Annotated in this window: 225 protein-coding genes and 2 pseudogenes (2 of these 227 cut by a window edge); 62 read left to right on the forward strand and 165 right to left on the reverse strand. The window is 71.5% G+C overall.

Annotated features, from left to right (window positions below; genetic code table 11):
• A protein-coding gene (locus ACUP6Y_RS17290) for a helix-turn-helix transcriptional regulator (RefSeq protein ID WP_462552054.1) crosses the window boundary here: on the forward strand, nucleotides 1-552 show its 3' portion. 150 nt of this gene lie to the left of the window's left edge; the window shows 552 of its 702 coding nt (coding positions 151-702); its start codon lies beyond the left edge, outside the window; its stop codon occupies nucleotides 550-552.
• Between the two features lie 59 nt (nucleotides 553-611).
• Complete coding sequence (locus ACUP6Y_RS17295; protein ID WP_462552055.1) at nucleotides 612-797, forward strand: hypothetical protein; 186 nt, start codon at nucleotides 612-614, stop codon at nucleotides 795-797.
• A gap of 8 nt (nucleotides 798-805) precedes the next feature.
• Here the strand turns inward: ACUP6Y_RS17295 and ACUP6Y_RS17300 are convergent, their stop codons facing one another.
• The 15 genes from ACUP6Y_RS17300 to ACUP6Y_RS17370 form a co-directional block, all read right to left on the reverse strand.
• Nucleotides 806-2,614 carry a neutral/alkaline non-lysosomal ceramidase N-terminal domain-containing protein gene (locus ACUP6Y_RS17300; protein ID WP_462552056.1) on the reverse strand — a complete coding sequence of 603 codons (1,809 nt, stop codon included), beginning with the start codon at nucleotides 2,612-2,614 and terminating at the stop codon, nucleotides 806-808.
• Complete coding sequence (locus tag ACUP6Y_RS17305) at nucleotides 2,611-3,198, reverse strand: MazG nucleotide pyrophosphohydrolase domain-containing protein (protein WP_462552057.1); 588 nt, start codon at nucleotides 3,196-3,198, stop codon at nucleotides 2,611-2,613. The genes ACUP6Y_RS17300 and ACUP6Y_RS17305 overlap by 4 nt, the downstream gene beginning before the upstream one ends.
• A gap of 3 nt (nucleotides 3,199-3,201) precedes the next feature.
• The gene (locus ACUP6Y_RS17310; RefSeq protein WP_462552058.1) at nucleotides 3,202-3,924 is read right to left on the reverse strand and encodes a hypothetical protein; all 723 of its coding nucleotides are present in this window, start codon (nucleotides 3,922-3,924) and stop codon (nucleotides 3,202-3,204) included.
• A gap of 2 nt (nucleotides 3,925-3,926) precedes the next feature.
• Nucleotides 3,927-7,484, reverse strand: coding sequence for a transcription-repair coupling factor (gene mfd / locus ACUP6Y_RS17315; protein ID WP_462552059.1), 3,558 nt, complete (start codon nucleotides 7,482-7,484; stop codon nucleotides 3,927-3,929).
• Between the two features lie 172 nt (nucleotides 7,485-7,656).
• On the reverse strand, nucleotides 7,657-8,532 hold the full coding sequence (locus ACUP6Y_RS17320) for a phosphate ABC transporter ATP-binding protein (protein ID WP_462552060.1): 876 nt from the start codon (nucleotides 8,530-8,532) through the stop codon (nucleotides 7,657-7,659).
• 87 nt (nucleotides 8,533-8,619) lie between these two features.
• On the reverse strand, nucleotides 8,620-10,125 hold the full coding sequence (locus ACUP6Y_RS17325) for a substrate-binding domain-containing protein (RefSeq protein ID WP_462552061.1): 1,506 nt from the start codon (nucleotides 10,123-10,125) through the stop codon (nucleotides 8,620-8,622).
• A gap of 74 nt (nucleotides 10,126-10,199) precedes the next feature.
• The gene (locus tag ACUP6Y_RS17330; RefSeq protein WP_462552062.1) at nucleotides 10,200-11,165 is read right to left on the reverse strand and encodes a sortase; all 966 of its coding nucleotides are present in this window, start codon (nucleotides 11,163-11,165) and stop codon (nucleotides 10,200-10,202) included.
• Nucleotides 11,162-13,738: a hypothetical protein gene (locus tag ACUP6Y_RS17335; protein ID WP_462552063.1), complete on the reverse strand. Its 2,577-nt coding sequence runs from the start codon at nucleotides 13,736-13,738 to the stop codon at nucleotides 11,162-11,164. The genes ACUP6Y_RS17330 and ACUP6Y_RS17335 overlap by 4 nt, the downstream gene beginning before the upstream one ends.
• Nucleotides 13,735-15,318, reverse strand: coding sequence for a substrate-binding domain-containing protein (locus tag ACUP6Y_RS17340; protein WP_462552064.1), 1,584 nt, complete (start codon nucleotides 15,316-15,318; stop codon nucleotides 13,735-13,737). The genes ACUP6Y_RS17335 and ACUP6Y_RS17340 overlap by 4 nt, the downstream gene beginning before the upstream one ends.
• Complete coding sequence (pstA, locus tag ACUP6Y_RS17345) at nucleotides 15,315-16,514, reverse strand: phosphate ABC transporter permease PstA (RefSeq protein ID WP_462552065.1); 1,200 nt, start codon at nucleotides 16,512-16,514, stop codon at nucleotides 15,315-15,317. The genes ACUP6Y_RS17340 and pstA overlap by 4 nt, the downstream gene beginning before the upstream one ends.
• A 1-nt stretch (nucleotide 16,515) precedes the next feature.
• A complete protein-coding gene (pstC, locus tag ACUP6Y_RS17350; RefSeq protein ID WP_462552066.1) occupies nucleotides 16,516-17,529 on the reverse strand; it encodes a phosphate ABC transporter permease subunit PstC in 1,014 nt (337 codons plus the stop codon).
• 339 nt (nucleotides 17,530-17,868) lie between these two features.
• A complete protein-coding gene (locus ACUP6Y_RS17355; RefSeq protein WP_462552067.1) occupies nucleotides 17,869-19,188 on the reverse strand; it encodes a serpin family protein in 1,320 nt (439 codons plus the stop codon).
• A gap of 37 nt (nucleotides 19,189-19,225) precedes the next feature.
• A complete protein-coding gene (locus ACUP6Y_RS17360) occupies nucleotides 19,226-19,675 on the reverse strand; it encodes a DUF3817 domain-containing protein (protein WP_462552068.1) in 450 nt (149 codons plus the stop codon).
• A complete protein-coding gene (locus tag ACUP6Y_RS17365) occupies nucleotides 19,672-20,436 on the reverse strand; it encodes a siderophore-interacting protein (protein WP_462552069.1) in 765 nt (254 codons plus the stop codon). The genes ACUP6Y_RS17360 and ACUP6Y_RS17365 overlap by 4 nt, the downstream gene beginning before the upstream one ends.
• Before the next feature lie 54 nt (nucleotides 20,437-20,490).
• The gene (locus ACUP6Y_RS17370; protein WP_462552070.1) at nucleotides 20,491-21,264 is read right to left on the reverse strand and encodes an isoprenyl transferase; all 774 of its coding nucleotides are present in this window, start codon (nucleotides 21,262-21,264) and stop codon (nucleotides 20,491-20,493) included.
• 89 nt (nucleotides 21,265-21,353) lie between these two features.
• Between ACUP6Y_RS17370 and ACUP6Y_RS17375 the strand changes: the two genes are divergently transcribed.
• On the forward strand, nucleotides 21,354-22,538 hold the full coding sequence (locus tag ACUP6Y_RS17375) for an AIM24 family protein (RefSeq protein WP_462552071.1): 1,185 nt from the start codon (nucleotides 21,354-21,356) through the stop codon (nucleotides 22,536-22,538).
• A 105-nt stretch (nucleotides 22,539-22,643) separates the two neighbouring features.
• The gene (gene trhA, locus ACUP6Y_RS17380; RefSeq protein ID WP_462552072.1) at nucleotides 22,644-23,384 is read left to right on the forward strand and encodes a PAQR family membrane homeostasis protein TrhA; all 741 of its coding nucleotides are present in this window, start codon (nucleotides 22,644-22,646) and stop codon (nucleotides 23,382-23,384) included.
• Here the strand turns inward: trhA and ACUP6Y_RS17385 are convergent.
• Both ACUP6Y_RS17385 and ACUP6Y_RS17390 read right to left on the reverse strand, forming a co-directional pair.
• A complete protein-coding gene (locus ACUP6Y_RS17385) occupies nucleotides 23,369-24,535 on the reverse strand; it encodes a methyltransferase domain-containing protein (RefSeq protein WP_462552073.1) in 1,167 nt (388 codons plus the stop codon). The genes trhA and ACUP6Y_RS17385 overlap by 16 nt on opposite strands.
• Nucleotides 24,536-24,539: 4 nt before the next feature.
• Nucleotides 24,540-25,208 (reverse strand): hypothetical protein, encoded by a 669-nt coding sequence (locus ACUP6Y_RS17390; protein ID WP_462552074.1) that lies wholly within the window; start codon nucleotides 25,206-25,208, stop codon nucleotides 24,540-24,542.
• 108 nt (nucleotides 25,209-25,316) lie between these two features.
• Here ACUP6Y_RS17390 and ACUP6Y_RS17395 point away from each other — a divergent pair, with 108 nt between their 5' ends.
• From ACUP6Y_RS17395 to ACUP6Y_RS17405, 3 genes are read left to right on the forward strand one after another with little or no spacing between them, the layout of a single operon-like run.
• On the forward strand, nucleotides 25,317-26,309 hold the full coding sequence (locus tag ACUP6Y_RS17395; protein WP_462552075.1) for a sensor histidine kinase: 993 nt from the start codon (nucleotides 25,317-25,319) through the stop codon (nucleotides 26,307-26,309).
• A complete protein-coding gene (locus tag ACUP6Y_RS17400; RefSeq protein ID WP_462552076.1) occupies nucleotides 26,306-26,995 on the forward strand; it encodes a response regulator transcription factor in 690 nt (229 codons plus the stop codon). Before ACUP6Y_RS17395 ends, ACUP6Y_RS17400 begins: the two co-directional genes overlap by 4 nt.
• Before the next feature lie 9 nt (nucleotides 26,996-27,004).
• Nucleotides 27,005-27,733, forward strand: coding sequence for a hypothetical protein (locus tag ACUP6Y_RS17405; RefSeq protein ID WP_462552077.1), 729 nt, complete (start codon nucleotides 27,005-27,007; stop codon nucleotides 27,731-27,733).
• Between the two features lie 34 nt (nucleotides 27,734-27,767).
• Here ACUP6Y_RS17405 and ACUP6Y_RS17410 read toward each other — a convergent pair whose 3' ends face one another.
• On the reverse strand, nucleotides 27,768-29,180 hold the full coding sequence (locus ACUP6Y_RS17410; RefSeq protein ID WP_462552078.1) for an aminotransferase-like domain-containing protein: 1,413 nt from the start codon (nucleotides 29,178-29,180) through the stop codon (nucleotides 27,768-27,770).
• Here ACUP6Y_RS17410 and ACUP6Y_RS17415 point away from each other — a divergent pair.
• Complete coding sequence (locus ACUP6Y_RS17415) at nucleotides 29,179-30,114, forward strand: DMT family transporter (protein ID WP_462552079.1); 936 nt, start codon at nucleotides 29,179-29,181, stop codon at nucleotides 30,112-30,114. The two genes, ACUP6Y_RS17410 and ACUP6Y_RS17415, sit on opposite strands and share 2 nt — an antisense overlap.
• Here ACUP6Y_RS17415 and ACUP6Y_RS17420 read toward each other — a convergent pair.
• Genes ACUP6Y_RS17420 through ACUP6Y_RS17430 form a run of 3 tightly spaced genes read right to left on the reverse strand, consistent with a single transcriptional unit; the run spans nucleotide 30,071 to nucleotide 34,463 of the window.
• Nucleotides 30,071-31,576: an aldehyde dehydrogenase family protein gene (locus ACUP6Y_RS17420; RefSeq protein ID WP_462552080.1), complete on the reverse strand. Its 1,506-nt coding sequence runs from the start codon at nucleotides 31,574-31,576 to the stop codon at nucleotides 30,071-30,073. The genes ACUP6Y_RS17415 and ACUP6Y_RS17420 overlap by 44 nt on opposite strands.
• 20 nt (nucleotides 31,577-31,596) lie before the next feature.
• Entirely contained in the window at nucleotides 31,597-32,484 is an 888-nt protein-coding gene (locus ACUP6Y_RS17425) for a DUF1353 domain-containing protein (protein ID WP_462552081.1), read from the reverse strand.
• The gene (locus tag ACUP6Y_RS17430) at nucleotides 32,481-34,463 is read right to left on the reverse strand and encodes a thioredoxin domain-containing protein (protein WP_462552082.1); all 1,983 of its coding nucleotides are present in this window, start codon (nucleotides 34,461-34,463) and stop codon (nucleotides 32,481-32,483) included. Before ACUP6Y_RS17430 ends, ACUP6Y_RS17425 begins: the two co-directional genes overlap by 4 nt.
• Nucleotides 34,464-34,751: 288 nt before the next feature.
• On the opposite strand from ACUP6Y_RS17430, the gene ACUP6Y_RS17435 reads away from it, so the two are divergent.
• The 5 genes from ACUP6Y_RS17435 to ACUP6Y_RS17455 all read left to right on the forward strand — a co-directional run bounded on the left by ACUP6Y_RS17435 (nucleotide 34,752) and on the right by ACUP6Y_RS17455 (nucleotide 40,472).
• The gene (locus ACUP6Y_RS17435) at nucleotides 34,752-35,237 is read left to right on the forward strand and encodes a hypothetical protein (protein ID WP_462552083.1); all 486 of its coding nucleotides are present in this window, start codon (nucleotides 34,752-34,754) and stop codon (nucleotides 35,235-35,237) included.
• Between the two features lie 119 nt (nucleotides 35,238-35,356).
• Nucleotides 35,357-36,118: a helix-turn-helix transcriptional regulator gene (locus ACUP6Y_RS17440; protein ID WP_462552084.1), complete on the forward strand. Its 762-nt coding sequence runs from the start codon at nucleotides 35,357-35,359 to the stop codon at nucleotides 36,116-36,118.
• The gene (locus ACUP6Y_RS17445; protein ID WP_462552085.1) at nucleotides 36,115-36,963 is read left to right on the forward strand and encodes a hypothetical protein; all 849 of its coding nucleotides are present in this window, start codon (nucleotides 36,115-36,117) and stop codon (nucleotides 36,961-36,963) included. Before ACUP6Y_RS17440 ends, ACUP6Y_RS17445 begins: the two co-directional genes overlap by 4 nt.
• A gap of 130 nt (nucleotides 36,964-37,093) precedes the next feature.
• Nucleotides 37,094-38,599, forward strand: coding sequence for an IS1380 family transposase (locus tag ACUP6Y_RS17450; RefSeq protein ID WP_462552086.1), 1,506 nt, complete (start codon nucleotides 37,094-37,096; stop codon nucleotides 38,597-38,599).
• Nucleotides 38,600-39,221: 622 nt separating this feature from the next.
• The gene (locus tag ACUP6Y_RS17455; protein WP_462552087.1) at nucleotides 39,222-40,472 is read left to right on the forward strand and encodes an ATP-binding protein; all 1,251 of its coding nucleotides are present in this window, start codon (nucleotides 39,222-39,224) and stop codon (nucleotides 40,470-40,472) included.
• Nucleotides 40,473-40,677: 205 nt separating this feature from the next.
• Here the strand turns inward: ACUP6Y_RS17455 and ACUP6Y_RS17460 are convergent, their stop codons facing one another.
• Nucleotides 40,678-41,049, reverse strand: a complete 372-nt coding sequence (locus tag ACUP6Y_RS17460) for a DUF255 domain-containing protein (protein ID WP_462552088.1) — start codon at nucleotides 41,047-41,049, stop codon at nucleotides 40,678-40,680.
• Between the two features lie 212 nt (nucleotides 41,050-41,261).
• Here ACUP6Y_RS17460 and ACUP6Y_RS17465 point away from each other — a divergent pair, with 212 nt between their 5' ends.
• Together ACUP6Y_RS17465 and ACUP6Y_RS17470 are read left to right on the forward strand one after the other, a co-directional pair.
• Entirely contained in the window at nucleotides 41,262-41,693 is a 432-nt protein-coding gene (locus ACUP6Y_RS17465; protein WP_462552089.1) for a hypothetical protein, read from the forward strand.
• Between the two features lie 334 nt (nucleotides 41,694-42,027).
• Nucleotides 42,028-42,267, forward strand: coding sequence for a hypothetical protein (locus tag ACUP6Y_RS17470; RefSeq protein ID WP_462552091.1), 240 nt, complete (start codon nucleotides 42,028-42,030; stop codon nucleotides 42,265-42,267).
• A 339-nt stretch (nucleotides 42,268-42,606) separates the two neighbouring features.
• Here the strand turns inward: ACUP6Y_RS17470 and ACUP6Y_RS17475 are convergent, their stop codons facing one another.
• From ACUP6Y_RS17475 to ACUP6Y_RS17570, 20 genes are all read right to left on the reverse strand, one after another.
• Nucleotides 42,607-43,863 carry a sugar ABC transporter substrate-binding protein gene (locus ACUP6Y_RS17475; RefSeq protein ID WP_462552093.1) on the reverse strand — a complete coding sequence of 419 codons (1,257 nt, stop codon included), beginning with the start codon at nucleotides 43,861-43,863 and terminating at the stop codon, nucleotides 42,607-42,609.
• Nucleotides 43,860-45,263 carry an FAD-binding oxidoreductase gene (locus tag ACUP6Y_RS17480; protein WP_462552095.1) on the reverse strand — a complete coding sequence of 468 codons (1,404 nt, stop codon included), beginning with the start codon at nucleotides 45,261-45,263 and terminating at the stop codon, nucleotides 43,860-43,862. The genes ACUP6Y_RS17475 and ACUP6Y_RS17480 overlap by 4 nt, the downstream gene beginning before the upstream one ends.
• Nucleotides 45,260-46,825 (reverse strand): GMC family oxidoreductase, encoded by a 1,566-nt coding sequence (locus ACUP6Y_RS17485; RefSeq protein ID WP_462552097.1) that lies wholly within the window; start codon nucleotides 46,823-46,825, stop codon nucleotides 45,260-45,262. The genes ACUP6Y_RS17480 and ACUP6Y_RS17485 overlap by 4 nt, the downstream gene beginning before the upstream one ends.
• A gap of 17 nt (nucleotides 46,826-46,842) precedes the next feature.
• Nucleotides 46,843-47,250 (reverse strand): ester cyclase, encoded by a 408-nt coding sequence (locus tag ACUP6Y_RS17490; protein WP_462552099.1) that lies wholly within the window; start codon nucleotides 47,248-47,250, stop codon nucleotides 46,843-46,845.
• A 25-nt stretch (nucleotides 47,251-47,275) separates the two neighbouring features.
• Nucleotides 47,276-48,145: an amidohydrolase family protein gene (locus ACUP6Y_RS17495; RefSeq protein ID WP_462552101.1), complete on the reverse strand. Its 870-nt coding sequence runs from the start codon at nucleotides 48,143-48,145 to the stop codon at nucleotides 47,276-47,278.
• Nucleotides 48,142-49,635 (reverse strand): CoA-acylating methylmalonate-semialdehyde dehydrogenase, encoded by a 1,494-nt coding sequence (gene mmsA / locus ACUP6Y_RS17500; RefSeq protein WP_462552102.1) that lies wholly within the window; start codon nucleotides 49,633-49,635, stop codon nucleotides 48,142-48,144. The genes ACUP6Y_RS17495 and mmsA overlap by 4 nt, the downstream gene beginning before the upstream one ends.
• Nucleotides 49,636-49,666: 31 nt before the next feature.
• Nucleotides 49,667-51,028, reverse strand: coding sequence for a hypothetical protein (locus ACUP6Y_RS17505; RefSeq protein WP_462552103.1), 1,362 nt, complete (start codon nucleotides 51,026-51,028; stop codon nucleotides 49,667-49,669).
• 5 nt (nucleotides 51,029-51,033) lie between these two features.
• The gene (locus ACUP6Y_RS17510; RefSeq protein WP_462552105.1) at nucleotides 51,034-51,576 is read right to left on the reverse strand and encodes a flavin reductase family protein; all 543 of its coding nucleotides are present in this window, start codon (nucleotides 51,574-51,576) and stop codon (nucleotides 51,034-51,036) included.
• Entirely contained in the window at nucleotides 51,573-51,974 is a 402-nt protein-coding gene (locus ACUP6Y_RS17515) for a RidA family protein (RefSeq protein ID WP_462552107.1), read from the reverse strand. Before ACUP6Y_RS17515 ends, ACUP6Y_RS17510 begins: the two co-directional genes overlap by 4 nt.
• Nucleotides 51,975-52,026: 52 nt before the next feature.
• Nucleotides 52,027-53,178, reverse strand: a complete 1,152-nt coding sequence (locus ACUP6Y_RS17520; protein WP_462552109.1) for an LLM class flavin-dependent oxidoreductase — start codon at nucleotides 53,176-53,178, stop codon at nucleotides 52,027-52,029.
• Nucleotides 53,175-54,692, reverse strand: coding sequence for an aldehyde dehydrogenase family protein (locus ACUP6Y_RS17525; protein WP_462552110.1), 1,518 nt, complete (start codon nucleotides 54,690-54,692; stop codon nucleotides 53,175-53,177). The genes ACUP6Y_RS17520 and ACUP6Y_RS17525 overlap by 4 nt, the downstream gene beginning before the upstream one ends.
• Nucleotides 54,686-55,939, reverse strand: coding sequence for an NAD(P)/FAD-dependent oxidoreductase (locus ACUP6Y_RS17530; RefSeq protein WP_462552112.1), 1,254 nt, complete (start codon nucleotides 55,937-55,939; stop codon nucleotides 54,686-54,688). Before ACUP6Y_RS17530 ends, ACUP6Y_RS17525 begins: the two co-directional genes overlap by 7 nt.
• 2 nt (nucleotides 55,940-55,941) lie before the next feature.
• A complete protein-coding gene (locus ACUP6Y_RS17535; RefSeq protein WP_462552114.1) occupies nucleotides 55,942-57,105 on the reverse strand; it encodes an LLM class flavin-dependent oxidoreductase in 1,164 nt (387 codons plus the stop codon).
• Nucleotides 57,102-57,314, reverse strand: a complete 213-nt coding sequence (locus tag ACUP6Y_RS17540; protein ID WP_462552115.1) for a ferredoxin — start codon at nucleotides 57,312-57,314, stop codon at nucleotides 57,102-57,104. Before ACUP6Y_RS17540 ends, ACUP6Y_RS17535 begins: the two co-directional genes overlap by 4 nt.
• Nucleotides 57,315-57,336: 22 nt before the next feature.
• A complete protein-coding gene (locus ACUP6Y_RS17545) occupies nucleotides 57,337-58,521 on the reverse strand; it encodes a cytochrome P450 (RefSeq protein WP_462556755.1) in 1,185 nt (394 codons plus the stop codon).
• Between the two features lie 47 nt (nucleotides 58,522-58,568).
• Nucleotides 58,569-58,961, reverse strand: coding sequence for a nuclear transport factor 2 family protein (locus ACUP6Y_RS17550; protein ID WP_462552117.1), 393 nt, complete (start codon nucleotides 58,959-58,961; stop codon nucleotides 58,569-58,571).
• Nucleotides 58,962-58,987: 26 nt separating this feature from the next.
• Nucleotides 58,988-60,373 carry an FAD-binding oxidoreductase gene (locus tag ACUP6Y_RS17555; protein ID WP_462552119.1) on the reverse strand — a complete coding sequence of 462 codons (1,386 nt, stop codon included), beginning with the start codon at nucleotides 60,371-60,373 and terminating at the stop codon, nucleotides 58,988-58,990.
• 144 nt (nucleotides 60,374-60,517) lie between these two features.
• Entirely contained in the window at nucleotides 60,518-62,827 is a 2,310-nt protein-coding gene (locus ACUP6Y_RS17560) for a helix-turn-helix transcriptional regulator (protein ID WP_462552120.1), read from the reverse strand.
• Between the two features lie 87 nt (nucleotides 62,828-62,914).
• Nucleotides 62,915-63,952 (reverse strand): ABC transporter permease, encoded by a 1,038-nt coding sequence (locus ACUP6Y_RS17565; RefSeq protein WP_462552122.1) that lies wholly within the window; start codon nucleotides 63,950-63,952, stop codon nucleotides 62,915-62,917.
• The gene (locus tag ACUP6Y_RS17570; protein ID WP_462552124.1) at nucleotides 63,949-65,535 is read right to left on the reverse strand and encodes a sugar ABC transporter ATP-binding protein; all 1,587 of its coding nucleotides are present in this window, start codon (nucleotides 65,533-65,535) and stop codon (nucleotides 63,949-63,951) included. Before ACUP6Y_RS17570 ends, ACUP6Y_RS17565 begins: the two co-directional genes overlap by 4 nt.
• 327 nt (nucleotides 65,536-65,862) lie before the next feature.
• Here ACUP6Y_RS17570 and ACUP6Y_RS17575 point away from each other — a divergent pair, with 327 nt between their 5' ends.
• Entirely contained in the window at nucleotides 65,863-67,200 is a 1,338-nt protein-coding gene (locus ACUP6Y_RS17575; protein ID WP_462552125.1) for an FAD-binding oxidoreductase, read from the forward strand.
• 41 nt (nucleotides 67,201-67,241) lie between these two features.
• On the opposite strand, the gene ACUP6Y_RS17580 is transcribed toward ACUP6Y_RS17575, so the two are convergent.
• The gene (locus ACUP6Y_RS17580) at nucleotides 67,242-68,384 is read right to left on the reverse strand and encodes a N(5)-(carboxyethyl)ornithine synthase (RefSeq protein WP_462552126.1); all 1,143 of its coding nucleotides are present in this window, start codon (nucleotides 68,382-68,384) and stop codon (nucleotides 67,242-67,244) included.
• Nucleotides 68,381-68,515 carry a hypothetical protein gene (locus tag ACUP6Y_RS17585; protein ID WP_462552127.1) on the reverse strand — a complete coding sequence of 45 codons (135 nt, stop codon included), beginning with the start codon at nucleotides 68,513-68,515 and terminating at the stop codon, nucleotides 68,381-68,383. The genes ACUP6Y_RS17580 and ACUP6Y_RS17585 overlap by 4 nt, the downstream gene beginning before the upstream one ends.
• A gap of 113 nt (nucleotides 68,516-68,628) precedes the next feature.
• Between ACUP6Y_RS17585 and ACUP6Y_RS17590 the strand changes: the two genes are divergently transcribed.
• Entirely contained in the window at nucleotides 68,629-69,588 is a 960-nt protein-coding gene (locus tag ACUP6Y_RS17590; protein WP_462552128.1) for an acyl-ACP desaturase, read from the forward strand.
• A gap of 39 nt (nucleotides 69,589-69,627) precedes the next feature.
• Entirely contained in the window at nucleotides 69,628-70,521 is an 894-nt protein-coding gene (locus tag ACUP6Y_RS17595) for an alpha/beta hydrolase (RefSeq protein ID WP_462552129.1), read from the forward strand.
• Here the strand turns inward: ACUP6Y_RS17595 and ACUP6Y_RS17600 are convergent.
• Entirely contained in the window at nucleotides 70,518-71,237 is a 720-nt protein-coding gene (locus ACUP6Y_RS17600; RefSeq protein WP_462552130.1) for an enoyl-CoA hydratase-related protein, read from the reverse strand. The two genes, ACUP6Y_RS17595 and ACUP6Y_RS17600, sit on opposite strands and share 4 nt — an antisense overlap.
• 16 nt (nucleotides 71,238-71,253) lie before the next feature.
• Between ACUP6Y_RS17600 and ACUP6Y_RS17605 the strand changes: the two genes are divergently transcribed.
• Nucleotides 71,254-71,922 carry a PaaI family thioesterase gene (locus ACUP6Y_RS17605; RefSeq protein ID WP_462552131.1) on the forward strand — a complete coding sequence of 223 codons (669 nt, stop codon included), beginning with the start codon at nucleotides 71,254-71,256 and terminating at the stop codon, nucleotides 71,920-71,922.
• Between the two features lie 45 nt (nucleotides 71,923-71,967).
• Here ACUP6Y_RS17605 and ACUP6Y_RS17610 read toward each other — a convergent pair whose 3' ends face one another.
• Nucleotides 71,968-72,351, reverse strand: a complete 384-nt coding sequence (locus ACUP6Y_RS17610) for an MmcQ/YjbR family DNA-binding protein (protein WP_462552132.1) — start codon at nucleotides 72,349-72,351, stop codon at nucleotides 71,968-71,970.
• 95 nt (nucleotides 72,352-72,446) lie between these two features.
• Between ACUP6Y_RS17610 and ACUP6Y_RS17615 the strand changes: the two genes are divergently transcribed.
• Nucleotides 72,447-72,656 (forward strand): hypothetical protein, encoded by a 210-nt coding sequence (locus tag ACUP6Y_RS17615; RefSeq protein WP_462552133.1) that lies wholly within the window; start codon nucleotides 72,447-72,449, stop codon nucleotides 72,654-72,656.
• On the forward strand, nucleotides 72,653-73,168 hold the full coding sequence (locus tag ACUP6Y_RS17620; protein ID WP_462552134.1) for a hypothetical protein: 516 nt from the start codon (nucleotides 72,653-72,655) through the stop codon (nucleotides 73,166-73,168). The genes ACUP6Y_RS17615 and ACUP6Y_RS17620 overlap by 4 nt, the downstream gene beginning before the upstream one ends.
• On the opposite strand, the gene ACUP6Y_RS17625 is transcribed toward ACUP6Y_RS17620, so the two are convergent.
• On the reverse strand, nucleotides 73,158-74,429 hold the full coding sequence (locus ACUP6Y_RS17625) for an oxygenase MpaB family protein (RefSeq protein ID WP_462552135.1): 1,272 nt from the start codon (nucleotides 74,427-74,429) through the stop codon (nucleotides 73,158-73,160). The two genes, ACUP6Y_RS17620 and ACUP6Y_RS17625, sit on opposite strands and share 11 nt — an antisense overlap.
• Before the next feature lie 61 nt (nucleotides 74,430-74,490).
• Between ACUP6Y_RS17625 and ACUP6Y_RS17630 the strand changes: the two genes are divergently transcribed.
• A complete protein-coding gene (locus ACUP6Y_RS17630) occupies nucleotides 74,491-75,084 on the forward strand; it encodes a TetR/AcrR family transcriptional regulator (protein WP_462552136.1) in 594 nt (197 codons plus the stop codon).
• Between the two features lie 9 nt (nucleotides 75,085-75,093).
• Here ACUP6Y_RS17630 and ACUP6Y_RS17635 read toward each other — a convergent pair whose 3' ends face one another.
• The 3 genes from ACUP6Y_RS17635 to mca are packed head-to-tail and all read right to left on the reverse strand — an operon-like array spanning nucleotide 75,094 to nucleotide 76,888.
• Nucleotides 75,094-75,738, reverse strand: coding sequence for a LysE family translocator (locus tag ACUP6Y_RS17635; protein WP_462552138.1), 645 nt, complete (start codon nucleotides 75,736-75,738; stop codon nucleotides 75,094-75,096).
• A 7-nt stretch (nucleotides 75,739-75,745) separates the two neighbouring features.
• Complete coding sequence (locus tag ACUP6Y_RS17640) at nucleotides 75,746-75,985, reverse strand: hypothetical protein (protein WP_462552139.1); 240 nt, start codon at nucleotides 75,983-75,985, stop codon at nucleotides 75,746-75,748.
• A gap of 12 nt (nucleotides 75,986-75,997) precedes the next feature.
• Nucleotides 75,998-76,888, reverse strand: coding sequence for a mycothiol conjugate amidase Mca (gene mca / locus ACUP6Y_RS17645; RefSeq protein ID WP_462556757.1), 891 nt, complete (start codon nucleotides 76,886-76,888; stop codon nucleotides 75,998-76,000).
• 63 nt (nucleotides 76,889-76,951) lie between these two features.
• Between mca and ACUP6Y_RS17650 the strand changes: the two genes are divergently transcribed.
• Together ACUP6Y_RS17650 and greA are read left to right on the forward strand one after the other, a co-directional pair.
• Nucleotides 76,952-77,362: a DUF4307 domain-containing protein gene (locus ACUP6Y_RS17650; RefSeq protein WP_462552141.1), complete on the forward strand. Its 411-nt coding sequence runs from the start codon at nucleotides 76,952-76,954 to the stop codon at nucleotides 77,360-77,362.
• Between the two features lie 55 nt (nucleotides 77,363-77,417).
• On the forward strand, nucleotides 77,418-77,924 hold the full coding sequence (greA, locus tag ACUP6Y_RS17655) for a transcription elongation factor GreA (RefSeq protein ID WP_462552142.1): 507 nt from the start codon (nucleotides 77,418-77,420) through the stop codon (nucleotides 77,922-77,924).
• Here the strand turns inward: greA and ACUP6Y_RS17660 are convergent.
• From ACUP6Y_RS17660 to ACUP6Y_RS17675, 4 genes are read right to left on the reverse strand one after another with little or no spacing between them, the layout of a single operon-like run.
• Nucleotides 77,912-79,258 carry an AI-2E family transporter gene (locus ACUP6Y_RS17660; RefSeq protein ID WP_462552143.1) on the reverse strand — a complete coding sequence of 449 codons (1,347 nt, stop codon included), beginning with the start codon at nucleotides 79,256-79,258 and terminating at the stop codon, nucleotides 77,912-77,914. The genes greA and ACUP6Y_RS17660 overlap by 13 nt on opposite strands.
• A gap of 9 nt (nucleotides 79,259-79,267) precedes the next feature.
• Nucleotides 79,268-80,449, reverse strand: a complete 1,182-nt coding sequence (locus ACUP6Y_RS17665; protein WP_462552144.1) for a cystathionine gamma-synthase — start codon at nucleotides 80,447-80,449, stop codon at nucleotides 79,268-79,270.
• Between the two features lie 9 nt (nucleotides 80,450-80,458).
• Nucleotides 80,459-80,854: a type II toxin-antitoxin system death-on-curing family toxin gene (locus ACUP6Y_RS17670; RefSeq protein WP_462552145.1), complete on the reverse strand. Its 396-nt coding sequence runs from the start codon at nucleotides 80,852-80,854 to the stop codon at nucleotides 80,459-80,461.
• Between the two features lie 2 nt (nucleotides 80,855-80,856).
• Nucleotides 80,857-81,060 (reverse strand): ribbon-helix-helix protein, CopG family, encoded by a 204-nt coding sequence (locus ACUP6Y_RS17675; protein WP_462552146.1) that lies wholly within the window; start codon nucleotides 81,058-81,060, stop codon nucleotides 80,857-80,859.
• A 126-nt stretch (nucleotides 81,061-81,186) separates the two neighbouring features.
• On the opposite strand from ACUP6Y_RS17675, the gene ACUP6Y_RS17680 reads away from it, so the two are divergent.
• The 3 genes from ACUP6Y_RS17680 to ACUP6Y_RS17690 are packed head-to-tail and all read left to right on the forward strand — an operon-like array spanning nucleotide 81,187 to nucleotide 84,180.
• Nucleotides 81,187-82,128, forward strand: coding sequence for a DUF5995 family protein (locus ACUP6Y_RS17680; RefSeq protein ID WP_462552147.1), 942 nt, complete (start codon nucleotides 81,187-81,189; stop codon nucleotides 82,126-82,128).
• 31 nt (nucleotides 82,129-82,159) lie between these two features.
• Nucleotides 82,160-82,804, forward strand: a complete 645-nt coding sequence (gene msrA, locus ACUP6Y_RS17685; protein ID WP_462552148.1) for a peptide-methionine (S)-S-oxide reductase MsrA — start codon at nucleotides 82,160-82,162, stop codon at nucleotides 82,802-82,804.
• Between the two features lie 32 nt (nucleotides 82,805-82,836).
• Complete coding sequence (locus tag ACUP6Y_RS17690) at nucleotides 82,837-84,180, forward strand: ABC1 kinase family protein (RefSeq protein ID WP_462552149.1); 1,344 nt, start codon at nucleotides 82,837-82,839, stop codon at nucleotides 84,178-84,180.
• Here ACUP6Y_RS17690 and ACUP6Y_RS17695 read toward each other — a convergent pair.
• From ACUP6Y_RS17695 to ACUP6Y_RS17730, 8 genes are all read right to left on the reverse strand, one after another.
• The gene (locus tag ACUP6Y_RS17695; RefSeq protein WP_462552150.1) at nucleotides 84,158-84,889 is read right to left on the reverse strand and encodes a VOC family protein; all 732 of its coding nucleotides are present in this window, start codon (nucleotides 84,887-84,889) and stop codon (nucleotides 84,158-84,160) included. The two genes, ACUP6Y_RS17690 and ACUP6Y_RS17695, sit on opposite strands and share 23 nt — an antisense overlap.
• Nucleotides 84,886-85,263 carry a pyridoxamine 5'-phosphate oxidase family protein gene (locus ACUP6Y_RS17700; RefSeq protein WP_462552151.1) on the reverse strand — a complete coding sequence of 126 codons (378 nt, stop codon included), beginning with the start codon at nucleotides 85,261-85,263 and terminating at the stop codon, nucleotides 84,886-84,888. Before ACUP6Y_RS17700 ends, ACUP6Y_RS17695 begins: the two co-directional genes overlap by 4 nt.
• A 16-nt stretch (nucleotides 85,264-85,279) precedes the next feature.
• On the reverse strand, nucleotides 85,280-86,059 hold the full coding sequence (locus tag ACUP6Y_RS17705) for a TSUP family transporter (protein WP_462552152.1): 780 nt from the start codon (nucleotides 86,057-86,059) through the stop codon (nucleotides 85,280-85,282).
• Nucleotides 86,060-86,068: 9 nt separating this feature from the next.
• On the reverse strand, nucleotides 86,069-86,554 hold the full coding sequence (locus ACUP6Y_RS17710; RefSeq protein WP_462552153.1) for a hypothetical protein: 486 nt from the start codon (nucleotides 86,552-86,554) through the stop codon (nucleotides 86,069-86,071).
• A complete protein-coding gene (locus ACUP6Y_RS17715) occupies nucleotides 86,551-88,341 on the reverse strand; it encodes an alpha/beta hydrolase (RefSeq protein ID WP_462552154.1) in 1,791 nt (596 codons plus the stop codon). The genes ACUP6Y_RS17710 and ACUP6Y_RS17715 overlap by 4 nt, the downstream gene beginning before the upstream one ends.
• Nucleotides 88,338-88,673, reverse strand: coding sequence for a hypothetical protein (locus ACUP6Y_RS17720; protein WP_462552155.1), 336 nt, complete (start codon nucleotides 88,671-88,673; stop codon nucleotides 88,338-88,340). The genes ACUP6Y_RS17715 and ACUP6Y_RS17720 overlap by 4 nt, the downstream gene beginning before the upstream one ends.
• Before the next feature lie 90 nt (nucleotides 88,674-88,763).
• Entirely contained in the window at nucleotides 88,764-90,779 is a 2,016-nt protein-coding gene (locus tag ACUP6Y_RS17725; protein WP_462552156.1) for a VWA domain-containing protein, read from the reverse strand.
• Nucleotides 90,776-92,188, reverse strand: coding sequence for a MoxR family ATPase (locus ACUP6Y_RS17730; RefSeq protein WP_462552157.1), 1,413 nt, complete (start codon nucleotides 92,186-92,188; stop codon nucleotides 90,776-90,778). The genes ACUP6Y_RS17725 and ACUP6Y_RS17730 overlap by 4 nt, the downstream gene beginning before the upstream one ends.
• A 53-nt stretch (nucleotides 92,189-92,241) precedes the next feature.
• Here ACUP6Y_RS17730 and ACUP6Y_RS17735 point away from each other — a divergent pair, with 53 nt between their 5' ends.
• Entirely contained in the window at nucleotides 92,242-93,078 is an 837-nt protein-coding gene (locus ACUP6Y_RS17735; protein ID WP_462552158.1) for an adenylate/guanylate cyclase domain-containing protein, read from the forward strand.
• On the opposite strand, the gene ACUP6Y_RS17740 is transcribed toward ACUP6Y_RS17735, so the two are convergent.
• Nucleotides 93,023-93,865: a phosphatase PAP2 family protein gene (locus ACUP6Y_RS17740; protein ID WP_462552159.1), complete on the reverse strand. Its 843-nt coding sequence runs from the start codon at nucleotides 93,863-93,865 to the stop codon at nucleotides 93,023-93,025. The two genes, ACUP6Y_RS17735 and ACUP6Y_RS17740, sit on opposite strands and share 56 nt — an antisense overlap.
• A 93-nt stretch (nucleotides 93,866-93,958) precedes the next feature.
• Here ACUP6Y_RS17740 and ACUP6Y_RS17745 point away from each other — a divergent pair, with 93 nt between their 5' ends.
• Nucleotides 93,959-94,426: a MarR family winged helix-turn-helix transcriptional regulator gene (locus tag ACUP6Y_RS17745; RefSeq protein WP_462552161.1), complete on the forward strand. Its 468-nt coding sequence runs from the start codon at nucleotides 93,959-93,961 to the stop codon at nucleotides 94,424-94,426.
• A gap of 13 nt (nucleotides 94,427-94,439) precedes the next feature.
• Here ACUP6Y_RS17745 and ACUP6Y_RS17750 read toward each other — a convergent pair whose 3' ends face one another.
• From ACUP6Y_RS17750 to mshB, 5 genes are read right to left on the reverse strand one after another with little or no spacing between them, the layout of a single operon-like run.
• Nucleotides 94,440-95,624 (reverse strand): lipid-transfer protein, encoded by a 1,185-nt coding sequence (locus ACUP6Y_RS17750; protein WP_462552162.1) that lies wholly within the window; start codon nucleotides 95,622-95,624, stop codon nucleotides 94,440-94,442.
• The gene (locus ACUP6Y_RS17755) at nucleotides 95,621-96,082 is read right to left on the reverse strand and encodes a Zn-ribbon domain-containing OB-fold protein (protein ID WP_462552163.1); all 462 of its coding nucleotides are present in this window, start codon (nucleotides 96,080-96,082) and stop codon (nucleotides 95,621-95,623) included. Before ACUP6Y_RS17755 ends, ACUP6Y_RS17750 begins: the two co-directional genes overlap by 4 nt.
• 45 nt (nucleotides 96,083-96,127) lie before the next feature.
• The gene (locus tag ACUP6Y_RS17760) at nucleotides 96,128-97,930 is read right to left on the reverse strand and encodes a VanW family protein (protein WP_462552165.1); all 1,803 of its coding nucleotides are present in this window, start codon (nucleotides 97,928-97,930) and stop codon (nucleotides 96,128-96,130) included.
• A 24-nt stretch (nucleotides 97,931-97,954) separates the two neighbouring features.
• Complete coding sequence (locus tag ACUP6Y_RS17765) at nucleotides 97,955-98,293, reverse strand: hypothetical protein (RefSeq protein ID WP_462552166.1); 339 nt, start codon at nucleotides 98,291-98,293, stop codon at nucleotides 97,955-97,957.
• On the reverse strand, nucleotides 98,290-99,231 hold the full coding sequence (mshB, locus tag ACUP6Y_RS17770; RefSeq protein ID WP_462552167.1) for an N-acetyl-1-D-myo-inositol-2-amino-2-deoxy-alpha-D-glucopyranoside deacetylase: 942 nt from the start codon (nucleotides 99,229-99,231) through the stop codon (nucleotides 98,290-98,292). Before mshB ends, ACUP6Y_RS17765 begins: the two co-directional genes overlap by 4 nt.
• Before the next feature lie 25 nt (nucleotides 99,232-99,256).
• Here mshB and ACUP6Y_RS17775 point away from each other — a divergent pair, with 25 nt between their 5' ends.
• A complete protein-coding gene (locus ACUP6Y_RS17775; protein WP_462552168.1) occupies nucleotides 99,257-100,222 on the forward strand; it encodes a hypothetical protein in 966 nt (321 codons plus the stop codon).
• A gap of 3 nt (nucleotides 100,223-100,225) precedes the next feature.
• On the opposite strand, the gene ACUP6Y_RS17780 is transcribed toward ACUP6Y_RS17775, so the two are convergent.
• Nucleotides 100,226-100,522 (reverse strand): hypothetical protein, encoded by a 297-nt coding sequence (locus tag ACUP6Y_RS17780; RefSeq protein WP_462552169.1) that lies wholly within the window; start codon nucleotides 100,520-100,522, stop codon nucleotides 100,226-100,228.
• A 76-nt stretch (nucleotides 100,523-100,598) separates the two neighbouring features.
• The gene (locus ACUP6Y_RS17785; protein WP_462552170.1) at nucleotides 100,599-101,972 is read right to left on the reverse strand and encodes an HNH endonuclease signature motif containing protein; all 1,374 of its coding nucleotides are present in this window, start codon (nucleotides 101,970-101,972) and stop codon (nucleotides 100,599-100,601) included.
• A gap of 252 nt (nucleotides 101,973-102,224) precedes the next feature.
• Here ACUP6Y_RS17785 and ACUP6Y_RS17790 point away from each other — a divergent pair, with 252 nt between their 5' ends.
• Entirely contained in the window at nucleotides 102,225-103,265 is a 1,041-nt protein-coding gene (locus tag ACUP6Y_RS17790; protein ID WP_462552171.1) for a hypothetical protein, read from the forward strand.
• Nucleotides 103,266-103,421: 156 nt separating this feature from the next.
• Here ACUP6Y_RS17790 and ACUP6Y_RS17795 read toward each other — a convergent pair whose 3' ends face one another.
• From ACUP6Y_RS17795 to tdh, 4 genes are read right to left on the reverse strand one after another with little or no spacing between them, the layout of a single operon-like run.
• Nucleotides 103,422-104,507 (reverse strand): threonine aldolase family protein, encoded by a 1,086-nt coding sequence (locus ACUP6Y_RS17795; protein WP_462552172.1) that lies wholly within the window; start codon nucleotides 104,505-104,507, stop codon nucleotides 103,422-103,424.
• A 7-nt stretch (nucleotides 104,508-104,514) separates the two neighbouring features.
• Nucleotides 104,515-105,891: a DUF6421 family protein gene (locus ACUP6Y_RS17800; protein ID WP_462552173.1), complete on the reverse strand. Its 1,377-nt coding sequence runs from the start codon at nucleotides 105,889-105,891 to the stop codon at nucleotides 104,515-104,517.
• A 32-nt stretch (nucleotides 105,892-105,923) separates the two neighbouring features.
• Nucleotides 105,924-107,105 (reverse strand): glycine C-acetyltransferase, encoded by a 1,182-nt coding sequence (locus ACUP6Y_RS17805; RefSeq protein WP_462552174.1) that lies wholly within the window; start codon nucleotides 107,103-107,105, stop codon nucleotides 105,924-105,926.
• Complete coding sequence (gene tdh, locus ACUP6Y_RS17810; protein WP_462556759.1) at nucleotides 107,105-108,148, reverse strand: L-threonine 3-dehydrogenase; 1,044 nt, start codon at nucleotides 108,146-108,148, stop codon at nucleotides 107,105-107,107. The genes ACUP6Y_RS17805 and tdh overlap by 1 nt, the downstream gene beginning before the upstream one ends.
• A gap of 90 nt (nucleotides 108,149-108,238) precedes the next feature.
• Between tdh and ACUP6Y_RS17815 the strand changes: the two genes are divergently transcribed.
• Together ACUP6Y_RS17815 and ACUP6Y_RS17820 are read left to right on the forward strand one after the other, a co-directional pair.
• Nucleotides 108,239-109,153, forward strand: a complete 915-nt coding sequence (locus ACUP6Y_RS17815) for a LysR family transcriptional regulator (RefSeq protein WP_462552175.1) — start codon at nucleotides 108,239-108,241, stop codon at nucleotides 109,151-109,153.
• A 9-nt stretch (nucleotides 109,154-109,162) separates the two neighbouring features.
• On the forward strand, nucleotides 109,163-109,630 hold the full coding sequence (locus tag ACUP6Y_RS17820) for a nucleoside deaminase (RefSeq protein ID WP_462552176.1): 468 nt from the start codon (nucleotides 109,163-109,165) through the stop codon (nucleotides 109,628-109,630).
• Nucleotides 109,631-109,706: 76 nt separating this feature from the next.
• On the opposite strand, the gene ACUP6Y_RS17825 is transcribed toward ACUP6Y_RS17820, so the two are convergent.
• The 7 genes from ACUP6Y_RS17825 to ACUP6Y_RS17855 all read right to left on the reverse strand — a co-directional run bounded on the left by ACUP6Y_RS17825 (nucleotide 109,707) and on the right by ACUP6Y_RS17855 (nucleotide 118,280).
• Nucleotides 109,707-111,809 (reverse strand): transglutaminase domain-containing protein, encoded by a 2,103-nt coding sequence (locus ACUP6Y_RS17825; protein WP_462552177.1) that lies wholly within the window; start codon nucleotides 111,807-111,809, stop codon nucleotides 109,707-109,709.
• Nucleotides 111,806-112,426 (reverse strand): hypothetical protein, encoded by a 621-nt coding sequence (locus ACUP6Y_RS17830; RefSeq protein ID WP_462552178.1) that lies wholly within the window; start codon nucleotides 112,424-112,426, stop codon nucleotides 111,806-111,808. The genes ACUP6Y_RS17825 and ACUP6Y_RS17830 overlap by 4 nt, the downstream gene beginning before the upstream one ends.
• A 76-nt stretch (nucleotides 112,427-112,502) precedes the next feature.
• Nucleotides 112,503-113,336 (reverse strand): xanthine dehydrogenase accessory protein XdhC, encoded by an 834-nt coding sequence (gene xdhC, locus ACUP6Y_RS17835; protein ID WP_462552179.1) that lies wholly within the window; start codon nucleotides 113,334-113,336, stop codon nucleotides 112,503-112,505.
• A complete protein-coding gene (gene xdhB / locus ACUP6Y_RS17840; RefSeq protein ID WP_462552180.1) occupies nucleotides 113,309-115,543 on the reverse strand; it encodes a xanthine dehydrogenase molybdopterin binding subunit in 2,235 nt (744 codons plus the stop codon). Before xdhB ends, xdhC begins: the two co-directional genes overlap by 28 nt.
• Entirely contained in the window at nucleotides 115,540-116,949 is a 1,410-nt protein-coding gene (locus ACUP6Y_RS17845) for a xanthine dehydrogenase small subunit (RefSeq protein WP_462552181.1), read from the reverse strand. Before ACUP6Y_RS17845 ends, xdhB begins: the two co-directional genes overlap by 4 nt.
• A gap of 37 nt (nucleotides 116,950-116,986) precedes the next feature.
• Entirely contained in the window at nucleotides 116,987-117,634 is a 648-nt protein-coding gene (locus ACUP6Y_RS17850; RefSeq protein WP_462552182.1) for a LysE family translocator, read from the reverse strand.
• A gap of 49 nt (nucleotides 117,635-117,683) precedes the next feature.
• Nucleotides 117,684-118,280: a TetR/AcrR family transcriptional regulator gene (locus tag ACUP6Y_RS17855; protein WP_462552183.1), complete on the reverse strand. Its 597-nt coding sequence runs from the start codon at nucleotides 118,278-118,280 to the stop codon at nucleotides 117,684-117,686.
• A 58-nt stretch (nucleotides 118,281-118,338) separates the two neighbouring features.
• Here ACUP6Y_RS17855 and ACUP6Y_RS17860 point away from each other — a divergent pair, with 58 nt between their 5' ends.
• Nucleotides 118,339-118,797: an SRPBCC family protein gene (locus tag ACUP6Y_RS17860; protein ID WP_462552184.1), complete on the forward strand. Its 459-nt coding sequence runs from the start codon at nucleotides 118,339-118,341 to the stop codon at nucleotides 118,795-118,797.
• Here ACUP6Y_RS17860 and ACUP6Y_RS17865 read toward each other — a convergent pair.
• Nucleotides 118,775-119,680: an ArgP/LysG family DNA-binding transcriptional regulator gene (locus ACUP6Y_RS17865; protein ID WP_462552185.1), complete on the reverse strand. Its 906-nt coding sequence runs from the start codon at nucleotides 119,678-119,680 to the stop codon at nucleotides 118,775-118,777. The genes ACUP6Y_RS17860 and ACUP6Y_RS17865 overlap by 23 nt on opposite strands.
• 79 nt (nucleotides 119,681-119,759) lie before the next feature.
• Here ACUP6Y_RS17865 and ACUP6Y_RS17870 point away from each other — a divergent pair, with 79 nt between their 5' ends.
• From ACUP6Y_RS17870 to ACUP6Y_RS17880, 3 genes are all read left to right on the forward strand, one after another.
• Complete coding sequence (locus ACUP6Y_RS17870) at nucleotides 119,760-120,383, forward strand: LysE/ArgO family amino acid transporter (RefSeq protein WP_462552186.1); 624 nt, start codon at nucleotides 119,760-119,762, stop codon at nucleotides 120,381-120,383.
• 123 nt (nucleotides 120,384-120,506) lie between these two features.
• The gene (locus ACUP6Y_RS17875) at nucleotides 120,507-120,722 is read left to right on the forward strand and encodes a hypothetical protein (protein ID WP_462552187.1); all 216 of its coding nucleotides are present in this window, start codon (nucleotides 120,507-120,509) and stop codon (nucleotides 120,720-120,722) included.
• Between the two features lie 66 nt (nucleotides 120,723-120,788).
• Nucleotides 120,789-121,433: a dihydrofolate reductase family protein gene (locus ACUP6Y_RS17880; protein ID WP_462552188.1), complete on the forward strand. Its 645-nt coding sequence runs from the start codon at nucleotides 120,789-120,791 to the stop codon at nucleotides 121,431-121,433.
• Nucleotides 121,434-121,472: 39 nt separating this feature from the next.
• On the opposite strand, the gene ACUP6Y_RS17885 is transcribed toward ACUP6Y_RS17880, so the two are convergent.
• From ACUP6Y_RS17885 to ACUP6Y_RS17900, 4 genes are all read right to left on the reverse strand, one after another.
• Entirely contained in the window at nucleotides 121,473-121,793 is a 321-nt protein-coding gene (locus ACUP6Y_RS17885; protein ID WP_462552189.1) for a hypothetical protein, read from the reverse strand.
• On the reverse strand, nucleotides 121,790-122,275 hold the full coding sequence (locus ACUP6Y_RS17890) for a DUF5994 family protein (RefSeq protein ID WP_462552190.1): 486 nt from the start codon (nucleotides 122,273-122,275) through the stop codon (nucleotides 121,790-121,792). The genes ACUP6Y_RS17885 and ACUP6Y_RS17890 overlap by 4 nt, the downstream gene beginning before the upstream one ends.
• Nucleotides 122,276-122,408: 133 nt before the next feature.
• Nucleotides 122,409-122,828, reverse strand: coding sequence for a DUF5994 family protein (locus tag ACUP6Y_RS17895; RefSeq protein ID WP_462552191.1), 420 nt, complete (start codon nucleotides 122,826-122,828; stop codon nucleotides 122,409-122,411).
• A 117-nt stretch (nucleotides 122,829-122,945) separates the two neighbouring features.
• On the reverse strand, nucleotides 122,946-123,509 hold the full coding sequence (locus ACUP6Y_RS17900) for a helix-turn-helix domain-containing protein (RefSeq protein WP_462552192.1): 564 nt from the start codon (nucleotides 123,507-123,509) through the stop codon (nucleotides 122,946-122,948).
• A gap of 186 nt (nucleotides 123,510-123,695) precedes the next feature.
• Here ACUP6Y_RS17900 and ACUP6Y_RS17905 point away from each other — a divergent pair, with 186 nt between their 5' ends.
• Complete coding sequence (locus ACUP6Y_RS17905) at nucleotides 123,696-124,754, forward strand: IS110 family RNA-guided transposase (RefSeq protein WP_462551598.1); 1,059 nt, start codon at nucleotides 123,696-123,698, stop codon at nucleotides 124,752-124,754.
• A 549-nt stretch (nucleotides 124,755-125,303) separates the two neighbouring features.
• Here ACUP6Y_RS17905 and ACUP6Y_RS17910 read toward each other — a convergent pair.
• The 4 genes and pseudogenes from ACUP6Y_RS17910 to ACUP6Y_RS17925 all read right to left on the reverse strand — a co-directional run.
• Nucleotides 125,304-125,735, reverse strand: a complete 432-nt coding sequence (locus ACUP6Y_RS17910; protein ID WP_462552193.1) for a type II toxin-antitoxin system VapC family toxin — start codon at nucleotides 125,733-125,735, stop codon at nucleotides 125,304-125,306.
• Entirely contained in the window at nucleotides 125,732-126,274 is a 543-nt protein-coding gene (locus ACUP6Y_RS17915) for a hypothetical protein (protein ID WP_462552194.1), read from the reverse strand. Before ACUP6Y_RS17915 ends, ACUP6Y_RS17910 begins: the two co-directional genes overlap by 4 nt.
• Before the next feature lie 325 nt (nucleotides 126,275-126,599).
• Nucleotides 126,600-126,803 (reverse strand): helix-turn-helix transcriptional regulator, encoded by a 204-nt coding sequence (locus ACUP6Y_RS17920; protein ID WP_462552195.1) that lies wholly within the window; start codon nucleotides 126,801-126,803, stop codon nucleotides 126,600-126,602.
• 538 nt (nucleotides 126,804-127,341) lie between these two features.
• A pseudogene (locus ACUP6Y_RS17925) lies at nucleotides 127,342-128,259 on the reverse strand (IS3 family transposase); the annotation flags it as partial.
• Between the two features lie 115 nt (nucleotides 128,260-128,374).
• Between ACUP6Y_RS17925 and ACUP6Y_RS17930 the strand changes: the two are divergent.
• On the forward strand, nucleotides 128,375-129,637 hold the full coding sequence (locus ACUP6Y_RS17930; protein ID WP_462552196.1) for an ISL3 family transposase: 1,263 nt from the start codon (nucleotides 128,375-128,377) through the stop codon (nucleotides 129,635-129,637).
• Between the two features lie 24 nt (nucleotides 129,638-129,661).
• Here the strand turns inward: ACUP6Y_RS17930 and ACUP6Y_RS17935 are convergent.
• From ACUP6Y_RS17935 to ACUP6Y_RS17945, 3 genes and pseudogenes are all read right to left on the reverse strand, one after another.
• Nucleotides 129,662-130,009, reverse strand: a pseudogene (locus ACUP6Y_RS17935) (transposase); the annotation flags it as partial.
• A 70-nt stretch (nucleotides 130,010-130,079) separates the two neighbouring features.
• On the reverse strand, nucleotides 130,080-130,364 hold the full coding sequence (locus ACUP6Y_RS17940; protein ID WP_462552197.1) for a type II toxin-antitoxin system RelE/ParE family toxin: 285 nt from the start codon (nucleotides 130,362-130,364) through the stop codon (nucleotides 130,080-130,082).
• Nucleotides 130,361-130,546: an addiction module protein gene (locus tag ACUP6Y_RS17945; protein ID WP_462552198.1), complete on the reverse strand. Its 186-nt coding sequence runs from the start codon at nucleotides 130,544-130,546 to the stop codon at nucleotides 130,361-130,363. Before ACUP6Y_RS17945 ends, ACUP6Y_RS17940 begins: the two co-directional genes overlap by 4 nt.
• Before the next feature lie 174 nt (nucleotides 130,547-130,720).
• On the opposite strand from ACUP6Y_RS17945, the gene ACUP6Y_RS17950 reads away from it, so the two are divergent.
• On the forward strand, nucleotides 130,721-132,226 hold the full coding sequence (locus ACUP6Y_RS17950) for an IS1380 family transposase (RefSeq protein ID WP_462552199.1): 1,506 nt from the start codon (nucleotides 130,721-130,723) through the stop codon (nucleotides 132,224-132,226).
• A gap of 355 nt (nucleotides 132,227-132,581) precedes the next feature.
• On the opposite strand, the gene ychF is transcribed toward ACUP6Y_RS17950, so the two are convergent.
• The 6 genes from ychF to ACUP6Y_RS17980 are packed head-to-tail and all read right to left on the reverse strand — an operon-like array spanning nucleotide 132,582 to nucleotide 137,660.
• Nucleotides 132,582-133,655 carry a redox-regulated ATPase YchF gene (ychF, locus tag ACUP6Y_RS17955; protein WP_462552201.1) on the reverse strand — a complete coding sequence of 358 codons (1,074 nt, stop codon included), beginning with the start codon at nucleotides 133,653-133,655 and terminating at the stop codon, nucleotides 132,582-132,584.
• A gap of 58 nt (nucleotides 133,656-133,713) precedes the next feature.
• A complete protein-coding gene (locus tag ACUP6Y_RS17960; protein WP_462552203.1) occupies nucleotides 133,714-134,403 on the reverse strand; it encodes a RibD family protein in 690 nt (229 codons plus the stop codon).
• On the reverse strand, nucleotides 134,376-135,287 hold the full coding sequence (locus ACUP6Y_RS17965) for a lysylphosphatidylglycerol synthase transmembrane domain-containing protein (protein WP_462552204.1): 912 nt from the start codon (nucleotides 135,285-135,287) through the stop codon (nucleotides 134,376-134,378). The genes ACUP6Y_RS17960 and ACUP6Y_RS17965 overlap by 28 nt, the downstream gene beginning before the upstream one ends.
• Nucleotides 135,254-136,261 carry a glycosyltransferase family 4 protein gene (locus tag ACUP6Y_RS17970; RefSeq protein WP_462552205.1) on the reverse strand — a complete coding sequence of 336 codons (1,008 nt, stop codon included), beginning with the start codon at nucleotides 136,259-136,261 and terminating at the stop codon, nucleotides 135,254-135,256. The genes ACUP6Y_RS17965 and ACUP6Y_RS17970 overlap by 34 nt, the downstream gene beginning before the upstream one ends.
• Nucleotides 136,258-136,671, reverse strand: coding sequence for a 6-pyruvoyl trahydropterin synthase family protein (locus tag ACUP6Y_RS17975; RefSeq protein ID WP_462552206.1), 414 nt, complete (start codon nucleotides 136,669-136,671; stop codon nucleotides 136,258-136,260). Before ACUP6Y_RS17975 ends, ACUP6Y_RS17970 begins: the two co-directional genes overlap by 4 nt.
• Entirely contained in the window at nucleotides 136,671-137,660 is a 990-nt protein-coding gene (locus tag ACUP6Y_RS17980; RefSeq protein WP_462552207.1) for a zinc-dependent alcohol dehydrogenase, read from the reverse strand. Before ACUP6Y_RS17980 ends, ACUP6Y_RS17975 begins: the two co-directional genes overlap by 1 nt.
• Before the next feature lie 74 nt (nucleotides 137,661-137,734).
• Here ACUP6Y_RS17980 and ACUP6Y_RS17985 point away from each other — a divergent pair, with 74 nt between their 5' ends.
• Both ACUP6Y_RS17985 and ACUP6Y_RS17990 read left to right on the forward strand, forming a co-directional pair.
• Nucleotides 137,735-139,885, forward strand: coding sequence for a CDP-alcohol phosphatidyltransferase family protein (locus ACUP6Y_RS17985; RefSeq protein WP_462552208.1), 2,151 nt, complete (start codon nucleotides 137,735-137,737; stop codon nucleotides 139,883-139,885).
• A gap of 53 nt (nucleotides 139,886-139,938) precedes the next feature.
• Complete coding sequence (locus tag ACUP6Y_RS17990) at nucleotides 139,939-140,325, forward strand: hypothetical protein (protein WP_462552209.1); 387 nt, start codon at nucleotides 139,939-139,941, stop codon at nucleotides 140,323-140,325.
• Here ACUP6Y_RS17990 and ACUP6Y_RS17995 read toward each other — a convergent pair.
• The 3 genes from ACUP6Y_RS17995 to ACUP6Y_RS18005 form a co-directional block, all read right to left on the reverse strand.
• Nucleotides 140,302-140,970: an anti-sigma factor family protein gene (locus ACUP6Y_RS17995; protein ID WP_462552210.1), complete on the reverse strand. Its 669-nt coding sequence runs from the start codon at nucleotides 140,968-140,970 to the stop codon at nucleotides 140,302-140,304. The two genes, ACUP6Y_RS17990 and ACUP6Y_RS17995, sit on opposite strands and share 24 nt — an antisense overlap.
• A 66-nt stretch (nucleotides 140,971-141,036) precedes the next feature.
• Complete coding sequence (locus ACUP6Y_RS18000; protein WP_462552211.1) at nucleotides 141,037-141,549, reverse strand: sigma-70 family RNA polymerase sigma factor; 513 nt, start codon at nucleotides 141,547-141,549, stop codon at nucleotides 141,037-141,039.
• A gap of 90 nt (nucleotides 141,550-141,639) precedes the next feature.
• Nucleotides 141,640-142,485 (reverse strand): IS5 family transposase, encoded by an 846-nt coding sequence (locus tag ACUP6Y_RS18005; protein ID WP_462553709.1) that lies wholly within the window; start codon nucleotides 142,483-142,485, stop codon nucleotides 141,640-141,642.
• Between the two features lie 125 nt (nucleotides 142,486-142,610).
• Here ACUP6Y_RS18005 and ACUP6Y_RS18010 point away from each other — a divergent pair, with 125 nt between their 5' ends.
• A complete protein-coding gene (locus tag ACUP6Y_RS18010; protein WP_462552212.1) occupies nucleotides 142,611-143,393 on the forward strand; it encodes an exodeoxyribonuclease III in 783 nt (260 codons plus the stop codon).
• A gap of 92 nt (nucleotides 143,394-143,485) precedes the next feature.
• Nucleotides 143,486-143,914, forward strand: coding sequence for a DUF6542 domain-containing protein (locus ACUP6Y_RS18015; protein WP_462552213.1), 429 nt, complete (start codon nucleotides 143,486-143,488; stop codon nucleotides 143,912-143,914).
• Between the two features lie 98 nt (nucleotides 143,915-144,012).
• Here ACUP6Y_RS18015 and ACUP6Y_RS18020 read toward each other — a convergent pair whose 3' ends face one another.
• The 42 genes from ACUP6Y_RS18020 to rpsJ form a co-directional block, all read right to left on the reverse strand.
• Nucleotides 144,013-144,630: an L-threonylcarbamoyladenylate synthase gene (locus ACUP6Y_RS18020; RefSeq protein ID WP_462552214.1), complete on the reverse strand. Its 618-nt coding sequence runs from the start codon at nucleotides 144,628-144,630 to the stop codon at nucleotides 144,013-144,015.
• Between the two features lie 12 nt (nucleotides 144,631-144,642).
• Nucleotides 144,643-145,638, reverse strand: a complete 996-nt coding sequence (locus ACUP6Y_RS18025; protein ID WP_462552215.1) for a 4-hydroxy-3-methylbut-2-enyl diphosphate reductase — start codon at nucleotides 145,636-145,638, stop codon at nucleotides 144,643-144,645.
• Nucleotides 145,639-145,759: 121 nt separating this feature from the next.
• Nucleotides 145,760-146,368, reverse strand: coding sequence for a 50S ribosomal protein L17 (rplQ, locus tag ACUP6Y_RS18030; RefSeq protein ID WP_462552216.1), 609 nt, complete (start codon nucleotides 146,366-146,368; stop codon nucleotides 145,760-145,762).
• A gap of 149 nt (nucleotides 146,369-146,517) precedes the next feature.
• Entirely contained in the window at nucleotides 146,518-147,540 is a 1,023-nt protein-coding gene (locus ACUP6Y_RS18035; protein WP_462552218.1) for a DNA-directed RNA polymerase subunit alpha, read from the reverse strand.
• A 137-nt stretch (nucleotides 147,541-147,677) separates the two neighbouring features.
• Nucleotides 147,678-148,286, reverse strand: coding sequence for a 30S ribosomal protein S4 (gene rpsD, locus ACUP6Y_RS18040; protein WP_462552220.1), 609 nt, complete (start codon nucleotides 148,284-148,286; stop codon nucleotides 147,678-147,680).
• A gap of 31 nt (nucleotides 148,287-148,317) precedes the next feature.
• On the reverse strand, nucleotides 148,318-148,719 hold the full coding sequence (gene rpsK, locus ACUP6Y_RS18045) for a 30S ribosomal protein S11 (protein ID WP_038681087.1): 402 nt from the start codon (nucleotides 148,717-148,719) through the stop codon (nucleotides 148,318-148,320).
• A gap of 55 nt (nucleotides 148,720-148,774) precedes the next feature.
• A complete protein-coding gene (gene rpsM, locus ACUP6Y_RS18050; RefSeq protein ID WP_036547929.1) occupies nucleotides 148,775-149,149 on the reverse strand; it encodes a 30S ribosomal protein S13 in 375 nt (124 codons plus the stop codon).
• A gap of 185 nt (nucleotides 149,150-149,334) precedes the next feature.
• Entirely contained in the window at nucleotides 149,335-149,448 is a 114-nt protein-coding gene (rpmJ, locus tag ACUP6Y_RS18055) for a 50S ribosomal protein L36 (RefSeq protein WP_028656369.1), read from the reverse strand.
• Between the two features lie 42 nt (nucleotides 149,449-149,490).
• Nucleotides 149,491-149,712, reverse strand: coding sequence for a translation initiation factor IF-1 (infA, locus tag ACUP6Y_RS18060; protein ID WP_028656368.1), 222 nt, complete (start codon nucleotides 149,710-149,712; stop codon nucleotides 149,491-149,493).
• A gap of 166 nt (nucleotides 149,713-149,878) precedes the next feature.
• Nucleotides 149,879-150,958 carry an LLM class flavin-dependent oxidoreductase gene (locus ACUP6Y_RS18065; protein ID WP_462552223.1) on the reverse strand — a complete coding sequence of 360 codons (1,080 nt, stop codon included), beginning with the start codon at nucleotides 150,956-150,958 and terminating at the stop codon, nucleotides 149,879-149,881.
• A gap of 266 nt (nucleotides 150,959-151,224) precedes the next feature.
• Complete coding sequence (locus ACUP6Y_RS18070) at nucleotides 151,225-153,639, reverse strand: ATP-binding cassette domain-containing protein (protein WP_462552224.1); 2,415 nt, start codon at nucleotides 153,637-153,639, stop codon at nucleotides 151,225-151,227.
• Nucleotides 153,640-153,678: 39 nt separating this feature from the next.
• Nucleotides 153,679-154,731, reverse strand: a complete 1,053-nt coding sequence (locus ACUP6Y_RS18075) for a TerC family protein (RefSeq protein WP_462552225.1) — start codon at nucleotides 154,729-154,731, stop codon at nucleotides 153,679-153,681.
• 208 nt (nucleotides 154,732-154,939) lie between these two features.
• Complete coding sequence (locus ACUP6Y_RS18080) at nucleotides 154,940-156,079, reverse strand: isochorismate synthase (protein WP_462552226.1); 1,140 nt, start codon at nucleotides 156,077-156,079, stop codon at nucleotides 154,940-154,942.
• 66 nt (nucleotides 156,080-156,145) lie between these two features.
• The gene (locus tag ACUP6Y_RS18085) at nucleotides 156,146-156,814 is read right to left on the reverse strand and encodes a FadR/GntR family transcriptional regulator (protein WP_462552227.1); all 669 of its coding nucleotides are present in this window, start codon (nucleotides 156,812-156,814) and stop codon (nucleotides 156,146-156,148) included.
• Nucleotides 156,815-156,825: 11 nt separating this feature from the next.
• On the reverse strand, nucleotides 156,826-158,547 hold the full coding sequence (locus tag ACUP6Y_RS18090) for an Ig-like domain repeat protein (protein ID WP_462552228.1): 1,722 nt from the start codon (nucleotides 158,545-158,547) through the stop codon (nucleotides 156,826-156,828).
• Between the two features lie 99 nt (nucleotides 158,548-158,646).
• Nucleotides 158,647-160,383, reverse strand: a complete 1,737-nt coding sequence (locus tag ACUP6Y_RS18095; protein ID WP_462552229.1) for an Ig-like domain repeat protein — start codon at nucleotides 160,381-160,383, stop codon at nucleotides 158,647-158,649.
• Nucleotides 160,384-160,479: 96 nt separating this feature from the next.
• Nucleotides 160,480-162,441, reverse strand: coding sequence for a response regulator (locus tag ACUP6Y_RS18100; protein ID WP_462552230.1), 1,962 nt, complete (start codon nucleotides 162,439-162,441; stop codon nucleotides 160,480-160,482).
• 64 nt (nucleotides 162,442-162,505) lie between these two features.
• Entirely contained in the window at nucleotides 162,506-169,429 is a 6,924-nt protein-coding gene (locus tag ACUP6Y_RS18105) for a DUF5979 domain-containing protein (protein ID WP_462552232.1), read from the reverse strand.
• Nucleotides 169,430-169,568: 139 nt separating this feature from the next.
• The gene (gene map, locus ACUP6Y_RS18110; protein WP_462552234.1) at nucleotides 169,569-170,408 is read right to left on the reverse strand and encodes a type I methionyl aminopeptidase; all 840 of its coding nucleotides are present in this window, start codon (nucleotides 170,406-170,408) and stop codon (nucleotides 169,569-169,571) included.
• A 1-nt stretch (nucleotide 170,409) separates the two neighbouring features.
• Nucleotides 170,410-170,985, reverse strand: a complete 576-nt coding sequence (locus ACUP6Y_RS18115; RefSeq protein WP_462552236.1) for an adenylate kinase — start codon at nucleotides 170,983-170,985, stop codon at nucleotides 170,410-170,412.
• Nucleotides 170,982-172,295, reverse strand: a complete 1,314-nt coding sequence (gene secY, locus ACUP6Y_RS18120) for a preprotein translocase subunit SecY (protein WP_462552238.1) — start codon at nucleotides 172,293-172,295, stop codon at nucleotides 170,982-170,984. The genes ACUP6Y_RS18115 and secY overlap by 4 nt, the downstream gene beginning before the upstream one ends.
• 161 nt (nucleotides 172,296-172,456) lie before the next feature.
• On the reverse strand, nucleotides 172,457-172,897 hold the full coding sequence (rplO, locus tag ACUP6Y_RS18125; protein WP_462552240.1) for a 50S ribosomal protein L15: 441 nt from the start codon (nucleotides 172,895-172,897) through the stop codon (nucleotides 172,457-172,459).
• A 2-nt stretch (nucleotides 172,898-172,899) separates the two neighbouring features.
• Nucleotides 172,900-173,088 (reverse strand): 50S ribosomal protein L30, encoded by a 189-nt coding sequence (gene rpmD, locus ACUP6Y_RS18130; RefSeq protein ID WP_136436430.1) that lies wholly within the window; start codon nucleotides 173,086-173,088, stop codon nucleotides 172,900-172,902.
• Nucleotides 173,088-173,732 carry a 30S ribosomal protein S5 gene (gene rpsE / locus ACUP6Y_RS18135; RefSeq protein ID WP_462552241.1) on the reverse strand — a complete coding sequence of 215 codons (645 nt, stop codon included), beginning with the start codon at nucleotides 173,730-173,732 and terminating at the stop codon, nucleotides 173,088-173,090. Before rpsE ends, rpmD begins: the two co-directional genes overlap by 1 nt.
• A 25-nt stretch (nucleotides 173,733-173,757) precedes the next feature.
• The gene (gene rplR, locus ACUP6Y_RS18140) at nucleotides 173,758-174,141 is read right to left on the reverse strand and encodes a 50S ribosomal protein L18 (protein ID WP_462552242.1); all 384 of its coding nucleotides are present in this window, start codon (nucleotides 174,139-174,141) and stop codon (nucleotides 173,758-173,760) included.
• Nucleotides 174,142-174,143: 2 nt separating this feature from the next.
• Nucleotides 174,144-174,683 carry a 50S ribosomal protein L6 gene (gene rplF / locus ACUP6Y_RS18145; protein ID WP_462552243.1) on the reverse strand — a complete coding sequence of 180 codons (540 nt, stop codon included), beginning with the start codon at nucleotides 174,681-174,683 and terminating at the stop codon, nucleotides 174,144-174,146.
• A gap of 22 nt (nucleotides 174,684-174,705) precedes the next feature.
• Nucleotides 174,706-175,110, reverse strand: coding sequence for a 30S ribosomal protein S8 (rpsH, locus tag ACUP6Y_RS18150; RefSeq protein ID WP_179727418.1), 405 nt, complete (start codon nucleotides 175,108-175,110; stop codon nucleotides 174,706-174,708).
• 68 nt (nucleotides 175,111-175,178) lie between these two features.
• Complete coding sequence (locus ACUP6Y_RS18155; RefSeq protein WP_011757321.1) at nucleotides 175,179-175,364, reverse strand: type Z 30S ribosomal protein S14; 186 nt, start codon at nucleotides 175,362-175,364, stop codon at nucleotides 175,179-175,181.
• A 1-nt stretch (nucleotide 175,365) separates the two neighbouring features.
• Nucleotides 175,366-175,935 carry a 50S ribosomal protein L5 gene (gene rplE / locus ACUP6Y_RS18160; protein ID WP_179727419.1) on the reverse strand — a complete coding sequence of 190 codons (570 nt, stop codon included), beginning with the start codon at nucleotides 175,933-175,935 and terminating at the stop codon, nucleotides 175,366-175,368.
• Between the two features lies 1 nt (nucleotide 175,936).
• Nucleotides 175,937-176,350, reverse strand: coding sequence for a 50S ribosomal protein L24 (gene rplX / locus ACUP6Y_RS18165; RefSeq protein ID WP_462552246.1), 414 nt, complete (start codon nucleotides 176,348-176,350; stop codon nucleotides 175,937-175,939).
• Nucleotides 176,350-176,718, reverse strand: a complete 369-nt coding sequence (gene rplN / locus ACUP6Y_RS18170; RefSeq protein WP_141797584.1) for a 50S ribosomal protein L14 — start codon at nucleotides 176,716-176,718, stop codon at nucleotides 176,350-176,352. Before rplN ends, rplX begins: the two co-directional genes overlap by 1 nt.
• 79 nt (nucleotides 176,719-176,797) lie before the next feature.
• Nucleotides 176,798-177,091, reverse strand: a complete 294-nt coding sequence (gene rpsQ / locus ACUP6Y_RS18175) for a 30S ribosomal protein S17 (RefSeq protein ID WP_462552248.1) — start codon at nucleotides 177,089-177,091, stop codon at nucleotides 176,798-176,800.
• The gene (gene rpmC / locus ACUP6Y_RS18180; RefSeq protein WP_462552250.1) at nucleotides 177,091-177,327 is read right to left on the reverse strand and encodes a 50S ribosomal protein L29; all 237 of its coding nucleotides are present in this window, start codon (nucleotides 177,325-177,327) and stop codon (nucleotides 177,091-177,093) included. Before rpmC ends, rpsQ begins: the two co-directional genes overlap by 1 nt.
• On the reverse strand, nucleotides 177,327-177,746 hold the full coding sequence (gene rplP, locus ACUP6Y_RS18185; protein ID WP_139621514.1) for a 50S ribosomal protein L16: 420 nt from the start codon (nucleotides 177,744-177,746) through the stop codon (nucleotides 177,327-177,329). Before rplP ends, rpmC begins: the two co-directional genes overlap by 1 nt.
• A 2-nt stretch (nucleotides 177,747-177,748) precedes the next feature.
• Nucleotides 177,749-178,585, reverse strand: a complete 837-nt coding sequence (gene rpsC / locus ACUP6Y_RS18190; protein WP_462552252.1) for a 30S ribosomal protein S3 — start codon at nucleotides 178,583-178,585, stop codon at nucleotides 177,749-177,751.
• On the reverse strand, nucleotides 178,585-179,007 hold the full coding sequence (gene rplV / locus ACUP6Y_RS18195; RefSeq protein WP_462552254.1) for a 50S ribosomal protein L22: 423 nt from the start codon (nucleotides 179,005-179,007) through the stop codon (nucleotides 178,585-178,587). The genes rpsC and rplV overlap by 1 nt, the downstream gene beginning before the upstream one ends.
• The gene (gene rpsS / locus ACUP6Y_RS18200; protein WP_139621517.1) at nucleotides 179,004-179,285 is read right to left on the reverse strand and encodes a 30S ribosomal protein S19; all 282 of its coding nucleotides are present in this window, start codon (nucleotides 179,283-179,285) and stop codon (nucleotides 179,004-179,006) included. The genes rplV and rpsS overlap by 4 nt, the downstream gene beginning before the upstream one ends.
• Nucleotides 179,286-179,298: 13 nt before the next feature.
• Complete coding sequence (gene rplB / locus ACUP6Y_RS18205) at nucleotides 179,299-180,135, reverse strand: 50S ribosomal protein L2 (protein WP_141797579.1); 837 nt, start codon at nucleotides 180,133-180,135, stop codon at nucleotides 179,299-179,301.
• Nucleotides 180,136-180,159: 24 nt separating this feature from the next.
• On the reverse strand, nucleotides 180,160-180,465 hold the full coding sequence (gene rplW, locus ACUP6Y_RS18210; RefSeq protein ID WP_462552257.1) for a 50S ribosomal protein L23: 306 nt from the start codon (nucleotides 180,463-180,465) through the stop codon (nucleotides 180,160-180,162).
• A complete protein-coding gene (gene rplD, locus ACUP6Y_RS18215) occupies nucleotides 180,465-181,103 on the reverse strand; it encodes a 50S ribosomal protein L4 (protein WP_462552258.1) in 639 nt (212 codons plus the stop codon). The genes rplW and rplD overlap by 1 nt, the downstream gene beginning before the upstream one ends.
• A gap of 5 nt (nucleotides 181,104-181,108) precedes the next feature.
• Nucleotides 181,109-181,759, reverse strand: a complete 651-nt coding sequence (gene rplC, locus ACUP6Y_RS18220; protein ID WP_462552259.1) for a 50S ribosomal protein L3 — start codon at nucleotides 181,757-181,759, stop codon at nucleotides 181,109-181,111.
• 21 nt (nucleotides 181,760-181,780) lie between these two features.
• On the reverse strand, nucleotides 181,781-182,089 hold the full coding sequence (gene rpsJ, locus ACUP6Y_RS18225) for a 30S ribosomal protein S10 (protein ID WP_007078637.1): 309 nt from the start codon (nucleotides 182,087-182,089) through the stop codon (nucleotides 181,781-181,783).
• Between the two features lie 391 nt (nucleotides 182,090-182,480).
• On the opposite strand from rpsJ, the gene ACUP6Y_RS18230 reads away from it, so the two are divergent.
• The 8 genes from ACUP6Y_RS18230 (at nucleotide 182,481) to ACUP6Y_RS18265 (ending at nucleotide 190,538) form a co-directional block, all read left to right on the forward strand.
• Complete coding sequence (locus tag ACUP6Y_RS18230; RefSeq protein WP_462552260.1) at nucleotides 182,481-183,620, forward strand: hypothetical protein; 1,140 nt, start codon at nucleotides 182,481-182,483, stop codon at nucleotides 183,618-183,620.
• A complete protein-coding gene (locus ACUP6Y_RS18235) occupies nucleotides 183,617-184,249 on the forward strand; it encodes a DUF4129 domain-containing protein (RefSeq protein WP_462552261.1) in 633 nt (210 codons plus the stop codon). The genes ACUP6Y_RS18230 and ACUP6Y_RS18235 overlap by 4 nt, the downstream gene beginning before the upstream one ends.
• Before the next feature lie 11 nt (nucleotides 184,250-184,260).
• A complete protein-coding gene (locus tag ACUP6Y_RS18240) occupies nucleotides 184,261-185,373 on the forward strand; it encodes a DUF4350 domain-containing protein (RefSeq protein WP_462552262.1) in 1,113 nt (370 codons plus the stop codon).
• Nucleotides 185,370-186,341 (forward strand): AAA family ATPase, encoded by a 972-nt coding sequence (locus ACUP6Y_RS18245; protein WP_462552263.1) that lies wholly within the window; start codon nucleotides 185,370-185,372, stop codon nucleotides 186,339-186,341. Before ACUP6Y_RS18240 ends, ACUP6Y_RS18245 begins: the two co-directional genes overlap by 4 nt.
• A 4-nt stretch (nucleotides 186,342-186,345) precedes the next feature.
• Entirely contained in the window at nucleotides 186,346-187,686 is a 1,341-nt protein-coding gene (locus ACUP6Y_RS18250; protein ID WP_462552264.1) for a DUF58 domain-containing protein, read from the forward strand.
• Between the two features lie 53 nt (nucleotides 187,687-187,739).
• On the forward strand, nucleotides 187,740-188,672 hold the full coding sequence (locus tag ACUP6Y_RS18255; RefSeq protein ID WP_462552265.1) for a DUF4349 domain-containing protein: 933 nt from the start codon (nucleotides 187,740-187,742) through the stop codon (nucleotides 188,670-188,672).
• 118 nt (nucleotides 188,673-188,790) lie between these two features.
• Nucleotides 188,791-189,720: a LysR family transcriptional regulator gene (locus ACUP6Y_RS18260; RefSeq protein WP_462552266.1), complete on the forward strand. Its 930-nt coding sequence runs from the start codon at nucleotides 188,791-188,793 to the stop codon at nucleotides 189,718-189,720.
• Between the two features lie 35 nt (nucleotides 189,721-189,755).
• Nucleotides 189,756-190,538 (forward strand): NYN domain-containing protein, encoded by a 783-nt coding sequence (locus ACUP6Y_RS18265; protein WP_462552267.1) that lies wholly within the window; start codon nucleotides 189,756-189,758, stop codon nucleotides 190,536-190,538.
• Nucleotides 190,539-190,542: 4 nt separating this feature from the next.
• Here ACUP6Y_RS18265 and hemE read toward each other — a convergent pair whose 3' ends face one another.
• Nucleotides 190,543-191,589 carry a uroporphyrinogen decarboxylase gene (gene hemE / locus ACUP6Y_RS18270; protein WP_462552268.1) on the reverse strand — a complete coding sequence of 349 codons (1,047 nt, stop codon included), beginning with the start codon at nucleotides 191,587-191,589 and terminating at the stop codon, nucleotides 190,543-190,545.
• A 70-nt stretch (nucleotides 191,590-191,659) separates the two neighbouring features.
• Here hemE and ACUP6Y_RS18275 point away from each other — a divergent pair, with 70 nt between their 5' ends.
• Both ACUP6Y_RS18275 and ACUP6Y_RS18280 read left to right on the forward strand, forming a co-directional pair.
• A complete protein-coding gene (locus ACUP6Y_RS18275; RefSeq protein ID WP_462552269.1) occupies nucleotides 191,660-192,268 on the forward strand; it encodes a DUF3000 domain-containing protein in 609 nt (202 codons plus the stop codon).
• Entirely contained in the window at nucleotides 192,268-193,626 is a 1,359-nt protein-coding gene (locus ACUP6Y_RS18280; RefSeq protein ID WP_462552270.1) for an HRDC domain-containing protein, read from the forward strand. Before ACUP6Y_RS18275 ends, ACUP6Y_RS18280 begins: the two co-directional genes overlap by 1 nt.
• On the opposite strand, the gene ACUP6Y_RS18285 is transcribed toward ACUP6Y_RS18280, so the two are convergent.
• Nucleotides 193,545-194,963 (reverse strand): extracellular solute-binding protein, encoded by a 1,419-nt coding sequence (locus ACUP6Y_RS18285; protein WP_462552271.1) that lies wholly within the window; start codon nucleotides 194,961-194,963, stop codon nucleotides 193,545-193,547. The two genes, ACUP6Y_RS18280 and ACUP6Y_RS18285, sit on opposite strands and share 82 nt — an antisense overlap.
• Nucleotides 194,964-195,038: 75 nt before the next feature.
• Here ACUP6Y_RS18285 and ACUP6Y_RS18290 point away from each other — a divergent pair, with 75 nt between their 5' ends.
• On the forward strand, nucleotides 195,039-195,638 hold the full coding sequence (locus tag ACUP6Y_RS18290; protein ID WP_462552272.1) for a hypothetical protein: 600 nt from the start codon (nucleotides 195,039-195,041) through the stop codon (nucleotides 195,636-195,638).
• A 368-nt stretch (nucleotides 195,639-196,006) separates the two neighbouring features.
• On the opposite strand, the gene hrpA is transcribed toward ACUP6Y_RS18290, so the two are convergent.
• From hrpA to ACUP6Y_RS18325, 7 genes are all read right to left on the reverse strand, one after another.
• Complete coding sequence (hrpA, locus tag ACUP6Y_RS18295) at nucleotides 196,007-199,870, reverse strand: ATP-dependent RNA helicase HrpA (RefSeq protein ID WP_462552273.1); 3,864 nt, start codon at nucleotides 199,868-199,870, stop codon at nucleotides 196,007-196,009.
• Between the two features lie 45 nt (nucleotides 199,871-199,915).
• Nucleotides 199,916-200,731, reverse strand: coding sequence for a hypothetical protein (locus ACUP6Y_RS18300; protein ID WP_462552274.1), 816 nt, complete (start codon nucleotides 200,729-200,731; stop codon nucleotides 199,916-199,918).
• Nucleotides 200,728-201,237, reverse strand: a complete 510-nt coding sequence (locus ACUP6Y_RS18305) for a SigE family RNA polymerase sigma factor (RefSeq protein WP_462552275.1) — start codon at nucleotides 201,235-201,237, stop codon at nucleotides 200,728-200,730. The genes ACUP6Y_RS18300 and ACUP6Y_RS18305 overlap by 4 nt, the downstream gene beginning before the upstream one ends.
• 87 nt (nucleotides 201,238-201,324) lie before the next feature.
• A complete protein-coding gene (locus tag ACUP6Y_RS18310; RefSeq protein WP_462552277.1) occupies nucleotides 201,325-201,768 on the reverse strand; it encodes an SRPBCC family protein in 444 nt (147 codons plus the stop codon).
• Nucleotides 201,769-201,796: 28 nt separating this feature from the next.
• A complete protein-coding gene (locus ACUP6Y_RS18315) occupies nucleotides 201,797-202,903 on the reverse strand; it encodes an FUSC family protein (RefSeq protein ID WP_462552279.1) in 1,107 nt (368 codons plus the stop codon).
• A gap of 17 nt (nucleotides 202,904-202,920) precedes the next feature.
• The gene (locus ACUP6Y_RS18320; RefSeq protein WP_462552280.1) at nucleotides 202,921-203,757 is read right to left on the reverse strand and encodes an SDR family NAD(P)-dependent oxidoreductase; all 837 of its coding nucleotides are present in this window, start codon (nucleotides 203,755-203,757) and stop codon (nucleotides 202,921-202,923) included.
• Nucleotides 203,754-205,268, reverse strand: a complete 1,515-nt coding sequence (locus ACUP6Y_RS18325) for a flavin-containing monooxygenase (protein WP_462552281.1) — start codon at nucleotides 205,266-205,268, stop codon at nucleotides 203,754-203,756. Before ACUP6Y_RS18325 ends, ACUP6Y_RS18320 begins: the two co-directional genes overlap by 4 nt.
• A 50-nt stretch (nucleotides 205,269-205,318) precedes the next feature.
• On the opposite strand from ACUP6Y_RS18325, the gene ACUP6Y_RS18330 reads away from it, so the two are divergent.
• The gene (locus tag ACUP6Y_RS18330; RefSeq protein WP_462552282.1) at nucleotides 205,319-205,912 is read left to right on the forward strand and encodes a TetR/AcrR family transcriptional regulator; all 594 of its coding nucleotides are present in this window, start codon (nucleotides 205,319-205,321) and stop codon (nucleotides 205,910-205,912) included.
• Between the two features lie 3 nt (nucleotides 205,913-205,915).
• Here ACUP6Y_RS18330 and ACUP6Y_RS18335 read toward each other — a convergent pair whose 3' ends face one another.
• Nucleotides 205,916-207,259, reverse strand: a complete 1,344-nt coding sequence (locus ACUP6Y_RS18335) for a threonine/serine exporter family protein (RefSeq protein WP_462552283.1) — start codon at nucleotides 207,257-207,259, stop codon at nucleotides 205,916-205,918.
• A 41-nt stretch (nucleotides 207,260-207,300) separates the two neighbouring features.
• Here ACUP6Y_RS18335 and ACUP6Y_RS18340 point away from each other — a divergent pair, with 41 nt between their 5' ends.
• On the forward strand, nucleotides 207,301-208,428 hold the full coding sequence (locus tag ACUP6Y_RS18340; RefSeq protein WP_462552284.1) for a glutamate--cysteine ligase: 1,128 nt from the start codon (nucleotides 207,301-207,303) through the stop codon (nucleotides 208,426-208,428).
• On the opposite strand, the gene ACUP6Y_RS18345 is transcribed toward ACUP6Y_RS18340, so the two are convergent.
• Nucleotides 208,425-209,882, reverse strand: coding sequence for an FG-GAP-like repeat-containing protein (locus ACUP6Y_RS18345; RefSeq protein ID WP_462552285.1), 1,458 nt, complete (start codon nucleotides 209,880-209,882; stop codon nucleotides 208,425-208,427). The genes ACUP6Y_RS18340 and ACUP6Y_RS18345 overlap by 4 nt on opposite strands.
• Nucleotides 209,883-210,028: 146 nt before the next feature.
• Here ACUP6Y_RS18345 and ACUP6Y_RS18350 point away from each other — a divergent pair, with 146 nt between their 5' ends.
• The gene (locus ACUP6Y_RS18350) at nucleotides 210,029-211,465 is read left to right on the forward strand and encodes a WS/DGAT/MGAT family O-acyltransferase (protein ID WP_462552286.1); all 1,437 of its coding nucleotides are present in this window, start codon (nucleotides 210,029-210,031) and stop codon (nucleotides 211,463-211,465) included.
• Here ACUP6Y_RS18350 and ACUP6Y_RS18355 read toward each other — a convergent pair.
• Nucleotides 211,458-212,642 carry a site-specific DNA-methyltransferase gene (locus tag ACUP6Y_RS18355; protein ID WP_462552287.1) on the reverse strand — a complete coding sequence of 395 codons (1,185 nt, stop codon included), beginning with the start codon at nucleotides 212,640-212,642 and terminating at the stop codon, nucleotides 211,458-211,460. The two genes, ACUP6Y_RS18350 and ACUP6Y_RS18355, sit on opposite strands and share 8 nt — an antisense overlap.
• A 25-nt stretch (nucleotides 212,643-212,667) precedes the next feature.
• Between ACUP6Y_RS18355 and ACUP6Y_RS18360 the strand changes: the two genes are divergently transcribed.
• The gene (locus tag ACUP6Y_RS18360) at nucleotides 212,668-213,264 is read left to right on the forward strand and encodes a mismatch-specific DNA-glycosylase (protein WP_462552288.1); all 597 of its coding nucleotides are present in this window, start codon (nucleotides 212,668-212,670) and stop codon (nucleotides 213,262-213,264) included.
• Here the strand turns inward: ACUP6Y_RS18360 and ACUP6Y_RS18365 are convergent.
• Nucleotides 213,257-213,892 carry a class I SAM-dependent methyltransferase gene (locus ACUP6Y_RS18365; protein ID WP_462552290.1) on the reverse strand — a complete coding sequence of 212 codons (636 nt, stop codon included), beginning with the start codon at nucleotides 213,890-213,892 and terminating at the stop codon, nucleotides 213,257-213,259. The genes ACUP6Y_RS18360 and ACUP6Y_RS18365 overlap by 8 nt on opposite strands.
• 27 nt (nucleotides 213,893-213,919) lie before the next feature.
• Here ACUP6Y_RS18365 and ACUP6Y_RS18370 point away from each other — a divergent pair, with 27 nt between their 5' ends.
• Genes ACUP6Y_RS18370 through ACUP6Y_RS18380 form a run of 3 tightly spaced genes read left to right on the forward strand, consistent with a single transcriptional unit; the run spans nucleotide 213,920 to nucleotide 215,491 of the window.
• Complete coding sequence (locus ACUP6Y_RS18370; protein ID WP_462552291.1) at nucleotides 213,920-214,573, forward strand: hypothetical protein; 654 nt, start codon at nucleotides 213,920-213,922, stop codon at nucleotides 214,571-214,573.
• On the forward strand, nucleotides 214,563-215,072 hold the full coding sequence (locus ACUP6Y_RS18375; RefSeq protein WP_462552292.1) for a helix-turn-helix domain-containing protein: 510 nt from the start codon (nucleotides 214,563-214,565) through the stop codon (nucleotides 215,070-215,072). The genes ACUP6Y_RS18370 and ACUP6Y_RS18375 overlap by 11 nt, the downstream gene beginning before the upstream one ends.
• Nucleotides 215,069-215,491 (forward strand): hypothetical protein, encoded by a 423-nt coding sequence (locus tag ACUP6Y_RS18380; RefSeq protein WP_462552293.1) that lies wholly within the window; start codon nucleotides 215,069-215,071, stop codon nucleotides 215,489-215,491. The genes ACUP6Y_RS18375 and ACUP6Y_RS18380 overlap by 4 nt, the downstream gene beginning before the upstream one ends.
• A 37-nt stretch (nucleotides 215,492-215,528) precedes the next feature.
• Here the strand turns inward: ACUP6Y_RS18380 and ACUP6Y_RS18385 are convergent, their stop codons facing one another.
• The 8 genes in view from ACUP6Y_RS18385 to ACUP6Y_RS18420 are tightly spaced (at most 1 nt apart) and all read right to left on the reverse strand, a layout consistent with a single transcriptional unit that may run on beyond the window.
• Complete coding sequence (locus ACUP6Y_RS18385; protein ID WP_462552294.1) at nucleotides 215,529-216,032, reverse strand: hypothetical protein; 504 nt, start codon at nucleotides 216,030-216,032, stop codon at nucleotides 215,529-215,531.
• Complete coding sequence (locus tag ACUP6Y_RS18390; RefSeq protein WP_462552295.1) at nucleotides 216,029-216,661, reverse strand: hypothetical protein; 633 nt, start codon at nucleotides 216,659-216,661, stop codon at nucleotides 216,029-216,031. The genes ACUP6Y_RS18385 and ACUP6Y_RS18390 overlap by 4 nt, the downstream gene beginning before the upstream one ends.
• Nucleotides 216,658-217,836, reverse strand: coding sequence for an MlaD family protein (locus ACUP6Y_RS18395; protein WP_462552296.1), 1,179 nt, complete (start codon nucleotides 217,834-217,836; stop codon nucleotides 216,658-216,660). Before ACUP6Y_RS18395 ends, ACUP6Y_RS18390 begins: the two co-directional genes overlap by 4 nt.
• Before the next feature lies 1 nt (nucleotide 217,837).
• A complete protein-coding gene (locus ACUP6Y_RS18400; RefSeq protein WP_462552297.1) occupies nucleotides 217,838-219,199 on the reverse strand; it encodes an MCE family protein in 1,362 nt (453 codons plus the stop codon).
• Between the two features lies 1 nt (nucleotide 219,200).
• Nucleotides 219,201-220,247: an MCE family protein gene (locus ACUP6Y_RS18405; protein ID WP_462552298.1), complete on the reverse strand. Its 1,047-nt coding sequence runs from the start codon at nucleotides 220,245-220,247 to the stop codon at nucleotides 219,201-219,203.
• Nucleotides 220,244-221,269 (reverse strand): MCE family protein, encoded by a 1,026-nt coding sequence (locus ACUP6Y_RS18410; protein ID WP_462552299.1) that lies wholly within the window; start codon nucleotides 221,267-221,269, stop codon nucleotides 220,244-220,246. The genes ACUP6Y_RS18405 and ACUP6Y_RS18410 overlap by 4 nt, the downstream gene beginning before the upstream one ends.
• Complete coding sequence (locus tag ACUP6Y_RS18415) at nucleotides 221,269-222,297, reverse strand: MCE family protein (RefSeq protein ID WP_462552300.1); 1,029 nt, start codon at nucleotides 222,295-222,297, stop codon at nucleotides 221,269-221,271. The genes ACUP6Y_RS18410 and ACUP6Y_RS18415 overlap by 1 nt, the downstream gene beginning before the upstream one ends.
• On the reverse strand, nucleotides 222,294-222,500 hold the end of the coding sequence (locus tag ACUP6Y_RS18420; protein WP_462552301.1) for an MCE family protein. The gene runs 1,080 nt beyond the window's last position; 207 of the gene's 1,287 nt are visible here — the last part of the coding sequence; the start codon falls outside the window, past its right edge — the gene reads right to left on this strand; the stop codon is at nucleotides 222,294-222,296. The genes ACUP6Y_RS18415 and ACUP6Y_RS18420 overlap by 4 nt, the downstream gene beginning before the upstream one ends.

The following is a 222,500-nucleotide window of genomic DNA, read 5'->3' on the forward strand; positions in this document are numbered from 1 at the left end:
AGCTTCCACCTGGACCGGCTGGCCGAGGAGGGCCTGCTGGAGGTGGAGTTCCGCCGACTGAGCGGACGCAGCGGGCCGGGCGCGGGCCGGCCGAGCAAGCTCTACCGGCGCGCGGCCCGCGAGTTCGCGGTGACCCTGCCACCACGGCGCTACGACCTGGTCGGCGACATCCTCGCCGCCGCGGTCGCCCGGGCCGGAGCGGGCGAGGATCTCGACGCGGCCCTCACCGAGTCGGCCCACGCGGAGGGCCGGTCGCTGGCGGCCACCGCGGCCGGCATCCCTCGCCCCGGGCTCGCCGAGCTCGCCACCGTGCTGGCCGGCCAGGGCTACGAGCCGACGCTCTCGCCCGGCGCGGTGGCTTTGGCCAACTGTCCGTTCGACGCGCTCGCCCAGAAGCACACCGCCCTGGTGTGCGGACTCAACCGCTCCTTCGTCCAGGGGGTCGCCGACGGCCTCGGCTGCACCGGGGTCAGCGCGCACCTCGAGCCGGCATCCGGCCGCTGCTGCGTGAGCGTCCGCGACGACGGACGACCCGCGGCACCCGGAGAGTGATCGCGACGTGGCCAGGTTCGAGGTCGTCGAGCACGTCGTGACCGCGCGGGTAGGCGCCGATGTCCGCTGACGGCACCGGCACCGGCAGCGGTCGCGCCGCGCTGGAGCGCTGGATCCTCTCGGGTGGCCGCTGGGAGGTGGTCGGCGAGCGCGACGGCGTCGTCACGGTGGCGCTGCTGACCTGCGACGGCGGACAGGAGATGGAGCGGGTCGTCGTACCAGTGGACGCGCTGCCGACCGACTGAGCCCCCGGTCAGTGGACCACGACCGGTGGCGTCGTCGCGTCGGTGCGGCCGACGCAGGCGATCCGGTAGGTCCCCGGCTCCTGCGGGACCCAGGTGACGTCGGCGACGAACCGCAGCCCGGCCCGGCGCCAGGTGATCGTCGTGGTCGGCGAGGAGTCGTCGGCCACCTGGCACCAGACGTCGCCGTCGAGCCGCTCCACCCGCAGGTACGTCGGGCGCAGCACGGCGTTCGGGTGGTCGGTGCCGAAGCTCGCGGTGACCGCGTCGCCCGCCCGTGCGGTACTCGGCGCCCGGCGCACCTGCGTCGGTCCGGTCCGGGCCAGCCGGGGCGAGCCCAGCGGCAGGGTCCAGCGCAGCCGGCGCGGAGCGGGCGGCGTCCCCGGGTCGAGCGGCCGACCGCTGCGCAGCGCGACCGCCAGCTCGACGAGCGCGTCCCGCAGCACCGCGAGCTGGTGGCGGCCGAAGATCGTGGAGCCCGCCTCGTAGAGCTGCTCGTCGTACTCCTCGGGCGTGGTGACGTAGTGCCCGTAGCCGTTGGCGTAGCCCTGCAGCACGACGTCCTCGACATCGACGCCGAGCTCGGCGGCCACGGCGCTGCGCAGCCGCCACCCGGCGACGACGGTGACCTCGAACGGCAGGCAGGCCAGGTACAGACCACCCCACCGGACCAGCTGGAGCAGGTAGGTCTCCTGCACCCAGCCCAGGCTGCCGACCGGCAAGAACAGGTCCTTGGGCTCATGGGCCGCGGCCAGCACGGGCCGACGCCGGTAGAGCCACCGGCTGAGCCGCTCGGGCACCGGGTTGCGGCGACCCTCGTCGAACAGCGGCGAGCCCGGTCCGTCGGTCAGCTTGCCCGCCGCGAAGCTCGCGCCGAGGATCGCCCGGCCGGTGCGCCCGGGCCCGGCGGACCGCTCGGCGAGACGCACCCACCGATGCCGTACGTCGACCAGCGGCTCCACCGCGACCCCCGGCTCAGCAGCGAGCCGGCGGGCGGCGGCCAGCTGCCGCTCGCCGATGATCCGGGTGTTCGCGCGCTCGTCAGTGGTGGGGCCCGTGGCCGGCGCCAGCTCGAGGTTGGGGCTGAGGTCGCCGGCATTGGTCTGCGCGAAGGCCGTGACCAGGTCGCCGTCCTGCTCCCACCGACGGGCGGCCCAGCCCTTGTTGTCGGCGCTGATCAGCCGGTTGCGGTTGGACATCGAGGTGTTGTGGACGGGGAACCAGCTGATCGCGCCGGCCAGCTCGCCCGAGCGCTCCAGGCGCAGCAGGGTCATCCGTGGGTCGATGCCGTCGGGAAACCGCTCCCGGTCCTCGACGGGATCGCGCTCGAACGCCGCCCGGGCTCGGTTGGCGCTGGCGTCGTGCAGCTCGCCGCGGGTGAGCAGCAGCCTGGTCGGCGCCAGGTCGGCGTCGGCGCGGGCAATCGCCTCGACGACGCCGTCGACCAGCCGCGCGAAGGTGCGCGGACGGAAGCCGCCGGTGGTGAGGTTGTACAGGATGTCGTGGCCGTGGCCGCCGGGCCCGCAGTGGGTGTGGGTGGCGGTGAGGACGACATTGCCGGCGTCGTACCGGTCCCCGAGGCGGGCGGCCAACCGCTCGTGGATGGCGGCCACCGTGGCCTGGAAGAACATGGCGATGTCGGCGACGACGTAGGCGACCCGGCGGCGGCCGTCGTCGAGGACGAACGCGCGGGCATACTGCCGCGACAGGATGCCGCGGGTGCGCTGGTCGGGCATGCCGTAGCCCATCATCCCGACGCCCCAGGGCTCCCCCGTCACGTCGGCGATGCCGCGACCGACCAGCCAGCCGGGCTCGGTCACCCCCGGCTCCGGACGGCGTCGCGCAGCGCCTGCTCCGGGTCGACGCCCTCGGCCCGGGCCTGCGCGACCAGGGCGAGCAGACGCTCGCCGAGATCCGGGGAGTCCGCGGCCACGTCGAGCGGGAGCCCGGCCCGCTCACGCCGGGCGAGCGTCTTGTCGGCGTACAGCAGGGCGGGGAGGGCGGACGGCAGGTCGGAGGGAGCCGTGCGCTCGGCCGCCTTGATCCGCTGCCAGCGCTCGTCGACCTGCTCGGCGGTGAGGTCCACGGCGTCGTCGCCGAAGACGTGCGGGTTACGGCGGCGCATCTTGGCGGTGATCCCGCGGGCGACGTCATCGAGCGAGAAGTCGCCCCGCTCCTCGGCGATCACGGCATGGAAGACGACCTGCAGCAGCAGGTCACCGAGCTCCTCGGCGAGGTGGGCGAATTCGCCGCTCGCCTCCGCCTCGTCGATGGCGTCGACCGTCTCGTAGGTCTCCTCGAGCAGGTAGCGCACCAGGGAGCGGTGGGTCTGCTCCTGCTTCCACGGGCACTCGGCCCGCAGCCGCCGCATCACCTCGACGAACTCGGCGACCGGATCGGGCACGGCTCAGCCTGCCGGCGCGACCGCCGACGGATCGACGGCCGGACCGCAGCGCTGGTCGGCAGGCAGCGCGGCGACCTGCGCCGCCGTCATCGCGGTGGTGTCGGCAGCGTCCTTGGCCTCGGCGCTGACCGGCACCGAGAGCGGGTCCCCGCCGAACACGCCGGTCTTGGCGTCATAGGACCCGAAGACCGGGTTGAAGGTGACGTCGTGGTCGTCGAGCCAGTCGGTGATCAGGGCGACCCCGGCCGAGACCGCCGCGTCGCCCTGCGCCCCGGACTCGTCGGCGCCGAGCTCGGCGACCGGGTCGCTGAGCCGTTGCTGGATCCAGGTCAGGAACTCGAAGGTGTCGTAGTTGTCGGCGTCGATCGTGCCGAGGGCGTCCCACGCGTCGTGGACGGCGGTGCGGTCGATCTCGCCGGCCGGCAGAGTGACGCCGTGCTCGGGCGCCAGGTCGTCGACGGCCACCGCTTGGGTCCAGCCGACCACGAACTGGGCTCGGATCAGCGCGGTCGGCGCCGGCTGGGCCTGCGGGTTGGCCGCACGCAGCGCGCAGTAGTCCTGGACCGCCTCGTCGACCTTGCTGAGCGAGAGCCGCTGGCCGTCGACCTCGGCGGCCACGCCGGGCTTCACCTCGTCGTCGCTGACACCGCAGCCGGCGGTGAGCAGGGCGACGGCGACGAGGCCCGCAGCCGCGGACCGGAACGACACGACGTTCGAACGACGCACACTCACTCCTTGGGGTCGATGACCGAGTCGATGACGAGTCGGGCCCATTCAAGCAGGGCGACCCCCTCGAGGGGTGTTCCGGTCCGTCCCGGGATGCCGGGGCGCGGCACCAGGATCGACTCGAGCTGGTGCTTGACGATCGACTTCGGGTACAGCCGGTTGAGCCGGATGGTGCGCGACTCCGGGAGCACGACGGGGTGGAAGCGGACGTTCTTGCCGACGGTCGTGATCTCCTTGACACCGGCCTGCCGCGCCCGCGCCCGGAACCGCGCGACCAGCAACAGCGCGACGACCTGCTCGGGCGGCTCGCCGTACCTGTCGTCGAGCTCGGCGGCGATCTCGTCGACGTCGGCGTCGGTGCGGACCTCGGCGAGGCGCTTGTACATCTCCAGCCGCAGCCGCTCGCTCGGGATGTAGTCGTGCGGGAGATGGGCCTCGACGGGCAGCTCGATGCGGACCTCGTCGAGCTGCTCGGGCGCCGCGCCGTCGCTGCGGAAGTCGCGCACCGCCTCTCCGACGAGCCGCACGTAGAGGTCGAAGCCGACGTCGGCGATGTGGCCGGACTGCTCGCCGCCGAGCAGGTTGCCGGCGCCGCGGATCTCGAGGTCCTTCATCGCGATCGCCATGCCGCCGCCGAGGTCGGAGTGCTGGGCCAGCGTGGCGAGTCGCTCGTGGGCGGTCTCGGTGAGCGGCTTCTCGGTCGGGTAGAGGAAGTAGGCGTAGGCCCGCTCCCGAGAGCGGCCGACCCGCCCGCGCAGCTGGTGGAGCTGGGAGAGGCCGAGGGTGTCGGAGCGCTCGATGATCATGGTGTTGGCGTTGGACACGTCGATGCCGGACTCGACGATCGTCGTGCAGACCAGGACGTCGAAGTTCTTCTCCCAGAAGTCGAGCATCACCTGCTCGAGCTGGTGCTCGCCCATCTGGCCGTGGGCCGTCGCCACCCGGGCCTCCGGGACCAGCTCGCGGATCTTGGCCGCGGCCTTCTCGATCGAGCTGACCCGGTTGTGGATGTAGAACACCTGGCCGTCGCGGAGCAGCTCACGTCGTACGGCGGCCACCACCTGGCGGTCCTCGTAGCCGCCGACGTAGGTCAGCACCGGGTGCCGCTCCTCGGGCGGGGTGGTGATCGTCGACATCTCACGGATCCCGGTGACCGCCATCTCGAGCGTGCGCGGGATCGGGGTGGCCGACATGGAGAGGACGTCGACGGAGGTGCGCAGCCGCTTCATCGCCTCCTTGTGCTCGACGCCGAAGCGCTGCTCCTCGTCGACGACGATCAGGCCGAGGTCCTTGAACTTCGTGTCGGCGTTGAACAGCCGGTGGGTGCCGACCACGACGTCGACCGTGCCGTCGGCGAGACCCGCCATGGTCTCGGCCGCCTCCTTGTCGGTCTGGAACCGGCTCAGCGGCTTGAGGTTGATCGGGAACCCGCTCATCCGCTCGCCGAACGTCGTGAGGTGCTGGTTGACCAGCAGCGTGGTCGGCACCAGGACGGCGACCTGCTTGCCGTCCTGGACCGCCTTGAACGCCGCGCGCACGGCGATCTCGGTCTTGCCGTAGCCGACGTCGCCGCAGATCAGCCGGTCCATGGGGACGGTGCGCTCCATGTCGGCCTTGACCTCGTCGACCGTGGTCAGCTGGTCGGGCGTCTCGTGGAACGGGAAGGCGTCCTCCAGCTCGCGTTGCCAGGGCGTGTCGGGACCGAAGGCGTGGCCCTGAGTGGCCTGACGGGCGGCGTACAGCTTGATCAGCTCGGCCGCGATCTCGCGCACCGCCTTGCGCGCCTTGTTCTTGCGCTTGGTCCAGTCGCCACCGCCGAGCCGGTCGAGGCTGGGCTGCTCGCCGCCGACGTAGCGGGTGACCTGGTCGAGGGTGTCGGCCGGCACGAACAACCGGTCGGCCGGGCCACCGCGCTTGGAGGGGCCGTACTCGAGGACGAGGTACTCGCGCACCGCGCCCTGCACCTCGCGCTGCTTCATCTCGACGAAGCGGCCGACGCCGTGCTGCTCGTGGACGACATAGTCGCCGGCCTTGAGCTCGAGCGGGTCGATCTGCCGCTTGCGGCGGACCGGCATCGCGCCCTTGTCGCGGGTGGACGCCTTGGCGCCGACGATGTCCTCGCCGGTGAGGATCACCAGGCCGCGGGCCGCGTCGACCAGGCCGTGGCCGAGATTGCCGCAGGTGATCGTGACGACCGCGGGGTCGAGCTCGTGGCCGGCCGGGAGGTCCTCGACCAGCCGGGCAGGGACGTCCTGCTCCCCCAGGGCCTCGACCATTCGCTGCGCGGGTCCGTGACCGACGTGGACCACCACGACGGCCTGGCCCTCGCCGCGCCACCGGGCGATGTCGGCGAACGCCTTCGCCACGTCGCCACGGTAGGACGGCGCCGGCGCTACTCCCTGCTCGAAAGCACCGTTCTCGGACGTCTCCTGGTGCTCTTGCCCCGGGACTATCGCGTGGTCGAGGCCGAAGGGGCTGAACGTCCACCACGACTGGCCGCGCTCGCGGGCGTGGGAGCGGACGTCGCCGAGCGAGTGGTACGACGCCGCCTGCAGGTCGACCGGGGCCTGGCCGCCGCTGGCCGCGGTGGCCCAGGACGCGGCGAGGAACTCCTCGCTGGTGGCGACCAGGTCGTGGGCGCGGGCCCGCGCGCGCTCGGGGTCGAGGACCAGGATCCGGGTGTCCTCGGGCATCAGGTCGACGAGCAGCTCGAGCTCGTCGACCAGCGCCGGGATCAACGCCTCCATCCCCTCGACGGCGATGCCCTGGGCGAGCTTGTCGGTGATCTCGAGGAGCTGCGGGTACGTCGTACCGAGCTCGGCGGCGCGGGCCCGGACCTCGTCGGTCAACAGCAGCTCGCGGCACGGCGGCGCCCAGAGCCGGTCGACCTCGGCGATGGTGCGCTGGTCGGCCACCGCGAAGGAGCGGATCTCGTCGACCTCGTCACCGAAGAACTCCACCCGCAACGGGTGCTCCTCGGTCGGCGGGAACACGTCGACGATGCCGCCGCGCACTGCGAACTCCCCGCGCTTCTCGACCAGGTCGACCCGGGAGTACGCCGCCCCGACCAGCCCCGCGACGACGTTCTCGATCTCGGCGGTGGCGCCCTTGGTCAGCTCGACCGGCGTCAGGTCGCCCAGGCCCTTGACCTGCGGCTGCAGCACGCTGCGCACCGGCGCGACGACCACCTGGACCGGCCCGGTGGCCGCGTCGGCCCCCGGGTGGCACAGCCGCCGCAGCACCGCCAGGCGCCGCCCTACCGTGTCGCTGCGCGGGCTGAGCCGCTCGTGGGGCAGCGTCTCCCAGCTCGGGTAGTAGGCCACGCCCGCCGGGTCGACCAGGTCGCCCAGCTCGGCGGCCAGCTGCTCGGCCTCCCGGGTGGTCGCGGTGACCACGAGCACCGGCCGCCCGGCCCGGGCCAGGGCGGTCGCCAGGAAGGGCCGCAGCGCCTCCGGCCCGGTCAGCTCCCCGGTCGGCTGGGTCCCGTCGGCGGCCGCGGCCAGCGCGGCGGACAGGGTCGGGTCGGCGAGGACGGCGTCGGCAAGGCCGGCGAGACTCACGGGGCACACCTTTGGTCGAGGGACACGACGAGCGCCCCCGGTCGGTGAAGGCCGGGGGTGCGTCGTCCAGCCTACGACCCGCCCGCCCCCGACCCGGCGCAAAGGGTCATCTGGGAGGTCATCTTTGCGCCGGGTCAGCGCGATTCCCGAGTCAGTTTGCGCCGGGTCACGCCTATCCGAACCGGCCGTTGACGTAGTCGTAGGTCCGCGAGTCCTGGGGGTGCTGGAACATCGCCTCGGTGTCGCCGTGCTCGACGACGACGCCCGGCTGGCCCTGTGAGGCGAGGAAGAACGCGCACTGGTCGGAGACGCGGGCGGCCTGCTGCATGTTGTGGGTGACGATCACGATCGTCACCTCCCGGGCGAGCTCGAGCATGGTCTCCTCGATCACCCGGGTGGAGGTCGGGTCGAGGGCCGAGCAGGGCTCGTCCATGAGCAGCACCCGGGGACGGATCGCCAGCGAGCGGGCGATGCACAGGCGCTGCTGCTGTCCGCCGGACAGACCGCCGCCGGGCGCGCCGAGACGGTCCTTGACCTCGTTCCAGAGACCACCCTTGACCAGGCAGGACTCGACGAGGTCGTCCTTGTCGGACTTCTTCATCCGGGTGCCGGTGAGCTTGAGGCCGGCCAGCACGTTCTCCTGGATCGACATCGCCGGGAACGGGTTCGGCTTCTGGAACACCATGCCGATCGCGCGGCGGGCGTCGATCAGGCGCTTGTCGGGGTCGTAGATGTCCTCGCCGTCGAGGAGCACCTCGCCGGCCAGCTGGGCCGACGGGACCAGCTCGTGCATCCGGTTCAGGATGCGCAGGAAGGTCGACTTCCCGCAGCCCGACGGGCCGATCAGGGCGGTGATCCGGCCGGCGTCCATCGTGAGCGAGACCCGGTCGAGGACCTTGTGGTCGCCGAACCACGCCGTGATGTCCCGTGCCTCGAGCGCGGCCAGGCCCAGCGGCGCGGCGGCGTCGACCGGCAGCGCGGGGTCGAGACGGGGTACGTCGGCACGGACCTGGGGGATGACGGTCGTGTCGTCGGCGTTGGCGTGCATCGGCTCTCTTCTCATCGGTCGGTGCCGGGCGGCCCGTGGGCCGCCCGGCACGGTGCTGCTGATCCTGCTGGTGCTGCGCGCGCCGCGTCAGGAAGCGGCGGCGACCGCGGCGGTGGCGGTCTTCTTGGCCTGCTTGGCCTTCTTCAGCTTCTTCTTCAGCTTGGCCTTCTTCGCGCCCTTGGCCTGCTTGACCTTCTTCTTCAGCTTGACCACCTTGGCCTGGGCCTTGTCGAGCTGTGCCTGCGCGGCGGCGAGCGCCGGGGACGGGCCGGCGGCCGGCGGGGCGTAGCTGACCGTCACGCTGCCCTCGGAGCCGAGGTACCTCGCGTTGTTGGGCGTGAAGACCGCGGTGTAGGTGTGCGCACCAGCGGCCGGCGACGGGACGACGAAGGTGCCCTGGCCCGACACCAGCGGGACGTCCTTCTTCAGCAGGGTGGCACCCTCGTAGAAGGCGACCGAGCCGGTCGGCTGCGAGGAGCCGGAGACCTTCGCGGCGAGCTGGACGCCCGCGGCGAGGTTGGTACCGGTCAGCGCGGTGCTGCTGGCCACCACCTCGTTGGTGGCGAAGTTGCTGGTGGTGTCCGCGGCGGTGCCACAGGCGCCACCGTTGGCCGGGGTGGCCAGCTGGGTCAGACCGCCCTCGGCGATCGCGCCGGCGGCAGCGGCCGAGCAGAGGAAGCCGGCCTCGCCGAGGAACGCCTGGATCTCGGGCTTGCCGATGTCGGCGGCGCGCACGACGTTGTAGACCGCGCGCTTGAACGCGAGCTCGCCCTCGAGCAGTCGGACCGTGTTGCCCGGGATCAGGTGGGCACGGCCCTGCGAGATCGGGACGATGGCGTCGGGGTCGTTCTTCACCGGAGCGTCGGAGTGCTCCTGGATGCTGACCTCGCCCGGGTCCTTGATGCCGTTGCCGTTGGTGTCGACGTAGTCCTTGACGCAGGTGCCGTACGAGATGCCCAGCGTCGTCTTGAAGAACTTCTCGGTGCCCGAGCCGCTCTGCGGGACATAGGGCTTGATGACGCCGGCAGTGCCGCCGAGGGCGCTCCAGTTCGTCACCGAGCAGTCGTAGATCGAGATGAGCTGCGTCTTGGTCAGCGAGGCCGGGGCGTGCGAGGCCGTGCTGTTCGAGACCGCGGAGACGACGGTGTCGAGCGCGAACGGGATGCCCTCGAGCGCCTCGCCCTCGGCCTCCTTGCCGGAGCCGCCGACCCGGTCGGACGAGCGGGCGAAGTCGAGGTCGGAGTAGTCGGCCGTCTGGATCTTGTTCTTGCCGTCGCTCGAGCCGTTCGGGCGGGCCTTGGCACCGTTGACCGGGAGGTTGATCTCCCCGCCGCCGAGGGCGCTGAAGGTGGCGACGTCGAAGGTCTGGCCGTAGCCCTGCTTCGCGCCACCGTTCCAGAGCACCGCCGCGTTGTGCAGCGAGAGCATGGTGGTGTCGGAGCCCGCGCCGATCAGGTCGGCCGAGACGGGCGTGGCCTTGCTGTCCTCGGGCTGCGGGACGTAGGCAGCGTGGGCCGGAGAGGCGATCAGCGTCACCGCCGACGTGGCCACCGCGGCCGCGAAGGCGGCCGTGAGGGTCTTGCGTACGGACATTGCGTGTTCGACTTTCTGTGAGGGTTGTGCGGCTGCTGGTGCAGCCGCAGCGAGGACACCGCCGGCGGCGGCGATCAGGTCAGGTTGGGCAGGAGCCGCATCACTGCGTCGGTCGTCACCCAGGCCAGGGCGATCGCGAGGGGGGTAGCGACCACCCACACGTGCACCAGCGACCATCTCTGACGGGCGGCGATGACCCCGAGGGTCAACGCCAGGAGCAGCGCGAGATCGAGGGCGAGCAGGGGCAGCACCCCGGCGTCGACGCCCATCGGCTGCTCCGAATCGGGGACCGTCGGCGGCAGGCCGGACGGGGCGGGGAACGCCGAGTCGGCCTCGGCGTCGACGTAGAGGGCCTCACCGGGGGCGATCGCCCCGAGCCGGCCGTGCCCCTCGGCCGTGACCAGCGTCAGCCGGGCCCTGCCGGCTGCCAACGGCTGGGGCAGCGGGTCGCCCGAGCGGCGCAGGTCGCGCACGGTGAACGCCACGCGGCCCTGGGCGACGGTGATCTCGATCCGGTCCCCCGGCTCCAGGTCGCCGAGGCCGGCGAAGGGGCTGCCGTACGTCGCGGCGCGGCCGAAGACCACCGAGACACCGGCCTGGCCGGGGAGCACAGTGTTGCGCAGGTGGCCGGGGCCGGCGAGCAGGTCGCCGGAGGCGGTGCCCTCGACGACGACCTGCTGGACCTGGAGCCGCGGGATGGCGAGCAGCGCGACGGGCGCGCCCGGCTCGGTGACCGGTCCGACGGTCGCGGTCGCCGCGGCGACCTCGGCCCGGAACTCGTCGTAGAGCAGGTGTTGGCTGCGCTCTTGGGCGACACCGCCCAGGAAGAGCATCTGGAGCGCCATCCAGAGCGTGACGAGCGCGGCCATCGTGGCCGAGGTGCTGACCGCGGCGCTGACGGTCTCCGCCTGGCTCGGCGGTCCGTCCGGCGCGGGCGGGCGGGGCGCGCGCCGCTGCGGGGGGCGGCGACGGAGCCGCGGTCCGCGCTCCCGGGGGACGGTCTGCTCCACGGCGACCCGGGAGTCGTCGAGCGTCGTCATCGACGACTCCGCAGCAAGACGACGCGGGAGGCCCCGCTGACCACGAGGAAGACCAGCCCCAGCACGAGCAGCACGGGCAGCAGACGACCGCTCCAGGCCGACGAGACGGGCTGGGTGGGCGGCATGGTCACGGCCTCCGGTGCCGCCACGGGACCGGCGACGGGCGCGGCGGGCGCCGGGTCGCCCGCGGGCTCCGCGACGGGCGCGCCCGGGTTCACGGTCGCGCCGCCGGCCTCGGGGGGCGCGGCCGGTGTCTGCTGCCTCTCGATCGCGCGAGCGACGGCCTGGGCGCGGGCGTAGAGGCCACGCGTGGCGCCCTCGTCGCTGATCGGCACGAAGCCGCCGGGCAGCTCGCCGTTGCCACTGCCGGCACGCTGGCCCTCGGTCGTCGCGATCCGGACGAACTGGGCGACCTTCGCGGCGTCCTCCTTGTCCAGGTTCCGCAGCCGCGCGGCGGTGTAGACGATCATCGTGCCCGGGTAGGCGTTGCCGGCCTTGCGCAGCTTGGCCATGTCCATCACGAACGGTCCGCGCCTGCCCTGCGGCTTGGCGACCTTGACCGCGGCCGTCATGGAGTCGGCGGACGGCGCGACGTACCGACCGCTGCGGGTCTCCAGCCCTGCGGTGCGCAGGCCATAGCGCTGCGCGTCACCGAGGCTGACGATGCCGAGCATGAACCGGTCGCCGTAGTGCTGGCGCTCGGTGCGCCCGAGCTTGTAGATCGGCGGCGTGACGCTGAGGTCGGTGTCGCAGCGGGTCTGCACGTTCGGCCACGCGTCGAGCAGCGCCTCGGCGATCTTGCGCATCGTCGAGACCGGCGCGGCGAGGTCGTTGAAGTACGTCGACGGGTTGTTCGCCTTGCAGTCGGTGCCGCCCTTGGGGACGTACGCGTCGAGCAGCGGCCACTCCTCACGGGGCAGCTTGATCTTCTTGTACGACGGGTTGATCCGCATCCCCCACGGATCCGGCTTGCCCCTGACGAAGTCCATCGCCGCCTTGTCGCTGGCGATGTAGTCGGTGAGCTGGCGGATCACGTCGGAGGAGTTGGACAGCGACAGCAGCGCCGCGCCCGCCTCCTGGGCCTCCTGGGACAGACCGGGGTTGAGCGCGATGAACTCCGGGTCCTTCATGATCACCCAGGGGTTCTGCTCCATGCCGGGATGCCCGGAGCCGAAGCTCGATCCCGTGTAGGACTGGGTGATCAGCTTCACGAGCAGCCGGGCGTTGAGCCGCAGGTCGGTGAACTCGCCGGCGTTGCCGGGGCGGTCGATGACGTAGCCGATGCCGAAGCCGGTGAGGGCGGTCGGTGCATAGCCGACGGGGTCGCCCTCGGTCTCGTACTTCGACGACACCAGGGCCGCCGCGCCGCCACCCGACGCCATCAGCGAGAACCCGGCCTGGTCGGGCATCTGGTTGTGCTGGAACTTGAACCGCGACTTGTTCAGGCAGTACGCCGGCGCCCACTGCAGGGCGGCCTGGGCGAGCAGCTCGGAGCCGTAGAAGCCGGTGGGGGCGCGCGAGTCGAGGATGTCGCACGTGTCCGGCGGGTCGCCGAAGGTCACCGGGATCACGAACCGGTTGCGCCAGTTGGACTGCGCCCACCACAGCGCCGGCGAGACGGCCTGGTCGACGCCGACGTTGGTGAAGTTGCTGGAGCCGGGCGCGAACTGGCCGGTACGCCGACAGGACTTCTCCACGACGGTGAGGTCACGCTCGACGGCGGTCGAGCCGGCCTCGCAGCTGATGCCGACGATCGGCACGACCACGATCGAGCAGGCCACCGTCTTGCTGCAGCCGAGGGACTCGTTCTCGACGTCGGTACGAACCTCGAACTGGACCTGGCCCTTGCCGTCCGCATCGGTGTACGCCGCGATCTCGTTGGCCGGCAGGGCCGCGTCGGCGGCCGCCTCGGGCGGCATCGTCTTCGCGTCGCACGCCGGGAACACCTGGCCCTTGGCGCTCACGAAGGGCACCAGCCGGGTGTAGAGGAGGCCGCTGCGGTCGACGTTGGGACACTCCGCGGCGTCCGGGACCTCGCCCTTGCTGCTGGTCACCTTGGCGGTGTCCGCCGCGACGGCGTACAGGTCCTCGGTCCAGGTGGCGTCACTGGCGGACTTCGAGACCTGCGAGCGCTGTCCGAACGACGAGGTCCAGCAGCTCTCCGGCTTGACGTCGTCGCCGGTCCCGCGGCACTGCAGGACGACGACGGGGTACTCCTGGTTCATGCCGCCGGGGCCGAACGGGTCGTTGGCCCGCCCACCGCTGGGCTGGGCGCCGCTCCAGGTGATGCCGACCCGCTCGCGACCGCGCAGGTTGCGGGTGTGGTCGGCGTTGACGGTGACCTGCCAGGGGCTCCCGGTGCTCGGGTCGGAGATCGCGGTCGACGAGCCGTCGGCGGCGACCAGCTCGCGCTCCATCGAGTGCGTCTGGCTCCAGGCGTCGCCCGCGACCGCCGCGCGCGGGGTCACGGGCTGCGGTCGGTCGGCGCTCGCCGGGCCGGCCACGCCGGTACCCGCGCAGACGGCGACCACGAGCGCCGCCAGGCCGATGCGGACCAGGCGGTGGCCCCTCACCGGGCTCCTCCTCGAGCGGCGAGGCGGCGCCGGAAGGTGGCGGCCAGCAGCCCGGGCAGCAGCACCAGCGCGAGCAGCTCGAGCACGACGACCCAGCCGAACGGCCGGCGGTCGCCGTCGCGCTCGGCGGACAGGGTGTCGGGCGAGGCGGTGACCGGCTGGATGGAGCTGGACACCGGGACCGTGCCATCGGCCGTGACGGGCGCCTCCTGCCCGGTCGCCGGGTCGACGGCGGCGGGGGGCGCCTCGGCGCCCGCCGCGGCGTCCGGGGCCGCCGCGGGATCGTCCGTGGCGGGCGTGCCGGTGCCGGTGTCGTAGCCGCACGGGCCGGCGCCCTCCTTGTCGCAGTCGGGCGGTTTCGGTGCCTTCTGCGCCAGCAGGTTCTTGTCGGGGTTCTTGCCGTCGAAGGTCGGGTTGTTGCAGCTCTTGACGTCGCGGTTCGTCAGCTCGACCGCCGGGTCGGCCGCCTTCAGCTTGGCGATCTGGTCGAAGCCGGCCTGGACCAGGTTGAGCGGCAGCGACGAGTAGCCGTAGGCGCCGGCCTTGGTCTGCCCGGTGCACAGCGAGTAGTACATGAAGTCGGCCAGCGTCTGCCGCTTGGCGGTCGACATCCGCTGGTCGCTCGCGCCGGTCGGCAGCAGCATGTAGGAGTACGACGAGATCGGGTACGACCGCGGGTCGTCGTAGGTGTAGACGCCGTCGAGGTTCTGGGTGAGGTACAGCGGCGACGTCGTGTCCATGTTGATCTTGGCCTGGGTCAGCGCCACCGCCGTGTTGAACTGGGTGGGCTCCACGAAGTAGCCGGCCGCGTTCTGCACCTTCACCACGGGGTAGTGGGCGTTGATCGCGTAGGAGTACTCGACGTACCCGATCATCCCGTTGCCCGAGAAGCCCTTGATCGTGTTCATCACCTGGTCGGAGCCGGCCTGGCTGACCATTCGGCTGCCGGACTTCTTGGGGTAGTACGACGTCAGTCCGGAGCGGCCGAAGTAGGCCCGCCAGACGCTGGGATACTGCTTGTCCATCCAGGTGGTGAACTGCGCCGTCGTGCCGGACCCGTCGGAGCGGACCACCGGGATGATCGGCAGGGCCGGGAGCTTGCGGCCGTTGTTGTCCTTGGCGATCGCGGGGTCGTTCCAGTTGGTGATCTGGTTGGTGAAGATCTTCGCCAGCGTCTCACCGGACAGGCGCAGGTTCTTGACCTGCTCGTTGCCGATCTTGAGCTGGTAGGTGAAGGCGGTGCCTCCCGCGACGATGGGCAGGTAGGCGTACGAGCGGCCCTGGCTGGTGTCGGCCTGCCCCTGCTCGTCGGTGCCCTGGTAGGGGATCTCGGAGATCGCGAAGTCGACGCTGTTGTTGGCGAAGTCCTTGCGTCCCTTGGTCGAGCCGCCGCCGGTGTAGACCACCTTCATGCCGTTGGCGTTCACGTCGGCGATCCACTGCTGGACGATGAGCTCCGACCACGTCGAGCCGGTGCCCTCGATCTGGGCGTAGGGCACGGCGCCCCACGCGGCCAGGGGCAGGCTGATGCCGCAGACGACGGCGAGCAGGGCCGCCACGGCGCGTACTCGGCGCTTCACGAGTTGATCTCCTTCGGGGCACGGGGCCGGGTGGACTTGGTCTTCCTCGCCTTCCTCGGGCGGGCCACGACCCGCGCGAGGACGAACAGGAACAGCACGAGCGCGAGCAGGACGGTCGCGGCCGCGAAGGCCCGGGTGATCGCCTGGGGCTCACCGCTGCGGACGGTCGTGTAGATGTAGAGCGGCAGCGAGTTCATCACCCCGTCGGTGGGACCGACGACCAGGAACGCGGCCGCGCCCGAGGTGAGCAGCACCGGCGAGGTCTCCCCCACGCCGCGGGCGACGCCGAGGATGACGGCGGTCGCGAGGCCGGGGCGGGCGGTCGGCAACACGACGTGCCACACGGTCCGCCAGCGACTGGCCCCGAGCGCGAGCCCGGCCTCGCGCAGGTTGCCGGGTACGACGCGCAGCACCACGTCCGCGGCCCGGGCCACGATCGGCAGCATCATCACCGCCAGCGCCAGGGCGGCGGCCAGGCCGGAGCGCGGCCAGCCCGCCACCACGATGACCGTGGTGTAGACGAAGAGTCCGGCCACCACCGAGGGCAGCGCGGTCATCGCCTCGACGATGGTGCGCACCAGCCCGGCGAAGCGACCGCCGACCTCGGTCATGAAGATGGCGGTGCCGATGCCGAGCGGCAGCACGATCACCAGGGCGATGCCGATCTCGATGATCGAGCCGACGGCGGCGTGGGCGATGCCGCCCATGTCGAAGGGATCCTTCGGACCGACGCCGGCCATGTCGTCGACGAAGAAGTTGGCGTGCAGCAGCGGCCGCCAGCCGCGCAGCACGATGAAGGACAGGGTGCTCACCAGCGCGGCGCCCACGACGAGGGCGCCACCGGTCACCACGGCGGCGACGACCCGGTCGCGCACCTCCACCATCGACACGGTCAGCGCCGACAGGACGGCGGTGACCACCAGGCCCAGGACGAACCAGACCACGAGGAACCAGGCCGGCCCGGGCAGCGGCAGCATCCGCTGGGTGACCAGCCAGGCCAGGCCCAGCGCCGAGGCCCAGGAGCCCCAGCGCACGAACCGCTCGTCGGGGCTGGGGCGGCCCAGGGAGGGGCGCGGACGTGCGGGCGGCGTGTCGTCGTCGTACGACGGCAGGACGGTGACGCCGCGCGGCGTGACCGGCGTGACCGGCGAGGTCGGCGAGGTCGGCGAGGTCGGCGAGGTCGGTGTGGTGGTCATCTCAGGCCTCCGCCCCGGCGCCCGAGCGGCTGCGGCTGACGACCACGGCGGCCATCGTGTTGACGGCGAGCGTGATGATGAACAGCACGAAGCCGGCCGCGAGCAGCGCGGAGAGCTGGCTCGCGCTGGCGTCGCCGAAGCGGCCGGCGATCAGCGCGCTGACGCTGTTGGTGCCGATCTCGAGCGGGCGGAGCTTGAGGTCGAAGGACGGCGAGATGATCAGCAGGACCGCGATCGTCTCGCCCAGCGCGCGGCCGAGCGCGAGCATGGTGCCGCCGATGATGCCGCCGCGCCCGAAGGGCAGCACGACGGTGCGGATCATGCCCCAGCGGGTGGCGCCGAGGGCCAGCGCGGCCTCCTTCTCGCCCGGAGGGGTCTGGCTGAACACCTGGCGCATCACCGCGCACGCCATCGGAAGCACCATCATCGCCACGGCGATGCCGGCGCAGAAGGCGCTTGCCGTGTAGCGGCTGGCGTCCCAGATCGCCGCGTCCGGGTCGGTGTCCTTGACGTCGAAGACCGGGATCCAGCCGAGGTGCCGCTGGAGGAAGGTGGCGAAGGCCGCGGCGTGCGGCATCACGAGGAAGAAGCCCCACAGACCGTAGACGATCGACGGGATCGCGGCCATCAGGTCGACGAGGGACACCAGCACCGAGCGCAGCGGGGCCGGGGCGTACTCGGAGATGTAGAGGGCGGTCGTCAGCGCCAGCGGGAAGGCGATGACCATGGCGACCACCGCGATCTGCAGGGTGCCGGCCAGCACGGCGGCGATGCCGAGCACGTCGGCCTCGGGCAGCCAGTCGGACTCGGTGAAGAAGCGCCACCCGTAGCGCTGGAGCGTCGGGAAGGCCTGCCAGCCGAGGAACAGCCCGACGCCGCCGGTGATGACCAGCACGGAGGCGCCGATCGCCCGGGACACGTTCACGAACACCGCGTCGGCGCCCGTGGCCTTGCGGGAGATCCGGCGCGGCTGCACATCGGGCCCGCTCGGATCGACGAGGGGCAGGCTGGTCACACCTGGTCCCGGTGGTGTGTCTGATGACTGACTTGTTCGTCGGCGTGCCTACGGTGCGTGCCTGTCGAGCACGGCCAACGCGGCGAGGTCCGTGCCGTGGGCGCGCGGACGGACAAGGCATTCATCAGACACACCACCTGGTCGTGGCCACCCGAGAAAGGCCGTCTCAGCAGCGCGGGACCGCGCAGCCACCGGGAACGTTGACGGCGAAGGCTGACCAGTGAGGGTGACGACGGTGAACGGGACCCGAACGGTGCCGCCGGTTTTGATGAAGAGATTCCGCAGGGAGGCGGCGCCGTCGCGAGCTGGCAATCCGGCGGCACCCACCGCCTGAGCGGCTCAGGCGGTGGGATCGGTCACGCGACCCACGAAGAGCGGGGTGTGGTGCTCGACGTCGTGGATCACGAAGAGGTACGGCCGGTCGACCACGAACGGCTCGGTGAGCGGTGCGCTCTCGACCCGGACCACGACCGCGGTCGCCGCCGCGGCCTCGGTGCCCTGCTCGTCGACGGCGACGAAGCCCTGGTGCAGGACCTCGGAGACCACCAGCGGCAGGTCCTCCTCGGTCATCGGGGTGAGGTCGGCGGCACCGTCCAGGAAGGCCGTCGGCATGCCGAGCGCCGAGAGCGCCGCCTTGAGCGGGGCGGCGGTGCGGAAGGTCCAGCGCGGCAGGATGAGGTCGACGGTGGCCGGCTCGCCGGCCTCGGTGAGCGGGGCGAAGCCGCCGGAGCGGACCTGCTGCTCGACGTGGTCCAGGGCACCCTCGTCGGGCAGGACGACGGTCATCGCGAGCCGCCGGCCGGCGTACGGGAGGACGATGGCACGCCAACCGTCGCCCGTCGCGAGCCACGTCGCGAGGTCGGGCCGGCGCATCAGCTCGGCGTCGACTCTCGAGCCGTCGAGGAGACGGAAGGGCCCGGTCGTGGTCGCGCTCTCCTCGAACGGCTCCTCCCACGGCGCCTTGAGGTAGATCGCGTTGACCAGGACCAGTCGGGTCAGCTCGTCGAGGGCACCCGCCGGCACCAGGTCGACGATCCGCGTGCGCGTCTGTCCCTCGACCCACTGGTTGATCGCGAGTCGGGCCCGCTCGGTGGCGGTCGCGAAGTCGACGGTGCGCAGCCCGGCGCCGTACTCCTCGGCGAGCAGGTCGAGGAACCCGGCCTCCCAGGCCACCTCCCGCTGCCCGAACAGCTGGTCGGCGGTGCCCAGGGCGACCTCGGCCGTCGAGCCGTCGGCCCGCTCCTGGCTCCCGGCGAGTCCCTCGACGTGGGCGGTCAGCGCGTTGACGCCGCGGTGCCAGCGCTCCCCCAGGTCACCGACCCCGAGCACGGTGCGGATCTCGTCGGCGGTGCTGCCCGCCGCACCGGCGAGGGTCATGCCCAGCGCCACGGCCACGGAGTACGGCGAGAGCACCAGGTTGCCGCCCGCGAGCGCCAGCTCGCCGTACAGCCTGCCGGCGAAGCGGTCCAGGCCGGCGACGACCGGCGCGAGCAGGCCGGGGTCGCCCGCGGCCCGGCGGAGGTCGGAGGAGACCAGGTCGAGGTCTGCGGGCGCCGGCTCCGGGTCGACGATCGCCTCGTCGCCACAGGCGGCGAGGAGTCCGGCGACGAGGCCGGCGAGGCCGAGCTGGAGGGTGGCGCGACGGTCGAGGGCGGTCATGCCCGTGGGACGCGCCGCCGGGTGGATCGGTTCCGGGTCAGGATCCCGGCGGGCCCACGACCAGCGCGACGCCGGTCAGCGCGGCGACGGCCACCAGGCCGACGCCCAGCCCGCGCAGCGGACTGGTGAGCAGCCACGCGACGACCCGGTCGGGCAGCGAGCTCCCGGCGCCGACGGGCAGCCGCCACGAGTCGCCCAGCCAGCCCCTGCGGATCGCCCACCACTCGAGCGGCAGCGTCGCGAGCGGGGGCACGGCGGCCACGAGCGCGAGCAGGCCCCGGCCCGTCGACCAGCGCCGGTCCACCCAGACCACGACGGTCGTCACGACGTACGCGACGAACACGACGCCGTGCAGCATCCCGAAGATCCGGACGCCGGTCTCGTTCTCGGCCGGCCCGTACTTGAGGAACATGCCGAGCAGCAGCCCCGTCCAGGTGATCGCCTCCGCGATCGCGACCGTGCGGAACAGGCGGGTGGGGGTGTTCACGACGTGCCTTCCTCGGTGCGGGCCAGATCGGCCTTCCACTCGCGGAAGGTCTCCTCGGTGCGGCCCTGCTTCCAGTACGCCGAGATCGACACGTCGGCGCGCGGCACCTGGCGCTCGCCGTACAGGTAGGGACGGATCTCCTTCATCACGGCCTGGCCCTCGCCGTGGACGAACGCATGCACCCGGCCCGCGCGCCACGGCAGCGCCTTGACGGCGGCGGCCAGCCCGGGGTGGGTCGGGTCGGAGCGGTGCAGCCAGGTCAGCTCGACGCCGGCGGGCGTCGCGACCGGCTGCTGGTACGCCGGCCCGTCGACCTGGAGCACGACGTGGCCCTGCGCGTCGTCGGCCAGGTCCGCCAGCGCCTGCCGGATCGCGGGGATCGCGGCCTCGTCGCCGGCGAGGAGGTGCCAGTCGGCGGCGGGGTCGGGGGCGTAGGCGCCACCCGGCCCGCGCACGTGGATGGTGTCACCGGGCCGGGCCTTCGCGGCCCAGGGACCGGCGATGCCCTCGTCGCCGTGGACGACGAAGTCGATGGCGAGCCTGCCGGCCGCGACGTCGGGCTCGAGGGCGGTGTAGGTCCGCAGCGTGGGCCGACCGCCGTTCTCGAGCTCGGCGGGATCGCCGAAGACGAGCTTGACGTAGCGGTCGGTGAAGGTGCTCTCGGCGAAGGAATCCAGGTCACCGGTGAAGCGGATCCGGATCATCGCCGGGCTGAGCTGCTCCGTCGACTCGACGGTCAGCAGCGTGATGGGCTTGCTCACGGGTTCTGAGCCTACCTGTGTGACCCAGGTCTCCCAGGAGTCCGTCGCACGGTCCTAGGAACCGAAGCGACGCTCGCGCTGGGCGTAGGCCCGGATCGCGCGCAGGAAGTCGACGCGGCGGAAGTCGGGCCAGTAGGCCTCGCAGAAGTAGAACTCCGACTTCGCGCTCTGCCACAGCAGGAAGCCGCCGAGGCGCTGCTCCCCGGAGGTGCGGATCACCAGGTCCGGGTCGGGCTGACCCTTGGTGTAGAGGTGCTCCTCGATGTGCTCGATGTCGATCTGCTGGGCGAGCAGGTCGAGCGGGGTGCCGAGCGCGGCATGCTCGGTGAGCAGGGAGCGGACGGCGTCGGCGATCTCGCGGCGCCCGCCGTAGGCCACCGCGACGTTGACGATCATCCCGTCGACGTCGGCCGTGGCCTCCGCGGCCGCCTTGAGCCGCTTCGCCGCGGCGTCCGGGAGCAGGTCGAGGGCACCCACCGGGTGCAGCCGCCACCGGCGCTGGTCGGCGAGCGAGTCGACGGCGTCGACGATGATCTCGAGCAGCGGCTCCAGCTCCTCGGCCGGCCGGTTGAGGTTGTCGGTGGACAGCAGCCACAAGGTGACCACCTCGATGCCGACCTCGTCGCACCAGCCGAGCAGCGGCTCGATGTTGGCCGCACCCGCCCGGTGGCCGTGGGCCGTGTCGCGCCCGACCGCCTTGGCCCAGCGCCGGTTGCCGTCGAGCATCACGCCGATGTGCTTGGGCAGGTTGCGCGGCATCCTGCGAAGCATGCGTGCCTCGTACGCCGGGTAGAGCACCCTGCGCGCACCACGCTTCCAATCCGCCACGTCCCGATGTTAGCCGGGCTTCCGGGTCACCCACCCGACTGACACGATGAGACCAGCTTGAGAACCGACAGACGACAGATAGGACGACCATGACTGCAGCCGCCTGGCACCCGGACCCGACGGGACGCCACGAGCTCCGCTACTGGGACGGCTCCCAGTGGACCGACCATGTGTCCGACCAGGGCGTCCAGTCGACCAACCCGCTCTACCCGTCGGCCGACGCCGAGGCCACCGGCGCTACGGCGGACACGGGATCCTCCGCCGACGTCTGGGTCGGCAGCCAGGAGGCCGCCGCGGCCGCCGCGTTCGAGACCGACTCCGCCGACTCGGCCGACTCCGCCGAGGAGCCCGCCGACAGCGGCGCGAGCGAGCCGGTCGAGCCGGCCTTCTCCTTCGACGCCGTCACCGCGGTCGCCCCGCGCGCCGCTCAGCCTTCCCAGGCCTCCCAACCCGCCCAGCCCGAGCAGGCCCTCCAGTCGTGGGGCGAGCAGCCGGCCCAGGCGTACCCGCCGAGCCAGCCGCCGTCGTACCAGCCCGCCCAGCAGCCCGTGGCCCAGCCGATGGCCCAGCCGATGGCCGGCGCCCAGCAGGTGCCGTCCGACGCCTTCGCCGGCATCTCCGGCGAGCTGATCGACGGCCGGTTCAGCGAGGTCGACGGCGCCGGCGCGATCTTGCAGAACAAGAAGCTGCTGCGGGTGCGGATCACCGAGCCGTTCATGGCCAAGCAGGGCTCGATGGTCGCCTACCAGGGCAATGTCAACTTCAACTACCAGGGCGGCGGGGCCGCGAAGTTCCTCAAGAAGGCGCTGACCGGCGAGGGCCTGCAGCTGATGCGGGTCGAGGGCCAGGGCGACGTCTTCCTCGCCGACCTCGCCCACGACGTCCACATCCTGCAGCTCACCAACAGCGGCCTGTCGGTGAGCGGCAAGAACGTCTTGGCCTTCTCCGCCTCGCTGGACTGGAACGTCGAGCGGGTCAAGGGCGGCAGCATCGCCGCCGGCGGCCTGTTCAACACCACCCTGCGCGGCACCGGCTGGGTCGCCATCACCACCGAGGGCGCCCCCGTCGTCCTCAACGCCGCCGAGGCCCCGACCTTCGCCGACGCGAACGCGCTGGTCGCCTGGTCGGTCCACCTGCAGACCTCGCTGCGCTCCACGATGTCGGCCGGGGCCCTCATCGGCCGCGGCTCGGGCGAGGCCTTCCAGGTGTCCTTCCAGGGTCCGGGCTTCGTGATCGTGCAGCCCTCCGAGGGCCCGCCGGTCCACACCGCCTGATCACCCGCATGGCCCGAACGGGCCATGCGCCGGCCGGCCGGATGAGCGTGAGATCACGTTCGTCCGGCCGTCGTGGCGTTCCCACCCGGCGGGTACCCTCGGTTCATGAACCAGGCCATCCAGCACGCGAACGAGAAGGTCCGCGCTCGACTGGACGACCTCGGGGAGCAGATCAGCGACAAGGTCGCCGAGATCAAGCCCCAGCTGCGCGGCTGGATCCACCTCGTCTCGACACCTCTCGTCCTGGCCGCCGGCATCGTGCTCATCTGTCTCTCGCCGACCGCCACGACCCGGGTCGGCTCGGCGCTGTACGCCGGCTCGGCACTGATGCTCTTCGGCATCTCCGCGCTCTACCACCGCGGCACCTGGTCGCCGAAGGTCTGGACCGTGCTCAACCGGTTCGACCACTCCAACATCTTCTTGTTCATCGCGGGCTCCTACACCCCGTTCGCGCTGATCCTGCTCGACGGCGCCTCCCGCGTCGTGATGCTCGCGACGGTGTGGACCGGCGCACTGCTCGGCATCGCGTTCAAGCTGTTCTGGCCGGGTGCTCCACGCTGGCTCTCCGCACCGATCTACATCGCGCTCGGCTGGGCGGCGATCTTCTTCATTCCTGCCTTCTTCCACGGCGCGACCGCGCTCGGGCTCGGCATCGGGATCGCGATCTTCGTGCTGATCGCCGTCGGCGGCGCGCTCTACACGATGGGCGGGCTGGTCTACGGCTTCAAGTGGCCCAACCCGTCGCCGCGGGTGTTCGGCTTCCACGAGATCTTCCACGGCTTCACGATCGCCGCGTTCGCGACCCACTACGTCGGCGTCTCGCTGGCGACCTATTCGCTGCGCTGACGCTCCAGCAGCACCAGCACCTCCGCGTGCGGGGTCTGCGGGAACATGTCGAGCAGCCGCCCCCGCACGGGCCGGTACGACGCCAGGTCGGCCAGGTCGCGGGCCAGCGTCTCCGGGTTGCAGCTGGAGTAGAGCACCCGCGCCACGCCCGAGGCCTCCAGTCGCCCGGCGAGGTCGCGGCCCAGGCCGCGCCGGGGCGGGTTCACCACGACCAGGTCGGCCGCGGCGAGCAGGGCGGCGTGCTCGGGCGCGGTGGCGTCACCGACCGCGAAGTCGATCTCGCCCGGCAGTCCCGCCTCGTCGCGGGAGCGCTCGGCCGAGGCGATGGCGTCGGCGCTGATCTCGATGCCCCTCACCCGCCGGCCGGGCGCGGCCAGGTGCAGCGCGAACCCGCCGACCCCGCAGTACAGGTCGACCACCCTCGACGGCGCGATGTCGGCGAGCCAGGCGACCGCCTCGGCGTACAGCGCACCGGCGACGGCGGTGTTGGTCTGGAAGAAGCTGCGCGGGCGCAGGTGCAGGGTGACCCCACCCAGCCGCATGGGCAGGGTGTCGGCCTCGGTGAGCACGACCTCCCGATCCCCTTCGAGGACCGCACGGTGCTCCGGCTGGATGTTCAGCGTGACCACGCGCAGCCCCGGCAGGGCACCGAGCAGCCACGGCAGGTGCTTGCGCACCCGCGCCTCGACGGCGGTCGAGCGCACCACCAGCCGCGCCATCAGCTCGCCGTCGGGCGAGGCGGTCACCAGCAGGTGCTTGAGCTCGCCGCGCTGGCTGACGGGAGCCGCCGACCCCACGTCGTACGGCGTCAGGTCGGCGCGCCGCACCAGCTGCGCCAGGACCGGCAGCGCCGCCACGATCGCCGGCTCGTGCAGCGCGCAGTCACGCAGGTCCACGCCCCGGCCGTCCGGGTCGAGGATCCCGAGCGCCGGGGCGCCCGCGGAGCCCGCCACGACCATCTTCGCCTTGTTGCGAAAGCCCGCGGCCGGGCTGGTCACCGGCGGCAGCCAGACCAGCCCCGGCGCGTCGATCAGGGCCCGGGTCGCGGCGAGCTTCGCGGCCAGCTGGTCGTCGTAGGGCCGCCCGAGCCAGGTGCAGGACCGGCACTCCCCCGCCGTGAGGTGGGCGCAGTCGAGCACGGCGAGACCCATGGACTCATCGTAGGCCCGCCCGACGCACGGCCAGCGCCCAGCCGAAGACGAGCGGCAGCACGATGCTCCCGAGCGACACGAACATCGGGATGACGACGAGACCGGGCACGGCGGCCGCGAGCAGCACCCCGCTCGCGCGAGGCCGGTAGCCCTTGACGAGCAGGGTCACCCCGAGGACGGTCGAGCCGACCATGGTGACCACCACGAACGGGATCGTGACGAGGAAGGCCACGTCGAGCAGGGCGTTCGGCTCCGAGCCCCACTGGGTCCAGTACTCGCCCACGACGCTGAGGCAGGCACCGGCGTAGGCGACCAGCAGGACCCGCCACACGCCCTTCTCGAAGCCGCGCGGCCGGCGCGCCCGGTAGGCGACGAGCGCGCTGAGGGTGAACACGACGAAGACCGGCAGCCAGAGCTTTCCGTAGGTCACGTAGACGACGTCGGGATCGCCCCAGTCGAGGAGCGGGCGCAACAGTCGGCCGGCGGGCTCGGCCCAGAAGCGCGTGGTCGCGAGGTCCAGGTCCGCCGCACCATCGGCGGTCCGGTAGCGGGCGAGGGCGTGCAACACGCCGAGGACGACGGCGCCGCAGGCACTGGGCAGAGCGAGGCGGGCGATCAGGCGGTCGCGGTCGGACCGGACGGCGACCGCGTCGGGAGTGGTGGAAGTGTCCATGCCACGACGCTAGGAACGCCACGGCCGCCCTGTCGTCGGCGCGGAGTTCGGACCACCTCAACCCCAGGTTCGACTCCACCGGACCGCCGACCGTCCTAACCTGCAGGCATGGGCGTTCGTGCCTCGGACTGGCTGCTGCCGGCACTCGTCTGCGCCGTCGGGCTCGCTGAGCTCGCGTCGCTCGACGACCTCCACGGCCGCGGTGTCGCCGCGGTCGTCCTGGTCACGTCCTGCGCCCTGCTCCTTGGGCGGCGGCAGTGGCCGCTGCTGACCGCGACGCCCGCGCTGCTGCTACAGGCCGGCCTGCCGTTCGTCGGTCCCGCGTACGACGAGGCCGCCACCGGGCTCCTGGTCATCGCGATCGGGATCTATGCGCTGGCCCGCTGGGTTCCCGACCTCAGCGGCCTGCTCGGCGTGGCCGCCGTGCTGGTGGTCGTGCTGGGCGGCTACGCGTTCGCCGATGCTCGGGACAAGGGGCTGGACGACGTGGTCTTCGTCGCGGCGATCACGCTGCCGCCGTACGTCGTCGGACGGGTGGTGCGTCGCCTGGCCGACTACAACGCCGTCCTGGCGCGCGAGCAGGAGCTGGTACGACGGGCGGCGGCCCGCGACGTGCTCGACAGGGTGGCGTCGACCGGACGGACCGCGATCGGCGAGACGGGGCGACTGCTGCGTGTGATCCGCGACTCCGACGACGAGCTCGGCCTCGCGCCGGTCCCGGGCATCGCCGACCTCGACGCCCTGGTGAGCGAGCTCGAGCAGGACGGCCTGGCCGTCGAGCTCGTCGTCGACGGCCTGCCGGAGCAGGTCTCGCCGGTGATCGACGTGTCGGCGTACCGCGTCCTGCGCGAGGCACTCACCAACGCCCTGCGCTACGCGACCGACGCCGCCGTGCGGGTCGAGGTGGTCGGCACCCCGACGGCCCTCACCATCCGCACGACCAACCGCACCGACGGCCGCACGGGGGCGGGCTCGGGCCTGGGGCTGGTCGGTCTGCGCGAACGTGTGGGCCTGCTCGGCGGGACGCTGCGCCACGGTCCGGTCGGCGGCGACCGGTTCGAGCTGGTCGCGGTGCTCCCGCTGGTCCGGGAGCCGGCGTGACCGCGCTCCCGGCAGGCCCGGGGCTCCGGGTGGTCGTCGCCGACGACCAGGACCTGGTCCGCAGTGGGCTGGAGCTGGTCCTCGAGGCCCGCGGCTGTCCGGTCGTGGCGACCGCGGCGGACGGGTGGCAGGCGGTCGACGCCGTCCGTCGACACTGCCCCGACGTCGTGCTCATGGACATCCGGATGCCGCTGCTCGACGGCATCGCCGCCACCCGGAAGATCGTGGAGGGCGGCAGCCCCACCCGGGTCCTGGTGCTGACGACCTATGACCTGGACCGCTATGTCTACGCGGCGCTCCGGGCTGGTGCCGCAGGCTTCCTGCTCAAGGCGACCCCGCCCGACCGGCTGGTTGACGGAATCCGCACGGTCGCCGCGGGCGAGGCCCTGCTCGCGCCGTCGCTCACCCGGCGCCTCATCGAGGAGCACGTACGACGACCGCCACCACCGCACGGCGTGCCCCCCGAGCTGGGCGAGCTCACCGAGCGTGAGCTCCAGGTGTTCGACCTGGTCGCCCGCGGGCTGTCCAATGACGAGATCGCGGCCCGGCTGGTGCTCGGCACCGCGACCGTCAAGACGCACCTCAACCGGGTGATCGCCAAGCTGGGCGGCCGCTCGCGCCCCCAGCTCGTGGTGCTGGGCTACGAGTGCGGCCGGATCCGCCCGGGAGCGGCGGCCGGATCGTAGGCTTCGGCCGTGCCGTCCCCGCTCGAGCGCGTCCAGGCCGCGCCGGTCCTCGCCACCGTGCGCCGCCTCGAGCAGCGCATCGCCGCCCGCTTCCCGGGACGCGGGCTGACCAAGGTCGTCGGCGAGCTGGCGAGCCTGGTGGAGACGGTCGAGTCGTCGACGGCCACGGCCCGGGGCCGCCGGTCGTGGCTGCGGCCGCTGTCGCGGTTCGGGATCGTGGCGGTCCTCGTCGTGACCGGGGCGGTGATGGCGCTGGCCGTCCGCTCGGCGGTCGCGGACGCGCCCGACGACGGGCTGGCCTGGGTCCCGCTGCTGGAGAGCGCGGTCAACGACCTGGTGTTCGCGGCGCTGGCGATCTGGTTCCTCTACTCGGTGCCCGAGCGGCTGCAGCGGTCCATCCTCCTGGAGCTGCTCCACCGGCTGCGCTCGCTGGCCCACATCGTCGACATGCACCAGCTGACCAAGGATCCCGAACGGCTGCGCACCGAGTTCGTGCCCACCGACGCGAGCATCAAGATGACCCTCGACACCGACCAGCTCGAGCACTACCTCGACTACTGCTCGGAGCTGCTCAGCCTGATCGGCAAGACCGCGGCGTTGTGCGCGGAGGCGTCGCGCGACCCGGTCGTGCTCGACACGGTCAGCACCGTCGAGACGCTCACGGTGTCCCTGGAGCGCAAGATCTGGCAGAAGATCGCCGTGCTCAACCACCACCGCGAGTCTCCGGGCGCGACGTGATGGAAGGGGCCGAACATCGGGGCCTGCAGCCCGCTCAGGCGTGCTGCAGCCGGACCGCCCGCTGGACGACCCGCAGCGCGTCCGGGTAGCCCCCCGGCTCGGGTCCGATGAAGGTGAGCCGCAGGTACGGCGCCGGCGGCTCGGCCGGGAACCACTCGTCGCCCGCCGCGACCCAGACGCCGTCGGCCGCGCAGTCGCGCACGACCTGGTCGGCGTCGGTGCCGTCGGGCAGCCGGGCCCACAGGTGCAGCCCGCCGGCCGGGACGACGTCGAGCGCGAGCGAGGGCGCGTGGTCGCCGACGGCGGCGACGAGCAGGCCGCGCCGCTCGCGGAGCTGGCCGCGCAACCGGCGCAGGTGGGTGCGCCATCCGGGGTCGCTGACGACCTCGAGCGCGGCCTGCTGGAGCAGTCCGCTGACGTACATCGACTCGGCCGCACGGTCGCCGAGGATCCGGTCGCGGGCCGGCCCGCGCGCGATCAGCGCGGCGACCCGGATCGCAGGCGAGACGCTCTTGGTCAGCGAGCGCAGGTAGACGACGTGGCCGGTGTCGTCGCGGGCGGCAAGCGGGCGCACCTCGGCGTCGATGCCGAAGTCGTGGGCCCAGTCGTCCTCGACCAGGAAGGCGCCATTGCGTCGTACGACGTCGAGCATCTCCTCGCCGCGCTCGACGCTCCAGTGCGCACCGGTCGGGTTGGCGAAGCTGGGCTGGGCGTAGAGAGCACGGGCGCCGGTCTCCCGGAAGGAGCGGTCGACCTCGGCCGGGTCCGGCCCGTGCGCGTCGCTCGGCACCGGGACCAGCTCGACGCCGGCCTGACGGGCGGCCTGGATCGCGCCCCAGTACGTCGGCGACTCGATGAGCAGGGGCTGGCCGGGAGCGACGAGGGCCCGGAAGATCGAGGCCAGGGCGCTCTGCGACCCGGGCGCGACGACGACGTCGTTCGGCGTGACCGCACTCAGATGGGCAGGGGTCGCGTCGGCGAGCTCGGTGGCGAACCACGCGCGCAGCTCCGGCATCCCCGCCGCCGGCGGTCGGGCGGTGGCCGCCGCTCCCCGCGCGGCCCGGCCGAGCGCGGTGCGGACCAGCCGCCCGGGCAGCAGGTCCGGTCCCGGGTAACCGGCATGGAGCGAGAGCGCCTCGGGCGGCGCCGTCTGCAGCGGACCGGCGACCCTTGCCAGATCCGCGCGCGGGGCGCGGAGTGCGGCGGTCTGCCAGCCGAAGTCCGGGCCCCGGGCCGGCCGGACCGCGCGGACGAAGGTGCCGACGCCGGGGCGGCTCTCGACCAGGCCTTCGGCCACCAGCCGGCGCAGTGCCTTCTGGACGGTGACCGGGCTGGCGGCGTACTCCGCGACGAGGTGCCGCGACGACGGCAGCTGCGCCCCCGTGGCGGCGTTCCGGATCCAGGAGCGGAGACCCGCGACGATCCGCGCACTGCTATCGTTTTCCATGTCAGAACAGAGTAGCGCTATCGCCCCGCGACGGCATCCGCTATCCCGTCTTCCCGCCGGTCTCGCCTGGGGGCTGCTCGGCGTCCTGGCCTTCTCGTTCACGGTGCCGCTGACCCGGGTGGCCATCGGCGGACTCGACCCGCTGTTCATCGGCGCCGGCCGCGCCGTGGTCGCCGCCGCCTTGGCCGCCGGCGCCCTCGCTCTCACCCGACAGCGCCTTCCCCACGGTCGGCAGTGGGGCCGTCTCGCCGTGGTCGCGGGTGGCGTGGTCGCCGGGTTCCCGCTGCTGACGTCGTACGCGCTGACCGAGGTGCCGGCCAGCCACGGCGCCGTCGTGATCGCGATGCTGCCCGCGGCGACGGCCGTGATCGTGGTGCTGCGCAGCGGCGAGCGCCCGGTCCGTGCGTTCTGGGCATTCGCCGCGCTGGGCGCCGTGACGGCGGTCGGCTTCGCCGTGCTGCAGGGCGGCGGGGCCGGACACCTCCAGCGCGCCGACCTGCTGCTGGTGCTGGGCGTGCTCGCCTGCGCGACCGGGTACGCCGAGGGCGGCGCGATCTCCCGCGAGCTCGGCTCGTGGCAGACCATCTCCTGGGCGCTGGTGCTCGCCGCGCCGGCGATGCTCGCCCTGACCGCGACCAGCGTGGCCGCCGACCCGCCGTCGGCGAGCCCGACCCAGTGGCTGTGCTTCGCCTACCTGGCCGGCGTCAGCATGTTCCTCGGCTTCGTCGCCTGGTACCGCGGCCTCGCGATCGGGCCGATGGCGCAGGTCAGCCAGGTCCAGCTCGCCCAACCGGTGCTGTCCATCGTCTGGGCGGGCCTGCTGCTCGGCGAGCCGATCACGTGGCTCACCCTCGGCGGTGGGCTTGCGGTGGTCGCCTGCGCCGCGGGGGCTACGACCTCCCGCGCCCGTACAGCCCGCGCACGACCTTCGTGAGCTGCTTCTCCTCCTTCGCCGTGCGACGGAAGGTGGTCAGCGCGATGGCCGGCTTGAACCGCTGCCGGGCGATGGCGTGGGGGTAGGTGAACTCGCGCAGCCCGTCGGGGCCGTGGATCCGCCCGAAGCCGGAGTCGCCGACGCCTCCGAACGGCAGGGTCGGGATGCCGGCGAAGGAGATGACGCCGTTGATCGCGGTCATGCCGGCGCGCAGACGCTGGGCGATCTCCATGCCCTGGCTCTTCGAGAACACCGTCGAGCCCAGCGCGTAGCGGGTGCCGTTGGCCCGCTCGATCGCCTCGTCCATAGTCGTGACCCGCGACACCGTCACGGTCGGGCCGAAGGTCTCCTCCTGCACCGCCGCCGAGTCCTCCGGTACGTCGACCAGCACGGTCGGCTGCACGAACCGGGCGCCCTCGGGCACCGGCCCGCCGACCAGGGCGCGGCCGCCGCGGGCCAGCGCGTCGTCGATGTGGCGGCGGATGATGTCGACCTGCGAGGGCATGGTGATCGGGCCGACCTGGCCGCCGGGTCGGGCCTCGAGCTGCTTCGCCTGGGTCACCAGCTCGTCGAGGAACTGGTCGTAGACGCGGTCGTGGACGTAGACCCGCTCGACGCCGGCGCAGGTCTGGCCGGCGTTGGCGGCGGCGCCCCACAGTGCCGCTTCGGCGGCCTCGGCGACGTCGGCGTCCTCGGCGACGATGAGCGCGTCCTTGCCGCCGGCCTCGATCACGACCGGGGTGAGGGTCTCGGCGCAGGCCGCCATCACCCGCTTGCCGGTCGCGGTGGAGCCGGTGAACGCCACCTTGTCGACACCGGCCGCGGTGAGCGCGGCCCCGGTGTCGCCGTACCCGGTGACGACCTGGAGCACGGGCCGGCCGACGGCCTCCTTGAAGGTGGCGGCGAGCCACTCGCCGACGCCGGGGGTGTACTCCGAGGGCTTGAAGACGACCGCGTTGCCGGCCGCGAGTGCGTAGGCGATCGAGCCCATCGGCGTGAAGACGGGGTAGTTCCAGGGGCCGATGACGCCGACCACGCCGAGTGGGCGGTACTCCACGCTGGCCGCCTGGTTGACCATCAGCAGGCCCGGCGAGACGCTGCGTCGCCTGAGCACCTTCTCCGCGTGGCCCGCGGCCCACGCGAGATGGTCGATCGCGAGCGCGGTCTCGAGGAGGGCGTCGCCGGCGGGCTTGCCGGTCTCGCGCGCCATCAGGGCGGCCAGCTCCTCCATCCGCCGGGCGATCACCTTGCGCCAGCGGACCAGCGCCTGCTTGCGGCCGTCGAAGCCGAGGGCCTGCCACCACTCTGCCTGCTTGCGGGCGGTCGCGACGGCGGCCGCGACGTCGGCAGCGGAGTGGATCGGGTGGGTGCCGACCACGTCGCCGGAGACGGGGTCGAGCGAGGTGAAGGTCTGCGCGGCGGGAGCGGCGGGAGCGGCGGGAGCGGCGTCGGTGCTGGTCACGGATCGAACCTACTCGCCGGTCAGTTCGAGCGGAATGGAGTCAGGAACAAGACGATGAGCACGACATGGGCGGCGATCACTACCCCGGCGATCACCACCGCCGCCACCGGCCGCCGTCGAGCGACCCACTCGGCGGCCTGGTAGCCGAGCGTGATCAAGGCGAGTGCCACCGTGACGTGCAGCAGCACCGCGAGCGCGATCCCCGAGACCACTCCCGCGACCGCGAACCGGCCCCAGGTCAGCCCCAGCAGCAGCGGTACGACGACCGCGCCGGCCAGCCCGCCCACCAGCTCCATCCCGAACGACCGGTCCCCCATCCACGGCACGCCGTCGATGACGTCGAACAGGTCCAGGGTCGCCAGCACGCCGAGCACGACGACGATCACCACCGTCGCGGCGGCGGCTGCCCGGTAGCGCAGGTGCGTTGCTCGACTCCAGGTCGCTGACCCGTGCCAGATCGTCGAGAGCGTGACCGCCGACCAGACCAGCCAGCTGCGCACCGGCCCGGTGTCGGTGTCGCGCATCGCCGCCCGGAACACCCGGTCGGCCGCGACCCGGTCGAGCACGTGCCCCTCCACGGAGAGGTACGTCGGCGCCTCCTCGGGGGCATGCACCAGCCCGTCGTGGAGCAACGCGGGCGGCAAGTGGCGACCGGTGCGCGGCACCAGCCAGGTGAAGATCGTGGGCACCGAGGTCAGGTCGGTCTCGAAGGCGCCGAGGTCGGCGGGGACCAGCAGGTCGCCGTACTCGCGGTCGCGGTAGGCGATCCGGTGCAGCATCCGGAAGCGCTCACTGCGGCGGCGCAGGTCGCCCGCCTCGACCCGCTCGAGCACGATCCTCGGCGGGTCGGCCGAGCCCTCGTCGTGGAACCGCTCGGGCTCCGGCCGCACCGGCGGCCACGGGCTCACCTGATCGCCTCCGGGTCGGTGACCGGCCGCTCGCAGACGAAGCCCCGGCAGACGTACGCCGCCGGCTGCCCATCGACCGGAGTGCGGCCCACCAGCAGCGGGATCTCCCCGGTCTCTGCCTCGGCAGCGACCACGACGGCTCCCGGAAGCGTGAGCGCCCTGGCGACCAGGGCGTCGCGCGCCTCTCCCGCCGGTCCGACGACGGCGACCTCGAGCGGTCCGTCGAGCATCGTGACCGCGGCGGCCAGCGACCACCCCGCGAACCGCGGCGCCTTGTCGGCGAGCACGCCGACCGTGGCCAGCGCGGTCTCCGCGGCGTCGCGGTAGCGGCCCTCCCCGGTCAGCGCGTGTGCCTCCACCAGCGCGTGGACCAGGCTGCTGAACCCGCTCGGGCTCGCGTTGTCTCCGGGGTCGCGCGGTCGCGCGACGAGCGCCTCGGCATCGACACTGGTGTCGAAGAAGCCTCCGTCCGGAGCGGCGAATCCCTCGAGTGCGGTGTCGAGCAGCTGGGTCGCCAGGCGCAGCCAGCGGCCGTCGGCGGTGGCCTGCGCGAGGGCGAGGAAGCCGGACGCCACGCAGCCGTAGTCCTCCAGCACGCCGGCGTGCGCACCCGCCACGCCATCGCGAGAGACCCTCCGCAGCCGGCCGTCCTGCAGGTGCAGCCTTGCGAGCAGCTCCGCGGCCCCGGTCGCGGCCGCGAGGTAGTCGGGACGGCCGAGCCGGCGCCCCGCGTCGACGAGCCCGCTGATCGCCAGCCCGTTCCAGGCGGCGACCACCTTGTCGTCGCGCGCCGGGCGGGGGCGCTGCTCGCGGGCGGCGAGCAGCCGGCGTCGTACGTCGGACAGGCGGGCGCGGTCGGCCTCGTCCTGCGGATGGTGGCGCAGCTGCAGCGTCGACATCCCGTGCTCGAAGGTCCCGTCGTCGGTGACGTTGAACAGTTCCGCCGCCCAGGCTCCGTCCGTCGGCCCGAGCGTCGCCGTGAGCTGCGCGGACGTCCACGCGTAGAACAGCCCCTCCTCCGCGTGCCCGCCCGGTTCGGCCGGGCTGTCCGCGTCGAGCGCCGAGGCGAACCCGCCCTGCTCCGTCCGCAGCTCGCGGAGCAGGAAGTCGGCCGTCTCCGTCGCGATCCGGTCACCGAGCTCGCTGCCCAGCCGCGCGTAGAGACCGAGCAGCTGGGCGTTGTCGTAGAGCATCTTCTCGAAGTGCGGCACCACCCACGCCCGGTCGACGGCGTACCGCGCGAACCCGCCGCCCACCTGGTCGTACATCCCGCTGCCCGCCATCGCCGCCACCGTGCGCGCCAGCATGTGCCGCGCCTGCTGCACCGCCTCGCCCCGGTAGCGCCGCAGAAACTCCAGCACCATCGTCGGCGGGAACTTCGGCGCACCCCCGAACCCGCCCGCCATCGCGTCGTACTCCCCCGCCAGCGTCGCGACCGCCCCGTCGATCCGCTCCCCCGTCAGCGCGTACGCCGGCAGGCTCGCCTCCTTGCGCAGGTGCTCGGCCACCTTGGCCGCGGTGCGTCGTACGTCATCGCCTCGGTCCACCCACGCCCCGCTCAGCGCCCGCAGCACCTGCGTGAACGACGGCGACCCGTGCCGCGGCTGGTCGGGCAGGTAGGTGCCCGCGAAGAACGGCGCCCCCTCGTGGTCCATCACCACCGTCATCGGCCACCCGCCCTGACCCGTCATCGCGGTCGTCGCCTGCATGTAGACCGCATCCACGTCCGGCCGCTCCTCGCGGTCGACCTTGATGCTCACGAAGTGCTCGTTGAGGTAGTCCGCCGTCGCCTGGTCCTCGAAGGACTCGTGGGCCATCACATGGCACCAGTGGCAGGCCGCGTAGCCCACGCTGAGCAGGATCGGCACGTCACGCCTCTTGGCCTCCTCGAACGCGTCGGGCGACCACTCCCACCAGTCGACAGGATTGTCCTTGTGCTGCTGGAGATACGGGCTCGTCGCGGCTCCGAGTCGGTTCACGCAACCATCATTGCGCGGCACCTGCCGCAGCCCGTCTGGCGGACCAGGTGATGCAACAACGTGATGCAACAAGCCCGCCATCACTGCCCGCCAGTGACAGTCGCATCAAAGGTCCCGTACTTGCATCATCCTGAGCGTGCGCATCACTGGTCGCCAGTGGTAGCCGGCTGGCGGGGTCTACCCGAGCATTTCGGGCGTCTCTACGCTACGAGTTCGGGAGTCCGGTCCTGGCTGCGCCAGGCGTCGTCTTCTTCGGATCAGTCGGTGCCCGCTGGCACACTCGTGGGCATGGTCGAGGAATCCGTTGCGACCGCCGATGCGATCGTCGCTCGGTTGTTGGAGGCGTTGCCGCAGACGAGGTGTCCCAGCGCGGACGCCACTTGGGACGCGGGCGTCGCCTTCGCGCGCCGCTGGGCCCAGCTGGGCAACAGTGAGTATGCCCTCGCACTCACGCCGCGAGGTCAGGAGTGCATGCTGACAGTGACGATCGAGCCGTGGGACGAGAAGGACGATCTGGCTGCCCTTCTGGGTCGGATCGCTGACACCCGCACGAACGAGGTCTTCGATGGCCTGGCACGGGTGATCCAGGGCTTTCGTGCGCGGTGTGCCGACGACTTCGACTTCCAGCGGCGGAACATTCCCGCTTCCGCGTCGGAGTTGGAGAGGGAGCAGTTCAAGGACCCGTACGTGTTGGACTTCCTCGGACTGGAGCCGCTCGACGGCGACCCAACGATTGAAGACATCGAGCGCGAGTTCGGCGGCGACGACGAGTAGCCGGCAATCCGAACCGTGAGGCTTTGCCCCGTGGACCGGCGTTCCTTGATGTCGGAGGAGTCGGTGGCCCCACCGGTGACTAGTGTTGCGGATTTGCAACACTGACCTAGACTGGTCGCATGGACCTTGCGGAGCGCATCTCGACGCTGCGTCGCGTGAACGGGCTGAGTGCTCGTCAGCTCGCGGCGCTGGTCGACGTTGCTCCGACGACGGTGACCCGGATCGAGTCGGGTGCGGTGAGCCCGTCGTTCGATCTGGCGCAGGAGATCCTGGCCGTCCTGGGGGAGCCGATCGGGTTCACGGGTGCGGCGGATGTCGTCGCGATCGCTGCCGCCCGGCTGGCGCTTGACTCGGAGCTGGACATCGAGGCAACGCCGGCCGTCGAAGCGTGGCGGAGGCGCTGGGCACGGATCGGGCTCGTCGACGGCCAGGGCCTGGCGACCAATGGCAAGGAAGCCGACCTGCTGTTCCGGGCAGGTCGTGCCGCTCGCCTGACCCGTCGTTCGGGCGCTGTCGACTTCAACGCCGGGCCGACCGCGTATGAGCTTGCCGATGTCCTCGGCTCCGCAGGCATCGACTACGCCGTGACCGGCGACGCCGGTGCGAACCTCTATCGCCCCAGCGCGGGCGAGGCGTGGCCCGTCCTCTACGTCGAGGATGTCGAGCGCGCAGCCGAGGCTACTGTGCTCGTGCGCAAGGAGCCAGGATCGTTCGGCATGCGGGTCACTCTGATTCCGTTCGACGGGGTGTGCGAGCTCGGCCGGATCGTCATCGAAGGCGTGACGGTGGCGGCGCGCGACCAGGTCGTCATCGATGCCTACGGCGGCATCGACCGCATGGCCGAACAAGCCGACATCCTGCTGGGGCGGCGCGTGGCATGACCGAGTTCAAAGCACCGCGCACCGAGATCGAGTGGAGCCGCCGCGCGATCATCAACGTCGTCGGTGTCCTTGCAGCCCACGCCGATTCGCTGACGTTGGTCGGAGCGGATGCCGTCCTGCTGCGCACGATGGAGCTCGACGTGCCGAGGATGCCGACCGGCGACGGTGACCTCGGTGTCACGCCGGGGTTGGTCGGTGACGTGCCGAGCATCGAGGCACTGCTGACCGAAGCCGGCTATGAGCACCGCACGACCGCTCGGCCGGGGCTTTGGGGGCGAGAGCCGTACGACGAGCCCGACGGCACGCGGTCTTTCCGCGAGAAGATCGACCTGCTCGCGCCGCACGGGCTGTCGGGCACGTCGAGTCGGACCAAGCGCGGTGTCCCTGCGCTCCAGTCAGCGCACGGCAAACTCGCGGTGGGCAACGCCATGGGTCTGGAACTCGCGGCCTTCAACCGGTCGCGCATGACGATCACGGACTTCGCCGACCCTCGACTCTCGGCACAGGTCCACGTCGCCGAGATTCCTGCGCTCATCCTCGCCAAAGGTTCCAAGGTCGGGGAGCGGCTACGCGAGCCGCGCAAGGGGCCGGTCCGCGACAAAGACCTCGGCGACCTATGGCGGCTCATGGCCGTGGCCGGTCCGGACGATACGGCTCGAGTCATCGCCGAGTTCCTCGACCATGCCGAGGTTGGTGCCGACGTCCGTCAGAGCGTCGAGTGGACCGCCTCCGTTGTGCGCGACGCGCTGAGCCGCGAACGAGCGAAGTCCGCCTTCGACACTTTCGTCGACCCCGCCAAGATCGACCGTGTCTTCCACTTGTGGCGAGATGTCCTGCCGGACTAAGCCTCGATCCGTGGATCGACTCGGGGTTCGCGACATGGGTTGCGGCGGGCCTGGACGTGAAAGTGCCTCCTGGCCGGGAGAATCGTGATTGCTGAAGTCGCGAGTCGCTCGAGCCGAAGAGGCACTGGAAGTGAAACTACATCAAGAGTGGTCCCGAGCCACGCCGGTCTTCGATGAAGACCACCTCGTGTCGCATGCCGGACTGGTGCCGGTGATGGCGTTGGCCGAGCAGGCCGGACTCTCCGGGCTCCTCGCCGACCGGGTGTCGATCAAGTCCTCGCTCGTCCGCTCGGCTGGGGTGAACCCGGCGGGGAAGATCGCCACGATCATCGCGGGCATGGCCGTGGGCGCCGAGTGCATCGAGGACCTCGACATCGTCCGCGCCGGCGGGATGAAGGAACTGTTCGGCGGGGTCTACGCACCAGCGACGCTGGGCCAGTTCCTCCGCTCGTTCACCCACGGACATGTCTCCCAACTCGCCTCGGTCGCGCGCTCGCACCTGGTGAACCTGGTCGCGTCCACCGAGCTGCTGGACGGGGTCGGTGAGCAGGCGTTCATCGACATCGACTCGCTGTTGCGCCCGGTCTACGGCTACCAGAAGCAAGGAGCGAGTTACGGCCATGCCAAGATCGCGGGCCGCGCGTTGCTCCGCAAGGGTCTCTCGCCGCTGGTCACCACGATCAGCACCCCCACCAGCGCTCCTGTCGTGGCCGGTGTACGGCTACGAGCCGGGAAAGCAGGATCGGGCAAAGCAGCCGCATCCATGGTCGAAGAAGCGATCCGGACTGCCCGCGCCTGCGGCGCCGGAACGAGCACCGGAACGAGCACCGGAACGAGCACCGGAACGAGCACCGGAACGAGCACCGGAACGAGCACCGGGAAGATTCTGGTGCGGGGCGACTCCGCGTACGGCAGCAGTGCCGTGGTCAACGCCTGCATCAACGCCGGTGTGGAGTTCTCGGTCGTGCTCAGACACAACGACGCTGTTGCCGCCGCGATCTCCCGGATCCCCGACGATGCGTGGCAACCGGTGCACTATCCCGGCGCCGTGGCCGATCCCGACACCGGTGAGCTGATCTCCGATGCCGAGGTCGCCGAGACCTCCTACACCGCGTTCGCACAGAACAACCCGGTCACCGCACGGCTCATCGTGCGGCGGGTGCGCGACAAGACCAACCTCGATGCCGGCCTCGAGGAGTTGTTCCCGCTCTGGCGGCATCACCCGTTCTTCACCAACAACACCGAGCCCGTGACGGCCGCGGACATCACCCACCGTCGTCACGCGGTCATCGAGACCGTCTTCGCTGACCTGATCGACGGACCGTTCGCGCACATGCCCTCAGGCAGGTTCGCCGCGAACCACGCCTGGACCCTGTGCGCGGCCATGGCCTACAACCTGCTCCGCGCGACCGACACCCTGGCCCCACGCACCCGCAACACCGCTGGACAGAACATCCCGATCCCCGCTCGAGGCACGACCCTGCGGCGTCAGATCATCAACGTCCCAGCTCGCCTAACCAGGCCGCAGCGCCGCCCCGTCCTGCACCTGCCCGCACATTGGCCCTGGGCCGAGCGCTGGCTCCAGACATGGGACCGCGTCTTCGACACCGCCCACGGACCACCGATCACCACCTGAGCGATCCACCAGCCGCAAGGCACGACCCGAGGAACCCCGACAGTGGAAGAGCTGGGCAGACCAGCACCACACCCCTGCCCAACTGCCGCCGCCCAACCCAACCGCGTCAGCCACCACCTACCCCGACTCACCCGCCGAGTCGATCCACGGATCGAGGCTAAGCCTCGGCGTGTTTTCGGGCTTCCGAGTCCTCATCCCCGATCGGGGTGATGTAGAAGCACGCCGAGTCGAAGTCGTCCGACCTTTCGACAGCGGCGGTCGCGGCAGCCCGGCGAGGTCGTGTGGCCTGGGGCGCCGCAACTGGTGGCCCATCAGTTGGTGGGGTCAACGGGGCATCCGTCGGTGTGAAATCCTCGACCAGCGCATCCGCGGAGATGAAGCGTTCTGCGCCGCTGATCGACCGAAGGACTCCGACATACTTGGCGTTAACTGTGAAGGTCTCGACGCACGCGATCGAGTCTCCCTCGGGGACGCCGAGTTCGCGCGCCTTGTCAACCTGACCTGGGCCGACCGAGACCACACCCGGCACAGCCGCAAAAATTCGACTTCAAGCGATCCGAATCTTCAGATTCATTGACCGCAAAAGTTCGATTCCGCTCTACGCAAACGTTAGAGTGAGCGCATGACGAACTACCTTCCCCGGATCGCAGACCAGGAGCTCGAGGCCCGGCTCAGCGTCATGGGAGCCGTCCTCATCGAGGGACCGAAGGCGTGCGGAAAGACCGCCACGGCATCGCAGATCGCCAACACCATCATCCGTCTCGACGAGGATGCAGCGGCGCGCGCCCAGCTCGATTTCGATCCTCAAGCGCTCTTCGCAGCGAACCCACCGATCCTGTTCGACGAGTGGCAGGTCGCCCCGGACATCTGGAACCGCGTCCGGCGCCAGGTGGACGACCGCGCCGAGAAGGGGCAGTTCATCCTCACCGGGTCCGCTCGACCTCGCGACGACGCGAGCCGGCACTCCGGGGCGGGGCGGTTCTCCGTCATGCAGATGCGGCCGATGAGCCTGTTCGAATCTGGCCACTCGACCGGGGAGATGTCGCTGGCCAGCCTGTTGGGTGGCGAGCGCCAGACGGGCCTGGGGACACACGTGTCCTTCGACGAACTGCTACGCCGCATCATCACCGGTGGTTGGCCAGAACTGCTCGACGCCGACGAGGATTTCGCACGCGACTGGCTGGCCGACTACCTGCGCCAGGTCGTGGAGGTGGACGTCCCCGATATGGGCCACCGCCGCAACCCCGGCAATCTGCGCCGCCTACTCGAAGCCTTGGGTCGCGGCGTCGGACAGCCAGTCAAGCTGAGCGATCTGGCCAAGGACGTCGGGGGCGACGGCGGACCAATTGCGTACGAGACGCTCACCGGCTACCTCGATGCACTCGCCCGCCTGTGGCTCACCGACGACTCCGCGGCCTGGCGACCTCACATGCGCTCGCGAGCCCGACTCCGCACCGCGCCCGTGCGCTACTTCGTCGACCCCTCGATCGGACCCGCCGCGCTGAACATCGGCAGTGCCGAACTCAAGGCCGATCCTTTGGCCTTGGGCTTCCACTTCGAGGCGCTGGCCATCCGTGACCTCCGCATCTATGCGCAGCTGCACCGAGGGCGCGTCGACTCCTGGCGCGACGAGAACGGCAACGAAGTCGACGCCGTGCTGACCGCTCGGGACAACAAGTGGGCAGCCTTCGAGGTCAAGCTCAACCCACGCGACGTCGACGCCGGGGCCGCGTCCCTGCTCAAGTTCGCCGGGAACGTCGACACCGACCGACACAAAGAACCTGCCTGTCTCGGCGTGATCACGTCGACAGGCGCCGGCGGCCGCCGGCCCGACGGCGTTCACGTCATCCCGATCGGATGCCTGGGGCCGTGACGACCGGTCACCGACGACCGCAGCAACCCGTTAAGAATCGGCCGGAAAGTTAACATGTCTTCGCGACGTGTCAGGTCCTTCAACACGTCGAGATCGACTGCCACTGGGTTGCCAGTGGTGGCCCACAAGTGATGCACGAAGTGATGCACGAAGCCCCGGAATCGGTGTCCAACGGCGGCATTCGCCGATTCGGCGCCAACCGCTGTTAGGACGCTGACCTGCGGTTTCGCAGATTTCCGTCGATAGCCGCCAAGCGTGGAACCTCGTGGCACCAGTGGCAGGCGGCGTACCCCACGGACAGCAGGATCGCGACGTTGCGCTGCCTCGCCTCAGCGAACGCGTCGGGTCCCCACTCCCACCAGTCGACGGGGTTGTCGGCGTGCTGGAGGAGGTAGGGCGACGTGGCGGCGGCCAGGCGGTTCACCCGACAATCATCCATCAGACCGGTGACGCAAGGCCCGGCCCATGGGCGTGGCCGACGTGCGCGGTCGTCGTACAGCTGCGCACGACCACGCCGGCACGACGCCACACCGCGCTCCGTGCGCGACGAGGCCGTAGTCGGTGCGCGGTGGGCCATGGGCGACGGCCCTCCGGGCTCCTAGTGTCCCAGGTCACACCAGTCGACGGACCTACGTCGACGGACCCAGGAGGTGGAAATGGTGGACCTGAAGGAGATCGCACCGCGACCAGCGGTGCAGTTCAACCTGGTCAGTCAGGAGTTCCAACGCGACCCCGAGGCAGTGCTCCGGATCCTGCGCGAGGAGTCTCCGGTGTTCTACTCCCCCGAAGGTGTTCTACTCCCCCGAAGGCGACTTCTTCGGGATCACCCGCCACGAGGACATCGCGGCCGCACTGCAGGACTACGAGACGTTCAGCCAGGGCGAGCTCGGTTCGGCCACGGTTCCGGACAAGTTCCTCGACCGGATCCCGCAGCACTTCTTCTCGCTGTCGTTCACCGGGATGGACCCACCGGAGCACACCCGCTACCGGAAGGTCGGCCAGAAGCCACTGACGAAGCCGAGGATCGCCTACTTGGAGGAGCCGATCCGCGATCTCGCGGACAGCCTCATCGACAAGTTCGTCGACAACGGCTCCGCGGAGCTGATGCACGAGTACTTCTTCGGCGTCACCCTCGGCGCGATGATGCAGATCCTGGACCTGCCGGACTCGCCGTCGAGCTGCCAGCCCCCTCGATCCGCTTCGCGGAGCCCTGAGGCTTGAACGTCAGCGGGATCCGGATGTCGATATCGGCGAAGATCGCGTCCTGGACCTCCTCGGGAAAGAAGGAGGCCGCGGTGAGCGCGTGAGACGTGCCGAGCGTGAAGCACCATCCGGTCGAGGGACAACGAGTCGGCTTCCGAGACGTCTCGCACTTCAGCCGGCGTCAGCCCGGGAGAGTTCCGCAAGAGCTCGGCTCAGTGATCCTCTGCCCCTCGCGCGCTCGCTGCCCAGGTGCGTGACGTAGGTAGTCCTATGCGTAGATCTCCGGTCGCCCGGTGGCGCCGTCACGTCTTCACTGGTGTCAAGTCCAAGAGCGACTGGAGGCGAGCGGGAGATGGACACAGACCCAACGGACGCCAGGCTCGCCGCGATGCTGCGCGCGCGCTTGCTCGGCCTGGCCCACCACTATGACGACCTTGCTGCGGACGAGGCGAGCGCGACGCCGTACTGGCAGCCGCAGCCCACCAGGGTCCATGCTCTTCGGGTGGCCGCATCTGCGCTGCGCTCCGAGGCCGACCTGTTCCTCGACATCAGTCAGGCGGGCTCGCAACAGGTCTCGGCGGCCGCGTCGTGACCACACGGTCATGACCGGCGCGGGGATCCCCAGCTCTCGAGACCGACGCCGACCATGGCCTCGGACTCGATGCCGACGGGAAAGCACAACGGGGCTTCGTCGAGGCAGGCCACGTCCGCCGTCAGCTGACCTGCCTGACGTGATCTCTCCAGTACGGACTGCGCGGTCTGAGCTTCTGCAGCTCGGCTCGGTGCAGGAGTCCACGACGCTGAAGGGGACATGCACGGGATCGCTCCTCGATGCAGGAGTGGGCTGGTCACGGCGACCCGCACGGAGTCGATCCCGCTCGTCGCGCAGGCCGAGCCGCACGGGTCGCCGCGTCCAGGCTGGACATCACAGCTAGCTGAGTCCCCACGCCTTGAGATATGCCGCCTGGAAGTCGACTGGGCCGTCGAACCTGCCACCCTTCTCGGGCAGGTTCCGGTCCCGGTCGAATGCCTGCACCCCGATCCCGGACGGGAAGCCGATCCCGTCCGGCGTCTCACCTGCCAGCAGTCGGTTCATGGCGTCGAGTGCGGCCCACGCCTCCCAGCGCACGGGATAGCCGGACCCGGCGTCCACCCCGCGGTCGGCGGCGACGAGCTCGACGAGAGGGGAGCTCCCCTCGCCACCCATGACGAAGATGTCGTCGTTGCGGCCGCTCGCGACCACGGCCGGTGCGGCATCGAGCGCGACCGCGTCGTAGATGCCGTAGACCGCGTTGGCGTCCGGATGGCGGGCGATGGCCTGCGCCACCTTGTCCTGGAGCGGCGGCCCGAAGTCGGCGCCGGTCAGCTCCACCGTGTCGACCACCTTGCAGTCGGGACAGAACTCGGCCAGCGCGTCGTCGAAGCCGCGATCGGTCGCGAGCGTGCTCTGGTAGTCGGTCTCCCTCAGCTTGATGACCTTCGCGCTGCCGTTGGTCCCCTCGATCAGGGCGAGAGCCTGGTTGCGCGCGTAGGCGACCTGGAGGAACTCGAGATAGCTGAGGAGCTTGCCGTCCTCGACGGGGTCGTCATAGGTGACGACGGCGTCGAAGAGTCCCTTGTCGCCGGTGTCGACGATCCTCCCGTCCTCGTCGACGGCCTGGTCGCAGTCGGCGGACTCGAACGCGACCACGGGGATTCCCGCAGCGACGACGTCCTGGAAGCCGGCCTTCGCCGTCGCGCAGTCGACGGTGTACACGATGACGCCGTCGGCGTGGTCGGCCACGGCCTGGCGGAGGCCGCTGACCATGGTGTCGGTGTTGAACTGGCCGTCGAACAGGGTCAGGTCCCAGCCCATCTTCTTCGCGGCGTCGACGAGATGGCCGGTCTCGTTGAAGTCGGTGATCTGCGCCGAGCTCATGACCAGCCAGATGTTCTTGCCCGCTGCGGGCTTGGGCGCCTGTGCCGGGGGGGTTCCGAAGCTCCCCTCGAAGGCGGCCGTCACGGCCTGCTCGGTGTCGGAGGAGATCCCGGCTCCGGTCCCTCCTGACGACCCGTCCGCGCCGCCACACGCGCTCATCCCGAGGACCATCGAGGCGGTCGCGACCATCACGAGCGCCCTGCCGTGCATCTTCATCTGCTTCTCCTTCTCGGCTTCTTCGAACACGTTGGAGTCGGTTCCGTTCTTCATCGGCCCGGTCCGTCCCAGAGCCCCTGGTTCAGTACGCCGACCGGGTCGACGTGGTCGCGCAGCGACCGCACGAGCGCGCGGTACGTCGGGGCCCATGCCGTTGCCAGGAGTCGGCTGACCTCGCCCTGATGGGGCTCGGACCAGCCGCCGAGCGCGGCGACGAGGTCGTAGCCTTCGTGGGTCACCCGCCGGGCCGCCGCGCGGGCGCCGGGGACTCGTTCGTCGTACGGCAGCGTGAGGGCGAACCACATCGCATGCCTGCCGTAGGGGCTCGCGAACACCACGGGCTCGATGCCGAGGCGGCCGAGCCCCTCCGCGACCCGTCTGTCGACGAGGTCTCGCAGCTGCGCGAAAGCTGTCGGGAACGTGCGGTTGTCGAAGACTCCGGCGATCGCTCCCCTGTCGACCTCGATGAACTGGCCGGCCCAGGCCGGGTCGTCGGCCGCGATCGCCTGCGCCGACGCCAACAGGTCCGCGCCACCTCTCCGGGCGCCCTTCTCGGTGGCAGCTCGGTCCACGGTCGCGACCTGGTGAGCCAGAAGATCGACGGTGCTCGCCTTCGAGGTGTAGGTCAGCGACCAGCTGGACCCGCGGACGAGGTACAGGTTGCTGTACGGCACCTCGTGGATGCGGCGGAGCTCGTCGATCGCCGCTAGGGCGTTGTCGAGGTCGTGGAACTCGAAGGCGCCGGCGTGAATCTCTGGTCGTGCCGGCGCAAGGGCGAGTGTCGCGACGAGCTTGATGCCGAGGGCGCCGCCGTCACCGATAAAGAGCTGGGTGAGCCCGGGACCGTCGGACGCCGGGATGGCCGACGTCTCCCGGTGCATGTTCGAGCCGCCCGCGTTGGTGTCGAGGATGGTGCCGTTCGCCAGGGCGACCCGGAGGCCGAGCACGAACTGCCCGCTGCCTCCGACCTCGGCGGTGTCGGCGGGGAAGCCGCCACCGCACACGCCACTGAGGACTCCGCCGAGCGTCGTGTGGGCACGCGGGACCGCGACCGTATGCACCTCGTAGCCTCGCTTGGCGACGGCGGAGTGGAGGTCGGCCATCAGGACGCCGCACTCGGCGGTCACGGTCATGGTGGCGTCATCGATCTCGAGGATCCGGTTCATGGCGCGGGTGTCGAGGACGATCGGCAAGGTGCCCGGCCGTGCCGGCGGGCCGGTGAGGGCGAACCCACCGCCCCGGACGACGACCGGCAGATCGCGCGCGGTCGCGATCGCCAGCGCGGCGGTCACGTCCTCGGCCGACCGCACTCGCACGACCACACCGGGGTCGAGCTCGTCGAAGGGCCCTTTACCCGGGCGGTAGTGGTCGAGGACGCGCGGGTCGGTGTCGACGACGTCCGCGCCGAGTGCGGACACGAGTTCGTCGACGGCGGTCGACAAGGTCGTCGTCACGCCGTCACCGCCGGGGTGGCCAGCTCTGCGGTCGCGCGGTCCTCGGCGATCATCGTGGCGGCATGCTCGGCCAGCATCATCACGGTGATCATCGGGTTGAACGTGGTGAGGACCGGGAGGGCGGACGCATCGACGACTCGCAGGTCCCGCAGCCGTCGCACCCGCAGCCGGGAGTCGAGAACGGCAAGCGGGTCGTCGTCACCGCCCATCCGGCAGGTCCCCGACGCGTGGCACACGCTGCCGTGGGTGGCGTGGATGCGCGCGAAGAGCTCGTCGTCGGACTGCAGCTGCGGCCCGGGGAACACCTCGCGGCTCACCCAGTCCGCGAGCGGAGGTGCCGCGGCGACCTGTCGTGCCATCCGTACGCCGGCCAGGATGGTTCGGCGGTCGTGGCCGTCGGCGTCGCTGAAGTAGCCGAAGTCGACCAGCGGCGGCTGCTCCGGGTCCGCCGACGACAACCGCACCGTGCCACGGCTGCGTGGGCGGGCGACGTTCGGGGTGATCGCCAGCGTGTGCTCCGGGAGCTGCGTGCCATCGCCCCGCGCGCCGGCGTAGGTCTCGTCGGGGGCGAACCGGAACAGATGCGCCATCACCTGCGGCGCGACGGCGTCGTCGTCGATGCGCGCGACGAACGCCGCACCGTCCAGCTCGGGCGGCCAGCCACCGTCGGCCGGTCGATCGAGCTCGAGAATGACCAGGCTCTCGACGTGGTCCATCAGGTTGGCGCCGACGCCGGGCAGGTCGACCTGGGTCTCGATCCCCACCGACGCCAGGTGATCGGCCGGACCGATGCCGGACAGCATCAGCAGACGGGGCGTGTCGATCGCGCCGCATGCCACCACGGTCTCGCGCCGGGCACGGATCAGGACCTCCGCGCCATCGGCGCCCACGGCGCGAGCACCGACCGCCCGGCCGTCCTGCAGCTCGATCGCGAGGACCCTGCGCTCGAGCAGCAGGTGCAGGTTCGGTCTGGTGAGGATCCCGTGGAGGTAGGCCACCGACGACGACGAGCGCAGTCCCGTCTCCGGGTCATAGCCCAGGTCGAGGTAGCCCACGCCGTCCTTGATCTCCTCGGTCGGCCAGGCCTCGACGACCGGGATCGCAAGACTCTGGGCCGCGGCTGCGATCGCGTCGTCGAGGCAGGGGTTGCGCTGTTCGCCACTCGGCCGGGTCCCGCGCGCGGCGAGCCGGTCCCGGTACCCGGCGAAGTCGGCATAGCTCCACCCGGTGACGCCCAGGTCCGCCCATCCGTCGAGATCGGCCGGGATCGGCGGCAGCAGGCCCATGTTGTTGATGCTCGACGTACCTCCGAGGATCCTCCCCCGGGCCACGCGATGGTCGGGATTGCCCCCCTCGGAGGACACGCACGCGTAGTTCAGGTCGTACTCGCTCCCGATCATCTCCGGATAGCGGCACAGCTGCAGTGCCCGCTCCTCGCCCTGATCGCTGGGGCCCCACTCCACCACGGCGACGGAGACATCGGGGTCCTCCGACAGTCGCGCGGCGACGATCGCGCCGGCGGTGCCCCCACCGACGATCACGTAGTCGTAGATGTCCTGCATGGCAGCCGTCGGTCCCTTCAGCGCAGCTGGATGATGCCGAGCGAGTCGAGCACGCTGGCCTTGTCCCAGGTCGTCCAGTCCTCGACGATCTGGTCGTCCTCGAACCGGCTGATGGTCATGCCCCGTGCCGTCACCTGTCGGTGCGTCGGCAGCACCCCGAGGTACGACCCCGTGTGGGTCCCGGTCGACTCCCATCGGAAGGCGACGCGGTTGTCGTTCTCGACCGCATCGAGGATCTTCATCGTCAGGTCGGGGAACGCGGTGTAGAGCTCCACGATGACGGTCCGGTACTCGTCGCGGTCGAGACTCGAGTCGCCGGAGTGTCGGACGTAGTCGTCGCTGAAGAGCGCGTCGAAGCCGGGGCCGAAGTCGGTCGGGCCGCTGACGTCGGACCAGGCACGGACGAGGATGTCGGTGAGGGACATGGTGTGACCTTTCGGATGGTGAGCGTCAGCCGTTGGCTGTGGGGTCGATCCCGAGCAGGCTGAACGGCCGCTCGTGGAGGATCGCGTCGACCAGGCCCGCAGGCAGCGGCGGGAGACCTGGAAGACGCTCGTGGAGCGAGAGGAACTGCTCACGGGCCTCGTCGGGCTGGAACACCGGGAAGTCGGAGCCGAAGAGGATCTTGTCGGTGACCTGGTAGTCGATCGCGTTCATCAGCATCGTGTAGAGCTGCCAGGGCCGGTTCAGCCGTGCCGAGATGTCGGTGTAGACGTTGGCGTGCCGGGCCATCAGCATCACCGTCTCGTTGGTCCACGGCTGGCCGCAGTGGCACACGATGATCCGCATCCGCGGGAACGCGCTCGCGATCCGGTCGAGCAGCAGCGGGTTCGCGTTCTCGATGGAGCAGCGCGGGTGGAACACCGAGCCTTGGTGGAAGAGCAGGAACATCTCGAGCTGGTCGGCCAGCTCGTAGACCGCCCACGCCGCGTCACTGTGGGGGTGGAAGTCCTGGTACGGCGGCGAGAGCTTGAGACCCTGCAGCCCCAGCTCGGACCGCATGCGGCGCAGCTCGTTCAGCGCGTCGGGATCGTTCGGGTCGATCGAACCGACGCCGACGGCCCGACCGGGGTACCGGCGGACCTGGGCGGCGATGTAGTCGTTCGGGATCTCGAGCTCGAGGAACCTGCTGCGCAAGCCGATCACGAGGAAGCCGTCGACACCCGACCGGGCCATCGCCCGGTCGTGGTCGTCGGGCCTGCCCTGACCGGACCAGCAGCACCCGGCCAGGTCCCGGCCGGCGACGTCGAGGCCCCGCCCGAACTCCCCGAGGTGCTCGGGGAGCCAGACGTGGGTGTGCCAGTCGATCAGTCCACTCACGACAGCCACCGGGTGGTGACGACCTTGCGCCGGGTGAAGAAGTCGACGCCGGACTCGGCCTGGATCGGGATGTCACCGCACAGCGACGACTTCCACCCGCTGAACGGGAACATCGCGGCGGGCGCGGCCACGCCGACGTTGACCCCGATCATCCCGACCTCGACCTCGGCGCGGAACCTGCGGACCGCGGATCCCGACTCGGTGAAGATGGTGGTTCCGTTGCCGTACTCGCTCGCGTTGATGAGCGCGATCGCCTCATCGAGGTCGGCGACCTCGATGACGGCGAGGACCGGGCCGAACAGCTCCTCCTCGAGGATCGCCATGCCCGGGGCGACGTCCTCGACGATGGTCGGCGCGAGGAAGTAGCCGGTCTGGTCGACCTGGGGCTCACGCCCGTCGAGTGCGACCGTGGCGCCCTGCTCCGCCGCGTACGCGACGGCGGCCGTGATGCGCTCCTTCGAGGACGCGGAGATGACCGGCCCAAGATCGGTGGCGGGGTCCGAAGCAGCGCCCAGCGTGAGCGCCGTGGCCTTCCGGACCACCTCGGGCCCCACCCGCTTCCAGGCGTCGCCGACGGCGACGATGACCGAGCCGGCCATGCAGCGCTGACCGGCGAATCCGAACCCGCTCTGAACGATCTGGGTCGCCGTACCGGCGACCACCGCGTCTGGCAGCACCACCATGTGGTTCTTGGCCCCGCCGAGTGCCTGCACCCGCTTGCCGTGGCCTGCCGCGCGGGCGTAGATCGCGCGGGCCGCCTGCGCGGAGCTGACGGACGAGACTGCGGCCACGTCGGGAGCGTCGATCAGCATGTTGACCACGTCCCGACCGCCGTTGACGAGGTTCCACACGCCGGGCGGAAGACCGATGCTGTCGATGATGTCGAACAGGACCTGGTTCGCGAGCGGGGTCTGCTCCGACGGCTTCCACACCAGCGTGTTGCCGCACACCAGGGCGGTGCTCTGCTGGGCGATCGAGGAGAACATCGGGAAGTTGAACGGCGAGATCATCGCGCACACGCCAACGGGCTGGCGCACGGTCTCGGTGTCCACGGAGGTGGCGACCTGCTCGACGATGTGTCCGCGCAACGTCATCGGCACGGAAAGCGCGTTGTCGAGAGCCGAGATCGATCGCAGCACCTCGGCCCGGGCATCGGCGGTCGCCTTGCCGGCATCGCGGGAGATCGCGTCGACGATGTCGTCGATACGACGCTCCACCTCCATCCGGTAGCGCAGGATGAACTCGGCCCGCACGGTTGCCGGCGTCGTCCGCCAGCCCGGCAGCGCCGCCGCAGCCGCAGCGACGGCCGCGTCGACCTCGGCCTGGGTCGAGTCGGGAACGACGGCCGTCACCCGCCCACTGGAGGGATCGACGACGTCGAGGAAGGTGGCGGAGGCCGACTCCTTCCAGGATCCGCCGATGTAGTTGGCGACGACCTGGACGCCGTCCTCGGACGCGGGGGTCGTGATGGTGCTGACGTTCGCAGTCATGGTGAGTGCTCTCTCTGTTCGTGATCGGTGGTCAGTGCGCCGACGGGTGGTCGAACCACGGCGAGGGATCGCGCCGGTAGTCGTCGAGGTCGCCCGGGATGCTGACGCCGGGGACGGGGGGCGTCCAGAGCGGCGCGAGGACCTCGTCGGGGTCGCCGTACTTCGCGGCGCAGGCGCGGACCTCGGGGTCGTCGAAGACGGTGAGGCGGCCCTCGTCACAGGTCCGGAAGGTGGTGCCGTCCGGCGTGGTCAGCTCGATGGTCGGGAAGAACTGGTGGACATGGACGTGGCCGAACGGAAGCCCGCGGTCCGAGGCCCAGCTCTCCTGGTCGGAGGGGCCGCAGGTGCCGAAGCCGAAGTGCAGGGCGCCGGCTCGCCAGCGCTCCCACTCCGTGCCGCCGCTGGAGATCATCCGCGGCTGGGACGGGCGGGCGACCTTGGGGTTGGTACCGAGCGCTGCCTCCCAGAACCACAAGATGCCCTTGTCGGGGAAGTCCGGGTACTGGAGGTGGCGGGTCTCCTCCTGCAGCTCACGCAACCCGTCGCCGTACGCCCCGCCGCCGGCGATGCGGTCGACCCTGCCCCGGCTCACCTGCAGCTCGACTCGGGGATAGGGCTTCGAGAAGTGGGCGGTGCTCCCGGCGACGATGCCCTCCGCGTCCGAGGACGGCGAGACCGGCGGGATCGGGTGGTACATGTGGTGGTTGTAGACCGGCTCCTGGGAGAAGCCGCCCTCCCCCGACCAGAACTCCGGGAGCAGCGTCCAGCTGATGTCGGTTCCCTCGGGGTCGGTGACCCTGACCCGCGCTCCACGCCCGTGCTCCCACACCGGAGCCCACGACTTCTCGTTGATCAGCAGGTGCAGCTCCCGGGGGAAGACGATGGCCTCGCTGAGGAAGATCTCCTTGCTGGTCCACGGGTGTCCCTCCCAGCGCCAGGGCCCGAGAGCAGCGGCTCGCCCCTGCACGAACAGGTCGTAGCCACCTTCGAGATAGCGACGCGTCGCCCAAGGGATGTCGAAGTGCCGGCGGGGCTCGGCGCCGGCGGCCAGGGTGATCGGCGCGCGACGGATCGACGAGCGCAACTCGTCCTCCACCTCGATCGGCCGGTCGGGACCGGGATCCACGACGATCGTGTCGACCCGCGCACCCTTCTCCCGGAAGGCGGTGACGATCGCGTCCCTCACGTCCGGGTCGTCGAGTGCCGTGGTGGCCAGCAGGACGTGGTCGCCGGGCTTGACGCTGCCGAAGCCCATGAGTCCGGGCGAGAAGCCCTTCATCGTCATGCTCTGCGCCAGCGGACCGATGTCGTCGGTGGAGTGGCACGGGTCGACCAGGTTGAACTCGGGCTGGTCCATCAGCCACCGGGCTCTTTCGAGGAGCCGCTCGGACATGTCCTTCACCGTGACTCCTCGTGGTCGATGGCCTCAGTGAGCTGGGCGCCGTCGAAGAGGCCCGGCGCCAGGTAGACCAGCGGGGGCACCTCGGCCGAGACCGCGTGGTGGACCTGTCCGGTGAAGATCGTGTGGGTCGAGGCGTCGATCTTGAGCCGGAGCTCGACCTCGAGCCAGGCCGAGACCCCGTCCACCACCGGCGCCCCGTGCGGGCTCGGCGACCAGTCCAGGCCGCCGAACTTGTCGACGCCCGACGTCGCGAAGCGCTTGGCGACGCCGAGCTGGCGGTGGGAGAGGATGTTCACCGCGGCCCACCGGGCGCCGTAGAGCTGGCCGTGGGTCCGCGATGACTTGGCGACGCAGAACAGCACCACCGGCGGGTCGAGCGAGACGCTCGAGAACGCGTTCACCGCCAGGCCGTGCGGCGTTCCGTCGACAGCGGTGGTGATCACCATGACGCCCGTGGGGAACTGGGCGTGGACGCGCCGGACCCGGTCGCCGAGGGTCGCCGGGGCGATCGCCGGGTCGGCCGCCGGGACGGAGGTCACGACGCACCGCCGGCCGACGGCTTCACCGCGATGGCGTCGATCTCGACCCGGCAGTCGACCGCCAGCCCGACGTACACCGTCACGCGGGTCGGGTAGTCACCGTCCCAGTGCAGCTTGTACTCCTCCGCGAACTCCGTGAAGTGGTTGCGGTCGGTGAGGTAGCAGGTGGTCTTGACGACGTCGGCGAGCGACAGGCCGATCGCCTGCAGCTTCTCGTCCATCCGCTCCAGGATGATGCGGGTCTCGTCGGCCACCGAGATCGCCTTGCTGTCGCGACGCAGCTCTCCGCGCTCGAGTGCCATCGACGGCACGAACACGAGGCTGTCGGTCTCGACGCCCTGCGAGAGCCCGTACGGGCGGAGGTCGGGCAGGCCGTCGACGTGGATGTTCTTGCGCATGGTGGTTCTCCTTGGGGCAGGACCGGCCGCGGGCCGGCGGTAGGGCTCGGGATCAGTGGGTGGTGAACCGCGGGCGCACCTCGCGGCCGAACAGCTCGAGCGAGCGCATGCTGGCGTCGTGAGCGGTCCCGACGCCGTGGGTCCAGAGGATGAAGTGGCCGATGTCGTGCTGCTCGCGCAGCCGTCGGATCTGTTCCTCGACCGTGTCGGGGGTTCCGACGAGCAGGTGGTCGCGGTCCCGGAGGAAGTCGAACCACGAGATCTGGTCCTCGTCGACGAGGTCCTCGTCCCGGTCGGCGAAGGCGGCCTTCCCCCGGATGCCGCCGATGTAGCGGCCGATCATCTCCACCAGCGGCTCGATGGCCGCTCGTGCCTCGTCCTCGGACTCCGCGACGTAGAGCAGGCGGAGCAGGCCGACCCCGTCACCCGTCTGCACATCGGTCTCACCGAGCCGGCGCCGCTCGTCGCGGTAGTGGACCAGCAGGTCGTCGAGCCGCTTGCCGCACGGCTGCCAGGTCTGGGGCCGCAGCCCCAGCTCTGCGGCGAGCGTCATGCCCTCGGTGGTCTCGGTCGGGGTGAACAGCGGTGGGTGTGGCTGCTGGAGCGGCTGCGGTACGACGGCCATGCCCACCCAGTCGCCTGCCTCGGAGCGCCACGCGGGGTTGCGCGGGTACCACGACGAGGACAGGTCGCGAACTCCGGCGGGCGGCAGCGAGAAGTGCTCCCCTTCCCAGGTGAGGGCGTCCGAGGTCCAGGCCTCCTTGACCAGCTGGACACTCTCGCGGAACAGGCTCATGCTGCGCTCGGCGTTGCTGCGATCGGCCGCCGGGTTGAGGGTCATGATCTCGCGGGCGAGGAGTCCACGCCCGAGGGCGATGTCGAGGCGACCCCCTGCGATGTGGTCGAGGATCGCGACGTCCTCGGCCAGGCGTAGAGGATGCCACAGCGGCAGGCTCGCCGCTCCGGCGCAGATCCGGATCCGGGTGGTGGCCGCAGCGAGAGCGGAGCCCAGCATCAGCGGGTTCGGTGACACGTCGAAGCCCTCGGCGTCGAAGTGGTGCTCGCTGACCAGGATCGCCTCGAAGCCGGCGTTCTCCGCGGCGACGGCCTGGGCCCGCGCCTCGTCCAGCAGCTGGGCATAGGGCGTGGTCAGCCCGTCGCGCCAGAGCTGGGTCATGTAGTCGAATCGGACGGCTGCTGTCATGACGATGTCCTCACGTTGGTCGCGGACGCGACGGTCTTGGTCTGGGTGTAGAGCTCGACGGCGGCCATCCCGGTCTCGCGTCCCCAGCCGGACTGCTTGTAGCCGCCGAAGGGGAGCGCCGGATCGAACAGGTTGTAGGTGTTGATCCAGACCGACCCGGCCTGGAGGTCGCGCGTGAGGCGCTGCGAGGCCGCGAGGTCGTTGGTCCACACACCGGCGGCGAGCCCGTAGGTGCTGTCGTTGGCGAGTGCGACGACCTCGTCGAGGGTGTCGAACGGCGTCACGGTCACGACCGGTCCGAAGACCTCCTCACGGTTGATGGTCATCTCGGGTGTCGTCCCGGTCAGGACGGTCGGGGCGTAGAAGTAGCCCGCACCCTGTCCGGGTTCCCCGCCGCAGGCGAGGGTCGCGCCCTCGCTGAGGGCGCCGTCGACGTAGCCGGCCACGCGGGCCCGCTGGCGAGCCGACACCAAGGGGCCGGCCGTCGTGCGGGGGTCGAGTGGCGATCCCACGACGACCCGGCCCGCGGCCGCGGCCAGCTTGTCTGCGAACTCCTCGACAGCGGCCCGCTGGACGAACATCCGCGACGGGGCCGTGCAGGCCTGCCCGCTCAGGGTGAAGATGTTGTCCGACGCAGCGGCCGCCGCCTCGTCCAGATCGGCGTCACCGAGGACGATGAACGGCGACTTGCCGCCGAGCTCGAGGGACACCGGCGTGAGGTTGCCCGCCGCCGCGACGACGATCGCCTTGCCGGTGACGGTCGAACCGGTGAAGGACACCTTGTCGACCCGGGGGTCGCGCACCAGGGCGTCGCCCGCTTCCGCGCCGAGGCCGGAGACCACGTTGACCACACCCGGCGCGATCCCCGCCTCGAGGATCAGCTCGCCCAGCCGCAGCGCGCTCAGCGGCGTCTGCTCAGCGGCCTTGAGCACCATCGTGTTGCCCGTGGCGAGACCGAGCGCGACCTTCTCCACTGCCATGCTGAGCGGCAGGTTCCACGGCACGATCTGCGCAACCACGCCGAGCGGCTCCCGGAGCACGCTCGCCTGGTAGTGGTCGCCGCGATGGTTCGCGGGTGCCACCGTCTGCCCCGTGATCCGGCCCGGGATCCCGGCAGCGTACTCCAGGGTGAGCACTGCGTCCGCGATCGACATCCGGCCGTACTCGATGGGGACGCCGCCGTCGAGGGCATCCAGTTGTGCCAGCTCCTCACCGTGTCGTTCGACCAACGAGGCAACGGCGAGGATCAGCCTGCTGCGGTCGGCACTGGACATCCAGCGCCAGGCTCCGTCGTCGAAGGTCGTCCGCGCACTGGACACGGCACGCGCAACCAGGTCCGGTGCCGCCAGGGCGACGGTGGCGATCTGTGTCCCGGTCGCCGGGTCCTCCACGTCGAGCGTGCGGTCACTGTCGACCGGCACCCCGTCGATGATCATCGGCCGACGCTTCCCCAGCCAGTCGGTCACCGCCGACGCGACGGGGACGAGCTGCTCGTCTGTCTGTTGCGCTACCACGATGTCGTGCCTTCCTTGATCTCGAGCTGTTGCTCCTCCGCGCTGGTCGCGGCGACGGCGGCGGCGAGGGTCGAACGGTTCGCGATAAGCTGGCGCTGGCGGGCCACGAAGGTGGGAGCAGACCAGCCGAGGGCACCCACGAGGCGTCCGGCGCGGCCGAGGAGCACTCCCGTTCCCGGCCCGTCGAGCTCGACGTCGACCGCTTCGTCGTAGCCGGCGACCCAGCCCGCCATCTGCACCTTGATGCCGTACTGGTCGGACCAGAAGTAGGGGATCTGGGCGACGGGCTCGGCTGCCCCAGGGGCACCGTCGAGCTCGGCGACCAGGTTCCTAGCGGCAGCTCTCGCGTGCTCGATCGCGGTCATCCAGTGCTCGACTCGGATCGACCCGAAGAGCGGGTGCTGCCAGCGCGCGACGTCGCCGGCGCCGTAGATCCGTGGCGCCGCACGCAGCAGCTCGTCGCAGACCAGGCCGTCGGAGACGTCGAGGCCGCTCGTCGCCAGCCACTGGGTGGCCGGTACCGCACCGATCCCGACCACCACGACGTCCGCGTCGACCGAGGTGCCGTCATCGAGGTCGACGGCCCGTACCCGGTCGCCCACGACCTGCACCCCGGCAACGCCCGCACCGCACCGGACCTCGACGCCACGCGACCGGTGGAGATCGGTGAAACGTGCACCGATCTCAGCTCCGAGGACCCGGGCGAGCGGTGCGTCCGCGCTCTCGACGACGGTGACCTCCAGTCCCAGCGACCGGGCCGAGCACGCCACCTCGAGGCCGATGAACCCGCCGCCGACCACGACGACCCGGCGCGCGGACGTCAGGTCCGCACGCAGGGCGAGTGCGTCGTCGAGGGTGCGCAGGACGTGGATGCCCCTGGTCAGGGCGAGGTCGGGCAGGTGTCGGGCAACCGATCCGGTCGCCACGACGAGGCCGTCGAAGGACAGCTCGTCCCGGCCGTCGAGCTCGACGAGGCGGCGCTCGACGTCGAGCGCCGTCGCCCGGCAGCCGAGTCGCTGCACCACGTCCGCCGACGGGAGCGCCTGCGCCCCGGCGAGCGCGATGTCGGCCGCCTCCGACGAGCCGCACAGGAGCTGCTTGCTGAGCGGTGGCCGGTCGTACGGCGCGTGCGGCTCGTCGCCGACCAGCACGACCTCGCCGTCGAATCCGGCGGAGCGCAATCCGGTCGCCGCCGCGACGCCCGCGACCGACGCGCCGACGACGACCACCCGACGTACGTCCGCCATCGTCATGCCTCTCTGGTGCTGACGAGCCGGGGCCGGGGCACGAACGGCTCGCGGAGGCCGGCCTGCTCGAGGAGAGGCAGGACGTCGCGGTTGAAGCGCTCGAGCTCGTCCTCCCAGTCGGCGATGAAGCTGATCGTGACGCCGTCCAGGCCGGCAGCCGCCATGGCCAGGATCTTGGTGGCGACCTGCTCGGGTGTGCCGACGGCCTGCGGCGTCTGCAGCCCGGCGATCGCACCGTCGAGCGAGGCGAGGATGCGCCGGTTCGTCGCCTCGTCGTAGGTCTTGGAGTTCTGCGTGAAGGACCGGGCCCACCTGAGCCCGGCCTCGCGGTCTCCCTTCTCCTTGATGCAGTAGTCCCAGTACCTGCGCGCGGCGGCCTCGGTGTCCCGGCACAGCACGGTCAGGCAGCCGAGGACCTTGATGCTGCGGCCCGCGTGGTCGAACACGGCCTGCCGTGTCTCGGCGACCTTCGCGCGGATGTCGTCGATCCCGTCGGCGGTGGTGAAGCAGACGTCGGCGTGCTCGGCGACGAAGCGCTGGCCGCGCCCGGACGCGGCGGCGTTGATGATCACCGGACGCGGCCGTTGGAGGGGCCTCGGCTTCGACAGCACGCCGGTGGCGTTGTAGAACCGCCCACTGACGTCGAACTCCTCCTCCTCGCGCCACATCCGCTCGACGAAGTCGATCCACTCGTCGCACCGGTCGTAGCGGGACTCGTGGTCGACCACGGCGGGCCCGAACAGCGCCATCTCGCTCTGGTTCCATCCGGCGACCAGGTTGAAGGCGAACCGACCACCGGAGATGTGGTCGATCGTGACGGCCTGCTTGGCCGCCAGGACGGGGTGGATCGTGTCGACCTGCACGGTCGCCACCACGGTCGTCTGCGTGGTCGCCGAGGCAATGCCCGCGGCCCAGCTGAGGGTCTCGAAGCCGGTGCCCGCGTAGTCGCTGGCACCGCCGTACCCCTTCCACCGCGCACCGGGGATGACAGCCTCGAACCCGGCCCGATCCGCCATCCGGGCCAACCGCACCTGGTTGTCCCAGGTCGGCACGATCCGGCCCTCGGCTGCCGTCATCGACAGGCCGCCGGTGTTGTTGAAGGCGAACAGCGCCAGCTTGAAGCCGCCGTCCTTCACCAGGGGCCGGGTCTCCTCCACGCCACTCATCGCGCGCTCCCCTGGCTCTCGCGGAGCACGAGGGCGGCGGTCGGGCACAGCCCGACGGCTTCGCGGACGGCGGGAACCTGATCGGCGGTCGGCTGGTCGACGAGGACGACCACCCGACCGTCGGACGAGTTCTGGTCGAAGACGTCGGGTGCTGCCATCACGCAGAGCCCTGCTCCGATGCAAGAGTCGAGTTCGACGTCGATGCTCATGGGAATGCTCCTCAGCTCTGCGTCACCAGGTGACGGGAAGGGTCAGGGGACCGGCGGTCTGGGCGTTGGCGCGGATCCAGCGGACGTCGTCGACGTGCCCCGCCAGCCGGAGGTTCGGGAAACGACGGGCCAGGGACGAGAAGCCGAGCGTCAGCTCCAGCCGGGCGACGTGCTGCCCGGCGCAGACATGGATGCCGCCCCCGAACGCCAGGTGACCGCGGTCCTTGCGATCCGCACGGAACTCGTCGGGAGCGTCGAACCGTCTCGGGTCGCGGTTGGCCCCCAGTAGGGAGACGATGACGGTCTCGCCGGCCCTGATCACCACGCCGCCGATCTCGACGTCCTCGAGCGCGGTCCGCTCGGTGGGGTTCGGCTCGATGACCGTGTTGTAGCGCAGCATCTCCTCGACGACGCCGTCGATCGAGGTCGGATCGGCGCGCAGCGCCTCCCAACGGGTCACGTCGGAGAGGAGCGTGAACAGGCCGTACCCGAACTGGCTGGTCGTCGTCTCGTGGCCGGCCTGGAGGATCCCGACGGCGTCCTTCATGACCTCGGCGTGCGTCGTCGACTCGTCGCGGATCATGTCGCTGAGCAGATCGTCGCCGAGGTCCCGGCTCTTGCGCTCGACCAGTCGCTCGACGTACGCGTCCCACTCCCGGAGGTCACCGTCGAGGTTCTCGGCCGGGAGGTCGGGGTTCCGGATGCGGTCGGTCAGGTCGACGAAGAACTCGCGGTCCTCGCGCGGCACGCCGAGGAGCTCACTCAACACCAGGCCGGGAACCGGGCCGCCGACCAGCTCCATGAAGTCGGCCGGTGGTCCGGCGTCCTCCAGCGCGTCGAGACTCTCGTCGATGATCGCCTGGACGCGCTCGCGAGTCTCCTGCACCCGCCGGAACGACAGTCGGCTCATGATCGCGCGACGACGGCGCGTGTGACACGGAGGATCGGCCTCGTTGAGGTGCGGCGGCTTGCCCTCCTCGGCAACCCCTTCGGCCAGCCAGCGATCGAGCTCGCCGACCGGCTGCCGTCCCCAGAACCGCACGGCGGTGAACCGGCTGTCAGTGAGAACGGCCCGGCCGAGCTCGTAGTCGGACGTCAACCAGCCGCTCTCGCCGTTGAGCAGACGCACCCGGCAGATCGGCTGCTCCTCGAGGAGGCGGACCAGCTCGGGGGGAGGATCGACCACCCGGGCACGTCCGACGGGCATCGCCACCGGGCACTCCGACGCACGTCCGCCATAGGTGCTCATCGTCGTCACCCACCCAGGCCGGCGGGCAGCTGCCGCGAGTCGGAGTAGAGGTGCTCGGCGACGATCTTGCCGTCGCGGAACTGCTCGAACACGCCGTAGCGCAGGGTCACCCGGTCGGCCTGCCCGACCGGCGTACCAGTGATCACCAGCTCGCCCGAGAGTCGATCGTCACCGGCGAGCACGCCGGACACCTCGAAGGTCAGGTCGGGCATCAGTTCCCAGTAGCCGCGCAGGACCTCGGCGATGGCTGCCCTGCCGATCAGCGGCGCGTCCGGGGCCGTGAAGTCGATCACCACGCCGTCGTCGGCGAAGCTCTGCACCGCAGTCTCGACGTCGCCGCGCTGGATGGCGGCGACGACCTGCTCGAAGACCGCCGTGATGTCCGGGACCTCGGTCATGGTCGATGATTCCTCTCTGTCGCCGTTCACGACCGGCCGCCCGTGGCCGGCGGGATGTTGCAATTGCGACGAAAGACGTTGTGGGGGTCGTAGGTCGCCTTGAGCTCGGCCAGTCGGTCGTAGGCGGCGCCCCAGGCGTCGCGCATGTCGACGCGGGTCGTGTAGTTCGGCATCGCACCGGGATGGGCGACGCCGGCGGCGCGGTAGCGCTCGACGAATCCCTCGCCCCATGCCTCGCACGCCTCGTCATCGGCCGGGTCGTCGTACATCGCGATGGCGATCAGCTCGCACCCGCGGCGCCGATCCATCGCCGCAGGAGGTGAGGAGACCTGGCGCAGCATGGCGTCCCGGTAGCTGTAGAAGCCGATGAACAGCGAGGCGCCCGCCGGCGCGTCGACGATGCGCTTCGGCTCGTCCGCGAGGAGTCCGAGGGTGGGGTCGTCGAGGGACCTGAGATCGGCTGCGGCCCAGTACTGCCGACAGCTGGGATAGGCGTCGTCCAAGGCGTGGTGGAGCTCGACCCATCCGACCTCGACCACCGATCGCTCGACCGGGCTGCCGAACCCGTCGACCAGGTCGACGTCACGCGCGACCGCCGCTGCATCGCCGAGGTGAGTCAGGGTCACGTCGAAGGTCGGCTCGCGTCCGGGCGCCGCCGAGTAGCCTGCGACCACGAACACGTCCGCGGAGACACCGCGCTCGAACTGCCGGTAGCTGTCGAGCAGCGGCGCCACGTCGGTTGCCGGCCAGGACCAGGTCGCGAGCGTCGCCGTCTGCGGTACGGCGTGCAGCTGCGTCTCGACGGACACCACGACGCCGAAGTTGTCCCCCGCGCCGCGCAGGCCCCAGAAGAGATCCGGGTGCGAGGTCGGCGATGCGGTGACGACCTGCCCGTCGGCGAGGACGACCTGCGCCGAGACCACCCAGTCGCAGCTGTAGCCGTGCCGGGGCGAGAGATGGCCGGTGCCGCTGTAGATCGCGACGCCGACGAATCCGATGTGCGAGAGGAGACCCGTGATCGGCGCGAGGCCGTACGGAACGGTCTCCCGCAACACGTCGCCCTGCGTGGCGCCCGGGCCGACCCGAGCGGTTCGACGCTCGGCGTCGACGAAGACGTCGTTCATGAGCGAGAGGTCGAGGAGCATCCCCTTCTCGATCGCCGAGTGACCGCCGGGTCCCCGTCCACCACCGCGCACGGCGACGTCCCATCCCTGGGTGCGGGCGACCTGGAGCGCAGCTCGGACGTCCTGCACGCCGACGCAGCGGGCGATGACGGTCGGGTGTCGGTCGAAGGCGTGGTTGTAGTGAGCCCGCCGCTCGTCGTACGCGCCGTCGCCGGCCACGATCCACTCGCCGCGGAAGTACGGCGGCGCCGCCACCACGTCCGCTCGGGCGCTGGGGTCAAGGCTCATCTGGTCTCCCTGTCCGGATCCGACGGGCACATCGGGCCCGTTGTCGATGGGAGACAGCCTCTGCCGTGGGCGGCTCGCGAGAATCCGGGGGAGCACGTACGTAACTACGGATATCGGCGACCGGGAGCGGGCCGCGACATCGAGTCAGTGCTGCTGGGCGATCCAGTGCGCGATCTGGGTGCGCGCGGTGAAGTCGAGCTTGGTGAGGATGTGCTCGACGTGCGCCTCGACGGTGCGGACCGAGATCACGAGCTTGCCCGCGATCTCCTTGTTCGACAGTCCTTCGCCGACGAGCGCGGCGACCTCGCGCTCGCGCCGGGTGAGCGCCGTGCCGCCACGTGACGCCGGCGCGGTCGACGACGGGGCCGCTGGTGGCGCCGGCTTCTCCCGCAGTGCGAGAGCGACCGCTTCGTCGAGGGTCAGCCTGCCCCCGCGGTCGAGCGCGGCCTGGAACTCGGCGTCCCCGATCGAGGTGCGCGCCCGGGTCTCGAACCTCTCCCCCAGCTCGATCAGCTGTGGCGAGCCCATCAGTGGGCTACCGACCGTCTGCCAATGCACGTTCGCACCACCGACCAGCATCGCGCCGCGACGGGCATCGCCCTGCTCGGCGGTGACCCAGGCAAGCAGGTCGACCGTCAGGGCGAGGCCGAGCGTGTCCTGGAACTGACGCTTGATGCGGATCGCCTCCGTGGCATCTGCCTCCGCCCGGGCCAGGTCGCCCCGGAGCAGTGCGATGAGGCCTCGCTCCCACAGCGCGTACGACAGCTGCCATCGCGAGCCCGTCTCGACGCTGCGCTCGAGCAACGCATGCACGACGGTCGTGGCGGCGTCGAGCTGGTCGGACAGGATGTGTGCGGACGCCAGCTCGATCCGGGCCAGGTCGGCGTACTGACCCGGGAGGTCCACGACGGAGAACCGCTCCAGCGCGTCGGTGAGCAGGTCGATCGCAGCGCCCAGATCGCCATCGATGTTGCGTTGCGTACCGAGGACGAGCTGCGCGAAGGCCTCCACCGAGGCGTCATCGGGCCAGGTCGCCCGGGCCTGTCCGATCAAAGCCGGGACCTCGGCGGTGTGGCCCTGGCACACCGCCAGGTAGGCCGTCGTCACCAACGCCCAGGATCGTTCCAGGCTGGGTGTGCTGTCGAGTGCGAGCGCGCGCTCCAACCAGAGGCGCCCCTCCGCGAAGTGACCCAGGGCCAACCAGAACCACGGCGCCGCGGCCATGTGCTGGCCGACGCGTGCCTCTCCGGGCTCGTTGAGGCTCCACTCGAGCGCGCCGCGCAGGTTGGACCGCTCGAGCAGCAGCGTGGTCGCCCAGTCCTGCTGACGCTGACCGGTCCAGGCATCGCCGGCATCCAGCAGGAGCGCCAGGCACCAGTCCCGGTGCCGCCGTCGGGTCTCGGTCTCGGCACCGGCCTGCTGCAGACGGGTCAGGCCATAGGCGCGGATGGTCTCGAGCATGTCGAACCGAACGTGGGCACCGACCTGCTCGCGGACAAGGATGGACTTGTCGACCAGGCCCGCCACGGTGCCGAGGATCGACGCCGCGGAGATCACCTCGCCCGCACATACCGTCTCGAGGGCCTCCATGGTGAACCCTCCGCTGAAGACGGCGGCCCGGGACCAGAGCGCTTGCTCCTGCGGAGTGCATAGGTCATGGCTCCAGTCGATGACCGCCTCGAGGGTGCGATGCCTCGCGGGGAGGTCCCGGCTGCCTTCGCGGAGGAGGAGGAAGCGGTCGTCGAGCCGTTCGATCACACCCTCGACGCTGAGCACCTTGAGGTTGACGGCCGCCAGCTCGATGGCAAGGGGAATGCCCTCGAGGCGTTGACACAGGCGCACAGCAGCGGCCTCGTTGTCCTGAGTCAGGGCGAAGTCGGGGACGACTGCCCTCGACCGGTCCGCGAGCAGCGACACGGCGGGGTACTGCATCGCCGTACCGGCCTCGATGGTGTCGCCGGCACGGGGCACCGGCAGCGGCGGCACCGCGAACACGTGCTCGGCCGAGAGGCGAAGCGGCTGGGTGCTGGTGGCCAGGACCCGAAGCCCGGGGGCCGCACGCAGGAGCCGGTCGATCAGGTCGGCGGCCGCTGCGACCACGTGCTCACAGTTGTCCATCACGAGCAGCAGCCGTTGGGCACGCAGGTGGTCACACAGTAGATCGGCGGGTGGCCGTGCCGACTGGTCCCGGATGTCCAGCATCTCCATCACGTAGTGCGGGAGGAGCTCAGGATCGCTCAACGACGCGAGCTCGACGACGCCGATGCCGTCCGGGAACGCCCGACGGGCGTCGGTGGCGAGACGGAAGGCGAGTCGGGTCTTGCCGACCCCTCCCATCCCGGTCAGGGTGACCAGCCTGCCGCTCGACATGAGACGCCGGATGTCGGCGAGCTCCTGTCGGCGGCCGACGAAGCTCGTGAGCTCCCCGGCCCCCAGGTCTGGCTGCTGTGCCATCGGGGTCCCTACTGGGCGGAGGGGTGGGGCGGGGCGATGCTATCGCTGACTCGCCCCGCTCGCGACGGTTCGACGCAGCCCGTCCGGCTACTCGCCTCGCCTGCGCCGACCGAGCCAGGTGGCCAGCGCGACACCGATGATGAGTGCGCCACCGTTGACGAAGGAGCTGACGTAGGGCTGCGCGCCGGCGAGGTTCAGCCCGTTGTTGATGACGGCGAGGAAGTAGACCGCGATCAGGAGCCCACCGACATTCGGGCGGCCGGGCTTGATCGAGGCAGCGCTGAGGAAGGCGGCCGCGAAGGCGGGCAGCAGCAACTGGTCGCCGAGACGGGGATTGGCACCGCCCGACCGCGCGACCGCCAGGATCCCGGCGACCGACGCCAGCACACCGGCGACCACGAATGCCGACGCGACGAGCGACCTGGTGCGCAGACCCACCAACCGTGCGGCGGTCGGGTTGGCGCCGAGGGCGTAGAGATAGCGGCCATACGGAGTGTGCTCGAGCAGGTAATGCACGGCAAGCGCGACCCCGGCGACCAGCAGACCGATCTTGGGAACGCCCAGCCACGATTCCGATCCGAGCCTCACCAAAGAATCGGGGATCTGGCTGACGATGGCCACACCTCCGGTCTTGAGGTTGATGACGCCGGCCAGGATCGTCATCGTGCCGAGAGTGGCGATGACGGCGTTGACGTTGAACCGCGTCACGATCACGGCGTTGACGAGCCCCACGAGTGCCCCGACCGCAAGGCCGACGGCCACTCCCCTGAGCAGGCTGCCCCCCGACATCGTCGCGGCGGCGTACACCGCACCCAAGCCCGCCGTTGCGCCGACCGACAGGTCCCACTGATCTGCGCACAGGGGCACCAGCAGAGCGAGCGCGACGATCGCAACGACGGCCTGGCCGGCGACCAGCACCTGCAGGTTCGCGGCGGTCAGGAAGGTGGCCGATGTGGCAGGGCTGAGTGCGAAGTAGGCGCCGGCGAGGAGCAGGCATGCCGGCAGCGCGAACGCCTCCAGGTAGCCCACCGCGCGTTGCCGCCACCGCAGTCCGTCCGGCGCACCTCCCGCTCCGGTTGCTTGAGCGGCTGTCGGCGCCACCTGGGCGATTGCTTCGTTGGTCATGCGACGTTCGTCCCTTCTGTTGCCAGCACAGCGTGTTCCAACGCGCTGTCGGTCAGCCCTCGGCAGTCCAGCTCTCCGGCCGTGGCTCCGCGCCGGAGAAGGATCACGCGGTCGCACACCGAGACCAGCTCCTCGAAGTCCGACGACACCACGAGCGCGGCCGAGCCCTCGTCCACCGCTCGGCGGACGAGGTGCCAGATCTCGGCGCGTGCGCCCACGTCGACCCCTTGGGTGGGCTCGTCGAGGAGAAGGAGCCGCGGGCCCAGCCGCAGCCACCGAGCGAGCAGCGCCTTCTGCTGGTTGCCACCGGAGAGCAGGCCGATCGGCGTCTCCGTCGACGCGGCGCGAACCCGATGGCTCACCAGCAGCGCCTCGGCATCCCGCGCCTCCTGCCGGTGTCTCAGGCGCCCGCGCCGAAAGTAGCGGGGCGTCGAGAGAATGCCCATGTTCTCGCGCACCGACAGGTCCATGAACGCCGCGGACTCGCGCCTGTCCTCAGGCGAGAAGGCGACACCAGCCCGCACGGCGTCACGTGACGAGCCGAAGCGGACCGGTCGATCATCGAGAAGGATCTCGCCGTGCTCGCAGCGTGCGTCGCCGCCGACGAGCCGCAACAGGGTCGAGCGCCCCGAGCCGAGCAGTCCGGCCACGCCGACGATCTCGCCGGCTCGGACCTCGAGGCTCGCGCTCCTGACCGCGTCGCCCACCAGACCCGTACACCGCAGGCGCACAGCGCCGCTCGGGCGAACTGGTCGGTCGGGGGACGGGACTGCCTGCTGGCTCTCCCCGGCGATCAACTCCACGAGAGCGCCATGGGTGATCTCGGCGCCTTCGAGGGTGGCGGAGACTCGGCCGTCTCGCAGGATGGTGGCACGGTCGGCGATCTGCACGACCTCGTCGAGGCGGTGGGTCACGTAGACCACGGTCTGCCCCTGGCGGGCAAGTCGCTTGAGCTCGTCGAGGAGAACCGACACCTCGCGAGGAGGCAGTGCCGCGGTGGGCTCATCGAGGACCAGGATGCCGGCGGCGCCATCGTCTCCGGTCGGGGTGATGTCCTGGAGGGCGCGGGCGATCGCCACCATCGCATGCGTGGCCACGCCGTAACGCGCCAGCTCCGCTGTCGGATCGACGTCGATGCCGAAGCGGCGGAGCGTGTCGCGCGCGTGCCGCCGCTGGGCACGCCATCGGACCCGGCCGCCCGCACCGGTCTCGAACCCGTGACCGATGGCCAGGTTCTCGGCGACAGTGAGCTCGGGGAACGTCGACGACTGCTGGTGGACGAAGCGGAGACCCGCCTCCCGCGCCTTCGCGGCCGTCCAGGCGCTGGCGTCGTGCGTGCCCGCGGCGTACTCGTCGTCCACGGTGATCGCACCCTGCTCGGCCTGGTACATCCCGCTGAGCATCTTGATCGTCGTCGACTTGCCGGAGCCGTTGCCGCCGAGCAGGGCGTGGATCGTCCCGGACTCGAGCTCGAAGCTGATTCCGTCGACCGCACGCGTGCCGCCGAAGGTCTTGACCAGGTCGGTCACCCGCAGGGCGATCCTGCGTCCGGACCCGTCCGTCTTCGCGACGTCTGTCTCCATCGGAACTCCTCGTTGCTCGCGTCACGCCATCGTCGCGGCGGCGCTGATCGCAGTGAGTCCCGGGGACCACGGATATCACTACGTACATCGGTCCGTAGTCATTGAGATCGGCGCCGGATCCTCCCTACGTTCCTCCCGACAGTGTTGCCGCGGAGACATTCTTCGAGCCGCCGCGGGCGGCACGCCCTCCCACCTCCTGAAGGGAACATCGTGACCACAGACGTGACAGCCCCCGCTGATCTCGAACAGACCAATGACGGATCGGGCGACTCCGCGACGCGGGCCGCAGATCTCGCAGCCCTCCGGTACGGGTTCAACGGGGAAGTCGTGACCCCGGACGACCCGGAGTACGACGGCTACCGACAGCACTTCAACAGGCGATTCGACAAGCATCCGGCACTCGTCCTGCGGCCGGCGAACACCGTCGATGTCGTGGCTGCGGTCCGGTACGCACGCGCGGCGGACCTCGAGATCGCTGTCAGCTGCGGCGGGACTCATCCGGCAGGCTTCTCGCGCACGGACGGCGGCGTCGTGATCGACCTCGCTCTGATGCGCGCGGTCCGGGTGGACACGGTGGATCAGACCGCCTGGCTGCAGGGAGGTGTGCTCGGCGGCGACTTCTATGCCGAGACGGGACGCCAGGGCTTGGCGGGAGTGATGGGGTGGATGCGCACGACCGGCGTGGGTGGCGTCAACGTCCACGGAGGCTGGGGCCCGCTGTCGCCCAAGCTCGGCTGGGGTGTCGACACCATCCTCGAGATGGAGATCGTGACCGCTGACGGTGAGGTGCTCCGTCTGGCTCCCGACGAGAACGCCGAGCTGTTCTGGGGAGCCCGAGGCGCGGGCGGCAACTTCGGCATCGTGACATGGGTCAAGCAGAAGCTCTGCCGCGTGCCGGAGAAGGCCCTGATCGGCACCCTCATCTACCTGCCGGAGCAGGGCCCCGACATCCTGCGCCTGGTCGATGACCTGGTCATGACCGTCTCTGACGACATGTCCATGTTCGTCTACTCCTCGGTGGTCCCGGACGAGCCGGACTACCCGGACGCGATCCGCGGCAGGCACGGCTTCATGGTCGTCGTCGTGCACATCGGTGACCGCGACGTCGCCGCCGAGGAGCTGCGCCCGCTGCGAGAGATGTATCCGCCGGCCGTGGACGGCGTGGTCGAGCGATCGCTCTACGACTTCACGTGCGAGATGGACTCATTCATCGTGCCGTGCCGTCAGTGGTACGACCTGATCGAGGTCAAGGCGCTCACCGACGACGTCATCGGCGCCGTCACGACGTCCGCACAACGCATGGAGGACCTCGGGCTCACCGCGGAGCTCACCATGGTGGCCATCGGACGCGGACGTGCCCCGGAGCACCCGAGCGCGCTGGCGGTGGGAAGTCAGCCGGGCGCGTGGCTCATGATGCCCGACACCTTCTGGGAGGACGAGTCGGGCGACGCGACGAACATCGGGTGGGCCGACGAGTTCATGACGGCGCTGAGCCAGTGCGACTCGCACTCCGACATCGGCTACAGCAACGTCCAGGCACGGCCCGATGTCGCTCGGGAGCGCCGTTCGTTCGGCGAGGAGGCCTGGCAGCGCCTGGTCGCGCTCAAGCGGCAGTACGACCCCGAGAACGTCTTCCACCTCAACCACAACATCCCCCCTGCCTGATCGGTCGGCTCACGTCAGGAGGGCGGCACCGTCCGCCGCGCTCAGGCGACCCGGTACGGCGGCTCCGGCTCGCGGCCCTGGAACGCCAGGATCGCGGGATTGACCACCCGGCCGTCGCGGACCTCGATAGCGCGGCTCAGCGTCTCGTCCGCATCCCAGCCGGGTCCGCCCTCGAGCACCCGGCGCACGAAGGGGATCAGGGCGGCGCTGTTCTCCCAGGTCGCCGAGCTCCACAGGTACGACGGCGAGTGGTCGACCCCGTAGTAGAGGACGTTGTCGCCCACCACGAACGTCGGCTCGTCGAAGCTGGTCGGGCGGGCGAAGCTGAAGCCCATCTCGAGGTCGCACGACACGTCGACGACGAGGCTCCCCGGACGAAACGCGACCAGGTCCTCCTCGCGCAGGTAGACCAGCGGGTGGGCGGTGTCCTGGAGGGTGCAGTTGACGACGATGTCGTTCTCGGCCAGGTACGCCGCCAGCGGCTCGCGGCCGCGCTCGGTGATCACGTGGCTCCGGCCTCCGTCGTCCTGGTCGTGCTCGAACTGCCGGATCCGCACCGAGTGGATCGGCGAGCCCACCGCCGCGACCCCGCGGTTGGTCAGCACCGCGACCTCATGCACGCCGTGCGCGTTGAGGGCGGTCACCGCGCCTCGCGCTGTCGCGCCGAAGCCGATGACCACCGCGCTGAGCCGGCGACCGTAGTCGCCGGTGAGGCCCGCGAGCTGAAGCGCGTGGAGCACCGAGCAGTAGCCGGCGAGCTCGTTGTTCTTGTGGAACACGTGCAGGCCCACCGTGCCGTCGCGCGTCCAGTGGTTCATGGCCTCGAAGGCGATGACGGTCAGCCGGTGGTCGATCGCGACCTGGGTGAGCTCGGTGTCCTGCACGCAGTGCGGCCAGCCCCACAGCGTCTGGCCCGGGCCCATCGACGCGACGTCCGAGAGCTGCGGCTTGGGCAGCAGCACGATGTCCGAGTCCGCCAGCAGCTGGTCGCGGGAGGCGAACCCGGCGACGTGCTCGGCGAGGGACGCGTCGTCGACGCCGAATCGCGCGCCGTACCCGTGCTCGAGCGTGATGCGTGCCCGGAGGTCGGCGTCGAGGGAGCCGAGGTGAGCCGGATGGATGGGGAGGCGGTGCTCGTTCTCCTTGGCTGAGGATCCGATGACGCCCAGTCCCAGCCCCGTCACTTCTTCTTGCCCGGGTGGATCTTGTCGGAGAAGGTCTCCGCGGTGGCACTGTCGCGCTTCTCGGCGCGCCTCTCCTTGATGGACTTCCCGGACTTCTTGGTCATCTTCTGGCGCGGCGACTTGTCGCTCATGGCGGTTCTCTCTGAGAGGGGGCCTGGATGGCCCCTGTCTCCGACAGTACGCCTCGCACCGCGATCGCATCGGCACTAGTGTCGTTCAGGGACCGCCTGGAAGGAGCACCCCCATGAGCAGCACCGATTCCGGCCCCACCGGCCATCTGCTGGAGGAGCTCGAGCCCGTCGTGGCGCAGAACCTCGACCGACACCTCGCGATCGCCCAGGAGTGGCACCCCCACGACTACGTCCCGTGGAGCGAGGGCCGTGACTTCGCGATGCTCGGCGGCGAGGACTACGCCCCCGAGCAGTCCCGGCTGTCCGACACGGCCAAGGCAGCGATGTTCACCAACCTGCTGACCGAGGACAACCTGCCGTCGTACCACCGTGAGATCGCCACCCGGTTCGGGCGCGACGGCGCCTGGGGCACCTGGGTAGGGCGCTGGACGGCGGAGGAGAACCGGCACGGCATCGCCCTGCGCGACTACCTCGTCGTCACCCGGGGCGTCGATCCCGTCGAGCTCGAGCGGGCCCGGATGGACTACATGACCACCGGCTACGACTCCGGCGACAAGACCCCGCTCGAGGCCGTCGCCTACGTCTCCTTCCAGGAGCTCGCGACCCGCGTCTCGCACCGCAACACCGGCAAGGTCACCGGCGATCCGGTGGCCGACCGGCTGCTGGCGCGGATCGCCAAGGACGAGAACCTGCACATGATCTTCTACCGGAACATCGTCGCCGCCGCCCTCGACATCGCGCCGGACGCGACCATGCGCGCGATCGCCGACGAGGTGATCGGCTTCGAGATGCCGGGCGCCACGATGGCGGGCTTCCGCCGCAACTCGATGATCATCGCCAAGGCCGGCATCTACGACCTGCGTCTGCACCACGACGACGTGATCATGCCGGTGCTGCGCAGCTGGGGCGTGTTCGAGCGCACCGGCCTCGGCAGCGTGGGCGAGCAAGCGCGCGAGGAGCTCGGCACCTTCCTCGAGGCTCTCGACGCCCAGGCCACCGCCTTCGTCGATCGTCGCGCCGAGCACCGCGCCCGCCGGCAGGAGGCCGGTACGCCCGAGCCCGTCGTCACCTGATCTCCCGACGCGGGGCCGGGCGCCTGCTTGGATGCGGGCATGCAGGTCCCGCTCCGCGCCGCCCGGGCACTCACCCGTCGCGTCGTCCGTCCGGTGCTCGGCACCCGTCTGTCGCCCGCCCGGCAGCGGCAGGTGATCGACGCGCTGATGAGGCTCTCCGTCCTGCCGGAGGGCACGACGATCGAGCCCACCAGGCTCGGGGGCGTCCCCGCCGACCGGATCACGACACCGGCCGCCAACGCCGAGCACGCGCTGCTCTACCTGCACGGCGGCGCCTACCTGGTGGGCTCACCGGTCACCCACCGCGCCGTCGGCGCCCACCTCGCCGACGCGGCCGGGACGGTCGCGCACGTCCTCGACTACCGGCTCGCGCCCGAGCACCCCTACCCCGCCGCCGTCGAGGACGCGCTCGCCGCCTACCGCGCGCTGCTCGACGGCGGCCTCGGACCGGAGCGGATCGTGGTGGCCGGCGACTCCGCGGGCGGCGGCCTCGCGCTCGCGCTGGCACTGCGGGCCCGGGCGGTCGGCGTACCCCTCCCGGCGGCGCTGGGCCTGATCTCGCCCTGGGTCGACGCCCGGCTCGGCGGCCTGGCCGACCACATCGACGACCCGCTGCTCACCCGTGGCTGGCTCGACCTCGGCGCCCGTTCGTACGCCGGCCGCCACCGCGAGCAGCCCGAGGTGTCGCCCCTCCTCGCCACTCCGGCCGACCTGGCGGCCCTCCCACCGCTGTTCGTCCACGCCGCGAGCGAGGAGCTGTTCGTCGACGACGTCGAGCGGTTCGTCGCAACCGCGCGGCAGGCGGGCGCCACGCTCACCTACCGCCGGCTCGAGGGACACTGGCACGTCACTCACCTGTACGCCGGGATGGTCCGCGAGGCGACCGAGGTCGTTGCCGAGATGGGCGCCTGGCTGCGGTCGGCTCTTCCCTAGTCGGCCGAGGCCAGCAGCCGCTCGTGCGCGGCGTGGCTGGCGGCCCAGCTGGCGGTCTCGTCGCCGTTGATCTCGTCGTGCGCGAGGGCGAGCGCGGTGCGCACGGCGAGCGGGGCGTTGCCGCTGATCGTGGCGGCGAGGCCGAGCGCGACGTCGAGCGTCGTACCTGGCTCGACCAGGCGGTTGACGAAGCCGAGCCGCTCGGCCCGCTCGGCGTCGATCGGCTCGCCGGTGAGCAGCATCTCGCGCGCGACATTGGCGGGCAGCACCCGCGGCGCGCGGAAGACGCCCCCGAAGTCGGGCATCAGACCGCGCTTGACCTCAGGGAAGCCGAAGGTGGCGGTCCGGGCGGCGACGACGAGATCGCAGCACAGCACCAGTTCGAGTCCGCCGCCGAGCGCATGGCCCTCGACCGCGGCGACCAGCGGCTTGGGCCGGGTGCGCGACATGATCCCGGCGATGCCGCCGCGCTCGGTCGGCTCCCCCGGCCCCTCGGCGAGGTCGGCACCCGCCGAGAAGACCACCGGGCCGCCGGTGAGCACGCCGCACCACAGCTCGTCGTCGTCCTCGAGCAGGTTGAGCGCCTCGTCGAGGCCGCGGGTCACCGCGCCGTTGATGGCGTTGCGCTTCGCCGGGCGGTCCAGCCCGATGACGAGGGTGCGCTCGACGCGGATGGTCTGCACGGCAGGGGCGGCGTCGGGAGTGCGGTCACTCATGCACGACAATCTAGGGATGACGATGGAGATGTTCATCCACGACGAGATCCCGACCGACGAGGTCGAGCGTCGCGAGAAGGCCGTCTCCGCCCTGGCCGACGCCGTGCGCGAGCTGGTCGACGCGACGATCCGCAGTACGGTCGCCGACGAGGAGCTGGCCGCCGTACGCGCCGAGGTCGACGGCCTGGTCGCGCGGCTGCGCGCCACGCAGCTGCCCGGTCCCGCGGGCGTCCGCTACAACTCGGCGGGCCGCACCTGGAGCTGGGGGAACGCGGTCGTCGGGCGCGGCAACGCGATCGCCCCACCGGTCGACATCGTCCACGACGAGCGCGGCACCGCGTCGGCCGAGCTGACCCTGGGCGCGGCGTACGAGGGCCCGCCGGGCATGGTCCACGGCGGGGTCTCGGCGCTGATGCTCGACCAGATCATGGGCGAGGCCTCCAGCGGCTTCAAGCGGCTCACGATGACCGGCACGCTCACCCTGCGCTACCGGCGGCCGCTGCCGCTCGGGCCGGTGCGGATGGAGGCCCGCATCGCCGGCGAGGAGGGGCGCAAGATCACCGTCGAGGCGCAGATCGGCGTCCCTGGTCAGGACCCGGCGGTCGAGGCGACCGGGCTCTTCATCGTCCCGAGCTGGGCGCCGGTCGACGAGTCCGGCGGCTGGACACGCTCAGCCGAGGGCTGAGCGCCTGGATCCGCCGATGGACGCTGTAGGTCACCATCGGTGGATTCAGGCCGGGGGCCGGTCGATGAGGTCGACCAGCCGTTGCGGCGCCTGCAGGCAGAACGAGTCGGTGAGCAGCTCGCCCAGCTCGACCCAGTCGGTGTCGTCGTCGATCAGCATCCCGACGACGTTGCCGCCCCACTCCGTCTTGAAGTACGGCGCCCCGAGATGCTGGAACGCCATCACCTCCTCCGGCTCGGCCCGGAACACGATCCGGAACAGCTGGTCCTCACCACCGAAGACGTGGGCGACCGTGGCCCTCGTCCCCGCCACCCGCCAGCGGATGCCGACCCAGGCGTCCTCCTCCCGGCACTCGGGCAGGCGCGCGACGATCGCGCGCAACCGGGCGACGTAGGCGCCGGGGACGTCGGGACGGGTCGGGCGGGCCACGACAGGAATGTCCCACACCCCACCGACACCCGAGCATCCGCCGCGGCGTCAACCTGAGGTTGACAACCTGGGTCACGTCAAGAGATCGTTGACGCATGTCCGACAAGTCGATCGTCCTCATCGTGCTCGGCATCGCGCTGACCACGAGCACCCTCTCCCTCCACGGCCTGGTCCGCGGACTCGGCCAGGGCGCCGGGATCGCACTCATCCTGATCGGCGTCGCCACCCTGTCCGCCCACCTGCGCAAGCCGAAGGACGACGACGACGGCATGTGGCTGCCCAGTCGCGACGAGGACCAGCGGTGAGCGACCTCGCCGAGGCCATCGGCCGGGCGATCCTCACCGGCGCCGACGCGCAGGACCAGCTCGCCCTGGTCCGTCGTACGGCGGATGCCGACCTCGTCACCGCCGACCTGCTCCAGCAGGCGGTCAACGCCGCGCGTGCCGGCGGGCACAGCTGGTCGGCCATCGGCAGCACCCTCGGCCTGACCCGGCAGGCCGCCCAGCAGCGCTTCGGGCGCGAGCCCACCTCCCCGGCCGACGGCGCCGAGGAGCGCTGGCTCGGCCCGGTCACCGCGTTCGACGAGATGCAGGAGCTCGAGCTCGCCGGCCGCCTCGGCTGGCGCACCACGGGCGCGGGCCTACTGCGACACCGGATGGTCCGCACCCCGACCCGGTGGGAGCACAAGCGGGTGGTGTGGTCCGGCGGCCTGGGCCGCTACGAGCGCGACGGCTGGCAGATCGGCTGCCGGGCGTTCCCCTGGCTCTACCTGGTCCGCGACACCGGCGAGCCGGCCGAGGCCGCCATCACGCCCTGAGCTCGCCGACGTCCTCCTGGTCACCTTGGAAGTAGCTGTCGAGCAGCCACTGCGCACGTCGACCACCCCAGCGAGCGAGCCGGTCGCGCCCACCGGGCAGCCACTTGCCTACCCGGTAGCGCAGCGTGTTGAGCCCAACCAGGTAGGCGTGCGCCCACGGCGGCCGCATCGGCAGGCCGAGCTCGCGCATGCTCTCCGGGCCGAGGAAGACGGTCAGCATCGAGAGCAGCCGCTCCCGCTCGTAGCGGGCGCGCAGCGGCTGCAGCACAGCCGGCCAGCCGGGGTAGCGACGCAGCGCCTGCGCCTCGACCACGGCCTGGGCCAGCTGTGGCCCGGCCTCGGTGAGCGGACCCTGGGCGAGCAGCACGTGGTAGTCGATGCGGTGCCGCTCCCACTCGTCGTCGACGAGGAAGTCGGGATGCACGCCCAGCAGCCAGCCGACGTACTTCCACAGGTGCATGAGCGCCCGGGACTCCGACGTCGAGATCGGTACGCCGAGCGCCCGGGAGCCGATGATGAGCACGCCGTCGAACAGTCCGAGCGTCGAGGCCTGGTCGGCCTGGTTGATCGGCAGCCCCCACCGGGCGGTGTCCCAGGTGTCCTCGAAGGCGTGGTTGACCAGCGCATGCATGAGGCGGACGTGGACGGTCAGCCGCCAGCCCTCGCCGGGCGCCCGGCCCTCGCGTGGCGCCGCCAGCGACCCGGGGTCGGTGAGGCTGGCACCCCACTTCTGGGTCTCGGCGAGCCGGCGCAGGGTCTGCGCGCCGGTCAGGCCACCGGTGGCCACGAGCAGGTCGGTGGGTCCGCCGAACCGGTAGCCGCCGACGAGCGAGAGCTGGAGCAGCACGTCCTGGGCGTTCTGCCCGAGCCGCCGGAAGACCCGGGCCCCCTCCTCGACGAGCTCGCGGTCCAGCCAGTCGGGATCGCGCTCGAGCTCGGCGAGGAAGTCGGCGAGGGCCGGCGGCGCGTCCGGTACGGCGGCCAGGCCGCGCTCGAGCGCCCGCCGGAACTGGTCCATCCGCACCCGGCCGGGAGCATCCCCTCGCAACCGGATCGCGTCCGCGAGGCGAGCACCGAGCTCGTCGCGCTCGAACATGGCGCGCCCGATCCGGTCCAGCAGCGCGTCGTCGACGCCACGGACGCGCCCGACCACCTTGAGCGGCCGGCCGAGGCGGCGGTTGCGCTCACCGCCGGCCCGGAAGCGGGTCGGGTAGGGACGCTCGAGGGGCTCGCCGGCGGCCGGGGCCACGTCAGTAGACATGGATCCATCCTGACGCGAGTCATTGCTCGCATTCAACTCGCGAATGCTCTACAGTCCTCCCGTGCGCAAGGCCCCGCAGCAGGCCCGGTCCCGGGAGATGGTGGAGCGGATCGTCGCCGCCGGGCGGACGGTGCTCGTCGAGCGCGGGTACGACGCGTTCAGCACCAACCGGGTCGCGACCGTCGCGGGCGTCAGCCCCGGCTCGCTCTACCAGTACTTCCCCGACAAGGCCGCGATCCTCGACGTCGTCATCGACCGCTACTGGGAGGAGGTCGCCGAGCGGGTGGCGGCCTCCCTGGCGGACCGGATCGGCGGGTTCGGGCCCACCATGGTCCGCGACACCGCCGACGCGCTGCTCACCGCGCTCGAGGCCGACCGCGAGCTGCTCCGCGTGGTCGCCGAGGAGCTCCCCATCCAGCGCAGCAGGGAGCGCCGGGCCGCGCTCGAGCGACGGGTCCGCGAGCTGGTCGCCACCTACCTCGCCGCCCGGCCGGACATCAGCCGCCGCCCGAGCGGCGCGGTCACGGCCTGGGTCGTGGTGCTCGCGGTCGAGAACCTCGCCATGCGCTGGGTGCTCGACCAGCCGGCCGTCGTCAGCCGCGCGCAGCTCCTCGACGAGATGCTCGCGCTGGTGGGCGGCTACCTGCTGGCGTGACCCGCAGGCTCAGGAGTGGCGGCCGGTGAGGGCCATGCCCACGCCGAGCCCGATCATCGACGTACCGCCGATCGCGCCGAGCATGCGGCCGCGCCGCTCGGAGACGACGAACCAGTCCCGCGCCCAGCCGGCGGCCAGCGCCCAGGTCGAGTCGCAGAGCAGGCCGATCGCGATCGCGACGCAGCCGAGGGTGAGCATCTGCGCGGGCACGGAGCCCGCCGACCCCGATCGGTCCACGAACGGCGGCAGCAGCGCCGCGAACATCATGAAGCCCTTGGGGTTGCTGACGCCCACCACGAAGCCCTGGCGCAGAGCGGTCCCCCACGGCAGCGACCCCCGCGCCTCGCCACTGCCCATGCGCATCTCCCGGCGATGACGCAGCGCCTGCACGCCGAGCCAGACCAGGAAGGCCGCGCCGGCCAGCTTGATGACGGTGAAGACCAGCTGCGACTCCGCGACCACGGCGCCGAGCCCCAGGCAGACCAGCACCATGACCAGCAGCAGCCCGGCGGTGTTGCCGACCACACTGGCCAGGGCGACCCGCTGGCCGTGGGACACGGCCCGGCCGACCACGAAGACCACACTCGGTCCGGGGATCACGATCAGGACCAGTGCGGCGAGGCCGAAGCCGAGGAGCTGGTCGAGACCGATCATCGCGCCGTCACGGGCCCTTCGGGGACTCCGGGTCGTCGGCCGGCTCGTCGCCGTACACACCGGCGTCCTTGGCCCGAGCCGCGGTCTTGAGGCTCTTGGTCAGCGCGAAGCCGATCACCACCACGGCGGCGATCAGCAGCAGGAAGATCCAGAACGCCGTCCAGCCGGCCACGATGTTGGTGTCCTGGTCGACCGGCTTGTCCTTGGCGGCCACGGCGAGGACGACGGTGGCGACGACGGCATGCATGGGGTCAGTGTCTCAGGTGTCTCGAGTCACGCCGGCGAAGAGGTCGTCCTCCGGCGTCGGGGAGGCGACGTGGCTCACCACGAGCTCGAAGTCCTCGGTCGGCCAGACCTCCTGCTGCAGCTCGCGTGGGATGGCGAACCAGTGCCCGTCGGGGTCGATCTGGGTGGCGTGGGCGAGCAGCGCCTGGTCGCGGACGCCGAAGTAGTCGCCGCACGGCACCCGGGTCGTGATCCGGGCATCCCACTCGGGCTCCGGCTTCCACTCCCTGAGCCGCTCCTCCCACGGCGACTCCAGGCCGTGCTCGAGCATCGCATCGTGCAGCGCCTGCATCCGCGGGCGGTTGAACGAGTGGTGGTAGTAGAGCTTCAGCGGCTGCCACGACTCCCCCGCGTCGGGGAACCGCTCCGGGTCGCCGGCGGCCGCGAAGGCCGCCACGCTCACCTCGTGGCAGCGGATGTGGTCGGGGTGGGGATAGCCGCCGCGCTCGTCGTACGTCGTCACGACATGGGGCCGGAACTCGCGGATCTGGCGGACCAGCCGCTCGGTCGCCTCCTCCAGCGACACCAGGCCGAAGCAGCCCTCGGGCAGCGGGGGCTTCGGGTCGCCGTCGGGCCATCCCGAGTCGACGAAGCCCAGCCAGGTCTGGGTGATGCCGAGGATGTCGCGGGCGCGCTCCATCTCCTGGCGGCGCACCTCGGTGATGTTCTCGAGGATCTCGGGGCGGTCCATCTTCGGGTTGAGGATCGAGCCCCGCTCTCCGCCGGTGCAGGTCACGACGCGCACCTCGGCGCCCTGGGCGGCGTACATCGCCGTCGACGCGGCGCCCTTGCTCGACTCGTCGTCGGGATGGGCGTGGACATGCATCAACCGCAGCCCGGAGCGGTCGACGGCAGGCGCGTGCATGGTGGGCATGCTGACCATCGTAGGGATGCTGGGCGGTCTCCTCGTCAATGGGACAATGGGCCGGTGAGCACCTCCCCCGACAACCTGGCCCAGCGCTACGGCGCGCCGTCCCGCGGTCGTCGTACGGCGGTCGTGATCGGGGCCGGCACCGTGGTGGTCGCGTTCCTCGGCTGGCTGCTGTGGGCGATGCTCTTCCACGCCAACCCGGCGGTCTCCTCGGAGGAGATCGGGCACACCGTCGTCGACGACCACACCGCCACCATCCGGGTCCGGATCACCTACGGCGACGGCCCGGTCGACGCGACCTGCGTGGCCCGCGCCATCTCCCACGACAAGGCCGTCGTCGGCGAGCAGAGCTTCACCCCGGGACGCGTCGACAAGGCCGTGCAGAAGGTGACCGTGCGCACCGAGCGCCGGGCCACCACGGTCGAGTGGATCGGCTGCAAGACCGACGGACAGCCGCGCTACCGGTAGACTCGATCGTTCATGTACCCGGACGGGTACGCGAACGAGCAGTGCAGGAGCACCCATGACGCAGACCGACCAGAGCGGCCAGAACACGATCTGGCTGACCCAGGACGCCTACGACAAGCTGCAGGCCGAGCTGGAGCACCTCCAGGGCACTCGCCGCGCCGAGATCGTGGCCGAGATCAGTGCGGCGCGCGACGAGGGTGACCTGAAGGAGAACGGCGGCTACCACGCCGCCCGCGAGGAGCAGGGCAAGAACGAGGCCCGCATCCTCCAGCTCAAGGACATGCTCCGTCGCGCCGAGGTCGGCGAGACGCCTCCCGACGACGGCGTGGTCGAGCCGGGCATGGTCGTGACCTACAAGTTCGAGGGCGATGGCGACGACGAGGCGGAGTCGTTCCTCCTCGGCGCGCGCGAGATCGACCCCGAGGGCCTGACCGTCTACTCGCCGCAGTCCCCGCTCGGCCAGGCCATCAACGGCCGCAGCAAGGGCGACACGGTGAGCTACGAGGTCAACGGCAAGCAGCAGACCGTGATCATCCTCGACGCGAGGCCCTACGCCGGCTGAGGCTCCTCCTCCGGACCGCCGGCCTCCTCCACGGGAGCCGGCGGTTCGGCCATTTCGGCCAGGTGCAGGACCACGGCGTTGGCCGCCGCCGCCAGCGGTACGGCGACCAGCGCGCCCGCCACGCCGGCGACGAGCACGCCGCAGGCGATCGCGAGGATCACGCCGAGCGGGTGCAGGGAGACCCAGCGGCCGAGCAGGAAGGGCTGCAGCACGTGGCCCTCGAGCTGCTGCACGCCGATCACGACCGCGAGCATGAGCAGCGCGGTCACCGGCCCCTGGTCGACGAGCGCGACCAGGATCGCGACACTGCCGGCGATGGTCGCACCGATCATCGGCACGAAGGCGCCGAGGAAGACCAAGACGCCGATCGCCAGCACGAACGGCACCTTGAGGATCGCGGCGCCGACGGCGATGCCGATCGCATCCACGAGGGCGACGACCACCGTGGCGCGCACGAACTGAACCAGCGACAGCCAGGCCACCCGGCCCGAGCTGTCGACCCGCTGCCGGGCGGCGCGCGGCGAGAGGCGCACCAGCCAGGACCAGATCCGGTCGCCGTCGGCGAGGAAGAAGTAGGTCGCGAACAGGGCGATGAAGAAGCCGGCGACGACGTGTCCGAGGGCCGCCCCGACCTCGGTGACCTGGGTGACCACCTCGCCGTCCTGCGAGCGCTCGCGGATCAGGTCCTGGGCGCTCTTGATCCAGTCATTGATCTGGGAGTCGCTGGCGTTCAGCGGCCCGTCCTTGAGCCAGTCCCTGATCTCCTCGAGACCCTTGACGGTCGAGTCGGCCAGGTCCTGGGCCCCCGCCGCGACCTGCTGGCCGGCGAAGGTCAGCAGCGCGCCGACCAGGACGAATCCGGTGATGACGACGAGCAGCGCCGACAGCCCACGGGGGACGCCGACACGCGTCACCGCATGCACGAAGGGCGCCGCGAGGGCGCTGATGAGCAGGGCCACCGCAAGCGGGACCGTGACGACCGCGAAGTACCCGACCAGCCACATCAGCAGGTACCCGGCGCCCGCGATCAGCAGCAGTCGCCAGGCCCAGCCGGCCGCCAGGTCGAGGCCGTACGGCACCTCGGCCCGCCGCAGGTTGGACGGCCCCGTGCTGAACGACGGCGGCTCGTGCCGCCGCTCGTCGCGCTCCTCGCGCGCCAGCGCCCACTGGTGGGCGAAGCGACGGAACAGCCGCTCCTCGCGTTCGTCCCGCTCGTCGGGCTCGGGGCCCAACGGCGGCGGGTCGTCCTGCTCCGGCTCGCTCGCCTGCTCCGGCTCGCTCGCCTGCTCGGGCTCGCTCGACTGGTGGGGCTCGGTCGTGCCGTCGCTGGTCACCCGGTCAGGCTAGACGGTCGAGGCGAGCGCCCGGTCCAGGTCGGCGAGCTGGTCCGCGGACGTCTCGATCCCGACACTGAGCCGGATCAGGTCGGCCGGCACCTCCAGGTCGGTGCCCGCCACGCTCGCGTGGGTCATCCGGCCGGGGTGCTCGATCAGCGACTCGACGCCACCCAGCGACTCGCCCAGGGTGAAGACCTTGGTGGCCGCGCAGATGGCGAGCGCCTGCTCCTCACCGCCCGTGACGCGGAAGGACACCATGCCGCCGTACCTCTTCATCTGGCGGCTGGCGATCGCGTGGCCCGGGTGGTCGGCGAGCCCGGGGTAGATCACCTGGCTGACGGCCGGGTGGGTGCTCAGGAAGCCGGCGACCGCTTCGGCGTTGTCGCTGTGGCGCTCCATCCGCAGCGCGAGGGTCTTGAGCCCGCGCAGCACCAGCCACGAGTCGAACGGTCCGGCCACGCCGCCGATGGAGTTCTGGTGGAAGCCGATCCGCTCAGCCAGCGCCTCGTCATCGACCACGAGCGCGCCGCCGACGACGTCGGAGTGGCCGCCGGCGTACTTCGTCGTCGAGTGGACGACCACGTCGGCGCCGAGGGCCAACGGCTGCTGGAGGTACGACGACGCGAAGGTGTTGTCGACCACGAGCAGCGCGCCCGCGTCGTGGGCCACCGCGGCGAGCGCCTCGATGTCGCCGATCGACAGCAGCGGGTTGGTCGGCGTCTCGACCCACACCAGCCGGGTCACGCCGGGCCGGATCGCCGCCCGCACCGCGTCGAGGTCGGTGACCGGCGCCGGGCTGTGCTCGACACCCCAGACCGTGGCGACCTTGTCGAAGAGCCGGAAGGTGCCGCCGTAGGCGTCATTGGGCAGGACCACGTGGTCGCCCGGCTTGCACAGGGCCCGGATCAGGGTGTCCTCGGCCGCCAGCCCGGACGCGAAGGCATACCCGTGCGCCCCACCCTCGAGCGCCGCCAGGGTCGACTCCAGCGCGGTGCGCGTGGGGTTGGCCGAGCGGCTGTACTCGTAGCCGCCGCGCAGCCCGCCCACACCGTCTTGGGCATAGGTCGAGGTGGCGTAGATGGGCGGGATCACCGCGCCGGTCGTCGGGTCGGGCGCGTATCCGGCGTGGATGGCCCGGGTCTCGAAGCCGGCGCCGTCGAGATGCTCATCGATGTGGTTGTCGCTCACCGTTCGAGCCTACTCAGCCGAGCCGCCGAACGTCGCCCGGCGAGTGCCGCCGTCGATCCGGGCAGCGATCCCCGCCACGTCGTCGAGCACGCCGGAGGCGATGTCGACCACGAGATCGTAGGCGTCGTCGTCGCTCAAGGTGATCCGCTCGCCGTTGAGGGCGAGGAAGGCGAAGAGCGAGGCGAACGCGAGCCGCTTGTTGCCGTCGACCAGGGCGTGGTTGCGCGCCACCGAGTGGACCAGTGCGGCCGCCTTGTCGTGCAACCGCGGATAGGCCTCGTCGCCGAAGACGGTCGTGGCCGGCCGCGCGACCGCGGCCTCCAGCAGCCCGATGTCCCTGATCTCGACGGCCCCGATCGCTCGGCGCGCGATGTGAAGGACGTCGTCGAGGTCGAGGTAGCGCACGGCTACTGACCGAGACGGTCGAGCACCGCGGCCCACCGCGGGAGCTCACTGTCCAGCACGGTGTCGAGGTCACGACGCTTCTGCGTCCTGGCTGCCTCGTCGAGGACGAGTCGGCGCACCACCTCCTGCTTGGACAGCCCCCGCTCCTCGGCGAGGCTCGCCAGCGCGGCGTCGAGCTCGGCGTCGGTGCGCAGCGTGAAGGCCATGACGGTCATGGTAGTCCTCTCGGTATCGAAGTGATACCGACAGCCTGCGCCGCACCGCGGCCGCTGTCGAACCACTTTCCCCAGCCCCTCTCGTGACCAAAGCGAGCAGTTGCTCGTTTCCGCGGTGTGACCGCTCTCACTCGGCTCCTCGCCGCCGTCGTCCTCCCCTGCCTGCTCGCCCTCGGCGCGCTGACCGCGCCGGCGCCCGCCACCGCCGCCGGGTACGACGACGACCCCGACCCGCTGCGCGGGCTGGTCCTGCCGCCCCTCGACGCCCTGGTGGCGCTGCTCGCCCCGCTGCCCGTTCCGGCGACGCCGTACACCGGGGACGTGTGTGCCAGCGGCGCCGACGCCTGCATCGACGACGTGGTGGCGCGGATGCAGACCCGGCTCACCGGGCTGGTGAGCACCTGCTCGCACAGCGCGGTCTTCTCGCTGGCCTACCTGCGGGTGACCGAGAACGTCCGCGACGCGGTGCGCAGCGGCTACTTCGAGGACCGGGCGTGGCTGAACCGGCTGGACGCGGTGTTCGCGGAGATGTACCTCGACACCACCAGCAGGTGGGCGGCCGGCAACCACGCCGGGATCCCCGCGGCCTGGCGGATCGCACTGCAGGCCGAGGACGACCGCTCGGTGAGCGGCCTCGGCAACTTCCTGCTCGCGATGAACGCGCACATCAACAGCGACTTCCCGCACGTCCTCGCGACGGTCGGCCTCACCGGGCCGAACGGCAGCCACAAGGCCGACCACAACCGCTACAACAACCGCCTCGACAGCCTGTATGTGCCGGTCTTCAACGAGGAGGCGGCGCGCTTCGACCCGACCTTCGACGACATCGACGCCGGCACGCTCGACGACACGGTGGTCGGCGTGATCATGCGCGGATGGCGCGAGATGGTGTGGCGCAACGCGGAGGCGCTGGTGCTCGCCACGACGCCGGTGGCCAAGCGCCTGGTCGAGCAGGAGATCGAGACCTACTCGACGCTCCAGGCCCGGCTGATCCAGACCGTGTTCGCCGCTAAGCCCGCACAGCGGGACGCGTGGTGCGCCGCCCACGGTGCTTCCTGACGGATCTTGCGCGACGGGAGACAATGGCGACATGTTCTCCCGCCGCAAGACCGAGATGATCGACCCCGCCGAGGCGCTGCCCGGCCGCACCACCCCGGCGTTCCCCCTCCCCGCTCGGCACGAGGTCCTCGACGCGCCGCTCGTCACCGACGAGGTGCCCGACGGCCTCGAGGTCGCCGTCTTCGGCCTCGGCTGCTTCTGGGGCGCCGAGGAGATCTACTGGCAGGTCCCCGGCGTCTGGTCGACCTCGGTCGGCTACGCCGGCGGCGTGAGCCCGAACCCGACCTACGAGGAGGTCTGCAGCGGCCGCACCGGCCACACCGAGGCGGTCCGGGTCGTCTTCGACCCCGAGCAGGTCTCCTACGCCGACCTGGTCAAGCAGTTCTTCGTCGTCCACGACCCCACCCAGGGCATGCGCCAGGGCAACGACGTCGGCACCCAGTACCGCTCGGCCATCTACGTCACCACCCCCGAGCAGGAGCAGACCGCCCGCGAGCTGACCAAGGTGTACGGCGACGAGATCGCCCGCCGCGGCTACGGCGAGATCACCACCGAGATCGAGCCCGCCGGGCCGTACTACTATGCCGAGCCGCAGCACCAGCAGTACCTCCACAAGGTCCCCAACGGCTACCGCTGCCACGCCAACACGGGGATCGCGTTCCCGGAGACCGCCTGAGACTAGTTGGCGCCATGGCGGACAATGAAGTCATGGCTGACCTCCCCCGGAAGGCCGCGGCGCGCACCGCGCGGCTCGCGGCGCTCCCCCTCGGGTACGCCGGCCGCACCGCTCTCGGCTTCGGCAAGCGCCTGGGCGGGGCGCCGGCCGAAGCGGTGATGAGCGAGATCCAGCAGCGCACGGCCGAGCAGCTGTTCAAGACGCTGGGCGAGCTCAAGGGCGGCGCGATGAAGTTCGGGCAGGCACTGAGCGTGCTCGAGTCGGCGCTGCCGGAGGAGATGGCGGCGCCGTACCGCGCGCAGCTGACCCGCCTTCAGGACTCCGCTCCCCCGATGCCGACCCAGACGGTGCGCGACGTCCTCACCGAGGACCTCGGCGCCGACTGGCGCGAGCGCCTCACCTGGCTCGACGGGGCGCCGACGGCCGCCGCGAGCATCGGGCAGGTCCACGAGGGCCGGTGGTACGACGGCCGGCGGGTCGCGGTGAAGGTGCAGTACCCCAACGCGGGCGACGCCCTCATGGCCGACCTGCGCACCCTGGCCCGGGCGGCGCGAGCGATCGGACCGCTCATCCCGGGCGTCGACATGAAGCCGCTGGTCGAGGAGGTCCAGGCGCGGGCGCGCGAGGAGCTCGACTACGACCTCGAGGCCGAGGCCCAGCGCGAGTTCGCGCAGGCTTTCCGCGACGACCCGCACATCGTGGTACCGGACGTCGTCGCGGTCGGAGCCCGCGTCCTGGTGACCGAGTGGCTCGACTCCGCCGGCTCGCTGGCGTCGGTGATCGCCGACGGCACCCGCGAGGAGCGCGACCACTACGGCGAGATCTTCACCCGCTTCCTGTTCTCCGGGCCGGCCCGCACCGGCCTGCTCCACGCCGACCCGCACCCCGGCAACTTCCGGGTGATCCCCCAGGACGACGGGACCCCCGGGCGGATCGGGGTGCTCGACTACGGCGCCGTGGCCCGACTCCCCCAGCGCGGGCTGCCCGCGCCGATGGGCCGGCTGATCACGCTCTGCGCAGCCGGCGACGGCGCCGGGCTGATCGCGGAGCTGCGCGCCGAGGGCTTCCTCAAGGACCGGATCCGGATCGAGCCCGAGCTGCTCATGGACTACCTCGCGCCCTTCGTGGACCCGACGCTGGTCGAGCGGTTCCGGTTCAGCCGGGAGTGGATGCGCGAGCAGTTCCAGCGGATCAACAACCCCAAGGACCCGGCGTACACGGTGAGCATCAAGCTCAACCTGCCCCCGTCGTACGTGCTGATCCACCGCACCTGGCTCGGCGGCGTCGGCGTGCTCAGCCAGCTCGAGGCGGAGGCGCCGTTCCGGGCGATCATGCAGGAGTTCCTGCCGGGGTTCACTCCGGTGCGACATCCGTGAGGCAGTAGACCCGGCCCACCGGGTCGGTGAGCACCGTCCAGTGCCGGTGCTGCGCCAGCACCCGGGCGCCGAGGCCGAGGTGCCGCTCGGTCTCCGCGGCGCGATCCGTGGTGCCCCAGTCGAGGTGCGCACGGACCTCGCCGGTGTCGTCGGCGCCGAGCCGCTGGAGCAGCAGCCCGAGCGGCTGGCCGGCCGGCGCACCGAGCACGTCGAACTCCTCGGCGATCGCGGAGCGCCGCGGCGTCCAGTCGGTGACGGCGGCCCAGAACCCCAGCTCCCGCTCGTACACCGCGCGCGGCACGTCGATCGCGACCTGGCGCACCCGCGACGCCGACCCCGGTCCCTGCACCGTGGCGACGGGGCACCGGGAGGCGGCGTGGTCGACGAAGCAGAACACGAGGCCGGCGGGCGAGGCCATCACGACGTACCCCCGGTCGGCGACGATCGTCGCGCCCGCCACCCGCGCCGCGTCGGCCGCGGCCAGCGGGTCGGCGACGTGCAGGTCGAGGTGGATCCGGTCGGCGCCGGCGTGGCGGCGCTGCACCTTGAGGTACGGGTCGCCGTCGGGCGGCAGCAGCGAGGCGAACTCGTCGTGCGCGCCGCGTGGAGGCGAGACGGCGTACCCGGTCGCCTCCTGCCAGAAGCCCACCGTCTCCTGGTGATGGGCCGGCGCGCTGTCGAGGAAGGCGGTGACCCAGGACGGGCTCATCCGCCGACCGGCGCGCAGTCGTGGCCGCAGCCGTCGGGCGGCAGCGGGCCGTCGGCGTGGGCGGCGGGCCGGTGCAGGACGGCGGCGGTCGCCGTGACGACGACGTCCTGACCCTCGACCGTGGCGGTGCCGTCGACGAGCAGCGTGTAGCCGTGGCGCTTCCGCGGCGGGAACACCACGGTCACCGTGGGGTTCTCGCCGAGGTTGCGCAGCGTGCCGCGGCCCGGGCCGGTGATCCGCAGGGTGCCGTCGTCGGCCGCGACCGGGTCGACCGTCACGACCTTCACCTGCGGGGAGGACGTGCTCAGCAGATAGCCGCTGTCGAAGTCGCCCAGGGCCTGGCGCAGGTCCGCGGGCTCCACCGGGATGCTCATGGCCCCAGGTTAGGGGTCACCACAGCCCGAGCACACCGCCCCCGAGCCGGATGATGAACGCGCCCACCACGGCGATGAAGAACAGCCGGACGAACCGGGCCCCGCGGGCGACCGCGGTCCGGGCTCCGAGGTAGCCGCCGACCAGGTTGCAGGCGCCCATCACCAGGCCGACGTCCCACAGCACCGCGCCGTGGGGCACGAACAGCAGCAGCGCGCCGAGGTTGGTGGCGAAGTTCGCGAGCTTGGCCTTGGCCGAGGCCTGCAGGAAGTCGTAGCCCAGCAGCCCGACGAGGGCGAACACGAAGAAGCTGCCGGTGCCGGGGCCGAGGATGCCGTCGTAGCAGCCGATCACGAAGCCGACGACCATCGCCGCGACGAGATGGCGGTGACCCGCGAACCGCAGCGCGGTCTGCTCACCGAGCCGGGGCCGGAGCAGCACGTAGCCGCCGACCACGACCAGCGCCGCCAGCACGATCGGCTCGAACGCCTCGCGCGGGATCCGCGAGGCCAGCAGCGCGCCGGAGAAGGCGCCGGTCAGCGCGAGCGCCATCAGTGGGAGCGCGGTGCGCAGGTCCGGCCCGATCCGGCGGTAGTAGGTGAGCGAGCTGGCCGCCGTACCGCACACGGAGGCGATCTTGTTGGTGGCCAGCACCTGGACCGGGCTCGCGCCGGGCAGCCCCAGCAGCAGTGCGGGCAGCTGGACCAGTCCCCCGCCGCCGACCACGGCGTCGACGAACCCGGCGGTGAGGGCGGCCAGCGCGAGGAGCGCGACGACGGTCAGGCTGAGGTCCCCCACACCCGGACTCTACGAGGCCCAGGCGAGGTCCACGGTCGGCCGGTCGGCGTACTCCTCGGCCACCTCGCGCGAGGTCTCGACGCACCGGACGGAGAGGTCGGCCTGGACCAGGGCGGGCGCGAGCTGGAGGTGCAGCACCAGCGCGCCCTTGGTCGCCTCCAGCACCGGAGCATCGAGGTCGGCGACCGCCCAGCCGTCCTCCCGGAGGAGTACGACGGCCGCCGCCGTCGCCTCCCGCCGGGTCAGGTCGCCGGAGGAGGCGAGGTGCAGGTGGTCGTTGAAGACGACGCCGCGCGGCGCCGCGGGATCCCCGCAGGTCGTGAACGAGCGACTGCCCTCCGCGTCGCTGAGCCCGAGCCGGTCGGCCACGCGGTGGAGCACGCCGGCGCGTGCCCGGTCCGCGGCGCGGACGACCTCGTCGACCGCGGCCGGGCCCGGGTCGGCCGAGCAGCCGGCCGGGCCGAGCAGCAGGAGCAGCACGAGGAGGCGGTTCACGACGCCCACCCGCCCGGCGCGTGCTCCCACAGCCAGGTGCCGGCGTCGGCGGTCCCCTCCGCCACGCTCGCGCCGGCCGCCGCGGCCAGCAGCTCGGGCAGGGTGAGGTGTCCGCCGCCGTCGGCACCGCGGGGCGGCTGCCCGGTGACCTCGTCACCGGCACCGGCGACGACGTGGGCCACATTGGCGAGCGAGGGCCCGGTGAAGTACGAGGTGTGGTTGTGGAGCAGCTCCTGGGCCCGGAGCTCGCCGTCGCCGGTCTCGAACCGGGTGCCGCCGAACGCGGCGTCGGCCGGGTCGTGGCCGAGTGGTCCGAGCCCGCCGCGGTCGCCCCTGCCGAGCAGCGACACCGGGTCGCGGTCCTTGCTGCCGACCCACACCTCGGCATCGGTGAGCGCGGCCGCCGTGGCCGCCGGGACGCCCGGGCTGCCGAGGAGCACGGCGTCGTCCACGGGGAGGCCGGCGGCGAGGGCGTGCCCCAGTGTCGTGGAGCCGTAGCTGTGGCCGATCGCGGTGAGATGGGCGGGCGGGCCCTGGTCGGAGGCCCGCACGCCGTCGACGAAGTCGGCGAGCCGATCCCCGCCGGTCTCGGCCTTGTCGGTGAGCGCGACCCCGTCGAAGTCGGCCTGGCCGAGTGGGTCGAGCGGGTTGAGCGGGTTGCCGCTCGGGGCGTCGTAGTCGGCCCAGTAGACCGACGCGACGCTGCCGCGGTCCTCGGCGACCGCGGCCTGGTGGAGGTCGAGGGTCCGGTCGAGGTTGCCCGAGAGGCTCGAGGTGTCGGTGGTCAGTCCGGGCACGTTGACCGAGACGTGGTCGGCGGTGTCGGGGTCGCCGAAGGCGACCGCGACGCCGCCGTCGCCGGAGTGCAGGCCGGGGGTGTAGGCGAGCAGCTCGGTGAGGTGAGCGCCGGTGGCGGTGTCGAGCAGGTCGCGGTGCTCCTCGAGGCCCTCGTGGACCGACGTCGCATTGGCGAGGACCCGCTCCTGCGCGCGGGTGAGCTGCCCGTCGGCGTCCCGCTCGCCGTAGTAGTCGAGGTCGCGGGCGTTCGCGCCGCGGTTGGCCCGGTCGCGGTCCGCCATCGGCACGCCCCCGGCATTGCCGACCAGCGTGGGCAGCGCGATGGTGAGGGCCTCCCGCTCGGCCCGGCCGAGCCGGCGCCACCAGGCGGCGAGGGCGACCGGGTCACCCCGCAGCCGGCGCAGCCACCGGCTCAGCTCGGCGGTGTCCGGCCGGGCCGGGTCCGCGGCCGCGGCCACTGCCTCGGGGACGCTGTCGACGCGCCGGAGCGCGGCGATGAGATCGGCCTCGGCGTCCTTCCGGTCGGCCCGCCAGGCGTCGATCCGCTGCCGCAGCGCGGTGGCTCGGGTGGTGAGCTCGCCCGCGCGCCGCCTGAGCTCGGGCAGCCGGCTGTCGTCGGACGCCGCGACCACCTGCGCGGACAGCGCGTCGATCTCGTCGTTGAGCTCGGCACGCTCGGCGTTGATCCGGCCGCGCCGCGCGACCAGCCGGCTCAGCCGCTCACCGAAGCGGTCCGCCGCCGTGACCGCACGACCCAGGGCCGCCGTCCCGGCGTCGAGACGGGCGGCGACCTGCGTCGCGGCGTGCATGTGGGCCTCGGCCGTGTCGCCCTCCCAGGCGGGCGCGGCGATCGCGGCCGTCCACTCGCGGACGTTCTCGGCCGCGATCGCGGCCGCGCGCAGGTCGGTGGCGAGGTCCTGGGCGCCGGCCGGAGTCGAGGTCGGCAGTGGGCAGGCCGGCACGTGGGCGGGGACGTGGACGAGGGTCACGGCCAGCTCACCTCCGCCACCTCCGCGTCGTGCTCGGCCCACGGGAGCAGCGCACGCAGCCGCTCGGCCTGCGCCCGGTCGACGAGGACCAGCAGGCGTCGGAAGAAGACGAACTCCTCGGCGTACCCCTGCGCCGCGCGGGCCACCGCCTTGAGCTCGTCGACCCACGGATCGGCGTACGCCGTGACCGCCGCGGCCACCGCGTCGGAGAGGTCGGAGGTGGAGACCCGGGCGAGGCGGCGCCAGGCGCCGTCGAGCTCGTCGGCGGCCGCGTCCCAGCGGTCGCGGGCGGCCCGCAGCACGGCGTACGGGACATCGAGGATGATCGTCATGCACGAGCGGGTGCCCGAGCGCCGGAGCCGGGAAACGACCGGATCCGGTTGTCCACAGCGACCCCCGGACCCCCGCTCAGGAGGTGGGGATCAGCCCACCCAGAACCCGCGCGAGCCGAACCAGTCGCCGTACGTCCCCGGCCCGGTGTCGCGGCCACCGGAGCCGCCGCGACGCGAGCCGAGGTACGAGCCGACCACCGCCGCGCCCAGGTCACCCGACTCGGGGGCGATGACCGAGCCGTCGACGCGACGCGCCATCGACTCGATGAACCGGGCCAGGCCGGGGTCCTCGCCGAGCCGGAAGAAGGTCGTCTGCGCCCCGAGCCGGCGGGCGTTGTCGAGCTCGCGGACGGCGAGCGCGATGGTCATCGGGTGCGGCGGGTAGGAGAAGTGGACCTCGCCGCTCGACTCCAGGTGAGAGGTGGGCTCGCCGTCGGTGACGATGAGCAGCACCGGCTGGGCGTTGGGATGCTTGCGGAAGTGCCGGTTGGCCAACAGCAGCGCATGGTGGAGGTTGGTGCCCTTGGCCCAGCGCGCGTCGAGCGCGGTCAGCTCCTCGATCCGCATGGTCTGGGCATGCCGGCCGAAGCCGATCAGCTCCAGGCTGTCGCCGCGGAAACGGGACCCGATGAGGGTGTGCAGCGCGAGCGCGGTCTGCTTCATCGGCACCCAGCGGCCGTCCATCGCCATCGAGAACGAGGTGTCGACGCAGAGCGCGACGGCGGCCTGGGTGCGGGCCTCGGTCTCGGCGACCTCGACGTCGTCGATCGACAGCAGCGGCCCGTCGGGCGAGCCGGCCCGGCGCAGGACACCGTTGAGCACGGTCCGCGGCAGGTCCCACGGCTCGGTGTCGCCGAACTCCCAAGGCCGGGTCGCGCCGGAGAGGTCGCCGGCGGCGCCGGCCTGCCGTAGCTCGCGCTGGCCCTGCCGGCCCGACATCCGCTGCGCCACGTCGCGCAGCAGCGCCTTCCCGAGCTGGCGCATCGCCTTGGGCGTCAGCCGCAGCTCGCCGTCGAAGCCGCGCTCCATCGCGCCGGACTCGCGCAGCGCCTTCTCGAGCTCTTGGAGCTTGCGGGCGTCGACCGCGGCCTCGCTGCCGAGCTTGCGGGCGAGCTTGTCGAGATCCACGTCATCCAAGCGGGCTCCGCCGTACGCCTGGGACAGCTGGTCGGCCAGCGCGTCGAGGTCGGCGAGGTCCTGGAGTACGCCGGTGCCGTCGCCGAGCCCGAGGCCCTGCTCGCCCTGGCCGAACTGCTCCGAGCCGCCCCAGTCCTCGCCCGGGCGCAGGCCCTGGAGGTTGGCGTCGAGCCGGTCGAGCTGCTGCATCAGCTGGGGTGACCCGAACGCCTGGGCGGAGAGCTGCATCAGCTCGGCGCGCTGCTCCGGCGTCATGGAGTTGAGCATCCGCTGCGCGGCGGCGGAGCGCTGGGCCATCGCGTCGATCAGCTCGTCGACATTCTGCGGGCTCTCCGGAAAGTGCTGGCCGTGCTTGGCCATGAAGTCGGCGAAGTCCTCGGGGGTGTCCTCGCCGCGGGCGTGCTTCTCGAGCAGGGCGTTGAGGTCGGCCAGCATCTGGCTGATCGCCTGCCGGTCCTCGGCGGTGGCGTTCTCCAGCGCCTGCTTCATGCCGGCGAAGCGCTGGTCGAGCAGCTCGCGGCCGAGCAGGTCCTTGATCTGCTCGAAGGCCTCGCGCGCCTCACGCGACTGCCAGTCGTAGTCGCCGAGCTCGGTGACCGCGGCGGCCGGCGAGTCGGGCAGGCTCTGCAGCCGCATCTCGCGGAACGCCCGGTCGCCGTCGTCCATCATCGCGTCGCGGGCCAGCTGCTTGCGCTCCTCCAGCACCGCCTTGTCCAGCAGCTCGCGGACCTCGTTGAGCGTGCCGTCGAGGTTGTGCCGCTGGAGCAGCTCGCGACGCCGCTCGGCGACCCGGCGGGCGAGGTCGTCGAGGCCGGCCTGGTCCTGCCCGCCGCGGCGCAGGAACTCCTGCATCGCACGCTCGGGGCTGTAGCCGGCCATCACGTCCTCTCCGATGGCGTCGAGGGCCTCGGCGATGTCGACGGGCGGGGCGAGGGGGTCGCCGCCGTCGTAGCGGCGGTAGCGGCTCATCCGTAGACCGTCTCCACGCCGTCGGAGTCCTTGCCGATCTTGCGGGCCAGGAAGAGGCCCTCGAGGGCGAGCTCGATCGCGGCGGCGCGCTCGCCGTCGGTACGGCCGCCGCCGGCACCGTTCACCCGCTCGCAGACCCGGTCGTAGAGCTCGGACTCGCCGAGGACCGGCAGGCCGGCGAGCACGTCGCGGGCGGTGACCGAGCCGCCGGTGGTGATCGTGGCGCCGTCCTCGACCGCGTCGACCAGCAGCGCGAAGTCGAGGCCTCGGAACTTCTCGCGGACCGTCTCGGCGGTGGCGGTGCGCAGCAGGTGGGTGAGGATCTCGGCCTCGCGGCCCTCCTCGCCGGACTCGAACTCGATCTTGCCGCCGAGTACGTCGACCGCGGTCTCCAGGTCGACGACGCGGGCCACCGCGCGGTCCTCCCCCTGGATGGTCGCGCGGCGCAGGGCCGCGGCGGCGATCGTCTCGGCACCGGCGATGGCGAACCGGGCGGACACGCCGGAGCGCTGGTCGACCGCGCTGGACTCGCGCAGGTTGCGGGTGAACCGGGCCAGGATCTCGACCAGGAAGTCGGGGACGTCGACCCGGTCGGCCAGCAGGTCCGCCTCCTGCCGGATCACCGCGATCTCGGCGTCGAGGGCCTTCGGGTAGTGGGTGCGGATCTCGGCACCGAAGCGGTCCTTGAGCGGGGTGATGATCCGGCCGCGGTTGGTGTAGTCCTCGGGGTTGGCCGAGGCGACGACGAACACGTCGAGCGGCAGCCGCAGGACGTACCCGCGGATCTGGATGTCGCGCTCCTCCATCACGTTGAGCATCGCGACCTGGATCCGCTCGGCGAGGTCGGGCAGCTCGTTGATCGCGACGATCCCGCGGTGGGAGCGCGGGATCAGGCCGAAGTGGATGGTCTCGGGGTCGCCCAGCGAGCGGCCCTCGGCGACCTTCATCGGGTCGACGTCGCCGATCAGGTCGGCGACGCTGGTGTCGGGGGTGGCCAGCTTCTCGGCGTACCGCTCGTCGCGGTGGCGCCAGGAGATCCGCAGGTCGTCGCCGTACGACGCGACGGCGGCCCTCGAGGTCACCGTGACCGGCTCGTAGGGGTGCTCGCCGAGCTCGGAGCCGGAGATCACCGGCGTCCACTCGTCGAGCAGCCCCACCAGGGTGCGCAGCAGCCGGGTCTTGCCCTGCCCGCGCTCGCCCAGGAGGACGACGTCGTGGCCGGCGATGACGGCCCGCTCCAGCTGCGGGATGACGGTGTCCTCGAAGCCGTGCAGGCCGGGCCAGGGGTCCTCGCCCGCCGCCAGCCGGGCCAGCAGGTTGTCGCGGAGCTCGGCGCGGAGGGACTTGAGCTGGTGGCCGGAGGCACGGAGCTCGCCGAGGGTGCTGATCGTCGGAGCCGGAGTGGTCACCGTCTCACGCTACTGCGGCCCGCAAGAGGTTTGCTGGCCCTAGTCTGTCGATCGTGACGATCGTCGTCGTGGTCCTGAGCGTGCTGTTGGTCGTCCTGCTCGGCCTGGTCCTGGCCTTCGCCCGCGACCGCGGGCGGCTGCAGCGCCGGCTCGCCGACGCCCAGGCGCACGTCGCCCAGCTCGAGGCGGACCTCGACGCCGCGCTGCGCCCGCCGCCTCCGACCAACTCGGCCGAGCGCGCCGTACGCCGGGTGATCCGGACCGCGTCGAAGGTCCGCTCCCACGGGATCACCGGGCTGATCCAGTCCACGGTCGAGGACCTGCAGGCCTGGGCGAGCGACGCCGAGCGCGCCGACATCCTCAACATGGCCGCCTCGGACGGCACCGTGACCCTGTTCTTCTCCGACATCGAGGAGTCCACGCCACTCAACGACCGCCTCGGTGACACCACCTGGGTGAAGGTGCTCGCGGCGCACGACCGGGTGCTGCGCTCCCAGATCGAGAGGTACCGCGGCCAGGTCGTCAAGACCGCCGGCGACGGCTTCATGGTCGCCTTCCGCGACACCGAGGCCGCCTGTCGGGCCGCGCTCGGCATCCAGCGCGACCTGCCGCGCGATGTCACCCTGCGCCGCTACGGGCCGATCCTGGTCCGGATCGGCATCCACACCGGCCAGGTGGTCGCGCGCGACGGCGACTACTTCGGCCGCAACGTCGCCATGGCGGCCCGGGTCGCCGACCTCGCCCACGGCGGCGAGATCCTCGCCAGCGACGCTGTCCGCGAGGCGCTCGACGACGACGCCGCGCTCACCCTCGTGGAGCGGGAAGCGGTCGAGCTCAAGGGGCTCGCCGGGGAGCACGTGGTGTGGGAGATCCTGCCGCCGGCGAGCTGATCCGCCACGCCTCGAGCGCGCGGAGGACCAGCTCGACGACGAGATAGCCGGCGACGACGCATGCCCCGCCGGCCAGCACGTCGAGCACGAAGTGGTTGGCCGTGGCGAGGACCACCAGCACCTGCAGGGTGGGGTAGGCGATCGCCACGACCCGCCAGCGGGTCCGGCCGAACCCCCAGAGCTGGACGGCGCACCACAGCGACCAGCCGAAGTGGAGCGAGGGCATGGCGGCGTACTGGTTGGTCGCGTCGCCGAGGCCGCGCGGCGCGGACGCCGCCGACCCCCACCAGCCGTAGTCGGCGAACTGGGCCATCACGTCCACGCTGCCCAGCTCCGGCATCAGCCGCGGCGGCGCGGTGGGCAGCAGGGCGTACCCGACCAGCGCGATCGCCGAGGCCGCCACGAGCGCCCCGTAGCCACGCCAGTACTGGCGCCCGCCGCGGCGGCGCGACAACAGCAGCACGGCCGGGGTCATCGCGTAGTGCATGAGCGCGTAGAAGTAGCAGGCGGCGACGGCCAGCGCGGGCACGCGGAGGAGCCACGCGTTGAGCCGGAGCTCGACCGAGTCGAACAGGCCGCCCTCGAGCCGGGCGATGTCCCTGGCCCGGTCGATGGCGGCGCCCGGGTCGTCGCCCCAGCCGGCGCGGATCAGGTTGTACGCCGCGAAGAGCGCGACGAGGACGCCCATCTCGACGACCAGCGCGCGCCAGCCGGTCAGCCACGTCACGAGCGCGGGCGAGGTCTGGGCGGAACGCCGCTCGCCGTGCAGGGAAGCGGTGGAGGCCATGCCGCCTCCTCTCAGCCAGATGATGTGTAGCCTGCATATGCAGACTACACATCTCCCTTAGGATGACGACGCCAGGACACCAGGAGGAGCGAGATGGACGCCGGGGCCGAGTGCATCCACGCCTTGGACAGTGCCCACGACGCCGACCCGGCGCGGGCCGTGGCCACGGCGTTCTCCCGCCTGGAGGCCCACCGACGCGGCTGGGAGCAGCGCACGCCGCTCGGCGTCGCCGAGATGCGCCTGCTCTGGCTGCTGCAGAGCGCCGACGAGTGGACGCTGCGCGACATCACGACCCACCTGGGCCTCGAGCAGTCCACGGTCAACCGGCAGGTCAACGCCGCGGTGTCCGCCGGGCTGGTGACCAAGCTCCGCGGTTCCGGCCAGCCCAGCTTCGGGTTCCGGGCCTCTCCGGAGGGGGTCCGGCGGTTCGAGGCCTGCGTCGGGCAGGTCCTCGGGCGCTACCAGCACGCCCTCGACGCGCTCGGCGAGGACGCCGAGCGGTTCGTGGGACTGCTGGAGCGCTTCGTCGACGACCTGGTCGCCGAGCGCCCCGGTACCTGACCTCGGCCGCGGATCAGCGCGAGAGGATCACCGACGAGCCGTGGCCGAACAGGCCCTGGTTGGCGGTGATGCCGACCCGGGCACCCTCGACCTGTCGGCCCGCGGCGCGGCCCTGGAGCTGCCAGGTGAGCTCGCAGACCTGAGCGATCGCCTGGGCGGGCACGGCCTCGCCGAAGCACGCGAGCCCCCCGGACGGGTTGACCGGGATCCGGCCGCCGAGGGCGGTGTCGCCGGCGCGGAGCAGGGCCTCGGCCTCACCGCGCTGGCACAGCTGCAGGTCCTCGATCCAGTCCAGCTCGAGCGCCGTCGAGAGGTCGTAGACCTCGGCCACGTCGACGTCGGAGGGGTCGATGCCCGCCTCGTCGTACGCCGCCTGGCCGATCGACTCCTTGAACGTCCGCTCGGGCACGCCCGTCACCGACCAGGAGTCGGTGGCGAGCAGCGGCATGTCGATGACCGCGTTCGGGAAGGTCGGGGTGACCGTCGAGACCGCCGCGACCGTGACCGGCGCGGCGATGCCATGCCTCCTGGCGTACTCCGCGCTGACCAGCACCACCGCGGCCGCGCCGTCGGACGTCGCGCAGATGTCGAGCAGGCGCAGCGGGTCGGAGACCATCGGCGAGGCGAGCACCTCCGCGACCGACGACTCCTTGCGGAAGCGCGCGTTGGGGTTGGCCAGGCCGTGCCGGGCGTTCTTGACCTTGACCTGCGCGAAGTCCTCGGCGGTCGCACCGTAGAGGTCCATCCGGCGTCGCGCGTAGAGCGCGAAGTACGCCGGGTTCGTCATGCCGAGCAGCCGGAACCGCAGCCAGTCCGGGTCGTTCCACCGCTCCCCCGCGTTGGGCGCGAGGAAGCCCTTGGGCGTGGTGTCGGCACCCACGACCAGCGCGACCTCGCTCATCCCGGCCAGGATCCGGGCCCGCGCGGTGTCGATGGCCTGGGCGCCGGTCGCGCAGGCGGCGTACGACGTCGCGATCCGCGCGCCGTTCCACCCGAGCGCCTGGGCGAAGGTCGAGCCCGCGACATAGCCGGCGTACCCGTTGCGGACGGTCTCGCCGCCGACGACGAGGTCGACGTCGGCCCAGGCGATGCCGGAGTCGCTCAGCGCCTCACGGGCCGCGTGGACGCCGTACTCCGTGAAGTTGCGGCCCCACTTGCCCCAGGGGTGCATGCCCGCGCCCGCGATCACGACGCTCATGCAGTCACCGGCTTCCAGCGGTAGATGGCGCGCTCCCCGGTCTCGTCGACGTTGAGCGTCTCGACGACCAGCTCGACCTCCGAGCCGACCCTCAGGTCGCCCACCCCGAACCCGTCGGCCACCTGGCCGAGCACCACGATCCCCTCGGGCAGCTCGACCGCGGCCAGCGCGAACGGCTGGAACGGGTCCGAGGTCGGGACATAGGGCGCGGGCGGCTGGTACTGCGCGTCGGTGTAGGACCACACCGTGCCGCGCCGCGAGAGCTCGACGGCGTCGTGCTCGGTGCCGTCGCAGGCGGGGTTGCGGCAGTAGAAGGCGGCGGCACCGGCGTCCGACGACACCGGCGGGAACACCAGGTTGAGGCACGCCGTGCAGCGGGAGGCGAGGAGCCGGGGCTCGTCGCCGACGGTGAACCAGCCCTCGATCACAGGGGTCGGCGACGGACTCGATGCGGTCATGGCGTCAGCGTACCCCAAGCAAGTGCTTGGTCTGTTCGGTCTCGGCTACTCCCCCGGGTCGGGCTTGCCGCCGGTCGGCGGCCCGGGCTTCTCGCACCGCACCGTGTCGGCGGGCGTGTAGACCGTGTGGAACTTCTCGGTGTGGTCGACCGCGCTGTCGCCGTGCTTGTGGAAGATCCGGGTGACGTCGACCTGGAAGCCGGACCAGCCGGTGTTCGGCTCGCAGTCGGGCGTGGTGAGGGTGCGGACCTTGGGCGGGACCTGGGCGTAGCGGCTCGAGGTCGTGGAGTCGATGTCCCACTTCTTGGTGGACCACATCTGGACCGTGACCTTGCCCTGGCGCGACCAGGTGCTGGGGACCACCCAGGCGTGGACGAGGACGCCGTACTCGGTGTCGTTCTGGAAGCGCAGGTCGACGGTCGGCCAGGCGACGGTGGCCTCGCGGCCGACCGGGTAGCGATCGATGTAGAACGAGTGCGGCTTGTGCTGGACGTCCTTGAGGCCGGCGAAGAACATCGCGTTGAAGGTCGTCGTCGCCATCTGCGAGACGCCTCCGCCGAGGTCCTTCTTGAGGATGCCGTTGCTGATGATGTAGCCCTCGGTGAAGCCGTTGGCGGCGGTGCGCTCGCCGACGATGCCGTTGAGCGAGAACTCCTCGCCGGGCTTGAGCAGGGTGCCGTCGATCAGCTCGGCGGCGCGGCCGATGTTGATGTTGCGGTAGTCGGCGTGGGGGTAGTACGTCGAGAACTCCGACACCTTGTCGACGATCTGGAGGTTCTCGGCGTCCTTGGTCGTGAAGGCGGCGTCGGTGACCTGCGCGGTGACCGGGCCGCTGCGGGAGCCCTCGGGCGCGGTGAGCAGGCCGAGGAAGACCTCGGCGGCCTCGCCGGCGTCGAAGGTGACGCCGGGCTTGGCCGGGACGATCTTCGGCTTGCCCTTCTTGTTGATCTTCACGGTGGCGTCGACCGGCGCGCCATTGGTGGTGGCGCCCTTGACCAGCTCGGCCAGGGCGGCGTCATCGACGACCGGGACGAGCTTGCCGTTCTCGGGCCTCATCGACAGCGTGGCAGCGAACTTGGCCGGCGTCAGCTTCACGTCGTTCTCGCCGAACTGGAGCGTGACCGGGTTCGCCATCGCCGGGTTGGCGAAGGAGTCGAGCGCCTCGGCGACGTCGGCGGCGTCGATGTCGGGCTGGGCCGGCGCGACCTCCAGCTCGACGGACTTCTCACCCGCCACGAAGGCGTCGGTGATCGCCGTGCGGGCCTGGTCGCGGTCGACGGCCTGGCCGGCCTGCGGCTGGGTGGTCTGCACGCCCTCGGCCGTGAACGTGACCGTGCCGTCCTGCGGCGGGGTGCCGAGGCCCTCGGAGAGCTCGGCCAGCTTCTCGTCGAGCAGCAACTCGTCGACGTCGACGACGGCGTCGACCTTGCCGCCGCCGGTGAAGTAGTCCCACTGGCGCGCGGGACTCCACGAGTCGCCGGCACCCGCGGCGTCCACGGATGCGGCGTAGTCGACGGCCAGGCCGATGTCGCCCGGCTCGACCTTCGCGTCGTTGACCTTGCCCGTCGCGCCCTGGTGCCCGACGCTGACCGTGATCGGCGCGTCGGCGCGCGGGCCGAAGGTCCTCTCCAGCTTCTCGATCGCGGCCGAGCGGCTCAGCCCGCCGACCGCGACGCCGGAGATGGTGGTACCGGTCGGGACCTTGTCACCCGCGACGGCGTGCGCGGCGGCGTACCCGCCACCGGCGAGCAGGACGAGCAGCACGATGACGACCACGACGATCCTGCCGCCGGGGCGCTCGGCCTTGCCGTCAGTGTCCCCACCCGTGTCAGAGTCCCAGAAGGTCACCGCGACATCCTAAGGAGGCCTTGCTCACCCTTCCGCATTCCCGGGCTGGGTACGGCGCGGCAGCAGTCCCACGAACCCGGAGCCGAGAACCACGGCCCCGGTCGCCAGCAGCAGGTAGCCGGACGCGTCGCCGGCGATCACGTAGTCGCCCTCGGGCCGCTGCACGGTCGCCACGCCGAGCAGCACCGTCCAGCCCAGCGCGAACGGCAGCCGCCGCCACCAGCCGCCGGGCAGCGCCACGAGCGTCGCGACGGTCGCGGCGATGCCGAGCCCGAGGCCCCAGCCGTAGCCGTGCAGCGCGACCGTGGCGAGGCCCACCGCCGTACCGAGGAGCAGACAGCCGAGAGCGACCAGGGCCCTCACTCGCCGGGGATGCCGGCGAACAGGTCGGTCTCCCAGCCGGTCTCGGGGTCGAGCGGCCCGGGCGTGCCCTGCACCAGCCGGTACTGCTCGCGCCCGAACGCCTGCGCACCCACGTTGTTGGACAGCGCGAAGAACGGCCCGTCGGTGGTGATCTGGGTGGCGTGCGCCCGCAGCGCGTCCAGCTTCTGCTCGACGTGTGCGCTCGCGTCGACCTCGCAGGTGATGTCCTCGTCGGGGCGGAACATCGGCGGCAGGTCGCCGTCGGGGTCCATCCCCTCGAAGGTGGTGGTGTCGCCGGCCTGGCGCAGCCGGCGCAGGCCCTCGCGGATCCGGCTCTCCGAGATGGCACCCCAGTAGATCTTGGTGATCGCCCAGGCCTCCCCCAGGTCGCGGCGGTACGACGGCGCCGCGGCCAGCTGGGCGGCGTACATCGCGGCCCGGTGGGCCTGGATGTGGTCGGGGTGGCCGTAGCCGCCGAACTCGTCGTACGCCACCAGCACCTGGGGCCGCACCTCCCGGATGATCGCCACGAGGTGGTTGGCGGCCTCGGTGAGGTCGGCGTACCAGAACGCGTTGGCATGACCCTTCCCGTCTTCTGGCAGGTCGGCGGCGACGGCGTGACCGTCCTCGTGCCACTTCATGCCGGAGTCGCGGTAGGTGCCGAAGCCGCCGAGGAAGCGGTGGTCGGTCACGCCGAGCGCCTTCATCGCCGCCTCCAGCTCGCCGCGGCGGTGCTCGCCGAGCCGGTCCTCCCTGTCGGCGGCCAGGTGCTCGAGCTCGGGCACCAGGATCTCGCCCATCTCGCCCGCGGTGCAGGTCACCAGCGTGACGCCGCGCCCCTCGGCGACGTACTTCGCCATGGTGGCGCCCTGGCCGATCGACTCGTCGTCGGGGTGGGCATGCACGAGGAGCAGTCGGTGGGCGGCAGTTGCGGTCATGAGGACGAGCGTAATGATGGGCCCCATGCGGAACCCCGGGTCCCTCGCTCTGCTCCTCGCGGTCGTCTGCTCGTCGCTCTCCGGCTGCGCGCTGCTCGACGGGAGCTCGCGGCTGGAGGAGGCGCTGGAGTACCTGCCTGCCGACGCCACCACCGTCACCTTCGTGGACCGCGCCGCGCTCGCCGAGCGGGTCGGCGACGGGAACCCGGAGACCGCCTACGGCACCGAGCTGAGCCGCTGGACCGCGGCCATGACGGACGCCGCCTTCGACGACTCCGACGTCGAGTGGGAGGCGGTCGCGACCGGCGACGGGCCGGGCCGGGTGTGGAAGATGTCCGACGACCTCGACTTCGATGCCGTCGCCGCCGACCTCGAGGACGCGGGCTACGAGCGCTCCGGCGCCGCGGAGCGTCCCGTGTTCACCGTCGACCTCGCCGACGCCGACGAGAACGGCCTGGTCGGTGGCCGCTACCCCGCGGTGCTGCTGACCCTGGCGCTGGTGCCCGACGAGGAGGTCATCGTCTCCGGCTCCGACGTCGATGCCCTGCTCGACGCGGTCACCGACCACGCCGACTCGCTGGCCGACTCCGGCACCTTCGGCGACCTGCTCGACCAGGCAGGCGACCAGGACGACCTCGAGTACGCCGCGCTCACGCTCGAGCCCGCCTGCGGCATCTCCGGGCGGGTCAGCCCCGAGCAGGCTGCTCAGCAGTACGACGGCCTGCGCCGTCCCGATGCCGGCAGGGCGCTCTTCGCCACCCCCGACGAGGTGACCGGTGTCCGGCTGTTCGCGGACGAGAAGGACGCCACGGCCGACGCCGAGGGGCTGGCGACCTACCTCGACGAGCGTGCCGACGTCACCGGGTTCGACGCCGACCTCGACGTGGAGGACGACGGGCGGGCCGTGCGTGCCCACGCCGGCCCCGACGACCGGCTCACCATGGTCCAGGCGTGGCTGCGGGTCGACGGCCCGTTCGCCTGCCCGGCCTGACGATCACTCCGGGCGCTTGACCCGCTTCGGCGCATCGGGGAGCGGCAGCGTGAACCCGGCCCTGGTGGGCGCCTCGGTCGGAGCGGCGTCTACGTCGTCCTGATCCAGCCAGCCGTCGTACGTCTCCACGAGCATCTCGAGCTGGATCTCGGGGGCGTCGGTGACCACAGCCCACGGGTGGTCCTCGTCATCGTCCTCGCCGGCGAGCCGCTCGCGGACGACCTCGGCGACGAAGCCGCCGCGCACCAGCACCAACGCGGCCGCCCGCGCGTCGTCCTCGTCGAAGAAGATGCCCCGCATGACGCCCATCCTCCCAGACCCGGACGTGCCGATGTCCCCGCAGACGTCGGGTCCTGCGGGGTGCGGGGCGGGGTGGCTACTCGTCGGGTGGGTGGAGGGGATGGGTGCCGCGGTGGTCGACGCGGAACCGGTACCCGGCCGGGCTGGTCCACACATAGGTCGCCGGAGCCGGCGTCACGTAACGCCAGGCGGAGTGAGTCTTGGCGCGGTGGTGGCGTCGACAGAGCGGGACGAGGTTGCACGGACACGTCTGCCCGCCCTCCCCAAAGGGGGTCGCGTGGTCGAGGTCGCAACGCCGCGCCGGACGGGTGCAGTGCGGGAACCGACACGTGTGATCCCGCAACGCGACGCGGGCGCGGTGCCGGTCGGGGATCTCGTAGGACCCGACAGGGTGATGCTCGGCCAGGTCGATCACCGGGCGCACGATCACCATCGTGTTCTTGGCTCGGAGCCATGCACGGATCTGGGTCGAGGAGATCGGGCAGCGGCCCTCCTCCCAGCGCCCCACCGGATTCACGAACGGGCTGGCGAACGGATTGTCCCCGGTAGCAGTGGTGTCGGTGAGGGTGGTGTCGGTGAGGGTGGTGTCGGTGATGTGGATGTTGAGGATCACCGTGCGGCCGGGCTCTCGTGACGGTCGCTGCACGACCTCCGCGACCTCCGCGACCTCCGCGACCTCCGGGGTGACCGGGTCGGGGATCGACAGGTCCAACGCGAGGTCGGCGCGGGCCAGTTCGGCGGCGGCCTTGGAGCGGCGCACGTCGAGCGTCGAGTCGTCACCGAGCCGGCCCAGTACCTGCGCCCGACGCCCGACCGCGAGGTCCAGGTCGTGTCCGTCGGCGGCGTCCATGACTCCGTCGAGGTGGACCAGACCGTGCTCATCGACCGCACCGATGTCGAAACGCCGCCGGTCGGTAGCACGCCGGCGGTCGGCCTCGGCGTGTTCGGGGTCGAACCGGAGCACCGCCTCGGTCACGAGTCGCTCGAGCTGGGCCCAGCCGACACCGGAGGCGTTCCAGAGCTGCCGGTCCACGAACCCCGCAGCATCCGCGCACAGGGGGCGGGTGAGGTCGGCGATCCGTTCGGCCCGCCACGGCGCCAACCGTCCCGCCACCACGGCGGCGTACACGTTCGGCAGGCGCCAGGCACACTCCAGGATCCGTCCGACATAGGCTTTGCCGCCATCGGGAGACCTGCCGAGCACCGCGACGAGCTCCATGACCGCGAACTCACTGACCAGCGGGGTGCCGTCCCCGGCGATCGGGACCCCCGTGTCGAGGTAGCCCGCGGTGATCGTCGCGGCCCCTTCAGCGCCGGTGACGACGTGGTCGACGGCCCATTCCACGATCGTGGTCCATTCCTCGACCAGGGACTCCTCGCGAGCCCGGACCCCAGCGCTCAGCCGCGACAGCGGCGGGGCTGTCGAGCGAGGCGCGGTGGCGAGATCCATGACCGGATCCTCCCACCACGTTCCGACACAACCCAACGTCGCAAACCTGCCTGTGGACAGGGGAAACCCGATCAGTGGGGCGTGGAGGCAACGGAACGCAACCGGCTACGCGACCGAAGCCCGAACAGAGTCCCGGCAGCACGGCCAGAGGTCTCGAGACGGTCGCTGTGCGACCTCCTCGACCTCCGGGCGCTGCACGCCCTCCCACCTCAACCACCGACGACACTCGACCGCTCGGCTACCGTGTCCGCCGTGTCCGGACTGCACCTCACCCGCACCACGGAGAACAGCGACGAGATCGAGGCGCTGGTCGCGGCGTTGAGTGCCGACGGCGGCGGCCGGGTCGGGATGGCGGCGATGGCGCCGGACCTGCCGCTGCGGCTACGACGGACGCGTACGCCGCTCTCCCGACTGCTCGGGCTGAAGGTCAGCAGGGCCTGGACCTGGGAGGCCGCCGACCGGCGGGACCCGAACTGGTACCCGCAGGGCATCACCACCTCGGCACGCACCGGGTTCCGCGAGCAGCACGGGCACGACGTGCTGGTGACGTCGTGGTACGCCCGGACGACGGGCGGCTCGCGGATCAGCGTGGTCGACCTGGAGCGGCGCCGGTACGGTCACGTGCTGCTGGTCGTGCCGACCCTGGTCGACGGCAGAGCGGGCCTGCGACCGTTGCAGGTGCATGCGGGCGGCATCGTGTGGCACGGCGACCTCCTCCACGTCGCGGCGACGGGAGCGGGGATCCACAGCGCGCGCGTGGCCGACGTGCTGCGGGTGCCGGCGGGGTCGTCGTACCAGACCTATGGGCACCGCTACGTGCTGCCCGTCCGGTTCACCCAGCGCAGCGAGCACGACGAGGACGTGGAGCGACTGCGCTACTCGTTCCTCACCCTCGACCGCAGCGACGACAGCCCGGCCCTCGTCGTCGGCGAGTACGGCTCGCCCGCCCAGACCCGCCGCGTCGCCCGGTTCGCGATCGACCCCGACAGCGGCCTGCCCCGCCACGAGGTCGACGGGCGCGCCGTACCCGAGGTCGACGACCGCGGGCTTCCGCGGATGCAGGGGGTCGCCGCGATCGACGGCACCTACTACGTCACCCGCTCGCGCGGTCCGCGCACCCCCGGCTCCGTGTACGTCGGCCGGCCGGGTGCGTTCCGCGAGCACCGGTGGGCGACGCCGCCGGGCCCCGAGGACCTGGTCTGGTGGCCGGAGACCGGATGCCTGTGGTCGGTCAGCGAGCACCCACGCAAGCGGTGGGTCTTCGGGATGAAGCGGACCGACCTGCCGGGCTAGGCACCAGGGGCGCGGCCGAGCAGCCGCTCCAGCATCGTGGCCATCTCGACGGCCGCCGCGTCGTCGGCCTTCACAGCGGAACGGCCTCGCGGCGGATCACATGGTCGTCGCCCAATCCGCCGTCGTAACGAGACCCTTGCCTGCCGGACGGACCGTTCAGCCCCGACCCAGCTCCTCACGCAACGCCACGAGGAAGGCGTCGACATCGTCCTCGGTGGTGTCGAACGAGCACATCCAGCGCACATCCCCGGCGGCCTCGTCCCAGAAGTAGAACCGGTGCCGGGCCATCAGCCGGCGGCTGACCTCATGGGGCAGCCGGGCGAAGACGCCGTTGGCCTGCACCGGGTACAGGATCTCGACCCCGTCCATCTCGCGCACGCCGGCGGCGAGCCGCTGCGCCATCGCGTTGGCGTGGCCGGCGAGGCGCAGCCACAGGCCGTCGGCGAGCAGCGCCTCGAACTGCACCGAGACGAAGCGCATCTTGCTGGCCAGCTGCATCGACAGCTTGCGCAGGTGCTTGAGGTGGCTGACGCCGTCGGGATTCAGGATCACGACGGCCTCGCCGGCGAGGGCGCCGTTCTTGGTGGCGCCGAAGGAGAGCACGTCGACGCCGGCGTCGGAGGTGAACTCCCGCAACGGTACGGCGAGCGCGGCCGCCGCGTTCGCGAGCCGGGCGCCGTCCAGGTGCAGCCGCATCCCGAGCCCGTGGGCATGCTCGGCGAGCACGCGGATCTCGTCGGGCGTATAGAGCGTGCCGAGCTCGGTGGACTGGGTGATGGAGACGACCTGCGGCATGGCGCGGTGCTCGTCCTCGAAGCCCCAGGCGTGCTTGTCGACCAGCTCGGGGGTGAGCTTGCCGTCGGGCGTGGCCACGGGGTGCAGCTTGAGCCCGCCCACCCGCTCGGGAGCGCCGCCCTCGTCGACGTTGATGTGGGCGGTCTCGGCGCAGATCACCGCGCCCCAGCGGTCGGTGAGCGCCTGCAGGCCGACGACATTGGCGCCGGTGCCGTTGAAGACCGGGTAGGCCTCGACGCCGTCGCCGAACAGGCCGGCCATGATCGCCTGGAGGTGCTCGGTGTAGGCGTCCTCGCCGTAGGAGACCTGGTGCCCGCCGTTGGCGAGCGCGATCGCGGCGAGCACCTCGGGGTGGATGCCGGCGTAGTTGTCGCTGGCGAACTGGCGGGCCTCGGGGTCGTGTCGGCGCCGGGCCGCGGTGGCCGGTGTCTGGTGGCTCTGATTCACAGGTCGATCATGCAGCAGCGGCGGTGATGCCGCGGGTCTGCGCGATGACGTTCTTGAGCTTCTTGGCCAGCGCCTCGAAGAACATGCTCAACGGGAACTCGTCGGGCAGCACGTCGTCGACCAGCTGGCGCGGCTGCTTGGTGAAGTCGAGCGCCTCGGCGCCGCGGGCCCACGTCGAGGCGGGATGGGGAGCCAGGTAGCGGCTGACCAGGGCGTAGGCGGCCTGCCAGTGGACGATCTTGGGGCGGTCGATGCCGTCGCGGTAGAGCTGCTCGATCTCGATGCACAGCGCGGTGGTCACCTCCCGCGCCCGGGCCCAGTCGATGCGGAGCTGGTTGTCGGTCCAGCGGATCGCGTCGTGCTGGTGCAGGTAGGCGAACAGCAGCTGGCCGCCGAGGCCGTCGTAGTTGCGGGTCCGCTCACCGGTGACCGGGAAGCGGAACATCCGGTCGAGCAGGATCGCGTGCTGCGCGTCCTTCGCCACCGCGTTGCCCTCGGCCTCGAGCTCGACGGCCGCCCGGAACGCGGTCAGGTCGCAGCGCAGCTCCTCCAGTCCGTACATCCAGAACGGCTGGCGCTGCTTGATCATGAACGGGTCGAACGGCAGGTCGCCGTGACTGTGGGCCCGGTCGTGGATCATGTCCCAGAGCACGAAGGCGTCCTGGCTGCGCTGCTGGTCCTCGAGCAGCCCGCGCACCTCGTCGGGCAGCTCGACGCCGAGCAGGTCGACGGCGGCGGTGCCGACGCGGCGGAATCGGGCGGCCTCGCGGTCGCAGAAGATGCCGCCCCAGCTGAACCGCTCGGGCACCTCGCGGACCGCGACGGTCTCGGGGAAGAGCACCGCCGAGTTGGTGTCGTAGCCGCTGGTGAAGTCCTCGAAGGCGATGCCGCAGAACAGCGGGTTGTCGTAGCGCGTGGCCTCGAGGGCGGCCAGCCACTCCGGCCAGACGATCCGGAAGACGACGGCCTCGAGGTTGCGGTCCGGGTTGCCGTTCTGCGTGTACATCGGGAACAGCACCAGGTGCTGGCGGCCGTCGACCCGCTCGGCGGCGGGCTGGAAGGCGAGCAGCGAGTCCAGGAAGTCCGGGACGCCGAAGCCGGCGTCGGCCCAGCGGCCCAGGTCGGCGACCAGCGCGCGGTGGTATGCCGCATCGTGCGGCAGCAGCGGGGAGAGCGCCTCCACGGCCTCGACGACCTGCCCGACCGCGGCGGTGACCGCCTCGCGGGCCGGCGCACCCTCGGCGGCGAGGTCGACCGAGCCGTCGGCGAGCTGCCAGGCCCGGATCCGCTCGACGACATCCTTCAGCGTGCGCCAGGCTGGATCCGCGACGACGGCGCCACCACTGCTGTCGATCCGATCAACCAGAGAAAGAACATCCGTCATAAGGCTATTCAACAGGATATCTTCCTGTTCAATCAAGCCTGCGCCGCCTCTCGTCCCGCGATGAAGGCCTCGACGCAGCGGCGGACCTGGTCCTCGGTGTGCGCGGCCGAGAGCTGGACCCGGATCCGGGCCTCGCCCCGCGGCACCACCGGGAAGCTGAACGCGGTGACGTAGACGCCGTGCCTCTGCATCTCGTCGGCCACCCGGGCGGTCAGCGCGGCGTCGCCGAACATCACCGGCACGATCGGGTGCTCGCCGGGCAACAGGTCGAAGCCGGCCTCCCCCATCAGCGTGCGGAACAGCGCCGCGTTGGCCCGCAGCCGCTCGCGCAGCTCGCCGGAGCCCTCGACCAGGTCGAGCGCACGCAGGGTGCCGGCCACGATCGACGGGGCGAGGGTGTTGGAGAACAGGTAGGGGCGCGAGCGCTGGCGCAGCAGCGCGACGATCTCGCGGTGCGAGGAGACATAGCCGCCCGACGCGCCGCCGAGGGCCTTGCCGAAGGTGCCGGTGTAGATGTCGACCCGGTCCGCGACGCCGCACAGCTCGGGCGTCCCGCGGCCACCGGCCCCGATGAACCCGACGGCGTGCGAGTCGTCGACGAGCACGAGGGCGTCGTACCTCTCGGCGAGGTCGCAGATCTCGCGCAGCGGCGCGAGGTAGCCGTCCATCGAGAAGACACCGTCGGTGACGATCACCCGGAAGCGCGCGTCGGCGGCCGACTGCAGCTGGGCCTCGAGGTCGGCCAGGTCGCGGTTCGCGTAGCGCAGCCGGCGGGCCTTGGAGAGCCGGATGCCGTCGATGATCGAGGCGTGGTTGAGGGCGTCGGAGATGATCGCGTCCTCCGCCCCGAAGAGGGTCTCGAAGACGCCGCCGTTGGCGTCGAAGCACGACGAGTAGAGGATCGTGTCCTCGGTGCCGAGGAACTCCGCGAGCCGGCGCTCCAACTCGAGGTGCTGCTCCTGGGTGCCGCAGATGAAGCGGACGCTGGCCAGTCCGTAGCCCCACTCGTCGAGCGCGCCGCGCGCGGCCTCGAGCAGCCGCGGGTCGTCGGCCAGGCCCAGGTAGTTGTTGGCGCAGAAGTTGAGCACCTCGGCACCGTCGGCCACGATCTCGGCCCGCTGCGGGCCGCGGATCCCGCGCTCGCGCTTGGTCAGCCCGGCCTGCTCGATCCCGTCGAGCTCGGCGGTGAGGTGGTTCTCGAAGTTCCCGTACATCACAGCTCCGTCCAGTCCAGCACGACCTTGCCGACCCCGGCGGACGCCGCGATCTCGAATCCCCGCTCCCACGCAGCGGCGGGCAGCCGGTCGGAGATGACCGACCCGATCGCCGTACGCAGGGTGCTGCTCGACTGCAGCATCGCCCCCATGGCGTTCCACGTCTCGAACATCTCGCGACCGTAGATCCCCTTGAGGGTCAGCATGTGCGTGACGACCTTGCCCCAGTCGATCGCGAACGGCGCGCTCGGCAGGCCGAGCATCGCGATCCGACCGCCGTGGTTCATGTTGTCGATCATCTGCGGCAGCGCCGACGGGGCACCACTCATCTCGAAGCCGACGTCGAAGCCCTCGCGCATGTGCAGCGTGCGCTGGACATCGGCGACCGAGCCGGTCGACACGTCGACCACCGCGTCCGCGCCCATCCCCGTGGCCAGCTCGAGCCGGGCGGGGCTGACGTCGGTGCCGACGACGTACCGCGCGCCGACGTGGCGGGCGATCGCGATCGCCATCAGCCCGATCGGTCCGCAGCCGGTGACCAGCACGTCCTCACCGACGAGCGGGAACGCGAGCGCGGTGTGGACCGCGTTGCCGAGCGGGTCGAAGATCGCGCCGAGGTCGGGGTCGACGTCGGGGTGATGCACCCAGACGTTGCTGGCGGGGAGACTGAGGTACTCCGCGAACGCGCCGTCGCGCTGCACGCCGAGGCCGATCGTGCGGATGCACATCTGACGGCGCCCGGCGCGGCAGTTGCGGCAGGTGCCGCACACGATGTGGCCCTCGCCGGAGACCCGGTCGCCGACGCCGACGTCGGTGACGAGCGGGCCGACCTCGACGACCTCGCCGTAGAACTCGTGGCCCGGCGTCAGCGGCGCCGTGACCGCGCCGGCGGCCCAGTCGTCCCAGCGCAGGATGTGGAGGTCGGTGCCGCAGATGCCGGTGCGCAGCACCCGGATCACCACCTCGGCCGGTCCGCAGGTCGGGTCCGGGCGGTCGACGAGCGCGAGCCCCGGGCCCGCCTCGGCCTTGTAGAGCGCCTTCATGGCTCCATTGCAGCGCTCGTCGACCGTGCAGAGCAACGGGCAGCTCCTGCATTGTCCTTTAAGCAAACGCTTCACGGTAGGTTGACCGGCGTGGAGGTCCACCAGCTCACCGTCCTGCGCGAGCTCGGCGCACTCGGCAGTGTCACCGCCGTGGCCGAGGCGCTCCACGTCTCGCCGTCGGCGGTGTCCCAGCACCTGGCGGCGTTGCAGCGTCAGTTCGCGACACCGCTGACCCGACGCGACGGACGGGTGCTCATCCTCACCGACGCCGGCCGGGTCCTCGCCCGGGCCGGCGCCGGCGTCATCGACGCGATGGCGGCCGCCCGCGGCGCGGTCGAGGAGTTCGAGGGCACGCCCGGCGGGACGGTCACGCTGAGCAGCTTCCACAGCGCCGGGCAGGCGGTGTTCGGGCCGCTGCTGCGCGAGCTCGGCGCCCATCTCGACGTACCCGACCTGCGGCTGACCGACGAGGACGTCGCCCAGCGCGACTTCCCCGCGCTCACCGCGCAGTACGACCTCGTCCTGGCCCACCGGATGGAGCACAGCCCACCCTGGCCCACCACCGACCTGCACGTCGTCACCCTCGCCCGCGAGCCCCTCGACGTCGCGCTACCCGCCGAGCACCCACTCGCCTCCCGCGAGCGGCTGCGCCCGCGCGACGTCGTCGGCGAGCGCTGGGTCACCAGCAGGGTCGGCTACTCCCCCGACGACGTCCTCATCGCCGTCTCCGCCCTGACCCGCCGCCACGCCGAGGTCGTCCACCGGGTCAACGACTACGGCGCCGTCGCCGCCCTCGTCGCCGCCGGCTCCGGGATCGGCCTGCTGCCGCGCTACACCTCCGCCCACCCGTACGACGACGTCGTGCTCCGCCCCCTCTACGGACTGGGCACCAGCCGCACCATCGACGTCCTCGCCCGGCCCGAGACCCTGCGCCGACGCTCGGCCCAGCGCGTGGTCCAGGCGCTTCGTCGCGTCATGGAGCGGCTGGTCGCCTCACAGGGTTGAATGGACGTCATGAGCGAGGAGACCTGGCTGGCGCGGGCGGTCGAGCTGGCCACCGCCAATGTCGCCGACGGCGGCGGTCCGTTCGGTGCGGTGATCGTCCGCGACGGCGCGATCGTGGCCGAGGGCCGGAACCGGGTCACCCGCGACCTCGACCCCACCGCCCACGCCGAGGTGACGGCGATCCGCGCCGCGTGCGCCTCGCTCGCCACCTTCGAGCTGACCGGCTGCACGCTCTACACCTCGTGCGAGCCGTGCCCGCTGTGCCTGTCGGCCTCGCTGTGGGCCCGCCTCGACCGGGTGGTGTACGCCGCCGACCGCGACGACGCCGCCCGCGGCGGGTTCGACGACCGCGAGTTCTACGAGCTCTTCGACCGGCCCCGCGCCGAGTGGTCGATGGCGGTCGCCAGCGTGCGGCTGGCCGACGCCGCCGCGCCGTTCGACGCATGGCTGGCGCACGAGGGACGCACCGCCTACTGACCCGTCGACTCGCCCCGAACTCCCGTTGAGTTCTCCCAGACCCCCGTCGAGTTGCGCCCCACCTCCAACCGGCTGGTCACCGGGTGGCGTAGCGGCTGAGGTAGGCGTCAGACATCCAGTCGTCGCGCTCGGTGCGCAGGGCGCTGCCGGTGAAATCGGTGTCCCGGATCATCAGGTACCGATCGCCCGAGGAGGCACTCCACGGCCCGCCCGGGTCGTCCCAGGTCACGTCGACCGCACGCCAGCCGGCGCCGACCTGCACCTTGTTCCATGCGTGACCGCCACCGTCGGCGAGGTCCCCCGTGACGACGACCGACTCCACGCCCGCCTCCTTCGCGAGAGCATGGAAGGCATACGCGTAGCTCATGCACACGCCGCTGTGGTCGACCAGGATGCCGTGCGTCTCCCACGCGTAGCGGAACTGCGCGGGGATGTCGGAGCGGTACTTGCCGGGCGACGAGGCGAGCGCGACATGGTCGTAGTCGGCCCGGTCCACCAGGTAGCGATTGAGGGCGCTCACCTTCTCCGACACGCTCATCCCGTCCTCGATCACCTCCTTCACGACCGCCTCGGCCGCGTCCGCGATGTCCTTCTGGTGCGCCTGCCTCTCGGCCGGCGAGAAGGCGGAATCGACGTGGACGAGACTGCCGTCGAAGGAGAACGTGTCGAAGTACGCCAGGGCGTACGGGTTCTGGTAGACCGCCTCGTTCAACGCGTCGTGGACCTCGGGCAGACCCGGCTGGTCGGCGAACTCCGAGACGTCGATCGCCGTGGAGCCCGCGATCAGCTGTTCGGCAATGAACTTCGTGAGCTCGTTGCTGGCGAAGACCGGGTAGTCCGGCGGCGGCAGCTCGGCGCTGGGCGTCCGCGGTACGTCGGTGCGCACCACGATGCTGGTCTGGCTCAGCCCGGCCGGAGGGTAGTCGCCCTGCGCCCGCTCGTTGAACGCCGCGACCGCCGCGTCGATATCGTCGACCGCCGCGACCGGGATCCGGACCGGGTCGACCAGCCGGGTCCCCTGGCCGCGCAGCGGAATCTCCCAGTCAGTGCCCGTGCGGCGCACCTCGGCGCGGTCGATGTAGGCACCGGTCGCTCGGGTCGAGCCCTCGATCGAGACGTAGAGGAACCGGCTCGGCAGCGCCGCCAGCCCGCGGTTCGCCAGGTCGGCGCCCTGGTCCCACTTGCGGTCGGAGCGGACCGGCAGCGCGTCCAGGCCGGTGAAGTCGGTCGCGGTCATCACCGACGGCTTCCGGTCCACGACCGCGATGACGCCGAGCCGGGCGTCGACCTTCTCGGCGACCAGCTGGGGCGAGGTGAGCATGGTCGAGGCGTCGACGGTGGTCAGCTTCAGGATGTCGTTCTGCGTGCACGAGCTGGAGCACTTCTTGGTCGAGGCCGAGGACCAGTTCGTGTCGGTGGTCCGCCCGACGACCTGTACCGAGTCGTTCAGGCTGCTGTCCTTGCGCTGCTGCAGTACGACGACGTACTCCGTAGCGTCGGGGACCCGCGACCACTCCAGGAAGGCGTCGCCCTGCGGGGTCACCGACGAGGTGATCTGCGCCGGCGCCGGCGTCTCGGTGGTGAAGTCGACCTGGGTCACCAGCGGCCGGGTCCGCTTGCTGCCGTCCGGCTCGAGGTACTGCACGACGTAGACGTGCGGGCTGAGGTTCCAGTAGCTGCCGAGGTCGGCCAGCGTGCCCTTCACGTCACCGTCGCGCCGGGTGATGTGCGTCCGCTTGACCTCCAGCGGCTTGATGGCGAGATGCGGGTCGTCGTCCGCCGTCGTCAGGTCCGGCAGGATCAGGATCGGCACCGGTCGAGTCAGCGCCTGGTCGGCGTACACCTCGATCTTGCCGGGATCGCCCCGCCACGGCTCGGTGGCGGGAACGTCCGCGTCGTAGCTGGCCGCAAGGATCAGGTCGGCGTCGGTGCCGACCCCGGTGACCGGCTCGGTGTAGTCGTAGCCCGGGACCGCCTCCTTCACCTCCGCTGTCGTCGGCAGCTCGGCGAGCTCACCCTCCACGAGCCGATCGCGCAGCGCCTCCGATCGGCTCGGGCGGTCGTCGTCCGACGCGTCGTCCTTGCCGAGCACCAGTACGACGGTGACACCGACGACGAGCACCAGCGCCAGACCGACGGAGCCGAGGACCGCCAGCCAGGGGAACCGGCGCCCGGTCACTCGTCGTCCATCCAGCTCGGACGCTCCAGCGTCGGGGCCGTGATCTTGGGGAGGGGCTTGTCGTTCGCCGGCAGCACATCGCTGCAGGCCTCGATCACTGCGCCCTGAGCCTCGGGGAGCTCGGTCTGCTGAGAGGTGATCTCGGCGGGGATCGTGGTGGACTCGGGGTACTCGCCCTTGGCCAGTGCGTCGTCGATCGACTGCTTCCACTCCTGCAGTGCCCGGTAGTAGGACACGGTGACGCTGGCCTCGTGCTCCACCAGCCCGGCGACCTCGTCGTCGGTGATGTCGGCGAGCGCCGCGTCGTACACCTCCTGCAGCTTGTCGGGGTCCGCCTCGGCCGCCGAGCGGACCTCGACGTTCCAGACCGTGTCCACGTAGGCCTCGCACGACTCCTTGCGCGCGTCGCCGCCGGCCGAACCGTCGGCGCCGTCGGAGTCGTCCCCGCGGACCACGAGCGCGACGACGCCGATCACGACCAGGACCAGCACCAGGCCGGCGCCGAGCAGCGCCAGGGTGAGCCCGGTCCGGGGCCGCCTCGGCGGCGGACCGGCCGGGGCCGTCCAGGTCTGGCCGTACGGCGGCGGGGGCGGCGGAGGAGGGAAGGGCTGGTTCACGGACCGGGTCCTAACGCGACGGGGCGGCCCGCGTTTTCGGCAAGCCATCTCAACGGCGTTGACCCTAACCGGCCGTTCAGGCGTTCAAACGCGTCCCCGCGGTGAGCAACTCCACAGCGACGGCGAGCGCGATCCGGGCCGGCTCCTTGCCGACGACCGCCGGGTCCCCGATCGGCGTGTGGACGCGGCCGATCGCGGCGTCGTCGTGTCCGAGCTCCGCGAGCCGGGCCCGGAACCGCGTCCACTTCGCACTCGACCCGATCAGCCCGATCGAGCGCGGTACGTCCGAGCGCAGGAGTGCGTCGAGCAGGGCCAGGTCCTCGGCATGGTCGTGGGTGAGCACCAGGACGTCGGTGCCGGCGGGCAGATCGGCGACGACCAGCTCGGGCAGGACCGGCACCCGATGCACCCGTACGTCGGCCGGCCCGCCCGCCAGCACCGCCAGGCGCTGGTCGTCGAGCTGGTCGGCGCGGGAGTCGACGAGGTGCAGCTCGAGGTCGTGGCGGCTGAGCAGCAGGGCCAGCTCGAGGCCGACGTGCCCCATGCCGAAGACCGCGATCGAGCGACGGACCGGCAGCGGCTCGTAGAGCACGGTCACCTGACCGCCGCAGCACTGCACGCCGTGCTCGCCCGGCGCCCGGTCGGAGAGGTCGTGCGTCTCGGTCAGCAGCGAGGGATCCGGGTCGCGGAGCAGGGCCCGCGCGCGCCGTACCGCGCTCTCCTCGAGGTTCCCGCCGCCGATCGACCCCCACGCCTCGTCCGCCGACACGACCAGCTTGGCGCCGGCCGCGCGCGGGGCATGGCCGCGGACCTCGGTGAGCGTGACGAGTACGCCGGCGACCCGGGCGGCACGGAGGTGCTGGAGCGCGCGCAGCCAGTCCATCACGCACGCACCCGCTCGATGGCCCACCAGACCGCCTCGGGAGTCGCCGGCGAGGCGAGCTCGACGGTGGTGCCCGGCGGGCCGAACGCGGCGACGGCGTCGCGCAGCGCCTCGCGCACCGAGAACGCCAGCATCAGCGGCGGCTCGCCGACCGCCTTGGAGCCGTAGACCACGCCGTCCTCGGTGGCCCGCTCCAGCAGCGCGACGCGCAGGTCGGCGGGGAGCTCGGACAGGCTCGGCAGCTTGTACGTCGACGCCGACTGCGTCGTGAGCCGGCCCCGCGAGGCACCGTCCGTGGCGTCCCAGCGCAGGTCCTCGAGGGTCAGCCAGCCCACGCCCTGCAGGAATCCGCCCTCGACCTGGCCGAGGTCGACCAGCGGGGAGAGGCTGTCGCCGACGTCGTGGACGATGTCGACCCGGCGGACGTCGTACGCGCCGGTGAAGCCGTCGACCTCGACCTCGGCCGCGGCGACGCCGTACGCGAAGTACTTGAACGGGTGGCCGGTCATCGTCGTCGCGTCCCAGGACAGGCCCTCGGTGCGGTAGAAGCCCGCGGCCCACAGCTGGATCCGGTCGAAGTACGCCGTGCGCACGATCTCGTCCCAGTCGGCGTCGACGCCCAGGCGCGCCCGCACCGGAACCAGCCGCGCGAGGATCTGCTCGCACGCGTCCTTGACCGCGGCGCCGTTGAGGTCGGCGCCGGAGCTGGCCGCGGTGGCGGAGGTGTTGGGCACCTTGTCGGTGCGGGTCGGGGCGAGCCGGACCCGCTCGATCGGCAGGCCGAGCGCGGTGGCCGCGACCTGCAGCATCTTGGTGTGCAGGCCCTGTCCCATCTCGGTGCCGCCGTGGTTGATCAGCACCGAGCCGTCCTTGTAGACGTGGACCAGAGCGCCCGCCTGGTTGAACGAGGTGAAGTTGAACGAGATCCCGAACTTCACCGGCGTGATCGCCAGACCCCGTTTGGCATGCGGGTTTCCGGCGTTGTGGCGCTCGATCTCCTTGCGACGCACGGCGAGCTCGCCGGTGTCGAGGACCTGCTGCCAGGCACGGTCGAGGCGCTCGGCGTGCCGCACCGGCTGGCCGTACGGCGTCGCCTGACCCTCGAGGTAGAAGTTGCGCCGGCGCAGCTCCTCGGGCGCCAGTCCGAGCGCGGGGGCGCAGCGGCCGAGCACGTCCTCGATGACGAGCATGCCCTGCGGGCCGCCGAAGCCGCGGAAGGCGGTCTGCGAGGTGGTGTGGGTGCGTGCGATCCGGCCGGCGACTCGGACGTGTGGGATCCAGTAGGCGTTGTCGACGTGGCACAGCGCCCGCGAGAGCACCGGCTCGGACAGGTCGAGGCTCCAACCGCCGTCGGAGGTGAGCGTCGCGTCCAGCGCCTGCAGTCGGCCGTCGTCGTCGAAGCCGACCCGCCAGGTGGCGTGGAAGCCGTGCCGCTTGCCGCTCATCGTCATGTCCTGCTGCCGCGTCAGCCGCACCCGCACGGGACGGCCGGTCAGCGTGGCGCCGAGGGCCGCGACCGCGGCGTACCCGTGGGGCTGCATCTCCTTGCCGCCGAACCCGCCGCCCATCCGCACGCACTGCACCGTCACCTGGTGGCTGGCCAGGCCGAGCACGTGGGCGACGATCTCCTGAGTCTCGGTGGGGTGCTGGGTGCTGGACTGGACTTGTACCTGACCGTCGTCGTCGACCTGCGCGAAGGACGCATGGGTCTCGAGGTAGAAGTGCTCCTGTCCGGCGAGCTCGGTCACGCCCTCGAACACCCGCGTGCTGGCGGCGAGTCCGACCTCGACGTCGCCGCGGACCATGGTCGGGCGGGCGCCCTGGAAGGAGTCGGCGGCGATCGCATCGGCGATGGTGACCAGCGACGGCCGCGGCTCGTAGTCGATCTCGACGGCTGCGGCGCCGAGCCGTGCGGCCTCCAGCGTCTCGCCCAGCACCCAGGCCACCGCCTGGCCGTGGAACATCACCTCGTCGGGGAACAGCGGCTCGTCGTGCTTCGTGCCCGAGTCGTTGGCGCCGGGGACGTCGGCGGCGGTCAGGACCCGCACCACGCCGGCGATCTCGTACGCCGGCCGCGGGTCGAGGCGCGTGATCCGGGCGTGCGCGTGGGCCGCGGGCACGGGGTGGGCGTGCAGCAGGCCGGGCACGAGCAGCGCGAGGTCGTCGGTGTATCGCGCGCGGCCGGTGACATGGAGGGCCGCGGACTCGTGGGGACGGGCCTCGCCGACGCTCATCTGCCGGCCTCCCCGGATGTCTCGGCAAGCAGCCGCGGCAGCGCCTGGCCCAGCATCGCCGTGCGGTAGGCGGCGCTCGCGCGGTGGTCGTCGAGCGGCGTGCCGGCCGCGGCGAGGGCGGCCACTGCCGGTGCGATGCCCTCGGCCGTCCAGGGGGCGCCGATCAGGGCCTGCTCGGCGGCGGTCGCGCGGATCGGCGTGGCCGCGACGCCGCCGAGCCCGATCGCGGCGCGGCGCACCGTGCGGTCGGTCGGGTCGAGGTCGATCGCGAACGCCACCGCGACCGAGGAGATGTCGTCGAACCGGCGCTTGGCGATCTTGTGGAAGGCGGTGGTCATGGCGAGCGGCAGCGGCACCCGGATCCGGGCGATCAGCTCGCCGGGCTGCCGCACCGACTGGCGGTAGCCGGTGAAGAACGAGGTGAGCGGGACCGTCCGCTCCCCGGCCGGGCCGACCAGCACCAGGTCGGCGTCCAGCGCGAGCAGCGCGGGCGGCAGGTCCCCGATGGGCGATCCGGTGCCGAGGTTGCCGCCGAAGGTCGCGCCGTTGCGGATCAGCCGGGAGGCGAACTGCGCGAACACCGCGTCCAGCAAGGGGATCCGTCCCTCCAACCGGCGCTCGACCTCGCTGAGCGACAGCGCCGCACCGATCTCGACCACGTCGTCGGCGACGCGCAGCCCACCCAGCTCCTCGAGCCGGTCGACGGCGACCAGCAGCGCGGGACGGGAGCCACGCAGGTTGGCCTCGACGCCGAGGTCGGTCGAGCCCGCCACGGCGACCGCGCCCGGCCCGGCGAGGAGTGCGAGCGCCTCGCCGAGGCTCGCGGGTCGGACCCAGCCGGGGACCTGGTGCGGCAGGACCGCGGGCGGGGCGGCCGTCGTACGGGCGGCGAGGGGGTCGTCGGCCCGCGGCGGGCCGAGCGCCTCGGCGGCCTCGACGATCGGGCGGTAGCCGGTGCAGCGGCACAGGTTGCCGGACAGGGCGTGGTGGTCGAAGAGGGCGCGGCCGGGGCGGTAGTACTCGGCGGCCAGGGCGCACACGAAGCCGGGCGTGCAGTAGCCGCACTGGGAGCCGCCGCGCACCGCGAGCTCGTGCTGCACCGGATGCAGCGCGTCCGGAGTGCCGAGGCCCTCGGCGGTGACCACCTCCTGCCCGGCGAGCGCGGCGGCCGGGAGCAGGCAGGCGTTGATCGCCGTCCACTCGGTCGGCGCGTCGACACCGGGTCGCGCGAGCAGGACGGCGCAGGCACCGCACTCCCCCTCGGCGCAGCCCTCCTTGGCTCCGGTGAGCCCCAGGCCACGCAGCCAGTCGAGCGCGGTGAGCGGCGGCCGGGCGTCGACCAGCACCCGGGCGGCTCCGTTGACCATGGCGGCGGCGCCCGGCCCGACGGCCGGATCGGTGCTCATCACTCCCAGGTTAGAGGTTCCGCGGACTCGGGCCGTCTCAGTGACTCTCCGCGGTGGCGAGGGTGATCCCGAGACCGACCATCATCACGCCGCCGGCGGCGCCGAGGGAGTCGAGCCGCTTCGGCTTGCGGGCGAACCAGTCCCGGGCGTGGGCGGCCACCAGCGCCCAGCAGCCGTCGGAGCACACCGCCATCGCGCCGAACAGCACGCCGAGCAGCACCAGCTGCGGCGCGGCCGCCGCCCCGCCGTCGATGAACTGCGGCAGGAAGGCCACGAAGAACACGATCGTCTTGGGGTTGGTCGCGCCGACCACGAAGCCGGTGCGCACCGAGACGAGACCGCTCGTGGGCGGGAGCGTCGTACCGACGCCGACCGCCTCCAGCGCGGCGCGGGCGTCGGCGCGGTGGAGGATCGCGCGCACGCCGAGATAGACGACGTACGCCGCTCCGGCCAGCTTGAGCAGCGTGAACGCCGTCGCCGACGCCGCCACGACCGCGCCGAGGCCGGCTGCGACGAACACGACCTGCGCGACCACGCCGAGCGCGTTGCCGACGACCGAGAGGAGCGCGTCGCGGCGCCCGACGGTGAGCGCCCGGCCGATGGTGAACAGCAGGCTCGGGCCCGGTACCTGGATGAACAGGAACGAGGCGATCGTGAACGCGGCGAGCTGACTGGTGGACGGCATGACGGCAGTATCCGCCCGGTGCGAGGTGCGCGCGAGCCGATTCCGCGGTTCAGGTGGGCGGCAGGACCGCGAGCGCCAGCCGCCGCGCGGTCTCCAGCGCGGCGTCGTCGCCGAACAGCTGGCGCCGGGTGTCGGCGGCGACCAGGTAGGCGTCGATCCGGAACGCCCCCTCGCCCGGATCCGCCATCCCCGCGGTCGCCAGCTCGCGCTCGAGCAGGTCGAGCCACTCGCGCTTGAGCGCGCGCACGGCGTCGGCGACGGCGCCTGCGCGGTGCCCGTACTCGGCCGAGGCCGCCGCCACGAAGCACCCGCCGGGGAACACCGCGGCCCGCTGGTAGGCGACCCATGCGTCCAGCAGGGCCGCCAGCCGGTCCCTCCCGGGTACGGCTCCCCAGACCGGGGCGATCACCGTGTCGACGTACACCCGGCGGGCCTCGGCGACCGCCGCGACCTGGATCGCCTCGCGGGTTCCGAACACGGTGAGGATGCCGCTCTTGCTCAGCCCGGTCGCCGTGGCCAGTCCTCCGACCGAGATCGAGTCGAGGCCGTGCGTGGTCGCGATGTCCGCGGCGCACCGCGCCGCTCGCCGCCGGGTCGTGTCGCCCCGCGCCCGCCGCCCGTCCGCGCTGCCTCTGTCGTCCGCCACGCGGCGAACTATACGACCGACTGGACGTAAACCTCGATCGCGACTACCGTCCGACCACATGGAGCAGCTCGAGGACTCGATCGGGATCGACGCCCCGCCCGCCACGGTGTGGGCGCTGGTCAGTGACGTACGCCGGATGGCCGAGTGGAGCCCGCAGGTCACCTCCACCCGGACCAAGGACGGCGCCGAGCCGGGCGAGGGCGTCGCCTTCACCAACCGCAACCAGCACGGCGAGCTGGAGTGGACCACCCACGCCCGGATCCTCCGCTTCGAGCCGGAGCAGGAGATCGCCTTCCGCGTCGAGGAGAACTGGGCGGTGTGGTCCTTCCACCTCGCGCCCCGCCCTGACGGGACCGGCACCGTGCTCACCCAGCGCCGCGCCACCCCCGACGGCATCGCCGATCTCTCCCGCGACTACACCGAGACCTACCTCGGCGGCATGGAGTCCTTCACCGGATCGCTGCGCGACGGGATGCGGCAGACCCTGACCGGCATCAAGGCGACCGCGGAGGCCTGAGCGCCGCCCGCGCCACCGCCGACAGAACCCGCGCGGCCCGTCGTACGTCGTCGGTGAGCGCAGCCAGCGCCGAGCTGTCGAGACGCCACCGCTGCCAATACAGCGGTACGACGACCGGCCGCACCCCCGGCAGCCGCACCACCTCCTCCGCGGCCAGGCTGGCGTCGAGTTGTGGGTCGAGCAGCATCCCCCAGCCGAGCCCGACGCGGATCGCCTCGTGGAAGTCGGCGGTGCTGGGGACCCGGTGGACGACCGGCGGGCGGCCCGCGCGGTGCGCGGCGAGCAGGTCGTCTTGCAGGTGGTCCTTCTCGTTGTAGACGACCAGCGGCATGGCACCCCAGTCGACGCCCCGGCCGCGGCGGTGCCGCTCGACCAGCCACGGCGCGGCGGCGGGCGTGTACCTGATCGCACCCAGCCGCTCGACCACACAGCCCTGCACCGGGTGCGGCTCGTCGGTCACCGCGGCCAGCACCTCGCCGCGACGCAGCAGCTCGTCGGAGTAGGCCTGGTCCTCCACGTGCAGCCGCAGCGCGGTCCCGGGCCGTCGCGCGACCGCCGCGAGGACCGGCCGGAACCAGGTCGCCAGCGAGTCGGCGTTGACCGCGACCGCGAGGTCGACGACGTCGTCTCCTCCGAGGCCGATCACGGCCTCGGTGCCGAGGAGCCGGAGCTGGCGGCCGAGCCGCACGAGCGGCTCCCCCGCCGGCGTCACGGTGGCGGGGGTCGTACGGCGGACGAGGACCTGGCCGGTGGCCCGCTCCAGCGCCCGCACCCGCTGGCTCACGGCGCTGGCCGTGACGTGGAGACGCCGAGCGGCCGCCTCGAAGGTGCCCTCCTCGGTGATGGCGAGAAGGGTCTCCAGCTGAGTGGGGTCGAAGCGCATCCGTCATGGTAAGTGGCGCTTAGGTTCCTGAAAGAACATTTGCTGTCCTTAAGAGATGGCGGCACCTAGGTTCGACGACGTGCTCGCCCCTGCCCTCGCCGGTCTCCTCACCACGGCGTCGCTCATCGTCGCGATCGGCGCCCAGAACGCGTATGTCCTGCGGCAGGGCCTGATCCGCTCCTACGTCGGCGTCGTCGTGCTCATCTGCGCGGCCTCCGACGCGATCCTGATCGCCGCGGGCATCGCCGGCGTCGGCGCGCTCGTCGACCGGACCGGCTGGGCGCTGGTCGTGGTGCGCTGGCTGGGCGTCGTCTTCCTGCTCGGCTACGCCGGCGGCTCGCTGCGCCGCGCTACCCGGCCCGAGTCGCTGGCCGCCGCCGACGGCGCCGCGGGCGCCGCGACCGAGACCCGGCGCGGCGTGGTCACCCGGACCGTGCTGCTGACCTGGCTCAACCCGCACGTCTACCTCGACACGCTGCTCCTCATCGGGTCGGTCGCGTCCACCCACGACGGCGGCGAGCCGGCGGGCCGCTGGTTGTTCGGCGCGGGCGCGGCGCTGGCGAGCCTGGTGTGGTTCTGCGGGCTCGGCTTCGGGGCGCGGCTGCTCGCCCCGCTGCTCGCCCGCCCGCGGTCCTGGCAGGTGCTCGAACTGTGCATCGCGGCGACCATGGTGCTGGTCGCGGTGAAGCTCGCGCTGGGGTGACCCACCGGCGCACCAACGCGGACCCAGCTGAGCGTGGCCACCGTCGACAGATGCTCTCGGACGGCGTGCCGGGGTGCGGGACACCCGAAGAACCTCCGGAGATGACCAGTAGGTTGGGGGACCATGGACCCGGACCGGTACGGCGCGCGGCCGCGCTGGCAGCGACTGCTCTTCGGCCTGCCGCCCGCACTGGCGCTGCTGCTCGTCGGCGGCTACTGGACCCTGCTGTCGTGGGGTGTCGTCGGCGACGAGACGTCCAACACCTTCTCGATCATCGGTCCGATCGTCGCCGGGTTCGGCGTGGCCCTCGGCTGGGTCGTGCTGCAGCGGCGCCCGTGAGTCTGGCTCGGCGTCTCGTCGGGCTCAGCCACGGATCCGGTCCGTGAACGCCAGTAGGCTGGCGCGATGGCAGTCAGGGTCGACCTCAACATCTCACTCGACGGTTTCGCCACCACGACGGACCAGACGCCCGAGAAGCCCTTCGGCGACGACTGGCCGCGGCTGACCGGGGCGTACGTCGCGACCAGGACCTTCCGCGAGCGGGTGCTGCACGACACCTCCGGCGAGGGCACGACCGGCGTCGACGACAGGTACGCGCAGGCATACTTCGCCGAGCTCGGCGCGGAGATCATGGGCGCGGGCATGTTCGGCCTCCACGACTTCCCCGACGACCCCGACTGGCGCGGTTGGTGGGGTGACGAGCCGCCGTTCCGGATCCCCGTCTTCGTGCTGACCCACGGCGCCCCGCGCCCGCCGATCGAGATGGCCGGCGGCACCACCTTCCACTTCCTCTCCGCCACTGCGCGCGAAGCGCTCGACTGCGCCCTCGACGTCGCTGCCGGCAAGGACATCCGGGTGGGTGGCGGCGCGACCGTCGTACGCGACTTCCTCGCCGCCGGGCTCGTCGACCAGCTCCACGTCGCGATCGCGCCGATCCTGCTGGGCCGCGGGATCCGGCTCTGGGACGACCTGCGCGGACTGGAGGCGGACTACGAGGTCCTCAGCGAGACGGCCGAGAGCGGCACGATCCACCTGACCTTCCGCCGATGACGCTCCCCCACAGCCGCTCACCGCTCGTGCGGCGGGTCCTCACGGGCCGATGGCCGCGCCGGCAAGCGCACGCATTCGTCGGGCAGCGTCAGCGGCCCCGATCCTGGTGGGGAACCAGTCTCCCGAGACGGCCACCCGTTCCCCGGCTGGATTCCACGCGGTCCACCGCCATGACCTCCCCCTGCGCGTCTGCAGGCGGTACTCCCGGCCATCGGGCTCGACCCGGAAGCGGTGCGCCGCCTGGTCCGCCGTCGCCAGGCTGGCATAGGTCGTGCCGGACCAGGCGAGGACCAGACCGTCGTCGTCGATGAGCCACCACGCCGACCGACGGGCTACCGCCGACTCGACGACGAATCTCATCGCTCGCTGGTCCCGAGCACGGTGCGGAAGGAGGGCGCGGACTTCTCATCGCCCCACCAGGAGCCCCCGTCGTCCTCCCAATGATCGGCCGGGTCCACGTCGGGGTGCTCGCTCACCAGGGTCAGCAGATCCCCGGCAGTATGGGAGTTCCCGGCGGTCGCAGCCGCCAGGAGCGCCTCGGCGCCCTGGTCGTCGCTGAACCCCGGCGGTACGACGAGCACGTGGAGCACCGTCCGGTCCGAGGTCTTCAGCTCGATGAGGTGGGTGTCGTCGCGGGGGAACGAGCCGACCTTGATGGCTCCGCCCGCAACGGGCACCCGCCGCGGAGCGGGGTCCCAGTCGGGCGGGGAGAACAGGGCCCGCACGATGCGACCGCACTCCGCCGGGAAGTGGTCGACCAGGTCGGCCAGCTCCACGGCGAGGTCACGGCTCTGCGGCCACCAGCCCCCGTCGAGCCGGTCGACTCCCATCGTCCGGCCCATGCGGAAACGGAGAGGATGCCGATCGGGAGCGAGAAGGACGGGTGTGCCTGGCGTCGTCATGACGGCCACCTCTCGACCGGTCCGGGTGTCCGGGGCGGAGGCCTCAGATCGACCGGTCGTCCTCCACGCTACCTCACAGCTCCAACGCCCCGTCCGGGCACGACACGCGGCCCGTCGGGTCGAACGCCTCGTCGGGGATCCGGTCCGGCCAGGCGATCCGGATCCGCAGCACCTCGGAGGTGTGCAACCGGACCAGCACGACCCCGCGGCCGCGCGCCTCGGGCAGGAAGCCGGCCTTGACCCGACCGTGCCGGGTGAAGATCTCCGTCGCGGGGACCTCCCAGTCTCCGGGCGCATAGGCCAGACGGTCGATGCGGCCCCGGTGCGCCGGGAACTCGTCGACCAGGTGCGCTCCCTCCCGCACCAGGTCGCGACCGTACGGCAGCCAGATCCCGTCGGGGAGCGCGAAGTGCTGCACGTCGGTCAACCGCAGCCGCAGGAGTCCGAGCGCGTCGGGATGCCTGTGCGGGTAGTTGAACCTGGGCGCACCCATGGCGCCGCCTCTCGTCGCGCCCCATCACCGCACCGGACGTGCCGCAGGAGCTTCGCACTCCACGGTACGTCGAATGAGGCAAGCGCACCCACTCAGCACCGCTCAATTCGGGGACGATCAGTCCCCCGGACAGCGCCGGCCGACCTTGTTGGCGGCGCCGACCGCCGCCAGCTGCGAGGTGAGCTCCAGCTTGGCGAGGATCGTCTTCACCTGGGTGCGGACGGTCGCCTCGGACACGAGGCTGGCGCGGGCGATCTCGCGCACGTGCATGCCCCGCGTCAATGCCCCGAGGACCTCCATCTCCCGGCGCGTGAGGCGCTCCGGACGACGGGCGATGTCCCGTTCTCCGACCGATGACGGGCGCGGTCGCGACCGACAAGATTGCCGCGGCTCGAAGACTTGACCGTCGTGACGCTCCTCCGCGCAGGCTGCGCTATCAACCCTCGGCAGTGTGAGACCCCACGCCGCCCCCGCCCTCACGCCAGGGGCTGGCCTGGGCCTGCGTGGGTAATGGCGAGGAAGTCGGCGTGCGGACCCGGATCTCTCGGGCCCATGTCGGCAAGGCCCTGGCCGGGGAGGTGGGCTCCAGACGCCGGCTGGGGTCGTCCCACCCACCCGCGGATCGACGCCGTAGCCGAGCCGGCCGACCGCGGGCAGCCGAGCGGGCCGGGATCCCTCCATCCCGCCGCTGATCTGCGCGAACGCGTGGACTCACACGTTGAAGCGGAACGAATCGAGCCGATTCCGACATTGCTCGATATTCGCTAGTTGTGGGGCTGATGCGATGAAGGGGCGGGGCCTCCGCCCTCGTGCGGCCCCGGCGGATGCTGGGGGTGTACTCGACTTCGACGACGAAGGAGGCCCCTGATGTCAGAGTACGCAGGCAAGCAGTTCGTCGGTATCGATCTTCACCGCCGACGTAGCGTGATCGTGCGAACGACCGATTCCGGCGACGTGCTGGAGTCGGTCCGGATTCCCAACGACGTCGAGAGCCTGGACCAGGTACTCACGCGCGCTGGGGAGTCCCCTGAGGTGGTCCTCGAGGCCACCTACGGCTGGTACTGGGCAGTCGACGCCCTCCAGGAAGCAGGCGCGAAGGTTCACCTCGCGCACCCGTTGGGGGTCAAGGCGTTCGAGTACCGGCGGGTCAAGAACGACTACCGCGACGCCGCCGACCTGGCCGACCTGCTCCGGATGGGCCGCCTGCCCGAGGCATGGATCGCGCCACCAGCGACCCGGGAACTGCGGGAACTGGTCCGCCATCGAGCCAAGCTGGTCGCACTCCGCAGCCACTGCAAGGCCGAGGTCCACGCCGTGCTGGCCAAGTGCGGGATCCAGGTGTTGATGAGCGACCTGTTCGGCGTCGACGGCACCGCCTTGCTGGACCGGCTCTCCTCGACGCGCCAACTGCCGGCGCCGTACGCGGCCCGGATCGCGTCACTGCGCCGGCTGCTGGACAATCTGGAGTTCGAAATCGACTTGTTCACCAACCTCGTCCAGGGCCAGATCCGCACCGACCCCGAGCAAGGGGGCAGCTACCTGGCGCTACAGCAGATCCCCGGGATCGGCCCGGTGCTCGGGGCGGTGTTCCTCGTCGAGGTCGGCGACATCTCCCGGTTCGGCACCGCGCCCCAGCTGGCTTGTTGGGCCGGACTGACCCCGAAGCATCACGAGTCCGACACGCACGTACACCGCGGCCGGATCACTAAACAGGGCTCCCGGCTGGTCCGCTGGGCCGCAGTCGAATCGGTCAAGCGCCTCGGCCCGCACACCCGCGTCGGCGCGCTGCGGAACCGGGTCGCCGATCGCCGTGGCCCCAACATCGGCGCGGTCGCGGCCGCGCGAGTGCAAATGGAGTACGTCTTCTACGCGCTGCGCGACGGCCACGTCCGCGCGCTGCAGCATCAAACGCGGGAGTCGGCATGAACGGCACCCACACGCTCCCGGTCGGTCGCGAGGTCGTGCAGGTCATGACCCCCGTCCCAGTCACACAGGACGGCGCGGTCGCGCTGACTGATTGACCCCGACCGACCGGACTGGCGCACCCCATCATGCCGCCCGGCCACGACCGCTAATGGCCGACCACGCGGCGAAGGGATGACCGAGCAGCCACACCGGCCTGCTCCCCACGGCAAAGCACCGGCACTGATGCGAGCCACGTCCACCACAGCAACCACAGCCCCAGGAGACCACGACCTAGCCCTCGACAACCCCGAACAGCATGCGCTGCACGGCGTCGGGGTCAAGGCCCTGCCGGCCGCGCCGCGGTCGGGCTCCGCCCGAGCCTGGACCCCGCCGCCTCATCAGCGCGCCCACACGCAGGGTCGAAGGCAATAAGAAGGGCCGGCCAACACTCTTGACCGGCCCCGCTCCTTCAGGGATGACCTGCGCAAACGTTGTTCGGTGGCCATGGGCACTGTCGGTCCGTTTCGGTCCTGGTGAGGGCAGATTGAGGGCAGATAGGGTCGAACCCGCCTACGGGATTGTTTGCGGCAGCAGCGTGAAGTAGCCGCCACCCTTGGGCGTGATCGACGGAAAGTGCCGCCTGTCCAGGGTGGCGATCTCTTGTGCTCCGAGGCGCTCAGCCACCGCCACGACCGACGCATCCGTGCCACCCAGCGGGAACGACGCGAACTGGCGGACCAGCTCGGCCATGCGCGCAACGTCGTCGTTGGTCAGCTCGACCAGAGTGAACGTGCCGTCCACAACCGAGTCGAGGAATGCCGCCTCGACCTCTGGCCCGCCGTGATGATTGAGCCAGTAGCAGACCTCAGCCAGCACCGTCGCGGGAAGAACGATGGCTTCGTTGGCCATGAACAGGTCACGGAACAGATCGGTGGCGGTGAAGTAGTGCTCGTCCCGCTCGTTGGCCAGAGCGACGAGCGGACCGGTGTCGCAGACGATCAACGCTCGCTACCGAAACCTCGCGACATCACGGTGTCGATGTACTCGGGTGATGAGCCGTTCGTCGGGCCGTCCTTGACCATGCCAACGAACTTCGGCGGCCAGGTCCCTCTCGGCTTCGATTCAGCCAGCCGCTTGGCGTCGGCGAGCAGCACGTCCACCTGATCGTCGGGCATGCCCTCGATCAGGTGAATCAACTCGTCGCGATTTGCGGTCATGCGAGCAAGTCTAGGCGACTCGTCCGACGATCGGCGGACGTCAGATTGCGGGCGCGCGAGGCTCGTCAGCCGCTCGACCTCTGCTCGATCCAGCGCACCGCCACACAACCGAACGATCTCCGACATGGCGACGCCTTCGACGTCACGGAGTTCAGAGAGCGCGCGTCCGACATCGAGATCGGCACGCGGGCTGCGGCCTAGCTGCGCACAGGCATTGAGGACGCGAAGGACCAGCGCCTCGATTCGTTGAGCACGGCGGATCAGTTGACGGCTGCGTTCCTCGCGTCGCTCCCAGATTCGGCGCCGACCCAGCTGACTGCTCATCGCAGGCCTCTGCGCGGACCCGACCGACGAGCCAGGCGCGTGATCTCGTCGGCGACGCTGCTCCACTTCGCATCATCAAGTGACCCATCCCCCGCCAGTTCCCCGATCTGGCGGAGCACCCGCCGACAGGCTGCCGGCGACTGGAGCACCGCATCGACATGCTGCTCGATGGGGACGGTCGGCTCCATGCCACGTTGGACGGCCTGCCGCTCCGCATAGTCCGCTCGACGGCATGCTGCGCTGCACCATCGCTTCGGACGTCCAGGATGACGAGGTACTCCCTCGTAGATCCGGCGGCCGCACCGCTCGCACGGCCGATCTGTGATCACTCGTGCTTCTCCAGCCCCAGCGTCCACGCGATGACGACCGCAGATCGCCACCGCAGATGCTTGCCGACCCTGAACCCCTTCGGGCCGTACCCCGTGTGACGCCACGAGTAGATGGTCTGCTTCGGAACGCCGAGGTAGTTGGCGACCTCGGCGATGGTCCACAGGTCGCTGTTGTCCATCGGCTTCGACGGCCGCTGCACCGACAAGGTCGGTGCGGTCCTGGTGTGGCTTGAAGGTCCGCGGCTCCCCGGTCGGCTCCCTCTCGACGATGGAGCCGAATCGCTCCACAGTCCCGGCTGATTCTCGTTGCTTGCTTGATTGGTCATGTCCGGCCTTCCTTTGGAAACTGATGGTCACCTTCAGTCACCTAAGTGCGATGGACCTGCGGCAGCGATCACCTCCGCTGAGAGTCGTACACCTCGCTGATGGAACTCACCGCCGGGCAACTCTCGGCGTCGACGTGCGCAGCGAGATTCGTCGGGACGAATCTCGGCCGGGAATGCAATAGGTGTGTGTCAGTTCCTCGTGGTGGCCGTGCATGGGGGGACGCCGGTTCAGAACGAGCGTGTTAAGGCGGAACACATCAGCGCTACCGCCCTCCGGGTGGTGCTCGACAGCGGCCAGATTCCATTCTGCTGCGGAGTGGTTCATCAGCTGCCCTGCGCGCGTCCAGTCACGGCGTCTTGGATCGACTCCGGGTCGCGGGCCCTACCCCCGGATCTTGGACACAGGGTTTGATTACGCAGCGGTTGGCAGCGTAGCGGCCCGGCGGGCCTCGTAGGTGGACGGTGGCAGGTAGCCGCACCAGGAGTGTCGGCGTCGGGTGTTGTAGCGCACGATCCACCGGAACACTTCTCGGCGGCAGCTGGCCTCATCAGCCCAGCAGGCGGCGTCTTGGAGGACCTCACGCTTCAGAGTCGCGTTGAACGACTCCGCGAGCGCGTTGTCGGCCGACGTGCCGACAGCGCCCATCGACTGGGTGACGCCGAGACTCTTGCAGAGCCGGGCGTAGTCCTTGCTCGTGTAGACCGACCCGTGATCGGAGTGGAACACCGCCCCGGCGAGGCTGCCGCGGGTGGTCTTGGCTGCGTTGAGGGCGTCCTCGACGAGGCTGGTGCGCATGTGGTCGGCGACCGCCCATCCGGCAAGGCGTCGGCTGTAGCAGTCGATCACGGTGGCCAGGTAGAGGTTTGTCCCGTCGGCCAACGGCAGGTAGGTGATGTCGCCGACGTAGCGGAGCCCGGGCGCGGGGGCGGTGAAGTCCCGCTTCAGCAGGTCGGGGACCTTCTGATCGGACTGCTCGGGGATCGTGGTCCGCACCCGCCGCTTCTTGACGTAGCCGGCGATCCCCGCGGCCCGCATCACCCGCGCGACCCGCTTGTGGTTGACCCGCTCCTCGGCCGGTGCGCCGTCGTTGAGCTCGGCGGTGATCCGCGGTGCCCCGCAAGTGTTGTCTTCGTCGTGGACGGCGCGGATCCGCTCGACCAGCACGGCGTCCGCGGCAGCCCGCTCAGCCCGAGCAGGAGCCCCGGCCTTCCACGCGTAGTACGACGAACGCTCGATCTCGACGAGCTCACACAGTCGCTTCACCTCGAAGGTGGCGGAGTTGTCGGCGACGAACTGGAAGCGACTCACCAGACCGTCTCCCCGGCGAAATACGGCTCTTGTGACGCATCCGTGGGTGCTTGAGCGCGCCTGAAACGTGAGCACGCCGTTCCCTGTCTAGGTTTCTGAGCTGTTGAGGAACCGAAACCAGTGAGCGGAGAACGGCGTGCAGAACGCCACCTTATGGCGCGCCCTGTTGGGGGTCGAGAAGACGGTCGTGGAGGACATCGAGTTCGACGAGGACGAAGAGCTGTTGGTGGCCCATGTGCGGCCGCGGAAGCGTGCTCGCGGTCGTTGTGGACGGTGCGGGCGACCTTCGCCTGGCTACGACGCCGGAGAAGGCCGGCGACGGTGGCGGGCACTGGACCTAGGCACGATCCAGGTCGTGCTCGAGGCGGACGCACCGCGGGTGAGGTGTCTCGAACATGGCCCGACGGTCGTCGCGGTGCCCTGGGCACGGCACGCGGCCGGCCACACAGTCGTGTTCGACGAGCAGGTGGCCTGGTTGGCCACCCAGTGCTCGAAGAGCGCGGTGGTCGAGCTGATGCGGATCGCCTGGCGCACCGTCGGCGCGATCATCACCCGGGTCTGGGCCGACGTCGAAGCCCTGCACGACCGGTTCGCGGACCTGCGACGGCTGGGGATCGATGAGATTTCGTACAAGCGCGGGCACCGATATCTGACCGTGGTCGTCGACCACGACAGTGGTCGGCTGGTGTGGGCCGCACCGGGCCGTGACAAGGCAACCCTGGAGAAGTTCTTCGACGCCCTCGGCCCCGAGCGCAGCGCCCAGATCACCCACATCTCTGCAGACGGGGCGGACTGGATCAGCACGGTGGTCGCACAGCGGTGTCCGAACGCGGTGCGCTGCGCTGATCCGTTCCACGTTGTCCGCTGGGCCACCGACGCGCTGGACGAGGTCCGCCGGCAGGCCTGGAACGAGGCCCGTGGCGCCGTCACCCAGCGCCGCGCCGGACGAGCCAGCGGCCAGGCGAAGGCACTCAAACACGCCAGGTTCGCGTTGTGGAAGAACCCCGAGAACCTCACCCTCCGGCAGCGGGCCAAGCTCGCCTGGGTCGCCAAGACCGATCCGCGCCTGCACCGCGCCTACCTGCTCAAGGAAGGCCTCCGGCTGGTGTTCCAGCTCCCGCACGACGAGGCCGAAGAGGCCCTCGACGTCTGGATCGGCTGGGCCCGTCGCTGTCGGATCTCGGCCTTCGTCGATCTGCAACGCCGGATCGTCAAGCACCGAGCCTCTATCCTCGCCGCGATCGAGCACGGCCTGTCCAATGGACGCATCGAGTCGGTAAACACCAAGATCCGACCGATCACCCGGGTCGCCTTCGGCTTCCGCTCACCCGAAGCCCTGATCGCCTTGGCCATGCTCAACCTCGGCGGCCACCCACCAGTGCTCCCCGGCCGCAAATGACCCACGGAAGGGTCAGGAGAGCCCGAAATACTTCGCCGCCCGCTGGAGAATCTCCCGCTCGGTGGCCAGCTTGGTGGTCTCGACCTCGAGTTCGGCGACCCGGGCGCGGAGCCGAGCCAGCTCCTGATCGGGCGACTCCTCACCCGGGCCCGAGGTCGTCTTGCTGGTGGGCTTGGACTGCAACGGGCTGGAGGTCAACGTCCCGTCAGCAGCGGTCTTCTTGCCGGTCCCGTACACCTCGAGCCACCCGCGCAGCGTGCCCCGCACGATGCCCAGGTCCTCGGCGATGCCGCGGACCGTGGCCCCCGGGGTGGACTCGTACAAGTCGACGGCCTGACGACGGAACTCCTCGGAGTAGTTCTTCCTGGCCATGATTCTCGGATCATCTCGCTCTCCCCGCCACCCTCACGGGTGCGGGATTCGGCGTGTCCAAGATCCGGGGTCAGGCCCCCGGGTCGCGTCGTGCCCCGATGACCGCGAGCACGTCGATGCGGTCATCACCCACGAGATAGACGGCCATGTACGGAAAGCGCTTGACCAGTAGGCGCCGAGAGCCCTCGAACAGGATCACTCCGGACTCCGGCCACATCTCAAGGCGCTCGATCTGCTCATCCAGCCGTGCCCCGAACCGACCCGGTAACGCTGAATCGAAGGCGGCGTAGTGATCGTAGATCGCGGCGAGGTCGTCCTCCACGCCGGGGTGGAAGACGATCGTTCGCGAGGTCACGCCCTCCGCGCGGCGACGCGCGCCTTGAGCTCGTCCCAGGTCAGACCGATGGACGGATCAGCCTGAAGGTCTGCCGCCCGGGAACGGATCAGCGACTTCTCCGCCTCCGTGAGCTCGATCGCCTCGGACTCCACCGTGCTCTCGATGAACTCGACCAACTCCAAGCGCTCATCGAGGCTCATCGCCTCGATCGCGGACTGGAGAGCGGGATTCACCACGCCTCTTAGCCTCGATCCGTGGATCGACTCGGGGTTCGCGACATGGGTTGCGGCGGGCCTGGACGTGAAAGTGCCTCCTGGCTGGGAGAATCGTGATTGCTGAAGTCGCGAGTCGCTCGAGCCGAAGAGGCACTGGAAGTGAAACTACATCAAGAGTGGTCCCGAGCCACGCCGGTCTTCGATGAAGACCACCTCGTGTCGCATGCCGGACTGGTGCCGGTGATGGCGTTGGCCGAGCAGTCCGGACTCTCCGGGCTCCTCGCCGACCGGGTGTCGATCAAGTCCTCGCTCGTCCGCTCGGCTGGGGTGAACCCGGCGGGGAAGATCGCCACGATCATCGCGGGCATGGCCGTGGGCGCCGAGTGCATCGAGGACCTCGACATCGTCCGCGCCGGCGGGATGAAGGAACTGTTCGGCGGGGTCTACGCACCAGCGACGCTGGGCCAGTTCCTCCGCTCGTTCACCCACGGACATGTCTCCCAACTCGCCTCGGTCGCGCGCTCGCACCTGGTGAACCTGGTCGCGTCCACCGAGCTGCTGGACGGGGTCGGTGAGCAGGCGTTCATCGACATCGACTCGCTGTTGCGCCCGGTCTACGGCTACCAGAAGCAAGGAGCGAGTTACGGCCATGCCAAGATCGCGGGCCGCGCGTTGCTCCGCAAGGGTCTCTCGCCGCTGGTCACCACGATCAGCACCCCCACCAGCGCTCCTGTCGTGGCCGGTGTACGGCTACGAGCCGGGAAAGCAGGATCGGGCAAAGCAGCCGCATCCATGGTCGAAGAAGCGATCCGGACTGCCCGCGCCTGCGGCGCCGGAACGAGCACCGGAACGAGCACCGGAACGAGCACCGGAACGAGCACCGGAACGAGCACCGGAACGAGCACCGGGAAGATTCTGGTGCGGGGCGACTCCGCGTACGGCAGCAGTGCCGTGGTCAACGCCTGCATCAACGCCGGTGTGGAGTTCTCGGTCGTGCTCAGACACAACGACGCTGTTGCCGCCGCGATCTCCCGGATCCCCGACGATGCGTGGCAACCGGTGCACTATCCCGGCGCCGTGGCCGATCCCGACACCGGTGAGCTGATCTCCGATGCCGAGGTCGCCGAGACCTCCTACACCGCGTTCGCACAGAACAACCCGGTCACCGCACGGCTCATCGTGCGGCGGGTGCGCGACAAGACCAACCTCGATGCCGGCCTCGAGGAGTTGTTCCCGCTCTGGCGGCATCACCCGTTCTTCACCAACAACACCGAGCCCGTGACGGCCGCGGACATCACCCACCGTCGTCACGCGGTCATCGAGACCGTCTTCGCTGACCTGATCGACGGACCGTTCGCGCACATGCCCTCAGGCAGGTTCGCCGCGAACCACGCCTGGACCCTGTGCGCGGCCATGGCCTACAACCTGCTCCGCGCGACCGACACCCTGGCCCCACGCACCCGCAACACCGCTGGACAGAACATCCCGATCCCCGCTCGAGGCACGACCCTGCGGCGTCAGATCATCAACGTCCCAGCTCGCCTAACCAGGCCGCAGCGCCGCCCCGTCCTGCACCTGCCCGCACATTGGCCCTGGGCCGAGCGCTGGCTCCAGACATGGGACCGCGTCTTCGACACCGCCCACGGACCACCGATCACCACCTGAGCGATCCACCAGCCGCAAGGCACGACCCGAGGAACCCCGACAGTGGAAGAGCTGGGCAGACCAGCACCACACCCCTGCCCAACTGCCGCCGCCCAACCCAACCGCGTCAGCCACCACCTACCCCGACTCACCCGCCGAGTCGATCCACGGATCGAGGCTTAGGATACGCCGCTGAAGCCAGCCATGGGCGACCCGTTCGTCGGGCCACGATCACCCCGCTGGCAGAAAGTCCGCCAGCTCGTAGCGAGCAACGCGGCTCCCGGTCCGCCTTGCCCATGCCTCGACCTCGTCGTAGAGGACACGTATGTCTCCCTTGACGGCATCCACGATCTCAGGGACGCACTCGCGACCCTCACTACCTTCCGTGACGGAACTCCACCACGTCGCCATCCGCCATGACGTAGTCCTTGCCCTCCATCCGCACCCGGCCGGCCTCCTTGGCCTTGTTCATCGACCCGGCGGCGACCAGGTCGTCGAACGACACCACCTCGGCCTTGATGAAGCCCTTCTGGAAGTCGGTGTGGATCACGCCGGCGGCCTCGGGGGCGGTGGCGCCCTTGGGGATGGTCCAGGCGCGGGACTCCTTGGGGCCCGCGGTGAGATAGGTCTGCAGGCCGAGGGTGTCGAAGCCGACCCGGGCGAGCACCTCCAGGCCGGGCTCCGTGACGCCGGCCTCGGCGAGGAACTCGGCGGCCTCCTCGTCGTCGAGCTCGATCAGCTCGGACTCGAACTTGGCGTCGAGGAAGATGGCCTCGGCCGGAGCGACCAGCTCGCGCATCCTGTCCTTCAAGGACTCGTCCCCCAGCTCGTCGGCGTCGCAGTTGAAGACGTAGATGAACGGCTTGGCGGTGAGCAGGGAGAGCTCGCGCAGCAGGAAGCGGTCGATCGAGGTGGCGATGATCGGCGTGCCGGCCTCGAGGGCCTCCTTCGCCTCGCGCGCGGCCTCCAGGTTGGCGGCCAGCTCCTTGACCTTGCGCGCCTCCTTCTCCAGCCGTACGACGGCCTTGTCCACCGTCTCGAGGTCGGCGAGGATCAGCTCGGTCTGGATGGTGGAGATGTCGTTGCCGGGGTTGACCTCGCCGTCGACGTGGGTGACGTCCTCGTCGCGGAAGACGCGGGTCACCTGGCAGATGGCGGCGGACTCGCGGATGTGGGCGAGGAACTTGTTGCCGAGGCCCTCACCCTGCGAGGCGCCGCGGACGATGCCGGCGATGTCCACGAACTCGACGGTCGCGGGCAGCTGGCGCTCGGAGCCGAAGATCTCGGCGAGCCTGCCGAGGCGCGGGTCGGGCACGCCCACCACGCCCACATTGGGCTCGATGGTGGCGAACGGGTAGTTCGCCGCGAGGACGTCGTTCTTGGTCAGCGCGTTGAAGAGCGTCGACTTGCCTGCGTTGGGGAGACCGACGATGCCGATGGTGAGTGCCACGGGCGCTGATTCTAGGGCGGTACGACGAGGGGCCCGAATCACCGGCGACCGGTTGCGCTCAGGACGTGAACCGGTCCGACAGCGCGTAGCGCAGCAGCGCGACATCGCCGATCGCGCGGGTCTCGACGAGCTCAGCCCTGCTGCCGGGGTGCCACGGGAACGCCCCGTCGCCGACGAACCGCCTCGCCCGGGAGTCCCCCACGAAGAACGGTGCGACCACGAGGTGCAGCTCGTCGGCGAGTCCCGCCGTGAGGAACTGGGTGTGGACCGTGCCGCCGCCCTCGACCATCAGCCGCCGTACGCCGCGCGAGCCCAGGTCGGTCACCAGCGCGGCCATCCGCACCTCGGTGCCGAGGCCGACCACCTTCGCGAACGAGCCCACCCTGCTCTCCAGCTCCGGGACGGTCGGCTCGGGGCAGTAGACGAGCTTCTCGCCGTCGCCGACCGTGAAGAACCGGGCGGCCGGGTCGAGATCACCCCGGCAGCTCAGGGTCACCTTGACCAGGTCGGCGGGCAGCCCCGCGGTCTCGCGCTCCCGGCGTCGCCGCTCGGAGCGGATCTGCAGCCGGGGATCGTCGTTGCGGACCGTCGCCGCGCCCACCAGGATCGCGTCGCAGCCCGCGCGCACACCATCGACCCGGTCGAAGTCGGCGTCGTTCGACAACAGCAGCCGCTCGGCCCCGGCGCTGTCGAGGTAGCCGTCGAGGGAGATGCAGCAGCTCAGGAGGACGTACGGCCGCGTGCCCATGCGGGACCTCCCTCCACGACCAACAGACCGGGCAGCGTGGCGACGAGCGACATCACGCCGTAGACGACCGCGACCTCGACGCCGGCGGCCGCGCCGAGCCCGGCCGCGCCGAACACCCACGCGGCAGCACCCTCACGCGGACCCCAGCCCGCGACGCTGACGGGGATCGCGGAGGCCAGCAGCACCAGCAGGGCCAGGGCGACCAGTCCCGGTGTGGCGGCGGTGACGCCGGCGATGCGGGCCGCGACGAGGAACACCAGGACGTGGCCGCTCGCGGCGAGCGCGGACAGCAGCAGCACCTCCGGCCAGCTCCCGTCGAGGGCGGCCGCGGCCTCGCGCCGAACCGGCGCGGCCGCGAGCACGACGAGCCCACCGACGACGAGCACGGCGAGCACCGTGAGGACCCCGCCCCGCAGCGCCCCCGGCAGCAGCGGTACGACGGACGCCACCAGCGCCACCTGCACCACCTGACCGCTCGCCCGGTCCCACACCACCGACCGCAGCCCCCGCCCGAGCGCCCCCGCGTCCTGCCCACGCCGGTAGCCGCGGTGCAGGTCGCCGAGCACGCCGCCGGGCAGGGTCGCGTTGAGCAGCTGGGCCCGGTAGCAGCTCCGGTAGGCGTCGCGAAACGGGATCGTCACCCCGAGCCCGGTCGTCAGCAGGCTCCAGCGGCGGGCACAGCACGCCGTGGTCCCGGCCGTGACGACCAGTGCGATCGCGAGCGCCCGGGGGTCGGTGTGGGCCAGCCCGTCGAGGAACGGCCGCGCGCCGAGCCGCGCCGCGAGCACGACCAGGATCGCGACCGCGGCGAGCAGCCGGATCCGTGCGCCGAGCGCTCCCCTGTCGATGGCTACCTCCCCTCGCCGGTGAGTACGGCGCCCCACGCGATCCGGTTCAGCACGCCGGCCACGGCCTCGGCGGTGTCCGCCCACGACCCCAGCCGCCGTCGGCGCTGCCCCGCAGCCGTCCGCCACCGGGCGCGGAGGTCGGCGTCCGTCAGCCAGGACCGCAGGGCGCCGGCGAAGGCCGCCGGATCGCCGACCGGGACCAGCCGCCCCGGCGGCGACCCGTCGTCGGCCGTGCCCAGCGCCTCGGGGTGACCGCCGACCTGGGTCGCGATCGCCGGCAGGCCGCGGGCCAGGCCCTCGGCGAGCGCCATCCCGTACGACTCGCGACGCGAGGGCGCCAGCAGCAGATCGCTCCCCGAGCGGACCTGCTCGAGCTCGGCCGGCGGCAGCGGGCCCAACAGCTCGATCCGGCCGGCCCGCGCCCCGAAGGCCTCCGCATTGGACCCCAGCAGGTCGAGCGCGCCGACGCATCGGCAGGTCCAGTCGAGGTCGCGGACCAGGTCGAGGGCGGCGAGCAGGTCGCCGTACCCCTTGGCGGGGGTGAGCGGCCCGACGCAGAGCAGATCGGTGCCGCCGGGCGAGCCGGGGACGAGCGGGCCGGGGTCGACGCCGGGCAGGGCGACCCAGACGCGGTGCGCGGGCACGCCCACCTCGTCGCGCACCCAGCGCCGCGCCCACGCACTCGTCGTGACGACGGCCGCGACCGACCGCAGCACGGCCGGCTCGGCGGGCCCGGACCCCGGCATGTGCAGCAGCACCGCCACCCGCAGCCGGCGGCTCTCCCCGGCGAGCACCGGGGTCGTCGAGGCGACCAGTCCGTCGACCAGGACCACCGCGCCGTCGGGCAGCTCCGCCAGCACCCGGCCCGGACCGCCCGCGCCGACCCGGTACACCCGCACCTCATGCCCCAGGGCGGTCAGCCCGGCGATCAGCCGGCGGTCGTAGACATTCCCGCCGCTCGGCCGGCGCGGGTCGTCCACGCCGTCGGGTACGACGACGTGGAGCCTCACAGCGCCCGCTCGTAGCTGGCCCACGCGACGTGCGACTCGTGCAGCGTCACCGTGATCGCCGCGAGGGCCCCGCCGCCCGGGCCCAGGTCACCCGAGCTCGCGCGCTCGGCCAACCGGTCCGCGACCCAGCGGGCGAGCACCTCGGTCGAGCTGTTCTGCCCGGCGAGCCCCACCTCGTCATGCACCGTTTCGTCGTCGAGGTTGCGGTAGTGCAGCCGCGCCAGCACCTCGCGCACCACCTCGGTGGCCCGGCCGATGTCGACGAGGATCCCGTCGGCGTCGAGGTCGCGCCCGGCGAAGGTCGCGTCGATGACGTACGTCGCGCCGTGCAGCCGCTGGGCCGGTCCGAAGACCTCGCCGGTCAGGCTGTGCGCGATCATGATGTGGTCGCGGACGGTCACCCGGAACATCAGGCCTCCTGGCCGGTCGAGTAGTCGATGGAATGGCACAGCCCCGGCAGTGAGCCGGCGGCGATCTCGGCCAGCACCGCGGGCAGCTCACGGAACGGCGAGCAGTCGGTGAGCAGTGTGTCGAAGCCCGGGTCGCGGAGCAGCTCCAGCGCCAGGGCCAGCCGGTCCCGCCGGCTGCGCGAGTCCCGCCGGGCGGGTGCGACCGCGCCGACCTGGCTGCTGCGCAGCGTGAGCCGCGCGGAGTGGAAGGCCTCTCCCAGCGGCAGGCTGACCGGCCGGTCGCCGTACCAGGACAGGTCGAGGACGGTGCCCTCCGGCACGACCAGCTCGAGCGCGCGCCGCAGCCCGGCCTCGGTCGCGCTGGTGTGGACGACGAGGTCGCTGCGACCGGGGTCGTCGTCGGGTCCGGCGAAGCCGACGCCGAGCGCCGCGGCCACCTCGGCCCGGCTCGAGTCGACGTCGACCAGGGTCACCCGGGCACCCGGCACGCCCGCCGCCAGCCGCGCCACGCAGCAGCCGACCAGGCCGGCCCCGACGACCGTGACGTGGTCGCCGAGCAGCGGCGGCGCGTCCCACAGCGCGTTCAGCGCGGTCTCGACGGTGCCGGCCAGCACCGCGCGCGCCGCCGGGACCCCGTCGGGGACGGGCACGACCGCGGCAGCCGGCACGACGTACGCCGTCTGGTGGGGGTGCAGACAGAAGACGGTGCGTCCGACGAGGTCGTCGGGACCGCGCTCGACGACGCCGACGCTGAGGTAGCCACACGTCACCGGGCCGGGGAGGTCGCCCTGCTGGAAGGGCGCCCGCATGGCCGCGTACTGGCTGGGCGGGACCCGGCCGGCGAGCACCAGGGACTCGGTGCCACGGCTGATCGCGGAGCGCACCGCCCGGACCAGGACGTCGTCGGCCCGCGGCACCGGGAGCGCGACCGCCCGGATCTCGCCGTGCCCCGCCTCGGTGACCCAGTACGCCTCGGCCTCGTCAGCCACCGCGGACTCCTCTCGTTGAACCGGCCCCCGGCGCGCGTCGTACGCCTGGGTACAAGTGAGGACACGGAGGTGCGATGGATCGGGTTCAGCTCGGCCCCGCGGGCAGGGTCACGGCGACGCGCGCGGTGCTCGCCGTCGGCGTCGCCGGGCTCACCCTCCACGGCCTGGGCGACCCGCTGTCCGGGCAGCTGACGACGGTCCTGGTCACGCTCAGCGCGGTGGCGCTGGTGCTCGACGCGGTCGACGGGCACGTCGCGCGCCGGACGGGTACGGCGAGCGCGTTCGGTGCCCGCTTCGACATGGAGACCGACGCCTTCCTGATCGCCGTGCTCAGCGTCCACGTCGCGCCGCGGCTCGGCTGGTGGGTGCTCGCGATCGGCGCGATGCGCTACGCGTACGTCCTCGCGGGGTGGGCGCTGCCGTGGCTGCGCCGCCCGACGCCGCCGCGGTACTGGGCCAAGGTCGTCGCCGCGGTCCAGGGCATCGTGCTGACCGTGGCGGCGGCGAGCCTGCTGCCCGATCCGGTGGCCCGGGTGGCACTCGGCGCGGCGCTGGCGCTGCTCGTGGAGTCCTTCGGGCACGACGCTCTGTGGCAGTGGCGGCACCGGCACGACCCCGCGCCGCTCTCCTCGCCGCCGGCGCGGGCGGTGACCGCGGCGGCGGTCGTCGCACTCTGGCTGGCGCTCGCTCCGCCCCGCGTCGCGGACGGGATCAGCCCCGCCGACTTCGCCCGGATCCCGGTCGAGGGGCTGGTGCTGGCGGCGCTCGCGGTCGTGCTGCCCTCGCGCGGCCGGCGTCTCCTCTCCGTCGTGCTCGGTCTCCTGGTCACCGCGCTCGCGGTGCTGCGCGGGCTGGGCCTCGGCTTCGACGTCTACCTCGGCCGCTCGTTCCACGTACACGGCGACTGGTCCTACCTGCCCAAGGGGTACGAGGTGGTCCGCGACACCCACGGCGAGCCGATGGCGGTCCTCGCCGTCGTGGGGGTCGTGGTACTGACCGCCGGGCTGGCCGTCGTACTGACGCGGGCGGCGGGCCGCGTCGCGCGGGTCTCGGCCGCACATCCCCGCACGACCTGGCGCACGCTCGCCGCGCTCGGCACGGTCTGGGTGGTCTGCGCCGCGTTCGGCGGCCCGGTGGACCGGATCGCCGCGGCCGGGTCGGCCGGCCTGGTCGTCGACACCGTCGACCAGGTCCGCGCGGACCGGCACGACACCCGGGTCTTCGCCCGCGAGCTCGCCACCGACGCCTTCGCCGCGACGCCCGGCGACCAGCTCCTCCACGGTCTGCGGGGCAAGGACGTGCTGCTCGTGTGGTTCGAGAGCTACGGCCGGATCGCGCTGGAGGACAGCTGGTTCGCGCCGTCGGTCGTCGACGTCCTCGAGGAGGGCAACCGCGAGCTGGCCGCCGCCGGCTACCACTCCCGCAGCGCCTTCCTCACCTCCCCGACCTTCGGCGCCGGCAGCTGGCTGGCGCACGCGACCCTGCAGTCGGGCGTGTGGACGAGCAGCGAGCGCCGCTACGGCCAGCTGCTCGGCAGCGACCGGCTCAACCTGACCCGCGCCTTCGGCTCCGCGGGCTGGCGCACGGTGTTCGACGTACCGGCCAACACCCGCGACTGGCCCGAGGGCGCGGCCTACTACGACTTCGACCGGCTCTACGACTCCCGCGACGTCGGCTACCGCGGGCCGAGATTCGGCTACGCGCCGATGCCCGACCAGTACACCCTCGACCACCTCCGCCGCGTTGAGCTCACTCCGGGACGGCGGGCGCCGGTGTTCGCCGAGGTCGATCTGGTCTCCAGCCACCACCCGTGGGCCCCGGTGCCCACGGAGATCCCCTGGACCGAGGTCGGCGACGGATCGGTGTACGACGACATGCCCGAGCGCGGGGACGCCGCCGTCGACGGCCACCGGCATCCGGGGACGGCGCAGGGCGACTACGCGGCGAGCGTGCGCTACACCTGGCGCACCCTGATCTCGTTCCTGACCGCCTACCCCGACCCGGACCGGGTTCTGGTCATCGTCGGGGACCACCAGCCGCACTCGTACGTGAGCGGGCGCCACCCCGGGCACGACGTGCCGATCACGGTGCTCGCCCAGGACCCCGGCGTGATCCGGCGGATCGACGGCTGGGGCTGGCAGGCCGGCATCCTGCCCGCCCCGGACGCGCCGGTGTGGCGGATGGACGCCGTGCGCGACCGGTTCCTGGCGGCCTACGCGGAGTGAACCGAAGCCCCCTCGTCCGCGTGTTCTCCTCAAACGAGCGAGAGGAGTGCGCGATGGGCCTGCGAGTCATCGGTGCGCTGGCGGCCGCGGTGAGCGCGGCGGTGCATCTCTACCTGTGGTTCGACGGGGTGCGCGACCAGGGCACGGTCGGCGCCCTGTTCGTCGTCAACGTGGTCGCGGGGGCGGTGATCGCCGTCCTCGTGGTCGCCTGGCGCAGCTGGGTCCCGCTGCTCCTGCTCGCCGGGCTCGGCGCGACAACGCTCGCGGCGTTCGTCATCGCCACGACCGGCGGGCTGTTCGGGATCCGCACGACCTGGGACACCTGGTACGCCTGGCTGGCCGCGGTCTCCGAGATCCTCGCGGTCGTCGTGGCGGTCGTCGCGGCCGGCGTGGAGGGCTGGTTCGCGTCGCTGCGCTCACTTCGCCAGGCGAAGGACTGAGTAGCCCGACTCCGTGCGCACCTCCACGGACGCGATGTCGCCGGGAGCCACCGCCGTCGCCATGGTGACGTGGACCTCCTGGCCCGGCGCGGTCCGCCAGGTGCCGGCCTGCTCCGAGCGGCCGTCGGCCGCCGTCACCACGAGGACGTACGACGCCCGCCCGGTCACCGGACCCTCGTAGGTGCAGGTCAGGTCGATCTGCGTCCCCCAACGGCGCTCGCTCAGCGACACCCAGCCGGAGGAGCTGGTGCCGAGGGCCTCCATCCGCTGCGCGGCGGCGAGCTGTCGGCTCGGCTGCGGACCGTCGTCGCCCAGGGTGGCTCCGATCCCGACCGCCAGGAGCACCAGCAGCACCGCGGCCACCGCCACGGCCGCGCCGATCACCGCATGCCGACGCCCCCGGGCTCGGCGGGCCTCCGCGACCACGGCGGGCAGCAGCGTGAGCGGTACCGGCTCGGCCGGCTGCGGCTGCTCGACGGTCTCCGCCTCCACCCGCCCCAGCAGGCCCGGGATCCCGGCGAGGTCGCGCAGCGCGCGCGTGCAGTCGGCGCAGCCCGGCAGGTGCCGCTCGTACGCCGCCCGCTCTCCCGCGGCCAGCGCGCCGAGGACGTAGACGCCGTCGAGGTGCGCGTACTCGCAGCTCATCGCGGGCCCCCGATCGATGGTTCGTGGAGGAGCGAAGCGGGGGAACGAAGAATCGGGTGGGGTGGTTCACGACGCCACCCCCGTCTCCTCGAGGATCAGCCGCAGGGCGCGCAGAGCGTAGTGGGTGCGCGACTTCACGGTCCCCTCCGGGATCTCGAGGCGGCGGGCGGCCTCGGCCACCGACCGGCCCCGGTAGTAGCACTCGACGAGCACCGCCCGGTGGTCGTCGGACAGCCGGCGCAGCGCGTCGGCGACCACCCACGACAGCAGCAGCTCGTCGGTGCCGTCGTCGGCCACCTCGCCCGGCGGCGGCTCGGCCGTCGCGAACTCGCGGTGCCCGCGCCGCGAGCGCCACTCGTAGATCACGATGTTGCGCGCGACCGTGAACAGCCAGGAGCGCACCGATCCTCGCGACTCGGTGAGCACCGCGGCGTTGCGCCAGGCCCGCAGCATCGTCTCCTGGGCGACGTCCTCCGCCCGCGCGCGATCGTTGCCGGTCAGGTGCAGGCAGAAGCCCCACAGGGCCGCCGCGTGGTCGTCGTACAGCACCTGCATCACCGTGGCCGGGTCCTCGGTCATCCCACCTCCACGCGGGGATACGACGCAACGGTCCGCTCGGTTCAACGTGCCCTCTGCTGCAGACTAGGGCTTAGAGGTTCCGCCAATAGGTCATGGTTGTCGTGCTGGTCGACCGTCCCAGCGGTGGGTGATCCAGGCCTGGCGGACGAGTCGTCGGATGATGATCGCGGCGTTGGCCAGCGCGATGAAGGCCTCGATCACCTGGGTGCGACGCTCGGTGCAGATGGCGAGCTTCTTGAACCCGCGGTTGTGCCAGGAGTTGGTCCGCTCCACGACCCACCGGGCACCGGCTTGGAGCGGGAAGCCCTTCTTACTGATCACGCCCTCGCAGCCGAGCTCGTCGAGCAGGTCGCGGGTCTTGCGGCTGTCGTAGCCAGCGTCGAGGTGGACCGTGATGTCGTCGGGCAGCCCATCACCGAAACCCAGGTCGAAGCGGCCCAGGTGCTCCAAGGTGGGGCGCAGGAGCGGTGAGTCGTTGCGGTGCGCGCCCGCGACGACACACCCCAGCGGGATGCCGGCAGCTTCCACCAACAGGGACCGCTTGGTTCCCTGTTTCCCGCGATCTACCGGGGATCTGCCCGCTGCCTCGCCACCACAGGGAGCCTTCACGATGCACCCGTCGACCGTGACATCGCAGAGGTCCAGACCGACGATCTGGTCGTAGGCGTCCAGACAGATCTGCTCCAGCGTCTTGAAGATCCCGACCTCGATCCACTCATCACGGCGCCGACGGATCGTGGTGGCCGAGCACGTGGTGTCGGCGATGCGGTCGTAGGCGGCGCCGAGCACCGCGATCTGGACCAGCTTGTCGAACACAACCCGGTCCGCGATACGCGGTCGGTGACACCCAAGGGGATGAGCGTCGATGGGTTCAGGGATCAGCGCGGCGAACTGGTCCCACAGCGGTTCGATGATGAAAGATGGCAGGGCAGGCACGAGCACCTCGGGGAAGAGAAGTGGCGTCAGACACCCCTTCTGTTACCGAGGCTCGTGCCTGTCCTGCGTGACCGACACGCCCTCACCGCTCAATACCTATTGGCGGAACCTCTTAGGGTTGCCGGGTGCGACTGGCCACCTGGAACGTCAACTCCCTGCGCACGCGGATCGACCGCGTCGAAGCCTTCCTCGACCGGCACGAGATCGACGTGCTCGCGGTCCAGGAGACCAAGGCCCGCGAGGAGCAGCTGCCGCTGATGGGCCTGCAGGCCCGCGGCTACGAGATCGCCGCCCACGGCCTCAACCAGTGGAACGGCGTGGCCATCTTCAGCCGGGTCGGGCTCGACGAGGTCACCGTCGGCTTCCCCGAGCAGCCCGGCTTCGGCGACGCGCTCGAGGTCGAGGCCCGCGCCCTCGGTGCGACCTGCGGCGGCGTGCGGGTGTGGAGCCTGTACGTCCCCAACGGCCGCAAGCCCGAGGACCCGCACTACGTCTACAAGCTGGACTGGCTCTCGCGGCTGCGCACCGCCGCGGAGGGATGGCTGGACGTGCCTACCGCCCTGGTCGGCGACTGGAACATCTGCCCGACCGACGACGACGTCTTCGACGTCGCCCAGTTCAAGAACTCCACCCATGTCACCCCCGCCGAGCGCACCGCCTTCCAGGCCTTCCTCGACGGCGGCTGGTCGGAGGTCACCCGCGCCCACGCGCCCGGCTACACCTACTGGGACTACTACCGCCAGCGCTTCGAGCGGGACCGCGGGCTCAAGATCGACTTCGTCCTCGGCTCCGCGTCCTTCGCCGAGCGGGTCACCGGGGCGTTCATCGACCGCGAGGAGCGCGACCCTGCGGTGTTCTCCGGCGCGCCGTCCGACCACGCCCCGGTGGTCGTGGACCTCGCCGGCTGAGCGCCAGGTCGGCGGAGCTTCGCATCCTCCGACCCCGGGGCCACGCCGCCTCAGTCCCTGAAATGGTCGGGGGTGTGCCCTAGCGTGGAGGGGTGAGCAGCGCGCTGCACCCGCGGTCCCGCACGTTGTGGGAGGAGGGCCGCCGTCCCGGCCGGGAGGTTGTCTCCCTCGCCGTCGCGCTGCTGCTCACCGCCACCGTGCTCGATCTGGTCCTCTCCGACGGCCTCGGGCTGTTCTTCGACCTGGCGTTCGTGACCCTGTGCGTGGGTGCGGCGCTCGCCGTACGGCCGCCCGACTTCTTCGTGGTCGGTGTGCTGCCGCCGCTGGCGATGGCCTTCGTGGTGCTGCTGCTCGGCGTCAGCGACCGCGGCAGCATCGCCCGCGCCGACGACGGGCTGGTCCAGGCCGTGCTGGCCGGGCTGTCACGCCACGGCATCGCCCTGGCTCTCGGCTACGCCGCCTGCCTGGGCCTGCTCGCCCTGCGCCGCTCGTTCGTGGCGCACCGCCCGCGCCGGAGTTGAGGCCCGGCCGGTGCGCCCAGCGCGGCAGCGGGCGGGAGGCGTGCGACGACAGGTTGCTGCCCCCTCACCACGACGGAGACACGCTCGCGCCGGACAGCTCAGAACCGGTCCGGGTCCCCCGCGCCGCGCCGGATCACCTCGGGGAAGCCCTCGGACCAGTCCACGACCGTGGTCGGCTCCGGCCGCACCTCACCGGCCTCGACGACGATGTCGACCTCGTGGTCGAGGTCCTCCTTGATCTCCCAGCCCATGGTCCGCGGCTCGGTCTCGCCGGGCAGGATCAGGGTGGAGCTCAGCAGCGGCTCGCCGAGCTCCTCGAGCAGCGCCTGCACGAAGGTGTGCTCGGGGATCCGCACGCCGACCGTCTTCTTCTTCGGGTGCAGCAGCCGCTTCGGCACCTCGGGCATCGCGGGCAGGATGAACGTGTAGGGCCCCGGCGTCGCGGAGCGGATCGCGCGGAACGCCGAGTTGTCGACGTGGACCAGCTGGCCCAGCTGGGAGAAGTCGCGGCACATCAAGGTGAAGTGGTGCTTGTCGTCGAGGCCGCGGATCTTGAGGATCCGGTCGCGGCCCTCGCGGTTGCCGATCCGGCACCCGAGCGCGTAGCCCGAGTCGGTCGGGTAGGCGATCAGCGCGTCGTCTTGCAGCGCGGCGACGATCTGCTGCAGCGTGCGCGGCTGCGGGTTGTCGGGGTGGACGTCGAGATAGCGGGCCATGGTGGTCTCGACTCAGGCCCGACCCGCGGCCTTGAGGTCGCGGTGCAGCTCCTTGGGCAGCGAGAACGCCAGGGTCTCCTCCGCGGTCTGCACCGGCCGGGCGTCGGGGTACCCGCGCTCCGCGAGGTAGCCCAGCACCTCCTGGACCAGGTGGTCGGGCACCGAGGCACCCGACGTCACGCTGACGCTCTGCACGCCGTCGAGCCAGGACTCGTCGAGCTCGGAGACGTCGTCGATGCGATACGACGCCTTCGCGCCCGCCTCCAGCGCCACCTCGACCAGCCGGACCGAGTTGGAGGAGTTGGCCGACCCGACCACGATCACCAGATCAGCGGTGGCGCCGATCTCCTTGACCGCGACCTGGCGGTTCTGGGTGGCGTAGCAGATGTCGTCGCTGGGCGGGTCCTCGAGCTGCGGGAACTTGGCCCGCAGCCGGCGCACCGTCTCCATGGTCTCGTCGACGCTCAGCGTGGTCTGGGACAGCCAGGCCAGCTTGGCGTCGGCCGGGAAGTCCAGGGTGGCGACGTCGTCGGGGTGCTCGACGAGCACGGTCTGCTCGGGCGCCTCGCCCGCCGTGCCCTCGACCTCCTCGTGGCCGGCGTGCCCGATGAGCAAGATGGTGTAGCCCTCGCGCGCGAAGCGCACGGCCTCGCGATGCACCTTGGTCACCAGCGGGCAGGTCGCGTCGATGGTCTTCAGCGCGCGCTCGGCGGCCTGGTGGTGGACCGCCGGCGAGACGCCGTGGGCGGAGAACACCACGGTCGCTCCGGTCGGCACCTCGTCGAGCTCCTCGACGAAGATCGCGCCGCGGGACTCGAGGTTGGACACGACGTGCTTGTTGTGGACGATCTGCTTGCGGACGTAGACCGGCGAGCCGTACAGGTCCAGCGCCTGCTCCACCGTGACCACCGCCCGGTCGACGCCGGCGCAGTAGCCGCGCGGGTCGGCCAGCAGCACCTCCCGCTCGGCGTCCTCGAGCTGGCGCGGCGTTCCCAGGTCGATCGTCATGTCCCCCAGTCTACGGATCCCCGTCCCGGCCACCCCAATCCGCCGACCCGTCGCATCTGAACGCAAAAAAGACGCCGACCCGTCGCGTTCGAACGCGACGGGTCGGCGGTGGAGCAGCAGGTCAGGCCTTGTCGGCGTCCTCGGCGGACTCCTCGGCAGGCGCCTCCTCGGCAGCCTCCTCGGCGACCTCGGACTCGGACTCCTCGGTGACCTCAGCCTCGGCCTCGGCCTCGGGAGCCTCGACCTCGACAGCCTCGGTCTCCTCGACCTCGGTGACCTCGGCCTCCGGAGCCTCCTCGACCGGAGCGGCCTCGGCGGCCTTGGCAGCCGGGGCGGCCTTCGGCGCGGACGGGGCGTACGCCTCGGTCACCAGCTCGATGACCGCCATGGGGGCGTTGTCGCCCGCACGGTTGCCGATCTTGGTGATCCGGGTGTAGCCACCCGGACGCTCGGCGAAGGTCGGCGCGATGTCCGCGAAGAGGGTGTGGACGACACCCTTGTCGCGGATGACCTTGAGGACCTCGCGGCGCTGGTGCAGCGGGTTCTCGCCGGCGTGGGCCTTCTTCGCCTTGGTGATCAGCTTCTCGGCGTACGGACGCAGCGTGCGCGCCTTGGCCTCGGTGGTCGTGATCCGGCCGTGCTCGAAGAGCGCGGTGGCCAGGTTCGACAGGATGAGGCGCTGGTGCGCGGCGCCACCGCCGAGGCGGGGGCCCTTCTTGGGCTTGGGCATTGCTTCTCTCGTTTCTCCCCGGCCGTGTCAGGTACCGGGGTAGGTGTGTCCGGAAGGGGACGGATCAGAGTCCGGCAGCGTGGCGGGAGGCGAGTGAACAGCAGCTTGCTGCCGCATCACTCGCCGGAGACACGCTCGGACCAATCAACTCAGAACTGCTCGTCCTCGACGAACGACTCGTCGTCGTCCTCGTCGTCGGAGTAGTTGGCCAGGGCGGCCGACGGGTCGAAGCCCGGGGCGCTGTCCTTGAGCGACAGACCCATCTCGTGCAGCTTGGCCTTGACCTCGTCGATGGACTTCGCGCCGAAGTTGCGGATGTCCAGCAGGTCCTGCTCGGAGCGGCTGATGAGCTCACCCACGGTGTGGATGCCCTCGCGCTTGAGGCAGTTGTAGGACCGGACGGTCAGCTGCAGGTCCTCGACCGGGAGGGCGAGGTCGGCGGCGAGCTGCTCGTCGACGGGCGAGGGGCCGATGTCGATGCCCTCGGCCTCGACGTTGAGCTCACGGGCCAGGCCGAAGAGCTCGACCAGCGTCTTGCCGGCCGACGCGATGGCGTCGCGGGGCAGGATCGAGGGCTTGGTCTCGACGTCGATGACGAGCTTGTCGAAGTCGGTGCGCTGCTCGACACGGGTGGCCTCGACCTTGTAGGTCACCTTGAGGACCGGGCTGTAGATCGAGTCGACCGGGATCCGGCCGATCTCGTTGTCCGCGCCCTTGTTCTGGACGGCCGAGACGTAGCCGCGGCCGCGCTCCACGACGAGCTCGAGCTCGAGCTTGCCGTTGTCCGAGAGGGTGGCGATCTTCAGGTCGGGGTTGTGGACCTCGACGCCGGCCGGCGGCGCGATGTCGGCACCCGTGACGTCACCGGCACCCGACTTGCGCAGGTACATGGTGACCGGCTCGTCGTGCTCGGAGGAGACGACGAGGCCCTTGAGGTTGAGGATGATCTCGGTGACGTCCTCCTTGACCCCCTCGATGGTCGAGAACTCGTGGAGGACGCCGTCGATCTTGATGCTCGTGACCGAGGCACCGGGGATCGAGGAGAGGAGGGTACGACGCAGCGAGTTGCCGAGCGTGTAGCCGAAGCCGGGCTCGAGCGGCTCGATGACGAAGCGCGACCGGAACTGGTCGACGCTCTCCTCCGACAGGGTGGGGCGCTGTGCGATGAGCACTTGTTTCGTTCCTTTCCGGGCCGACCGCTATATGAGGACCCAGAGTTGGTGCGGAGATGGAGAAGAGGGACTGCGGGATGACGCATGCCCGCCCCGGCTCCGCCACGGGGTGGAGGTGGGCCGGGACGGGCTCGCGATCACTTCTTGGAGTAGTACTCCACGATGAGCTGCTCCTGGATCGGCATGTCGATCTGCTCGCGCACGGGCACCTGGTGGACCAGGATCCGCATGCGGCTCGGCAGCGCCTCGAGCCAGGCCGGCACGATCCGCTCGCCGTGGGTCTCGCGAGCCACGATGAACGGGGTCATCTCGAGCGACTTCTCGCGCACGTCGATGATGTCGTACTGGGTGACCTGGAAGGACGGGATGTCGACCTTCTTGCCGTTGACCAGGAAGTGACCGTGGGCCACCAGCTGGCGGGCGTGGCGGCGCGTGCGGGCGAAGCCGGCGCGGTAGACCACGTTGTCGAGGCGGCACTCGAGCAGCTGGACCAGGTTGTCGCCGGTCTTGCCCTGGCGACGGGCAGCCTCCACGTAGTACTTGTGGAACTGCTTCTCCAGCACGCCGTAGGTGTAGCGCGCCTTCTGCTTCTCCTGCAGCTGGTTGCGGTACTCGCTCTCCTTGATCCGCGCCCGGCCGTGCTGGCCCGGGGGGTAGGGGCGCTTCTCGAAGGCGGCATCGCCGCCGACGAGGTCGACGCCGAGGCGGCGCGACTTCTTGGTCAGGGGTCCGGTGTAACGGGCCATTGTCGTTCTCCTCTAAGTCTCTCGTCGCAGCTCAGACGCGGCGGCGCTTCGGCGGGCGGCAGCCGTTGTGCGGGGCGGGGGTCACGTCCTGGATGGTGCCGACCTCGAGGCCGATCGCACCCAGCGAGCGGATCGCCGTCTCGCGGCCCGAGCCCGGGCCCTTGACGAAGACGTCGATCTTCTTCATGCCGTGCTCCATCGCCCGACGGCCCGCGGCCTCGGCGGCCATCTGCGCGGCGTACGGGGTGGACTTGCGGGAGCCCTTGAAGCCGACGGTGCCGGCAGAGGCCCACGAGATCACCGCACCGGTCGGGTCGGTGATCGTGACGATCGTGTTGTTGAACGTGCTCTTGATGTGGGCCTCGCCCTGAGCGACGTTCTTCTTCTCCTTGCGGCGCACCTTCTTGGCGCCCGCGCGAGCCTTGGGAGGCATGGGTTATCTCCTTGAGAAAGCTGGTCGTGAGGCAGTGTCGAGCCGGAGGCTCAGATCACTTGGCCTTCTTCTTGCCGGCAACCGTGCGCTTCGGGCCCTTGCGGGTACGTGCGTTGGTCTTGGTGCGCTGGCCGCGGACCGGAAGGCCCATGCGGTGACGGCGACCCTGGTAGCTGCCGATCTCGATCTTGCGGCGGATGTCGGCCTGAACCTCGCGACGGAGGTCACCCTCGATCTTGAAGTTCGCCTCGATCTCGTCACGGAGCTTGACCAGCTCCTCGTCACCCAGCTCGTGGACGCGGAGGTCCGGGCTGACGCCGGTGGCCTCCAGCAGCTGCTGGGCGCGGGTACGGCCGATGCCGTAGATGTAGGTGAGTGCGACCTCGATGCGCTTGTCGCGCGGCAGGTCGACTCCGACGAGGCGAGCCATGATGGCTTCCTTTCAAACGGTTGCGGTGGTGTGGTCGTGATGCGTCCGGGCCTTGCGTGCCCAGCTCCGGCCATCCGCACCGGAGGTGGTTCGCCGTCGTAGGACGGCTAAGCGATCACGTTGATGAGGTGTTCAGTTGTGTCTCGAGACGGTCGCTGCGCGACCTCCTCGACAACCAGCCGGGCTCAGCCCTGACGCTGCTTGTGGCGCGGGTTGTCGCAGATCACCATGACGCGGCCGTGGCGACGGATCACCTTGCACTTGTCACAGATCGGCTTCACGCTCGGGTTGACCTTCATGTCAGCCCTTTCTTGCTAGTGGCGGAACAGGCGAGCAGTGGCTCACTTGTAGCGGTAGACGATCCGGCCGCGCGAGAGGTCGTACGGCGAGAGCTCCACCACCACGCGGTCCTCGGGGAGGATCCGGATGTAGTGCTGGCGCATCTTGCCGCTGATGTGAGCCAGGACCTTGTGGCCGTTGCTCAGCTCGACGCGGAACATGGCGTTCGGGAGGGCCTCCACGACGGAGCCCTCCATCTCGATGACGCCTTCTTTCTTCGCCATGTCTCACAATCTGCTCGGGGATGTTGTGTCTACCGGTGGCCCGGGAACCTCTCGGTCGCACGGGGGCGACCGAGTGGACCTCGTGGGCCGTGCACCACACACAGAACCCACGTTGGACCGACACGCCAGTCTATGTGCTGGCGTCAACGAACTCCCAATCGACGGATCAGCCCGCCAGCAGCTCCAGGCTCCGCACCCGGGCGGGCGCGGTCCGGGGATCGGTGTCGCGGAAGGCGCCGGCGACGGGGTTGACCATCACCTCGTCGACGCCGTAGGACGCCGCGAGGTCGGCCAGCTCCGCGCGGGCGCCGGCGGCGTCGCCGATCACCCAGCGCGCCCGCATCGCCTCGATGACGCCCTCGTGAGCCTCGGACAGGCCCGCCCCGACGATCGTCTCGGCGTCCTCGACCGTGCGCTGCGCGACCAGCGGCTGGCCGGTGCGCAGGGCGAGCATCTGCAGCAGCTGGGGCAGCGCGAGCCGCCCCGCCTCCGCCGCCGTGTCGGCCACCGACGCGTTGACGGTCAGGAAGGTCCGCGGCTGCGCCAGCTCGGGCGAGGGCTGGAAGGTGGAGCGGTACAGCTCGAGCGCCTCCGCGGTGCCGGCGCCGGAGAAGTGGTGGGCGAACACGTACGGCATGCCCTTGGCCGCCGCCAGCCGCGCGGAGTAGTCCGAGGAGCCGAGCAGCCAGATCTGCGGCACCGACCGCGCCGCCGGCGTCGCCCTGAGGACGTGCTGGGAGCCGCGCAGCGCCAGCCCCACCCCGGCGGGCTCCATCATGGCGAACACGTTGTCGACGTACTCGGGGAACCGGTTGACCGCCTCGTCGCTCACTCCACCCGCACCGTGCCGCAGCGCCCAGCTGGTCACCGGGTCGCTGCCGGGCGCACGGCCGATGCCGAGGTCGATCCGCCCCGGGAACGCCGCCTCGAGCAGCGCGAACTGCTCGGCCACCACCAGCGGCGCGTGGTTGGGCAGCATCACTCCCCCGGACCCCACCCGGATCCGCTCGGTCGCCGAGGCCACCAGGCCGATCACCACCGGCGGGTTGGTCGCCGCCACCGCCGGCATGTTGTGGTGCTCGGCCACCCAGTACCGGCGGTAGCCCAGCCGGTCGGCGGCCCGAGCCAGGTCCAGGGTCGCCGCGAGAGCGTCGCTGGTCGCCTGGTCGCTGCGGACGGGGACGAGGTCGAGGACGGAGAGCGAGAGAGACATCACCGGGTGCAAGGCGGGGAGGGGGCTGGGCATTCCCCGGGGGTGCGGCCGGGGCTGGTGCGGACCGGTGCGGGCTGGTGCGCTGCGTGAGCGGCTCACGGTGTCGGTTGGGCTCGCTTGGTTCGCATGTCGGGCGCCCCGCCGGGATTCAGCAGAATCACGCTCGCCAGTGCATGACAATCAGCCGAGCCCCGTCGCTCGCGCCGCGTCGCCTGGACGAAGCGGAGCGAGCGCCAGCGAGCGCAGCGGAGGAAGGCGACGCGTCAAAGCGCGCGCGACATGCGCGAGCGCAGCGAGCGCTAATCAGACACAGCGCTCCTGCGCACCAGCAGCAGTCCCGCCCCGAACGCCGCGGCCCCGAGCAGCCCCAACATGACCAGGTCCATCAGGTAGTGCCCGGCCCCGCTCTGCGCGATCCAGTCCGCCCGGTCGGTGCCCTCGAACCGGTCGACGAGCTGGATCGCGGAGGCGGAGGCGGCGTACCCCCACCGCGAGGGCGAGAGCCAGGCGATCTGCTCGAGCAGCACCCGGCCGGCGATCTCGAAGAGCGCACCCGACAAGACGAGCTGGAGCATCACCAGTCCGACGAGGGCGGGCATGGTCTGCTCGCTGCTGGTCACCAGCGCCGAGAGCGCCAGGCCGATCACGACCATGACCAAGGACAGCACGGCGATCGCGAGCGCCACCCGGAAGGTGCCGGCCGAGCCGTCGGCGCCGGGCAGGCCGACGGTGGCGAGGAAGGTGACGACCAGACCCTGGACGAACGCGGCGCTGCCGAGGACCAGGACCTTGCTGGTGAAGTAGATGCCGGGCGAGAGGCCGACGGCGTACTCCCGCTTGAAGATCGGCCGCTCCCCCACCAGCTCGCGGATCGCCAGCGCGGTGCCCATCAGGCAGGCGGCGACGATGAGCACGGTCAGGCGCTGCTGGGCCTCCGCGCCGCGGAAGCCGGCCGCCGCGACCGAGATGCCGTCGTGCCCGGGCACCACCCGGCTCAGCGCGCCGAGGATCAGCGGGAGCAGCACGAGCATGCCGAGCAGCAGCCGGTCGGCGAGCACGACGGCCAGGTTGCGCTGGACCAGGGTGGCCAGTTGGCGGGAGACCGACTGCCGCGGCGGAGCGGGTACGGCGCCGCCGTACGACTGCTGCGGCAGCGACGAGGTGTCGACGGCGTGCTGCGGCACGGGGATCCGCTGCCACAGGTCGGCGTCGTCGAGCAGGTCGAAGACCTCGGGGTAGTTGGTCTTGCCGAAGTGGGCCAGGACGCCGTCGGGCGGCCCGAAGTAGGCGATCCGACCGCCCGGGGCCAGCACGAGCACGTTGTCGCACACGTCGAGGGCGAGCACCGAGTGGGTGACGACCATGACCACACGGCCGTCGTCGGCGAGGCTGCGCAGCTGACGCATCACCTCGAGGTCGAGGCCCGGGTCGAGACCGGAGGTCGGCTCGTCGAGGAACAGCAGCGGCGGCGCGGTGAGCAGCTCGGTGGCGATCGAGACCCGCTTGCGCTGACCGCCGGACAGCTGGGTGCCGATCCGGTTGTCGAGGCGCTCGGTGAGCTGCATCTGCTGCGCGACCGTCTGCACCCGGTGGTCCCACTCCTGCACCGTCGTGTCGGGCGGCAGCCGGAGCTGGGCCGCGAACCGCAGGCCCTGACGGACCTTCAGCTGCGGGTGCAGGATGTCCTGCTGCGGCACCAGGCCGATCTGGAAGCGCAGCTGGTCGTAGTGCTGGTAGAGGTCGTGGCCCTGCCAGATCACCCGCCCGTGGCTGGCCGGCTTGAGACCGGTGAGCGCGCCGAGCAGCGTGGACTTGCCGGCGCCGGAGGGGCCGATGACGGCGGTGAGGCTGCGCGGCTCGAGCTGGAAGGAGATGTTCTCGATCAGCCGCTTGCCGCCGGCGACCACCTGGGTCAGCCCGTCGGCGTACAGCGTGAACTCGTGGGCCGTCGCCGAGGCGATCAGCTGGTGGCCGTCCCAGCGGAAGGTCTGGTTGCCGAAGATCACCTCGGACCCGAGGGGCAGCTGGACGGCGCCCTGCACCCGCCGGCCGTCGACGAAGGTGCCGTTGAACGAGCCCAGGTCGTGCAGCACCGCCGGCGACGTCGGCGTCGCTGGGTCGAGGCGGGCGTGCCGCCGGCTCACCAGCGGGTCGGCCAGCACGATGTCGTTGCCCTGCTCGCGACCGATGCTCAGCGTCCGGCCGGCCTGGAGCTGCTGCGGGAGCACCACGGAGTGGCCGTGCGGCAGCTGTCCCGGAGGCAGGACGCCGGCCGGACGCCACGCGTCGACCGGCCCTCCGCTCGCGGGGACCTGCGGCGGCGGCAGGTTCTTCCAGAACTCGCCCGCCGGCGCGGGAGTCGGCGTGGGTGCCGGGGCCGGGGTGGCCATCGGCCGGGACGGCGGCGGGGGCGGGGGCACCACGGAGGCCAGCACGCTGACGACGACCGGCTCACCGGCCGGCCCGCCGAGGTGCAGGCTGACCGGCGCGCCGGTCAACGGCAGCCGGGTGATCCGCTGGCCGGAGACGAAGGTGCCGTTGCTGCTCGCGTCGACCGCGACCCAGGCGCCGTCCTCGACCTGCAAGAACGCATGGTGTCGCGACGCCTTGGCGTCGGTGACGGGAACGTCGCAGTCCAGCTCACGCCCGACGACGACGCGTGGTCCGTCGAAGGTCCGCGTCTGCCCGGCCCACTGCACCTGGAGTCGATCCACGACCGACACCCTAGGTGAAGCAGCGGGCCGGGCGGGCGGTCACCGCCAGTCGGGGCCGGAGGTGTCGTCGACGTCGGCCGGGTCGCGCGGCGCGACCGCGTGGTCGGGGACGTGGTCGTCGCTGCCCTCGCGCGAGGACTTCCACAGGCTCGCGACCGCCGTGACGACCAGGGTCACGATGATCACGCCGAGGCTGAACAGCGAGGGGATGTCCCACACCGCCACGTGCTCGCCGCCGTTGATGAAGGGCAGCTCGTTCTCGTGGAGGGCGTGCAGGACCAGCTTGACGCCGATGAAGGCGAGGATGAAGGCCAGGCCGAGCGAGAGGTAGACCAGCTTCTGCAGCAGGCCGCCGAGCAGGAAGTAGAGCTGGCGCAGACCCATCAGCGCGAACACGTTCGCGGTGAAGACGAGATACGGCTCCTGGGTGATGCCGAAGATCGCGGGGATCGAGTCGAGCGCGAACAGGATGTCGGTGACGCCGAGCGCGATCACCACGATGAGCATCGGCGAGACGAGCCGGACGCCGTTCTCGTGGTACCAGAGCTTGAGGCCGTGCCAGCTCTCGCCGACCTTCATCCGGCGCCGGGTGAAGGCGACGATGGCGTTGTCCTCGGGGTGCTCGTCCTCGTGGGCGCCGTAGGACTTCACCAGCTTGACCGCGGTGTAGACGAGGAAGGCGCCGAAGGCGTAGAAGATCCAGCTGAAGTTCTCGATCAGCGCGTAGCCGAGCGCGATGAAGATGCCGCGGAAGACCAGCGCGAGCACGATGCCGACGAGCAGCGCCTCCTGCTGGTACTTGCGGGGCACCTTGAGCGCCGACATCAAGATGATGAAGACGAAGAGGTTGTCGATCGACAGCGAGTACTCGGTCAGCCAGCCCGTGTAGAATTGGATGCCGAAGTCGTGCCCGTGGTGGAGCAGGATGAAGACGCCGAAGGCCACGGCCGCGCCGACATAGACGGCCAGCGCGATGGCGCACTCCTTCATCGACGGCTCGTGCGGATCACGCGCGATCACGAAGACGTCGAAGAGCAGGACTCCGACGGTCACCGCGATGGTGATCGTCCATTCGAGGGTGGTCACGTCCATAGGGGTGTCCCTTCAGGGGGCGTAAGCGTCGACAGATCGCCCGAGGTCTCTTCCGCTGCCGACGGTTGGTGCGCCGCTGGGCAGCCTACGGGACCGGAGCGGGCGACTTCGACCGCTCGTGATGACGAGCCCGCAGCGAAGGAGTACTCCCCCCTGGTGCCCGGAATCCTCGCACGCCCGGCCGAACCGGGTCCAATCAGGGGTCGGGTCAGGGCAGGCCGGTGACCCGGGCCATCGTGGCCAGCTTGGCACCGGTCTCACGCACCTCGGAAGCAGGATCCGAGCCGGCCACGATCCCGGCCCCGGCGAACAGCCGCAGCCGCGGACCATCCATCACCGCCGCCCGGATCGTGACCGCGAACTCACCGTCACCGGAGCCGTCGACCCAGCCGACGCACCCGGCGAACCAGTCACGCAGATCACCCTCGAGATCGGCGATCACCGCATTCGCCGCCGCCGCCGGCACCCCACCCACCGCGGGGGTCGGGTGCAGCAGCTGAGCCAGCCGCAGCGCACTCGGCCCGTCGAGCGGGTCGGCGAGCCGAGCGTGGATTGGGGTGGCCAGATGCCACACCGTGTCGGTCGAGAGCAGCTCCGGCGTCGCCGGGTACTCGATCTCGACGCACACATCCTTGAGCGCATGCACGATCGCCTCGACCACGAAGGCATGCTCGGCGAGATCCTTCGCCGAGGCCTGCAGGCCGGCAGCCCGGCGGGCGTCCTCGGCGGGATCGGCCGCGCGGGGCACCGAGCCGGCCAGCGGCGTACACGAGATCACCGCACCCGCACGGCTGACCAGCAGCTCCGGACTCGCGCCCACCAGGACCGGACCCTCGCCCTCGGCCGAGGACTCGAGCGGGACGCTGAACACATAGCGACCCGGCCGCGTGGTGAGCAGCCGGTCGATGATCTCGGCCGGCACCAGCGGCGGCTCGCTCACCACGTCGAGGCAGCGACCGAGCACCACCTTGTGCAGCTCGCCGCGCGCGATCTTGTCGAGCGCGGCGGCGACCATCGCGGCGTACTCGTCCGGCGTGGGGAACTCGGTGACCTGGTAGGTCCGCTCGACGCTGGTGTCGGTGTCGGGGCGTCGCAGGGCGTGCTCGGCGCCGGTCACGACGTGCGCCAGCCCCGGCGCCCCCGCGGCGAAGGACAGCGCGCACAGCGCCCGCTCCCCCGGCCGCAGCTCGGCGACGACCCCGTCGGCCCAGGCCGGGTCGGCGCCGTCGTGTACCTGCCAGGTGCGGAGCACCCCGTCGGCGACATAGGCCTGCTCGCCCGAGGCGAACAGCAGCGGCCGCGCCGCCAGTGCCGCCGGGGTCATCGGGCTGGTCCGTCGTCCGCTCATCGCGAGGCTCCTCCGTGGCCGAACATCTCTTGCCGCGTCACATGACGACAATAGGCTCCGTCCTCGTCACTGCCTCGAACCCGGCCTCCGGGTGGCCGCCACGAGAGCGGCCCCCTCGTCTCCTCGCGCGATCGCCTCCAGGATCGCCGCCTGCCGAGCCCGCTCCTCCTCGAGGGCGGCGAGCGGCGGTACGCCGCCGGCATCCCCCTCACGGCGCAGTCGCGCGGTCAGCCCGGCGTGCAGGTCGGTGAGCAGCGGGCTTCCTGCCATCTCCAAGACCAGCGCCCGGAACCGGTCCGCTGCCCCCCGGTCGGCCCCGGCGCCGTCCTCATGGACCCGGCGCAGACGCGCCACGTCCTCCTCCGTGCGCCGCCGGGCAGCCAGGCGGCAGGCCTCGGCCTCGATCGCCCGCCGCACGCCTCCGACGTCGTCGAGGCCGTAGCCCGGGCTGAGGTCGGCCAGTGCGACCGGCAGCACCGTGGCCGAGCGGACATGGCTGCCGTGGTTGCGTCGCCGCTCGAGGACGCCGAGATGCACCAGGGTCGCGAGGGCCTCGCGCAGGGTGCTCCGACCGACGTCGAGGCCGGTGCTCAGCGTGCTCTCGTTGGGGATCCGCGCCCCCACCGGCCACCGACCGGACGCGATCTCCTCCTGCAGCGAGCGCAGCACCTCCCACGGCATCGTGGTGTAGCCGGAGGCGCAGCGCCGGCGCTGGTAGTCGGACAGGCGGTCCATCGTCTCGCCGGCTACTTCCGTCCCGGAGCCTTGACCCGGACCTTCACCCGGACCGTCGCCGGCTGGAGGTTCGCGTCGCCGGAGTACGCGACCCGCACCGTGCGCTTCCTCGCGCCCTTGCCCGGCTTGACCTTGAGCTTGCGCAGCTTGACCGTGGCGGAGCCGGCGCCGTCCAGGGCGACCGTGGCGACCACCTTGCCGTTCAGGCGAACCGTCACGGTGCCGCTGGCGACCGCGGACCCTCCGGTCACGGTGATCGCGGCGGTGGACCTCTTGCCCTTGGCGATCCGCTTCTTGGCCAGGCTCAGGCCGATCGTGGCCGACGCCTTCGCGGGTGCCGGCTGCGGCGCGACGACGGTGAGCGAGGCGGCCGCGGTCCGGGGGCCGTCGCTGGCGAGCAGCATCCGCTCCCCGGTCGTCGCCGGCGCGGGAACGGCGCCGGACACGGCGCCGGATCCGTCGGCGGTGAGCGTGCCGGAGGTGGTGCCCCCGACGGTGATCGTCACCGCCGCGCCCGGCCCGAAGCCGGAGCCGGCGACCGGGATCTGCCCGCCGGCCACGGCCGGTCCGGTGACCGCGATCTCGGGAGCGGTGGCGCTGACGGCGACCGTCGGCGCGATCCGGGAGATCGGCTGGTCGTTGATGACGCCCGCCGGCGGGAGGACGCACGACAGGCCCACGTTGAAGCCGACCACCACGGAGGTGCTGATGTCGGCCGGCAGGGTCACGACACCGCTCGCACGGCCCGCCTGGTCGACCTGGACGCAAGCCAGGACCTGCTCGCTGACCACGATCCCCACCAGCTGCCGCTGACCGCTCACGCCGACGTACCCGGTCAGCTCGTAGGCCAGCCGGCCGCCTGGCCGCACGGACGGCGTCAGCACGGTGGCCGTCGGCGCGGGCGTGACGGTGATCGACACCGTGCGCGACACCTCCCCCGTCGTCAGCACCAGGCTGTGCGGGCCGACCGCGACGTCGCCGGGCAGGGCGATCCGGGCGGTGCCGGGCAGGTCGCCGTCCGCGTCGGTGGTGATGCTGCTGGCGAGACCGGCTCCGTCGAGGGTGAGCGTCACTGGAGAGTCGGGCTCGAAGGAGCGCCCCCGCACGGTGATCTGCGCTCCGGGGCGGAAGCGGTCGCCGGCCTGGAAGATGCCGGTCGGGCTGGTCAGCCCGGTCGTCACGAGGTCGCCCACGGCGAAGGGCGCCCGGAAGGTGATGGCGTCGGTGAGCCGGTCGCCGGTCGTGGTGAAGAACGCCCCGGACAGCACCCGCAGCCAGTGCTGGCCGTTGCCCAGCGGCCCGGCCGTGGTCAGGTCGGCGGGTGCCTGGATCCAGCCGTCGAACGAGCCGTTGTCGGTGTGGTCGGTGACGAACCAGTGCTTGGCCTCCGCGGCGGCGGTCGTGTTGCCGTGCGCCGCGGGGTCATAGGCGTCCTCGCCGCCGATCGTCCACCCACCGCCCGCGTCGAAGTCGTAGGGCCGCACGGCGACGAGCGGCTCGCCGGAGGTGCCGGTGATCGGGAGGAATCCCTCACCGTGGATGCGGATCCGCTCGCCAGGGGCGATCTCTCCGGAGCTGAGCGTGAGGCTCGCGCCGGAGACCGGATCGGTGACGATCAGCTCATCGGCGTGCGCCGGCGTGGCGGTCGCGGTGACGAAGGCGAGCCCGGCGGCCGCGGTGGCCGTGACGAGCAGGGCCTCGGCGTGGCGGCGGGGGGTGGTGAGAAGACTCATGGTCGTGGTCCTGGGCTGTCGGGAGTGGATCGGGGGAGGACGGGCTCCAGCCCGGCCTGCCGGGTCGGTGACCGAGCAGGCCGGGCGGGGCGACACGACCTAGCGGACGACCTTGACCTTCGTGGTCGCCGTGGTGCCGTCGACCTTGGCGTCACCGGAGTAGACGACCGTGATCTTGTGCTTCTTGGCCTTGAGCTTCGGCAGCTTGACCGTGGCCTTGCCGGCGGCGTTGAGCGTGGCCGTGGCTACCTGCGACCTGCCCACGAAGACGGTGACGGTCCCGGTCGGCGCGACGCCGGTCGCGGCGACGGTCAGCTTGACCTTGGCGCGCTTGCCGGTGGTCACCTTCTTGGGCAGCTTGAGGCTCGCGGTACCGACCACCTTGGTGACGGCCGGGTTCTGCGGGGTCGCGCTCTTCGGCGCGGGCGGGAGGTCGAGGGTCACCAGGTGAGCGTCGCCGTTGCCCGCCCCGGCCGCCACGATCCGGTAGCCGTCCCCGACGGTCGTGACGCCCCACAGCGCGTCGGCGGGACCACCGAGGTCGACCACCCGGCTCTCACCGGGCGAGCCGTCGGGGTTGGTCACGGTGACCAGGGCGTCCACGCTGCCGCTGACGCCGCTCGCGCCGACGCCGACGATGCGGCCGTCGGGCAGGATCACGTGGCTGCGGTGCCGATCGGCGCTGTTGTTGCCGTCCGGGCCGACGTGGTAGGCGATCAGGCCGCGATCGGCCCACGCGGTGTTGAGCGTGCCGCTCGGGGTGAGGCTGAACAGCAGGGCGTCGACGCCGTTGCTGGCCTGGTCGCCGGTGCGGCCGCCGCGGTAGCCGTAGGCGCTGAGGATGTAGTTGCCCGCGGCGTCCTTGGCGATGCCGTACGCCTCGGCGAAGCCGCCGAGGCCGCCCGGGTAGGCGGTGGCCAGGCCATCGTCGCCCCAGGACGCGTCGGGCTGGCCGGCCGGGGTGTACTTGTGCACGAAGGGCTGGTTCGAGGCGCCGACGCTCGCGTAGGACGTGACCAGGTACGAGCCGTCGTCGTCGAGCAGGCCACGACGCAGGTTGTCGCTGAACGGCGTCGCGATGCTCGCGACGCCGTCCTCGCCGAAGGCCTCGTCCAGCCGGCCGTTCGCCTTGACCTGGACGGCGCCGGCGTCACGGGCGGTGCGGGTGCCCTGGGAGTCCGTGCCGATGCCGACCGAGAGGATCGCGCGCTGGTTGTCGCGCACGAAGACGTCGTAGCCCGAGGTGTCCGCCACGGCGGCGGCGCCGCCCGAGGGGTTGACGCCGTCGCTCAGCGAGAGCCGGCTCCAGCCGCCGTGGGTGCCGTAGCTCTGGTCGAGCGCGCCGTTGGGGTGCAGGCGGGCGATGAAGACATCGGTGTCCACGGCCGAGGCGGCGTCGGACTGGTCGCCCTCGACGTCGCCGACCACCAGGATCCGCCCGAGCTTGTCGACCGCGACGCCCTTGGCGACCTCCTTGGCGCCCGGGTTCGTGGTCACCACCGCGTGGAAGCTGCTGACCAGGTCGATCACGGCCCGGCCGCCGGTGCCAAAGGACGCGTCCAGGGTCCCGTCGGCCTTGGTCTTGGTGACCAGGACCGCGCGGTTGGTCCCGCTCACGACCTGGTGACCGACGCTGTAGACGCCCCCACCGGGCGCGGCGGCGACGCCGTTGAGGCCGTCGTCCACGCCGGCCGCGCCGACGTTCACCGACGTGACGTCCAGCTCTGCCATGGCACTCGGCGTCGCGACGACGCTCAGGGCCGACGCGAACAGACCGACTCCGGCGACGGCACCCACCCGGCGGACGTACCGCCGAGGAGCGTTGTTCTGCTGCATGCTTACTCCTAGCTCAGATTTGGTTAGGGAAACCTAAGCATCAGCAGATGTTTGATCGGGAACGGACGAGCACCCCCAAAACTGGGGGGTGGTCATCTACGCGTCGGCGCGCGAGGCGAGCAGCCCGGCTCGGCCCGGACGGGGCAGCCGCACCGTCAGCCGCGTCCCGCCCGCGGGCGGCGCCTCGACGACGAGCTCGCCGCCGGCCGCCGCCACGGACTGCCGAACGATCCGGAGCCCGACCCCCTCGGCGGCTCCCGGCGCCAGGCCGATCCCGTCGTCGGTGACCTCGGCGCGGATCCAGCCCTCGTCGGCCACGACGACGATCCCCAGCCGTTGCGCGACGGCATGCTTCACGACATTGCGGGCCGCCTCCTTGACGATGCGGAAGGTCACCGCCGCGGCGGGCTCCTGCAACAACAGCCCGCCCGGGCCCGCGACGACGTCGAGCTCGACCACAGGGGCGGACGGCGCGGTGTCGACCAGCCGCTCCAGCCACCCGGACAGGGCCTGGGCGAAGTCGTCCGACTGCCACTCCGTCGCCTCTCCCGTCGTCAGCAGCTCGCGCAGCTCGTCCAGGTCGGCCGCCAAGATCTCGGCAGTCCGGTCCAGGGCGCGCGCCGCCTCCTGTGGGCTCGGCAGGCGGCGCGCCGCCTCCAGCATCAGCCGCGCGGCGGACAGGCCCTGGACGGTCCGCTCGTGCAGGACCTCCGCGATCCGGCGGTGCTCGTCGGCGCGGGCCCGCAGCGCCCGGTCGGCGAACTCCATCCGGTCGCGCTCCGCGAGGGCGATCGCGCGCGCCAGTCGCAGGCTGAGCGGCAGCGTCACGGCACCCACCGCGACGATCCCGAGCAGCGCGATGGGGAGCCAGTCGCGCAGCAGGCGTGCCCGGATCTCGTCGTACTCGCGCACCGGCTTGTAGATCTCCAGGACGTACGACGCCCCGGTCCGGTCCCGGAACGGGAGATAGACCTCGTACAGGTTGGGCAGCGCCGGCCCCTCGGACTCGTGCCCGTCTCGCAGTCGCTCGGTGAGCGCCTGCCCGGTGTCGAGTGCCGTCGCGACGCCGCCGAGCGGCGCGAGGTCACCGATCCGCCGGGGGTCGCTGGACCAGACGAACTCGCCGAGGGCGTCGTCGTGCCGGCGCCACACGTGCGCCGTCACGATCTCGCCGTCCTCGATCAGCGGCGTCACGGCGTCACCGAACCGGGTCTGCCAGGAGGTCTCCCCCGCGATGTCCTCGCCCGTCAGCGACAGCGCCAGGGTCAACGCGGTCGACCGGACCAGCTCGGCCGCCTGACGGTCGGCCTGCTGGGTCGCGTGCGTGCTGGTCTGCCACAGGACGAGCAGCCCGACCACGAGCAGGACGCTCGCCAGACCCAGCAGGTGCTGCCTGATCGCGGAGGTGCGCCATCGCACCGGCCCCGACCCGCTCATCGGTGCGGGAACTCGATCTCGCATCGCCCGCATCGCCCGCATCACGGCACCGAGCTGGGACTGGACGCCCAGCTTGGCGCGGGCGCTCTTCACGTGGTCGCGCACCGTGTGCTGACTCAGGCCGAGACGTCGCGCCGCCTGGTGGACGTCGGCACCCTCCGCCAGGAGCTGGAGCACCTGCGCCTCCCGGGTGGACAGCCCCGCCGCCTCCACTGCCCCGGGCGCCGGCAGCGCGGCATCTCCCGCCGGACTCCGTCGTCCCACCAGGGACAGCAGCGCGTCCAGCACCTCGTCGAGACCGACGCCCTTGGGCAGCACCACCGCGGCGTGCTCGGCCGCGCGGCGCACGACGTCGGGGCGCAGGTGGCCGGTCAGCACGAGCGCGGCGGTGGTCGGCGAGGTGCCGGCCAGCTGCGCCAGCAGCTCGAGACCGTCCTGCGAGCCGATCCGGACGTCCAGCACGGCGAGCCCGGGCTGCACCGCGGAGATCACGGCCAGGCCGTCCTCCACCGTGCTCGCCACGTGGACCGCGCCGAACTCGGCGCGCGTGGCGAGCACCGACGACAGCGCCTCGGCGAACACGGCGTGGTCGTCCACGATCACCACGGACGCCACCGACACGATTTAAGGGTAGCCTAACCTCCCCCGCTCGGGGGAGGTCAGGCCGGACCCTGGACGGCGGCGCTCAGGCCCGGATACGGCGCCTGCGCCCTCCCACGGCCAGGGCGGCACCCACGAGCACCAGCAGCAGGCCGAGAGCCAGGTGCCACGGTCGGTACGGCGCCCCGGCGTTCGGCAGGCCTCCCCCGTTGGCGACCTCGTTGCCGGACACGGCGTCGAAGTCGTTGACCACCCGCACCGACGCCTGGCCCGGACCCGTCGTCGGCGTGAGGTCGACGGCGATCGTCGCCTTCTTCGACCTGGTCGACTGACCCGCGACGCTGGCCGTCATCGTGGTCGACGACGCCCCGCCGTCCTTGGTCTCGGTCAGGGTGCAGGCCGCGCTCGACGGCAGCTCCTGGTACGACGCCCGGTAGCCGTTGCCGCGCGAGAGGACCCGCTCGGCGCCGCCGGGCACCTCGAAGGCGACCCGCTGGCCGTCCACGACCCAGGTGCAGGACAGCGCGACCCGGAACGGGCCCTTGGCCCCGGCCGTGGTGTCGCCGACGATCTTCTTGATCACCTCGAGCGAGGTGAGGCGGAAGGTGTTGGTCGCCGTCACCGCCACGTGGCTCAGACCGCCCTGCTGGTCCGGCGCCGGGACCACGACCGTGCCGTCGGCCGGCGCGAGCGCCGTCGAGGTCGCGCCGCCGGCGCCGGTCTCGCTGACCGCGCACGACGTGCCGATCGCGAACGGCCCCACGGTCCGCGACTCCCCGGCCGCGAGCCGGATCGTCTCGTCGTACGGCGTCTGGCCCCGGTAGGTGCAGCGCACCTGGAAGGTGAAGCTGCCGGTGCCCCAGCGCGCGGCGCCGTCGCCGTCGACCTTCTTCTCCACGGTGACCGTGCCCGCGTCGTAGGCGTTGGTGATCTCGACCTCGGCCGGCTCGGTGCCGGGCGTGACCGTCGCGGAGCCGTCTGCGTGGTCGACCAGGTTGTCGCCGGTCACGACGATCTGGTCGGCGAAGTACCGGTCGGTCTCGGTGACCACGCAGTCCGCGCCCACCGGGATGGTGTCGGCCGGGGCGGTGAAGGTCTCGCCGTCACGCAGCGTGAACTCCAGCTCGGTCGTGCCGGAGCCGTCGAAGGTGACGTCCTCGCCGGTGATCGACGTGCAGCTCAGGGTGAAGGTGAACGGCCCGAACGTCGTGCCGGTCGCCTGGGTCTGCACCCGCTTGGTCACCGACAGACCGGTGAACTGGTAGTCGTTGGTGATCGTGGCGGTGCCCGCGACGTCGGTGACGGGGATCGTCACCGGCGTGCCCGCGCGCGAGGTCTCCCCGAACGTGCCGACCGGGCCCTGCTCGGTGAAGGTGCAGGAGCTGCCGTGGGCGCTGATCGGGATGCCGTCGATACGCGCGGTCAGCTGGTCGGCCTCACGCAGCTCGACCACCGCGCCGGCGCCGAGGTCGAGCGCGACCCCGCCGGCCTCGCAGGTCACGTCGACCCGGAAGGTGCTCGGCGCATAGCCGGCCGCCGGCCCGGTCACCTGCTTGGCGATCTCGACCGATCCAGTCCGCAGGTGGACGCCGACCCGGTTCGGCGCGATCTTCTTGAAGACGTTCTCCCCGCTGTACTTGAACTTGATGCCGTGCTGGTTCCACGCCACCAGGTCCTGCGCCGGCACGTCCCGCTCCACGCCGCTCGGGTCGTCGTCGGAGGCGAGCACGTTGAGCGTCGAGAAGTTCACGTCGACCGCCTGGCCGGCGCGCAGCGAGCCCGCGGTCGTCGACCGGAAGTCGAGGTGGATGCGGATGCCGGTCACCTTCGACCAGTCGGTGCCGGCGTCGGCGACCGACCAGCTCTCGCCGTTCTGCTCGCAGACGGGCTGGGTCGCGAGATCGGTCCAGGTGCCGACGCAGGCACCGGGGCTGGTCGTGACCTCGACGATCTGCGTCGTGCCCGCGGGAGCGGAGACCTGCAGCGAGCCGGCCACCAGCTGGGGTCGGTACGCCGAGCCGCGCTGCCCGCCCGACACCAGCTGCCGGTCGTCGCGGACCGGGAGCTGGTCGAAGACGGTCATCTCGTCGACGTTCACGGTGCCGGCGTTGACGCTGTGGAGCACCCAGTCGTCGGTGCCGTCGACCTCACTGTTGGCGACACAGGGCGAGCGGTAGTAGGACCCGCCGGTCGCGGCCAGGCTCGGCGCGCACACTGCGGCCGGGTTGCCCGGCTGGCTGGCGCCGGCGAGCGAGCCGCGCACGCCCTTGACCGTGTAGAGGTTGGGCCCGGCGATCGTGCCGACGTAGTCGGACGTACCGCAGGTGTGCGCATCCTGTGCCCAGTCACCGGTGAGCGGGCCCCCCGGCTCGGTGTTGCGGCACGCCGCCAGGGTCTCCTCGGTGCGCACCGTCATCGTGTTGGTCGCGGTCTGGCCGGTCCCGAGGCCGGGCTGCAGCTCGAGGTACAGCCGGATCCGGAACACCTCGCCGGGACGCATCTGCGCGCCGTCGGCGGGCCAGGTGAACAGGAGCACGGAGCCGCCCGACTCGGGCGTCACCGTCACCTGGTCCGACAGGGTGCCGGCCGGATCGGCGGTGAACTCCGGAACCGGCGAGCCGGTGTAGAGCAGCTCCGGCGGCAGCACGTCGCGCAGCTCGGTCAGCGTCAGGAACCCGGTGCCGGTGTTCTTGACGGTGAGGTCGAACGGGACGCTGTCGCCGACCGACGCGAGGCGGTTGCCGTCGTTGGTCAGCTTGTGGACCGCGATCTCACGGGTGCCGGGCGAGAGCTCGACCTGTGCGGTCTTGTCCTTGTGCTGCGAGTCGTTGCCGTCGGGCCGCGTCGTCCACGACGTCTGCGTGTTCGGCACGGTTCCGGTGAACTCCACCGGGTCGCCCGAGTCGCGGTAGGTGTCGCGCAGCTGCACGGTGAACTTCGCGGTGGCCGACCAGTTCGGCGCCGGCACGGTGGCGGAGAGCAGCTTGCCGTCGGCACGGGTGAAGGTGAACCGGATGCCCTGGACGTCGGCGTCCGCGACCGCCGGCAAGACCACCGAGCCGGAGGGCGACGGCGACCCGTCGATCCACTGCGTGCCGTCGTAGAGGTCGACCTGGACCCGGTCCGCGCCGGCGGGCAGCGTCAGCGCGCCGAGGCCGGTGAACCGGAAGGTGTTCCAGAAGTCGGGCGACTTGGCCTGGTCCTCGATGATCACGCGCTGCGGCGAGAGCGTGCTGCGCGGGCTGCTGCCCTGGTCGGCGCCCAGCGTGACCGTGACCGGTACGTCCGGGTTCGGCTGGTTGATCAGGGTCGGGTCCACCGACTTGGTCGGCGTGATGTTGACGATGCCTCCGGTCAGCACGGCCTTCGCGTCGGCGACGTCGCCGGTGGCCACGCCCGGGCTGGTGACCGGGTCGTAGGACTGGGCGAAGACCCGGTTGACCACGTCGAGCGTGTCACCGGCACGCAGCACCTGGTCGGCGCCCGTGCTCCGCAGCGTCGGCCGCAGCCGGGTCTGCAGGGTGATCGTCAGGTCGTTGTCCTGGGTGATCGTGCCGCCCGAGGTCGCCGGGCTGGTCGGCTGGAAGGTCACACTGATCCCGACGACCGTGCCCGGACTGGAGACACCGGCGTTGACGGCCGCGGCCGTGGTCTGCTCGGCGGTGTAGACGTGGGTGCCCGGGTCGTACCGCAGCAGCCACACGACGCTCGCCGCGAGGTCGACCTGCCCGGGGCGGCTGGCCGCGATGGTCACGCCGGTCAGGTCGAAGCGCTCGAACGGGTTCGGGCGCGATGCGTCGCCGAGGTGGTCGGCGCCGAGGTCGAACGGGTTCGCCCGCGCCCCGGTCGCGTCGGCGGCGCTCTGGCAGGCCGGCAGCGTGGTGTCGGTGCAGGCAGCCGGGTCCGTGAGCCGGACGTACGACGCCCGCGCGGTCGAGCCGTTGTGCCCGCTCAGCGTCCAGGTGGCCGTCGGGTAGTCGCCCGGAGCGGTGCCGACCGGCGGCACGTGGATCGCCGCGGTGGGCGTGACCGCCTTGGTCACCGCGACGCCCGGGTCCGGGTCGAGGATCTGGATGGTGTCGGCGTCGGTGTCGGTGACCGCCGGGCCGGTGGCCGGGGTGCCCGCGATCTCGACGTCGTTCTCGACCAGGCCCTGGTCGGCGGTGTTGTAGTCGCGGTCCTCGACGACGAAGGCACCGGCGAAGCGGGTCTTGTCACGCACCTGCCAGACCAGCGAGAACCGCCGGTCGGTGCTGCCCGCGCCGACCCCGGTCCCCGGGTCCGGAGCGAACGGGTCGAACGCGTTGCCCGGCTGCTGCGCCGCCTGGCGGGCGGTGGTGTCGGCCGCGGTCTCGGCGAGCGTGATCCGCACGCCGAGCGTGGAGGCGCGCTGCGGGTCGCTCAGCTGGTAGCCCTTGAACCCGCGGCTGCCGTCCATCCACGAGCCGCCCGGAGCCGGCACCACGGTCCAGCCGCTGCCGTCGTACAGAGCGACCTGGGTGACGGTGTCATAGCGCAGGTACCAGCCGCTGGTGTACGGCGTGGAGCTCGCCGCGACCGGCTCGATCCGGACCAGGTCGAAGGCGTCGTAGACCGTCTCGGCGACCGGCGTGGTGGCCGGGTCGACACCGTCGGTGATGACCACGGGCGTGTGGCCGGCGCCGACGTTCCAGTCGAGGTGGGTGGTCGCGCGGTCGCTCGACTGCGCGTCGACGGCCGCCTCGACCCAGGTCTTGCGGATCTCGACGCCGTCGCCGGGACCGCCGTCGTCGGTGACGACGGTGCCGGTCCCGGTGTCGCCGTCCTCGTCGTGGAGCGGGGCGCCGCCGGCGGACTCGCCGTCGGCCTCGACCGTCGCGGAGTTGACGTACGGCGTGGGCCGGTCCGGTCCGGACGTGATCGCGCCGCCGCCGCGGAGGTCGCCGCGCGCCTCGAACTCGATGTTCGGGGTCACGGTGGTGTCGCTCGGGAAGCCGGCGTCGTTGTGGAACGAGAACCGGATGCCCTGGACGTCGTCGGCGTCGAGCCCGAGAGCGCCGAGCGCCGCCGCCGTCGCGGCGGCGTCGAGGCGCAGCACGGAGGCAGCCGCCTGCGGGCCATGCACGACGAGGGTGTGCCAGGCACCGGTGGTGTCTTGCACCTCGACGGTCAGCTCGGTGCCCGCGGGCACCTGGGTCGGGGCGATCGAGACCAGGTCGAAGGCGTCCCAGAACTCGGCGCTGCCGCTGCCGACGACGTCCTCGACCACGATGTCGTGGACCAGGGCGCCGTCGCCGTGCGCGACCGCGTTGGCCTGCAGCGAGGAGATCACCGAGTCGCCGGGCTCGACGGCGGCCGAGGGCCGCACGGTCTTGGTCAGGCTGGTGCTGATCGCCGGGTCGACGATCCGCAGCGTGTCGCTGTCGGTGTCGGTGTCGGTGAGGCCGTTGCTCGCCCGGACGTCGGCGTCGACGCGGTTGGTCAGCGTCACCTCGGGCACGCCGCCGGTGGCGTCCTCGGTGGTGTCGATGTCGAAGCTGGCGCCACCGGACTCGTTGGCCTGGATCGGCCCGGTCCACTCGATGTCGAAGCCGGAGATCTTCCCCGACGGCGGCGCGGGCGTCTGGCCGCTCGTCACGACCACGGTCTGGGTGCCGCCCACGAGCAGGTGGTAGGTCACGGTCGCCTCGGTGGCGGCCGCGGGCCAGGTCAGCGGCGCGGTGAAGCCACCGAAGGTGACCTCCGCGGTGAAGAAGTTGCGGTCCTGCAGGCCCAGCGAGGTCACCGGCACGGCACCGTTGGTGCCGCTGATCGTGGCCGACGCGTCCTGGCCGGCGGTGATGCTGCTCGGCGAGATGTCCTTGTTGGCCTCGACGGCCGGGATCGCCGGGCGCACGACGTACGACGCCGTGGCGTCGTCGGTCACCGTCGGCTGGCCGCTCAGGGCGGCGCTGCCGGTGGCGACGTTGTCGACCCGGTGCTCGGCGGTCGACAGGTCGCTGTCGTCATTGCGGTGCGTGGCGCGCTGCGCGAGCCCGAGGTCCGCCTGGATCTCGGTGCCGGGCGCGATCTCGCCGAGGCAGGTGATCCGGATGCCGCCCACCTGGGCGTTGCTCACGCCGGCGGGCAGGGCCAGCGGGCCGCCCGCGGGCGCCTCGCTGCCCTGCGCCCAGCCCCAGGTGCCCGCCGTGCGGACGTAGGCGTCGACGCGGACCGTGTCGCAGCCGGTCGGGAGATCGACGTCGCCGAAGCCGGTGAAGTCGGTGATCGTGAACGGGTTGCTCGCGTCGAGCGTGGCGGCGCCGTCCGGCGCGGCCTTCGGCTCCTGGACGGTGAGCCGGTCGACCGCGACGTTGCCGGTGTTGCGGATGCCGACGCCGATGGTCGAGGCCGCGCCCGGCTCGAAGGACTGGCTGGCGGGATGCCAGGTCTTGGTGACGTTCGCGCCCATCGTGATCGGCACGTCGACATTGATCGTGGCCGAGCTCTGCTTGGTGGTGGCGTTGCTCGCCGACACCCGGGCGGTGTTGACGATGTCGGGGCTACGACCCGGCGGGTAGTCGTCGGGGACCTTGAGCGAGATCGAGATCGTGTAGGTCGTACCGGCCCGCAGACCGGTGCCCACCGGCTGGACGGTCGCCTGGTCCAGGTCCACGCTCAGGGACGTGCCGGCCACGACCGTCGCCGGCGGCGTCGACCCGCCACCCGGCTGCCAGGTCACCGTCCGCGGCACCGTGGCGGCGTTCGGGCTGAACGACACGTTCTGGATCGGGAAGCCGACCAGCTCGTCGGGCAGCTCGTCGACCACCTGGGCGTCCAGGCAGTCGTCCTCGGAGCAGCGCACCTGGATCAGGTACGTGAACGTCTGCCCCGGCTTCGGCTCGGCCTGGTCGACCGTCTTGTCGATCTGCAGCGAGTCGGGGGCACCCGCCGACGGCGGCACCACCGCCACCAGCCCGATCATCCCCACCAGCATCGCCAAGGCCGCTCCGGCCCAGCGACGACGGATCCCATCCTGCTTCGGACGCACTCCAGCCACCGTTCTCACACTCCCTCTCCACGGAGGACACTAGGGAGCGCGAGCGGCGGTTCGTGCCGGAACCGGGACAGGAGTTGCCTAGATCACGGACACCGGTATCAGATCTGGGAACAGGCAGGGCGACGCGCCGTCACTCGCCGCCGTAGGGCACGCCGAGTGCCTCGAGCCGGGCCCGGCCGCCGTCCTCGGCGGTGAGCACCCACACGCCGTTCTCGGTCAGCGCGAAGCTGTGCTCGTAGTGCGCCGCCCAGCTGCCGTCGGTTGTGACGACGGTCCACTCGTCGGCGGCCACGTCGCTGTCGTGGGTGCCGAGGGTGACCATCGGCTCGACGGCCAGCGCGGTGCCCCGGCGCAGTCGCGGCCCGCGGCCGGCGCGACCCTCGTTGGGCACGTCGGGCTCCATGTGCATCGCGGTGCCGATGCCGTGGCCGGTGTAGCCGTCGACGATGCCGTAGTCCCCCTGGCCGCGGACGTACGCCGCCACGGCGTGCGAGATGTCGCCGACCCGGCCGCCGACGCGGGCCGCGGCCAGGCCGCGCCACAGCGCCTCCTCGGTGACCCGCATCAGCTCGGCCACCTCGTCGCGCACGGCGCCGACGGCCACCGTGACCGCGGCGTCGCCGTGCCAGCCCTGGCCGGAGTCGTCGAAGACGATCGCGCCGCAGTCGATGGAGATCGCGTCGCCCTCGGCCAGCACCCGGGGCCCGGGGACGCCGTGGACCACCTCGTCGTTGACGGAGGCGCAGATGCTCGCCGGGAACGGCGGCTCGCCGTACCCGAGGAAGGACGGGACCGCACCCTGGTCGCGGATGGTCCGCTCCGCGAGCGCGTCCAGCTCGGCGGTCGTGACTCCGGGACGGACCGCCTCACGCAGCAGCGCGAGCGTGCGACCGACCACCAGGCCGGCCGCCCGCATCACGCGGACCTGCTCCGGCGTCTTGAGCTCGATCCGGTGCTGGTCGAAGAACACGTCAGGACTGTGGCACGGAGTCCAGCGCGTCGAAGATCCGCTGCTGGACCTGGTCGATCTCGCCCATGCCGTCGACCGAGACCACCAGACCCCGCTCGGCGTAGACCGCGATCAGCGGCTCGGTCTCCTCGGCGTAGACCTCGAGGCGGCGCCGGATGACGTCCTCGGTGTCGTCGGCACGCCCCTCGATCTCGGCCCGCTTCAGCAGCCGGCCGACGACCGCCTCCTGGTCGACGGTCAGGCAGAGCACGGCGTCGAGCCGGTGGCCGGTCGCGCCGATCATGCTGTCGAGCTCGGTGACCTGCGCCAGGGTGCGCGGGTAGCCGTCGAGCAGGAAGCCCTTGTCGGCGTCCGGCTCGGCGATCCGGTCGCGCACCATGTTGTTGGTGACCTCGTCGGGGACGTACTCGCCGGCGTCCATGTAGCGCTTCGCCTCGACGCCGAGCGGGGTGCCCTGCCCGACGTTCGCGCGGAAGATGTCGCCGGTGGAGATGGCCGGGACGCCGAAGTGCTCGGCGACGGCCTTCGCCTGGGTGCCCTTGCCGGCACCCGGCGGGCCCATGATCAGAAGCCTCAACGCAGGAATCCTTCGTAGTTGCGCTGCTGGAGCTGGCTCTCGATCTGCTTCACCGTGTCGAGCGCGACGCCGACCATGATCAGGATGGACGTGCCACCGAACGGGAAGTTCTGGTTGGCGTTGATCAGCACGAACGCGATCAGCGGTACGAGCGAGATCAGACCCAGGTAGAGAGCCCCCGGCAGCGTGATGCGGGACAGGACGTAGGACAGGTAGTCCTGGGTCGGCTTGCCCGCCCGGATCCCGGGGATGAAGCCGCCGTACTTCTTCATGTTGTCGGCCACCTCTTGCGGGTTGAAGGTGATCGACACGTAGAAGTAGGTGAAGAAGATGATCAGCAGGAAGTATGCCGCCATGTGGATCGGGTGGCCCTGGTCGACGAGGTACTCGTTGACCCACCGGATGATCTGGTTGGGGTTCTCCTGGTTGAACTGGACCGCCATCGCCGGCAGGTAGAGCAGCGACGAGGCGAAGATGACCGGGATGATGCCGGCCTGGTTGACCTTGAGCGGGATGTACGTCGAGCTGCCGCCGAACATCTTGCGACCCACCATCCGGCGGGCGTACTGCACCGGGATCCGGCGCTGTGCCTGCTCGATGAAGATGACCGCGGCCACCAGCACCAGGCCGATCGCGACCACGACGCCGAAGGTCCACCAGCCCTGGCTGATCTTGACCTGCCACAGCGCGGTCGGGAAGGTCGCGACCACCTGGGTGAAGATCAGGATCGACATGCCGTTGCCGACGCCGCGCTCGGTGATCAGCTCGCCGAGCCACATGATGACGGCCGTGCCGGCGGTCATGGTCACGACCATGACGAGGAAGGTCTTGGTGTCGTTGCTGTGGAGCAACGGGTACTGCGAACTGTCACAGCCCTGCAGCAGGTTGCCGGTGCGCGCGAGCGCGACGATGCCGGTGGCCTGCAGGACCGCGAGGCCCAGGGTGAGGTAGCGGGTGTACTGCGTGATCTTCGTCTGACCGGCCTGGCCCTCCTTCTTGAGGGCCTCGAGCCGCGGGATCACCACGACGAGCAGCTGCAAGATGATGCTCGCGGTGATGTACGGCATGATGCCGAGCGCGAAGACCGTCAGCTGGAGGAGCGCGCCACCGGAGAACAGGTTGACCAGGCTGTAGAGGCTGGCGTTGCTGCCTTCCTCGACCACCTTGATGCACTTCTCCACGTTGGAGACATGCACACCGGGTGCCGGGATCTGGGAACCGGCCCTGAAGATGACGATGATCAACAGGACGAACAGCAGCTTGCGCCGCAGGTCCGGGGTCCGGAAGGCGTTCACGAACGCGGTGAGCACGCGGGTCCTCTTCTCTCATCGCTGGCCTTGTGGCCAGCGGGAAGCCTAACAGGGGACACACAGCCGCCAGCGGGTACGCCCGGCAGGCCGTGGAGACGACGCGAGGGGCGCGACGGGCCCCCGGGCTGACACCCAGGACCGACGCGCCCCTCGCAGCGCCATCACAGGACCGTGACGGTCCCGCCGGCGCTCTCGATCTTCTCCTTGGCCGAGGTGGAGAACGCGTTCGCGCTCACCGACACCTTGACCGTCAGGTCACCCTGGCCGAGCACCTTGACCGGCTCGCCCTTGCGGACGGCGCCCTTGGCGACCAGCGTCTCCGGGGTGACGTCGCCGCCCTCGGGGAACAGCGCGCTGATCCGGTCGAGGTTGACGACCTGGAAGGTCACCTTGAAGGGGTTCTTGAAGCCCTTGAGCTTCGGCAGCCGCATGTGCAGCGGCATCTGGCCACCCTCGAACGCGACCGGGACCTGGTAGCGGGCCTTGGTGCCCTTCGTGCCACGACCGGCGGTCTTGCCCTTGGAGCCCTCACCACGACCCACGCGGGTCTTGGCGGTCTTCGCACCCGGCGCCGGGCGCAGGTGGTGCAGCTTGAGCGTCATAGTCACTCGCCTCCGACGACCTCGACCGTCACCAGGTGACGGACGGTGTGGACCATGCCCCGGATCTCGGGACGGTCCTCCTTGATCACGACGTCGCCGATCCGCTTGAGGCCGAGGCTGCGCAGCGTCTCGCGCTGGTTGGCCTTGGTGCCGATCTTCGACTTGGTCTGCTGGACCTTCAGCTGTGCCATCAGAGCGACACCGCCTCGGGAGCCGAGGTCTTGGCGGCAGCCGCAGCGGCCTCGCCCTCGGCCTTGGCCTTGAGCAGCGCCGCCGGGGCGACGTGCTCGACCGGCAGACCACGACGCGCGGCCACCGACTCGGGCTGCTCCAGCATCTGGAGCGCCGCGACGGTCGCATGCACGATGTTGATCTGGTTGGACGAGCCCAGCGACTTGCTGAGCACGTCGTGGATGCCGGCGCACTCGAGAACCGCGCGCACCGGGCCACCTGCGATCACACCGGTACCGGGAGCGGCCGGGCGCAGGAACACCACGCCGGCGGCCTTCTCGCCCTGGACCGGGTGCGGGATCGTGCCCTGGACGCGGGGGACGCGGAAGAAGTTCTTCTTCGCCTCCTCGACGCCCTTGGCGATCGCCGCGGGAACTTCCTTGGCCTTGCCGTAGCCGACGCCCACCAGGCCGTCGCCGTCACCGACGATCACCAGGGCGGTGAAGCTGAAGCGACGACCGCCCTTCACGACCTTGGCGACGCGGTTGATGGCGACGACGCGCTCGACGTACTGGCTCTTCTCGGCACCGCCGCGACCGCCGTCGCGGCCACCACGGCCGCCACGGTCGCCGCCCGAACGCTGTCCGCGCTGGGGTCCGCTCATGATCTCTCCTCAGTCCTGTTCGCGGTCAGAAGGTCAGGCCGCCCTCGCGGGCGCCGTCTGCCAGGGCCGCGATGCGACCGTGATACTTGTTGCCGGACCGGTCGAAGACGACCGACTCGACGCCCTGCTCCTTGGCGCGGGCGGCGACGAGCTCGCCGACCTTCTTCGCCTTGGCCGTCTTGTCGCCGTCGAAGGCGCGCAGGTCGCCCTCGAGAGACGAGGCCGACACGAGCGTCTTGCCGACGAGGTCGTCGACGACCTGGGCGGTGATGTGCTTGCTCGACCTCGTGACCACCAGCCGCGGACGCGCGGCGGTGCCGGAGATCTTCTTGCGACCGCGGATCTGGCGGCGCAGCTTGGAGCTGGCGCGAGCCGAGAGGTTCCGCTGGTGCTTGAGGGTGATCGCCATGGTCACTTACCAGCCTTTCCGACCTTGCGACGGACCTGCTCGCCGGCGTAACGGACGCCCTTGCCCTTGTAGGGCTCGGGCTTGCGGAGCTTGCGGATGTTGGCGGCGACCTCGCCGACCAGCTGCTTGTCGATGCCGACGACGCCGAGCCTGGTCGGGCCGTCCACCGTGAAGGTGATGCCCTCGGGGGCGTCGAAGATGATCGGGTGCGAGTAGCCGAGCTGGAACTCCAGCTGGGTCGGGCCCTTGGACAGGACGCGGTAGCCGACGCCCACGATCTCGAGCTTCTTCTCGTAGCCCTCGGTGACACCGACGACCATGTTGTTGATGAGCGTCCGGGACAGGCCGTGGTAGGCCTTGGACTGGCGCTCGTCGTCGGGGCGCTTGACGTCGAGGACGCCCTCGCCCTTCTCGACCGTGATCGGGGCGACCACGGTGTGGCTCAGGGTGCCCTTGGGGCCCTTCACCGTGACGACGGGGCCGTCCACCTGGACGTCGACGCCCGCGGGGACCGGGACGGGGAGCTTGCCGATGCGCGACATGTTCTTCTCTCTCCTTCCCTTGTCACCAGACGTAGGCGAGGACTTCCCCACCCACGCCCTTCTGGTTGGCCTGGCGGTCGGTCAGCAGACCCTGGCTGGTCGAGATGATCGCCACGCCCAGGCCGCCAAGAACCTTCGGCAGACCGGTGTGCTTGGCGTACACCCGCAGGCCGGGCTTGCTGATGCGACGCACGCCGGCGAGCGAGCGCTCACGGTTGCGGCCGTACTTGAGGGTCACGGTCAGCAGCTTGCCGACGCCGTTCTCGTTGTCGGCGACGGCGTAGGAGGTGATGTAGCCCTCCTGCTTGAGGATCTCCGCGACGCCTTCCTTGAGCTTGCTGTACGGCATGGTCACCGCGTCGTGGTACGCCTGGTTGGCGTTGCGCAGACGCGTGAGCATGTCTGCGATCGGGTCAGTCATCGTCATGATGTGTGTTCTTTCTGCTGTGGTTTCCACTCAGCTACTCGGGCGAGTGGACCTGCAACGGTTGGGTGTTACCAGCTCGACTTGGTGACGCCGGGCAGCTCGCCGCGGTGGGCCATCTCCCGCAGGCAGATCCGGCACAGGCCGAACTTGCGGTAGACCGCCTTGGGCCGGCCGCACCGCTGGCAGCGGGTGTAGCCGCGCACCGCGAACTTGGGCTTGCGAGCCGCCTTGACCTTGAGCGCAGTCTTCGCCATGTCAGTTCTCCTTGAACGGGAAGCCGAGCTGCTTCAGCAGCGCGCGCCCCTGCTCGTCGTTGGTCGCCGTGGTGACGATGGTGATGTCCATGCCCCGCTGGCGGTCGACCTTGTCCTGGTCGATCTCGTGGAACATGACCTGCTCGGTCAGGCCGAACGTGTAGTTGCCGCGGCCGTCGAACTGCTTGGGCGAGAGACCGCGGAAGTCGCGGATGCGCGGGAGGGCGAGCGCCAGCAGGCGGTCGAGGAACTCCCACATCCGGTCACCCCGCAGGGTGACGTGCGTGCCGATCGGCATGCCCTCGCGCAGCTTGAACTGGGCGATGGACTTGCGCGCCTTGGTCACGGCCGGCTTCTGGCCGGTGATCGCGGTCAGGTCGCGGATCGCGCCCTCGATCAGCTTCGAGTCGCGGGCGGCCTCGCCGACACCCATGTTGACCACGATCTTGACCAGACCGGGGACCTGCATGACGTTGGCGATCTCGAACTCGGACTTGAGCGCCGGGAGGATCTCCTCGCGGTACTTGGTCTTGAGCCGAGGGGTGACCTTCTCGATGGTGGTCTCGCTCATCTCAGATCTCCTTCCCGGTCTTGCGGGAGACGCGCACGCTGCGCGTCGAGCTGTACTCGGAGCCGTCGGGGCGGCGCTTGGTGACGTCGACCCGCTTGTAGCCGACCTTGGTCACGCCGTCGCCCTCGACCAGCATCACGTTGGACACGTGGATCGGGGCCTCGGTGGTGATGATGCCGCCGGTGTTGCCGGAGCGCCCACCCTGGTCGACGACCTTGGTGTGCTTCTTGATCCGGTTGACACCCTCGACGATCACGCGCTCCTCCTCACGGAGGACCTTGATGATCTTGCCCTCGGCGCCCTTGTCCTTGCCGGCGATGACCTTGACGGTGTCGCCCTTCTTGACGCGCAGGTGGGGCTTCTTGCGGTTCTGCTCGGACTTCTTGCGAGCGCTGCGAATGAACTTGCTGGCCATCACAGCACCTCCGGCGCGAGCGAGATGATCTTCATGAACTTCTTCTCCCGCAGCTCACGGCCCACGGGGCCGAAGATGCGGGTGCCGCGCGGCTCGCCGTCGTTCTTGAGGATCACCGCCGCGTTCTCGTCGAAGCGGATGTACGAGCCGTCGGGGCGGCGGCGCTCCTTGACGGTGCGCACGACGACGGCCTTGACGACCTCGCCCTTCTTGACGTTGCCGCCGGGAATGGCGTCCTTGACGGTGGCGACGATGACGTCGCCGATCCCGGCGTAGCGACGACCGGAGCCGCCGAGCACGCGGATGCAAAGGATCTCCTTGGCACCGGTGTTGTCGGCGACCTTGAGTCGCGACTCCTGCTGAATCATCGATTTCTCCTGGTTGTCGTGCCGGTTCTCAGAGCCTCACCCATGACGAGAGTGGGCTGAGCCTGGCCGAACGTGTGGACTACTTGGCGCGCTCGAGGATCTCCACCACGCGCCAGCGCTTGGTGGCCGACAGCGGGCGGGTCTCCATGATGAGGACACGGTCGCCGACGCCGCAGTCGTTCTGCTCGTCGTGGGCCTTGAGCCGCGTGTTGCGGCGCATGACCTTGCCGTACAGGGCGTGCTTGACGCGGTCCTCGACGGACACGACCACGGTCTTGTCCATCTTGTCGCTGACCACGAGGCCCTCGCGGGTCTTGCGGGCGTTGCGCTGAGTGGTCTCGTTGGACGCGGAGCCGTTGGACTCAGTGCTCATCAGTTCTCCTCTTCCGTTCCCGGGGCGGTCCGGATGCCGAGCTCGCGCTCACGCACCACGGTGTAGATCCGGGCGATGTCCTTCTTGACCGTGCGCAGCCGACCGTGGCTCTCGAGCTGGCCGGTGGCCGCCTGGAAGCGGAGGTTGAACAGCTCCTCCTTGGCCTCGCGCAGCTTGGCCTCGAGGTCGACGTCGTTGAGCTCGTCCAGCTCGTGGGCGCGGATGACGCTCGCCATCAGAACTCACCGGCCTCTCGCGTGATGAAACGGGCCTTCATGGGCAGCTTGTGGATCGCACGGCGCATGGCCTCACGGGCGATGTCCTCCGGGACGCCGGAGAGCTCGAACATGACGCGGCCGGGCTTGACGTTGGCGACCCACCACTCGGGCGAGCCCTTGCCGGAGCCCATGCGGGTCTCGGCGGGCTTCTTGGTGAGCGGGCGGTCCGGGTAGATGTTGATCCAGACCTTTCCGCCACGCTTGATGTGACGGGTCATCGCGATACGGGCCGACTCGATCTGCCGGTTGGTGACGTACGCACCCTCCAGCGCCTGGATACCGAAGTCACCGAACGCGAGCGACGTACCGCCCTTGGCAGCACCCGACCGCTTGGGGTGGTGCTGCTTGCGGTGCTTGACGCGACGCGGCATCAACATGGTCAGGACTCCGTTCCGGTGCTGGGCTCGGCAGCCGGCGCGGCCTCCGGGCTGCTCTCCGCGGCGGGAGCGGCAGCCTCGGCGTTGCGGTCCGAGCGGTTCGGGCGGTCGCCGCGCGACCCACGGGTCGGCCGGTCGCCACCACGGCTGGGGCGGCCACCGCGACCGGGGACGCCGGCGCGGGCGGCAGCCTGGGCCTGGCGCTCGGCACGGGTGCCGGCGACCTCGCCCTTGTAGATCCAGACCTTCACGCCGATCCGGCCGAAGGTCGTGCGGGCCTCGTAGAAGCCGTAGTCGATGTCGGCACGCAGCGTGTGCAGCGGGACGCGGCCCTCGCGGTAGAACTCGGTGCGCGACATCTCGGCGCCGTTGAGGCGGCCCGAGCACTGGATCCGGATGCCCTTGGCACCGGAGCGCATCGAGGTCTGCATGGCCTTGCGCATCGCGCGGCGGAACTGCACGCGGCCCGACAGCTGCTCGGCGACACCCTGCGCGACCAGCTGCGCGTCGATCTCGGGGTTCTTGACCTCGAGGATGTTCAGCTGGACCTGCTTGCCGGTGAGCTTCTCGAGCTCGCCGCGGATCCGGTCGGCCTCGGCGCCACGGCGACCGATGACGATGCCCGGCCGCGCGGTGTGGATGTCCACGCGGACCCGGTCTCGGGTGCGCTCGATCTCGACCTTGGCGATGCCGGCCCGCTCCATGCCCTTGCTGAGCAGCTTGCGGATCGCGACGTCCTCGCCGACGTAGGACTTGTACAGCTTGTCGGCGTACCAACGCGACTTGTGGTCGGTCGAGATGCCGAGGCGGAAGCCGTTCGGGTTGATCTTCTGGCCCATTACTTCTTGCCCTTCTTCCCCGAGACGACGTCGGCCGGCTGGACCGCGATGGTGATGTGGCTGGTGCGCTTGTTGATCCGGGTGGCCCGGCCCTGCGCACGCGGACGCCAGCGCTTCATCGTCGGACCCTCGTCGACCCGCGCGACCGAGACGACCAGGTCACCGGTGGCCAGGCCCTCGGTGGTCGCGGCGTTCGCGACGGCGCTCTGCAGCACCTTGGAGACGGTCTCGGAGGCCGACTGCGGCGCGAACTGCAGCAGGGTCAGCGCCTCGTCGGCGGGCAGACCGCGGACCAGGTCGATGACACGGCGCGCCTTCATCGGGGTGATCCGCACGAAGCGGGCGGTCGCGAAGGCGCCGGGCTCGTCGCCCAGCAGCGACTCGCGACGCGCGCTGGTGCGGTGACGCTCAGTGGTGCTCATCGACGGCGTCCCTTCCGGTCTTCCTTGACGTGGCCGCGGTAGGTGCGGGTCGGCGCGAACTCACCGAGCTTGTGGCCGACCATGGAGTCGGACACGAAGACCGGGACGTGCTTGCGACCGTCGTGGACCGCGATGGTGTGGCCGATCATCGAGGGGATGATCATCGACCGGCGCGACCAGGTCTTGATGACGTTGTGGGTGCCCTTCTCGTTCTCGGCGTCCACCTTCTTGAGCAGGTGGCCGTCGACGAAGGGGCCCTTCTTCAGGCTGCGAGGCATCTCTGACGTTCCTTCAGCGCTTGTTCTTGCCGGACTTGCGGCGTCGGATGATCTGGGAGTCGCTGGCCTTGCGCTTGCGCGTACGGCCCTCGGGCTTGCCCCACGGCGAGACCGGGTGACGACCACCGGACGTCTTGCCCTCACCACCACCGTGCGGGTGGTCGACCGGGTTCATGACCACACCACGGACGGTCGGGCGCTTGCCCTTCCAGCGCATCCGGCCGGCCTTGCCCCAGTTGATGTTCGACTGCTCGGCGTTGCCGACCTCGCCGATCGTGGCGCGGCAGCGCACGTCGACGTAGCGCATCTCGCCCGAGGGCAGACGCAGGGTGGCACGCGAGCCCTCACGGGCGACGAGCTGCGCGCTGTTGCCGGCCGAGCGGGCCAGCTTGGCGCCGCCGCCGGGACGCAGCTCCACACAGTGGATCGTCGTACCGACGGGGATGTTGCGCAGCGGCAGGTTGTTGCCCGGCTTGATGTCGGCGCCGACGCCCGACTCGACCCGCATGCCCTGCGTCAGGTCCTTCGGCGCCACGATGTAGCGCTTCTCGCCGTCGGCGTAGTGCAGCAGCGCGATGCGCGCGGTGCGGTTCGGGTCGTACTCGATGTGGGCGACCTTGGCCGGCACGCCGTCCTTGTCGTAGCGACGGAAGTCGATGATGCGGTAGGCACGCTTGTGACCGCCACCGTGGTGCCGCGTGGTGATCCGGCCCTGGTTGTTGCGACCGCCCTTCTTGGGCAGCGGGCGGGTCAGCGACTTCTCGGGCGTGGTCCGGGTGATCTCGGCGAAGTCGGCCACCGAGGAGCCACGACGGCCCGGGGTGGTCGGCTTGTACTTGCGGATAGCCATGTCAGATTCCTCTACCTGGCCCGGTCAGGAGACCGGACCTCCGAAGATGTCGATGCGGTGACCGTCGGCCAGGCTCACGATGGCGCGCTTGGTGTCTTTGCGCTTGCCGAGGCCGTTGCGGGTGCGGCGGACCTTGCCCGGACGGTTGAGCGTGTTCACGCCAGTGACCTTGACGCCGAAGATCTTCTCCACGGCGATCTTGATCTCGGTCTTGTTGGCGTCCGGGTGCACCAGGAAGGTGTACTTGTTGGCGTCGAGGAGGCTGTAGCTCTTCTCCGACACCACGGGCGCGATCAGGACGTCGCGGTGGTCCTTGTGCAGGGTGCTCATCAGTTGCTCTCCTCCTCGGCGCCCGTGTCGTTGCCACCGACGAGGCGGTCGAACGCGGCCTTGCTGAACACCACGTCGTCGCTCACGAGGACGTCGCGGGTGTTGAGCTGGTCGACCGCCACGATGTGCACCTCGGGCGCGTTGCGCAGCGAGAGCCAGGTGAGGCTGTCGGCGCGCTCCAGCACGACGAGGAACTTGCGGCGGGTGGTCAGCTCGAAGAGCGAGGCGAGCGCGGCCTTGGTCGACGGCTTGTCGCCCGCGACGAGACCCTCGACGACGTGGATCCGCTCGTTGCGGGCCCGGTCGGAGAGGGCGCTGCGCAGGGCGGCGGCCTTCATCTTCTTGGGGGTGCGCTGGCTGTAGTCACGCGGCTGCGGGCCGTGGACGACGCCACCGCCGGCGAACTGCGGCGCCCGGGTCGAGCCCTGGCGGGCGCGGCCGGTGCCCTTCTGCTTGTAGGGCTTCTTGCCACCGCCGCGGACCTCGCCGCGACGCTTGGTGGCGTGGGTGCCCTGACGCGCAGCCGCCTGCTGGGCGACGACGACCTGGTGGATCAGCGGGATGTTGACCTCGACACCGAAGATCTCGGCGGGCAGGTCGACAGAGACGACGGAAACGGTCTTCGCGGCATCATTCACGGTGCTCAGCCCTTCTTCGCAGCCGTGCGGAGAACGACGAGGCCGCCCTTGGGGCCAGGAACGGCGCCCTTGATCAGGACGATGCCCTTCTCGACGTCGACGGCGTGGACGGTGACGTTCTGGGTGGTGACGGTGTCGGTACCCATCCGGCCGGCCATGCGCAGACCCTTGAACACGCGGCCGGGGGTGGCGCACGCGCCGATCGAGCCCGGCTTGCGGTGGTTGCGGTGGGCACCGTGGGAGGCGCTGACGCCGGCGAAGCCGTGACGCTTCATGACACCGGCGAAGCCCTTGCCCTTGCTGGTGCCGGTCACGTCGATGACCTGGCCGGCCTCGAACGTGTCGACGGGGAGCTCCTGGCCGACGGTGTACTCGCTGGCGTCCGCGGTGCGGATCTCGACGACGTGACGGCGCGGGGTCGTACCGGCCTTGGCGAAGTGACCCGCCTGCGGCTTGTTGACCTTGCGGCCCTCGATCTCGCCGAAGCCGATCTGGATGGCGTTGTAGCCATCGGGCTGGGGCTGGCGGACCTGGGTCACGACGTTGGTGCCGGCGGCGACCACGGTGACCGGGATGACCCGGTTGTTCTCGTCCCAGAGCTGGGTCATGCCGAGCTTGGTGCCCAGCAGGCCCTTCACGTTGCGCTCGATGGTCATAATGTCTCGATCTCCCCCGACCTAGAGCTTGATCTCGATGTCGACACCGGCCGGCAGGTCGAGGCGCATGAGGCTGTCGACCGTCTTCGGCGTGGGGTCGATGATGTCGATGAGCCGCTTGTGGGTGCGCATCTCGAAGTGCTCGCGCGAGTCCTTGTACTTGTGCGGCGAGCGGATGACACAGAAGACGTTCTTCTCGGTCGGCAGCGGCACCGGGCCGGCGACCTTCGCACCCGTCCGGGTGACCGTGTCCACGATCTTGCGCGCCGAGGTGTCGATCACCTCGTGGTCATAGGCCTTGAGCCTGATGCGGATCTTCTGTCCCGCCATAGGTCTCTCTCGTCCTTACTCGTCGTACGACTCTGGGTCCTTCAGCTCCGACCCCCGCGGTCGGGCGTGTCGCACCTTGCTTCAGGCACACACGTCTTCCCTCGGGGAAGTGGAGCTGTTGTTCTTGGCTGCCTCGGGCCTCCCGGGCGTGCGGTGCGAGCTGATGTCGACGACCGGCACACGCTCCACGCGGCTCGGATCGGCAGGGCCGACCACTCCGCAGGGGAGACACGATTCAGTAGTCAAGACTGGCGCGCACCCCGACGACCTGTCCGGGGCAACCGGAACATCTTGGCAGAGTTCGCGGGGCGCACCAAATTGCGAAGGCCGCTGCCTTCGCGACGGCGTCTCCCCCGGTTTTCCGCAGGACCCGGATGCAAGGATGAGCCGCATGACCGACGGGCCCTCGCAGCAGTACCCGCCCCCGGGTGCGCCGGCGCCGGCCGACCCGGTCCCGCCCGGCGCCGCCGGGCCGTCGTTCCCGCCGCCGGGAGCGGCTCCGGCAGCGGCGCCGACGACCGGCTGGGCGCCGTACCCGACCGGTCCGGGGCCCGGTCCCGCGGCCGGGCTGATGCTCGGCGCGGCCCACAAGCCCGGCGCGCTCCCCCTGCGCCCGCTCAACCTCGGCAACATCTACGACGCCGCGTTCCGGATCATCCGGTTCAACCCGAAGGCCACCGTCGGCGCCGCGGTGATGGTCACGGCCGTGGCCATGCTGATCCCGGTGCTGGTGACCCTGGTGATCTCGCTGACGATCGGGATCGCGGCCGACGCTTCGGGCGAGGTCGACCCGGACGCCTCGGTGGCCGAGCTGCTCGGCACGCTGGCGGCCTACGGCTCGCTGCTGCTGTCGGTGGCGATCGCCCAGGTCGGCGTGGTGTTCGTGACCGGCATGGTCGCCCACGTGACCCGGGCCGCGGCGGTCGGCCGCCGGCTCGGGCTCGCCGAGGCATGGGCGGCGACCCGCGGGAAGCGCTGGCGCCTGCTCGGGCTTACCTTGATCCTCAACCTGACCTTCCTGGCGATGCTCGTGGTCTACGCGCTGCTGTGGGTGGTCGTCGTCGAGCTCAGCAGCGGTCCGTGGCCGGTCGTGGCGTGGGGCCTGGTGAGCGTCCCGGCGTTCGTCGCGCTGTGCTGCTGGCTGTGGATCCGCTACTACTACCTGCCGGTGCCGGCACTGATGCTGGAGCCGGTCGGCGTCTTCGGCGCGATCGGGCGCGGCTGGCAGCTGAGCGCGCGGCAGTTCTGGCGCACGTTCGGCATCGCGCTGCTCACGATGCTGATCGCCCAGTTCGCCGGCGGCCTGCTGTCGTTCCCGGTCAGCATCGTCGGCAACATCGTGGCGCTGGCGGTGCCGGAGTACGCCGTGCTCGCGCTGATCCTGACCCAGGCCGTGGCGCTGGTCATCCAGAACGCCTTCGTCGCGCCGTTCCTCGCGGCCGTCACGTCGGTGCAGTACGTCGACCTCCGGATGCGCAAGGAGGCCTTCGACGTGGAGCTGATGCGGGAGGCGGGGATCGTCCCCGCATGATCCCGGCGCTCGCTCTCGTCCGCCTCGACCCGCCGCTCGACCCGAGTGGCGACGAGGCGCGTCGCCAGCTGCGCCGCGAGCTGGTCCGGCCCGAGTACTACCAAGACGACGTCGTCGGCCGGCTCACCCGCTGGCTCGACCGGCTGATCTCCAGCACGGTCGACGCCGCCTCCGGGTCCTCGGGGCTGGCCACGGCGGCCGCGATCCTGGTCGTGCTGCTGATCGTGGCCGGCGTGCTGTTCCTGGCCAGCCGCGCCCGTCGTACGGCGACCGGCCGGGTCGCGCACGCCCCCGCCCTCACCGACGAGGTGGTGAGCGCCGAGCAGCTGCGGGCCCGGGCCGAGGCGGCGCTGGCCGCCGGCGACGTCGCGGCGGCCCTGGTCGACGCCTACCGAGCGGCGGCGGTGCGGCAGGTCGAGCGCGGCCGGATCGAGGACCTGCCCCAGGCCACGGCCCACGAGCTGGCCGACGCGCTGGTGGCCGTCTTCCCCGAGCACCGCGGGGCAGTGCTGCGCGGCGCCGACCTCTTCGACGGCGTGCTCTACGGCGAGCGGCCGGCCACGACCGCGCAGGCCGCCGAGCTGCTGGCGCTCGACGACGCCCTGGCCGGCCGGGCGGTGCGCCGATGACCCGGGTGCGGGTGTCACGGACGCAGCTCGCGGTCGCGGCGGCCATCGTGCTCGCGCTGCTGGTGGCGGTATGGACCACGCGCGGCGCGGAGAAGTACCCGGGCGACGCCGACCCGCGCAACCCGGGCCCCGACGGCGCCCAGGCGCTGGCCGAGGTGCTGGCCGATCAGGGCGTCGACGTCACCATCGCCCGCTCGGCCGACGCGTTCGACGAGGCGACGGTCGACGACGAGACCACGGTCGTGGTGAGCGGCACCGAGCAGCTGGCGGCGAGCACGCTCGAGCGGATGCGCGCCCACGCCTCCGCGGCGGCGCGGACCGTGCTCGTCGAGCCGGACTTCGCGATCGTCAACCAGATCGACGCCGAGCTGGGCCTGCTCACCGTGTCCGCCGACAAGGATCACGCGGTCGACGCCCGCTGCCCCGGCGACATCGCGGGCGTCGACCTCGACGGACTGCGCGTCGAGGTGGACCGCGCGACGTCGTACACCGGCGCGGGGTGCTTCCCGGTCGACGACCGGGCGCTGGTGCGGACCGTCGGCGGGCTGGTCCTGTTCGGCGCCGGGCAGGCACTGACCAACGACCAGGTCACCCGCGCCGACAACGCGGCGGTGGGGCTGCGGCTGCTCGGGCAGGAGCCGCGGCTGGTCTGGTACGTCCCCGACGCGACGGACGCCGTCTCCGACGACGCCGTCACGATCGGCAGCCTGCTGCCCGAGTGGATCGGGCCCGCGCTGTGGGTCGTGGCCCTCGCGGGCCTCGCGCTGCTGCTGTGGCGTGTGCGCCGGCTCGGGCCGCTCTCGACCGAGCCGCTGCCGGTCGTGGTCCGCGCGGTCGAGACCGCGCGCAGCCGCGGCCGGATGTACCGCCGCAGCGGCGACCGCGACCACGCCGCCCGCGCGCTGCGCCGCGCCGCCCGCGCCGACATCGCCCACCGGCTGCGGCTGGACCGCGCCGCCCCGGCGCCGGCGGTGATCGAGGCGGCCGCGCGCCACCTCGACGCCCCCGTCGAGGCCGTGGCCACGCTGCTCGACGACGCCCACCCGCCCCCGGCGACCGACCCGGACCTGGTCCGGCTCGCGCAGGACCTGGCCCGACTGAGGAGAGAGGTACGACGCTCATGACCCAGACCACCCACGAGGCCGACGTCCGCGAACGGCTGCTCGCCGTGCGCCAGGAGGTCGCCAAGGCCGTGGTCGGCCAGGACGCGGCCGTGTCCGGGCTGCTCGTCGCGCTGCTCTGCGGCGGCCACGTGCTGATGGAGGGCGTGCCCGGTACGGCCAAGACCCTGCTGGTGCGCACCTTGGCCCAGAGCCTCGACGTGCAGACCCGCCGGGTGCAGTTCACCCCCGACCTGATGCCGGGCGACATCACGGGCTCGCTGGTCATCGACTCCGCCGGCGGCGGCGAGCTCAGCTTCCGTGAGGGCCCGATCTTCACCAACCTGCTGCTCGCCGACGAGATCAACCGGACGCCCCCGAAGACCCAGTCGGCACTGCTGGAGGCGATGGAGGAGGGCCAGGTGTCGGCCGACGGCGTGACCCGGCCGCTGCCGCGCCCGTTCCTGGTCGCCGCCACCCAGAACCCGGTCGAGTTCGAGGGCACCTACCCGCTGCCCGAGGCCCAGCTCGACCGGTTCCTGCTCAAGGTCGTGCTCCCCGTGCCGCCGCGCGAGGACGAGATCACCATCCTCACCCGGCACGCCGCCGGCTTCGACCCGCGCGACGTGGCCGGCGCCGGGGTGCGCCCCGTGGCCGGCGTCGCCGACCTCGAGGCCGGCCAGGCGGCGGTGCGGAAGGTGCAGGTCTCGCCCGAGGTGGCGTCGTACATCGTCGACATCGCGCGCGCCACCCGCCAGTCCCCGTCGCTGTCGCTGGGCGTGAGCCCGCGCGGCGCGACCGCGCTGCTGCGGGCCGCGCGGGCGTGGGCGTGGCTGTCGGGCCGCGACTTCGTGACGCCCGACGACGTGAAGGCGCTCGCGCAGGCGTCCCTGGCCCACCGTCTCGGCGTGCGCGCCGAGGCCGAGCTCGACGGCGTCGACGTCACCCAGGTGCTGGCGTCCGCGATCGCGTCCGTCCCGGTCCCGCGCTGACCTGATGGCGATCTCCGGCCGGGTACCGCTGCTGCTCCTCCTGGGAGTGGGGGCGGTCGTGCTGCGCCCGCAGGCCGGCACGGTCTGGCTGTGGCTGCTCGGAGTGCTGCTGCTGGTCGCCCTCGACCGGCTGCTCACCCCCTCCCCCGCGCTCGCCACGATCACCCGGCGCCCGCCGGGCTCGGTCCGCCTCGGCGACCCGGCGTCGTCCGATCTCGTCGTCGCCGCGACCGGCCGCCGCCTCCACCTTCACGTCCGCGACGCCTGGCAGCCCTCGGCCGGCGCCCGCGACAACCGGTTCCGGCTGCGTCTGGTCGCCGGCGATCAGCGGCGGTTGACCACGCCGCTGCTCCCCCGGCGCCGCGGCGACCTGCGCGCCGCCGGCGTCACGGTCCGGTCGTGGGGACCGCTCGGCCTGGTCGCCCGGCAGCGGACCTACGACGTGCCCGGCGCGGTCCGGGCGCTGCCGCCGTTCGACTCCCGCAAGCACCTGCCCTCCCGGCTGGCGCGGCTGCGCGACCTCGACGGGCGGGCCGCCGTGCGGGTGCGGGGGCAGGGCACGGAGTTCGATTCGCTGCGCGAGTACGTCCGCGGCGACGACGTGCGCTCCATCGACTGGCGCGCCTCGGCCCGCAACGCCCACGTCGTGGTCCGCACCTGGCAGCCCGAGCGGGACCGCCGGGTGGTGCTGGTCCTCGACACCGCCCGTACGTCGGCCGGTCGGGTCGCCCGCGTCGCCGGCGAGCCCGAGACCGACGGCATGCCGCGTCTCGACGCCGCCATGGACTCCGCCCTGCTGCTGGCAGCCCTCGCCTCACGGGCCGGCGACCGGGTCGACTTCGTCGCCGGCGACCGTCGGGTGCGGGCCCGGCAGCGGCTGCACGGCGCCCGCGACGTCGCGCTGCGCCTGCAGGAGCAGATGGCCGACCTGGACCCGGTCCTGGTCGAGGCCGACTGGGATCTGCTGGCCGGCGCCGTCCAGGGCTTCGGGCGCCAGCGCGCCCTCGTCGTCCTGCTCACCGCGCTCGAGCCCTCCGCGATCGCCGACGGACTGCTGCCCGTGCTGCCGGTCCTCACCCGCCACCACCGCGTGGTGATCGCCTCGGTCCGCGATCCCGAGCTCACCCGGCTGGCCACGCTCGCCGACGACGCGGCCGGTTCGACGGCGCCCACCGCCGACGACGTCTACGCCGCCGCGGCCGCCGCCCACGAGCTGCACCGTCGTGAGCGCACCCGCGCCATGCTGGTGCGGCTCGGTGTCGACGTCGTCGACGCCGACGCGGGCGAGCTGCCGCCGGCCCTGGCCGACCACTACCTGGCCCTGAAGGCCCAAGGCCTGCTGTAGGGCGGTGCGACGCGGGCCGGGAACCACAGGGGGCCGGTCGGCGTCGGAGTGCCATGCCCATCTCACCGCGCCGTACCGCACTCGCCCTCGCCGTACTCACCACCCTGCTCGCCCTCGCCGGCTGCGGCGACTCCTCCGACTCCTCCGACTCCGGGGACGCCGGGAGCTCCGGCGGCGCGCGGGCCTCGACGGCGGACGTGATGATGAGCGAGGCCGCGCCGGGCACGGAGGATCCGGCGGCGCCGGATGCGCAGGCGGTCGACGGCGCGGCACGCGACCGCGGCAAGGCGGCGACCGGACAGCAGCCGGCGGTGATCTCGACCGGCACCGTGTCGTTGGCGGCCGAGGACGTCGGCAAGGCCCGGCTGGAGGTGCGCAAGGTGGTCGACGCCCATCGGGGCACGCTCGGCGAGCAGGAGACCACGACGGGCGAGAAGGGCGAGCTGAGCACGGCGCGGCTGGTGCTGCGGGTGCCGAGCGAGGCGTTCGACGACGTGGTGGCGGCGCTCGAGGAGGTGGCGACGCCGACGGGCACGACCACCAACGGCGAGGACGTGAGCGCGGAGGTGGTCGACGTCGACGCCCGGATCCGGGCGCAGCGCAAGAGTGTGCAGCGCATCGAGACGCTGCTGGCGCGCGCGGAGACGATCGAGCAGATCGTCGCCATCGAGTCCCAGCTCGCCAGCAGGCAGGCGGACCTCGACGCACTCGAGTCCCGGCAGCGGTGGCTCGCCGACCAGACCAGCATGTCCACGCTCACCGTCTACATCGAGCGGCCGGCGGCGCGGCATGAGCACGAGGACGACGAGGCCGACGGCTTCCTGGGCGGGCTGGCGAAGGGCTGGGACGCGTTCGTCGACGGCGCCGGCGCGGTCTTGGTGGTGGTCGGCTTCCTCGTCCCGTGGCTGATCCTGCTCGCCGTGCTGGCGATCCCGGTCCGGCTGCTGCTGCGGCGCCGGACGCGGGGTCCGGCCCGCACTGCGTAAGCCGGGTCCGGACCCTCACGCCCTCGTGTTACTGTTTGTCTACAGACTTACTTGTATTTGACTCGCGGGCAAGGACTGCGGCCCACGGCGTCACCGATGGACGTGAAAGGCCGCACCCATGCGCATCGAACAGCTGGAGTACCTCACCGCCGTCACGCAGCACGGCTCGCTGCGCCGGGCCAGCGAGAAGCTCCACCTCTCCCAGCCGGCGCTCAGCGAGGCGCTGACCAAGCTCGAGCGCGAGCTGCGGGTCACCCTGCTCGACCGCCGCCGGTCCGGGGCCCGGATCAGCCGCGAGGGCCGCGAGCTGCTCCCCTACATGGCCGACGTCCTCGCCGCGGTCGAGCGGCTGCGCAACGCGGCCGGCGACCGCCGTGCCGACACCCGGGTGATCCGGGTCGGCACCGTGCATGCCGCCACCTCGACCCTGCTCATCCCGGCGGTGCGGGCATTCCAGGAGCGCCATCCCGGCACGACGGTCGAGGTGCTCACCCTCCAGCAGGCCCAGATCGACGAGGACCTCGCCGAGGGCACCCTCGACCTCGGCCTGGTCAACGTCCTCGACGGCGACGAGGCCCCCGTCGGCCTCGACGGCGTCGACCTGCTGCACGGCCGGCCGGTCGCCGTCCTCCCCGCGGGCCACGCTCTCACCGCCCGCCCACAGGTCACCATCGACGAGCTGCGCCAGGAGCGGTTCGTGATGATGCGGCCCGGCTACGTCATGCACCGCTACGTCCACCGCGCGTTCGGTCCCGAGCTCCCGCCGGCCGCGCACAGCACCGACGGCGCGGAGATGGGCAAGGCGCTGGTCGCCGAGGGCGTCGGCGTGACCGTGCTGCCCGACTACACGGTGATCGGCGACCCGCTGCACCGGGTCGGCATGATCGAGGCCCGCCCGATCGCCGGCGAGCAGACCTACCTCACCCTCCAGCTGCGCCAGCGCACCTCGCTGCAGCAGCCGCTGCCCGTGCGCGAGCTGCAGGCCGCGCTGACCGCGCGGGCCACGGAGTACCGCGGAGCGGCGGCGAGCTCGAGCGCTGCCTCCTGAGACGGCGGTGATGGCCGCTGCGCCATGATGGGCCGGTGACCATCACGCCGAGCACCGCGCGTCTGGCCGTCCTCATCGACGCCGACAACACCTCGCCGAAGCACGTGAGCGCCCTGCTGGAGGAGCTCGCGACGTACGGCGTCGCGACCGTGAAGCGGGCCTACGGCGACTGGACGACACCCCAGCTCGGGGGCTGGAAGGCCCAGCTCAACCGGCACGCCATCGTCCCGGTACAGCAGTTCGCGTACACGACCGGGAAGAACGCGACCGACTCCGCGCTGATCATCGACGCGATGGACCTGCTCTACTCGGGCAACCTCGACGCCTTCGCCCTCGTGTCCAGCGACAGCGACTTCACCCGGCTCGCGACCCGCCTGCGGGAGTCGGGCAAGACCGTCTACGGCCTCGGGCTGCGCAAGACGCCGCAGTCGCTGGTCGCCGCCTGCGACACCTTCATCTACCTCGAGGTGCTCGGCGAGGAGGGCGGGGCCGACACCCCGGAGGAGGCCGAGCCCGCCGCGCCCCTCCCCAACCTCCCCAACCTGCAGAGCCTGCTGAGCCGCGCGGTCAACGCGACCTCGGACGACGACGGCTGGGCCCACCTCGCCGCGATCGGCAGCTACCTCCGCTCGGCCGACTCCTCCTTCGACCCGCGGCTGTACGGCGCCGCGAAGCTGGCCACGCTCGTCGAGGGGCAGCCCTACCTGACGACGACCGGCACCGGATCCGGGGTGCGGGTCGGGCTCAAGGGCCAGGTCACGGTCGCGAAGCGGACCGCGGCGCGGAAGACGGCCGCGAAGAAGGCCGCCGGCTCCTGAAGTCTCAGTCCAGCGGGTAGGACTGCACGAACTCGGTCAGCCGCGCGAGCTGGTCCGGGTCGGTGCTCGGGATGACCCCGTGGCCCAGGTTGAAGATGTGGCCCCGAGCCGCGCGACCGGCCTCGATGACGGCGGCGGCGCGCTCGGTCATCACCTCGGTCGGCGCGAAGACGAGCGTCGGGTCCAGGTTGCCCTGCACCGAGCGCTCGCCGACGAGCGGGATCGCGCGGTCGAGCGGGGTGCGCCAGTCGACGCCGACCACGTCGGCGCCCGCCTCGCCCATCAGATCGAGCAGGTTCGACGTACCGACGCCGAAGTGGATGCGCGGCACGCCCAGCGCGCCGACCCGCTCCAGCACGCGGGCGGAGTGCGGCTGCACGAAGCGGACGTAGTCGGCCGGGGTGAGCGCGCCGGCCCACGAGTCGAACAGCTGGACCGCCGAGGCGCCCGCCGCGACCTGGGTCTCGAGGAACACCGCGGAGACGTCGGCGATCTTGCGCATCAGCGCGTCCCACACCTCGGGGGCGCCGAACATCAGCGCCTTCGTCTTCGCGTGCTCCTTGGACGGCCCGCCCTCGACGAGGTAGGACGCCACCGTGAACGGCGCGCCCGCGAACCCGATCAGCGGGGTGCCGCCGTTGACCGAGGCCAGCTCGGCGACCAGGCTCTCGACGGCCCCGGTGATGTAGGGGATCTGCTCGGGAGTGAGGTCCGGGATCGCGGCGACGTCGGCCAGCGTGCGCACCGGCGAGGCGACGACCGGGCCCACGCCGGGCACGATGTCGAGGTCGACGCCGACCGCCTTGAGCGGCAGCACGATGTCGGAGAAGAAGATCGCCGCGTCCACGCCGTACCGCCGCACGGGCTGGAGGGTGATCTCGGTGATGAGCTCGGCGTTCATGCAGGAGTCGAGCATCGCGATGCCCTCGCGCACCTTCAGGTACTCCGGCAGCGAGCGGCCGGCCTGCCGCATGAACCAGACCGGCGTGTGCGGCACCGACTCGCCGCGGGCTGCCTTGAGGAGTGCGCTGTCGTGCAGGGGGGCGGTCACGGGACCCAGCGTCGCAGGTCAACGGCGTGGGACGCACATCGATCCGGCCCTCTCGTCCTAGGGTGGCCTCATGGTCGCCCGCCAGGAGATGAACCAGGGGTCCGGCGCGGCCGGCACTCCCCCGGAGTTCACCGCTGCCGTCGCGGGCCTGCGCGCGGCCGTGTTCCGCCCCGAGGTGTTCTGCGAGGAGATGCCGGCACCGCAGCGCATCGCGCCGTACGCCGCCGCACTGTCCGCCGACGTCACCGTCGACGACGACGAGGTCGCCACCGGGCGCCTGGTGCTGCTCCACGACCCCGCCGGCAACGACGCCTGGGAGGGCACCTTCCGCTGCGTGGCCTACTGCCGCGCCGACATCGACCACGACCTGGCGACCGACCCGATGCTGACCGACGTCGGCTGGACCTGGCTGACCGACGCGCTCGAGGCCCACGGCGCCGAGTACGTCGCGGTGTCCGGCACCGTCACCAAGGTGGTCACCGAGAGCTATGGCTCGATGGCCGACGACCCGGGCAGTGCCCAGCTGGAGATCCGGGCGTCCTGGACGCCGGTCGACCCCGACGACATCGCCACGCACGCCGAGGCGTGGGGCGAGCTGATGTGTACCGCCGGCGGTCTCGAGCCGGTGCCCGACGGGATCGCGGTCATGCCGTCGCGGCGCGGCCAGCGGGGCGGCTGATGGCCGACCAGCCAGCCGAGGCGACACCCGAGGAGGACCAGCAGCCGGTCGAGTTGCTGACCCTCGCCGACGGTCTGCCGCCCGTGATCGACACCCCGGAGGCGCTGGCGGCGTACTGCGTCCTGCTCGCCGCCGGCACGGGACCCGTGGCGATCGACGCCGAGCGCGCGTCCGGCTACCGCTACTCCAACCGGGCCTACCTGATCCAGGTCAAGCGGGCCGGGGCGGGCATCGGCCTGATCGACCCGATCCCGTTCCCCGACCTGGCCCCGCTCGCCGAGGCGATCGGCGACGCCGAGTGGATCCTGCACGCCGCCACGCAGGACCTGCCCTGCCTGGCCGAGGTGGGCCTGCGCCCGGTCGCGCTGTTCGACACCGAGCTCGCCGGCCGGCTGCTCGACTACCCGCGCGTCGGGCTGGCCACCCTGGTGGAGACCCTGCTCGAGCGCCACCTGCGCAAGGAGCACTCCGCTGTCGACTGGTCGACCCGGCCGCTGCCCGAGCCGTGGCTGGAGTACGCCGCCCTCGACGTGGAGGTCCTCGTCGAGCTGCGCGACCTGCTGGCCGCTCAGCTCGAGGAGGCCGGCAAGGCGGACTGGGCGCGCCAGGAGTTCGAGCACGTGCGCGGCTTCGAGCCGGCCGTCCGGGTCGATGCGTGGCGGCGCACCTCCGGCCTCCACAAGGTGCGCGGGCGTCGTACCCTCGGCGCGGTGCGGGCGCTGTGGGAGGCCCGCGACGCGATCGCCCGCGAGCGCGACGTGACTCCGGGCCGGCTGATCCCCGACGCCGCCATCGTGGCGGCGGCGACCGCGATGCCGACCACCCGCGGTGGTCTGCTCGGCACTCCAGGCTTCCACGGCCGCGGCGCCGCCCGGCACGCCCGCGAGTGGCTGGCCGCGCTGCAGTCGGCCGCGGACCTGCCGGAGGAGGAGCTGCCGACCCGGGTCACCCACGGCGACGGTCCGCCGGCGCCGCGCACCTGGGCCGACAAGGACCCGGTCGCCGCCCGCCGGCTCGAGCTGGCCCGCGCCGCCGTCTCCGCGCTGGCCGAGGAGCACTCCGTCCCGCTCGAGAACCTGCTCACCCCCGACAGTCTGCGCCGGGTGATGTGGGCACCGCCGAGCACCCGCGACCCGGTCGACCTGCTCGAGGCGGTCATCGACCAGCTGCGGGCCCTCGGCGCGCGCAGCTGGCAGATCGGGCTGACCGCGTCCGCGCTCAGCCGGGCCGTCCTCGACGCCGAGGCATCCCCCGCGACCCGCGGAGGGAAGGGGCGTCAGGGAGCGGCGGAGTCGGACTCGGTGTCGGAGGGGGCCTCGGAGGACCCGTCCGACGGCGTCTCCGACGGCGCGACGTAGTCCGGGTCGAGCAGGCTGCGCGACTTCTCGTCGATCGCCCTCAGCGACTCCTGCAGGTCGGCGATGTCCGGCGTCGTCAGCAGTGTCTCGATGTCAGGGTCGACCAGCTCGCGCAGCTCACGCCCCTGGCTCATCAGCGGCGGCAGCACGATCGAGCGCATCACCGAGTTGAAGAGCGCGGCGTGCTCGGGCGCCTGGCCCGGCTGGAGGAAGTCGTTGGAGAAGGCCACAGTCAGCTTCGCGGGCTGGACGTAGCCGGTCTCGGCCACCCGAGCCAGCGCCTCGTCGCTCACCAGGTAGCTGAGCACGTTGGCCGCGGCCTCGTTGCGCGCCGGGCGGGCGGGCGCCAGGCAGATGCCGGTGAGGTCGGCGATGGTCTTGGCCGAGCCGAGCGAGGGCATCGGCATCACGTCGAAGCTCAGCCCCTCGACGCCGCGCAGCTCCGGGGTCAGCCCCCTGAAGCCGGCGATCATCGCGAGCTTGCCGCGCTTGAACCAGTCCACGGCCGGACGCTGCGCCAGCTGCTTGGCGCTCAGGGTCAGCCGCGGGTCGCGCAGCAGCTCGAGGGTACGACGCAGCGCGTCGGTCGAGCCGTCGTCGCCGAGCGCGAGGCTGGTCGGGTGGTTCTCGTCGTCGAACAGCTGGCCGCCGCCGGAGTAGATGAACGGCGCCAGGCCGCGCAGCGTCGGGTCGATGTAGATGCCGCGGGTGTTGCGGCGCGGCCGGCTCGCGAACTCCGCCGCCACCCGGAACTCCGCGAAGTTCCAGCTGGTGCGGTCCGCACGCGGCACCAGCAGGCCCTCGGCCTCCATCGCGGCGAAGTCGACGAGCTCGGTGTTGTAGTAGATCACCATCGGCGAGGCGGCGTAGGGCATGCACTGGAGGTCGTCGTCGACCGAGAACGCCGACACGGCGTCGCGCGCGAAGTCGTCGCCGATCGGGATCTCGCGCTCGTTGACCAGGTCGAGCAACGGCACGTTGCGCTTCTCGGCGACGGTCTGCGCCAGGTCGGCGCGTGGGAGCAGGTAGAGGTCGGGCTTGGCGCCGCCGCTTCGGATCGCGTCGAGCATCGCGTCGGCGTCGGGCCAGGACACGATGGAGACGTTGGTGTCCTGGCTGCTGGCGTTGTAGTCGTCGACGACGGTCTGGTACGCCGCGATCTCGGGCGCCGTACCCCACACCGCGAGCTGGAGCTCGGTCATCTTCTCGGCCGTCGGCTGCGGCCGGTGGGGACGCTGCTGCTGCTCGGTGCCGCTCGCGAGGGCGATCATGCCCACGAGGACCACCAGAGCGACCCCGACCACGACTGCACCCGTCCGCCACGTGAACCGACCCACGGCGGCCACCCTACCGGCCGGTCACACGGCCTCCCGCGCGGCGCCGTGCCCGCGGGCGCCGCCTACGCTGGTCGGGTGTCCGAGCACCGGCGTCACCACCGTCCCGCGCCGCGGGAGGCCGCGTTCTTCGACGAGCACATCGGCGCCGCCGAGCCCGCCCTGCTCGCCGAGGCCGCCGAGCGGGCCGCCGCGCTCCTCGTCCGCGGCGCCCGCACCAGCGACGACGCCGACGTCGCCGAGCGCGTGGTCCACCTCGCCGACACCGAGGGCATCGAGACGATCGCCGAGGTCTGGTCCCACGCCGCCCCCGACACCCTCGCCGGCTGCCTGTGGCGCCTGTACCTGCTCCGCTCCTGGGTGTACGCCGACCCGGTCGGCGTCGCCCGCCAGTTCGAGGCCGGCCGCAGCCGGGCGGAGTTCGCCCGGGTCGTCGCCGGTGTCGCCGACCCGCCTGGCCCCGACGAGCTGCGCGCCATGGTCGATGAGGTGCTCCGCGGGATCGCCGGCGGCGAGTTCGCCGACGTGCTGCTGCGCGCCGCCGCCTTCGCCCGCGTGGTCGCTGCCGGCCGGGCGACCCTCCACGACGTACCCGACCCCGACATCCGCCGCATGCTCGCCCTCGCCGAGCAGCTCGAGGCGGCCGGCCATCTGGAGCTCGCGAGCCGCTTGTCGTGAGTCTGTCGACTGTTTCGCGCGATCGGTCGTGCGATCGGTCGTGCGCATGGGCCCGGCTGCCGTAGACTGACTCCTCGAGCACGCCGGGTCGCGGCAGCCCCGGGTCCCAACATCTAGCCGCTACGAGCGGCCCTGCGCCGTGAGGCGCTCCCGGCCCGGTGTGCTCGACCCGGCGCAAAGTGACCCTGATTCTGGGCCGACCCGGCGCAAAATGACTCCCTACCTGCCTGCCGACCCGGCGCAAGACTGCGTCAAGACCTCGCCGAATCGACGACCGGCCGGCCCCAGCCCGGCAGGTTCGGCGCTGATCCGACGTCACTTCACGACGGGTCGACGGTGCCTGCAGTCAGTTCTGCGCCGGGTCGGTGTCAGAGGGAGTCCAGGGCCTTGCGGATCCGCACGTCCGAGATCGGGCCGTCGGTGCCGAGCTGCTGGGCCCACAGCGAAACCCGGTACTCCTCCAGCATCCACCGGATCGCGCGCAGGCCGGCACCGGCCGGGCGGCCCTCGGGCAAGGCGGCGAGGCGGGCGAGGTAGGCGTCCTGAAGCGGCTGGAGGACGTCCATCCGCTGCCGGTCCTTGGCCAGCGCTGCCGGGCCCCCGTTCTCGAGGGCCGTACGACGCTCGCGCATCGCCGCCAGCCAGGTGCGGTAGCGCCGCAGCCGGGCGGCGCCGGCCTCGCCGACGAAGCCGTCGTGGACCAGGCGACCGAGCTGGCCCTGCAGGTCGGTGAGCGCGGGCAGCATCGGCAGGTCCGCGCGGCCGCTGAGCAGGCGGTCGACCTCGCGCCAAGTGGCGAGCACGCGGAGCAGCTCGGCGAGCGTCTCCCGCACGCCCGCGGCGGCGCTCGGGCGCAGGGCGGCCAGCAGGGCGTCGTACTCCTGGCGGGTGCGGACCGGCGGCCGGGCATCGACGGCGTCGACCACGACGGCACGCAGGCAGTCGTCGAGGATCGCGGGCACACCGGCGTACGGCGTGCCGGCGAGGCCGAGCTTCTCGGCGTTGCCGAGGCCGTCGACGACACCCGCGAGCGGGGCCGGGCCGAGGGCCAGCAGCGCCAGCCGGACGACGCCGAGCCGGTGCCGGGCGTCACGCTCGTCGCCGGAGCCGGCGACCCGCAGGCCGACGGTGGCGCCCTCGTCGACCAGGCCGGGGTACGCCTCGACCTCGTGCCCGGCCCGGGTCCAGGTGGCGGTAGCCGGGATGTCGTCGAACATCCAGTCGGTCTCGCCGGTGCGGGCCACGCCGGAGTCGGAGGCGACCGCGGCCATCGCCCGCTCGAACTGCGGCTGCAGTGGCGCCTTGAGCTCGGCGAGCGACTTGCCGCGCCCCTGCACCTCGCCGCGCTCGTCGACGACCCGATAGCTCGGCTTCAGGTGCGCGGGCAGCGACGCGAGGTCCCACGCCTCGCGCGGCACGTGGACGCCGGTGCTGGAGCGCAGGTAGCGCTCGAGCGCGGTGAGCAGCGCCTCCTCCCCCGCCGGTACCGCGGCGAGGAAGGACCGCGCGGTGTTCGGGGCCGGCACGAAGCTGACCCGCAGCGCCTTCGGGAGGCTGCGGATCAGCTCGGTGACCAGCTCCTCGCGCAGCCCCGGCACGATCCAGGAGAAGTCGTCGTCGTCGACCCGGTTGAGCGTCGCGACCGGGATGTCGATGGTCAGACCGTCGTCACGAGCACCCGGCTCGAAGTGGTAGCTGATCGGGAAGGTGAGCCCGCCCGTGAGCGACCACGCCTCCGGGTAGTCCGTCTCGCGGACCTCGTCGGCCGTGTCGTGGGTGAGCATCGCCGGGTCGAAGGTGAGCAGGTCCGGCTGCGCACGTCGGGCGTCGCGCCACCAGCGGTCGAAGTGCGCGCCGCTGACGATCCCCTCGGGCACGCGAGCGTCGTAGAAGTCGAAGAGGGTGTGCTCGTCGACGACGAGGTCGCGGCGGCGGGCGCGGTGCTCGAGCTCCTCGGCCTGCTCCAGCAGCCGCCGGTTCTGCTGGAAGAAGCGATGCCGGGTGTCCCACTCGCCGTACACGAGGGCGTGCCGGATGAAGATCTCGCGCGACAGCTCGGGGTCGACCTTGCCGTAGGAGACGGCCCGGTCGGCGGCCAGCGGTACGCCGTACAGGGTGACCCGCTCGCGGGCCATCACGGCCTGCCGCTTGCGCGACCAGCTCGGCTCGGAGTACGTCCGCTTGACCAGGTGGGCGCCGAGCAGCTCGGCCCAGCGCGGATCGATGGCGGCGTTCTGGCGGGCCCAGAGCCGGCCGGTCTCGACCAGCTCGCCGGCCATCACGAAGGGCGGGTTCTTGCGGGCCAGGCCGGAGCCGGGGAAGATCGCGAACTTCGCGCCGCGGGCGCCGAGGTACTCGCGCGGGCCCGGCCGCCGACCGGCCTGCCGCGAGCCGGGCCCCGTCCTGCCGCTCTTCTCCCGCTCCTCGAGGACGCCGATATGGGACAGCAGGCCGGAGAGCAGCGCCTGGTGGATGCCGTCGGCGTCGGGGGTGTCCGCGGGCGCCTCCAGGCGCACGCCCATCTCCTTGGTGACCTGGCGCAGCTGGGCGACGAGCTCCTGCCACTCGCGCACCCGCAGGTAGTTGAGGAACTCGCGCTTGCACATCCGGCGGAAGGCGCTGCCGGAGAGCTCCCTCTGCTGCTGGCGCAGGTGCCGCCACAGGTTGAGCCAGGTGAGGAAGTCGGAGTCCTCGGCCTTGAACCGGGCGTGCAGCTGGTCGGCCTGGGCCCGCTCGGCGGGGTGGTCGGCGCCCGGCCTCTCGCGCGGGTCCTGCAGCGAGAGCGCGGCGACGATCACGAGCACGTCGCGGACGCAGCCGAGCCGCTCGGCCTCGAGCAGCATCCGGCCCAGCCGTGGGTCGATCGGCAGCCGGGCGAGGCGCCGGCCGACCTTCGTGAGATCGCCCTTGGCCGACACCGCGCCGAGCTCCTCGAGGAGCTGGACGCCGGCCTGCACGTTGCGGCGGTCCGGCGGCTCCACGAAACCGAAGCGTCCGATGTCGCCCAGGCCGAGCGAGGTCATCTGCAAGATGACCGAGGCGAGGTTGGTGCGCAGGATCTCGGGGTCGGTGAACTCCGGGCGGGCCTCGAAGTCCTCCTCGGCGTACAGCCGGATCGCGATGCCGGCGGCCACCCGCCCGCACCGGCCGGAGCGCTGATTGGCGGAGGCCTGGCTGATCGGCTCGATCGGGAGCCGCTGGACCTTGGTGCGGGCGGAGTAGCGGGAGATGCGGGCGACGCCGGTGTCGATGACGTACCGGATGCCGGGGACCGTCAGGGAGGTCTCGGCGACATTGGTCGCGAGCACCACACGCCGCCGCGAATCCTTGGCGGGCGCGAAGACCCGATGCTGCTCGGCGGCGGAGAGCCTGCTGAACAGGGGCAGGACGTCGACGCCGCGGATCCCGTCGCCGAGCGGGGCCAGCGCCTCGGCGGTGTCGCGGATCTCGCGCTCACCGGGCAGGAACACCAGGATGTCGCCGGGGCCTTCGGCGGAGAGCTCCTTGACCGCGTCGACGATCGCCTCGGTCTGGTCCCGGACGATCGGCTCGCCCTCCCCATCGACTCTGTCGTCCTCCGGCAGGTCCGCGTAGTCGACCAGCGGTCGGTAGCGGATCTCCACCGGGTAGGTCCGGCCGGAGACCTCGATGATCGGGGCGGGCTCGCCGGTGCGGACGTCGGCGAAGTGCTCCGCGAACCGCTCGGGGTCGATGGTCGCGGAGGTGATGACCAGCTTGAGGTCGGGCCGCTTCGGCAGCAGCTGAAGCAGGTAGCCGAGCAGGAAGTCGATGTTGAGGCTGCGCTCGTGAGCCTCGTCGATGATGATCGTGTCGTAGCGGCGCAGCAGCCGGTCGCGCTGCAGCTCGGCGAGCAGGATGCCGTCGGTCATCAGCTTGACCCGGCTCTGCCTCGACGTGCGGTCGGTGAACCGCACCTGGTAGCCGACCAGGTCGCCGAGCTCGGTGCCGAGCTCGGAGGCGATCCGCTCGGCCACCGAGCGGGCGGCGATCCGGCGCGGCTGGGTGTGCCCGATCATCCGCGGGCGCCCGTCCTCACCGGGTCTGCCGCGGCCCAGCTCGAGGCAGATCTTCGGCAGCTGGGTGGTCTTGCCGGAGCCGGTCTCGCCGGCGACGATCACGACCTGGTGGTCGCGGATCGCGGCCGCGATGTCGTCGCGTCGGGCGCTGACCGGCAGGTCGGGCGGGTAGGTGATGTCCACAGCGGGGCCCATTCTTCCCCGCGGGCAAGGAGGAAGACCAATCGTTTGGCCGCCGGCTCATGACAGGCCGAACCCCGGGTCCGCCGCGGCCAGGAGCAGATCGTCGACCGACAGGTCCACCCCACTGACCGGCACCCGCGCGTTGTTGCCGAACAGCGTGTTCGCGTCGATGCCGACCGACACGCCGTCGGCGCGGTGGACGACGACCGCCAGTCCGCCGTCGTACGTCGCGACCTCGGCCGACGTCACGCCGGGCAGGTCGACGGGCTGCGGCTGCCAGCCGTCGTACGACAGCCGCAGCTGGGCGTCCTCCCAGGGCCCGTCGGTGACCTCGACCTGGACCAGGCCGAGCCCGCTCTCGCCGGGGACCCGCCAGTCCAGCTTGGTCCCGTACGACGACAGCCGCTCCTGGCCCGGCGGGCAGGTGGCGTCCGGGGCGGCCCCGACCTGCTCGTTGGCGCCGGCCGGGCCGAGGTGGCGGCCGGTGGGGTCGAGCCGCGCGGCGAGGATCGCCCGGTAGCCGTCGAGCAGATCGGGCGCGAGCGGGGCGAACCGGTCCTGCGCGCCGACGTCCGCGTCGGCGTCGACGCATCGACCCTTCGTGGGCGCTGCGGGCGACGACGGCGACGACGTCTCGGCGGCCGACGCCGTCGGACGGGGGTCTCGCGCGACCGGCACCTCGTCGCCGCTTCCGGGCAGCAGCACCAGCCCGGCGGTGGCAACACCGGCCACGGCGGCGCCGGCACCCAGGGCCAGCCGGGCCCGGTGGCGACGCCGCCCGCGGCGCAGGTCGGCGGCGGGGTCCGCGGACGGGGTGAGGGTCTCGGTGAGCCGGTGCAGCTCCGCACCCAGCGTGTTCTCGATGGGGGTCATGAGCGGTTCTCCTCGAGTGAGTCGGATCGGTCGGTCAACGCGGTGCGCAGTGCGGCGAGGGCCGCGGAGGTCTGGCTCTTGACGGTGCCGGCGCTGATCCCGAGGTCGGTGGCGGCCTCCTCGACGCTCAGCCCCCACCAGTGCCGCAGCACGACGACCCGGCGCTGACCTGGTGGCAGAGCACGCAGCGCCGACCAGAGGGCGTCGCGCTCCCCGAGCGTCTCCGCCACGGCGGCGACCGGTACGTCGGGCAGCCGCTCCCCCGCCGACGCCTCCCGGCGCCAGGGTCGCCGCCTCTCGTCGAGATGGGCGTTCACCACCGCCCGGCGCACATACGCGTCGACGGAGTCCGCTCGGCGCACCCGCGGCCAGGCGACGTACAGCCGGGTCAGGGCCGCCTGGACGACGTCCTCGGCGCGGTGCGGGTCACCGCACAGCAGCCAGGCGGCACGGTACAGCTGCGGCCGTCGCTGGGCGACGTACGCCGCGAACTCCCGGTCCCGCATGCTGCCCACCCTGCTCCTTCCGGTCCGGCTCCGTCTCCCTGTTGACGGACCGGATCCCGGATCGGTTGGGCGTGTGCCCGGCCGGATTCAGGCGAGCGCCTCCACATTGCGGACCAGGGCCTCGCTGGAGTGCTTGACAGCGACGCCGACGACCGGCCTCACGGCGCCCGCGATCGCCTTGCCCGCGGGCCCGCCGGGCAAGGTGAAGGAGATCCAGGCGTCCACCCGGGTGCGGTCCTCGCCGAGGTCGGTGAAGGTCCAGCGCTGGGTGGTCTCGATGCCTCTGACCGAGGTCAGCTCGACCAGCCGGTCGCGCTCCCACGCGGTGCATTCGATGCGCGCCTTGAGCGGGACGCCGACCTTCATCACGCCGTCGTACTGGGCGCCGACGCCGTGGAGCTGCTCGGTGACCGGCTCGATCCTGCTCAGGCCGTACATCCAGTCCTTGGTGGTGCTGAAGTCGTCAACATAGGCGAACACCTTGCTGATCGGCGCCGCGATCTCGACACTCTGCTCCACCACGTTGGTCACCGCGGAAGTGTGACACGCGGTCACAGGATCAGCGGGGAGGCGGCAGCGCGTCGGTCGCCTCGAGCTGACCCAGGCCGGTGACCATGAGCAGGTCGGCGACGATCGCACGGATCTGGGCGAGGATCGCCTCGGCGGTGAGGATCTCGCTGCGCTCGACCTGCCCGGTCGCGGCGCCGACGGCCAGCACCTCGTCTCGCGCGGCGATCGCGACCCGGTCGGCGTGCAGCTCGCGGGCGATCGCGTCCGCGGCCGCGGCGAGGTCGGCGGTGAGCCTGATGTACGACGCGGGCACCGGGAGCCGGCGGTACGCCGTGATCGTGGTCTGCCGCACCAGCACGCGGGTGCTGCGCAGGGCTCGGTCGAGCGGGTCGACCAGCTCGACCATCCGGCGCAGCGGCTCGCGGTGCCGGATCCGGAACGGCGAGGAGCTGACCACGGCCATGCCCTCCTCGGCCGCGGCCTGGAGCTCGCGGATCAGCCGGTCGGTGGTCCGGGCGTCGGCGAGCAGCTCGAGCGCCGGCGTCACCTCGCCGTCGACCATCACGTCGGAGGCGGCGCGCAACAGCTGGGCGATCTTGCGGGCGACGGCCGAGGCCTGCTCGCGCGGGCGCCGCAGCGGCGCGGCCGGCACTGCCATCGCGGCCACCAGCGCGACCCCGCCCCCGATGACCGCGTCGGTCCAGCGCAGGAAGGAGCCCTCGGCGCCGGGCAGCAGCACGGCGACCACGATGGACTGCACGGCCGCCTGGTTGACGAACATGATCCCGGCGTCGAAGAGCAGAGCCGTCGACATCGAGAGGAAGACGATCAGGGCGAGCTGCCAGGCGCCCGAGCCGATGCCCGCCACGAGCACGTCGGCGATGAAGACGCCGATCGCGACACCGATGGTGACCTCCACGACCCGCCGCAGCCGCTGACCGTACGACGTGCCGAGGCACAGCACGGCCGCGATCGGCGCGAAGAACGGCAGGTCGTGGTGGAACAGGTCGTGCGCGATGAACCACGCCACGCCCGCAGCGACCGAGCACTGCGCGACCACCCACAGCTTGTCGCGCCACCGGTCGACGCGGCCGCGCAGTGACAGGCGGCTGCGCGACCACATCCGGTCCAGGACTCCGTCGTTCGGCCCCTCCACAGGAGAGACACTAGAGGTCAGACCGCCTTGGCCGGGAGCACCTTCTTCGAGACCAGCGCGACGACGTCCTCGTAGCGCGAGCCGGTGAACTTCGCGAAGTTGTGCAGCGCGTGGGCGTCGAGGCCGACCAGGACCCGGGCCTGGTTCCTCACGATGCCCCTGACGATGATCTCGGCAGCCCGCTCGGGGGTCATCTTGGCGAGCTTCTCGTCGAACAGCCTTGCCGTGGCGGCCTTGTCCTCCTTGTCGGAGACCCGGGCGTTGCGGGCGATCGCGGTCTTGATGCCGCCGGGGTGGACCGAGGTCACGCCGACCTTGTGGCCCGCGATGAGCATCTCCTCGCGCAGCGCCTCGGTGAACCCGCGCACCGCGAACTTGGTGGCGTTGTAGGCGCTCTGGCCGGGCATCGCGAGCAGGCCGAAGAGCGAGGAGAGGTTCACGACGTGCCCGTCACCGGAGGCGATGAGGTGGGGCAGGAACTCCTTGGTGCCATGCACGACGCCCCAGAAGTTGATGCCGACGATCCACTCGATGTCGTCGTACGCCAGGTCGGTCACGTCACCGGCCAGCGCGACGCCGGCGTTGTTGATGACGACATTGACCTGGCCGAAGTGCTCGGCCACACCGGCGGCGTACGACGCGAACGCCTCGCGGTCCGCGACGTCGAGCCGAGCGGTCCGCACGTCGGGCGAGCCGGCGTCCTTGGCCAGCGCCGCCGTCTCGTCGAGCCCGGTCTCGTCGACGTCGGACAGCGCGAGCCGCGCGCCCTTGCCGGCCAGGTTCACGGCCAGGGCGCGGCCGATGCCCGAGCCTGCGCCGGTGATGACGACGACCTTGTTGTTGAGGTGCTTCACGCGGGGACTGCCTCTCGCTCGTTGGTGGCCTCGACGTCGTACTTGTCGAGGTCGAACCTGCTCAGGTGCTGGCGGAAGGTGAAGGTCTGTCCCGGCCACAGGGTGGTGTTGTTGCCGAACTTGTCGAGGTACCAGCTGGCGCAGCCGCCGGTCTGCCACACGGTGGGCTTCATCTTGCGACGGATCTCGGCGGTCCACGCGTCCTGCGCGGCCTGCGTCGGCTCCACCGCGCCGAGGCCCTCGCGGCGCATCGCCTTGGCCGCCTCGACGACGTAGCGGACCTGGGACTCGATGATGAAGATCATGCTGGAGTGGCCCAGCGCGGTGTTCGGCCCGACGATCTGGAACAGGTTGGGGAACCCGTGGAAGGTGGTGCCCTTGTACGCCGCCATCCCGCTCTCGTCCCACAGGTCGCCGAGCGTGCGACCGTCGCGTCCGGTGATGTGCCGCGCGATCGGCGGCTCGGTGACATAGAAGCCGGTGGCCACCACGAGCACGTCGATCGGCCGCTCGACGCCGTCGGCGGTGACGATCGCGTTGCCGGTGACCTTGGCGATCGGGTCGGTCACCAGGTCGACGTTGTCGGCCGCGAGCGCGGGATACCACTTGTTGGAGATCAGGATCCGCTTGCAGCCGGCGCGGTAGTCGGGCGTGACCTTGCGGCGCAGGTCGGGGTCGGAGATCCCCTTCGCGATGTTCTTCTTGCCCTGCAGCTCGACCGCGCGCATCGCCTGCGGGAACGTGGCGAACGCGGGCACGCGGGACTCGAGGGTGCCGTAGACGAGCGCGCGCAGCGCCCGCTGGGCGCCGGGAACCCGCCTGAACACGGTCTTCTCGAAGGCGGTGAAGGAGCGCTCGTTGCGCGGGATGACCCAGTTGGGGGTGCGCTGGTAGACGTCGAGGTGGCCGACCACCCGCTGCAGCTCGGGCACGAGCTGGATGGCCGAGGCGCCGGTGCCGATGACGGCGACCCGCTTGCCGGTGAGGTCGACGTCGTGGTTCCAGCGCGCCGAGTGGAAGATCTCGCCCTGGAAGTCGTCGATGCCCTCGATCTCGGGGAGCCGGGGCTCGGAGAGGCCGCCGGCACCCGCGACGACGGTGCGCGCGGCGTACTCCTGCACGCCGGCGGGTCCCTCGGTGCGCACGATCCAGCGCTGCTCGCCGTCGTCCCACCGCGCGTCGAGGACGGCGGTGTCGAACACGAAGCGGTCCAGCGTGCCGGAGTCCTCGGCGACCTTGCGGGTGTACTCCCAGATCTCCTGCTGCGGCGAGTAGACCTTGGACCACTCGGGGTTCAGGGCGAAGGAGTACGAGTAGAGCTGGCTCGGGACGTCGCACTCCGCACCCGGGTAGGTGTTGATGTGCCAGGTGCCGCCGACGTCGCTGTCCTTCTCGATGACGACGAAGTCGCGCTCGGCGGCCTCGTCGAGCTTGATGGCCGCGGCCAGACCGGCGAAGCCGGCGCCGACGATGAGGTGGTCCACATTCCTGCGACCCGGGGTTGCACTCATGGGAGGGACGCTATTGGCGCTATTGAACTTCTGTCAATAGACTGCCCGACGTGACGACGCCCACGCGCACCCGCCTCACTCCCGACGAGCGCCGTACCCAGCTGCTCGAGCTCGGGGTCCGGCTGCTCGCCTCCCGCTCCCTCGAGGAGCTCTCCATCGACCTGCTCGCCGAGGAGGCCGGCATCTCGCGCGGGCTGATGTATCACTACTTCGGGGGCAAGCAGGGCTTCTACGAGGCCGTCGTCCAGCACGCCGCCGACGACCTCTACGCCCGCACCGCTCCCCCCGACGAGGGCGAGCCGCTGGAGCGGCTGCTCGCATCGCTGACCGGATACGTGGACTACGTCATCGCCAACCACGCCGGCTACCGCTCCCTCGTCAAGGCCGCCACCGCCGGCAACGACAGCCTCCGCGCGATCTACGACACCACCTTCGCGGCCCTCGCCGAGCGGTTCTTCACCGCCGACCCCGGCGGCCTGGTCATCCCCGACACCCCCGCCGTGCGCCTGCTCATCCACGCCTGGCAGGCCATGGTCGAGGACCTGGTCCTCACCTGGTGCGACTCGCCCGCCGGGCTGTCCCGCGAGGACCTGCTCCAGGTGATCACCACATCCCTCCCGGCGCTGGTCGACACCCTGCCATGAGCCTCAGGGGCGCCGCGACGACCGGCTGCGCCGCCGGACCCGGGTCACCCCGACCAGGCGGGGGCCGGCGAGCCGGGCCTCGACCCGGCGGGCCTCGCGCATGACCGGCTGGGCGACGTACTCGCCGAGGATCACGCCGGAGGCCAGCGCGATGGCGACGGAGGCGGCGGTGACCATCGCCAGCAGGCCCTGAGCGGCCTGCTGGCCGCCCTCCTCGCCGAGCAGGAACAGACCGCGATAGATCGACAGGCCCGGCAACAGCGGGACCACCGCGGAGACCACGACGACCAGCGGCGGGACCCGGAACCGGCGCCCGACGGTGTAGCCGAAGACGCCGATCACGAAGGCGGACAGGCCCACCGCGAAGGTCCGGCCGGCCCCGGCCTGCGACATCGCCTCGGTGGCGGCGATCGCCAGGCCGCCGAGGACGCCGACGGGGAGCAGCGTGCGCAGGGGTGCGTAGGACGCGAACGCGAACGCCGCCGCGCCGATCGCGCCGCCCGCCCCGACCGCGCTCACCCCGACCAGGTCGAAGCGCGGCAGGGTCAGGCTGGGGATGTCCAGGCCGACCGCCGCGCACAGCGAGAGCCCGCCGCTGACGCCGGTGATGATGCCGGCGGTGGCCAGCACCGCCTCGAGGATCCGGGCACCGCCGGTCACGAAGAAGCCGGAGAGCGCGTCCTGGACGGCTCCCATGAAGCCGATGCCGGCGAGCAGCATGATGATGTTGGCGGTGACGACCAGCGACGCGTTGAGGTGGATCCACGGCTCGGCCAGCCGAGTGCCGAGCGCCGCGAGCACGGTGGCGACCACGCCACCGGCGACCTGCTGGTAGAAGCCCGGCAGCCGGCGCCGGGTCATCAGCAGCTGCAGCCGGTCGATGCAGATCGCCGCCAGCATCGCCACGAGCACCACGACCGGGTTGCCGCCGAGCTGCAGGCCGACGCCACCGCACATCACGCCCCAGCCCAAGGTGGCCGCCCAGAGCGGCCGGGCATGGCCCGACGAGACGATCTGCGCGAGCTCGGTGCGCGCACCCTCGAGGTCGGTCTTCCCCGCGACGACATCGCGCACCAGGTGGTCGACCCGGGTCAGGTCCTCGTAGTCGATCTCGCGCTGGGTCACCGCCCGCAGCTGCACCACCGGCGCCTCGTCGGGCCCCTGCTGGACGCTCATCGCCAGTGAGGTGAAGGTGACGTCCACCTGCGTGTGCCGCACGCCGAGCGCCCGGGCCAGCGCCCGCATCGTCGCCACCACGTCGGGCGCGCCGGCCCCCGAGGAGAGCAGCACCTCCCCGACCTTGAGGCACAGGTCGAGCGTGCGGTGGAGGGTCCGCAGGTCGTCCATGTCGTCATGCTGTCAGGTCCGCCAGGCCCTACGCTGATCGCGTGCGCATCGACTTCCACGGCTCGGCCGAGCCGACGCTGGGGGTGGAGTGGGAGTTCGCGCTGGTCGACCGTCGCACCCGCGACCTGCGCAACGAGGCCGCCCACCTCTTCGCCCGGGCCAAGCCGCGGATGCCCGAGCCGGGCAAGCTCCACAAGGAGCTGCTCAAGAACACCGTCGAGGTCGTGACCGGCGTGTGCGACACCGTCGGGGAGGCGATGGCCGACCTGCGCGACACGCTGCGGCACGTCGCGAGCGCGGCCGACGACCTCGACCTGGACCTGTACGGCGCCGCCACCCACCCCTTCGCGGACTGGACGGGTCAACAGCTGACCGAGGGCAACCGGTACGCCGAGCTGATCAACCGCACCCAGTGGTGGGGGCGCCAGATGCTGATCTGGGGCGTGCATGTGCATGTCGGGCTGCCGGAGCGGGAGCGGGTGATGCAGGTCCTCAACGGCCTGCTCACCTACGCGCCGCACCTCCAGGCGCTCTCGGCGTCCTCGCCGATCTGGATGGGCATCGACACCGGCTACGCCTCCAACCGGGCGCTGATGTTCCAGCAGCTGCCGACCGCGGGCCTGCCCTTCCAGTTCGAGCGCTGGGAGGAGTTCGAGCACTTCGCCCACGACCAGCTCACGACCGGCGTGATCGACGAGCTCAGCGAGATCCGCTGGGACCTGCGCCCGGCCATCAACCACGGCACGCTCGAGAACCGGATCTGCGACGGCGTCTCCACCCTGGCCGACATGCAGGGCCTGGTCGCGCTCATGCACTGCCTGGTGGTCTGGCTCGACGAGCGGGTCGCGGCGGGCGGGGCGCTGACCACGATGCCGCCGTGGCACGTGCAGGAGAACAAGTGGCGCGCCGCCAGGTACGGCGTCGACGCGATCGTGATCCTCGACGCCGCGTCCAACGAGCGTCTGGTCACCGACGACCTGGCCGAGCTGGTGCCGCGCCTGGAGCCGGTCGCCGCCCGGCTCGGGTGCGAGGCGGAGCTGGCGTCGGTGCTCGACATCGCGACCCGGGGGCCGTCGTACGTGCGGCAGCGGGCGGTCGCCGAGCGCACCGGCAACGACCTGGTCGCGGTCGTCGACTCGGTGGTGACCGAGCTGAAGGCCGGACTCTAGGACCCAGGGAACTCGATCCGGCAGTCCGAGCTGTCGCACGGCGGTGTCTCGGCCCACACGGTCGCGCGCTCGAAGCCGGTGCCGGTCGACTTCATCACCTGCACGCCGGTGAACTTGGCCTCCTGCGAGGCCTTGACCACGAACACGATGTCGCCGCGCCCGTCGCCGTCGACGTCGCTCAGCGTCGCGCCCTGGAGGCTGCGCTGGCCGATCGTGGAGGTGCCGGTGAAGCCCTCGACGGCGCGCGGGCGGCCGTCTGCCAGGTCGTAGACGGTGACCTCGAGCTCCTCGTGGTACGAGCTGGCCTGGACGGCGACCAGGCTGGTCGTGCCGTCGCCGATGACGTCGCCGACCAGATAGGCGTCGGCGAACAGGTCGTCCTCGACGACCGCGCCGACCTCGAAGTCGCGTCCGGTGGAGCTGAGCAGCGCATAGCCCCGCTTGCCGGAGTAGTAGCCGGAGTAGTCCTCGTCCTTGACCTTCTCCGCGGGCAGCCGGGTCCACAGGTCCGCCCTGCCGTCGTGGTCGAAGTCGCCGGCCCGGATCTCGGTCGAGTCGATCGTCGCGTTGGTCAGCGACGCCCAGCGCACCGGATCGGCGAAGCCGCCGGTCCCGTCGCCGAGTAGCACCTGCACCTCGACGCTGCGGTCGTTCGGGCCGACGAGGGCGAGGTCGGGGGTGTCGTCGCCGTCGAAGTCGCCGGCCTGGACCTGGATCCGGGTGAAGCTGTCGAGGGAGGACAGCGGCAGCCGGAAGGTCTGGTCGCCGGGGAACTCCTTGTCGGTCGAGGACAGGGTGAGCTGGTTGGCGTCGTCGACGAAGGACCAGCTGAGCTGCTCGTTGGTGCCGTCGTCGTCCCAGTCGAGGGAGAGCTGGTTCGGCTCCTTCGACTGCTCGACCGCGACCGCGCTGGTGGTGAACACGGTGCCATTGCTGCTCGCGGTGACCCGGTCCGTGCGGTCGTAGTCCGGGGAGAAGTAGAAGACCGCGTCGCCGTGTCCGTCGCCGTCGAGGTCGCCCTGGATCGCCGCGGGGTGCTCGCCCCCATCCCCGCCGCCGGCACTCGGGTCGTCCTCCCACGGACGCAGTGCGGCCAGGGTGCCGGCCGCACCGGCGAGCAGGACCAGCACGACACCCAGCGCGACCCACAGCCCGAGCCGACCGCGGCGCGGCGGCGGCATCGGGTCGTGGGGCGTGGTCGGGCCGCCGTACCCGGGCGAGGGGACCTGGCCGTAGCCGGCCGGCGGTGCCGCGGGCGCCGGCAGTGGCGCCGGCGTCGGTACGGCGGTCGGCGGGGTGGACGGGGCGGACGAGGCCGGCCGCGCCCGGGTCGACTCCTCGACCGGCGCGAACCGAGTCATCGGGCGCCGTTCGTCGGTCCACTCGGAGCCGTCCCAACGGCGCTCCATGCCGTCACCGTCCGGGTACCAGCCGGGAGGGGTGATGTTGCTCAAGGCCTGATCCCATCCGTTCGCGTGCAGCCGGGGCCCTCCTACCCCGCGCCGGAACGGGTCACGCCTCGCCGGCCACGCCGATTCGCTTGTGGCGGCCGTCACGACGCGCGAGGATCGGGGCCACCTGCGATGAAAGGGGCTGCTCCGTGGTCTCCGTTCCCGGCAACCGCTTGATCGACCCGACCTCCGCGGCGTTCCTGCTCGCGGAGAACCGCAACATGCCGATGCACGTCGGCGGGCTCCAGCTCTTCGAGCCGCCCGCGGGCGCGGGGCCGGACTACGTGCGGGAGATGTTCGAGTCCATGCGCGACACGGAGCGGATCGCGCCGCTGTTCCTCAAGCACCCGTACCGCTCGGTCAAGACGGGCGGCACCCTGGTCTGGCGCGACGACGAGCAGTTCGACGTCGAGCACCACGTGCGGCACAGTGCGCTGCCCCAGCCGGGCCGGGTGCGCGAGCTGCTGGAGCTGGTCGGCCGGCTGCACTCCACCCGGCTCGCCTGGGAGCGGCCTCTGTGGGAGACCCATGTGATCGAAGGCCTGGCCGACGGCCGGGTCGCGATGTACACCAAGCTGCACCACGCCCTCGTCGACGGCATCTCCGCGATGCGGCTGATGGCGAGCGTGCTCTCCTCCGATGCCGCGCGCCGCGGCATGCCCGCGCCCTTCGCCGAGGGCGCCGCCCGTCGCCGCGAGCCCGACACCCCGGCGGCCGCGCTCCAGACGGCGGCGCGCACCCTCGCCGACCTGCCCGGCGACACCGTGCGTACCGCGCTCTCGCTGAGCGCGGACGCCGCCGGCATGCCCCTCGCGCTGGTCAAGACGCTGCGCAAGGGCCTGCGCAACGAGACCTCCGCGGTGTCGCTGGCCGCGCCGCGCACGATCTTCAACCAGTCGATCACCGGGGCCCGCCGCTTCGCCGCCCAGGACTGGCCGGTGGAGCGGATCCGCGGCGTCGGCAAGGCCACCGGTACGACGATCAACGACGTCGTGCTCGCCATGTGCAGCGGCGCGATGCGGACCTACCTCGCCGAGCTCGACGCGCTGCCCGAGCAGTCCATGGTGTCGATGGTCCCGGTCGGCCTCAAGGGCCGTCCGGCCGGGACGCCGTCCGCCGACGGCGGCAACGCGATCGGCTCGGTGATGGTCCGCCTGGCCACCGACAAGGCCGACCCCGCCGAGCGGCTGCGCACCATTGCCGCGTCGATGAAGGACGGCAAGGAGGCGCTCTCCTCCATGACGCCCAACCAGATCGTCGCGATGAGCGCGATCGGGATGGCGCCCTCGATCGTCGTACCGATGCTCAGGATGCAGGGCATCGTGCGCCCGCCGTACAACCTGATCATCAGCAACGTGCCGGGCCCCCGGGTCCCCCACTACTGGAACGGCGCGCAGCTGGTCGGCAACTACCCGGTCTCCATCCCGATCAACGGCATGGCACTCAACATCACCTGCACGTCGTACGCCGGCAACATGGGCTTCGGACTCACCGGCTGCCGGCGTACCGTCCCCCACCTGCAGCGGCTGCTCACCTTCCTCGACGACGAGCTGGTCGCGCTGGAGCGGGCGGCCGGCGTCAGCTGAGCTCCACGAACCCACCGCCGACCCGCTCGGCGACCGCCCGCAGCCGGGCCCGGGTGACCGAGGAGACGGTCGAGTGGCCGGCGCGCTCGGCGTTGGAGCCGGGGCGGGTGGGCTCGGCGGAGTTCACCGACAGGCAGGTACGCCGGCCGCCGTCGGCCGCGTTGGCCAGCGCGACGGCGTGCCCGGTGGTGCCGCTGCCGGCGAAGTAGTCCAGCACCCGGGCGTCGTCGGGCATGGTGCCGATCACCCGCAGCAGCAGCCCGGTCGGCTTGGGCGACTCGAAGACGTGGCCGAGGAGGTCCTTGAGCTCGGCGACCGCGGTGTCGGTGGAGCCGACCTCCTCGGCCAGCCAGATGGTCGGCAGTTTCTTGCGCCGCCCGCCGACGGGATGGCGCCAGTCGCGCTGGTAGACGTCGACCCGCTCGCCCCGCGCCCCGCGCACGACCCGGCACTCCAGGTCGTCGGGCCGCTCGTCGATCCGGGGCCGGGACCAGCGCCACACGGCCGGCGTACCGTCCCCGAACACCGGCTTGATCTCCACCGCGCCCGGGAACGGATCGGTCGCGACCTGCCCGGTCGCGGGGTCGCCCCAGACCGCGAAGTGCAGGGTCGGTGTGGAGAGCGGGTTGAACCTCTTGTTGGTGTTGCGCAGCGGCAGGCGGCGGTAGCGGCGTCCGTCGGGAGCCTCCAGCGGGAAGTCCGACTCGACGACCGTGGCCGCCGAGGTCGCGTCGAGCACGCAGCGAGCGGCGTCCTTCGCATAGACGAGCAGGTACTCGTGCGAGGTCGCGAAACCCTTCCCCAGCTGGCGCCCCTTCGGGTTGAGGTTGACCACGACCTGCGCGAGGAAGTTCGCCTCGCCGTACACCTCGTCGAGGAGCAGCCGCAGGTGCGCGACCTCGTGGTCGTCGATGCTCACGAACAGCGCGCCGGTCTCGGCGAGCACCCGGCGCCCGGCCTCGAGCCGCGGCCGCAGGTAGGCCGCCCACGCGGCATGCCGACCCGCGGCGCCCGCGCCACGGACGCCCCTGAAGTCGTCGTGATAGGCGAAGTCGTTGCCGGTGTTGTAGGGCGGATCGAGATAGATCAGGTCGTACGACACGTCGGGCAGCGCGGCGAGGACGTCGAGGTTGTCGCCCTCGACGAAGCTGTTCCACGGTCCCGGCTCGTTGACCACGGCTTCATCGTGACAGGCTCAGGGTGTGGCGCGCCGTACCTTCTCCCGAGCCGAGCTCGAGTCCTATCGCGACGCGATGGTCCCCGACCTGCTCCCGAATGCGCCCGGCCAGGTGCTCAAGCTGCTGTTCGTGGGCATCAACCCGGGTCTGTGGACCGCGGCGACGCAGACCCACTTCGCGCATCCCGGCAACCGCTTCTACCCCGCCCTGCTGCTCGGCGGCGTGATCACCGAGCCGGTCGATCCGGCCGACGGGATGAGCGACGTCGAGCGGACCATGATGCGCGAGCGCGGCATCGGGATCAGCAATGTCGTCCACCGTGCCACCGCCAAGGCCTCTGAGCTGTCCGCCGAGGAGCTGCGCGACGGGGGCAGGCAGCTGACCGAGCTGGTCGCCCGCGAGCGGCCCCGGGTGGTCGCGATCGCCGGGATCACGGCGTACCGCACCGCCTTCGGGCTCCCCAAGGCCGTCCCCGGCCGCCAGCCCGAGACGCTCGACGACCTGTGGTCCGGGGCCGAGCTGTGGGTGGTGCCGAACCCGAGCGGCCTGAACGCCCACGAGACCGTCGCCTCGCTCGCCGCCGCCTACCGCGAGGTGGCGCTGGCGGCCGGCCTCATCTGACCGCGACGCCGACGACCATCGGCGTGATCCGGGCCGGCGGGCCCGGCATCCGGAGGCGCTCGACCTCGGTGACCTCGAACGCCGAGCCCTCCAGCAGGCCGAGGAAGTCGCGGTTGAGGCGGCAGCCGTCGGCGAGCCGTGACTGCAGCGGCGTGGCGACCTCGTGCAGCACCCGGAGCAGGCCGGTGCCGCGGACGTGCTCGTGGAACAGGAAGGTGCCACCCGGCCGGGTGACCCGGGCCAGCTCGGCCAGCGCGGCCTCGGGGCGGTCGAGCGAGCAGAACACCAGCGACGCGCTCACCGTGTCGAAGGAGTCGTCCGCGAACGGCAGCGCATAGGCGTCGCCGTCGACGATCTCCCAGGTCCGCGCCCGGATGTCGGCGGTACGACGCTGCAGCTGCCGGCGCAGCCCCGGGTTGGGCTCGACCATCACCAGCTCGGCCACGGCCGCCGGGTAGTGCGGCACCGAGAACCCGTTGCCGGTGCCGAGGTCGAGCACCCGGCCATGGGCCCGGGCGAGGTGCCGGCCCCGGATCTCGGCCTGGCCGGCGTCCTCGGCCCGCTGCATCAGGTCGGGATACCAGCGCGCGAAGCGCCGCTGGCGGCGGGTTCCGGGGGCGGCGGTCATGGCGGCGACCCTACCGACGGCACGGGTGTGAGCGATCCGACTCCGCGGCCGACGCGCGAACTGTCGGACCCCCGCTGCACGATCGCCTCAGCCGACCGCTCCAGCGGCCACCCTCCGATCAAGCCCACTGTCGGACAATCCGCCACTTGCCCGAGGACTTTAGATATGCCTAAACTTCCACGACCGATCGTCGTCAAGGGTGCGTGGCACACCATCGAGTACGCCATCCGGCAGGACGGCGCGCTTCCGGCGAAGGCGTTCCTTGACCAACTACGCGAGGGGATGTGGGCCGATGACCCCGAGGCCGACCAGCTGCCGCACGACGAGCAGCTGCAGGACTGGTCGAGGTTCATCGACCAGATGAGGTACCTCGCCAACCACGGCGAGCCTCAACGCACCGGCCACGTGAACTCCCTGGACGACGGCTTGTGGGAGTTCAAGGTCGCCAACAAGCGCCTGGTCTTCTACGACACCCCCGGAGATGGAACATTCCGGCCGAAGGGCAAGGTGCGGAACAGAGCTGACGCGCTGGAGCCCGACAGCGACATGTGGTGGTTCCCGGAACTTGACCATCATCTTCGACTGGCCAACTGCTGGCCGAAGACCGACCAGTTGGCCGACCCGCTCGACATCGAGGAAGGGCGGCGTATCAGAGAGGAGGACCTGCGCCATGACAGTTGACGGCACGACCGAGCTCGAGAGAGTCGAGGCAGATCCACGCGCTCGCAACGACCTGGCCGCAGTACGCCTGTCCTCCCTCATCGGCTCCCTGATGGAGAAGGTCCACGACGCGAGCGGCACACTGAAGAAGGACGTCGCGCAGGCGATGGGCGTCTCCCCGGGGCGCATCACGCAGATCCTGTCGGGCGACGGGAACGTCCGGATCGCCACCTTGGCCAGGTTCCTCGACGCCTGCGGCTACGAGCTCGAGCTGCTTGCGCGTCCCCGAGCCGGGAGCGGCCCCGTGATCGCTCTGCCGCGTGCCCCGCGGCGACGACGCGAGCCGGTCCGGACGACCGAGACGCCTGCCGCTGCCACAGGCGTCGAGTCCAGCCAGTCCTTCGTCTGGCGCCCGGCCGGCCCCGACGGAGGCCACGTCGTTGTCGACGCCGCAGAGGTATTCGCGGCTGACCTCTCGAGCTCGACTCGCTCGAACCGCCAGAGCTGGAGAGCGCGATGAGCGGCACCTCGTTCTTGGACGCCATCGCCCTGCGGTCGATCCACCTGCATGCATGCACCCACGCCCGTGGAGGTGGTTCTCCAGGTCAGGCTCCGGCGCTGGAGACCAGCGGCCAGGTCCAGGTGCTCGACCAGGCTCCAGAAGGTGTGGTGGCCTACCTCGTCACGCTCGAGTACACCGTGCGCAACGACGAGAACGAGGAGCCAATCGCATCAGGAGACGTCTCTTATGTGGCCACCTACGGCCTTGACGAGAGCGTCATCCTCACGCCGGAGCAGATCGAGACGTTCGGCCTCCAGGGCGCGCTCTACCAGGTGCATCCGTACCTGCGTGAACATCTCGCGACGATGTGCCAGCGAAGTGGGCTGGCCTCGTACCAGCTCCCGATGTTGGTCCACCAGGCCGTCGATCACGAGTAAAGCGGGCTCAGCCTGTCACCACCGGTTCCAGGCTGTCTCAGAGCGGCTCGATGCCGGTGATCCGCCACGTCCCGCCGGTCTTGGCGGCCCGCACCGAGAGCTGCGCCGCGGAGACCGCCGACTCCTTGTCGGTGACCCGCTGGGAGGCCTGGTCGAGGAACACCAGCAGGGTGGCGGAGTGTGCGGTGAGCTCCTTGACCGCGGCCACCTGCACCTGTGCGGTGAGCACGAGCTGCTGCCCGGGGGCCTTGTCCTCCAGCGCGGCGAAGAGCAGGTCGTACTGCCGGCGGGCCTTGCCGGCGAGCAGGTCGTCGGCAGCCTGCTGGGTCGGGGCCGGGTCGCTGAAGTCGTAGCTGAAGACCCGGACCAGGGCGGCCGCCACGGCCGACTGGACCTCGGTGGTCGCCGTGGCGTCGACGACGGCGTGGTTGCCGACGTGGTCGGTGCCGCGGGCCGCGTCGGCCTGCCAGAAGGCGATCACGGCCGCCATGAGGAGCAGCGCGGTCAGGCCCAGGGCCGCGTGCCGGCGTAGGACGCTCACTTGATCTCCACCGCCACCTGGTCGAGGCCCTCGAGGAGCCAGCGGTCGCCGACCTTGACCAGGTCGGCGGCGTACCGGTTGCGCTTCACACTGGGTGCGGCCGAGGGGTCGCCGTCGTCGCGGACGGTCACCTCGACCGAGGCGACCACAGTGGCGGTGCTGGCGGTGAGGTCGAGGACGGCCGCGTCGACGACCTTGCCGGTGGAGACCATCTGCTGGTCGGCCATCAGCTGCCGGGTCTCGGCGTCGGTGGCCGCGATCTGGTCCTTGAGGGTGCCGGTCGTGACGTCCTGCCACTTCTCCAGGCCGGCGTCGACGTCGTTGTGGTCGAGCGTGTTCATGGTCTCGATGTGACTGCGGGCGGTGATCAGCACCGTGTCGCGCAGCGCCGCGCGCTTCACCGCGGCCGCATCGTGGTCGCCGGCCCGCAGCCAGCTGGCCGCTCCGGCCACGAGCACGACCGCGGCCAGCACCAGCAGACCCAGCTCGATCGCGCGCGATCCGGCCCGGTCGCCGGATCGGTCGCCGGGCGGCCGGTCGGATGCGGGTGTGTGTGCCTGCTCCTGCGCAGGCCGGTCCTCGTCGCTGATGTCGAGCTCCTCCACGTCGTAGCCGAATCCTCCCATCACCGACCGCCTCCCAGCAGGTCGTCGAGATCCTCGACGAGATCGACGTCGGCCGGGCGCCGCGCGGGACCGTCGCCGGTTCCTCCGGCGACGGCCTGGGGACCACGGACGTTGCCCTCGCCGCGTGGTGCGGTGCAACCCGCCTTCTGATTGAGCGGCGGTCCCTGAGACGTGTCGGTGCCCCGGCGCAGCGCCGTGCCACCATAGCCAGCGGTGCAGGGCAGCGGGTTGAAGAAGGTCGGCACCATGCCGAGGTTGATGCCCCGCGCGCTGGTCGTCGCCCAGCCGATGCTGACCGCCTCCGGCAGCCGGATCAGCGAGTCCCGTACGCCGGCGGCGTTGGCCCCGAAGATGGTCGCGGTCGAGACCAGGTTGTCCATCAGGTTCGACAGCGGCTGCCCGACGTCGCGGATGAGCAGGCTCAGCTCCTTCGACGCGCCCGGCGTCGCTGCGATCAGGGTGCGCAGGTCGGTGTCGGAGTCGGCGAGGGCCTGGGCGAACAGGGCGAGGTCCTTGCTGTAGGAGCCGATCGCGGTGCTCGAGTCCTCCTGGGTGGCCAGCACCCGGTCGGCGTTGCGGATCAGCGAGGCGCTGACCAGGAAGTTGTCGTCGGCCGCCTCCTGGAAGTCCTTCGACGTCCTCAGCAGCCGGCCGAAGTCCTGGCTGATCCCCTGCGAGAGCAGGTATCCCTCGTCGATCGCGGTGTTCAGCGAGTCCGACGGCACCGACGCGATCAGGTCGCGACCGGCGCGCAGCACCTCGGACAGGTCCTGTGGCAGTGCGTCACGACCGCCGCTGAGGTGGTCACCGTCGGCCAGCAGGTCCTTCGACGTGGTGCCCTCCAGGTCGAGGTACTGCTCGCCGATCGAGGACCGGTTGCGCACCCGCGCCGTGGAGTCGGCCGGGATGTCGGGAGCGCCGGGCCTGATCTCGGCGGTCACCTCCACCCCGTCGTCGGTCGGCTCCAGCGCGGTCACCTTGCCGACCTGGACGCCGCGATAGGTGACCTCGGAGTGGACGAACAGGCCGCCGGCCTCGGGCAGCGACACGCTGACCCGGTAGCCGTCGGTGAACGGCGTGAAGCCGACGTACGACGCACCGAGGTAGCTGGTCCCGAGCAGTGCGACCAGCACGAACAGGCCGAGCTTGACGTGGACTCCGCGGGTGAGCTGCTGCACGTCACTCGCCTCCTTCGCTGGTGGCCGAGCCGCTGGGGGTGTCGTTGGACGAGCCGCTCGGGGACTCCGGGCCCGAGGGCGACCCGGAGGCCGACCCGGCAGTCGGCCCGGCAGTCGGCCCGGAGGCCGACCCCGAGGCCGATCCGGACGGCGATCCCGACGAGGTCGGTGCACTCGGCAGGATCGAGGGACCGGGCACGGTGGGCGTGCCGGTCGTCGGGCTCGCGCTGTCGGTGGACGGCAGCATGGTCGGCGGCGCTTCCCCGGGGAGGGAGAGGTTGCGGGAGCGCGCCGCCGACCCGCCACCTGCCGTGGGTTGGGGCCACTGGCAGCCAACCGCCGCACACCCCGCAGGAAGGGTGCGGAAGTTGGTGGTCATGAAGACGTTGAGGTAGTCGCCGCGGATCGCGTCGAGCACCGAGTCGGGGAACGGATAGGTCAGCAGGATCTCGAGGGAGTTCGGCAGGTCCGCGCCGGCCTTCGCGAGCTCGGCGAGGATCGGGTCGAGGGCGCGCAGGTCGCGGACCATGTCCTTCTGCGAGGCGTCGAGGGTGCGCACCGTGACCTTCGAGAGCCGGTCGAGCGACTGCAGCATCTTGGTCAGCTGGGGTCGCTGCTCGACGAGCACCTTCATGCCCGGGGACAGCTCGTCGAGCACCTTCACGATCTGCTCGCGATCGCCGTCGAGCGTGGTCGAGAGCCGGTCCAGGCCGTCGATCGCGCCGGTGATGGCGTCCTTGCGCTGGTCGAGGACGCCGACGAACCGGTTGAGCTGGTCGAGGAAGTTGCGGATCTCGTCGGTCTGGCCGTCGCCGACCTGCTGCAGCTCGCGGGAGATCTCCTGGAACTGTCCGATCCCGCCGCCGTTGAGGACCAGCGACAGCGCGCCGAGGACCTGCTCGGCGGTGGCCGCGGCGTCGGTGTCGGCGGTGGTGAGCAGCGCATGGTCGGCCAGGTGCCCGGGCGCCGGGGTGTTCTCGCCGCCGCCCTCGGGGCGCACCAGGGCGACGTACTTCTCCCCCAGCAGCGAGGTCTGCTGCAGCCGGGCGGTCGTCGCCGCGGGGAGGTCGACGTCGCGGCGGACCTCCATGGTGACCGTGGCGGTACGGCCGTCGTCACCGAGGTCGATGTCGGTGACTCGCCCGACGGCCACGTTGTCGACCTTGACGCTGGACTGGGGCACCAGGTCGAGGACGTCGTCGAACTCGGCGGTCACCGTGATCGGGTCCTTGCCGAGGTCGGCGCCACCGGGCAGCGGGGCGTTGTAGACACCGCCGCTGAGGACGCCGCACCCGGACAGGCCGAGGCCGAGGCCGAGGACCGCGACCAGCGCGGCCGTCGTACGACGAAGCGGGACGCGCATCTCACTCGCCCCCGTCCAGGCCGGGCAGCAGCAGCGGCGGGGCGTCGCCGGAGGTGCGCGCAGACTTGCCGTCGTCGCTCCACACGGTCAGCTCGTTGAGATCGCCGCGGCCCTGGAGGGTGCCGGAGCCAGGGTCGTAGCTGTTGAGGAAGTTCTGCAGCGCGAGCGGGATGGTGCGCACCGCCTCGGCCAGCGACTTCCTCTGGTTGACCAGCACCTGGGTCGGTCCGCGCAGTCCGTCGACGCTGCGCTTGAGCGCGCCGCGGTTCTCCTTGACGAAGTCCTCGAGCAGCGCGAGCGCCTTGCCGAGCTCGGTGATCGACGAGGAGAGGTTCTCGCGGTCCTCGGCGAGGTACTGGGACACGACGGCGAGCTGCTGGTTGGCGCCGGCGACGCCCTGGTCGTGGTCGAGCAGGGTCTTGTTGAGCGTGTCGAGGTGGGTGATCGTGGCGAAGAAGTCGTCGTCGACGCCGGAGACGGTCGCCGAGGCCTTCGAGAAGTCGCGCAGCATGGTGTTGATGGAGGCCCCCTGCCCGTCGAGGTTCTCGGCGATCGTGTCGAGGAAGTCCGAGAGCGCGCCGTTGCGGTTGGCGCCGTTGGGACCGAGCGCCTCGCCCATGTCGGCGAGACTCTTGTACATCTCGTCGATCTCGACCGGGACCGCCGTCTTGGTGATCCGCGCGCCGTCCTCGAGCGCCGGGCCGCGTACCCACGGCTCGGTGAGCTGGACGTAGCGGTCGCTGACCAGGGTCGGCGCGACGACCACGGCACCGGTGCCGGGCGCGGCCTTGCGGCCCTCGTCGAGGCGCATCGTCACCCGGACCCCGCCGCCCACGGGCTTGACCTTCGTGACGGTGCCGACCGGGACGCCGAGCACCTGGACGTCGGAGCCCGGGTACAGGCCGACCGCGGAGTCGAAGTCGGCGATCAGCTCGGTGCCGGGTCGCAGCATCCGCGCCCCGACCACGGTCGCGGCGACGAGGAGCACCAGACCGACGGCCACGGCTGTCCAACGCAGCGCCGTCCAGCGCAGAGACCGGGACTTCATGAGCCACCTCCGGGTCGGCAGTCGCGGACCACGTCGTTGTCGAGCACGGGTGCGCCGTCGGCGTCGAACAGCCCACAGATGTAGGAGTCGACCCAGCGCCCGTTGCCCATCGCGGCGGTCAGCATCCGGTAGTAGGGACCGAGCACCCCGACGGCGTCGCTGAGGTGCTGCTGGTTGCGGCGCAGCATCGCGGCGACCTTGTCGAGCTTGTCGAGCGCGGGCTTGAGCTGCACCTGGTTGTCGCGTACGACGCCCGCGAGCTCCCGTCCGAGCCGGGTCGTGGCCTGGAGCAGCTTGCGGATGGACTCGCGGCGGTTGGCCAGCTCGGTGAGCAGCAGGTCGCCGTCGTCGACCAGCTTGCCGATCTCGTCGTTGCGTGCGGCCAGGGTGTCGGTGACGCTCGAGGTGGAGCGGAACAGCCGCGTCAGCTCCTCGTCGCGGCTGGAGATCGTGTGGGAGAGCCGGGTCAGCCCGTCGACCATGCCGCGCACCGACTCCGGAGTGTCGGCGAAGACGTCGGCGAGGGTGGCCATGCTGTGCTCGAGCTGGGCGGTGTCGATCTCCCCGATCGTGGAGGACAGGTCGGAGAAGGCCGCGTTGACGTCGTACGGCGTCGTGGTGTGCTCGAGCGGGATCGGCTCGTCGAGCTCGTCGGTGCCGGCGGGCGAGACGGCGAGGTACTTCTGGCCGAGCAGCGTCTTGATCTTGATCGCCGCCGACGACTCGCTGCCGATCTCGACCCCCTTGACCCGGAAGCCGACCAGCACCTTGTCACCGGCGAGGTCGACCTTGGTGACCTTGCCGACCTTCACGCCGGCCACCCGGACCTCGTCACCGGCGCGCAGCCCGGCCGCCTCGGCGAGATAGGCCTGGTGCTGGGTGCCACCGCCGACGACCGGCAGGTCCTCGGCGTTGAAGGTGGCGTAGCAGGTGGCGATCAGGGTCACCAGGCCGATCACGGCGATCAGCACCCGGTTGCGCTCGGCGAAGGCGGTCGGGAACCGCCGCTTCGTGCGCGTCATCAGCGGCACCTCCCCGCGACCGGCTGCACGCCGAGGTCGCCGTAGTAGCCCTCGGGCAGGGGGATCCGGCCCTTGATCGAGCAGATGTAGAAGTTGACCCAGGAGCCGTAGCTGGCCAGCCTCGCGACCCGCTCGAGCTTGGTCGGCAGGGTCGAGAGCGCCTTGTCGATGACGTCCTCGTTGTTGGCCAGCACCCCCGAGAGGTCGCCGAGCGCCTTGATGGAGCGCTTGAGCGGCGCCCGGCCCTCCTCCAGGAGCCCCGCCACGCTGTCGGACAGGTCCGCCATCCCGTCGATGGTCGAGCCGATCGTCGTGCGGTCGGCGGCCAGGCCGCTGACCAGCTGCTGGAGGGTGACCAGCGTGGTGTCGAGCTGCCCGGAGCGCTCCTCGACGACGCCGAGCACCGAGGACAGGTTGGTGATCAGCTGCCCGATCACCTCGTCCCTGTCGGCGAGCGTCGAGGTCAGGCTGGCGGTGCTCTTCAGCAGTCCTTCGACCGTCGGTCCCTCGCCCTGGAAGACCGCGATCACCTGGGCGCTGAGGTTGTTGACGTCCTCGGGGTCGAGCAGCCGGAACAGCGGCTGGAAGCCGTTGAACAGCACGGTCAGGTCGAGCGCGGGCTGCGTCGCGTCGAGCCCGAACACGTGGCCCGGTGCGAGCCTGCTGCCGGCCACGTCGCCCGGCTCGAGGGCGACGTAGCGCTGGCCGACGAGGTTGCGGAAGCGCAGCAGGGCGCGGGCGCCGCGCCCGAGCGGCGCGTTGTCGGCGACGGTGAAGGAGACCCGCGCGGAGTGGTCGTCGACGACCTCGACGCCGGTGACGGTGCCGACCTTCACGCCGGCCATCCGCACGTCGTCGCCCTTGTTGAGGCTGGTGGCGTCGCTGAAGATCGCGACGTACTCGTTGCTGGGGCCGGACGTGCCGTTGCGGATCGTGCCGGCCAGGGCGAGCGTTGCCAGGACGGTGACGACGGCGAAGATCAGCGACTTGGTCAAGGTGAGCGCCAGCGCGCCGCGGGAGCTGCTCACTGGACCTCCACCTCCGCACCGCGCAGCAGCGGCCCGACCAGCAGGCTGCTCCACGTCGGGTACTCCGCCGGGCTGACCCCGGCCTCCGCAGCCATCAGCTCCGCGATCAGCCGGTTCTCGGCCGGCGAGTTCGCCTCGCCCAGGCCGGCGGCGTCGGCGAAGACGCGCTGGATGCGGTCGCTCGGCGGCGGCCCGATCCGCTC

The organism is Nocardioides sp. S5-5, from assembly GCF_054954065.1.

Bases quoted from the DNA above. Each gene is read 5' to 3' on its own strand.
- ACUP6Y_RS17605 (WP_462552131.1), top strand. From the start codon at position 71,254: ATGACGATGGAGATGTTCATCCACGACGAGATCCCGACCGACGAGGTC.
- rplV (WP_462552254.1), bottom strand. From the start codon at position 179,007: ATGAGCACCACTGAGCGTCACCGCACCAGCGCGCGTCGCGAGTCGCTG.
- ACUP6Y_RS18025 (WP_462552215.1), bottom strand. From the start codon at position 145,638: ATGACGATCGACCTGGGAACGCCGCGCCAGCTCGAGGACGCCGAGCGG.
- ACUP6Y_RS17585 (WP_462552127.1), bottom strand. From the start codon at position 68,515: ATGAGCGACAAGTCGCCGCGCCAGAAGATGACCAAGAAGTCCGGGAAG.
- ACUP6Y_RS17475 (WP_462552093.1), bottom strand. From the start codon at position 43,863: ATGAAGAACGGAACCGACTCCAACGTGTTCGAAGAAGCCGAGAAGGAG.
- rplB (WP_141797579.1), bottom strand. From the start codon at position 180,135: ATGGCTATCCGCAAGTACAAGCCGACCACCCCGGGCCGTCGTGGCTCC.
- greA (WP_462552142.1), top strand. From the start codon at position 77,418: ATGACGCAGACCGACCAGAGCGGCCAGAACACGATCTGGCTGACCCAG.
- mmsA (WP_462552102.1), bottom strand. From the start codon at position 49,635: ATGACTGCGAACGTCAGCACCATCACGACCCCCGCGTCCGAGGACGGC.
- ACUP6Y_RS17775 (WP_462552168.1), top strand. From the start codon at position 99,257: ATGCGGAACCCCGGGTCCCTCGCTCTGCTCCTCGCGGTCGTCTGCTCG.
- ACUP6Y_RS17880 (WP_462552188.1), top strand. From the start codon at position 120,789: ATGGCAGTCAGGGTCGACCTCAACATCTCACTCGACGGTTTCGCCACC.
- ACUP6Y_RS18365 (WP_462552290.1), bottom strand. From the start codon at position 213,892: ATGACCGCCGCCCCCGGAACCCGCCGCCAGCGGCGCTTCGCGCGCTGG.
- rplC (WP_462552259.1), bottom strand. From the start codon at position 181,759: ATGACCATCGAGCGCAACGTGAAGGGCCTGCTGGGCACCAAGCTCGGC.
- ACUP6Y_RS18075 (WP_462552225.1), bottom strand. From the start codon at position 154,731: ATGGACGTGACCACCCTCGAATGGACGATCACCATCGCGGTGACCGTC.
- ACUP6Y_RS17560 (WP_462552120.1), bottom strand. From the start codon at position 62,827: ATGGCACAGCAGCCAGACCTGGGGGCCGGGGAGCTCACGAGCTTCGTC.
- ACUP6Y_RS17895 (WP_462552191.1), bottom strand. From the start codon at position 122,828: ATGGGTGCGCCCAGGTTCAACTACCCGCACAGGCATCCCGACGCGCTC.
- ACUP6Y_RS18335 (WP_462552283.1), bottom strand. From the start codon at position 207,259: ATGGACGACCTGCGGACCCTCCACCGCACGCTCGACCTGTGCCTCAAG.
- ACUP6Y_RS17690 (WP_462552149.1), top strand. From the start codon at position 82,837: ATGGCTGACCTCCCCCGGAAGGCCGCGGCGCGCACCGCGCGGCTCGCG.
- rpsH (WP_179727418.1), bottom strand. From the start codon at position 175,110: ATGACGATGACTGACCCGATCGCAGACATGCTCACGCGTCTGCGCAAC.
- ACUP6Y_RS17905 (WP_462551598.1), top strand. From the start codon at position 123,696: ATGTCAGAGTACGCAGGCAAGCAGTTCGTCGGTATCGATCTTCACCGC.
- rpmD (WP_136436430.1), bottom strand. From the start codon at position 173,088: ATGGCACAGCTGAAGGTCCAGCAGACCAAGTCGAAGATCGGCACCAAG.
- ACUP6Y_RS18305 (WP_462552275.1), bottom strand. From the start codon at position 201,237: ATGCGGGACCGGGAGTTCGCGGCGTACGTCGCCCAGCGACGGCCGCAG.
- ACUP6Y_RS17890 (WP_462552190.1), bottom strand. From the start codon at position 122,275: ATGGGCCGGACGATGGGAGTCGACCGGCTCGACGGGGGCTGGTGGCCG.
- ACUP6Y_RS18080 (WP_462552226.1), bottom strand. From the start codon at position 156,079: ATGAGCGGACGACGGACCAGCCCGATGACCCCGGCGGCACTGGCGGCG.
- ACUP6Y_RS17485 (WP_462552097.1), bottom strand. From the start codon at position 46,825: ATGCAGGACATCTACGACTACGTGATCGTCGGTGGGGGCACCGCCGGC.
- ACUP6Y_RS17540 (WP_462552115.1), bottom strand. From the start codon at position 57,314: ATGAGCATCGACGTCGAACTCGACTCTTGCATCGGAGCAGGGCTCTGC.
- ACUP6Y_RS17995 (WP_462552210.1), bottom strand. From the start codon at position 140,970: ATGAGCTGCGAGTACGCGCACCTCGACGGCGTCTACGTCCTCGGCGCG.
- ACUP6Y_RS17455 (WP_462552087.1), top strand. From the start codon at position 39,222: ATGACGAACTACCTTCCCCGGATCGCAGACCAGGAGCTCGAGGCCCGG.
- ACUP6Y_RS17375 (WP_462552071.1), top strand. From the start codon at position 21,354: ATGACTGCAGCCGCCTGGCACCCGGACCCGACGGGACGCCACGAGCTC.
- rpsJ (WP_007078637.1), bottom strand. From the start codon at position 182,089: ATGGCGGGACAGAAGATCCGCATCAGGCTCAAGGCCTATGACCACGAG.
- ACUP6Y_RS17530 (WP_462552112.1), bottom strand. From the start codon at position 55,939: ATGGCGGACGTACGTCGGGTGGTCGTCGTCGGCGCGTCGGTCGCGGGC.
- ACUP6Y_RS18065 (WP_462552223.1), bottom strand. From the start codon at position 150,958: ATGCCCAGCCCCCTCCCCGCCTTGCACCCGGTGATGTCTCTCTCGCTC.
- ACUP6Y_RS18000 (WP_462552211.1), bottom strand. From the start codon at position 141,549: ATGACCGAGGACCCGGCCACGGTGATGCAGGTGCTGTACGACGACCAC.
- ACUP6Y_RS17460 (WP_462552088.1), bottom strand. From the start codon at position 41,049: ATGGCCCACCGCGCACCGACTACGGCCTCGTCGCGCACGGAGCGCGGT.
- rplP (WP_139621514.1), bottom strand. From the start codon at position 177,746: ATGTTGATGCCGCGTCGCGTCAAGCACCGCAAGCAGCACCACCCCAAG.
- ACUP6Y_RS17355 (WP_462552067.1), bottom strand. From the start codon at position 19,188: ATGACCGCCCTCGACCGTCGCGCCACCCTCCAGCTCGGCCTCGCCGGC.
- ACUP6Y_RS17865 (WP_462552185.1), bottom strand. From the start codon at position 119,680: ATGCGCTTCGACCCCACTCAGCTGGAGACCCTTCTCGCCATCACCGAG.
- ACUP6Y_RS17945 (WP_462552198.1), bottom strand. From the start codon at position 130,546: ATGAGCCTCGATGAGCGCTTGGAGTTGGTCGAGTTCATCGAGAGCACG.
- rpsE (WP_462552241.1), bottom strand. From the start codon at position 173,732: ATGAGCGGACCCCAGCGCGGACAGCGTTCGGGCGGCGACCGTGGCGGC.
- ACUP6Y_RS17780 (WP_462552169.1), bottom strand. From the start codon at position 100,522: ATGCGGGGCATCTTCTTCGACGAGGACGACGCGCGGGCGGCCGCGTTG.
- ACUP6Y_RS17550 (WP_462552117.1), bottom strand. From the start codon at position 58,961: ATGACCGAGGTCCCGGACATCACGGCGGTCTTCGAGCAGGTCGTCGCC.
- ACUP6Y_RS17695 (WP_462552150.1), bottom strand. From the start codon at position 84,889: ATGAGCCCGTCCTGGGTCACCGCCTTCCTCGACAGCGCGCCGGCCCAT.
- ACUP6Y_RS17565 (WP_462552122.1), bottom strand. From the start codon at position 63,952: ATGACCAACGAAGCAATCGCCCAGGTGGCGCCGACAGCCGCTCAAGCA.
- ACUP6Y_RS17505 (WP_462552103.1), bottom strand. From the start codon at position 51,028: ATGTCCGAGCGGCTCCTCGAAAGAGCCCGGTGGCTGATGGACCAGCCC.
- ACUP6Y_RS18405 (WP_462552298.1), bottom strand. From the start codon at position 220,247: ATGAAGTCCCGGTCTCTGCGCTGGACGGCGCTGCGTTGGACAGCCGTG.
- ACUP6Y_RS17445 (WP_462552085.1), top strand. From the start codon at position 36,115: ATGACCGAGTTCAAAGCACCGCGCACCGAGATCGAGTGGAGCCGCCGC.
- rplO (WP_462552240.1), bottom strand. From the start codon at position 172,897: ATGACGCTCAAGCTGCACCACCTGCGCCCGGCGCCGGGTGCGAAGACC.
- rpmC (WP_462552250.1), bottom strand. From the start codon at position 177,327: ATGGCGAGCGTCATCCGCGCCCACGAGCTGGACGAGCTCAACGACGTC.
- ACUP6Y_RS18275 (WP_462552269.1), top strand. From the start codon at position 191,660: ATGGTCGCCCGCCAGGAGATGAACCAGGGGTCCGGCGCGGCCGGCACT.
- ACUP6Y_RS17785 (WP_462552170.1), bottom strand. From the start codon at position 101,972: ATGGATCTCGCCACCGCGCCTCGCTCGACAGCCCCGCCGCTGTCGCGG.
- ACUP6Y_RS17545 (WP_462556755.1), bottom strand. From the start codon at position 58,521: ATGCCCGTCGGACGTGCCCGGGTGGTCGATCCTCCCCCCGAGCTGGTC.
- ACUP6Y_RS17720 (WP_462552155.1), bottom strand. From the start codon at position 88,673: ATGACGATCATCCTCGATGTCCCGTACGCCGTGCTGCGGGCCGCCCGC.
- ACUP6Y_RS17875 (WP_462552187.1), top strand. From the start codon at position 120,507: ATGGACCCGGACCGGTACGGCGCGCGGCCGCGCTGGCAGCGACTGCTC.
- rpsC (WP_462552252.1), bottom strand. From the start codon at position 178,585: ATGGGCCAGAAGATCAACCCGAACGGCTTCCGCCTCGGCATCTCGACC.
- ACUP6Y_RS17570 (WP_462552124.1), bottom strand. From the start codon at position 65,535: ATGGAGACAGACGTCGCGAAGACGGACGGGTCCGGACGCAGGATCGCC.
- ACUP6Y_RS17725 (WP_462552156.1), bottom strand. From the start codon at position 90,779: ATGAGCCGCTACCGCCGCTACGACGGCGGCGACCCCCTCGCCCCGCCC.
- ACUP6Y_RS18380 (WP_462552293.1), top strand. From the start codon at position 215,069: ATGAGCGGCACCTCGTTCTTGGACGCCATCGCCCTGCGGTCGATCCAC.
- ACUP6Y_RS18085 (WP_462552227.1), bottom strand. From the start codon at position 156,814: ATGGACCGCCTGTCCGACTACCAGCGCCGGCGCTGCGCCTCCGGCTAC.
- ACUP6Y_RS17470 (WP_462552091.1), top strand. From the start codon at position 42,028: ATGGACACAGACCCAACGGACGCCAGGCTCGCCGCGATGCTGCGCGCG.
- ACUP6Y_RS17860 (WP_462552184.1), top strand. From the start codon at position 118,339: ATGGAGCAGCTCGAGGACTCGATCGGGATCGACGCCCCGCCCGCCACG.
- ACUP6Y_RS17805 (WP_462552174.1), bottom strand. From the start codon at position 107,105: ATGTACGGGAACTTCGAGAACCACCTCACCGCCGAGCTCGACGGGATC.
- ACUP6Y_RS18300 (WP_462552274.1), bottom strand. From the start codon at position 200,731: ATGACCCCCATCGAGAACACGCTGGGTGCGGAGCTGCACCGGCTCACC.
- ACUP6Y_RS17435 (WP_462552083.1), top strand. From the start codon at position 34,752: ATGGTCGAGGAATCCGTTGCGACCGCCGATGCGATCGTCGCTCGGTTG.
- ACUP6Y_RS18260 (WP_462552266.1), top strand. From the start codon at position 188,791: ATGCGCATCGAACAGCTGGAGTACCTCACCGCCGTCACGCAGCACGGC.
- ACUP6Y_RS17385 (WP_462552073.1), bottom strand. From the start codon at position 24,535: ATGGGTCTCGCCGTGCTCGACTGCGCCCACCTCACGGCGGGGGAGTGC.
- ACUP6Y_RS17755 (WP_462552163.1), bottom strand. From the start codon at position 96,082: ATGACCGCATCGAGTCCGTCGCCGACCCCTGTGATCGAGGGCTGGTTC.
- ACUP6Y_RS17975 (WP_462552206.1), bottom strand. From the start codon at position 136,671: ATGTTCCGGGTGACCGTCCGCGACCACATCATGATCGCGCACAGCCTG.
- ACUP6Y_RS17625 (WP_462552135.1), bottom strand. From the start codon at position 74,429: ATGTCTACTGACGTGGCCCCGGCCGCCGGCGAGCCCCTCGAGCGTCCC.
- ACUP6Y_RS18375 (WP_462552292.1), top strand. From the start codon at position 214,563: ATGACAGTTGACGGCACGACCGAGCTCGAGAGAGTCGAGGCAGATCCA.
- tdh (WP_462556759.1), bottom strand. From the start codon at position 108,148: ATGAAGGCGCTCTACAAGGCCGAGGCGGGCCCGGGGCTCGCGCTCGTC.
- ACUP6Y_RS17590 (WP_462552128.1), top strand. From the start codon at position 68,629: ATGAGCAGCACCGATTCCGGCCCCACCGGCCATCTGCTGGAGGAGCTC.
- trhA (WP_462552072.1), top strand. From the start codon at position 22,644: ATGAACCAGGCCATCCAGCACGCGAACGAGAAGGTCCGCGCTCGACTG.
- ACUP6Y_RS17985 (WP_462552208.1), top strand. From the start codon at position 137,735: ATGGATCGGGTTCAGCTCGGCCCCGCGGGCAGGGTCACGGCGACGCGC.
- pstA (WP_462552065.1), bottom strand. From the start codon at position 16,514: ATGACCACCACACCGACCTCGCCGACCTCGCCGACCTCGCCGACCTCG.
- ACUP6Y_RS18235 (WP_462552261.1), top strand. From the start codon at position 183,617: ATGATCCCGGCGCTCGCTCTCGTCCGCCTCGACCCGCCGCTCGACCCG.
- ACUP6Y_RS18095 (WP_462552229.1), bottom strand. From the start codon at position 160,383: ATGCAGCAGAACAACGCTCCTCGGCGGTACGTCCGCCGGGTGGGTGCC.
- ACUP6Y_RS17640 (WP_462552139.1), bottom strand. From the start codon at position 75,985: ATGCATGCCGTCGTCGCCACCGTCGTCCTCGCCGTGGCCGCCAAGGAC.
- ACUP6Y_RS17675 (WP_462552146.1), bottom strand. From the start codon at position 81,060: ATGGCCTTCACGCTGCGCACCGACGCCGAGCTCGACGCCGCGCTGGCG.
- rplW (WP_462552257.1), bottom strand. From the start codon at position 180,465: ATGAGCACCCTGCACAAGGACCACCGCGACGTCCTGATCGCGCCCGTG.
- ACUP6Y_RS17850 (WP_462552182.1), bottom strand. From the start codon at position 117,634: ATGCCGTCCACCAGTCAGCTCGCCGCGTTCACGATCGCCTCGTTCCTG.
- ACUP6Y_RS18245 (WP_462552263.1), top strand. From the start codon at position 185,370: ATGACCCAGACCACCCACGAGGCCGACGTCCGCGAACGGCTGCTCGCC.
- ACUP6Y_RS18230 (WP_462552260.1), top strand. From the start codon at position 182,481: ATGACCGACGGGCCCTCGCAGCAGTACCCGCCCCCGGGTGCGCCGGCG.
- ACUP6Y_RS18250 (WP_462552264.1), top strand. From the start codon at position 186,346: ATGGCGATCTCCGGCCGGGTACCGCTGCTGCTCCTCCTGGGAGTGGGG.
- rpsQ (WP_462552248.1), bottom strand. From the start codon at position 177,091: ATGAGCACTGAGTCCAACGGCTCCGCGTCCAACGAGACCACTCAGCGC.
- ACUP6Y_RS17295 (WP_462552055.1), top strand. From the start codon at position 612: ATGTCCGCTGACGGCACCGGCACCGGCAGCGGTCGCGCCGCGCTGGAG.
- ACUP6Y_RS17490 (WP_462552099.1), bottom strand. From the start codon at position 47,250: ATGTCCCTCACCGACATCCTCGTCCGTGCCTGGTCCGACGTCAGCGGC.
- ACUP6Y_RS17515 (WP_462552107.1), bottom strand. From the start codon at position 51,974: ATGCGCAAGAACATCCACGTCGACGGCCTGCCCGACCTCCGCCCGTAC.
- ACUP6Y_RS17845 (WP_462552181.1), bottom strand. From the start codon at position 116,949: ATGAGCACCGATCCGGCCGTCGGGCCGGGCGCCGCCGCCATGGTCAAC.
- ACUP6Y_RS17800 (WP_462552173.1), bottom strand. From the start codon at position 105,891: ATGACGGATGTTCTTTCTCTGGTTGATCGGATCGACAGCAGTGGTGGC.
- ACUP6Y_RS17555 (WP_462552119.1), bottom strand. From the start codon at position 60,373: ATGAGCCTTGACCCCAGCGCCCGAGCGGACGTGGTGGCGGCGCCGCCG.
- ACUP6Y_RS17990 (WP_462552209.1), top strand. From the start codon at position 139,939: ATGGGCCTGCGAGTCATCGGTGCGCTGGCGGCCGCGGTGAGCGCGGCG.
- mca (WP_462556757.1), bottom strand. From the start codon at position 76,888: ATGCACGCGCCTGCCGTCGACCGCTCCGGGCTGCGGTTGATGCATGTC.
- rpsS (WP_139621517.1), bottom strand. From the start codon at position 179,285: ATGCCTCGCAGCCTGAAGAAGGGCCCCTTCGTCGACGGCCACCTGCTC.
- ACUP6Y_RS18325 (WP_462552281.1), bottom strand. From the start codon at position 205,268: ATGAGTGCAACCCCGGGTCGCAGGAATGTGGACCACCTCATCGTCGGC.
- ACUP6Y_RS17410 (WP_462552078.1), bottom strand. From the start codon at position 29,180: ATGGAAAACGATAGCAGTGCGCGGATCGTCGCGGGTCTCCGCTCCTGG.
- ACUP6Y_RS17520 (WP_462552109.1), bottom strand. From the start codon at position 53,178: ATGACAGCAGCCGTCCGATTCGACTACATGACCCAGCTCTGGCGCGAC.
- ACUP6Y_RS17390 (WP_462552074.1), bottom strand. From the start codon at position 25,208: ATGGACACTTCCACCACTCCCGACGCGGTCGCCGTCCGGTCCGACCGC.
- rplN (WP_141797584.1), bottom strand. From the start codon at position 176,718: ATGATTCAGCAGGAGTCGCGACTCAAGGTCGCCGACAACACCGGTGCC.
- ACUP6Y_RS18020 (WP_462552214.1), bottom strand. From the start codon at position 144,630: ATGGCCCGCTATCTCGACGTCCACCCCGACAACCCGCAGCCGCGCACG.
- ACUP6Y_RS17535 (WP_462552114.1), bottom strand. From the start codon at position 57,105: ATGAGTGGCGTGGAGGAGACCCGGCCCCTGGTGAAGGACGGCGGCTTC.
- ACUP6Y_RS18410 (WP_462552299.1), bottom strand. From the start codon at position 221,269: ATGACGCGCACGAAGCGGCGGTTCCCGACCGCCTTCGCCGAGCGCAAC.
- ACUP6Y_RS17395 (WP_462552075.1), top strand. From the start codon at position 25,317: ATGGGCGTTCGTGCCTCGGACTGGCTGCTGCCGGCACTCGTCTGCGCC.
- ACUP6Y_RS17745 (WP_462552161.1), top strand. From the start codon at position 93,959: ATGGACGCCGGGGCCGAGTGCATCCACGCCTTGGACAGTGCCCACGAC.
- rplF (WP_462552243.1), bottom strand. From the start codon at position 174,683: ATGTCGCGCATCGGCAAGCTCCCCGTCCCGGTCCCCGCGGGCGTCGAC.
- ACUP6Y_RS17615 (WP_462552133.1), top strand. From the start codon at position 72,447: ATGTCCGACAAGTCGATCGTCCTCATCGTGCTCGGCATCGCGCTGACC.
- hrpA (WP_462552273.1), bottom strand. From the start codon at position 199,870: ATGGGCCCCGCTGTGGACATCACCTACCCGCCCGACCTGCCGGTCAGC.
- rpsK (WP_038681087.1), bottom strand. From the start codon at position 148,719: ATGCCTCCCAAGGCTCGCGCGGGCGCCAAGAAGGTGCGCCGCAAGGAG.
- rpmJ (WP_028656369.1), bottom strand. From the start codon at position 149,448: ATGAAGGTCAACCCGAGCGTGAAGCCGATCTGTGACAAGTGCAAGGTG.
- ACUP6Y_RS17595 (WP_462552129.1), top strand. From the start codon at position 69,628: ATGCAGGTCCCGCTCCGCGCCGCCCGGGCACTCACCCGTCGCGTCGTC.
- ACUP6Y_RS17885 (WP_462552189.1), bottom strand. From the start codon at position 121,793: ATGAGATTCGTCGTCGAGTCGGCGGTAGCCCGTCGGTCGGCGTGGTGG.
- rpsD (WP_462552220.1), bottom strand. From the start codon at position 148,286: ATGGCCCGTTACACCGGACCCCTGACCAAGAAGTCGCGCCGCCTCGGC.
- rpsM (WP_036547929.1), bottom strand. From the start codon at position 149,149: ATGGCTCGCCTCGTCGGAGTCGACCTGCCGCGCGACAAGCGCATCGAG.
- ACUP6Y_RS17440 (WP_462552084.1), top strand. From the start codon at position 35,357: ATGGACCTTGCGGAGCGCATCTCGACGCTGCGTCGCGTGAACGGGCTG.
- ACUP6Y_RS17960 (WP_462552203.1), bottom strand. From the start codon at position 134,403: ATGGGCACGCGGCCGTACGTCCTCCTGAGCTGCTGCATCTCCCTCGAC.
- ACUP6Y_RS18280 (WP_462552270.1), top strand. From the start codon at position 192,268: ATGGCCGACCAGCCAGCCGAGGCGACACCCGAGGAGGACCAGCAGCCG.
- ACUP6Y_RS18400 (WP_462552297.1), bottom strand. From the start codon at position 219,199: ATGCGCGTCCCGCTTCGTCGTACGACGGCCGCGCTGGTCGCGGTCCTC.
- ACUP6Y_RS17915 (WP_462552194.1), bottom strand. From the start codon at position 126,274: ATGAGCAGTCAGCTGGGTCGGCGCCGAATCTGGGAGCGACGCGAGGAA.
- ACUP6Y_RS17635 (WP_462552138.1), bottom strand. From the start codon at position 75,738: ATGATCGGTCTCGACCAGCTCCTCGGCTTCGGCCTCGCCGCACTGGTC.
- rplR (WP_462552242.1), bottom strand. From the start codon at position 174,141: ATGGCGATCACCCTCAAGCACCAGCGGAACCTCTCGGCTCGCGCCAGC.
- ACUP6Y_RS17820 (WP_462552176.1), top strand. From the start codon at position 109,163: ATGAGCGAGGAGACCTGGCTGGCGCGGGCGGTCGAGCTGGCCACCGCC.
- mshB (WP_462552167.1), bottom strand. From the start codon at position 99,231: ATGACCGCAACTGCCGCCCACCGACTGCTCCTCGTGCATGCCCACCCC.
- rplX (WP_462552246.1), bottom strand. From the start codon at position 176,350: ATGGCCAGCAAGTTCATTCGCAGCGCTCGCAAGAAGTCCGAGCAGAAC.
- ACUP6Y_RS17900 (WP_462552192.1), bottom strand. From the start codon at position 123,509: ATGGAGGGATCCCGGCCCGCTCGGCTGCCCGCGGTCGGCCGGCTCGGC.
- ACUP6Y_RS17740 (WP_462552159.1), bottom strand. From the start codon at position 93,865: ATGGCCTCCACCGCTTCCCTGCACGGCGAGCGGCGTTCCGCCCAGACC.
- ACUP6Y_RS17415 (WP_462552079.1), top strand. From the start codon at position 29,179: ATGTCAGAACAGAGTAGCGCTATCGCCCCGCGACGGCATCCGCTATCC.
- infA (WP_028656368.1), bottom strand. From the start codon at position 149,712: ATGGCGAAGAAAGAAGGCGTCATCGAGATGGAGGGCTCCGTCGTGGAG.
- ACUP6Y_RS17600 (WP_462552130.1), bottom strand. From the start codon at position 71,237: ATGAGTGACCGCACTCCCGACGCCGCCCCTGCCGTGCAGACCATCCGC.
- ACUP6Y_RS17320 (WP_462552060.1), bottom strand. From the start codon at position 8,532: ATGCACGCCAACGCCGACGACACGACCGTCATCCCCCAGGTCCGTGCC.
- rplQ (WP_462552216.1), bottom strand. From the start codon at position 146,368: ATGCCCAAGCCCAAGAAGGGCCCCCGCCTCGGCGGTGGCGCCGCGCAC.
- ACUP6Y_RS17325 (WP_462552061.1), bottom strand. From the start codon at position 10,125: ATGTCCGTACGCAAGACCCTCACGGCCGCCTTCGCGGCCGCGGTGGCC.
- ACUP6Y_RS18090 (WP_462552228.1), bottom strand. From the start codon at position 158,547: ATGAGTCTTCTCACCACCCCCCGCCGCCACGCCGAGGCCCTGCTCGTC.
- ACUP6Y_RS17750 (WP_462552162.1), bottom strand. From the start codon at position 95,624: ATGAGCGTCGTGATCGCGGGCGCGGGCATGCACCCCTGGGGCAAGTGG.
- ACUP6Y_RS18155 (WP_011757321.1), bottom strand. From the start codon at position 175,364: ATGGCGAAGACTGCGCTCAAGGTCAAGGCGGCTCGCAAGCCCAAGTTC.
- msrA (WP_462552148.1), top strand. From the start codon at position 82,160: ATGTTCTCCCGCCGCAAGACCGAGATGATCGACCCCGCCGAGGCGCTG.
- ACUP6Y_RS17700 (WP_462552151.1), bottom strand. From the start codon at position 85,263: ATGAGCATCCCGGTGGAGCCCGCGGACCTGCGCCAGGCCCTGGGCGAC.
- rplE (WP_179727419.1), bottom strand. From the start codon at position 175,935: ATGAGCGAGACCACCATCGAGAAGGTCACCCCTCGGCTCAAGACCAAG.
- xdhB (WP_462552180.1), bottom strand. From the start codon at position 115,543: ATGAGCGTCGGCGAGGCCCGTCCCCACGAGTCCGCGGCCCTCCATGTC.
- ACUP6Y_RS17330 (WP_462552062.1), bottom strand. From the start codon at position 11,165: ATGACGACGCTCGACGACTCCCGGGTCGCCGTGGAGCAGACCGTCCCC.
- ACUP6Y_RS18255 (WP_462552265.1), top strand. From the start codon at position 187,740: ATGCCCATCTCACCGCGCCGTACCGCACTCGCCCTCGCCGTACTCACC.